Here is a 214,933-nt window from a genome sequence, read left to right as displayed (position 1 = left end):
AGAACCCCCGCCCCTTCGCCTGGACGAAGAGCGCCGACGAGATCCTCGAACGCCTGGCCTCATATCTTGATCGAATTCCCGGCGCAGGACACTAGCCGCCCAGCTCACCGCAGCCGCCCAGCGGAAACCGGAAGAACTACCGCAGTAAATGCCGGATCTACTGCGGCAGACCACCTACCGTGATCTTCACGACCTGCGGCGGACTCTCCGGCCACCGCGGGCGAGGTGTACGCATTTACTGCGACGAGCTGGGAACGGGGCGACATGGTGCCCCGCTCCGCCCCTCCGGCCATGTACACCGCGGCGGTGGAGCGGTACCTCACCGGCGCGGGCATCGCGAAGTCCTCCGCCCGGATCGACCGGATCTCGCTGACGACGTGGGGATGGATGCTCGCCGGCGAACCCGCGCCGACCGGTCCCGCCCGCCGGGGCAAGGCCGCCCGTCTTCCCCGTCACTGCGATCGACGACCCGGCGCTGCCGGAGGCGCTGGCCGAGCTGGCGGCGGCGCGGGCGGACGAGATGGACGCCGACGACGTCAACCGGGAGCTGTCCATCGCGCGCAAGGCGATCGGCTGGTGGCAGCGGCAAGGGTGGATCGACGGTGATCCGACGATCGGCATCGAGCGGCGGCCGGCGCCGCAGGACCGCACCAAGGCACTGGCCGAGAACCAGAACGCCGCCCTGTGGCGCCTCGATGTCGCCCTGCGGGAGAAGACGTTCTGGAAGATGCTCTACGAGTCCGCCGCGCGGGCCGACGAGGTGCCGTGTGTGAACGTGGAAGACCTGTACCCGCAGGACAAGCGCGGCAGGATCACTGCCAAGGGCGGGGCGACCGAGTGGACTCACTGGCAGTCCGGCACCGCCCAGCTTCTGCCCCGGCTCATCGCCCGGCGCACACGCGGCCCGCTGTTCCTCACCGACCGCAAGGCCCCGGCCGGGGCGCCCACGTTGGACGTGTGCCAGGAGACCGGCCGGGCCCGGCTCTCCTACCGCCGGGCCGAAGAGATCTTCGAGGAGAACACCCGGCTTCTGGCCAACCCCCTCGCCTCACCCGACGACATCGAGGACCTGGACGGCTGGACACTCCACCGGCTACGCCACAGCGCCCTCACGCACGACGCCGAGGGCGGGCACCTCCACCCCGATGCTGCTGACCCGCTCCCGCCACGCCTCCGTCCGTTGCCCGGCGCCTGGCCGGGCAGCAGGTAGTGCGTCCCGTCGTCGAGCTGGCGGCGGACGTATCCGGTGCCCGGGTCTTCCGTCTGTTCCTCGATCAGGAGGGCGAGGCGGGGTGGGACGAGCACGGGGTGGCGGCCCAGTGTGAGGAACGCTCCTTCCCGGAGTACGCCGGAACTGGGTGGTCGTGAGCTCCGAGATCCGGCTGAGTGGCAGGGCGTAAAGGAGGACGAGGGTGGTCGTGCTTGAGCGGGGACAGCCGTAGTCCATCTCCGGAACCAGCAGCACGCCGGACATGCTCAGACCGATGCCGCCGGCGAGCACGTCGCCAACAGCTCAGGCAGCCTCCCGCGAACCCGCCTTCTCCACCGCCGGTGACATCGCCGACACCACAGCCCGCACCACCACTCCAGCCACCCGAACCAGCCCCCACGGCATCAACGAGACCCTGCGAGACCTGCGGAGGACCACTACCAGGAGCACCCTGCCGGCAACAACGCCGGACATGTTCACAGCGCTGCCGCCAGAAGGCATACCGGCAACGGAAGGCACAGCTGGCTCCGCCTAGGCTGGCACGGTGACTGATGAGCAGAAGCGGGTGCAGCCGTCGGGAGTGTGGGCCACGGCGGTGGGGGTGGCCAGAGTGCGGGCGCTGGAGACCGAGCGGGAGAACGCGCTGTTCCGCGACCCACTGGCACAGGCCTTCGCCATCGCCGGCGGCCTATGGCCCTCCTCGCCCCCACTGCCCGATGACGAGGCCGCGCGCCGCCGCCGACTGGCTGTGTCGTTCTCCATCGTCATCAGGACGAAGTTCCTCGACGACCTGTTGCAGCAGGCCTCCGCAGCCGGGATCCGGCAGGTCGTGCTGCTCGGCGCCGGCATGGACAGCCGGGCCTTCCGGATCGACTGGCCCGAGGGCACCCGGCTATTCGAGGTCGACACCGCCGCGCCACTGGACTTCAAGGCTTCGGTGCTGCGCCAGGAGCGGGCCGTCGCACGCTGCGAGCGGATCACCGTCGCGGTGGATCTGCGTGAGGACTGGCCAGGCGCGCTGGCCGCCGCAGGGCACGACCCGGCGGTGCCGACCGCGTGGATCGCCGAAGGACTGCTGATCTATCTGCCCGAGGACGCGGTGGAACTGCTGCTGTCCCGGATCAGCGCGCAGTCGGCGGCAGGCAGCCGAATGGGGCTGACGTTGGGCTCGCGCGGCGTAATCGAGCGCTTCGGCGCGGACGCCGTGCCGGGATCGGCGGCGTCCATGTGGGTCTCGGAGATGCCCGACGACCCGGTGGGCTGGCTGGCCAGGCACGGCTGGGAGGCCGACAGCCACACCCTGCGCGAACGCGCTGCCGCCTACGGCCGCCCCATCAGTACCCCGCCGCAGCGCGAGGAGCGGCCCGGCGGACTGATCTCGGCGGTCCGCCGATAGAGCGCCTCCAGGCGGTCAAACTTCAGTGGCAATCGGTCAAGGTTCACTGTCACAGGACAATACGTCTGGCGGCAGCGGCGCCGGGGCGAAGGCCCCGGCGGGCCGGATAGGGGCAGGGTGGACGGAGACGCGCCCGGAGGCCGCGAGCAGCACGGCGAGGAGCAGTGAAGGGGCCGGCGGCACATGGGTGCCACCGTGCCCCAGCTGGGCGCTAAGGGCTGTGACCGGCAAGGTTTGCCGGGTTGCTCGTTGTGCTGGTCGGATGTGACGACTTCGGCAGGCATGGGGGCGGGCATGGCGTTACCGGTCCGGGTTCGCGGGCTGACCGAGCAGGAAGGTCAGAAACTGCAGCAGATCGTTCGGCGGGGCAGTACCAGTTCGGTGCGGTTTAGGCGGGCGATGATGCTGCTGGCGTCCGCCGGCGGCAGCACCGTCGCGGCCATCGCACGGCTGGTCCAGGCGGACGAGGGCACCGTCCGCGACGTGATCCACCGCTTCAACGAGATCGGGCTCGCATGCCTGAACCCTCAGTGGGCGGGAGGCCGTCCCCGCCTTCTTGAGAAAGAGACGTCCGGCGGAGCCCGCAAGGGCGCCTGGCGCACTCCGGTGATCAGCCACCGGGCCGGCAGCGCCGCGTATGGCAATGGAGCGGTCTTCCTGGACTGGCACAAGGACGGCCACGGCTACCAGGCCCACGACTACAAGGGATCTCCCAACGTCTGACCTGCTGGTTTGGATCAGTCGCCGGGGGTGTGCGCCTCGGCCTGGCCGTGGGCGAGGATCGGTGGGAGCGTCTCGGCGGCGTCGCATCCGGTGCGCGCAACGCGCGTCTCCATCAGGTGCATGCCGTCCTGAGGCACCGTCTCCACCCAGTCGGTGCGGATCCGCCCGTTGCTCGTGCTGCTCCCTCTGTCCCGCCGCAAAGGCGAGGCGGCCAGGACAGAACGCTCGTTGAGGTGCTGCCGGCCGGCGGTACCGGAGGGCGGCCCGTTGCCCAGCTCGTCGGCCTACCGCGCATCGGCAGTCCCATGAGCCGGTCCCCGCCCCACCTCCCGGCCCCTTCCGCCGCGTTGGGTACGTCCTGCTTGCTTTGCGGGTCCACCCCGGCCTAATATCGTCATCATGACGATAACCGCTCGGCGATCCCCTCTCCCCACAGGCATCGACTCCACGGGGCGCGAGTCCCTCCACGGATTCAACGCGCACAAGTACGTGGCCGGCAGTCCCGCCCTTCACCTCAGTGCGCCGCCCGCGGGTGTTCCGGGCGGTTGGGTCCACAGCCACGGCGGTATCGACGATGACCTCAGGACGGAGAAGTGAGCATGTTCGAAATGCCGGTGAATCCCTTTGAGCTCTCCGAAGAAACGCTGAGCCGAATATCTGCCGATGACTCATGGGCCCCGATCGCGTCAGAGATCCCAAACGTCGACGCCCGGGTGATTCGCCACTTCCTCACTCCGGCTGAAGTGAAGGTATTCGCGGCCGAACTGGCTGTCCAGCGCTTTGTTCCGGTCGGCCGGGACGGCATTGCCGCCAACTATACAGAGGGGGATCCGGTCGCCCATCTCCGCGCCACGGCCGACTCCGAAGCCTTGGCGGCAGAGTTCTACCGCAGACTGCGGACGTTTCTGTCGTTTGAAGTGGGATCGGACGAACCGACGGATTCAGACGGAAGACCCTGGAAGCCGGCGGCCGTCAATCCGCGCATGCGCTTCATCACGTACGAACACGGAGGACTTCTTGTCCCGCACTACGATTCGCCCTATTTCGCCCCCGATGGAAGGCGAACTCTCCTGACGGTCGTCGTCTACCTGTCGTACGAGGCAGTGGGCGGAGAAACGCGGTTCATCGCCGACAAGCAGAACGATCTTCCCTTTGCGCAACGCGACTTCTCGGACTGGCCCCGGCTCGCAAGGCCTGAGGAGATATTGAGCACCCACCGCCCCGAACCGGGCGATGCGCTCCTCTTCTGGCATCGGACGCTTCACGACTCGGCGCCGATTCTTGAGGGCACGAAAACAATTCTCAGAACCGATGTGCTCTACGAGCCCATAGATGTGCCGTGAGCAACAGCAAGCCAACCGTCGCACAGGAGGGGCCACGTGGTACTCGCTCATCCATGGCCGTGTCGGCGTACGGGGTCAGCGCATGCCGTGATCCCTTGTGAGACCGTGTCCTGTGTGGTGAAGCGGGCGCGTCGTCTGTAGCAGCAGAGGGCTGCGGCGGCGATGCCGAGGAAGGCCGGGTATTTGCGGGGATGGCGCTCGTAGCGGCGTCTGAGCCGGCGGTCCACCACCCGCGCCCCTGCACGCCGAACCGCCCGCCGGGCCGGGGCCACCCTGACCGCCGTCGCCGCAGCCACCGCGGCCCTGCCGACTTCGGCGTCCGGGCCCGCGCCGGACTCGGCGGGGTGCTGTCATCTCATGCCAGGACGCGCTCCCTCGGCCGGGGCCGTGCAGATGGGTCGCAGGTTCCGTGGTGGTTCCGGCGCGTTCCGCGCCGGCGTCCGGGCGGCCTACTCCTCGATCTTGACTGCCTTGTCCAGGCCGGCATGCCGCAGGGTACGCAGCACTGGGCGCCGTCCCCCGCGCACGACGGTCGTCCCGGAGTGCTCCGTGACGGCCCGCAGCAGTGCGTAGGCGCACGCCAGCTCGATCCGGGTCACTCCGCGCAGGTCAAGCACCCAGTGCTCGGCTGTGCGCAGGCGCGGATCAGCAAGCCGCTCCTCCAGATCACGCAGGACGACGGCGCTCACCTCGCCGGTCAGGGTCACTTCAGCGCGCCGGCCGTCCACCGCGGTGATCACCACATCCGGCGGCTGGGACTGAGGTTCAGCTGTCACAGCGGCCTCCCACACGGCTCCGGCGCTCCCCCTCCAGTCTGCACCCGCGCGGGAGCGCACTCGGCCGGCGGTCAACGGCCGAAGTACGCCTTCAGCGCACGGTAAGCCGCGGCAATCCACGGTCGTGTGACGAGAGACAGGGCGATGCCGGGGTTCCGAGGGTGGCTGACCCAGTTCGGGCAAGCCCGCACGCCGCCGGGCGCCCTCGCCCGCCCGGCCGCCGCAGACCCCGCCTGGCCCGACGGGCCCGACCGGATGCCCACCCGTTCCGTCCCGATCACCTGTCCGCTCTTCCTCACGGCCGGGCCTGTCTGCCCGGACTGCCGATGCGGCGGACAGCCGGCCTCCATCCAGGTGAGGCCAGGACCGAGGCCCGCGACGCCTTCGTCATCGCCGACCCGGCCCGCGTCATGCCCCGCGCACTCCGCTCGGTCGACCTCGAAGACGAGACCGTCGCCGAGCGGGAGATGATCGTCGGATTCGACGACGACGTGGCCGACGAGGCAATGAGGATCAGTAGATACGCCATTGACGAAACGGGCGTTCCAGAATTTCCGCAGCGCGCTACCGGCATCCTGAAAATAAATAGTAAAACCGGAGCGAGGATGGGCGGGGTGAGTCATGCGCACTCGGTTGGACGAATCACCGGACCTGTGCCGTCCTCGCGTCCGAGGCCGGCACAAACTGGGTCGCATTCGGCCCGTGCAGGCGAAGGGAAATTTCTACGCGTCCTTGAGATAACCTCCGACAAAACCGCGGTAGTCACCCCAGACGCGCTCGCGCTTGTCCCAGGAGCTGCCCCAGCAAGAGGCGGTCCAGGTGGTCTCGCTCTGGGCGTTGTCGGCCGGCGGCGAGGAGATCCACTCCTTGACCGGGCTGTGGGAGAAGTCGCAGCCCGGCACGTACAGGTAGTGGTAGGCGCTGCCCGGGTAGACCTTCGTGGTGTCCTTGCCCTTGACCTGGAAGTTCGTCCGCACCGAGACGCGCGAGACCTTCACGCCCAGGAACGTGTCGGTGTACGAGTACGAGGCCCACATGTCCCGGTAGCCGGCCGCCGCGAGCGCGGGGGTGCTGTTCGGGGAGGCGGCGTCGTCACCGCCGGCGGACTCGCGCTCCACCACGACGTCGCCGCCGGCCAGGACGGTGCGCGTGATGCCCGCGGCGGCCGGGGACTCCGCGGCCGCGAACATCTGGCTGATCAGGGAGTGGTCCTCGATGAGGTCGAGGAAGCGGGTCTTCTGGGCGTCCGAGAGGGCCGTGAAGCCCTGCGCGGTCTCCTTGGCCTGCGCGTCGCCCGCGGCGGCCTTCATCGCGAGGTAGGCCTGGTACTTGGCGGCCCGCGTGGCCTGCGAGACCACGCCGTCGTCCGCCTGGGCCGTCGCGGGCAGCGCGGCCAGGGCGATTCCCGCCAGAGCGGCAGTTGCGGTAAGGCTCTTTCTGATCGCGGAACGCATACCGGGTTTCTCTCCTCTTGGTCTTGCACTCAGGTAATCCGGGCGGGAAAGGAGAGGCGCACCGTGTCACGCGCGCAAAATCCCCGACCCCCCGTATTGCGCGTCCGCTTTCCGTTTCCCCGCGGTCGCGCCTCCCAAAGAGTGCCCGAGGCCTCCCTCGCAGGTCAATCGATCTTCAAGCATTTGAGGTTCATCTGAGGCAACAAGCCGACCGGGGCGGGCCAACCGTGCGGAATCAAAGAATCCACCAATGTGGAATTTTATATTCCATGGGAATCGGCAATCCAATGCCCCGGAAATATCCGATTTCACCGAAGAGGACCTGCGCGGGCGGATCCGCCGGTTCTGAGCACGACGACCTCCACAGCGACCGGTTCCGGCGGACCGCAGCGCTCTGTACGGACCCGGCCGACGAGCTGAGCGGGTTCTGGCGTCCTCTCCCTGATCCGCGCCCTGAGCTGGTTACTCCCGCATGCCCGCGAGGTCCGCCGGAGGGGTGCGCAGGGTGAGGGCGGCCGACGCGGTGGAGATCGCCACTGCGAGCAGTGCGCAGGCGCCCAGCGCCGCCCCGAGTGCCGCCCAGGGGACGGCGATGGACGAGGGCACCGACATGACGGCCAGGCAGGCCCGCACCCCGGACAGGTAGTCCGCCAGACAGGGGCGGCCCCCGGGTGGCGGCTGGACGGACCAGCGGCGGTCCGGGGGGCGGCTGCCGCCGCGGCGTCGGCGGTTCCCGCCGGATCCACCGCCCCGACGTCAGCGCCCCCTGAGGACCCGGCGAAGGCGCCGGGATGGGCGGTCAAGGCCCACAGCATCGAGCCGGGCGCCGTAACGTGAAGGGCCGCCTCCCCGGCCTCGGGAGGCGGCCCTCAACCGGCGGGGCCTGCGATCCGGCCGCCTGCCGGTTCCGGATGATCCCCGCAGCGTGAGTCACACGCCGCGAGGATCACCCGTCATGGGTCCGAGTTCGGTCAGCCCGGGCACTTCAGGCCGGTCCGGGCGGACTTCACCGCGCTGTCCAGCATCTGGGCCTGCGGCTTCAGCTGGGTGGCGGCCTCGGCGCCGGTGGTGCTGTCCGGCAGGCCGTCCCAGGTCTTCTTCAGCCCGTCCGCCGCGGACTTCACGGCCTCCTTCTGTGACGCACTCCATGTCGCCGTGGACTTCGCGACCGCGTCCCAGTCGTTCTTGACGTCGTCGTACGCGCTCTTGACCTGGCCCTTCGTCGCTGACGCAGGATCCAGTCCGGACAATGCCGTCGCGTCAGAACGGAGCTTGTTCAGGTCGGCGCACAACTGCGCAGCCGCCGCACTGGAATTCGGGCTCGGATCGGCCGCGAAGGCGGCGGAAGCTCCGCCGACGGACAGGACCAGCACTGCGGCCGCGCTCACGGCGGTACTCGGAATGTGCCTCATGGGTTTCCCCTCGTCCGGGATTCCTCGGGTCGTCCCCGCCCCTGACGTCCCCGAGCTTCCGGCTAACCACGCTGACACAGCCCACCGGACCCCGCAATCCGCGGCTGCCACGCCCTGGCAGCGGGCCCCCTTCGGATACGAGCCGCCCCTTTTCGCGCTGGTCCCGCCGCGCCGACGACGTGACAAGGCCGGCTGACCATGCCCGGATCCTGCGGCATACCGTGGTGTGCCCGTGCCGCGGAGGCAGCGCATGGATGATCCACGTGCGTGACCGGCCGCAGCGAGTCCGTGGCGCAGGGGGTGACGAGACGGTCGCATACGACTGCGGGGTGTGTACGTCAAGTGCAAGGACGTGGCTCACCCCGGCGCGGGCCGAGGCGCCCTGTACGCCCGTCTTCGGCAGCACGATTCGGCCGCTCGGCTCCACAGGCCGGTCGGCGCAGGACGGCCGCGTCCGTCGGTCCTGCGGACAGGGGCCGCCGCCGGCCTTGGCAGGCGGTCTCCCCGGCGCACGGCTGCCGCCCCGGCCCTCTTTCGGTGGGAGGACGGCGTGGGGCTGCCGTCGGTGAGGGCTGACACCCGGCAGACTGGACGTCGTCCCCACCGCGGCAGCACAGGAGGCCCCCGGCGTGTGCACCAGCGGATCCGCACCGCATGAGCGGCCGGCCCTCGCAAGCGAGCCGGAGGCGTGGTGAGCCCGACCGCGGACGGGCCCGGCCCCCGCCTGGCCGACGCGGCGCCGGCCGCCCGCGCGGCCGCCGAGGTCGTCATCGTGGGAGGCGGTGCCGCAGGGCTGAGCCTGGCGCACCGGCTGGCGCGGGCGGGCATCACCGACGTGGCCGTGGTGGAGCCGCCCCAGGGGCCGCTGCGGCCCCCTGAGCGGACCTGGTGCCACTGGGCCGAGGGCTCCGGCGAGTACGACGGTGCCATCTCGGCCTCCTGGGAGCGGCTGCGGGTTCGCGGCCCTGACGGCAGCACCGTGGTCAGCGACCCCTCCCCCATGACCTACCGGATGATCCGCTCGGGTGCCCTGGAAGAACTGGTGCACCGCGGGCTGGCAGACCATGCGCAGGCCCGGCTGGTGCGGGGCGCCGTACACGAGATCCGCGACCGCCCGGGGGGTGCCGAGGTGCGGTGCGATCTCGCGGACGGCGGCCGGCTGGAGCTGCGCGGGCGATACGTGTTCGACTCACGGCCGCTGCCCGCCCTTCCGCCCGCCCGGACGGTGCTGCTGCAGCACTTCCGGGGCTGGTTCGTGCGCACCGCTTCGGCGCGCTTCGACCCGCGGGTCGCCGATCTGATGGACTTCCGGGTGCCGCAGCCCCGGCACGGTGTGGCCTTCGGCTACGTCCTGCCCCTCGCCCCCGATCACGCGCTGGTCGAGTACACCGAGTTCTCGCGCGCGCCCCTGACCTCGGCGGGGTACGAGGCCGCCCTGCGCCACTACGCGGGTCGCGTACTGCGGCTGGGCCCCTACGCCGTCCTCTCCGACGAGCAGGGGGTGATCCCCATGACCGACGCGCGTTTCCCGCGGCGTGTGGGGCCGTCCGTGTACCGGATCGGGGCCGCCGGGGGTGCCACCCGCCCCGCCACCGGCTACACCTTCTCCGCCCTGCAGCGGCAGAGCCGGGACATCGCGGCCGCGCTGCGGACGGGACGCCGCGAGATCGTGCCACCACCGCACGGCCGCCGCGCGCTCGCCATGGACGCGGTCCTCCTGCGGGGCATCGACGCCGGCCGTATCGACGGGGCCGCCTTCTTCACCCACCTCTTCCGGACCGTCCCCGGCGAGCGGCTGCTGCGCTTCCTCGACGGGCAGACCACGCCGCGGGAGGAGTTCGGCATCGGGCTGCGCACCCCTGTCGCCCCGATGCTGCGCACCGCCGCCGAACTGCCCTTCCTGCGCCGACGCACCCGCCCCCGGGCCATGGCGGCCCCCCAACCCGAGGAGAACGCGCGGTGACGCTGCTCCGCGACCACGACCTGTCCCAGGCCTTCGACCACGCCTCGCGCTCCTACGACCGGCTCACCGCCCTCAACCCCGGCCACCGTGCCGAGCTGTACCGCTCGGCACGGCGCCTGCAACTGCCCGGCGGCGGTGCGGGCCTGCACGTTCTGGACCTCGGCTGCGGCACCGGGACGTCCACCCGGGCGCTGTTGCGCGCCGCGCCGCTCGCCCGCGTCACCGCCGTCGACGCCTCCGCCGGCATGCTGGCCCGTGCGCGCGCCAAGCCCTGGCCCGGCCGGGTGCGGTTCGTGCAGGGCGCGGCGGAGGACCTGCCGGACGCGGGCGGCGGTCCGTACGACGCGGTGTTCGCCGGCTACCTGTTCCGCAACGTCACCGACCCGGACGCGGTACTGGCCGCGGTGCGCGACGTGCTGCGCCCCGGCGGGCGGCTGGTGGCGCACGAGTACAGCCTCAGCGGGCGGGCCGAGCACCGGGCCGTGTGGCAGGCGGTCAGCCGGTGCGTGATCGTACCGGCGGGCACCATGACAGGGGACCGTGACCTGTACCGGCACCTGTGCGGCAGCGTGTCGGCCTTCGACACCGCGCCCGTCTTCGCGGACCGGCTGCGCCGGGCGGGGTTCACCTCGGTGCGGGCGGCTCCGGTGGCCGGATGGCAGACGGGCATCGTCCACACCTTCACGGCCCGCAACGCCTCCGGCCTGCCGCAGGCCCCACGGTGAGCGCCCTGCTCCAGGGCCTCGGGCGCGCCCCGGGCACGGGGGCCGGGCCGGCGCGGCGCGGCCGTGACCGGCGGGCGGAGGTCGTGCTGCCCGCGCCGGGCCGTGCCCGCTTCGAGCGGCGGGACGCTCCGGGCGTGGCGGTGGTGGGCGGGGGGATCGCGGGACTGGCCGCGGCCACCGCGCTGGCCGAACGCGGCGTACAGGTCACCCTGTATGAGCGGGAGGCCTCGTTGGGCGGCCGGCTCGCCGGGTGGCCCACCCGGCTGGCGGACGGTTCGCAGGTGACGATGAGCCGGGGCTTCCACGCGTTCTTCCGCCAGTACTACAACCTGAGGGGGCTGCTGCGGCGGACGGACCCGGCACTCGCACGCCTCGCACCGCTGCCCGACTATCCGCTGCGTCACAGCGGCGGGGCGACGGACGGCTTCGCTCGGGTGCCGCGCACGCCGCCGTGGAGTGCGCTGGGCTTCGTCGCGCTGAGCCCGACGTTCGGGTGGCGGGACCTGGCGGCGATGGACCCTCGGGCGGCCCTGCCGCTGCTCGACGTGCGGGTCCCCGAGGTGTACGAGCGCTACGACGGCATCGGGGCCGCCGAGTTCCTCGACCGCATCCGCTTTCCCGGCGCCGCACGCCATCTGGCGTTCGAGGTGTTCTCCCGCAGCTTCTTCTCGGATCCGGAGGAACTGTCGGCGGCGGAGTTGCTGTTGATGTTCCACATCTACTTCCTCGGCTCGTCCGAGGGCCTGCTGTTCGACGTGCCCACCGAGCCGTTCCCGCAGGCCCTGTGGGAGCCCCTGGGCGCCTACCTGCAGCGGCTGGGGGCCGACGTACGCACCGGCACCGCCGTGCACGGCCTCCGCCCTTGCCCCGACGGCTCTCTCGAAGTGCGGACCGACGGAGCTGCGGTCCGCCACCGGGCGGCTGTGCTGGCCCTCGACGTGCCGGGCCTGCGGCACACGGTGGCCGCCTCGCCGGGCCTCGGCACGGCCGCCTGGCGCGGGGAGGTCGCGGGCCTGCGGACCGCTCCCGCGTTCCTGGTCTCCCGGCTCTGGCTGGACAGGCCAGTGGACCCGCGGCGTGCGGGTTTCCTCGGGACCGCGGGCTTCGACGGCCTGGACAACATCAGCGTCCTCGACCGGTGGGAGGGCGAAGCCGCCCGCTGGGCGGGGCGCACGGGCGGTTCGGTCGTCGAACTGCACGCCTACGCGGTCGACGGCGCCGCGGGCCGTGAAGAGGTCCAGGAGCGGCTGACGGCGAAGCTGAGGGAGATCTATCCGGAGACCCGCACCGCGCGCATCGTCGACTCCCGCCACGAGTGGCGGTCCGACTGCCCGCTCTTCCCGGTCGGCGGCTATCGGCGCCGCCCGGCGGTACGCACGCCGGATCCCCGGGTGATGCTGGCCGGGGACGCGGTGCGCTGCGGTCTTCCGGTGGCGTTGATGGAGCGGGCGGCCACCACCGGGTTCCTCGCGGCCAATGCGCTGCTCGCCGGCTGGGGCGTGCGGGGACAGGTGCTGTGGACGGTGCCCCGGGCGGGCCGCTCGCGCGCGTTGCGGCTCGTGGCGGGCGTCGCGGCGCGGTCCTGAGCGCTGGGCGGCGGCCGCGCGCGGGCGGGGCCGCCGCCCGTCGTCAGCCGGGGAGGGTGCCGGCGCTGCGCAGCGCCCATCGGCGCTCGGCGTAGGCGAGGTCGTCGCGCCACAGGCGGCCGGCGGCGCGGGCCATCAGCGGACGCAGGGCCGGGGCGAGGGCGCGGGCCAGGCGGAAGCCGGGGCGGTCGGAGACGGCCACCACCGCTTCGACGACGGCGGTTCTGGGCGCGGCCGCGCCGGGCGGGGTCAGGGGCGTGGCGTGGGTCTCGACGATGGAGGTGCGCCCTTCGCCCTCGGTGATCCGCATGAGGACGGTACGCGGCCCGGGGGCGGTGAACTCGGCCCGTACGGGCACCACGAGCCGGCCCGCCACCGTGAAGGAGACGTCCACGACGAAGGGGTCGTCCTGCTCTCCCTGCGGGGCGCTGATCACGCGCAGGTCGGTGAAGGAGTAGGGGTGGAACCACGATCCGTGCCAGGGGTCGAGGCGGTTGGCCACCACGTCCTCGGGTTCGCAGCGCCCGACGACGGTGACCACCGCGTCCACGGCCCGGCCGGGATCGGGCCGCAGGGCCGGCGGGGGCCGGTCGGTCGGTTGCCCGCCGCCGATGTGGTCCAGCCGTACCCACACCAGGACGCCGTCGTCGTGTACGGGGTAGGGCTGCCATCCGGCGAACGGGGTGCCGTCGAGAACCATGCCGTGCCAGTGGCACACCAGCGTGCCGCACACCACGCGGCTGTCGCGCAGGGGCGCCCCCAGGTGGGGGCAGGCGCCCGGGCCCGCACGCAGGTCGCCGGATGCGGTGCGCCACAGGACGATCTCCGTGCCGCCGACCGTCCTTCCGCTGGGGCGGCCGTCGGCGGCGACGCTCCGGGAAGCGCCGACGACGAACCAGTTGCCGCAGGGGCGGGCCTGGGCCCGCTTGAGGGCGGCGGCGATGAGGGCCGGCTGTGCCTGCTGCCAGGTCGGTGTCTGCGCGGCCCAGTCGGGGCCGGTCCGCAGCCGCAGCGGGGTCCGCCGGCGCAGGTGACGCGCGTGGCCGCTCATTCGGGCGTTCCCTGGGCGGAGTTCACCCGGTCCGGGAGCACCGGGGCGGGTCCGCGGCACGCGTGGCGGTGGCGCAGGCGGGCGGCCGCGACCTGGGCGGCGCCGGCGGCGGCCGTGACGGCCCTGCGCCGGCGGGTGACGGCGCTGCGCCTGTGCAGGACGGCGTAGTCGTCGGCCGCGATGGCGTCGAGGATGCTGCGGTAGAGGACGTACGCCGTGCGGATGCAGGGCCGTACGCGGGGATCGAGTATGGCGATGCCCGGCTCGGCCTGCCGGTACACCGTGCGGGTCAGTGCCTCTGCCGCGACGAGCGCGGCGCGGATGCGTGGGTCGCGGCGGCCGGTGCGGCGGCTGTCCTCGAGGAGCGGGCGGTCCACGCCGTGCGCTGCCAGCAGGTCGGCGGGCAGGTAGACGCGGCCCCGGTCGAGGTCCTCCCCGACGTCGCGCAGGAAGTTGGTCAGCTGGAAGGCGATGCCGAGGGCGGCCGCGTGGGGTGCCGCCTCCCGCGGGTCGGTGACGGTGCCGAGGACGGGCAGCATCTGGAGTCCGATGACCGCGGCCGAGCCGTGCATGTAGGCGCGCAGGTCCTGGTAGGTCGGGTAGTCGGTGACGGTGAGGTCGTCGCGCATGGAGGTCATGAAGTCGGTGAAGTGGGTGTGCGGGATGCGGTAGTGGGCGGCGGTGTGGGCGACGGCCTGGACGACGGGTTCCGTGCTGGTCCCCGTGCAGAGCCCGTGGGCGAGGGCCGCCTCCAGGCTGGCGAGCTGCCGGTCGCGTACGGCCGGGGTCTCGCGGCGGTCGAGGTCGTCGACGATGTCGTCGGCCCAGCGGGCGAAGCCGTACAGGGCGTGGACGGCGGGGCGGCGTTCGACGGGCAGGAGGCGGGTGGCGAGGAAGTAGGTGCGCCCGTGGGCGGCGTTGAGGCGGCGGCACAGCGTGTACGCGGCTCTGAGGTGCGGGGCGGTGACGCCCGCGGCGTCCAGTTCACGGCTGCTCATGGGGCGGGGGGCCTTCCTGCGGTAGTCCGGCGGCCGGCGGGTCGGACGCCGGGCGGCGGACCGGCCGCGGGCCGGGCACCGGCGGAACGGACGCCGGGTCGGACGCCGGTGATGCGGGCGGCGGCGAGCTTGCCGCTGATGAGCACGGTGGGGACGCCGACGCCAGGCGTGGTGCCGCAGCCGGCCAGGACCACGTTGTCGAGGTGACGCACCAGGTTGCGGGGCCTGAACGGCCCCGTCTGGGCGAAGGTGTGCGAGACGGAGAAGGGGCTGCCGGCGCCGTGGCCCTGACTGGTCCAGTCCGCCGGGGTGACGAGCATCTCGCGCTCGATGCTGTCGGCGAACCCGTGCAGGCCCCTGCGTTCGAGTTCCGCGGCAAGGCAGTCGCGATAGCGGGGGCCGAGGGCGCGCCAGGCGGCCGCGGAGGGGCCGGAGTCGGTGTTGGGGCAGGGTGCCAGGACGTAGTGGAGGTGCCTGCCGGGCGGCGCCAGTCCGGGGTCGTGGGTGGTGGGGCGTGTGATCAGCAGGGAGGGGTCGCTCATCAGGGTCCCGGTGCGTGTGAGCTCGTCGAACGTACGCTCCCACGCAGCGCCGAAAGAGATCGTGTGGTGGGCCAGGTCCGGCCAGGTGCGGTCCGTGCCCGCGTGCAGGACCACCGCGGACGGCGAGTGGCGCAGGCGTACCGGGCGGCGGGGAGCGCGTCCGAGCAGACGGCGCGCGACGGGCAGGTCCGGTGTGAGGACGACCGCGTCGCACGGGATCCGTACGTCCGGGGCCACGTGTACGGCGCGGACCCGGCCGCCCGCGTGTTCGAGTCGGGTGACTTCGGAGGACCAGTGGAAGTACGCGCCGGCCTGTTCGGCGCAGGCGGCCATGGCGGCGGGCAGGGCGTGCATGCCGCCGCGGGGAAACCACACCCCGGCCACGGTGTCCATGTAGGCGATGACGGCGTAGGCGGCGAGGGCGCGGGCCGGCGGGACGCCTGCGTACAGGGACTGGAACGAGAACACCCGGCGAAGCCGCTCGTCGGCCAGGAAGCTGCCGATCTTGCGGTCGAGGCGTCCGAAGCCGCCCAGTGCCGCGAGCCGTGCCAGGTCCGGGTGCAGGAGCTGGAAGGGCGAGTCGAAGTTGGTGTCGATGAAGCGGCGCATCTGCGCCCGGTACAGCCGCTCCAGCCACGTGCGCAGCCGCCGGTACCCGGCCGCCTCGGCGGCGCCGGCGAAGTCGCGGACCTCCGCCTCCATGGCCTCGCCGTCGGTGTGGACGTCGAGGCGGGAGGAGTCGGCGAACACGGCCCGGTAGGCGGGGTGCAGGGGCAGGAGCTCGACGTGAGCGGCCAGGCTGTCGCCCACGGCGGCGAAGGCCTCGTCGGCCAGGTGCGGCATCGTCAGGACGGTGGGGCCGGTGTCGAGCAGGTATCCGCCCATCTCCGCTCGGCCCGCTCTGCCGCCGGGCCCGCTGCCGCGTTCGACCACGGTGACGCTGCGCCCGGCCCCCAGAAGGTGCAGGGCGCAGGCCAGCCCGGCCAGCCCCGCCCCCACGACGACGACGTGCCCCGTGGGGCCGGGTACGGTCTTCATCGGTCCTCCCGGAACGCGGTGTCCGCCACCCCGCCCGTGGCCCGCCGCACCAGGGCGTCGAACTCCTCGACGATGCGGTCGGGCGCGCCGGTCGCCGCGAAGTGCTCCACGCTCGCCGCGGCGAGTTCGGTGATCTCCGCGCTCACAGCGGCCCGGGCCCCGGTGCGTTCCACGGCGGAGCGCATCTGCGCGATGCCCGTCTCCGAGCGGGGCTCGGCGCCGGGCGCGAGCACGACGCCGGCCTGCACATCGCCCGAGGCCTCGGCGAGGCGGGTCGCGACGGCGAGGAGATAGGTGAGTTTGCGGTCGCGCAGGTCGTCGTCGGCCGGCTTGCCGGTGTCGGCGGGATCGCCGAACGTGCCGAGCAGGTCGTCGCTGAGCTGGAAGGCCAGGCCCGCGCAGCGGCCGGCCGACCGCAGCGCACCGAGCGTGGGCTCGTCCGCGCCGGCGAGGGCGGCGCCGAGACCGAGGGGCCGTACCACGGTGTAGAACGCGCTCTTGAGGGTGGCGACGGTGACCGCCTCGGTGACGTCGGACGATCCGAGAGCCTGGGCGCGGATGTCGCGGTACTGCCCCGCGGCCATCTCGGTGCGCATCGCCTGCCACTCGCGGTGCAGGCATCCGCCGTGCTCGGACCCCAGGGCGGTTTCGGTGAAGAGGTCGTCGGCCCAGGCCAGGGCCAGGTCCCCGGCGAGGATGGCCGCACCGGTCGCGAAGGCCTCCAGGGAGCCGCGCATCCGCCCTTCGCCGTGCATGCGGGCGAAGTCGACGTGCACGGCGGGCGCTCCGCGCCGGACCGGGGAGCCGTCCATGACGTCGTCGTGCACCAGGGCGCAGGCCTGGAGCAGTTCGAGGGCCGCGCCGAGACGCAGGACGTCCTCGGGGTCGCCGTGGCCGCCCGCAGCCTGCCACCCGCACCACACGAACGCGGTGCGCAGCCGTTTGCCTCCCCTGCGTACGAGGTCGGCGACGCGGTCCGCGACCTCGTCGGCGAACACGTCGTCGGTCTGCCGGGCGGCGTGCAGTGCGGTGTCAAGTCGTCGGTGCAGAAATTCCTCGCCGACCTCGATGGCCTTGTCCGTGCTGGTCAGAGCGGGGCCAGCATCGGATGCGGCACGCCCGGGGCCGGCCCGGCCGGCCGGGGTCGTCCACAGATGAGACATGCAAGCCTTCTCCCGCTCAGCTGCTGGAACGCCTGGACCTGATCGCGGCGCTTGTTGTGTACTGATCCCTCCCCCAGAACCACAGGCGTCTGACGCGCTCCCGCTCGGATGGGGGTACGGCTTACGCTTCGCCGGCCGCGCCGGCCGCGCTCGGCGGGCGGGGCAGGCGGGCGGGGGCCGGACGCCGCCCGGCCGGCGGGACGAGCGTGGGGGCCGCGGCTGGGGCCTTGACCGCCGCGCCGACGATGACCGCAGACAGGTCGCCGCCGGTCTGCGCGAGGGAGTCCGGAACACCGTTGCCGGAGCGAGTTCTGGGCTGTCGACCGGCGGCACCGGGGCCTGAACGACGGGCACGCACACCCCGATCCACACGACACGGCGACCCGGCAGGCGCAGCGCACCGTCGTCGTTCAGGCCTTCCTGAGCAGCTGGGTCGCCGCGCGGCCGAACATGAGGCGGGCCGTCCGGTTCAGGACGCTGTCGAAGAGGCGGGGCAGGAAGCGGACGCGCAGTTCCTCCCGCCACACCACCCGGCTGCGGCCCCCCGGCCCTGGCCGGACCTCGATCTCCGCCCAGCCCAGGACGACCCGGCCGCGCTTCTCCAGCCGGCACAGGCCGGGCTCGTCGCCCACCGGCGGGCGCCAGACCTTCACCTCCATGACGTCGTCGAAGCTCATCGGTCCGACGCCCGACCGGGCCACGAAACGCGTGCCCTCGCGGGTCGGCGGCGCGGTGAGCACCTCGATCCTGGTCAGCGGGACCACATCGGCGTGGCGGGGCCATTCCGTCAGCCTGCGCCACGCCTCCGCGGGGGCGAGCGGGGGCGTGCGTTCGAGGGAGAAAGTGGGCACGGCACGATCGTAGGGAAGGGGCCCGTCCGAAGTCCTCGATCGACGCCGAGTCCTCCGAGCCGGAGGCCGGCCGCCCGGCGCCACGTCGTGGACCGGTTCTGGACGTGGTCCGGCGCGGCCCCGAGGACGACGCGGCCGCGGCCACCCGCGTCTCGTGTCCGCTCTCCTACCGCAGCACGGTGGCGGCCACGGACAGGTCGGCCACCAGTCCCGCGAAGGCCGCCTTCCGGTCGCCGGCCCGCAGGACGGCGGAGGGGTGGACCGTGGCCAGCAGCCGGCCGTCGGCGGCTCCGGACCGCTCACCGGAGGGGTCCGGCATCGGCAGCAGGACACCACGCTGCTCGCCCACCCGGAACGACGACCCGAGCAACGCCCTGCCCGCCGTTCCTCCCAGCACCACCAGCAACTCGGGAGTGACCCGTCTCAGTTCCTCCGCCAGCCAGGGCCTGCACGCGGTCATCTCCCGCAGGTTCGGAGACTTGTGGATCCGGCGCTTGCCGCCCGCGGCCGGGGTGAACTTGAAGTGCTTCACCACGTTGGTGAAGTACGCCTTCTCGTCACCCAGGCCGGCCTCGTCGAGCGCCCGGCGCAGGAGTTGCCCCGCCGGGCCGACGAAGGGCTCCCCCTTCACGTCCTCCTGGTCTCCGGGCTGCTCCCCGACCAGCATCAGCCGCGCTCCGGCCGGGCCCTTTCCGAACACCGTCTGCGTGGCATCGAGGAAGAGGGGACATCCGTGGCAGTCGGCCGCCGCCCGTCGCAGGGCCGCCAGCCCGCCGCGCGAGGGCAGGTAGGGCGTGGCGTCGTACCCCTGGCCACGGTCCGCAGCCGAAGCAGCACCCGCCTCCGCGTCCATGACCACTGCACTGCCTCCACGCCGTGGTGTCCCGTCGTACGCCCTGGCCGGCTCCGTGAGCACACGACCTGACGGGAGTACGCTTCTGCCCGAGTGGCCCGGCGGGAAACCACCGGCGGCCCGACCGTCTCGGCGTCAAAGGCGTGTCGGCCGTCCTTGCGCGGCTTGAGCCGGTGAATACCGGGCTTTGCCCGACCCGCCCCGCTGACCTGCCCCGGCCGGCCCCGGCTGCGCCGCGCCTTCGGCGTCCCGGTCTGCGTGTCTGCGTCCACCGGCCAAGGGCGTCGAGGCGGCGGGCGGTTCGTGCGCTGCCCGCCGCGTCGCGCCGCCGGTCAGACGTGGCCGCGCCAGGCGCCCGTTTCCCTGCCCCGGTCCTCGATGAAATGCTTGAACCGCTTGAGGTCGCCCTTGACCTGGCGGTCGACGAATCCGAACTTGTCGCCGATGTTCTCCGCCATCCCCTCGGGATCGAAGTCCATCATCAGCGTGACCTCCGTATGCGCGGGATCGATGGGCCGGAACGTGACCAGCCCGGACTGCTCCGTCTGTCCCCCGACCGTCACCCAGGCGACCTTCATGTCCGGGACCTGTTCGGTGATCTCCGCGTCGAACTCCCGCCGCACACCGCCGACCCTGGTCACCCAGTGCGTGAGCGTGTCCGTGCGCTGCTCGATCCGCTCCACACCATCCATGAACTGCGGGAACGACTCGAACTGCGTCCACTGGTTGTAGGCCGTCGTCACCGGCACGTCCACCTCGATGGACTCCTTGACCTGCGACATGGCAAAGCTCCTTCCGGCTGTGGGTGGCCGCCGACCGGACGGCATGCGGCCAGGACATCCCTGCCCCGCCACCGCCCGTGCCCCGCGGTCCCCGGCCGACACCACCCGCCCGGGGAGCCGTTTGCCGCGCCCTCACCGTCACCGGCACCCCGGACGGAGCCCTCCCACCCGCACCTGGGCGGGCCACCCGTTCATCCGGGTGCGTCGGCTCCGGTCCGCGGTGTGTCCCTCGGCGGCTGGTAGCGTCGCACGTGGCCTTGATCGACATCGACGACGGAGGAAACCAGCCCCATGTCCGAGGACCTGGCCGCCGACACCATCCAGCAACTGTCCGACGTGGTGGCGTCGAACAGGCTGCCGGAGCACATCGTCGAACTGCTCCGCGTCGCCCTCAGCCAGGCCGAGGCGGCGAAGGCAGCGGGTCATGAGGAGGAGGCCCTCACCATCGCCGGCCAGGCCCTGCGGACGGCCGAGACCCCGACCGGCGAGCAGTAGCCCGCACCGGCCCGGGAGCCGGGCGCCCCTGTGCCGGCCGTACAGGTGGTTTCACGGTCCGGGTGGGGCGGCGCTCTGATCGTCGTTCAGGCGGGCTCGCCACTCGCTGACGTAGGTGTCGGGCATGGAGGCCAGGCGGGCGATCTCGGCGTCGCTGCGTCCGTCGGACCAGGCCAGGATCCGCGTCACGGTGCGGTTCCGGCCGGAGCGGAAGTCCTTGAGCATGTTCTCGAGGCGTTCGACTTCCCCGCCCTCGAAGACGAGCTGCTGTTCGACGCCGGCGCGTTCTTCGGCACGCAGGTGGTGGAGGTAGGTGTTGAGTCCGGTCAGGACGAGCCCGTGTTCGCGCGCGGCGTTCTGGAACCTCTCGGCCAGGTCGGTCAGCACGCAGTCGGGGACGTCGGCGAGGGTGGCTCCGGGGGGTTTGGCCGCCTCCCAGGTGCTCTTGCCGGTCTCCGTCGTCTCCAGCCAGGTGCGGGCGTCCGTCGGGGCGCGGTCGCCGCACGCCTGTGCGCGGTAGGCGTACAGGGCGGCGCGGTGGCCGTAGAAGGTGAACCCGTCCTCGATCTGCATTTCGGCGGTGTGGCATGCCCTGCCCGGTACTCCCCCGTAGCCGGTGTCGGGGTGGTAGTCGGCGTAGGCGTCGAGTTCGGCGTCGGCGGCCACGGCCCAGGAGGGTTCGCACAGCTCGGGGTTGGCGGCGAGGAAGGCGCCGACCTCCACGCGCCAGGCGGGGGTCGGTGTCATGCGCAGCCTGGGCCAGTGGGGTGTACCGGAAAGGTCGAGGGTGTGGGTGGTGGTGTGTTCGATGTCGTCCCAGGCGGTGGCGGCCTCGGCCGACCACTCCAGTTCTCCGTCCGGCCCGATGCGGTGGACCGAGTCGACGAGGCGCTGCACGGCGGGCAGGATGCGCAGGGCGAGGGTGTGGAGCTCTTCTGCGGTGAAGAAGCGCCAGGTGCAACCGTGCTCTTGGTCATGGGTGAGGTGGCCGAGGAGTTGCACCATGGTTCCGGGGGCGGGGATGGCCCCGTCGCCGAGTGCCCTGCGGGGGAGTCCGGGGAGCCGGCCGGCGAGGCTCTCCCGCGGAGCCCTCCAGTCGGTGTCGCCGAACCAGACGGCGCCGTCGTTCGCGTCGATCGCCAGCCACTGCTGGTATCCCGTACCTGGTCCGTAGCGCTGGTCCTGCTGCTCGGCGTGCTCGTCGTGCCATATGTACTCGGCTGGTGGCGGGTCCAGCTCCGCGGCCATGAAGCCGTCCTCGGGGCGGTAGCCGGTGAGGACGCGGGCTGTTCTCGGCGCGCTGTCGGCTGCGGTCATGAGGGGTTTCCTCTCGGTGGAACGTCAACCACGGCCAACGTAGTCCGCTCGCCAGATAGTAGTTTAATTTTCAGCCACTGCGTCCGATAGTCGGACACGCTGGGAACGCTGGCTCCGCGGAGGGGTCTACGCGCGTGCACGCGGCGGCAACGTGGCTGTATTTCGTGCGCCCTTCACGGTCCGTTCACCGCCGGCTGCGGGGTCCGTCGCCTGCGGGAAGGGGACGGGGAACAGCGTTGCGATCCCCTTCCCGCAGCCGTCGCGGCCCGGGCCGGCCTGCGGGTGGGCGCGGCGCGTGGTCACGCGGCGGACCGGTCGCATGTGGCCTCCGGTGCCGTGCGCGTCAGGAGAGTGCGGCCCGCGCCTGGGCGGCGAGTATCCGCTCGAGGTCCAGGACGGCGCCCGGGGTGTGCCGGGTGTCGATGCGGACGGCGTAGATGAAGCGCGTCAGCCGGGGTGCGGCCAGGGGGCGGGCGACGATCTCGGGGCTGGCGCGGGGCAGGGCGAGTTGGGGCATGAGGGCCACGCACAGGCCTGCGGCCACGAAGCCGAGCACGGTATTGAAATCGTCTCCCTCGTACTGCAGGCGGGCCTGGAAGCCGGGCGTCTTGGCCATCTGGGAGAGCAGTTCCAGGCGCAGTGCGGCCTCCGGGGCGGCGATCCATGTCTCGGAGGCGAGGCTGGCCAGGTCGATGACCTCCCTGTCGGCCAGGCGGTGGTCGGCCGGGACGACGGCCACCACCGGGTCCCGGGCGATCAGGGTCCGGCGGAGCGTCCGGGGCGGGGGCACGGGGATGAAGTCGTAGTCGTAGCTGAGGGCCAGGTCCATGTCGCCGCGCTTGAGCCGGCTGTAGCCGGCTTCGGGTTCGAGCTGGGAGAGGCTGACCTGGACGTGGGGGTAGGCGGCGTGGAGCCGGGCCAGCGCCTGGGGAACGATGCCGGTGGCGGCGGAGGCGAAGGCGCCGAGGCGGATCCGTCCGGCGGTACCGGCGCGCATGGCGTCGAGTTCGGCCGATGCCGCGGCCAGGGCGCTGCGGACGCCCTGTTCGGCGTCGAGGAGGACCTCGCCGGCCGGTGTGGCGCGCACGGGGCGGCGCTCAAGCACCCGAAGGCCCGCGCGGCGTTCGAGTTCGGCGATCTGCTGGGAGACGGCGGGCGGGCTGTAGCCGAGTTCGCGTGCGGCGGCGCTGAAGGAGCCGTGCCGTACGACGGCTTCGAGGGTGGCGAGCAGGCGGGGGTCGAGTCCGTGCACGGAGTTAAGGCTCACTTATCTGTCGCGAAGATGTGTTTTCTTGTGATTCGAGATGAACGCCAGCAGGATTCTTGCTCGCGGCGAGAAAAACGCAAGCCCGCGTTCCCGGGCCGCGCGAAGGCCTCTCCTCCACCCTCAGGGCGCCCTCCGCCCGTACCGTCCTCGCCCCCGCCGCAGCCTGCCGCGGCCGCGCCGGCCCGTCGGACGGGCGCGGATCCCACCGTCGACGGGCACCCCTCATGCCCCGAAAGGAAGTGGTATGCCCCAGCCTCCGCTCATCGGACTCACCACCTACCTCGCCCACGCGCAGTGGGGCGAGTGGGACCTGCCCGCCGCCGTGCTGCCCGCGGCCTACACGGACTGCGTCCAGGCGGCGGGCGGCCGCACCGTGCTGCTGCCGCCGGACGCGCCCGCGGCCGCGGCCGACGTGGTCGGCCGTCTGGACGCGATCGTCCTGACGGGGGGCGAGGACGTGGATCCCGCACTGTACGGGGCGGCGCCCCACCCGCGTACGGGGCCCCCGGTGCGCGAGCGCGACGAATGGGAACTGGCCGTGCTGGCCGCCGCCCTCGCCCGCGACATACCCGTGCTCGGCGTGTGCCGGGGAATGCAGCTGATGAACGTCCACGCCGGCGGCACCCTCATCCAGCACCTGCCCGACCGGGTGGGCCACCACGGCCACAACCCCTACCGGGGCCACTTCTGCGCCCACGCCGTGAGCACCGTACCGGGGACGCGGATCGGCGCCCTCCTGCCGGGAACCCGCGAGGTCGCCACCCACCATCACCAGGCGGTGGACCGCCCGGGCGCGGGGATGATCGTGGCCGCCCGTGCGGCGGACGGCACCGTCGAGGCGATCGAGAGCACCCGTCACCGCTTCGCCGTGGGCGTCCAGTGGCACCCGGAGATGGGCGTCGACGTGCCGGTCGTGCAGGCCCTGGTCGCTGCCGCGGACTTCGTCGCGGACACCGACGAGGCCGCGGGGGCCGGACGGATGGAGCGCACGGCGCGAAGCTCACCGGGCGGGATTTTCCCGACGCAGGTGTCTTGACACCCTGCGGCGCACCCCGCAGGATCACAGCGTGAACCTGTCAGACAGCCAGACAGGTGGCCCCCTTCCGCGGCGCGTCAGCGCCATGGAAGCGGTCTTCGGCCACCTGCGCAGCGCCATCGAGCGCGGTGAGTACGTCGTAGGCGACAAGCTCCCCTCCGAAGCCGAGTTGTGCCGCACCCTCGAGGTCAGCCGGCCCGTACTGCGGGAGGCCCTGCGGGCCCTGCAGGCCATGGGGCTGACCGTCTCGAAGAGCGGCAAGGGCACCTTCGTCGTGGCCAACACGGTCGAGGACCCCACCTTCGGCGACTACGCCGCCAGCGACCTGCTGGAGGTGCGCCGACACGTCGAGATCCCGGTCGCCGGGTACGCCGCACTGCGCCGTACACCGGAGGACCTGGACCATCTGAGCCATCTGCTGGAGCGGATGGAGCGGGAGACCGACACCACCGCGTGGGTGGCGATGGACACCGTCTTCCACCTGGCGGTGGCCGAGGCCTCCGGCAACCCGGTCTTCCGCCGGGTCATCGAGGAGATCCGTGACGCGCTGGCGCGTCAGTCGACCTTCCTCAACGAACTGGGCGGCCGGCGCGAGCAGTCCAACTGCGAGCACCGGGCGATCCTCGAGGCGCTGGCCGACGGCAGCGAGCACGACGCGGTGGAGGCCATGTCCCACCACCTGCTGCGGGTCGAGACGACCCTCACCGACATCGTGCGCCCCCAGCGCACAACCGCCCCTACGGAAGGCAGACCCGAGGCGTGAGCGAGCAGTTCCTCAAAGACGAGAAGCGCCCCACGACCCGTCACGTCGACGCCGGGGACACCGGCTACAGCAAGTCCTTGAAACCCCGGCACGTCAACATGATCGCCATCGGGGGTGCGATCGGCACCGGGCTCTTCCTCGGCGCGGGCGGACGCCTCGCCGACGCCGGACCCTCCCTGTTCGTCGCCTACGCCGTCTGCGGGATCTTCGCGTTCCTCGTCGTGCGTGCGCTCGGCGAACTCGTCCTGTACCGGCCGTCCTCCGGTGCCTTCGTCTCCTACGCCCGGGAGTTCCTCGGGGAGAAGGGCGCCTACACCGCGGGCTGGATGTACTTCCTGAACTGGGCGACCACCGGCATCGCCGACATCACCGCGGTGGCCACCTACACCCACTACTGGCACCTGTTCTCCGACGTTCCGCAGTGGGTGATCGCGCTCATAGCCCTGGCCGTGGTCCTGACCGTGAACCTGATCTCGGTACGGATCTTCGGCGAACTGGAGTTCTGGTTCGCCATCGTCAAGGTCAGTGCCCTGGTCGTCTTCATGGGGATCGCGATCTTCCTCCTGGCGACCCGGCACCCCGTCGACGGCGCCGTCCCCGGCCCGGCCCTGATCACGGGCAACGGCGGGATCTTCCCCAACGGCCTGCTTCCCATGCTGCTGATCATCCAGGGCGTCGTCTTCGCCTACGCCTCCGTCGAGCTGGTCGGCGTCACGGCCGGGGAGACCGAGAACCCCGAGGAGATCATGCCCAAGGCGATCAACTCGATCATGTGGCGCGTGGGCCTCTTCTACGTCGGCTCGGTCGTCCTGCTGTCGATGCTGATGCCCTGGAACAGCTACAGCGCCGGCCAGAGCCCGTTCGTGACCGTGCTCTCCCACATCGGCGTCCCGGCGGCCGGCGACGTGATGAACCTGGTCGTCCTCACCGCGGCCATGTCCTCGCTCAACTCCGGCCTCTACTCCACCGGCCGCATCCTGCGCTCGATGGCCGTCAACGGCTCCGCCCCGCGCTTCACCGCCCGGCTCAGCCGCACCCAGGTCCCCTACGGCGGCATCCTCCTCACCAGCGGCATGTGCGTCCTGGGCGTCGGGCTCAACTTCGTGGTCCCCGCGGACGCGTTCGAGATCGTCCTCAACCTCGCCGCGATCGGCATCCTCGCCACCTGGGGCATGATCATGCTCTGCCACCTCCTCTTCTGGCGGAAGACCCGCAGCGGCGAGCTGACCCGCCCCTCCTACCGCCTGCCCGGATCCCCGTGGACCGAACTGGTGACCCTCGCCTTCCTCGCCTCCGTCCTGGTCCTCATGTACGCCGACGGAGGAGCGGCGCGCACCACCGTGCTGTGCGTGCCGCTGATCGCCGCGGCGCTGGTCCTCGGCTGGTACGCGGTCCGCGGCCGCGTGGCGCGCGCCGCCGCCCAGAACGACAGCTGAGCCGGGCGGGGGGCCCGCCCCGGTCACCCTCGGGGCGGGCCCCCCCGCCGGCCGGCCCGGTCAGCAGCAACCCACCACCGAACGAGGCAGTGATGCGCAGCCCTCTCCTCGCCGACGCTCCCGCGATCCGCGAGCCCCACCATGCCCCCGTCGCCCACCTCATGCGGGGCGGCGTGATCGAGGGAGTCCACTACGGCTCCGTCGTCGTCCTCGACAGCGGGGGCGGCGTCCGGTCGGGCATCGGCGACATCGAAGCCGCCTGCTACCCGCGCTCGGCCCTCAAGCCGGTCCAGGCCGTCGCCATGGTCCGGGCGGGCCTGCCGCTGGACGGCGTCCTGCTCTCCCTCGCGATGGGCAGCCACTCCGGCGAGCAGCACCACCTCGCGGGCACCCGGCTGATCCTGGAACTGGCCGGGCTCACCGAGGACGACCTGCGCAACGTCCCCGACCTCCCCTACGCCCCGGCCGTCCGGGACGCCTGGGTCCGCGAGGGCCGCGGGCCGTCCCGGCTCGCCCAGAACTGCTCCGGCAAGCACGCGGCGATGCTGTACCTGTGCAAGCTGTCCGGCTGGCCCCTGGAGACCTATCTCGACGCGGACCACCCGCTCCAGAGGATGATCGCCGGGGTCGTCGAGGAACTCACCGGCCAGCACATCGCGAACGTCACCGTCGACGGCTGCGGATCGCCGCTGTTCGCGGTGTCCCTGCACGGTCTGGCCCGCGCCTGCGCCCGCATCGCCACAGCCGCGCCGGGCACCGCCGAGCACCGGGTCGCGAACGCGCTGCGCGTGCACCCGGAGATGGCCTCCGGCACAGGGCGGGACACGGCCGAACTGATGCGCGCGGTGCCCGGGCTGCTGGCCAAGGACGGCTTCGAGGGCGTCCAGGTCGCCGCACTGACCGACGGCCGGGCCATCGCCGTGAAGATCGCCGACGGGGCCGACCGGGCGCGTGTCGCGGTGACAGCGGCCGCCCTCGCCCGTGCGGGAGTCGAGCCCCGGCTGCTCGCCGGGTTCGCGGGCGAGCCGGTGACCGGCGGCGGCCGGACCGTCGGCGGCGTCCGCACGGTGGCGGCCCTGAAGCCGCCCGGCGTCCCCGCCGGCGGCTGACCCCCGTCTTCCCCCCTTTCCGCCCCGATCCGATCCGATCCGCCCACCTCAGGAAGAGGACCCGCACCCCCATGACCGCCGCCAGCCGCACTGAACACGACCTGCTCGGAGACCGCGACGTCCCCGCCGACGCCTACTGGGGCGTCCACACCCTGCGCGCCACCGAGAACTTCCCCATCACCGGCACGCCGATCTCCACCTACCCGCACCTGATCGATGCCCTCGCCGCCGTCAAGGAGGCCGCAGCCCTCGCCAACGGGGAACTCGGCCTGCTGGAGCCCGCGAAGGCGGCCGTGATCGTCGCCGCATGCCAGGAGATACGCGGCGGCGAGCTCCACGACCAGTTCGTCGTCGACGTCATCCAGGGCGGCGCCGGCACCTCGACCAACATGAACGCCAACGAGGTCATCGCCAACCGGGCGCTGGAGCTGCTGGGCCACGCCCGGGGCGACTACCGGCACCTGCACCCCAACGAAGACGTCAACCTCGGCCAGTCCACCAACGACGTCTACCCGACCGCCGTACGGATCGCGACCGTCTTCGCGGTCCGCGGCCTGCTCGACGCCATGGCCGTCCTGCAGAACGCCTTCGCCCGCAAGGCCGCCGAGTTCCACGACGTGCTGAAGATGGGCCGCACCCAGCTCCAGGACGCCGTGCCGATGACGCTGGGACAGGAGTTCTCCGCCTTCGCCGTCATGCTCGACGAGGACCGCAGCCGGCTCGCGGAGGCCGTCGGCCTCATCCACGAGATCAACCTCGGCGCCACCGCCATCGGCACCGGCCTCAACGCCCCGGCCGGATACGCCGAGGCGGCCCGCCGCCACCTCGCCGACATCACCGGCCTGCCCCTGGTCACCGCTCCCGACCTCGTCGAAGCCACCCAGGACTGCGGCGCCTTCGTCCAGATGTCCGGCGTCCTCAAGCGCATCGCCGTCAAGCTGTCCAAGACCTGCAACGACCTGCGCCTGCTGTCCTCCGGTCCGCGCGCCGGGCTCGGCGAGATCAACCTGCCGCCCGTCCAGGCGGGATCGAGCATCATGCCCGGCAAGGTCAACCCCGTGATCCCCGAGGTCGTCAACCAGGTCGCCTTCGAGGTCATCGGCAACGACATCACCATCACCATGGCCGCCGAAGCCGGACAGCTCCAGCTCAACGCCTTCGAGCCGGTCATCCTGCACTCGCTGTCGAAGTCCGTCACCCATCTGCGCGCGGCCTGCCTCACCCTCGCGGAACGATGCGTGAGCGGCATCACCGCCAACACCGAGATGCTGCGCGCCACCGTCGAGAACTCCATCGGGCTGGTGACCGCCCTGAACCCGCACATCGGGTACACCGCCGCCACCGACATCGCCAAGGAGGCCCTCACCACCGGCCGCGGTGTGGCCGAACTCGTCCTGGAACGGGGCCTGCTGCCGGCCGGACAGCTCGCCGCCCTGCTGCGGCCCGAGGTGATCGCGGGCACCGGCCCTGCCCGTACCTGACACCGACCGATCCGGCACACCGGCCCCGCAGGGGTTCCGCACGGACGGGAAGGGGCTCAGCGGTCGTGCGGGGGGTGGGGCGGCGGTGGCGGGAGGGTGGTTGTGGGGGGTGCGCTCTCCGGCCAGACGAGCAGGACCGGGCAGGGGGCGTGGTCGACGACGAAACGGCTCGCGTGCCCGAGGCTGTGGGGACCGAGGCGGGTGCGGTCTCCGTCGCGGGCGAGGATGAGCAGGTCGGCGCCTTCGGCGGCGGCCACGACTTCGCGTTCGACGCGGCCCGCGCGTTCCTGCCGGATGCACGGGCGTCCCAGCCGGGCGGCCGCGTCGGCCAGGAGCTGTTCGCCTGCCGCATGCGCCAGGTGCTCCACCCGCGTACCGGGGTCGCGATCGGGGCGGGCCCGGCCCAGCAGCCCGGCGTACGCGCCGTGCGCCAGGCCGGGTGCCTGCGGAGCGCTGATGTGGAGCAGGACCGGTTCGGTGTCCGCGGGGGTGTGGGTGCGTGCTGCTTCGACGCAGGCGGGCCAGGTGCCTTCGACGATCCAGACGATGACGCTCACCGTGTTCAGCCTCCGATCGCTTGGAGTGAGACCCACAGTGCCGGCACCGACAGCAGCAGTGCGGCCGGCGTGGCGAGCAGGCCGAGCCGGGTGAACTCGCCCAGCTCCACGTCGGTGTCGTGTTCGCGCACGATGCGCCGCCACAGCAGCGTGGCCAGGGAGCCTGCGTAGGTGAGGTTGGGGCCGATGTTCACCCCGAGGAGCACGGCCAGGACGGCGCCCGCGCCGGTGGGCGCGGTCAGCGGGAGCAGCACCAGGACGGCGGGCAGGTTGTTGATCACGTTCGCCAGTACGGCAGCCAGTGCCGCGATGGCCAGCAGGGCCGGCAGGTCGGTCCCGGTCGGAATCACCCGCCCCAGCACGTCGGCGAGTCCGTTGTCGACCACGGCCTGGACGACGATGCCGAGGGCCAGTACGAAGACGCAGAACGGAAGGGCCGCGGCCCGTACGATCGCCGGCACCGTGGTGCGTCGCTGTGCCAGGGCGCGGGCGGCCAGGACGGCAGCGCCCGCGGCCGCCGCCCAGGCCGGGTCGACACCGGCTACCGAGGCCAGCACGAATCCCGCGAGGGTGCCCGCCACCGTGAGCAGGGCGAACAGCGGTAGCTCCGGCGCGTCGGCGGCGGGCGGGGCGTCGGCGCCCGCGTCCAGGTCGGTGGCGAAGAAGCGGCGGATCACCACGTACTCGGCTCCGATGGCCACCAGCCAGGGCAGCGCCATCAGCGCGGCGAACCGGGTGAAGGCCAGGCCGCTGGCGGCGAAGGCCAGCAGGTTGGTCAGGTTGGACACCGGCAGCAGCAGCGAGGCGGTGTTCGACAGGTGCGTGCAGGCATAGACGTGCGGCTTGGCGCGGGCGCCCAGCCGTGCGGCGGTGGCGAAGACCACCGGAGTCAGCAGCACCACGGTGGCGTCGAGGCTGAGGACCGCCGTGATCAGGGAGGCCATCGCGAAGACGAGGACCAGCAGGCGGCGGGGGCGTCCCGCTGCCCGGCGTGCCATCCACGCGCCACAGGCGTGGAACAGGCCCTCGTCGTCGCACAGCTGGGCCAGGACCAGAACAGCCGCGAGGAAACCGATCACCGGCCCCAGCCGGGCGGCCTCGGCCGCCGCGTCGCCGAGGGAGATCGCTCCGGCGGCGACGACCACCCCCGCGGCGGGGACGGCCACGACCGCCTCCGGCCAGCCCCAGGGCCTGATCACCGCACAGCCCAGAACCACGAGGAGCAGAACGAGAGACAGCACTTCAGCGAGCAAGGCGTTCACCAGGAGCGGAGCCTTTCGGGGTGCCTCCTGCAAGACCGCTCTCGATGGGCCCGCCGACATCCCACTGCTGCCTGGTGGCCCGGCTGCTCAGGTCCTGTGCGTGCCGTCGTCCGCTTCGCGTTCGGAGGCCGCGGGGTTCGGGCGGTCGCGGAAAGCGGTCAGGCCGGGTTGATGTTCTCCGCTTGCAGGCCCTTCTGGCCCTGGGTGACGTCGAACGTCACGGCCTGGCCTTCCTGGAGCTCCCGGAAACCCGAGGAGTTGATCGCCGAGTAGTGTGCGAAGACGTCCGGGCCGCCCCCGTCCTGCGCGATGAAGCCGAAGCCCTTCTCCGCGTTGAACCACTTCACGGTTCCCGTAACCATATCCATGCCTTCCAGCCGATGAAATGCCTTCACGCACCGTGCGGAAGGCCGAGGTGATCGCCATGGTTCCTGCGGCACAGCACACCGTCGCCGCCTCGGCGTGGGCGAAGGGAGCGCCCGAACCACGACAGCTGACCCAGACGGTACACGCCCGCACACCCTGTCCCCGGAGAAACAACGGTGGCGCGTCACGCGGGCGGACGCCGGCCGCCGGGCCCTGGCGGGAGCAGACCGCCAGAACCCGGCCGGCGGATTCACTCCTTCGGCCGCGCGGCGGTGGGAGGACAGCGCGGCGAGGCCGGCTCTCGCGCCGCCGACCGCACCGTGGCACCCGGGCCCGCGCCCGGGGACGATGCGCGGCCCCGGGGAGTACCGGCCAAGGCCCAGCGAGGCCCTCCGTCCGTTCGACGGCCAACGCCGGCCACGGGTGTCGAGCGAGGTGCGGCGCGCCGCGGCCCGACAGGGCTTTCGTCCAGGATTCCCCCAAGGTCGGGCCAAGCGGGTTCCGGCGACAGGACCTCGGAGGCTGTTCCGCCTAGCTTGTTGAGGTGTGACCACTGATGTTGAACGCCATGAGGGTGTACGAGCCGTGGGGCGGCGCTGGTTCGTCCGGGCCGTCCTGACGGGAGCGGTGGCCGTGGGCAGCGGGCTGGAACTCGGTTGTTCCGCGGCCTCGCCGCCCACGAGCCCCGGCTTGACGCGCCCCCGGCCGAGCTCGCCGGGGTCCGCACTGCGGGAACTGGCCGGGGGAAACCAGCGGTGGCGGAGCCTTCACGAGCGGCACCCCGATCAGACGCGGACCGTACGGCAGGAGCTGGTGGGCGGGCAGCATCCGTTCGCCATCGTTCTTGGCTGCGTCGATTCCCGCGTCCCTCCGGAGCTGGTTTTCGACCAAGGGCTCGGTGACCTGATGACGGTGCGCTCGGCAGGTGGGGTTCTGGATGCGGCCGTGCTGGCGAGCGTGGAGTACGGGGTGCTCGAGTTGGGCATCCCGCTGGTCGTGGTGCTGGGGCACCAGTCGTGCGGCGCCGTCACGGCAGCGGTGCACGCCGATGAGGGCGGCAGAGAGCTTCCCGGCCCCCTGCGCTACCTCGGCGATCAGATCCGCCCCGCGATCGACCGCCGGCTTCGGGGCGAGGCGCGTGTCGACGCTGCCGTCACGGCGAACGTGCGGCTGGTGCGGTCGCGCCTGTCCAGGGCTCCGGACCTCGCCGAGAGGGTCGCAGCGGGGAAGCTGGCGGTCGTGGGCGCCCGGTATGAACTGACCAGCCAGCGCGTTCACGAGATCCCCTGACCGCAGGCCCGGGCACATCTTTCCCCGCAGGCCGCCGACCCCGCTAGACTTGCAGAGTTATGCAATTTACAAGTTCTGTATGTGGGCGGGTGTTGTGGTGTGGCCGGATTCGCGGAGGCAGCGCTGGAACGAGTGCGCGCGGCGCGGGCTCGCCTGGCGGCTGCGCACCATGCCGGCGACGCCTTCGAGGAGGCGCAGGCCACCGAGGAACTGGAGGATGCGCTGCGCATGGCTTGCGATCACGGCGTGCACACCGGCGTCGAGGCGGAGGGGCAGTGACCCGTATGACGGCCCCCTGTCGGCCGGGGGCCCGGTAGTGGCCCGGCATTCCGGCGACAAGGCGCGGACGCGGTCGGCGGTGCAGGTCCGTCGGCATGCCTGGACGGTGCCCCTTGAGCCCGGTTCGGTGCGGGCCGCACGCGAGCGGGCGGAGCGGTCCCTGGTGCTGTTCGGCCTCGTGGCCGGCTCCTCGCTGTGCGGAGCCGTGCTGCTGGTCGTCAGCGAGCTGGTCGCCAATGCCGTACGCCATGCCCGGCGGTCCCCGGAGGCCGAGGTCACGCTGACGATGACCGATCACCTTCTGGTGGTCGGCGTCGCAGACCTGGACTCCCGCCCGATGGCTCTCCCCTACCGTTCCGCGGGCGAGGGTCTGCGGACGGTGGCCGAGCTCGCGCGGGTCTACGGCGGAGACGTACGGGTCGAGTCCGCTGTCGACGGGCGGGGGAAGACGGTCGTGGTCCGCTTCATCCTGCCGGAGGGCACCCCGTGACCAGCGGCGGCCGGGAAGACGCCTCCGTGTACGAGATCACCTACCTCGATGCGGGCCACGTACCGGTCACGCGCACGGCGGGCGCGAACGAGGTCGGCGAGCTCGTGGCCTGGGCGGGCCGCCACGGAGTGAGGGTCCGCGTCCGCCCGTGTGCCGGCCCGGGCGGAGGGCGCGTGGCCGGTGGTGCCGGGAACGGAGGCGGGCAGCGGTGAGGGCGAGCACGAGAAGTGGCTGGGGATGTTCCCCGCCGCGCCGCGGCCCTTGCACGGATCCGGATCCGGATCCGGATCCGGATCCGGCGGGCTGAAAACGCGCGAGAGCGGCCGCCTCCCGGTGTCAGAAGCGCGAGTGAACCCGCACCGACGGGAGGCGGCCGCCGTTCATGGTCCGAGGGCGGTGTGCCCTCGGAGCGGCCCTACTGCGGGCCGGTGGCGCGCAGGTTGGCCAGGAGTTCGGCCTGGCCTTGCAGGACGCCGGAGAGGATGCTGCGGGCGACGCGGAGCAGCTCGGCGACTTCGGGGCTGGTGAGCCGGTAGTACACGGTGGAGCCCTCGCGGCGGGTGAGGACGAGGTTGGCCTTGCGCAGGACGGCGAGCTGCTGGGAGAGGCTGGCCGCTTCGATGCCGACCTCGGCCAGCATCTCGGCGACCGCGTGCTCGCGCTCGCTCAGCAGTTCCAGGACACGGATGCGGACCGGGTGACCGAGAGTTTTGAAGAACTCCGCCTTGAGCTGGTAGAGCGGCGCCTGCGCATGGCCGGCGTCACCCGTCTTGCCCGTCGCGCGTGTACTGCGCACCTGTTCCACCCAACACTCATCATCACGGGGACGGTCCTTCCGTCCCCACACACCGTATGTGACCTCCAGAATTGCAGATTCCTGCAATGCCCGGACCCGGTAGGTCCGCGTGGGGACGGCCGGGCCCGGGTGTGGGGTACTGCGGTCTTGCCGCTCGGGCCTGGGTCAGGCCTTCTTCAGGAACTCCGTCCTCAGCACGAGGCCCTTGACCTTCTTGGTGTTGCACTCGACCTCGGCAGGCTTGCTGGTGAGGCGGATGTTCTTGACCAGGGTGCCGCGCTTGAGGGTCTCCGAGGTGCCCTTGACCTTCAGGTCCTTGATCAGGGTGACCGAGTCTCCGTCCTGGAGCTGTGTGCCGTTGGAGTCCTTGACGATGATGTCGCTCATGGTTCCGTCTTCCTTGTGTTCGCGCAGTGGCCGGCGGGGCCGGGTCAGGTGAGGGCCGGTGCGGCGGGGGCCGGGGGGTGGGGCCAGTGGTCGGTGTGCCACTCCTTGCCCGCGGCCTCGCTCCGGCTGAGGGGCGTCGATGCCTCGCTGTGGTGGGCGGCGAGGGCGGTGGGCAGGTCGCAGTGGACGGGGATGGCCGGTTCGCGGGCGTCGGGGACGAGGGAGCCGTCCGCGGGGATCGCGGCCAGTTCGAGCGTCCGTCCGGCGGCGGCGAGGCGCCGGGCGGCCTGGGCGACCGCGAGCTGTCCGCCGGCCGACCAGCCCAGCAGCTCGGTCAGGTCCAGGATCACCGGGCCGCCTCCCCGCGCCTCGGCCCAGCCGACGGCGCCGGTGAAGCGCGCGGTCGCGTCCGCGCCGAGGTATCCGGCCAGGGACAGCACGCCCAGGTGGTCATGGGCGGTGTAGCGCCACTCGATCGTCATCGTCGTATTCCTCGGTTTCACAGGGGCAGGGTGATCCAGATGCTCTTGCCGCGTCCGTTCCCGTCTCCGCGCAGCACGATGGTTCCGCCGAGCTCCATGGTCATTTCGGTCACGGTGGCCAGTCCGCTGCCGGGCGCCGTGGCCAGGGATCCGAACAGGGGCGGCTGGTAGGGGTGGCGGTCATGGACGGCGAAAGCGAACACACCGGGTCCGTGTCCGTAGGTGACCGTGATCACCGGGGTCACCGCGGCGGCGTGCCGGACCGCGTTGGTGACGAGCTCGGACAGGATCAGCAGGGCCGGCCCGATGCTCGGGTGGCGCAGGCCGACCCCGCATTCGACCAGCACCAGCTCGGTGGTCTCCCGGGCGATCCGTACGGCCGAGCCCGTCGCCGGCACGGTCAGGACATGCCGGAACGGCAGCGTCTCCAGCTGTGCGGTCGTCATCGGCCCGTCCTGTCGAGGGGGCGGGCGAGGCGGAAACCGGACACCGACTGCGGGTGCAGGCGCAGCAGGGTGTCGTGCGGGCCGTGGCTCCAGCCGGACAGGGTGCGCCGGTAGTGGGCGGCCTCGTCGGGGTCGGTGATGACCTCGGCCGGCCCGTGGGCGCTGATGGTCCAGCCGGTCCCGGCAGGATGGATCTCATCGGCCTGATAGGTCAGCCCTGCCCTGGCCAGAGCCGCGGCGGCCTGGACGGGAGCGCGCACGATGAGGCGGCCGTACTCCATCACGTGCGTGGCGGGGCGTATGACGGCCTGCCCACGCTGGAGGTAGACGAGCCGGCCTCGGGTGGAGCCCTCCAGGAGCCAGAGGGCTTCGGTGCCGGAGACCTCGATCATGCGCAGGCCTGCGGGGGCGGGGGCGGTCATCGCGGTGCCTTCCGGGTGCGGTGCGGGTGGGGGCGGTGCCGGACGGGCAGGATCCCGGCTCGCTCGAGGTGCTTGCGGGCCCCGGCGATCGCTTCGGGGGTGGTGGCGTAGTCGCGGCCCTCGTGCCGGAGCAGTTCGAGGGCGCCGACGGATGCCAGGGCCTGGCGCTGGCCGGGTCGGATCCCGGAGGTCATCACGACGATGCCGCGCCGGTTCAGCTTCTCGACCGCGTCCTTGAGCACGAGGGCGCCGGTGGCATCCATGGTCGTCACCCGCGACATGCGCAGGATGACGACGCGTACGTCGGCCACCTCGGAGAGTTCGAGGAGGAAGCGGTGGGCGCCGGCGAAGAACAGCGGGCCGTCGATCCGGTACGCCACGATGTGCTCGGCCAGCAGCGCGTGTTCCTCGTCGCTGTGCTCACCGGGCAGATCGGGGCGCAGGTCGACCCGGTCCAGGCTGGCCTGGGCCGCCACCGCGCGCAGGGCGAGCGCCCCCGCGACGACGAGCCCGATGATCACCGCGTACACGAGGTCGAGTGCCAAGGTGGCCACGGCGGTGAGCACGAGGACCACGGCGTCGGAGCGGGTCGCCTTCGCCATCGCGCGCAGTGCACCGACCTCGACCATCCGGATGGCGGTCGCCAGCAGCACCCCGGCGAGCGCGGCGAGGGGGATCTTCGAGACCAGGGGGGCCGCGGCGAACACGATCACCGCGAGGACGGCGGCATGGGTGAGCGCCGCGAGGCGGGAGGAGGCCCCGGTACGGACGTTGACAGCGGTACGGGCGATCGCGGCCGTCGCGGGGACCCCGCCGAACAGCGGGGCGGCCAGGTTGGCGATGCCCTGCCCGAACAGCTCCTTGTCCGGGTCGTGCTGCTGCCCCACCGTCATCCCGTCCGCCACCGTCGCCGACAGCAGTGACTCCAGCGCGGCCAGCGCCGCCACCGCGACCGCCGGGGCGATCAGGGAGCCGAGCGCGGTGACGTCGAGGAAGCCCAGGGAGGGGGCCGCAAGTCCGGATGGCAGATCGCCGATAGGGGCCGCCGCGTCCAGGTGGAAGAGCTGCGCGACGACGGTCGCGGCGATGACCGCGACGATCGAGAACGGGATCGTCGGCCGCCACCGGGCACCGGCCAGCATCACCGCTGCCACACCGACGGAGAGACCGACCGCGGTCCAGTTCGGCGCCGCGAAGAACGACTCCACGGCCCGCCATGCCACGAGCAGGACCTTCTCGCCGTCGGGTTTGGCGACGCCGAGGGCGCCGGGTATCTGCTGTAGGCCGATCACGCACGCGATCCCGAGGGTGAAGCCCTCCACCACCGGCGCCGGCACGTACCGCATGTACTGCCCGGCCCGCAGCAGCGCCAGCGCGATCAGCAGCACACCGGCCATCATCCCGACGGTCAGCACACCGCCGGGCCCGTACCGGGCCACGATCGGCACCAGCACCACGGTCATCGCACCCGTGGGCCCCGACACCTGGAGGTTGGACCCTCCGAACACCGCGGCCAACGCGCCCGCGACCACCGCTGTGGCCAGCCCCGCCTCGGCGCCAAGACCCGAGGACACCCCGAATCCCAGCGCGAGGGGGAGGGCCACGATCGCGACGGTCAGCCCGGCGAGCAGGTCCCTGCGCGGGTGTCGGGCCATCATCCGAAAGTCGGCGCGAGCGGGCATCAGGGCACGCAGGCGATCGGCCGCACCGAGCAGAACGGGGTTCACGATGCCTCAGCCTCGCTCTCGCGCAGCTCCTCCAAGAGCGCCCTCTGCCCGCCCAGCACCTCGGCCAGGATCCGCCGGGCCACGAGCATCAACTGCGCCACGTCCCCGCCGGCCAGCTCATAGACCACGGTCGAGCCATCCCGCGTCGAGGTCACGATCCCCGACCGCCGCAGGACCGCCAGCTGCTGCGACAGGGCCGAGGGCTCCACCTCGATCGACGCGAGGAGCTCCCGTACCGGCATGGGCCCGGCGTGCAACAGCTCCAGGACGCGTATGCGCACCGGGTGCCCGAGCATGCGGAAGAACTCGGCCTTCGCCTGATACAGCGGAACCGGCACGGTCTCTCCTTCGCTCGATCACCCAGCCGCGGGGGAAGGGGTGGGGCTGTGCCCGCGGCTACCTACGGGCACAGCCATCTAAGGATGTATTGAATTGCAGACTTTTGCAATTTATGGAGTCTGCGACTCGGAGGCGTGGGCCGACAGGACAGCATGCGGGGGCGGCAGGTCCAAGACCCCGCAGAAGAACGCCAACCGTACTTTTGCAGGTGAAAGTGCCTGGTCCGTACCGGTCCGCCATGATGCGCTGTACCTGTCGCAGGGGCGCTGCCCTGCACTGGCGGACGACCCCACCGCCGTCGCACGGCGCCCCGGCCCGGCCACCTCGGTGGTCCGGGAATGAACAACGTCGGCGGGCCGGCATGCCCGCTGTCAGCACCGCGTCCGTGCCCGAACCGGCCGGTCGCACGAAGGAGAGAGTCATGCTGGTCGGAAAGTTCAAGGCAGCCGTGATCGCGGCCGCCGCGGTCGCGAGCGTCGCGGTGGTGGCCACCCCTGCCGAGGCGAGCGACTGCTCGCGCGGCGGCCGTGCCTACATCTGCGAGTACGGCGTGACCAGCTACAAGCTCCCCAACGGCACGAAGCAGGAGTTCGTCGTCGGCACCGACCGTGCGGTGTGGACCCGTTGGACCGACTCCGACGGGGACTGGTCGGGATGGACGTCCATGGGCGGAAGGGCGTCGAGCACGGCGCGCGCCTACGACTACGAGACCAGCGACCCCTGGACCTTCAGGGTGTTCTACTACGACGAGAGGGGGGAGTACTGGGGCCGCAACCGTGACCACGACGGCAACTGGTCTCCGTGGACCCGCTACGACCTCCCGCTCAACGGCTGATCACCGAGCCCGGCTGCGAGGTCCCCACCGCCCCGGCCGGGACTCCTCCGGCTCATTCGACGGCCCCCGCGAGCAGTGCTCACGGGGGCCGTCGTCGCGCTCCCACCCGAGGCCCCGCCCCTCGTACGTCAGGCGTGCCGGTCCGAGGCCCGCCGGGCAGGCTGGACCGACCAGCTCGGCGGCTCGTCGTTGTCCGCGTCCTCGTCGCGCTCCGCGTCGGCGGATGTCGCTTGGACCTTGCCCGACGCATGGTGAACCGGCGCATACACGGCGTAGAGCTGCAGGGCCTCGTCACCGATGTTGGTGACGTTGTGCCACGTGCCGGCGGGCACGAAGACCGCCCAGCCGTCCCCGACCTCCCGGTCGTAGTCGAGTCGATCCTTCGTGCGGCCCATCTGGACGCGGCCCCGGCCCGCGTCGAGTCGCAGGAATTGGTCCGTCTCGGGGTGGGCCTCCAAGCCGATGTCCTCACCCACCGGGATCGACATGAGGGTCAGCTGGAGGTACTTCCCGGACCAGGCGACCGCGCGGTAGTTCGTGTTCTCGAGCGTCGCCTTCTCGAGGTCGAAGCTTTGAGGTTCCGGCCCGATGTCCTTGACGGTCATGTCTCTCTCCTGGTCAGCGATGGCGGTACGCGTTCACGTTCCTGCGTCAGCCCACGTCAGCGTTCTCAGAGCCCTGGGCTCTTCCGGCCGCGAGCACGTGAGCCGCTACCGCACAGGCGGCCGCGACCCACCCAGCCCTCCGGCACGGCCCGCCGGGCCTCGGTTACCGACAACGGCGGAATCTTCGGACCAGGACGACTCACGCCGGAATAACGCCAAACCTCGGATTCCGGTCACTGGTACGGCCTGGTGAGATTCTGCGGCAGTCGACGCGCTCGGGGCGGGGTGCGCGCCCGCCGACATGGGCCGGGATCAGGGTGGTCAAGCGCCCCGCCCCGCGGCCTCCGCGGCCTCCGCTGGACCTGCGCACCCCCTCGGGCCGCCCGCTGCCGTACTGAGCGGCCGCACTCCGGGACACGAGGGCGACGCGTGCGGCGTACGCGTGAACGTGCGGGGCGCAGTGCCCCGACAGGTCCGGGCCGTGGGCTTGGGCGAGAGCGGAGGCGCGCATTCTCCGTCACCGTGGACCACTCCGCAGGCAGCGAGGCGGAACGCCGCCTCCTCGTCCTGGGCGTCGGCTCGGACGGGCAGGTGCCCGAGCAGGACGTCCAGCTCCAGGCGTTCCTGCGGGCCGAGTGCGGCCCGTTCGGCCTCGGAGCGCGGGGCCGGCTGCGCCGAAGCGGGAGCGGGAGCAGGTCACAGCCGTGCGGCCGTGCGGATCAGACCGGCCAGGGCGAGGGAGCGGCTGTGGGCCGGCCAGGCGATGTGGGTCACGACGGGAGGCGCGTCGTTCAGGGGGACGGCCGTGTGCTCGGCCCACAGCCAGGAGCGGGCGGAGTCGGGGACGACCGCCACGGTGCGTCCGAGGGCGATCAGCTGGGCCAGTTGCGTCTGGTTGTGGATCTCGGGGCCCGGGCCGGGGGCGTAGGTGCCCTGGGTGGGCCAGCGGGCGAGCGGCAGGTCGGGGACGTCCCTGACATCGGCCAGGGACAAGGTCTCGCGGGCGGCGAGGGGGTGCCCGGCAGGCAGGACGGCAACCTGCCCCTCGGACGTCAGCACCTCGCTGTCGAACCCGGCGAGGGAGTTCCATGGCGTGTACAGGAGCGCGACGTCGGCGCGTCCGTCGCGCAGCAGTTGTTCCTGCTCGGAAATGCCGCACGGCACCACCTCGACCTCGGCACTGCCGGGCTCGGCCGCGTAGGCGTCGAGTAGTTTCCGCAGCAGTTCGTGGGACGCGGCGGCCTTCACCGCGAGGACCAGCCGGCCGCGGGAGCCGCCGGGGCTGTCGGCACCGCCGGCGCGCCGGGTGCGGCGAGCGGCGGCAGCGGTCGCGTCGAGGGCCGCCCGGCCCTCGTGCAACAGCACCTCTCCGGCACCGGTCAGGCGGACGCCACGGCGGTTGCGCTCCAGCAGGCACACCCCGAGGCGCCGTTCGAGCTGCTGGATCGCCCGCGACAGCGGCGGCTGGGCCAGGCCGAGGCGCTCGGCGGCGCGCCCGAAGTGCAGTTCCTCGGCGACGGCCACGAAGTACCTCAACTCGCGGGTCTCCAGGCTGTCCACGGCCGCAGCATACGCGGTGATACCCGGCAGGTATGACAGGGCACCGTATCGGTGTTGGCCGCGCCATTCGTCCGCGAGCCAACATCATCGGCATGAGCGAAACGATGATCGCGCTGGTGACCGGCGCGAACAAGGGAATCGGGTACGAGATCGCGGCCGGACTGGGCAGCCTGGGGTACCGCGTGGGCGTGGGAGCGCGCGACGCCGTCCGACGCGAAACCGCCGTCGCGAAGCTGCGCGCCGTCGGCGTGGACGCGTTCGGGGTACCGCTGGACGTGACCGACGACCGGAGCGTCACCGATGCCGCGGGACTGGTCGAGCGGCTGGCCGGGCGCCTGGACGCCCTGGTCAACAATGCCGGCATCTCGGGCGAGATGGGCCCGGGGTGGGTGCAGGACCCGACCGCGCTCGACCTGGAGGTGCTCCGCACGGTCGTGGACACCAACGTCATGGGTGTCGTCCGGGTGACCAACGCGATGCTGCCACTGCTGCGGCGCTCGGCCTCGCCACGCATCGTCAACGTCTCCAGCAGCGTCGGCTCCCTGGCCCGGCAGGCGGACCCGGACATCGAGATCGGCCCGGTCATGGCGGCCTACGCGCCGTCGAAGTCGTTCCTCAACGCCCTCACCGTCCAGTACGCCCGGCAGTTCGCCGGTACGGACATCCTGATCAACGCCGCCTGTCCGGGCCTGGTCGCGACCGACTTCACCGGCTTCCACGGACCCCGGACGCCCGAACAGGGGGCAGCCACCGCGATCCGGCTCGCCACCCTGCCCGACGGCGGCCCGACCGGTTCGTTCTTCGAGGACGACGGCGTCGTCCCCTGGTGATCCCGGACCAGGTCATCGGAGACGGGACACGGGGCACCGTGACCCAGGAACATGGCTGCGATCGTGCCCGGCGCCGACGACCCGGACGTCGCGGCCTCCGCCCCGCGCGCCGGCACCCGTGACCGCGACCGTGACAGCGGCGAATCCTTTCTTCAGAGGGTGGGCGCGAGCAGGGATGGGGCGAGCGTGCGGGGGCGGGGCATGCCTTCGAGTGTTCTGGGCGGCATGTCCCACCACCAGGAGACCGAGGGGATCTCCAGGGCCTCGCGGTTGTCGGTGCTGGGGGTGTCACGGAAGTGGGTGGGGAGGCTGGCGGGGTCCTCGGGGGTGGTGTAGCGGTGCGAGGAGACGCCCCAGTCCTGGGAGCCGCGGATGAAGCTGCCCAGTCCCTGGAGGTACCGGCGCAGCTGGGGGCTCGCCTGGGCCTGGAGGTCCTCGCGCAGGCGCATGAAGAGGTCCATCACGCGGTCGCGCTGGTCGATCGCGGCGTCCAGGGCCTGGGCGGGTGTCAGGGCGCGCTCGTGCTGGAGCACCCGCAGGACGTTGAGGTAGTAGTCGTCGCCCCTGCTCTCCTTGTGGTGGGAGAGGATGTCGTTGTCCCAGGTGATGACGAAGGAGGCCATCTCGCCCGCCGCCCGGACGGACGCCTGGTCCCGCTCGTGCGTCGGCAGTTCGTAGCCGTGGCCCATCTCGATGAGCGGGAAGACCACGGTGGTCGCACCGTCGTAGAGGCGCATGAGGGTGTAGTCGTCCAGGCTGGGGACGGTTTCCTCGCGACGATGGGACGCCTCCCAGACGACGGAGAAGAAGTACTCGCGCAGGGCGTTGCACCAGACGGCGGCCTGACCGTCGGTGCCGTACTGCGAGACGCGGCGCCGGAGGTCGCGCAGTGACTCCGCGAGGGGGTCGTCGCCCAGCATGGGGGTCTCCGGGTTCTGCGCCACGCGCAGCAGGCGGTGGAGTACGGCCGCCAGCTCCCCCGGTCTTCGGCCCAGCGCGCCCTCTTCGCATATCCCGTCGTCCACGGCGAACAGCCACAGGACGAAGTCGGCCACGAGCTCGACCACTTCCTCGCGTCCGTCGGGCAGGATGCGGGCGGCGAAGGTGCCGATGCTGTGGCGCAGGAGCCGTGCGCGCAGTGCGTCGGAGCCCACCTGGAAGGACTCGGCCCACGCTGTGACATGGGCTTCGACCGCCGCGTGGCGCGGGTGGATGGCCGTGGGGATGGGGGTGTAGATGGGGGGCACCACGAGCCCGGGGTCTCGCCTCACTCGCAATCGCCTTTCAGCCGTCGTGCGACGCGCTCGCGGGCCCGCACGACTGCCGTCGGTAAGGCTTGCTCATGCCTGGCGTCATGCACGGGTGATCATGTATTCCGGCGCATGCTATCCAGCGGAACTGCCCCGTCCAATAGGGCATGCGTATGGCAAGCGCCATGCCGGGGTGGGTGAATGACCAGGCATCAGGGGTTCTGCACCACCCTGGCACGCCTCTGCCGGTGCGGCTGGTCCAGCCGCCGCCGGCGGCCCGCCCTGGTGCGGGACGCGGGTACGGGGTGCGATCCGATGCCGGTCGGGTGCGCGCTGACGCCGCCGCGGCAGCGGCTTCCACCAGGGCCGACGGGTGCTCCCGCCGGTCTCCGCCGTCTGCGACCGGTCGTCGCGGGCGCCGGCCGGGGCGGTGGAGCGCGGCAGGGGCCGCGCCGGGCCCGGCGGCTGAAGGACGGCCCTGTGGTGGCGTAGCCGCGGGACCGTCGCCGAGGTGATCGGGACTCAGGGAATTCACAAGACCTCCGCAACCACGACGGCCCGGGGCGGCCGGCGATGTGTCGCCCACCGTCCGGAGCGCGGACCCGGAACGCGGGTGCCCGGACCGCTGTTGACACCCGGCGCTCCGCCTGGGTCTGTTGCGGCCCGGGGACCGGCTGCCCACCGCTCGTGAGGTGGTCCTGGCCCTCGCTGTCAATCCCAACACCGTGCTCAAGGTGTACCGGGAACTCGAACGCGTGGGCCTCGTGGAGGGCCGTCGAGGACTCGGCACCTACGTCCGCCGGACGCTCGGCAGAGGCGGCGCCGCCGACGACGCGTTGCGCACCGAGCTCGCCCAGTGGCTGGCGCAAGCCCGGCACGCGGGGCTGGAGGAGGACGACATCACCGCGCTGTTCACCGCCGTGCTGGCCGGATCCGACGGCGTACCGAACCAGGGGGACGAAACATGACGGTCGGCGCCCCGCAGCGCACCGAACCAGGCCGGGTCGAGCAGGGAGGGTCCGGGCTCCAGGCGTGCCAGGAGCGGGGTGGAGGGTGTCCGACGCGGGGCGTGCCGGCAACCGGAATTTCCGTGGGCCCGGGCCGGGGGCCGCCTTCGTCCTCGTCTTTTCCGCGTTCTCCGTACGGGCGTGCCCGGCCTTCATATGCTCGGGGCATGACACTCTCTCGGTCGCACGGTGAAGGCGAAGCGGGTCAGGCAGCGGCATACCCCCCGGCGCGGGCCACGGCGCTGTACCAGGCGGGGCACTATGCCGAGGCCGAGGCCGAGGCGCGCTCCGTGGCCGCGGCCCGGGCGCCGCTGCACGACGACCCGTTCGGGCCGCTGGCGCTGGGCATCGCCGGACTCGCGGCGATCGCGCAGGGGCACCACGCCGAGGCGCTCGCCACGTTCGAGGCCCTCCTGCCGGATTTCGGGAGGATCTTCGGCGCGGAACACCCGATGACCCTGAAGCTGCGCACCGATCGCGCACAGGCCCTGAACCTGCTCGGCCGGCACGACGCCTGCGAGGCGGAGTGCGTCGACGTCATGCGGACCGCAGCCCTCAACGCGACGCCGGAAACACCGTTCATCGTGATGGCCGCCCTCAACGGGCGGATCGCGGCCCTCAACGCGCTGGGTGACCACCCGGCGGTCGAGGGGCTGGCGCGTGACTTCCTCGCCGCCCCTCGCGAGCCGGACCAGCCCACCCTGATCGTGCTGCTCTCCCTGGCCCTCAGCCTCCATGCCCAGGGCCGCCACGAGGAAGCCCTGGCCGCGGCGGAGCGCGCCGGCGAGGTCTACCGCGGCCTGCCCCCGGAGCAGCGCGGCCCGGAAACCGGGGCCGTGGATCTGGCCGCTGCCTCTGCGCTCCTCGCGCTGGGCCGCCGCTCGGAGGCCCGTTCGCGGGCCGCCGCCGCCCACGACGCCTGCCTGGCCGCCTTCGGGCCGGACAACGTCCGCACCGGCCAGGCCCGGGCGTTGCTCGACCGCATCGGCGGTGCCTGAGCCGGCGCGCGCCGTGTCGGCGGTCGTGCGGAGTCGGCGGCCGATGCCCGATGCGGCGGGTCAGGGGGATGCGACCGTACGCCCGGGGCGCACGCGGCTCACGCGGCGCACGCGCGGGAAGACCTTTCCGGTGTTCCGCTGTTCCGGACGCCTGGGGTCATGGCGCGGCCGCCGGCCGGGTTGCCCGGGGCCCGGGCGGGGCGGGGGTGCGCGGGGCCGTCAGTGCTCCAGGTAGCGCAGTACCGCCAGGACCCGGCGGTTGCGGTCCGTGGTGTGGGGCAGTTCCAACTTGTCGAAGACGGTGTTGAGGTTCTTCTCCACCGCGCTCACCGAGATGTGCAGCTCCTTCGCGATGGCCGTGTTGGTCAGCCCCTGGGCCAGGGCCTCGAGCACCGTGCGCTCGCGCGGGGTGAGCCGGGCCAGGGGATCGCCGTGCGTGCTGCGGACGACCAGCTGCCGCACCACCTCCGGGTCGATCACCGCCCCGCCCGCGTGGATCCGTTCCAGCGCGTCGAGGAACTCCTCGACCTGCGCCACCCGGTCCTTGAGCAGGTATCCCACCCGCTCCGCGTTCGCCGCCAGCAGCCGGGCGGCGTAACTGCGCTCGACGTGCTGCGACAGGACCAGTACCCCCACCTCCGGCAGGCGCTCGCGGATCTCCACCGCGGCGCGCAGGCCCTCGTCGGTGTGGGTCGGGGGCATCCGGATGTCCGCCACGACGATGTCCGGCCGCCGTGCCGCGGTCTCCTCCACCAGCGAGACCGCGTCGGGGAGCGCGGCGAGGACCTCGTGGCCCTCCTCGGCGAGGAGGCGTACGAGACCCTCCCGCAGCAGGGTCGAGTCCTCGGCCAGGATCACGCGCACGGCAGCTCCGCGGTGACGGTGGTGGGTCCCCCTGCGGGGCTTTCGACGTGCAGCAGTCCGTCGAGGGCCGCCACCCGGCTGAGCAGGCCGGACAGGCCGGTGCCCGCCGGGTCCGCGCCGCCCGAGCCGTCGTCCTCGACGCGTACGGTCAGGACCGGTCCGCGCCGGGCCACCCGTACCGAGACGGCGGAGGCACCGGAGTGCTTGGCGGCGTTCGTCACGGCCTCGCAGACCACGAAGTACGCGGCGGTGCGCACCGGTCCCGGCAGCGGCCCGGCCACGTCGAACTCGGTGCGCAGCGGGATCGCGCACCGCTCGGCCACCCCGGCCAGCGCCTCCTCCAGGCCCAGGCTGTCCAGGGCTGACGGGTACACCCGCCAGGCCACCTCGCGCAGTTCGGTCAGGACGTCACGGGACTCCCGGTGCGCCTGGAGCAGCAGGGCGTCCGCCCGCTCCGGGTCCCGCTCGCGGCTGCGGCGGGCCCGGCCCAGCAGCATCGCCAGGGCCACCAGCCGCTGCTGGACCCCGTCGTGCAGGTCCCGTTCGATGCGGCGCCGTTCGGCGTCCACGGCCCGTACCACCGCGGCCCGGCTGTCGGCCAGTTCCTCGATGCGGGCGCGGAGCAGCTCGTGCTCGGAGGGGCCGAAGCACGCGCGGGCGATCCGCGCGTCGAGCACGACCAGGGAGCGCAGGCCCTGGAGGCCGAGGAAGAGCAGCACGCCACCCAGCAGGACCTGCGTCAGCAGCTCGGACCAGCCCAGGCTGCCGCGTACGGCGCCCGAGACGAGCAGCACGGCCAGCGCCGCGCCGAAGCCGAGCAGCCCGAGGACCGTCGCGCACAGCAGGCCGCAGTAGCAGCGGACGGCCAGGAAGCGCAGGATCTTGGGGCCGGAGGCCTTGTAGTGCTCGGGGAAGAGGTCCCCGAAGAAGGCGGAGCGGCGGCCGTGCTCCAGCGCCGCCAGCCGGCGGGCGCCGCCCAGCAGGAGGCCGAGGGCGTCCGGGCGGGTGCGGGGCCACAGGAGGAAGGGCCCGAGGGCCGCGCCCGGGACGAGGAACCAGGCCAGCTCCAGCAGGGCGGTGAGGCAGCCGAGCAGGACCCCGCAGGTGCGCAGCGGCCACGGGCGGAGCCGGGCGGCCTCCTGCCGAACCGTTTCGCTGATCGTCGAGTCCCCCGGCACGGGGTCCGAGCCTAGTCGGGCGGTGTGGTCCGGACAAGATCGTTCACCGCGTCGCGCGGGCGGGGGAAGGGGGTCCGGGCCGGCAGTGCCGGGGTGGGCGGCGGTCACGGGGTGCGGCGGTGCCGGGGCGTCCGGCTGCGGCCGCGCAGCCGGACCGCCAGGTAGGCACCGACCGCCGCCAGGACCGTCACCAGAACGACCTTGGACAGAACGCCCACGTAGGTCTCCACCACGTCCCACCGGTCGCCGAGCCAGTAGCCGGCCAGCACGAGCACGCCGTTCCAGATCAGGCTGCCCAGGGCTGTCAGCATCAGGAACACGGGCATCGGCATGCGCTCCACACCGGCCGGCACCGAGATCAGGCTGCGGAAGATGGGCACCATCCGGCCGAGGAAGACCGCCCTGGTGCCGTGCCGGGCGAACCACTGCTCGGTGCGCTCCAGGTCGGAGGCCTTCACCAGCGGCAGCCTCGCCCAGATCGCGTGCATCCGGTCGCGGCCGAAGAGCATGCCGATCCAGTACAGGGCGAGGGCGCCCGCCACCGAACCGGACGTGGTCCAGAACAGGGCCGATACGAGGCTCAGCACGCCTTGTCCGGCGGCGAAGCCCGTCAGCGGCAGGATGACCTCGCTGGGCAGCGGCGGGAAGAGGTTCTCCAGGGCGATGGCCAGGCCGGCGCCGGGCCCGCCCATGGTGTCGACGAGTCCGGCTGCCCAGCCCGCGAAGCCGTCCGCGGGCTGCCGGGACAGTGCGAGAGTGATGAAGGGATGCATGCTGCGGCCTTCCTGGAAGGTCGGGTTCAGGGTTCAGGCCCTGCGGGGCGGTGTGCCCCGTTGCCCTTCCATGGTGGAAAGCACAGCTCAGCGGCGGTATGCGGGTGCCCGTCCCTCTCACCCTGCGGAAAACCGCAGGGTGAGAGGGACGGGTGCTCGCGGTGCGCGCGGCCCGGTACTGGCCGCGGCCGGGCCGGGCCGGGCGCGGGCGGCCGGTGCGGAGGGGACGACTTCGAGCCCGTCGGGTCCCGTGACCGCCACGGGCGCGTCGTCGAGCAGCGGCCTGCTCTTCCAGAGGCCGAGGCCGGTGACCGTCCGAAGAGCGCGAACGGCCTCAGACATCCGGTCGCCCGCCTGCGTGAGCAGTACGCGAAATCCCGGCTCTTCCATACGCCCTCCCCCGCCGCCGTCGGCCGTCCGTCACGTGAACCCTCACCGTGTCCCGCGGAACGCCGTGAGAGCGCACCGGGTGCGAAAGTACAAGATCGGCAGGGCCTGGCTCTTCCCGCCGGGGGCGGGGTATCCCTGTGGGACGGCCCCGTTCGGGGTCGGCGATCAGGTCCGGGCTGGCGTACTGCGTGACGGTGGGGAACGAGAGGTCGAGGCCGGGCACGGGCGGGGTCCTTCCGGTGGGCGGGCGGCGGGCTGATCGGTGGGGGGCGAGAGAGACGGACGGACCGGGCCGCGCCGCTGCGGGAGTTCACCGCCCCACCCATGACGTCGGATCGGGAACTCCTCGTCAGGGGTGGAGCGCGCGGTCGGCACGGGCAGGACTCTCCCACCCCTCGACGATGCCCGGACGTCGAACAGGTCCCGGTTCCCGACCGGGCCACCCTCGGACAGACCAGGGAGGCGGCTGTGTTGCTGTTGCGGAGCTGGATTCCTCGGATGCCGACCGCGCGGCACGAACGTACTCGACGGCACTGACAGTCAGGTCCCGGCGGTGGGCAGCAGCTGCACCAGGCCCACCGACGCGCGCGTCGGGCCGGGCATGGCCGAGCCCGTACCGTCCATGGGCCGACGGGCAGGGGTACGGACGCCTGCTCGGGAAATCCGCCGTCGGGGCGGGGAACTCGACGCCCAGGCCGGCCCCCGCGGTCGCGGAGTCCATGAGCACCGCCGGGCCGTCCGTCGCCCCGGTTCCGCACGTCTCCCACTGGCTCGCCGGATCCGCGAGAACGGCCTCGGCAGCCGCGAGGTCCGCCTCGGAATCGGCGGCGAGCCAGCGGAGGAAGGCCCGGTGTTCGGGGAGGTAGGAGGCGGAGGCCCCCCGCGCTCCGTCGTTTCCCGGCCGCCGAGTAGCTTCTTGACCCTCACACCGTGTCAGGCGGTCGACTCGGAGACATCATGTTCACCATCGGAGATTTCGCCCGGCACGGCCGCGTCTCGGTCCGGATGCTGCGTCACTACGACGCGACCGGCCTGCTGCGCCCGGCCCATGTCGACCCCCACAACGGCTACCGCCACTACACCGCGGCCCAGCTCGCCCGCCTCAACCGGATCATCGCGCTGAAAGACCTCGGCTTCACCCTCCAACAGGTCCACGACATCGTGGACGAGAAGGTCGGAGCCGAGGAGTTGCGCGGCATGCTGCGGCTGCGGCGGGCCGAGCTGGAGACCGCCGTGGCCGCCGCGGGGGCACGGCTGGTGCAGGTCGAGGCGAGGCTCCGGGCCATCGAGAGCGAGGGGCGCATGCCCGTCAACGACGTCGTCATCAAGAACCTTCCCGCCGTCCGGGTCGCGGAGCTGACCGCGACCGCCGAGAGTTTCGGGCCCGAGGACATCGGACCGGTCATCGGGCCGCTCTACGACGAGCTGTTCCGGCTCCTGGGAGCGGCCGGCATCACCCCCACCGGTCCCGGTGTCGCGTACTACGAGGACGCGCCGGAGGGCGGCGGCAGGATCAGCGTCCACGCGGGCGTCCAGGTCTACGCCCCGCTCCAGGACGGCCCCTTCCGCGTCCTCGACCTGCCGCCCGTCGAGCAGGCGGCGACCGTCGTGCACCGCGGCTCGATGGACACCGTGCTTTCCACCGCCCAGACCCTGGCCCGCTGGATCGACGCGCACGGCTACCGGTCCGCGGGCTACCCCCGCGAGATCAACCTGGAGTGCCCCGAGAACCGCGACGAGTGGGTGACGGAGCTGCAGGCACCGGTCGTCCGGTCCTGAACGGCCCTGCCTGGAGGAATGCCACGGCTCCGTGTCGAGCCCGCCGAGGAGTCTCCCCGAACTCCCGGCGGGCGGCTACGGCTGCGTGGTGACGGCGGCGAGCCAGAGCTGCATCTCCACGTCACCCGTCACCCGTCACCCGTCACCCGTCACCGTCACCGTCACCGTCACCGTCCAGGAAGTCAGGACTGCGGACTGCAGCACGAGGTGCCGTCCCGTGCCGGGTTCGTCGTACGGGTCCGGCTCGGATCCTGGGACCCGTACGGGCGGCGGGCTGCTCGTCGGCGCAGTCGGGGTAGAGGTACGGGTCGATGTCGAGCGAGGCACGGGCCGGGGCCACTGCGAAGTCCGGGCCCCAGCCGCATGCGGAACGCGCTCACGGCCGGTGGAAGGGCCGCCGCCCCCGGATGGGGAGCGGCGACCCGGGTGGACGCCCCCGACCTCGTCCACGTTCAGGGGGAGCCGGGGTCGCCGCCGCTCACCACGGGCTCCCTCGGCCGCGCCGCGCTGTCAGATGATGCCGGCGGTGCGCAGTGCGGAGGTGACCTGGCGGGTCTGGTTGTCGGCGCCGCGCTTGTTGGGGTGGAAGGTGGTCAGCGTCTCGTTCCCGCGGAAGATGCCGTCGCCGTGGGCGAGCATGCCCTGCATCCAGGCGGTCCAGCCGGGGCTGAAGGGCGGCATGTCCTTGCCGGCGGGGAAGCGGGCGGGCTTGTAGCCGTGCAGCTGCTCGTCGAACGCGTAGCGGGCGTAGAGCCCGAACATCCACTTCTCGGTGCCCTCGCGGCAGACGTGGTGGGCACGCGTGGACTCGGCGATGTCGACGTAGGTGTGGCCGTGGTCCCGGGCCGCGTCGCGGATGACGGAGTCGACCAGGTCGAACTGCTGCTGGATGAAGGGCATGTCGCCCTTCTTGATCGTGATGTTCTCGTCCAGCCCGCCGTCGCAGGTGCCCTGCCCTTCCGCGGTCGGGAAGAGGGTGGGGTAGCCGACGAAGAAGAACTTGGCGTGGGGGGCGCGCTCGCGCAGCTCCGGCATCATCTTCGCGAAGCCGTCGCGCAGGTCCTCCTCCTTCCGGGCCAGGTCGTCGCGGCCTTCCTCGGTGTGGCGGTAGTAGTCGGTGCCGGGGCTGCCGATGGCGGACGCGCCCAGGGATGCGCACTTGGCGATGATCTGGCCGAGGTTGTACTGGTTGCCGCCGATGCCGATGGTGACCAGGGTGGTGGCCTTGCTGAGGGCGTCGATCTGCGCGGGGCGCGGGGTGGGGGTGAACTGCGGTACGCCGCTGCCGTCGACGGGGACGTAGGGCGGGCCGCCGAAGACGGTCTGCGGGGTGAGGATGCCGCCGAGGCCGAGGCCCCGGTCGTCGATGGTCGCGCCGCCGCAGGTGACGTCGATGAACTCGTAGGCGGACAGCACGGTGCGGGCCAGCTGCTGCGGGTAACTGTCCTTCGAGCGGCCGCTGTAGTCGCCGTCCGGCCCGCCCAGACCGCCGTCCACCGGCTCGCGGACCAGGTTGGAATCACCGCCGATGAACTGGCCGGCGCTGTAGGAGTCGCCGAGCGCGACGTACTGAGGCAGAGGCTGGATGTGCGGCATGGACGCCCTTCCCGAGAGGTCAACACTGCGCGTGACGCATCGGGTCCATAGATATGCCATCGGAATATGCAGTACGGGAGGGCGACACGGGAACGACGCGATACAGCCGCCGCGACCGCAGCGCGTTCACCCGTATGCCGGAGACCGGCGCCTGCCGCCGGTACGACGGCGCCGGCCCGCAGCGGGCCGGCGCCGTCGTCCGGCCGTCGGTCAGTGCCGGATGGAGGAGGGAGGCCTCGGGCTCCTCCGTGCCCCGCTCACAGCATGAGCAGGGCCCGGCCGGCGCGCCCGGGGTCGGCGAGGGGTCTGAGGGCGAGGCGGACCAGAGCGAGGGGGTTGTCGTCGCCGGCGACGCGGTTGGCGCTGAGCTCGCCGCACGCGACGCACTGGTGGATGATCATCCATTCGCCGTCCGGGCGGACGGACATGCCCAACGCCTCCATCCGGCCCCGGCAGTCGGCGTCGCGGTCGCCGGGGATCTTCCGGTCGACGTGCAGGCTGGCCAGGCAGTTCGGGCAGTGGTTGCGGTGCGCGGTGCCGGGCGCGACCAGGGAGACGTCGAGGCGGCAGGACGTGCACCGGAAGTCGTCGGCCCGGTGGCCGCCCTGGGTGTGCAGGACGTCCTTGTGCCGCTGCGGGCGGCTCCGACGGCGGCTGTTGTTGCGTGACATGGCTGTGTTCCTTCCCCGTCCGGGCGGTCAGAGGGTTCCGAACGCTTCGAGAGGAAAGGGCGGTTGGGCCAGCGGGCGGACCGCCATGCGCATCAGGACGAGCTGGTTGTCGTCCGTGCGGACGGGGTTGGAGGTGAGCTCGTCGCAGCGCACGCAGCGGTGGACCACCATCCAGTCGCCGGTGCGGAGCACGGCGATGGCGATCGGGGACATCCGGCCCTCGCAGTCGCTCGGGCCGCCCTCGACGTGGTCGAGGACGTGCCGGGAGTGCAGGCAGGACGGGCAGTGGTTGCGCGGCGCACCGTCGGCGGCGTGCGCGGACACGGTCAGACCGCACCACGCGCAGGCGAAGGTGTCGAGGCTGAGCGTGTTGTTGTTGCTGGTCCTGGCGTTGGTGGTGTTGCGGTTGGTGTGGCTGGACACCCGGGGTGCTCCTTGCTGGGGGCGGTCATGGCAGCAAGAGCAGGCCGAGCGGCCTCGTCAGAGGGCCCGAAGACGCCGTGGGACGGCGGACGGGCAGGTCAGAGCACCGGAGAACGCGTCCGGCAGCCGCCCGGAGAGGCGGGCGACGGAAAACGGCGGACGGTTACGCGGTACGGCGAGGCGCACTCGGCGCGGGCCGGGTCATCAAACACCCATTTCCAGGGCACACAGGCCCAGATCGAAGCAGAACGACCAGAACGACCCGGTCAGGCTAACAAGGTGACGCCCGGGGGCGTCAACGCATTATTCGGCGGCGGGACGTCAAGGAATTCTTGACACGTCAGCGATGTCAAGGTTTCCTTGACATATGTTGATCTTGAAGGCGGGCTCCCGCCGCCGGGAGCTCTTCCCCGCCACCACGTCCACGGCCGCCGTGCTGCCCCTCGCCATGAGCCTGGCCGCCCTGAGCGTGCTGTTCGGCGACCGGCTCGGCACGCTCGCCACCATCGCCCTGATCGCCGCGGGCCTCGTACTCATCGCCTGCACCGCCGGTCCGGCCGCCCGCTCGGCCCGCTCAGCCCGCGAGTCCGCCGAGCGGGCACGCCGTGACGAGGCCGTCCTCGACGCCCTCGAACCCCTTGCGGGACTGAACCGATGAGCAACGAACCGCTGCTCCACCCCGCGGAGAAGGACCGGATCCGGGAAGGGATCGCCGCGGCCGTCCTCGGCGCCCCCGAGGGGCTGGCCGACTCGCTGGAACACGACGCACACGGGTACCTGCGCCTGGTGGACGCCTCACGCGTCGGCGCCGAGGAGGCGAGCCGGCTCCTGCGCGAGGCCGTCCAGGGCGCCCGGGCCGCCGGCCACAGCTGGGACACGGTGGGCCGCGTCCTGGGGGTCAGCCGCCAGGCCGCCCAGCAGCGCTTCGCCGGCAAGCCCTCCGGGGACCGGTCGGCAGCGGCTGCCGGAGGACCGAACGCCCCCAGGCGCCGCACCCTCAGCGGGCTGTCCGCGTTCAACGAGATGGCCGCCCTGGAAGAGGCCGGCCGCGACGGCTGGCACATGGTCGGCTACGGCCCCTTCTTCCACGAGGTGGAGGCGTCGGGCCACCCGTGGGAGCACTGCCGGATCACGCTCCCCTCCGTCACGCGGCACCGGCGGATGGAAGCGGAAGGCTGGATCCCCGTCGGCGCGGGATGGTTCCCCTGGCGGTACTACAAGCGGCCCCTCGAACGCCCCGTCACAGACGCATGACGACCAGGGCCGTGTCGTCGGTGAGGCCGGCCGGAGGGATCAGGTCGGTCAGGAGGAAGTCGGCGAGGGTGTCGGCGTCGGCGGCGCGGTGGCGGGCCAGCGACTCGGCGAGACGGCGCAGGCCGGTGTCGATGTCCTCCCGGCGGCGTTCGACGAGCCCGTCGGTGTAGAGGACCAGGACGCAGCCCTCGGCGAAGGCGGTGCGGGCCTCGGGCCGGGAGACGTGTTCGGGGCGGGCGCCGAGCGGGGGGTCGGTGGCCTGGTCGAGGAAGGTGACGCTGCCGTCGGGGTGGCACAGGGCGGGCGGGGGGTGCCCGGCGCTGCTGTAGCTCAGGGTCCTGCTGTTCCAGTCGATGAAGACGGAGGCGGCCGTGGTCGATTCGGCGCCGTCGACCGAGCGCGCGTACAGCCCGAGGACCTCCAGGGCCTGCGCGGGGCCGTCGGCGACGCGGCAGACGGCGGACAGCGCGCTGCGGAGCTGGCCCATGACCCCGGCGGCGGCCAGACCGTGGCCGACGACGTCCCCGACGGCGACGGCCGTACGGCCCGCGTCGGGCAGGTCGACGAGGTCGTACCAGTCGCCGCACACGTTCAGGGCGCCCATCGCGGGCTGGTAGCGGACGGCGGCGCGGTGGTGGCCGAGGGCGCGGAGCGCGGGCAGCATCGCCTGCTGGAGGTGGAGGGCGACCTCGCGTTCACGGGCGTGGGCCCGGCGCAGCCGTTCGTTGAGCTCCTGCAGTTCCCGGGCACGGGTGTACAGCTCGGCTTCGAGGACCTGGGTGCGGTCGCTGCCGCTGCGGCTGCCGCGGGCCTTGATGAGCTCGGTGACCTCCTCAACGCGGTGCAGGAGCAGGGCCACGCTCCCGTCGGGGGCCAGCACGGGGACGTTGACCGGGCTCCAGTACCGTTCCTGCCACACCCCGGGACGGTCGGGGTCCTCCACGTCGTAGCGCTGGAGGGCCATGGTGTCGCGCTCGGCGGTGCTCGCGACGCGCAGCAGGGAGGCCTGGAGGTTGCGCATGCCGGTCGCGGAGGGATCGTTTGGATTGTCCGGGAAGACCTCGAAGAGGTAGCGGCCGATGATCTGTTCGCGGGTGCGGCCGGACAGCGCCAGGAAGGCCTCGTTGACGTCCGCGTACACCAGGTCGGGGGTCAGCAGCGAGACCCCGGCGGGGAGCGCCTGGAAGACTGCCTGATAGTCGATGACGGGTCCGCTCACGATTCCACCTGCCGCCTGCCCAGCCCACCGGTCCGGTCCTGTGTGCCTCCACGATGCCAGCCCGGCGCGGATGCGCCCCGCTGCGATGCGCCGGTGTGGACCGTTCGGCCCTCGGGCGGGGGGCGCCCTCGGTCAGCGGTTCCGCGGCTGCAGGGGTACGTCGACGATGCCCACCGTCTCCCCTGCCGCTCGCCCGCCCAGGCGAGCCGGTCCTGGGCGGCGGCCGCCAGGAGGGTCATGAGGCGCAACGTCCAGGTGCGTACACGGGCGTCGCCGAGATCGTTCATGCAGGCGTGACCGCACCGGGCTCCCGCCGAGGCCGGTCCGGGTCGCGCTCGCGGAACGGAAGATCGGGTGCCGGCCGCCCGTTCTGCTCCGGCGCATCTGCACCGAGATCGGTGACGGAGGGTTCGGGCCCGGATGCGGCCTCGCGTCGCTCACGCCGGGCCGCCGCCCGCCGGCCTCCCGGGTACCGGGTGGACCGGCCCTGTGCGCTGACCGTCCGCGACCGGCGCCCCGGTGCGGCGCCGCCGCGGCCGTGAGGACTGACCAGCGCCGTCAGTACGTCACCGTGATCCGCCGCGCCGGGCCGTCGACGGTGACGGAGCCGCCGTAGGGGATCACCAGTTGCGGATCGGTGTGCCCGAAGTCGACGTCGAAGACCGCCATGGTGCGCGGCGCATACGCGGCCAGCGCGCGCAGCACCGCCTCGCGCTGCTCGGCGGCGTAGCGGCGCCTGTCCGCCAGCCCGTTCGGCTGCGCGAAGGACCACGCCTTGGCGCGCCCGGGCCGGGAAGCGGTGCAGCAGGCCCCGTTCCCCCATGTTGCGCAGGATACGGAAGACCTCCTCCGCCCTCGGCAGCTCCTCCGACGTCTCGAGGAACAGCACCCCGCCGTCGTACACGGCCGGGTCGCGGGCGATCTCGCGGTCGGCCATCAGCAGCCACGACAGGATCTCCAGGTTGCCTCCCCAGGCGCGGCCCTCGACTCGGCGGTCCGGCTGGTGCCAGGTCCAGCCCTCGGCGGGCCGGGTGTCCGGTTCCTCGTCGAAGGTGGCCGGGTCGGCCCCGTCGCGGTCGGTGTCGCCGTAGTGCGTGGCGGGGCGGAGTTCATACGGGCCCGGGATGAACAGGGCCGCGCGGACCGAGTCGGCGGTCAGGGGGTGGAGCGCGTACGGGCGGCCGAGCGTCGTCCCCGGTCGGCGGTAGATCATCTTCGTTTGTAGCCGTCGGTCGGGGCCGCGGCTCCGTTCCCGACGGCCGAGCGGCGGAGCCGGACACGGAACAGCCGGTGCGTGAGGGGCTTCCGCGCGTCACAGACTGGTCACAGCCACCGCACAGGCACCGAGACCGGGCGAACATGGCTCGATGCGCAGACGTCACACCATCACCCTGTTCACGGCGGCCACCGCCCTCGCGCTCACCGCCTGCAACCCCCAGGCGAGCGGCAGCAACGGCAAGCCCGCAGCCCCCGACGCTCCGTCCCAGAAGGCCTCCTCGCCCTCGGCCCCCGCAGCCGCCGCGAAGACGGGCACGCTGCCGAACCTCGTCGGCAAGGGTCTCCAGAGCGCACAGGACGAGGCGCAGGCGGCCGGGTTCCACGCCCTCAAGTCCCACGACGCGCTCGGCCGTGACCGGCTTCAGGCCCTCGACCGGAACTGGAAGGTCTGCTCCCAGACCCCTGCCGGCGGCGGCACCGTCGACACCGGCACCACGATCGACCTCGGCGCCGTCAAGCTCGAGGAGACCTGCCCCGCCACGGACGCGCCCGCGCCCAAGCCGGCGGGTGACACCATGCCGGACTTCGTCGGTCAGGGCATGAAGGCGGTCCGCGCCGCGCTCCCCTCGAACGCCTCGATCTCCGTGAAGGACGCCGTGCAGAGCCGGATGGTCCTCCAGGAGTCGAACTGGAAGGTGTGCACGCAGGACCCTGCCGCGGGCGCCGCGCTGAACGGCCGGCCCGTCTCCTTCACCGTCGCCAAGATCGAGGAGGCGTGCCCCTGACCTCCGGCCCTGAAGGCCGATGCCGACACCGTGGAGAAGGACGGCCCCGCCCCGGAGACCTGCTGCGGTGGCGCTCCTAGACTTCCCCCGGACACAGGCAGGCGGGAAGGAGCATCGTGGCGGACGAGCAGGAGGGGCTGGACGAGGCCCAGCGGCGGCACTGGCAGAGCACCTACGCCGCCCACCCGGGGATGTACGGCGAGGAGCCGTCCGCGCCGGCGGTCCACGCCGCCGCCGTGTTCAGGGCGGCGCGGGTCGGGGACGTGCTGGAACTGGGGGCCGGGCACGGCCGGGACGCGCTGTTCTTCGCCGGTGAGGGCTTCACCGTCCACGCGACCGACTTCAGCCCCGTCGGGCTGGAGCAGCTGCGCGACGCCGCCCGCTCCCGAGCGGTCGCGGAGCGCGTGACCACCTCGGTCCACGACGTGCGCGAGCCGCTGCCGCTGCCGGACGCCTCGGTGGACGCGGTCTTCGCGCACATGCTGCTGTGCATGGCCCTGTCGACGGAGGAGCTCCACGCCCTGGTCGCGGAGGTCCGCCGTGTCCTGCGGCCCGGCGGGGTGTTCGTCTACACGGTGCGGCACACCGGCGACGCCCACTACGGCGCCGGTACGGCACACGGCGACGGCATCTTCGAACACGGAGGCTTCGCGGTCCACTTCTTCGACCGCGCACTCGTCGACGCCCTCGCCGACGGCTGGATCCTCGACGAGGTCCACGCCTTCGAGGAGGGCGAACTCCCCCGCCGCCTCTGGCGCGTCACCCAGACCCTGCCCCGGTGACCACGGCGGGCCGTCGCGGGCCCGCGCGGATCCAGGGCGACAGGGCGGCCCTCGTCATGCTTAGGATCGACGGCAGCGACGCAGCGACGGCAGCAATGGCATCGCGGGCATCAAGGGGAGGCGCAGACATGGCGGATGGTGCAGGTCAGGGCCGGTCGGCGGGGGTGCGGCCGGGCCGGGCCCGGTCGGGGCCGGAAGGGCGGGGTCACCGGTGATGGGCCGGCTCCGGGACAAGGTGATGGGGACGCGGTACCCCGCCCCCGGCACCGTGGCCGTACCCGCACAGGAACTGCGGGCCGCACTGCTCGCGCTCGGCGGCTCCGGTGTGCCGTTCAACCTGGCCGAGGCGGGCGACGGACTCGACCTGTGCGCGATGCGGAAGGTCCTGGAACCCGCCACCGGCTCCGGGGCGAGCCGCAGGCAGGTCGAGTGGACCTTCAGGATCTCGATGCGCCTGGTGCCCGGAGAGCGCGAGGTGCGGGCTCTGCACCAGCACTGGGCGGTGACCCGCGCCGGGGACCCGCCGGGCCGTACCGTGGCGCGCGAGCAGGGGTCGGGGCCGTTCTTCCGGAAGCACCGGACGTGGACCGTCGAGCGGGGGCCCGACGGGCGTCGGCACAGGGTCGAGGAGTTCGGCCTGGACTCGCGTGACATGAGGGATCCCCTGCGCGATGCCGTCGTCGGGGCGGGCTGGACCTGGCGCGGTGTCGGCAGGCTCTGACATGCCGGGCGCACGGGTACGGGCTAGGGGTGCGGGTCGGTGGCCGGCGTCGCGTCGTCGGTCCAGGTGATCTCGAAGTACCTGACGCGCTCGTCCTGTCCGGCCGGCCGCATGCCGGCCGCCGTCATGACGTGGTGGGACGCGGTGTTGTCGTGGTCGGCGTCGCCCTTCACGCGGGTGACGCCGTGGGCCCGCGCGAGCAGCAGGAGGGCGCGGAGGGCTTCGGAGGCGTATCCGCTGCCCCGGGCCGCCGGGACGAGGCCGTAGCCGATGGTGACGCTGCCGTTCTCGTCCGCGGGTCCGTGGAAGCCGACGCCGCCGATCGCCCGGCCGTCCTCACGGAGCCGGATCTCGTAGTTGCCGAACGGGTGGGGGTCGCCGGTGTCGGCGCAGGTGCCCAGGAAGCGCCTGGCGGCGAACACGTCGCCCTCGGTGGGGTATCCCGGCGCCCACCGGTCGCCACCGTCCGCCTCGCCCCCCACCAGCCGCTCGGCCTCGCCGATGCTCATCGGGTGGAGCAGGAGCCTTGCCGTCACCACATCGCTCATGGGAGGCAGGAGTATCACGGGGGACCACCGGACCGCACCGGGATTGTCGGGGGGCGGGTGCTGCGACGGGCTCCCGCCACCGGATCCGCACGCGCCGCCGACCCGCTCCGCCCGCCGGGCGGCGTCGAGGACGTCGCCCAGGCGGTCGGCGATCTCGCCGATGCGCCGGGGCACGGGTCCGGGCGAGTCCATACGGGCGGCGACCGTCTCGATGTCGGCCTGGAGCAGGAGGACTTCCTCGATGAACGCCGCGATGTCCTCCGGGGCGACGCGGAGGTCGTCCCCGGCCAGCCGGGGGAAGAACCGTGCACCGAGCGAGCGGACGGTCTCCGACCCGGCCTCGCCACAGACGGTGGTGCGCCAGCTCTCGAAGCCGGCAAGGTCCGACGAACCCGCGGGGAGATCGAGGGAGCGGGTCCCGCCGCTCTCGTCGGTGGTGAACACGTCGACCAGCAAGCTCATGCCCCGCGTGGACCATGCCCGCGCCCCGACGGTCCACGGCTTTCCGTTCGGGGCCGTCACCGGCTGCGCATCGGCGCCCCGGATCTCGGCCTGAAGGACGGCCCAGCCCTCACTATCCGCCTCGAAGTACTGCCACGGATCCTCATCCTCGAAATGGGCACGGAACCAGATCGCCATGGCGCCGTCCTCGCCCCCCTCAACCACCTCGACCCGTCTGAACACCGTTGCGCGGGCACCGCCGTGCTCAGTCGGCCGGCTCGCCGAGGAGAACCGTCCGCTCCTGCCGGAGCCAGGCCCGTTCCTCCGTCATCTCGGCCACGTCGCCGCGGGCCAGGAACGTCGCCCACGGCTCCTCGCCCCGCCCGCCGAGCCGTTCGATGCGCGCCGCCTCGCGAGCCTGTACGGCGTCCAGCGCGTCCAGGACGGCTGCCGGGCGTGCGCCGTAGGCGGTGCAGAGGGCGTCGAGGCGGCCGCGCAGGGCGCCGTCCCCGGTGATCCCGGCTCTGTGCTGCTGCCGGACGGGGCGCAGCGGTACGGCGTACCAGGCGAGCTGTGCGAGGTCGTCGAGGGCGTGGCCGGGCGCTGCGAAGTCCCAGTCGATGAAGCCGGCCAGCCGGTCGCCGTTCCAGATGGAGTTCCACGGGCCGAGGTCGCCGTGCCGGATGATCATTCCGGGCCGCCACTCCTCGTCCTGGGCCCGCCATCGCGCGTCGGCCGGGGGCCTGAAGTCGCGGACCGCTTCGTGGTACTCGCGCAGCCAGGTCCCGAGCTCGCGGATGCCGGCCGTCGACCGCAGGGGCGGCGGCCAGGGGCTGAAGGCCGGTTCGCCGTGCAGGAGCGACACGACTTCGCCGGCGCCGTCGGTGCCGAGGGCGCGCGGTGTCCGGGTGAAGCCCGCCGACTCCAGGTGGTCCAGCAGGGTGTGCACCGCGGGCGTCCACGCGCCGGCCGGCCGGCGGATCGTTTCTCCGACGCGCCGCACGGTCGTCACACTGCCCTGGTCGGTGGCGCCGTCCTCGATCATCGGGCCAGTTTAGGGGTGCCTTCGTCGGGGGCGTCCCACGGGCGGCGGGCCAGCATGTGGGCGTCGAGGAAGCCGCGTTCGGAGGCCGGGTCGTGGAGGAGCCGGGCGAAGGGGGCGAGGCCGGCTGCGGCCAGGAGTTCGGCGATGCGGTCCGACGGCCAGCTGTAGGCGGGCGTCACCTTGTGGTCGAAGCGGACCGGGTCCGGGCCGTCGGTGGCGAAGAACGAGACCAGGAGCAGGCCCCCGGGTGCCAGGACGCGTGCCTGTTCGGCGAGGAGCGCCGGGAGTTCGTCGGGCGGGGTGTGGATCGTCGAGTAGTGGGCCAGTACTCCGCCGAGCGCTCCGTCCGCGACCGGCAGGGCTTCCATCCGGGCTTCGTCGAACCGCAGCGCCGGGTGGGCACGCCGGGCGTGGGCGACCATGCCCGGGGAGAGGTCGAGCCCGAAGGCGTCCACGCCCAGGTCGTGCAGCAGGGCCGTGAGGTGGCCGGGCCCGCACCCGACGTCGGCCGCGCGGGGGTTGCCCGTACCGCGTACCAGCTCGGCGAAGGTGGCGATCATGTTCCGTGTGAAGGGCTGTGCCTCCAGGCGGCGATCGGCGAACAGCGACGCGTAGAGCTCGACGACCCCGTCGTAGGCGGTCCTGGTCTCGTCCTGGTGCTGCGGCATGGGGGAAGAAGCTAGCAGCCCCGGCTCGCACCCGCCCGCCGGCTCCTCGCGACCGCCGTCCCAGACCGGTGGGAGCCGGGGATCCGATGTCCGGTTGCCGACATGGCACGCGTACCACGGCGCGCCGAACCCTGGTTCGGCCGACGGTGGTTCTAGCTTCTGTACATGGCTGACATGTTCGAGCACGCCCCGCAGGTATGGACCGCCGCGCGGCTGCGTGAAGCTCTCGCGGAACTGCCGGACGCGACACCGATCCACATCGGGGTCGCGGACGGGCCGGGTGATTTCGACGGGTACGGCGAGTACGTCCTGGTGGACGCCGAGCCCGTCGAGTTGGAAACCGACGGCGTCGACGGTCCTCCGCACGTCCAGTTCACCCTGTTCGCGGACGCCCGGGCGGGCGCCTACCACCCCGACGTCGACTGACACCGCCCGGGCCGGGGCGGCAGCGCCGACGGCCCGGCCCGGTTCCCCGCGACTGCTTCGCGACGGCAGTCGTGCGTGCACGCCGCCCTCCCCCGGCACGGCCGGAGGAGGGCGGGTCCGTGCCGGGGGCAGGCCTGGGCGGCAAGGAAGAGGCGGACCCGGTGCGTGAGGATCCTGGCTCTGCGCGGCGGGCCCACCGTGCAGGGCCTCTGGTGAGGGACCGTCACGTTCCTGCCACGACTGTGGCAGTTTGGCCGGAGATCCATGGCTTGCCTGCCACCACTGTGGCAGGATCGGCGACGTAGGGGCCGCCGACTGTGGCCCCGTGCTCCCGGTGGCTCCGGGAGGAGTCGTCCTGCGTCGACCTCGGGAGAGCAGCCCGGTGACAGAAGCCCTCTCCGAACCGCCCCTCCCCTCCCCCCAGCTGGCCGCGGCCGTCGAGCGGGTCGCCGGTCTTGGTGCCAAGCTCGGCCGGAGTCGTGACGAGGTGCTCGACCCGGAGACGCTGCACCGGGCCTGCGGGGTTCCCCTCGACGTCATCCGAGCGCTGCTCCAGGGGCGGGCGGCCGGTGAGCCGGACATCCACGCACGGTTCCGCCAGCGTCTGGACCTGCTCCACGAGACGCACCGCAAGGACAACGGCCGGAAGTTCTCGCACGGAGAGATCGCCCGGGAGAGCGGCATCTCCCGGCAGCAGGTACAGGCGCTGCTCGGCGGGGACCGCCGCCCCACGATGGACCACTGCGCACGGCTGGAGAGGTTCTTCGACCGGCCCGCCGGGTTCCTCCAGTCGGAGGACTCCGAGGCGCTGGGCTGCGTCCTGGCCGCCATCGAGAAGACCCTCCTCCAGGAGTGCCAGGAGCACAGCGAGCGCAACGCCCTCGCGGCCGCGGCCCCGGCCCGTGCCGGGCGGGCCGGTCTCTACGAACGGCACGGCGTCGACGGCATCGCACTGCGCGCGGCACTGCTGCCCGACCAGGGGCGCACCAGGTTGCTCGAATGGCTCGACACCTACATGGACGAGCACGCGGCCGAGGAGGATCCCGAACCGCCCGGCGAACGGGCCTGAGGACGTCGGGGACCCTCGCGGTCGTCGCGGCGCGGGGTGCCGGCAAGCGGCCGGCCGCCGTGCGGGGCGGCACGGGCCGGTCGCATGGAATCCGCGGAGGGACGTGTTCCGGCCCTCCGCGGGAGAGGGGCATGGGGAAGTCACGTGTTCAAGCAGCGGGAATCACGGCAGTCCGTGAACGCCATGGTGGGCGGGCTCGGTTGTCTGAAGCCTCCGGTTCCGGCCGAGGTGCTCTGCCGTGCGCTCTGCGACGCCATGGGACGGCGCCGGGGTCGGAAGACCGAGTTCCGCAGCACCTCCCTCCCTCCGGGCACCGTCGGCGGCGAGGGCCCCGTCCTGCTGGAGGAAAACGGGACCGCCGCCCGCAGGCACCGGGCGGAGGAGCGCGCGGCGGAACGCCACGGGCTGGAACTGGCTCATGCCGTACGGCACCTGCCGACGGCCTCCGACGTCCCCGAGCCCGACCGGGCCACCCGCTCAGGCCGCTACGGGACCCTCTGCGCCGCCCTGGCCGTCGTGTTCGCGCAGGCGGAGGCGCCCGTCGAGCAGCTGCCGGGCCCGGGCACCTACTACGCCGACACCCCGTACACGCGCGAGGTGATCGTCCTCCACCTGGTCGGCCACACCGCGGCGTCGGCCGTCATGGCCTCCATGCGCCGGCGCCGGCTGCGCCACGTGCACACCCGGCAGCGGGCCGCCGCCTGCGGGCCGGGCGCCGGAAAGGCCACGCGTTGAGCAGCGTCTACTACTACATCCCCGCGCTTCTCCTGCTCGTCTCCTTCGTCCTGAGGGTGCCCGGGCTCGTGCGGCACTGGCGTGATCCGCTGGTCCGCTCGGTGGCCGTGGTGATCCCCCTGGGCGCCGTGGTCTTCTTCTTCGCCGCGCCGCCGACGGTGTCCGCGGTGAACGCGCTCACCGGTGTCGCCAACTTCTCGGCCCCGCTGGTCTACGCCGTCGTCACCGCCGGGAGCGCCGGCGTCATCAACCTGATGCTGACCTGGCAGGGGGGCCCGGAGGAGCGGCGGCGTGCGGCCACCCTCTGGTGCGCCGGCGTCTACGGGGCGGTGATCGTCACGCTGCTCGCCCTGTTCGCCCTGGGAGACGCACCCGACGAACGGCTCCAGGACTTCGACACGTACTACTCCACCACGCCCTACCTCCGCGAAATGATCGTCCTCTATCTCGTGGCCCACGCGGTGGCGACGGCCGTCCTGTCGGTGCTGTGCTGGCGGTGGGCCCGCGAGGTCACCGGTCTGCTGCGCGCCGGGCTCGTCCTGATCGTGGCCGGAGGGGTCCTGGGGCTCGGATACACGGCGGGCAAGCTCCTCGCCGTCGGCGCACGCTGGACCGGCCACGACTGGGACGGCATCAGCACCACGGTGGCCCCCTCCATGGCAGCCCTCTCCTCACTCCTCCAGTGCATCGGTTTCGCCCTTCCCGCCGTCGGCCACAGCCTGCACAAGCAGTGGCGCCGCCGGTCGAGGTACCACCGGCTGGGTCCGCTGTGGGAGATCATGCGCCTGGTCATCCCGTACGAGCTGGTGCGGATCCCCCCGTGGTCCTCGCTGAGCAGGCGCCACCTGCGGCGTACCTGCGACATCCGGGACGGCCTGCGGCTCCTCGCCCCCTACCTCGAACACCGCGCGGGAACGGACGTGCGCGGGCCCGGGCGCGCGACGGTCCCCGGTGCGCTGAAGCCGGGGGCGGCGGAGCACGCGGCACTGGTCGTCGCCGCGTTCGACTCCCTGCGCACCCGCCCCTGCGACGGCGACGGCGACGGCAGCGTTCAGAGCCTGATCGACAGCGACGACGGACTCGTGCGCCTCTCCGACGCGGTACGGGTCATGGCGGCGCGCGGGGGCTACGCGACCGCCGGGCACGACCGGAACGGGCACGGCCGGACCGGACACGACCCGTCGGCGGCCCCGCGGAAGGCGGTGTCGTGAACGATCCGATGACCGCCCGCGCCCGCACCGGGCTCCACCGGCGTGCCCTGGTCATCGGCGGAGGGCTGGCCGGCATGCTGGCGTCCGCCGCGCTGCGCGGCGCGGTGGACGAGGTCCTCGTCGTCGAGAGCGACGAACTGCCGGACGGGCCGCTCCCCCGCAGGGGGCTTCCCCAGGCGCGCCACGCGCACATGTTCTGGAGCGGTGGCGTCCACGCCGCCGAAGCGGTACTGCCGGGGATCACCGACCGCTGGCTGGCGGCCGGCGCGAACCGCATTCCGATCCCGACCGGCATGGTCGCGCTCAGCTCCCAGGGCTGGTTCAGGCGCTGGGACCGCGAGACCCACTTCGTCCTGGGGTGCAGCCGCGACCTCCTGGACTCGGTGGTACGCGACCACGTCCTGGCCGGGGAGGGGGTCACGGTCCTGCAGCGCACCCGCGTCGAGGGGCTGACCGGCGGCGCGCGCCGCGTGACGGGGGTGCGTGTACGCGGGCTGGACGGCCGCGAGCGGACCCTGGAAGCCGACTTCGTCGTCGACGCGAGCGGACGTGGCTCGCAGGCACCCCGTCACCTGGAGGAGCTGGGGGTGCCCTCCGTGCCCGAGCGTTCCCTGGACCTCGGGCTGGTGTACGCGACCCGGGTCTTCCGCGCCCCGGAAGGGGCCGCGGGCTTCCCCATCGTCAGCGTGCAGTCGGATCCCCGCAGCGGACGGCCCGGCCAGAGCGCCAGCATCCTGCCGGTGGAAGGCGGCCGGTGGATCGTCACGGAGACGGGTACCAGGGCGGGCAAACCGACGGACGACGCGGAGGACTTCGCGGCCTTCCCGCGCGGGCTCCGCCATCCCGTGGTCGGGGAGATCGTCTCGCGCCTGGAGCCCCTCACCGGCGTATCGCTCAGCAGGAGCACGCGCAACACGCGCCGGTACTTCGAACGGGTGCGGGACTGGCCGGAGGGTTTCGTGGTCCTGGGTGACGCCCTCGCGGCGTTCAACCCCCTGTACGGGCACGGCATGTCCGTCGCCGCGCAGACGGCCGCGGTCCTGCGGAGGGAGGCCGGGGCCCGCGGTGTGGACTCCCCCGGCCTCGCACGGCACGTCCAGCGGGCCATGGCGAAGCCGGTCGGCGCGGCGTGGGACCTGGCGACGGGGCAGGACGTGTTCTACCCGGAGGTCCAGGGGGGCGGTCCGAACCTCAGGGACAGGATCCTGGGCCGCTACGTGGACCGCCTGGTGCGGACGAGCTGCGGACGGTTCAGCATGGTGGAGGACCTCTCGGACGTCACCTCGCTCCAGGCCCCGCTGACGAGCCTGGTCAGGCCCCGCGTCCTGCTGGGAGCCGTACGGGGTCCGCAGTACCCGCCGCTGAGCGGGCCGCCCCTGACCTCCCGGGAACTCGCCCTCGTCCAGGGCGGGGCCCGGCGGTGAGGGGACCGCAGCCCGACTGGCGTGCCCACGGGACGGACGACCCCGACGGAGACGGTCGGCCCGGGCCACCCCGACCCCCGGAGCCGTAGGACAGCCAGCTCGGAGGGGCCGGGGCGGGCGGGTTGACCACGAAAGAGTGCACATCGGCGTGCCGACACGCCGACTGCCCCGAACCCCTTCGCCGACGGCACCCGTTGGGAGCAAGATGGGTCCGGGCAGAGACGCACCGCCTGGTGGGGCGTGATCTCAGTGGGGTGAGGAAGATGGTCTGGCGGTACACGGACGCGGAGACGCTCGTACGTCGCGGCGCCGACGGGCAGTTCTACGTGGCCGCCCAGGACGTCACCGCGATGCTCCGCGACCTGGCCCGGGCGTTCGACCAGCACGCGCAGTCGGACGAGACCGTCCGGCCGACGGTGGACCGGACGGCCACGGCCCGTCTGGACGAGGACACGATGCGGACGGTCGCGAGCATCCTGCGTGCGCAGGCCGACGAGATGGACGTCCAGCTGATCGCCATAGTCGGCCGGCACCCGCTGGGCTGACCCGCGCACACGGAGGATCGCCCGCCGGAAGGGACCGGCGGGCCGGGGCCGGGCGTCAGGGGCGGGCCAGGCCCCAGGTCTGGAGGACGTAGGGCCTCCCCTTCTCCTCGCCCGTGATCAGCGGCACGTCGAGCAGCCTGAACCCCGCCTTGCCGGCCACGGCGACGCTGGCGGCGTTCTCGGCCTCCAGCTCCAGGATCACCTGCCCCGCGCCCATCTCCTCGAACGCGTACGCGGCCATCAGCCGTACCGCCCGCACCGCCAGCCCCTTCCCCCGGTGCGCGGGGCCGACCGCGTAACCGATCTCCATGCCCTCGGGGGCGCGCCGCAGCATGATCTCGCCGAGCGGGGCGTCTCCGTCGACGGTGATGGCGAGCAGGATGGTCGTGCCCTCCCTCCGGACCTGGCGGTCCCGGACCAGCCGTGCGCGGGCGGCCGCCTCGTCGAAGGGCGACACGATCGGCGTCCAGTACGCGATGTCGGGGTGGTCGAACAGCTCCGGCATCGCGGCCAGGTCGCTCTCCCTCCAGTCGCGCAGGACGAGCCCCTCCCCCGACAGCTCGATCCGCTCGGGCAAGGACGACGTGGTACTGCTCATGCTGGGGACCTCCCGGACCTCCCTGGCCTGTTCATGACGAGGCAAGATAACCGGGGAGGCCCCGGTCCCACCGGCATTTTCCACGGCCCCGCGCCCTCTGGCCCCCCTGGCCCCCTGGCCCCCGTGGCGTCGCTCTACTCGCCGGTGCCGATCACCGTGGCGCGCTTGTCGTACCAGCGCAGTGAGTCGCGGATGCCGTCCTCGACGGAGTGCTCGGCCTTCCAGCCGAGGAGCTCGCGGGCGAGGTCGACGCGGGCGTAGGCGCCGGCCGAGTCGCCGGGCCTGCGGTCGGTCTCGACGGCGGCCAGCGGGGTTCCGGTGACGGTTTCGAAGGCGGCGAGGAGCTCGCGGACGGTCGTTCCGCGGCCGGTGCCCAGGTTGATGACGCGGTAGGGGGCGGCGGCGGTCACGGCGTCGAACCGTTCGATGGCCCTGACGTGGGCTGCGGCGAGGTCCCAGACGTGGACGTAGTCGCGGATGCCGGTGCCGTCGTGGGTGGGGTAGTCGGTGCCGGTGAGGGAGAACGGCTCCCCCGCGTGGTGCACGTCGATCATCTTGCCCAGGGCGTGCGTGGGCGTGCGGACCTGGAGGCCGGTACGGAGCTGCGGGTCGGCGCCGATCGGGTTGAAGTAGCGCAGCGAGATGACGTTGAGGGTTCCGGCCGCGGCGACATCGCTGAGGATCGTCTCGAACGTCGCCTTGGTGCGGGCGTACGGGCTGAGGGTTTCGAGGGGGGACCGCTCGTCGACGGAGAAGTCCGCCGGGTCGGCACGGTAGATGGAGGCCGAGCTGCTGAAGAGGAGGTTGCGGCAGTCGTTGCGGACGAGGTGCTCCAGGAACTGGATGCCCTTGGAGACGTTCTCGCGGTAGTAGCCGAGCGGGTTGGCGACCGAGTCGGGGACGACGATCAGCGCGGCGCAGTCGACGGCGGTCCGGATGTCGGGGTGCTCGGTGAAGACGCGGTCGAGCAGGGCCCCGTCGCTGATGTCGCCCTCGTAGAAGATACGGCCTTCGGTGAACTCGCGGCGGCCGGTGGCGAGGTTGTCGAGGATGACGGGGGTGATGCCGTGGTCCGTGCAGGCGGAGGCGACGGTGCTGCCGATGAAGCCGGCGCCTCCTGCGATGAGTACCTTCAAGGTCTGCTCCTCGTTCGTCGGTGCGGTCGTACCGCCGGGTCGGGGCGGGCCGGGGCGGAGCGGAGCGGGCGGAGCGAAGCTTCCGGGTCCTGCGCCGCCGGGGTGTTGCGGGCATGGTGCCCCATGCCGGCCTGGGCGCGCGTACGGGTCGTCGTCCTCCCCCGGTGGGTCACCCCGTAGTGATCATCATCGGTGGTGGGGCGTGGCAGGGGCCAGGGGACCGCTGCCCTGGGAGGCCGGGCCGGCTCGACGGGTTCGAGGAGGAGGCCGAGGCGTGGGGCGCGCGGGCCGCCGCGCTCGGGGGGAGCCCGACGGGTCGTCGCAGGAGCCGGAACAGGGGGGTGGGGACGGGGCGTCCGCCGGGATTGGGGTGGTGGGCGCAGCGGAGCTGGTGGGCGCAGCGGAGCTGGTGGGCGCAGCGGAGCTGGTGGGCGCAGCGGAGCTGGTGGGCGCAGCGGAGCTGGTGGGGTTCAGCTGCGCACCGGCCGCCGCCTGGAGGGGTGGACGGCGCCCTGGAGCCCGTCGGGGCGCGGGTGCGCAGCGTCGCCGTACGGGTCGACCGGGCCGACGGCGCCCGAGATCACGCGGGCCCGGCCCGAGGACACCCTGACCCGGGACGCGTACAGCGCCACCGTCGCGTGCGTCCCGGGCGCGCCGGCCGACTGGAGCGCCGAGGCCGACCCCACGGGGGCCAACCCCCGTCCGGGCCGGACACGGGCCCGGCGGGTCCTGCACGGCAGCCACCCGATGACGGCATCCGGCGGACCGGTCGAACCGGTCCGCCGGACACGCACCGAGCCGGCATTCCACCAGGCGGCGGACGTCGGCCAGGACGACCGGCTCGGCGCCCCCGCTCCGGCGGCAGGACCACCCACCACCACGCCCGGCTCGATACGCTGACCGGGGCCCTACCGGGAGGACACCGTGATCACACGAGACAGGCCGCAGATGAGCCGCGAGGCCTTCGAAGCCATCGCTGAAGCGGCCGCGCAGCACGACGTCAGACTCGAATTCGTCAACGGAGAGCTGGGAGTCAAGCCCGTGCCCGACGGCGACCACGGCGAGATCGTCATGTGGCTGCTGGAGCACTGCATGCAGCAGCGCCCCGACCTGCGTCTGTACCCGGAACAGGGCCTCCGCGTCGATGCGTACGGGAACGGCAACGCCCGTCCCGACGGTGTGCTCGCTCCCAAGGGGTACTTCGCGGGCCAGGGGGAATGGGCCGGAACGGAGGGCGTCGTCATGGTCCTCGAGGTGACCTCCTACGACACCAGGACCGACCAGCGGGACCGCCGCGAGAAGCCGCGCGCCTACGCCGAGCAGGAGATCCCGGTCTACCTCCTCATCGACCGCGACAGTGGCTCTCTGGTCCTGCACACCGATCCCGTCAACGGCAGGTACCACACGCAGACGTTCTTCTTCGGGGACCCCGTGAGGATCTCCGACCCGGTGAACATCACCCTGGACGACACCGACATCCTCAAGAACCACGTCCGCTGACCCTGCCGAACCACCCGTTGATGCGGGACGGGGGATCCCTCGCGGCGACGACTGCCCTCACGGCCCGCGCCGGAAACCGGCGGCCGGCACGGGCCGTCCGGCGGTAGCGTGCCAGGATGCCCGAGCACACCTCCCCGCCCGAAGCCCCGGACGGGCCGCGCTGCCTCCTGCTGGTCGGTCTGCCCGGGTCCGGGAAGTCCCGCCTGGCCCGTGCCCTCGAGGCGCAGGGCGTGACCCGCCTCCGCCCCGACGAGGAGATGCACCGGCGGTACGGCGTATACGGCCTCGACCACCCGCGCGGCGCGTTCTCCGCCCACGAGCGGCCGGTCCTGGACGACCTCAAGCTCCGACTGGGCAGGCTCCTCGCGGACGGCCGGCCCGTCGTCCTCGATCACGGGCTGTGGACCCGGGCCGAGCGCGACGACTGGCGGCGGGTCGTCACCGAGGCGGGCGGGGTCCCGGTCCTGGTCCTGCTCGACGCCGAGCACGACACCCTGCGGGAGCGCATCCGGCACCGCAACGCCCACGGGTCCCCGGCCGACCTCCGCTTCGAGGAGCACGACCCGTACCGGTTCCGCGACCGGTACCAGCCGCCCGGTCCCGACGAGAACCCCGTTCGCCACGACGGCGACCCGACGACCGCCCTCCGTCTCCTGACGGCCGGAATCTCCACCCGCTGGGATCCCGCACCCCTGCGCGAGGTGGCCGCCCTGTTCGGCCGGGCCGGTTGCCGGTGGTGGATCGCCGGGGGCCACGCCATCGAGCTCGCAGCCGGCCGCGCGCTCCGCCCCCACGACGACATCGACGTCCTGCTCCTGCGCGACGACCAGCACGCCGTACAGGAGGTCCTCGCCGGATGGGAGTGGTGGGCCGCCGACCCGCCCGCAACCCTGCGTCCCTGGCGGCCCGGGGAGCATCTGCACTCCGGCGTCCACGACATCTGGTGCCGTCCCGCGCCGGGCACGGCCTGGCGGATCCAGGTGATGCTGGACGAGGCGGGGCGCGGCCAGTGGGTGTCCCGGCGCGACGACGGCGTGCGCCGGCCGGTCGCCGGGATCGGCGCGGTCAGCCCGGACGGCATCCCCTACCTGAGGCCTGAGATCCAGCTCTACTACAAGGCGAAGCGCCCCCGCCCGAAGGACAAGCAGGACTTCGACGCCGCCCTCCCCCTCCTCGGCACCGAACGGCGCGCCTGGCTCGCCGACGCCATCACGCACACCTTCGGCTCCCATCCCTGGGCGGTCCGGCTGCGCTGACGGGCACGCAGGACGCCCGGCCCACAAGGGGATGCGTCCTCCCCGACACCGGTCCGACCGGGCGCTGCAAGCCCGTGCCGCCCCACCACCAGCACGGCACCGGCACCGGCACCGGCACCGGCACCGGCACCGGCTCACGTGCCGACGAGTCGACGACGTTCGTCCGGGCATGCTCGCACGCTGGTGCGCCTTCATGTCCCGGGACCCCTGTCGACCGCCGGGGCACGCGGCCACCATCGGCGTTTCGGCCATCGGGCATCCGCGGCTCGGGCCAGAACCGGCGCGGGTCGGTGCACCCGGCACGAACGTGCATTCGCCTGATATCCGGGGTTCCGGCACGTCTCAAAGACGTGTGTTCGACACGCTGACCGCCGTCGTTGAGCCCGTCGACCGAACCCCACCACCCCTTCCCGGAGGCAAGCATGTACTCCCTGCCCCCTCGTCGTTCCGCCCTTCCCCTCGCCCCTCGGACCGCGCCCGTTCGATTCGCGGCCCCTGCTGCGCGGATCCGGCGCGCCTTCGGCGCGGGCCGTGCGTCACGCACGGACACGAGGCGGGACGCATGACCGACCGCGACACCACCCCGTAGGCATGTGGACGGCGCACCGTCTGCGCGCGCCCGCGGGCCGAGCCCGGCGGAGCCCTGGGCGCCGCCGGGTCAAGGACCGAACGCCGGGGCCGCGAAGGATGGGGAGGCCGTACACCCGCTTCAGTCCCTGCCGGTCCTTGCAGGTCAGAGCGCTGACAGGACCCGCTCAGGGACTGAAGGGACCGAATTTTCGAAGTACGTGCACGGTCTCGGCAGGCCGGCCGGCCTGCCGGCCAGGGGCCCGTGTCAGGCGACGGTGCGCGTCGTCGTGCCCGCGGCGCCCCGCTGGGAGCGTTCCGTCTTCATCCCGACGTGCCGCGGCTCCACCGTGCGGGGGTCCACCGCCTCGCCGGGGGCGCCGGCCCGGTAGAGGCCGTCCGGTTCCGCGTCGCGGTCGTGCGGGAGGAGGTAGAAGACGCGGCGCTTCTGGAGGCCGCTGTCGGGGTCGGCCTCCGCGCTGTCGCAGAGTTCGGCGAAGCCGACCATACGGCCGTCCCGGTAGTAGCGGGGCTTGCCGCGCCGGCGCGGGGTCTTGTCGAGGGCCTGGCGTACGTAGTCGAGCTGCGCGGGGTCTTCCAGCCACACCACCTTGTCCTCGTGGGTGAGATCGCTTGCTTGAAGTAGCGAGCTCATGGCCTCGGTCCCCTCTCGGTCTGACGTAGCTGCTGCACGGGCCGGACGGGCCACGCTACCGGGCGCCGGGCATGGGCTATGCCGGTATGCGGGGCGGCGTCCTGTGGGTGGCTCATTCGTTGCGTGTCCATGGTAGGTGTCTGGATGCGGTGGCGGACAGTAGGCCCGGGCGGTTCACCCCGGGGCTGCCCCGTTCGCCGGGCGCCTCGTACGGTCCCGTACGGCCTCATCCGGCCTCTTCGGCGAGCAGGGCGAGGCCGGGGTAGAACTTCTGGCCGTTGGAGCGGAGCATCTCGCCGGGCGAGGAGATGCCGACCTCGGCGCGGATGCGCGTGGCGAAGGCGCGGGTGGTGGCGGGTCGCAGGCCCTCGCCCTCCTGGCACCAGGTGCTGTAGGCGCGGTAAAGGGCCCCCTGCTCGACCTTGAAGTCCCGCGGCTCCTCGGTACCGTCGCCGGTGGTGCAGCATTCGGCGAGGAAGCGGCCGATGTGGTCCTCGGTGGTGGCGTAGGCCTGGGTGGCGGTGCGCACGACGGTGGGCCCGGTGAGGGAGGGCTTGGTCCTCAGGTAGGCCATGGCGCCCTGGATCATCCAGTGGAGGATGCCGGCGCCCTCGTGGTTGACGAGTTCCTCCGCCAGGTTGTCGATCTTGCGGTGGTCGGGGACGACCTTGTCGAACGGGATGAGGCGGATGCGGCGCCAGAAGGCGTGCCCGCCGGTGCCGACCTCGGGGCGGTGGTTGCCGAGCAGCCACAGCTTGTGGGTGGGCTCGAAGCTGAAGTAGTCCTGGCGCATGCGGCGGGCCTTGAGCCGGTCGCCACCGGTGAGGAGCTTGACGCGGGCCTCGTCGAACTTGTCGTGGGGCTTGAGCTCGCTGCACACGAACAGGCGGCGGCCGTGGAGTTCGGTGAGCTCGGTGGAGTGCTCGTTGAACTTGCCGCGCTCCATCAGGAAGCCGGGCGGTGCCACGTCCGCGTAGTCGCCGAGGATCTTGATGACGATGTCCATGAGGGCGGACTTGCCGTTGGCGCCGATGCCGTAGAGGAACGGCAGCACCTGGCCGCCGACGTCCCCGGTGATGGAGTAGCCGAGCAGGAGATGGACGAAGGTGATCATCTCCTTGCCCTTGTCGTCGTCGCCGAAGGTCTCCGTCAGGAAGCGGGCGAAGCGGGGGGTGGGGCGGGCCTCGGGGGCGAGGTAGGTGGCGCGCGAGTGCAGGTCCCGCAGCGGGTCGGGCTTGCGGAGCTCGCCGGTGCGCAGGTCGACGACGCCTGCGGGGGTGCACAGGGCGTACTTGTCGCCGTCGAGGGTGTCGGGGTCGAGGGCGAGCTCCGGGGAGGCCTTGGCCTGGGACAGCATGGCCTTGACGCCGGAGGTCGACATGGCGCGCTTGCGGTGCTGGGCGAGCTCGCGGTCGGTGAAGTGCCCCCGGGGGTCGTGCAGCGGCATCTCCTCGGCCATGTCGCCGGCCGCCCAGATCGCCGCCTTCTCGCCGCCGGTGCGCTTCCAGCGGTACTCGTCCCACACGTACCAGCCGAGGCCCTCGACGTGGCGGAAGCGGTGGTTGTGCAGGTGGGCGAAGAGCTTGGCGTTGCCGCGGTCGGTGAGGTTGACCAGCAGGCCGGCCTGGACGAAGTCACCGGGACGGGAGACCGCCCCGGGCGTGGAGACCTGCTGGGCGGGGAGCTGCGCGGTCGCGGCACCGTCCGTGACCCCGGCTGCCCCGGAGGTACCGGGAACACCGGAGACACCGGGGACACCGGGAGCCGCGGCCGTTCCCGGCGTCCCGGTGGGGCCGGCCGCTCCGATCGTGCGGGCCGCTCCGGTGGCTCCGGCTGTCCCGGCCGCTCCGGCGGTTTCGGCGGCGAAGACCGCGAGCTGCTCCGCGGCGGCGTGCGCGTCGAAGCCGGTGCTTCCTGCGCTGCTCATGAACGTCCCTTGGGGTGGATGGGGCGGTGGCTGCCGGCGCGGAGCGCGGAGTCGATGACGAGTCGGTTGCGGCGCTGCCGGGCCGGGCGGGCCGCGTTCGCCGCGTCGGTGAGGAGGTCGGCGCATTCGGGCAGCGTGATGTGGCCGGCGGCGGCGAGGCCGCCGGCGGTGAAGGCCGCCCGGTTGAGCTTCTCGCCGAACGCGGTGCCCGAGGGTGCCTGGGCGCAGGCCCGGACTTCGGCGAGGAGGGGGGCGAGGATGCGGTGGGCGTCGTCGGCCCCGGCCGTCGGCGTCGGAGGCGTCGGCGCGGTCCGCGTGCTCCGGGGCCCGGGGGCGCGCTCAGGCCCGGGCTGCGGGGCGGGGTGGTGTCCGGTGCGGGCGAGTTCGGCGTTGAGCCACAGCGGCAGGGGTGCGGGCGTACGGGAGCCCGGCAGGGCCTCGTAGGTGCCCGCGGCGGTGCGGGTGCCGGGCGCGACGATGTAGCCGCCGGTGGCCCGTACGTCCACCTGCCAGGCGAGGGCCGTGCGGGTGCTGTTGCCGCTGGAGGAGCGGATGGCCGGGCTTCCCAGCGGGGCGCGGTACCAGATGTGCATGCCTCCGCTGGGGGTGCGTACGCGCAGGGTGCCGCCGTCCTGGGCCGGATCGGGGCGCCGGCGGAGCGCGGCCAGGAGCGCGAGGGTGTCGTAGCCGGAGCCGAGCCCGGTCAGGTCGACCCGTTCGTCGACGTGGATGCCCGGCAGCAGGCGCCCCCGCTCCGGCAGCGGGGCCGGGTGGGTGTCCACGTCGATGACGACCAGGCCGGCCGGGCCGCAGGAGACGCCGACACCGAACTCCGGCTCCTGGCGCCACCAGTCCCTGATGACTCCGGTGTCGGTGGTGGCGGCGTGGAAGCCGTGGCACCAGTGTCCCTCCGCCGTACAGGGGCAGGCCGAGGGGGCGTGGTGCTGCTCCCGGCAGCGGGCGCAGTTGGCGGGGGGCGTCTTGGTCCCTGGGGCGAGGGGGTGGACGGGCATGCCCTGGGAGGCCAGCCAGAGCGCCACGCCAAGGCTGTGCCGGGAGCCGACGGCGGCCGCTGGTGGCGGCGTTGCGCTGTGGGCTGGCACGTGTGTCTTCCTCGGCGGTGCGGTGTGGCTTGGTTGGACCGTGTGGGCTGGTGGGAGGGTCGGCCCCGGTCCCGGCAGGGACTGAAGGGACCAAACTTTCACAATGCCGGAGCCTAGCGCAGCGACACGCCGAAGCAGTGCAAGCTGCTGCGACTGTTTTGATTTTTCAGTCCCTTGAGTCCCTCCGAGCTGTGGCGGCAGTAGTCTGGATCATGAAGATTGCCCTGGATTGCCGGTTTTCGCCCGCGCGGGGTGCCAGGGACTGAGTCCCTCCGGGGTCCTGGGCCCCCCTCCCCCTGATCCCGCTCACCCCCCGAACAGGGTCGTAAAGGCCGTCAGGCACCCTTCGGTCCCTGTCGCTTCAGTCACTGACAAACCTGCTGGTCAGGCGGTTGCTCCCCGATTCGAAGGGACTGAAGGGACTCAGTTTTCTAGTTATGACGTGAATATGGCACCAGTACTGCTTACGCCCGCGCATACACGCACGCACGTAAAGGCTGGAAGAGTGGATTCTGAGTCCCTTCAGTCCCTGCGTTTCTGCCTGAACCTGCTCTGACCTGCGCAAACGTGGAGGGGCTGAGGGACTCAGGGACCGAGGGACCGAACACGGACGGCGCCGAGGGTCCACGGACCGCTGTCGGCGGGCCCCCTCAAGGTGTCGTCGGCTTCAGTCCCTGGCGGTGCGGACCAAGGGACCGGAGTACCGAGGGACCGAAGCACCGAAGGACTGAAGGGACCGAAGGAGCGAAGGACCGAAGCAGTGTCAGGGACGAGGAGCGCTCGCTCCCTCACACTGCTTCGGTGGGCTGCCCGGTTCAGCGCTCCCAACTCAGGGCACGGCGGATATAGTGGCGGCACGAGTTACTCAGGCGCGAGGGGCCCTCCACGATGTGGAGGGCCCCTCGTCTTGTCCTTTTCCCGTTCCTGTTGCCCCGCGGGCTCCGGCTCAGGCCACCTGGAGCTTCGGACGGCCCGTCGTCGGCGTGGGCGGGGCCTGGTGGTACGTGGGCAGCTTCAGGTTGGGCAGGTCGCCGGCCTGGATACGGACCAGGGCCGCACGGAAGGCCGCCTCCATGCTCTCCGGGCTCTCGTACTTCGCCGCGAGCGGGTGGAGCCGGTAGGAGTTGCCGTTGCGCTCCTCGCTGCGCGGGCGGAGCACGATGTTCAGCTCGCACAGTGGGGCCATGAGCCCGCTGACGGCCTGCGGCGTGACCCCGTACTCGGCCGCCATGTCCTTCTGCCGGACGCCCAGCGCTCCCCCGAAGTCGCTCCGGGCGACCAGGTACTGGAGGAACTTGACGGCGGACCCTGACAGCGGCAGGGCCCAGATGCGCTCCGCGACGATCGGAGACATGACGTTAGCCATGGGACGGCCTTCCTCGTGAGCGGTGGCGGTGGTCCGTGATGGAGGACGGGCCTGGCAGCACTATCACCCCGTACGTTTCCTTCCGCGATAGTCGGCCGCCGCCCCGAAATCGAGGTCGAGTTCCTCCTGATGGGCACCTTGCGGGCCCACAGCGTAGGGGAAGGCCGCCACGTCGTGCTCGTGCCGGTCGGCGATCTCGGCGAGTACGTCGTGCTGGGCCGTGCTGTTGCCGTGGAACCACAGGCGCACATTGAGCTGGATCCGGCCCCGGCCGGCCTTCTCCACCCAGTTGTAGCCGCACAGCGCCTGGACGGCGCGGTTGACCGTGGACCGCGTGATCATCTTGCCGCCCTTCTGAGCGGCGATCTTGTTCAGCCCATCGGTGATCTCCTGCTGGGTGTACGGGGTGACGCCGGTTCCCGGTACCTGCCCACCGGCCACGAAGAGGAAGACGCAGAGCTGGGACTTGGTGATGCTGTTCGCCACGGCGAGCTGTGCCAGCAGCTGGGTGAACCAGTTGCTGGCCAGGCTGTACCCGGATCCCCCGGCCATGTCGTGCACGGACTTCGGGTCGGCGGCGTACTCGAAGTGGACTCCCTTGAGCCGACGACGGCCTCCGGGGTCGGTGGCCTCGGCGACCTTCTCGCCGAGTTGCTGGCCGAGGACCGCCAGGATGTCTCCGTACTCGGCTTCGCTGCCCGCGGCGGTGGGGACGGGCACGGCTCGGGGCCCGCGCCGACGACGGGCGGGCGGATCAGATGTCACAGGACCTCCTTGTTACTCAGGCGGTCCGAGGCTATCCAAAAAATCAACTCCTGCTTGTCTTTTGACGCCTCGGCGCGCCGGAGGACGACTCTGCGTCAGGTTCTGTTCGAGCGCCGCACCGAAAGTCCACGGTGGGTGGAGTTTCGGTGCCGTGGAGTCCCCGAAATCCACGCCTGCTTGATTTCGGTTGTCGGAATAGCGACACATAGGTGTAGATGCCATGCGCACCCGCGAGGCGTTCGGCGCCCATGACTCAACCCTCTGACCTGCGGCGCCGCCACGCGGACCGACGCCGGACAGAACTCAACCCCTGCTTGAGTTTTCCGCGCAATGTGCCCGCCAGGTACACATTGGAGGACCCCGAACGTGTCGTGGGCGACACATGACACTCAACAGAACCGCAGGTCAGAGGCTTGAAAACGCGGCGCCCTCTTACTAAAAGAGCAACCCGACGACGCCCCTCGGCCCCTCCCCCGGCCCCTCGAACCTTCCCCCGTCTCGGCACCTGCCCCCCCACGGGCGCCGGTTCCCTCGATCCGGTCCGATGCCTTGGTGCCTTTTTCCTCCCCACGCCCTGATACACCAGCCGACGCACCTTCAGCACGGGCAGGCTCCAGCCGACATACCCACCGTCACTCCCCCACCCCAGGTACGTCCGGCATCAGCCCCGGCTCTGCCCGGCCCTCATGCCCAGTGAGGGCGCCCAGCGCCCGAGGGGTGCACCGGCGACCGTCAGGGAGCCGGGGCAGGGCGTGAGGGGGAGCGGGTCCAGGGCGCCCGAGCGCCTGGCGAGGGGGTCTGGGGGGCGAGCAGCCCCCCATGCCAAGGCCGGTCCAGCGCGGCCAGGCGCTGGCGGGGTCCAGGGGCTGGCCCCTGGGACATCCGGACCGCAGCCGGGGAACCGGCAAGAACCCTGACGTGCGGTCGGTCGGATGCGCCGACGGCGGTGTAGGTTCACCGACCCGGATTGGATTCCGGCATGACGGATTGGTCGCGACTCAGGCACGCAAGCGGCTTCGGGGAAGACGTACCGGCGGTGCTGGAGCAGATCGCATAGGAGGCGAGCCCCGAGCGTTGGAGCGGTCTGTGGTCGGCGCCGTGTCATCAGGGCAGCGTTCACTCGGCCAGCTCCGCGGCCCTGCCATGGCCGGCGAGGTTGCCGGGCGACGACGACCGGGAGCAGGCGGTCAGCGCCCTCAGCCTGGCTGGCGCGATCCTGGCGGTTCCGGGCAGGCGCACGCGGTCGGCGACGTCCGCGCGCTGTACGCGGCGGAGATCGAGATTCTGCTGGCGCTGGTGAACGCACATCTCCGGACGGCTTCCGGTCGCACCGAGTACACCTACCTCCTGGAGTGCGTCCTCGGCTTCGAAGGCGTCATGAGCTGGAGCGAGGAGCTGGAGCAGCGACTACGCGCTGGCGGAGCACGAGGCCGAGACGAGGCCCCTGCATCCCGCCGGTCCCGCGTCTTCGGCGACGCCACGTGCCCGGACTGCGCGACGGGCCTCTGCGTCGCGGACCGAATCACCGGAGATCGATCCGTCACTGGCTGAGCGGAAGTCGAGCGGCCGAACGCGGCCGAGTTTGGGGCGGCTCCCTCGTTTTCCGGCGCAACGGACAAAAATCGACCGACAGAACGGCCCCTCAGACGGCCGATCTCAACTCCCCTGGTGTCCCGCGACCTTCTCGGCGGCTACAGGCCTCCAGTGGGGCGCACAGGGCTTTTGGCGGAGGGTAGGGCCCCCTCAGGGGCGTGGAGCATCGCCCCAACGGAGCAGTGAGGCTTAATCGGGGCCGGTCGTGCCCTCCGAGCCGCCACGTCGGAGGTCGGGCGGTCGGCGTCGTACACCGCGGGGTCCCACGCGGTCCCGTCGAAGACGGCCTGCTCGCCGAACCGCCAGGCCGAGGTCGCTCAGGGGTCGGGGCGGCGGCCGTCCTCGGGTCACCCCACGCCACGCGGGATCCCCTCGCTCCCCCTGACGGGCAGCCAGGCCCAGGCCTCCGGGCCAGGGTAACCGGTGATCTTTTCCCGCCAACCCTCCCCATATCAGGGCAACATATTTCGGTGTGCCTCTTCGCCTTCCCGCCAGAAGGTTAGTAAGGTACCCGCATGACCGCTCCATACGATCCGGAAGTCAGGGAAAAGGTAGTCGCCAAGCTGCCCGCCACCCTGCGGCAGGAACTCAAGGTCCGCGCAGCGCAGTTGGGCGTGGACATCCAGGACGCCGTCACCGAGGGCGTCCACGCCTGGCGTGCCGACGCGTCCGCGGCGACGGCCGTCGACACGTCGGGGGCCTCCTCGTTCTCGACGTACCTCCCCACCGGCCTGTACGGCGACTTCAAGGAGGACTGCCGGGTACGGGAGGTCCCGTACAACCAGGGCCTCGCCCAGTCGATCCGCCTCTGGCTCGACACCCACCCCTCCCCCGCCGGCCGCCGGCGCCCCGCGAACGAGGGCGCGCGCCGGATCGTGGTCTGCAACCAGAAGGGCGGCGTGGGCAAGAGCGCCATCAGCAACGGCCTCTCCCAGGCCCTCGCCGAAACCGGCGCCCGCGTCTGCGTCATCGACTTCGACCCCCAGGGCCACCTCACCCGCCACCTCGGCGCCGAGATGCTCAGCATCAAGGAGCCCAGCCTCGCCAAGTTCATGCTCGGCGAGATCGACGGCCGCCTCCGCGACCTCCTCGTACCCATCGAGCACGGGGTGTTCGCCGGCCGTCTCTTCCTCCTCCCCTCCTGCAAGGACGCGTTCCTCCTCGACGCCCGGCTGGCCACCACCCGCCACGTCCGGACCAAGGAGACCGCGCTGGAGAAGGCGCTCGAAGAGCTGGAGAAGGAGTTCGACTACATCGTCGTCGACTGCCCGCCCAGCCTCGGCTACACCATGGACACCGCCCTCTACTACGCGCGCACCCGCGAGGGCGAGTCCCCCAAGGGCTCGGGCGTGATCATCCCGGTGCAGGCGGAGGACACCTCGGCCGACGCCTACGACATGCTCAGCGAACAGCTCGAGGACCTCATCGACGACCTCGGCATCGAGATCACGCAGCTCGGCTTCGTGGTCAACCTCTACGACAGCCGCAAGGGCTACGTCGTCACCTCCTCCCTCAACAGCTGGAAGGAGTTCGGCGACCCGCCGGTCATCACCGTCATCGCCGACCTCAAGGAGCAGCGCGAGGCCGTACGCGTCAAGCTGCCCCTGCTGCACTACGCACCGGACTGCGAGCAGTCCGAGGCCATGCGTGAGATCGCCCGGAGGATCGCGGCATGAGCAAGAGCGACCTCCTCGGCACCGGCGCGGCCTTCAGCAACGCACGCCGTACCGCCGGCCGCAGCGAGCGCGGCCGGGCCAAGGCCATTGCCCAGGGCGACGTGCCGGCGTACGAACTGATCCGCGTCCCCCTGGACCAGGTCTCCCCCACTCCCCTCAACCCGCGCCGGAACTTCGGTACGGACGAGGAGATGACCCGCTTCGGCGAGGAGCTGCGCCAGGCGCAGCTGTCGGCCTGCATCGCCGTCACCCGTGGCGCGTACCTCTCCCTCTGGCCCGACCACGAGGGCCGGATCGGCACGTCGGCGTACATCCTCATCAACGGTGAGCGCCGTTTCCGCAGTGCCCTGCACGTGGGGCTGGAGTCGCTGGACTTCGTCGTCCGCGACGACCTGGCGGCCTCGCGTGCGGACTTCATCGACCACCTGCTGGCGGAGAACCTCGAACGCGAGGACTTCGACGTGATCGAGCGCGCCCGGGGCGTGCAGCAGCTCGTCGACACCTGCGCGGAGCAGGGCCGGGAGCACGGGGCGAAGTCGCGTGCGGCGGAGCGGCTGGGCAAGTCGCCGTCCTGGGTGACCAACCAGCTGGTGCTGCTGGAACTCCCGGAGGAGATCCAGAGGATGCTGAGCTCCGGTGACATGCCGGAGCGCGACGGACGCCTCCTGGCGAGGGCGGCGAAGGACCGGCCGGGCGCGGACGCGGCTGCGCTGCTGGACCTCCTCCAGGAGAACAAGGCGCAGGAGGCCCAGGCCAAGGCAGCCCAGCGGGAGCTCCTGCGCGAGGCGCGCGAGCCTGCCCCGACCCCGACCCCGACCCCGGCTCCGGCTCCGGTGCCTGCCTCGGTGCCTGCCTCGGTGCCGGCTCCGGAGCCGATGCCGGCCGTGGCCGAGCCGCGCCCCGCCGCTGCGGTCCAGGAGCAGGCATCGGAGCAGGCCGAGCCTCAGCCCCGACTTTTGTCCGCGGACAAAAGTCAGGAGGCGGAAGTACCCTCGGCGGCAACCGCGGCAAGCCTGACTCCGATCGCGGAGCCGGCTGAGAGCAGGCCCCTGGCCCCCCTCCCCCAGGAGGTTCCCGCGTCGGCTCAGCCCGAGCCGACACCCGCACCGGCGCCGCCTTCTGCACCCGAGCCGGCTCCCGCCACCCAGCCGGCTCACGCCTACGAGCCGGAGACGGCCATCCCGGAGCAGGCGTCGACGAGCCCGGAAGCGGGCCCGGTCTCCTGGGCCGACCCCCAGGCGGTCTTCGAGGCGATCCGCCAGAACATGCCGCCGAAGCAGCGCGCGGAGCTGACCATGCTCCTGATCGACAGCAACGGCCGGTCCGCCAACCGCTGACCGACCGCCAGGCTCTGGCGGGAACGGCCCGACTTTTGTCCGCGGACAAAAGTCGGGCCGTTCCCGTATCCGACAGCGCGCATGGTTCCTCGGCCACCTCTGCGTACCCATCTGATCCCCGGCGACCGCTCCGCACCGGTCAGGCCGCTTGAGCCGGAGCGATCCTGGCCGGGCGGGCCCGTCGTACCCGACCGGAGCGGGCACAGGATGTCGGGTGCGGCAGGCTTGGTCCTTCCTAACGTGGTGATCGAAAGGGAAGGAGGCCGGAGTTGCTGGATCGGCTGAACCAGGCCATGGAGCACATCGAGGCGCATCTCGACCAGCGCATCGAGGTGTCGGACCTGGCACGGATCACGGTCACGTCGGAGTACCACTTCCGGCGGCTGTTCTCCTCGCTGGCGGGGATGCCGCTGTCGGAGTACGTCCGACGGCGTCGGCTCACCGTTGCCGCGGCCGCGGTCCTGGCCGGCGAACCGACCTTGCTGGAGATCGCGATCCGCTACGGCTACACCTCGGGCGAGGCCTTCGCCCGGGCGTTCCGCGCCGTGCACGGCATCGGTCCCGGCGAGGCCCGGCGTACCGGCGCGGCTCTGAGCGCGCAGCCCCGGCTTTCCTTCCGCCTCACCGTCGAAGGGAACAGCACCATGCCGTACCGCGTCGTGGAGAAGGAAGCATTTCGGGTCGTGGGCAAGAAGGCCCGCGTACCGCTGATTTATCAGGGGGTCAACCCGCACATAGCCGAACACATCCAGAGCATCCCGGCGGAGACGATGCTGCGGATCGTCGGCCTCTCGGACCAGGACCCGGAGGGGGTGGTGTCGGCGACGGTGCGTCTGTCGGACGGCTTCGAGGAGGGCAGTGCCCTGGACTACTACCACGCGGTGGTCACCACGGCGGGGACCGAGCTTCCCGGGGACCTCGACGTGCTGGAGTGCCCGGCGGGCACCTGGGCCGTCTTCGAGAACACCGGCCCGTTCCCGCAGGCACTGCAGCAGATGTGGGGCGACGTCGCCGCCCAGTGGATCCCCTCCAACCCGTACGAGTACCGCCCGGGCCCGGAGATCCTGCGCACTCGCCCCTCCCAGGACGAGCCGACCCACTCCGACGCCCAGCTGTGGATCCCGGTGACCCGCACCACGGTCTGATCCGGAGGCTGACGCACGCGCGGGGCGGGGCGCCGGGCCTCGCCCCGTCTCCCCCGGCCGAGGGGGGGGGTTTTTTTTTTGTTTTAATATTTTTCCCCGGCGGGGGGGGGGGGGGGTCGGCGCCCCCGGGGGGGGGGGCGGCCCGCCGCCCCCCCCCCCCCGCCCCCCCCCCCCGCCCGCCGGGCCCCCCCCCACCCCCCCCCCCCCCCGCCCGGGGGCACTGGTACTTCGCCTGCGCTGGGACGGGACTGTCCGTCCGGTCAGCGCAGGCGTGAAAGCCGCAGCGCGGCCTCGCTCCGCACCTCGGGCTCCGGGTCCGACGATGCCAGCGTGCGAAGGTCCGCGATCAGCTCGTCGCTGTCCTCTCCGGTCGCCCAGCGCGGGTCGCAGTCGAGTTCCGCCGCGAGCTGATCAGCGGTCCCCTCGTCAGAGGCGACGGCACGGGCCGAGAGCACGGCGCGCAGGCCGGCCAGATCCCTCCGGGCCAGCAGAGCCGCCGCGGTATCCGAGGTCACGCCCGTGTCCTGAGCGTCCAGCAGGAGACGGTGCAGGACACCGGCAACGCTCTCGATCCGAGGCACCGCCGCCAGCCGCCGTCCTGCGGCGGCTCTCACGGACCAGGCCGGAGATTCCGCCGCGGCGATCCAGTCACGAAGCTCTTGGCCCACGGAGTCCTCCACGGTGACTCGTCTCAGTGAGGTTCGACCGGTCTGCGTCCTCGTCGAGGTTCGTAGTTGCCGGGTCTGCGGGTCGAAGCAGTTGAGGCCCAGGGATGCAGCGACTTCCGCCGCGTGGGTAGATGCCTCGTCGGCCATGCTCCGGCGCATGGGGAAGTAGATCAACGGGCCGCGGGCCTCCCCGATCAGTGGGGCGGTGGACCAAGGTGAAGTGTCATCGTCGTCTTCGGCGAGGTCCGGCCACCGCTGCACGAGCGTGGCGACGAAGGCCTCTATGCGCTCAGCCGGAGGAACCGCGGGCTCTTCCGTGTCCATGAAGCGGTCACGGAGATCGTGGAGACATCGGGCCGCAGCAGCGTCATCCGCCGGCCGTTCCCCCTCCCACACAGCAAGGTCATAGCTCATGGGCGCAGCCTCCCATTCCTCACTGACAGCCGGGCCGGCGAACCAGGTCATCCGTGACAGGGCCAGATCGCCTGAGACATGACAGCCATGGCCCTGACTGGCCGAGGGCGAGGCGAGTCATCAGGCGCCCGGACTTTTGTCCGCGGACAAAAGTCGGGCCACCACACAGCCACACCGGGGAGGGGCCACGATGAGAGGCTGGGCGCATGGACGGAACGTCGGACGACAGGGAGTGCCCGAGGTTTCTGGCCGCGATGCAGGTCGGCGACCTGTGCGGCGGGATGGTGGCAGAGGTGTCAGCGCGGGGGGTGTCGGTGACCCTGGATGGATTCCCCACACGCCCTCTGGGGTGTGTGGGGTCATTGGATGTCTCCTGGCGCCAGCCGATGGCCTCGGCTGTGCAGGTGGGCCGGCGGATCACTGCCGAGGTGACTGCCGTCGACCTCCACCAGAGGCACGCCTGGCTGTCGATGGCCGCGACGGAGAATCGCGAGCTGTGGGCGTTCCTGACGTCGCTCCGGGCCGGAGAGGTGCTTTCCGGCAGGGTCGCGCGGATCGAGCCGTTCGGTGTGTTCGTAGTGCTGGACGACGGCCCTCCCCACCCCGTCCACCCCGGCGTCGGGTTCATCACGATCCCCGAGTTGTCCTGGCGACGCTTCGATGCGGCCACCGACGTCGTACAGGTGGGACAGCGCATCTCCTGCACGTTCCTCGCCTTCGACACCACGAACGGAGAAGCGCGGCTGTCGCTGCGGGCCATGGAGCCGGACCCCTTCCAGATATTCGCCGACGCCACCGCCGTGGGAGAGAGGCTCCGAGGACAGGTCACCCAGCTGGTCCCGTTCGGAGCCTTCGTCCGGGTCGCCGACGGCATCGAGGGGCTGGTCCACCTGCGCGACCTCGCACCGACCCCCGTCGAAGCCCCGGAGGAGATCGTTCAGGTCGGCGAGGAGATCACGGTCATCGCGGTGGAAGTGGACCGTTCACGACGCAGACTCTCCCTCTCCCGCCGACATGCCCTGCGGTCCGCGTAGAGCCGTCGACCGGGCCGCGCCTCGTCCCGGGTCGGAGCCGGGCGTGGGGGAGGGGCCGTTGCCGGACCGGCCGATGCCCCTGACTTTTGTCCGCGGACAAAAGTCAGGGGCATGCAGGAAGGCGCGGTGGGACGGGGCGTCCGCAGTTCCACCAGGACGGCCATCAGAGTGTTCTCTCAGCTCCCTGCGCTCGGCCACGAAGAGAAAGTGGAACGCCAGGGCCGCCGCGGGGAGTGGTTCTGCGCGCGGGAGTGGGCGCGGTGGCTCGGAGACAGGGGCGGCAGGAGGAAGCGCTGGACGTCCTCGCCCTGTACGTTGCCACGGGCTGGTGGACGGCCGTCCGCGCCCAAGTGGAGCTGCTGGAGCGCTGGGGGCGGGTGGAGGAGGCGATCGCCCAGGCGCGGCCGTTCGCGCGGAGCGGGGGATTCAAGCTGGAGCTGCTTGCCCACCTGCTCGCCCGGCACGGACACCTCGACGAAGCGGTCGCGCGCCTGATCCCCGGAATCGAGGACCCGAGCCTCGCTTCCACTCTGGTCGAGGTCACGGAGGGGGCGGGGCGGGACGAGGCGATCGCCCTGCTGCACACCCGGCACATCAGTTCCGTCAACGACCGGGACCAGTTGGCGGACCTGCTGGCGAGAGGGGACCGGATCGAGGAGCTGCGTGCCTACGCCGATTCGGAGCCCCATGGCCACGCCGTACGGCGCCTCGCCGAGCTGCTGGAGGAGCGCGTCGACGTGGATGCTGCCATCGCCGTATACGAGCAGCCGGACGATTCAGGGCTGGACCGGGTCCATGCGGCGGTGGCACTGGCCGGTCTCCTGGCCCGCCGACAGCGGGGCGACAAGGCGATCGAGGTGATCCGCACCCTCGCGGATTCCCTCGACGGTGCGGACGACTGGGTCGTCGACACGCTGTGCACCCTGTACGCCGACCACGGCCGCGCCGCCGACGGCCTGGCCTCCCTCGACGCCCTCTCAGCACACCGTGGCGGCCGGGAGGAGTGGGAGTTCTTCAGGCTCCGGCTGCGGCTCATGGCCGCCTGCGGCCGGCTCGACGAGGGAATCCGGCTGGCGCGAGCGCATCCCGAGGGCTGCACCTGGTCTGCGGCCTGGACCCTCTCCGACCTCCTCGCCGAGTCGGGCCGGACCCAGGAGGCCATCGCCGTCCTGGAGCCCCACGGGGCCGCCCACCCCACCCTCCTGGCCGGCCACCTCATCGCGCTCGGCCGGGTCGAGGAAGCCTTTCAGCTCCTCCAGCGATCCGAGCCCAAGCCGTTCGTGCCGCTCTGGGCAGGCACCTTCGCGGCCGAGCCACCGCTCTGACACCGCAGGGCGGCGGGGGGGGGGGGGGTTTGGGGGGGGGGGGGGGGGGCCCCCCCCCCCCCCCCCCAAACCCCCCCCCCCCCCGCCGCCCTCGGTCAGGTCGTCTCAGGGGTGGGGGAGCGGCAGCCCGGTCGTGGCGGTGCCGCCCACGCGGATCCGGGGGCCCGAAGGTCCCGGGTGGGCCGTGGCGGTGATCGTGGTGGGGCGGCCGACCGCGTCGCCCATGCCGACGGCGATCTCCGTGACACCCTGCCCGGCCAGGTGGGCGGCGAGGCAGGCGGTGCTGTTGGCGTTGGCGACGTCCTCCGGGACACCGATCGACGGTGCGAACATCCGGGCCGCCAGCGTGCCGACGGGGGAGGGCGGCGAGTAGACGTACGCGCCGAGCAGGCCCGCACGGTCGCAGGCGTCACGGAGCCGTTCGAGGTCCGGCACCAGATCCGCTAGCGCGGCACGGTCTGTGACGGGCACCAACAGGCGTTCGCGCCCCACCCCCGCCACCCGCACCTCCGGACCGGCCGCATCCGAGGCGATACCCAGCGCGGGAAGGACAGAGGCCCGCTCGGTCGCGGTCGGCCGGCGCAGGCTGACGGGGCCGGGATCGAAGGACGCAGCCACACCCGCCGTGTCGCGCACCGCCCAGCCGTCGAAGACGCGCCCGGCCGTGTGGAACGTGGCCCGGTAGTTCCCCTCGGCCTCGGCCCGGGCCGCGAGGAACGCCAGCGCGGCGACCGTGCCGTGGCCACAGGCGGGCAGCTCGCCCCGGGAGGTGAAGAAGCGCATGCGGACACGGGGGGAGGGCCCGTGCGCCGCTCCGTCCCCGCTGACTCGGAGGAAGACGGCGTGCGAGGTCCCGTGCTCCACCGGTACGCGTCGGCGGTCCTCATCGCTCAGCCCGTCATCGTCCAGCACCACCGAGGTGGGGCTGCCACCGACGCCGCCGCGCAGACACGCACGGACGAGCACAGTGGTCGGATCGGGTCCGGCCATCCTGAAGGCTCCTCTCTGCTCTCCAGCCGGGGGAGGGGCCGGATGAGCTCGGTCAGGTGAGCTTGAAGAAGAGGGTGTCCTGGGTGTACCAGTCGATCTTCTCCGTGGCGAACGCCCATTCACCGTGCTCGAAGTCGAGCTTGTCGATGAGTTCCTGGACGTCGTCACGGAAGTCGGGATTCATCTGGTCGAGGACGGCCCGGTAGGCATCCGCGGCGGGCTTCGCCTTGGCCAGCGGCAGGTGGCCTATCGCGGGATACCCGTCCACGGATCCCGGGACGAAGGGGAACCCGTCGGGCAGCTCGCTGTACAGGTAGCCCTGGGGGAGGAGGTCCGCGGGCACGCCGAGGCGGCGCATCTCGTCGTCGACCAGACCGAAGAACGTGGCAGGCCTGGAGTAGGTGCCCAGATGGGACGGGTCGGAGGCGTTGTGGTCGATGATGTGCTGGAGCGCGGCGTTGTAGGCATTGCCGGCGCACTCCGCGCCCGAGTCGGTGTGTCCGGCCAGGAGGTGCTCCAGGGCCTCGGGAACGGTCAGACCCCAGTCGACGCCCTGCTGGTCCAGATCGTCCTGATGGGCGCGGGCATCCCGGCGCATGCCGTCGAGGCGGCGCGACTGGTCTTCCGTGAGACGGCCGTTGCTTCCGAGGAAGGCCAGGACGTCGGCCTTGTCGGCGGTGGAGTAAGCGATGTTGTGACTCATGATCACCATGATGCCGACCGCCACTGACATCAGCCGGAGCGCGTGGATGTGCCCCTGGAACCCCCGACTTTTGTCCGCGGACAAAAGTCGGGTCCACGGTGCCCGGGTCCTAGCCTGGAGCGGTGATGACGACCTCAGCGATACTCGGCCAGTTCGACCTCTGCGCGGACCGGTCGGCCTTCCCCGACCTGGACAACGGCTACTACTACCCCGTCGACGCACGGATCCACCTGTTCGGTGACGCCACGCGCTGGGCCGTGGTCGCCGAACTGCTGGGCTACAACCCGCGCATGGGCAACCTCGTCGACGTCGTGTACCGCTTCGGGAACTGCCTCACGAGCGGCGAGCCCGGGTACAGCGACTTCCTGGAGCGGGTGGAGAACATGGAGGAGATCGATCCGCTGGGCGTCGAGGAGTACGGGGGAGGGGTCCCGGCGGTCGTCCGCGGCACGGCACTGACGGTCGCCGCCGACGCCGGCACCCCTCTGCAGGACGTGTTCCGACTGCTGGCACCGGCGAACCGGGAACTCCTCCTGGCCGACGGGACGGAGCTGCGGGCGGGCCTTCCCCCCGACCTGGCGGAGCTGCTGCGGCTGGACGAGTGGAACCAGCCGGAGGACTTCTGGGAGACCAGACCCAGCGAACACGAAACCTTCCGGATGCTCGCCGAGGTCCTCGATTCCGGAGACCCGACCCGGTACCGCCCGACGCTCCCGCCCAACACCCACTGGTCCCACTGGCCGGACGCCGGAGCCCTGTGACGTCCCACCGCACCAGGTGCGCCACCTGCACCGTGGCGGGGGTTCCGGAGAGCGAACCGATCCAGGGCCCCGAGTACAGGGCCCCGAGTACAGGGCCTCGAGTACAGGGCCCCGAGTACAGGGGCGCGGAGTGTCGCCGCCCGAGTGACCCGCATCGCCGACGACGACCAGCTCCTCTTCCCGCCACGCACGGGCGAGCCCCCCACGCGGTGTCGAGCTCGACGACAGGATCCGGTCAGGCCGGCTCCGGAGCGGCCTCTTCGTCGCGCCGGATCGGCTCGGGCGATTCCTCCACCGGGAGGTCCTTCGGATGCACCGCCAGTTCGGCGCTGCGACGGCGGGTCCAGCGGGCGGCGGGGGAGTCCGGGCCCTGGGTTTCGGTGAGGGCGGCCAGCAGGGCAGGGGCGGCGTTCTGGGCTTCGAGGGGTGGGAGGGTGCGCCAGAGGCTGTACGTGCGGCGGGCAGCGGATTCGGTGTCGGGGGAGTCGGGGCCATGGAGCCGGGCGCGCAGACGGAGGGTATGGAGGTACCAGTCCAGGGCCTCGGCCGGGCGGCCCGTCAGATCGGTCAGGTATCCCCGGACTTCGCGCACCTGGACCGTGTCGAGGTGGACCTCGCCGTGAAGGGCGGTCGTGGTGGCGTCGAGTTCCTCGGCCAGGGCCAGCGCCTTCTCGTGCAGGCCTGCCGCGGCGGCGTCCTGGATCGCGGCCAGGGGGGAGGGGGCGGGCGACGGCGGTGGCTGATCGGGCTCGGAGCCGGTCCAGAACGCGGGGCTGACGATGCCCTACGGGTGGTAGAGGTCGGGTGAGTCCGTCATCCGCGTGGGTCCTGTGAGTCTCCTTTCTGCTGCAGGGCCCATGCCACGGCGGTGCGGACCTGGGGAGGTGTGTTGGCGGGGAGATCGAAGCCCGGGGGCAGGTTCACCGCGCCGCCGGGTGTCATTTCGGACGGACTTCTCCATGATCGCCTTGACGTAGTCCACCGCCCTCCAGGGCTCCCAACTCGCCCGCCACCGCGCGGCCCACCGCCCCCCGGACTACGGCGGACAGGACCTCTCGGGCAACACTCCTCCACAGCCCGGCCCGCAGGGCTCTTCCCAGCGGAACGACGGCCTGGCTGCTTCGGCCCCGTATGCCACGGCGCAGGATGCCACACAGGCCGGCGAGGACGTCACCCGCTCCTTCCAGAACTGGATCCGGAGCAACATGGGCCGAGAACTGGCGGCTTCGGACCACCCGCGCATCCGCGCCCTGCGCGAAGCCTGGCGGCGACCGCCCCCGCACGACCTTCCCGAGGGCCCGGGCCGTGCGGCGCGCCCGTACGGGGCGGTGGCCGAGCACGCCTGCGACAGTCACGGCCGCTGTCGCGTCGGGCCGCTTCGCCCCCGAGGACGTGGCGGCCTTGAACGCGATGGCCCACGCGGCCCGCACTCACGCGTCCCGCCTGTCGGCAACCCAGCCCAACACCCCACCGTGGCCCCGGGCGGCGGCTCCGGCACCCCGCGTGGCCGCCCCGATGCCCGAGGCGGCCCGCGCGCCTCGGCTGGCGACATAGAGGCCGTACTGGTCCGGTGCCTCCACGACAAGCGGTGCGGTCACGGCAGCCCCACCAGGCCCCAGCCCCGGTGGGCGGCATCCGTGACCACCTCGCCCCGTTCCCGAGCAGAGCGGTGAAGCCGTCGAAGGTGTCCGGACGGACGGCCCGACCAGCCCTCGCACTCGGCGGCGAACGCGTCGCGCATCGGCTCGCTTACGGCTGGGCCGACCAAAGGGCGCATGTCCGCCCATCCGTCGCCCGCATGCGCATGCGGGCGGTAGGAACCGGTGGTGGTGAGCAAGTCGTACGCGGCGCACCACGCGGGCCCCGGACGCGGAGGCCACAGCGTGAGGTCCAATCCCATGGGACGCAGCAGGGGCAGGCACCGTGAAGGCGTGGGGGCGGAGCCATCGGTATCAGGCGTTGTCTCTCCTGCGAGCAGCTGAACAGTGTGGAGGTGTAAGACGGGTGGTGTCGGGTCGGTGCGGTGCCGTTGTCCCGGGTGGCGGGGAGGGTGTCTGGACGGGGCCTTCGGGTTTGCCGGACTGCACGGGGGTACTGCGCGGGTGTGCCGGTGCCAGGCGTCGGGCGTCGGTCGGGTGCAGGTGGGGAGCGGCTTCCCGTTCGATCCTGGCGAGGTGCTCGGGCCACTGCGGGCCCAGGCCGAGGGCGGTCTCCCGCAGGTGCAGCTGGGTGGTGGTGAAGCCGGCGCTCTCGGCCCGCGTCCACGGGCGGGTGCGTTCGTTCCGCAGGGCTCGGCTCAGGGCGGGCGGGTCGGTCCAGGTCCCGGAGGCGTCCGTCGTGTTGGCGTAGCGGGGTTTCGCCTCGCCGTGGCGGTAGACGACGGCCAGGTCCAGGAGGCCGCTGCTGTCGACGCGGTCGGCGAGTTCGAGGATTCCTTCGTAGGCCTCGTCGGCGTTGGCCTGGACGGTGAGCCGTCCCTGCCCGCGGTCGGCGAGTTGCTCGAAGTAGCGGTGCACGATGCCCTGGTTGCTCATCGCCCGGGGCACGCCCATGAACAGGCCCTCGACGCGGGCTCCGGACCGGCGGTAGGCCCGCATCTTCTCCTCGACGGCCTGCGCGTTCTGGGAGGTCTCCTGGACGATGGCGTGGAGACGGTGGGCGCGGACGTATTCCTCGGCCCGGGCCATCCACGCGCGGCCGTCGGCGCGGATGCACGCGGTCATGAGGGTGTCGTCTTGGGCCAGCAGGCCGTCGTAGGCGGGGTGGTAGGGCTTGTAGAGGTCGCTGTCGACGTCGACGAAGCCGCCGTGCCGGTCGAGGAGGCCGGCCACCATCTCCGTGACGCAGCTCTTGCCCGCGCCGGGCTGGCCGATGAGGAACACCACCGTTGGCGTTGCCTGTGGGGCGCGTCCGGCCAGGAGGTCGGGGACGATGTGGTCGTGGAAGATCCGCTGGTTCTCGGCATCCGGTAACCGGTGGCGCTCGGCCTGGGCGGGGTTGATCACGCGATGCCTTCCCGGGTCTCCCGGGCGAGCCGGGCGTAGTGCCGGCGTGCGGCGGTGATCTGCGCGCGGTTGTGCGAGCGCAGCCCTTCGCGCTCGCGGGCGAGCCTGGTCCGGGCGGCCTGCGCCCGCCCGATGACGGCGGGGTCCGGCTCCGGCGCGGCCTCCTCTGCCGCGATCAGCGCGCTGTAGGCGCCGACGGCCCCGTTCACCGCCTCGATCGCCGCCTCGTACGCGGCGGTCTCCTCGTTGGACCACTCGTGCGGCTCCCACGCGTGCGTCACGGAGATTCCATGGGTCGCTGACACGGCGGACTCCCTTCTCGGCGGTACGGGCATGGCGCGCGTTCTTCGCCGTGGCGTCGGCGGGAGGCGCGTGCGGCTGCGGTTCGTTCGGTTCCGCCGGCCGCCTGGCGGGGGTGAGGCGGGGCGCTCGGCCGGGCGGCCGGTTCAGGTGGGGTCGTAGACCGTGACGGCGATGTCCTTCGCGCACAGGGTCTCGGTGATCAGGGTCTCCACGCGGGACCACTTCCCGCCGGCCAGGCCGCAGCCGATGCGGGGCATGTGGACGGAGGCGCCGCGTTCGAGTGCGTGGTCGGCGAGTGCGGTCAGGCAGCGTTCGAGGGCGTCGTAGCGGATGGGCACCCCGGAGCTGCCCGTGCGTATGCCGCGCTGGGCGACCATGTTGGCGACCCAGAGGTCCGGCCGGACCTGGACCAGCCGGACCGCGCCGAGGCCGAAGTCGTTGCCGGAGCGGGCACGGTGCCAGGTGCGGTAGTCCTTCTCGGGCTCCGGCCAGCGCTTGGATATCGCCAGGACGAAGCCCTTGCCCCAGCCGCCGAGGTCGTTGCAGACGTGCGCGATGACCTTGGGGCCTTTGGCCTGGGGGCTCGTGGCGTCACCGGCGATGAACGTGATGGGCTTCATATCACGACTGTACGGACGACCACTGACAGGCGGACGGCGTGGGTTCGGGGTCAGCCGCCGTCGACGTAGGCGCGGGCCGCCACCATCACGTCGCGCATCCGGCCTTCGGCGATGCACTGGGCCGGGGCCTCGTCGTCCAGTTGCGGGTTCATGCCGATCATCCACGCCCGGGCCGTGTAGAGGCTCTCGGCGTCCTGGATCAGCTGGAAGACCTGGAGGGCGGCACGCAGGCGCTGTTCCGATTCGGGGCGGGGGTTGGTGTCCCCCGAGGCCCACTTGCCGACCTGCTTGGGGTCGTTGATGTTGGCGATGCGCGCGGTCAGGCGCTGGCCCAGATTGTCCTGGAGAAAGCGGGCGATCTCGCTGATGTGCATGCGCACGGTGGTGGCGTGGGCCCGCTCGGCGCTGGCGACGCTCTTGGCGACGGCGACGGCGACGGCGACAGTGGTGGGGGGCGTGGTGGCGTCAGAAGGCATGGTCAGGTCTCCCTCGTTGCCCTGACTGTGCGCCCGCGCGGGTGGCGGGTCGCATGCTCAGGCGACGGGTGTCGTGTGTGCCCGCAGGACCTGGCTGTCGTGTGCTGCCGCGGGGGCAGACGGGAGGGACGCTCGGTCTCGGCGAGCTGCGAACGCTTCACGATGTGTTCCTGTTCCCGACCCGCCGGGAAGCGTGACCAGGGCGGGTGGGGTGTGCCGGCCTGCCGATGGCGGGCGGCGGTCGGCGTTCAGCCTCGATGTATTCCGGTCCGCGGGGCGGATCCGGCCCATGGATGGCCGAGGGGGAGGGCTGGGGTGAGCGGGGCGCCCGAAGGGGCTGGTGGTGCCGCGACGCATGGCGCGAGTCCGGCGGCCACTAAGGACGCGACTGCGGCACATCCGATGCTGTTCATGAGATCCCCCACATGCTCCACGTTGGTCGATGTACCGGTTAGGTTACCCATTATCCCCCTCCAACTCCACCTCTTGGGAAGAATCCGTCGAGATGTCGATGGGGCGTCAACTGTCCTGCTCGAAGCTCGGGTTGCAGTCTGACCTGGGGTGATGTCGCCGTGCCGGGGGAGGGGGTTTCGTCCTTTCGGGTGAGGGGAATCGAGTGGTTGGAGGGTTGTTTTCATGGGAGGTAAGGGGGGTTCTGCGGGGGGTTCTGAGGGGGGTTTGGTGGGCTGGGGGCGGGGGCCGCCCCTCCCGTCACAGCATCGTCAGCCCGTACTCGTCCGCCACCCGCCGCAGTGCCTCCGCCTCCGGGAAGATCAGGCTGGACTCCTCCTGCTTCAGCGCCACGTCGTTGAAGACGGCCCAGCACTGGCGCATGCCGAAGCGGGAGCGGTAGGCGATGCCGTGGATCAGGCGCTCCTGCTCCGAGGAGCCGGTGCGCTGGGTGATGGCCCAGGCCGAGATCAGCCGGGTGATCCGGCGGTTGCGGCCCTGGATGTGCTCCGGGGTGAGCCGGTCGACGTCCTGCTCCGCCAGCTGGTCCTTGAGTTCGCGCGAGAGGGTCTCCAGGGTCCGCTCGTCGTCCACGTCGAGGAAGCGGGCGTCCTCGGGGGGCAGCAGGCGGACCAGGGTGTGGCGCGTGGTCCAGTCACGGGGGATCTTGCCGGGGGTCATGTAGTACGGCTCCTGCCAGTCGTCCGCGATGACCTCCCGCATCTCGGGGTGCACGCGGAACGGTGCTAAGGCCTCCGCGAAGCAGCCGTCGTGTTCCGAGGCGCAGTACAGGGTGCCGTAGCTGACCAGGCTCCAGCGGTTGCCGCCCGTCCGGTCGGCGTCCTCCTGGCTGATGACCTCGTACGTGACCGGGTTCTTGGCCTTCCCCAGGCGCCAGATGCCGCGCTCCGGCGCGGGGACGAGGACGACGTCGGGCTGTGCGGTGTCCCGGCTCATACGGCCGCTCTCCTTGCTCCGGCCGCCCCTCGCGGGCGCGTGCCGGTGATGCTCGTGGGCTCCCGCGGCGGGCGGGCGGGTCGGCGGGGCGGCCCCGTCCGCCGGGAGAACCGGTCCCTTGGCGGTGTGGTGTGGTGCCCGCTCGTGAGCGGTGCTCATGAGCGGGGCCGATCGGCTGGCCGACTGGCCGACTGGTCGGCTGGTGCGGGATGGACGGGTGGGCCGGCGGTGCGTGACGGGCCGGGGGCTTCCGCGCGGAGTTCCGGTCCGTGACACATGCCGAACGATCATTTTCATGCGCGGATACGACTGAAGCGACAGGGTTGCGGTGGTCCACGGGGGCGCACGAAGGAGCACGGGGGCGCACGCGGGGGCGGTGGTCAGGCTCCGCCCCTTCCGCACCGGGCGAGGTCGAGCTCCACGGCGGCCGCGCCGGCGTCCCCGGCGAAGGAGAGGACCACGCAACCGTCGGCCGCCGCGGGGTGTGCGGCGAGGCTGCGCACCGGGCTCCCCGTGGCGAGGAACAGGCGGCACCGGCCGGTGGCGGCGTCCCACACGCGGACGGTCCCGTCGGCCGCTCCGGCGGCGACCAGGCTGCCGTGGCCCTCCGTGCTCCACGCGGCCAGGGCCCGTACGGCCGTCGTGTGGCCGGTCAGCGGTGTGCCCAGCGGCCGGTGTTCCAGCAGGTCCCACAGGCGTACGGTGCCCGTGTCGCCGCCGCTGGCCAGGTGCGGCGGGAGGCCGCCGAGCGGCCGGGGGTTGAGGGCGACGGCGTGGAGCAGGCCCTGGGCGCAGCGCAGGGGGGCGCCCCGCTGCCCGTGTTCCGCGTCCCACAGGCGCACGGTGCCGTCGGAGCCGGCGGAGGCGAGCCAGTCCCGGCCCGTTCCGTCCTGGGCGGCCGCGACCGCCCACACCCGCATGCCGTGGCCGCTCCACTTCCGCAGCGGGCCCGGGCGGTCCAGGTCCCACAGCCGCACCGTGTGGTCGTCCCCGCCGCTCAGCAGCAGGTTGCGGCCCTCCGCGGTGGTCCATGCGGCGAGGGAGCGGACGTGGTCGACGTGCCCTTCGAGGGCGTCGGGCAGGACGCGCCGGGTGTCCGCGTCCCACAGCCGGATGGTGTGGTCCGTGCCCGCGGCCGCCGCCAGGACGCGGCCCCGCCCGCGCCGGGCCCAGGCCAGGGCCGTCGCCGGCCGGCCGGTGTCGATCCTGGCGACCGTGTCCCCCGTGTCGATGTCCCGGACGTCGACGTGCGGGACACCGCCGCTCAGCGCGAACCAGGACGGGCCGTGCACGTCCCCGGCGTCCCGCGTCAGCAGCGTTCCGCCGGTCGGAGCGGCCGCTGCCGGTGCGTTCGCGGCGTCCAGTGCGCGGCGCAGGGCCTCCCGGTTCCACAGGCGCAGCGTGCCGTCCGCGGAGGCCGAGGCGAGGACGCCGGTGTCGGGGGAGGAGACGGGGCTGAGCGCGGTCACCGGGGCGGTGTGCCCGCCGAGCAGCCCGGGGGGCTCCTGGACGGCGGTGTCCCACACGGCGATGTCGTTGCCGGTGGCGGCGGCGAGGAGGTGGCGTCCGTCCAGGGTGAGGGCGGCGAGGCCGGTCACCGGCCCGGGGGCGCCGGTGAGGGGGGAGCGCGGCCCGTCGGCGCCCCAGAGGGTGACGCTGCCGTCCGCGTGGCCCGCCGCGACCGTCCCGGTCCGGGTGGTGGCGGCCAGCACCCGTACGGGGGCCGGCAGCTCGAACCGTGCCGCCTCGGCCCGGGAGGCGGTGTCCAGGAACGCCAGCTCCGTCCCGTCGGCGACGGCCAGCAGGGGCGGGCCGGGCGGGTCCTCCACCACCGCCAGGGCGACGGCCCCCGTACGCGGTACGTCCCCCGGCAGGGTCAGCAGTTCCTGCGGCCCCATCCGCTCGTTCCACCAGACCAGCTGACCGTTGCCGTTGACGCTGAGCACGGCGAGCTCGTGCCCGCTGTCGCGGTACGCGCACACGTCGGCGATCCATATCCCGCCGGGCCGGTGCACCTGGTCGACGAGCCGGCCGGACGCGGGGTCCCGCAGGCGCACGGTGCCGTCCGCACTGCCGGACACGAGCAGGGGGGACTGCGCCGGGCGCGGGGCGAGGAGCAGCCGGCGGACGGCCCCGTCGTGGGCGTGGATCCGCTCGCGCAGCGCCGTCCCCTCGACCGCGTCGAGGAGTTCGATGCCGCCGTTCTCGTCGCCCGCCGCGAGGGCCGCGCGTCCGTCGGGCGCCGTCAGTGCCGCGAGGGAACGGACCGTGCCGCCGAGGGTGGCCAGGACGTTGACGGCCGGCGCCCACTGGGACCACAGCACGCTCAGCGGCGCCCCGGAGGGGGAAGGAGGCGCCGCCCCGGTCTCCACCTCGGGCATCGGCGGGCGCGCCAGACCGGGGAAGCGCAGCGCCGCGTACGCCAGGTGCAGGCTGGCCAGGCGCGAGGGGTGGTCGTCGACCCGGTGCAGGTACGGCTCCACCGCGGCCCACGCCTCCAGCCAGAACCGGCCCTCCTGTCCGCGGCCCGGCCCCAGCAGGCCGCGGACGGGGCTCCCGGTCAGCCACGGCAGGACCTCCGGCGGCACGTGCGCGTCGTCCAGGACGCCGCCGAGGCGGGCGTGGTGCGCGAGGTACCGGCGCACGTACGGGTGCGGGGCGCCGTCGGCGGTTCCGGCGGCGTCGGCGGCTCCCGCGGTGCGCGGGGCGGCCAGGTCGGCGAGCGCCCGGGCGATGCGGGCGTGCACGGCGGCGTCGTCCTCGTGCACGTGCGCGTACGGGTCCTGCCGGTGCGCGTACGGGTCTTGGTGCGCGCGGTCCGCTGGGGGACCCGTACGCGCCGCGGCCGTATCGTCGTCGGGCCCGTCCTGGGCACTTGTCATTCCCATCCCCCCGGCAGGTGCGGCGCCGGCGGCGGGCCAGGCGCGCAGGACCGCGGCCAGCCGCTCGTGCGCCGGCCGGTAGACCCGCTGGTCCTCTTCTACGTCATGGGTGAGATACCCCGCCAGACGGCCTCCCAGAAGCACCGGGATCTTGCCGTCGGCGTCCGTGAGGGGCCTGCCGAGGACCGCGGAGGCGACGGCCGGCCACACCTCGCCCCAGGCGACGCCGCGGCCCCGCGCGAACGCCGTCGCCCGCAGCAGGGCCAGCGCCTCGTCCGCCGCCAGGCCGTCCTCGGCCGCCCCCGCCAGGTCGGCCTCCAGCAGCCCGGTCGTGCCCTCGCCCAGTCGCGCCAGCCAGTCCGCGTCGGCCAGCAGCCCCGGCCCCCCGGCGCGCAACTGGCCCGCCGCCACGCGGGCGTCGAGGAAGGACCGTCCCGCCGCGCCGGCCACCGTCCGCCCCACCTCGTCCAGGTCGCGGCCCGCCCAGAGGGTCTCCCCGTTCAGGAGGGCCCGTACGTACCCCTCGACGTCCGTACGCATCTCCGGGCCGTCCGTGCGCAGCACGGCCGCCCCGCCGAACGCCTCCCGCAGCCGGCCCAGCAGGTCCTGTCCGTCGCCGTCCGGCGCCCCGCCGGCCGCATCGCTGCTGCGCACGGCGACGAGCAGCCGCACCCGGCCCCGGCCGGGCCCCGGCCGGGCACCGCCCGGCGACGGGGCGGTGCCGGTGGGTGGGTGGCCGGCGGGCGACGGGCCGGTGCCGGCCGATGGGGGGCCGGCCTGCGACGGCTCGTGGCCGTCCTGCGGATCCCCGGCCGTCGGTCCGTTGCCGTCCGGCGGATCCCCGGCCGTCGGTCCGTTGCCGTCCGGCGCATGCCCGGCCGGCGACGGCTCCCCGCCGCCGTGCGGCCGTTCGGCCTGTGGCGGTACGGTGCCGCCCGGCGCGGGGCCGGCCAAAGGGACCAGGACCTGGTGCAGGACCGCCGCCGGGTCGGTCGCCTCGTCCAGGGAGTCGACCACGATCGTGACGGGGCGGCCGGTCGCTCCCAGGAACCTCCGCAGCCCCAGCTGCCAGCGGCCCAGCTGGTCCCTGCCCGCGGGGTCGGGGGTGGCTCCCAGCTTCTGCGCGATGGCCTTCAGCAGCCCCAGGGCCTCCCGGTTGCGCGCGGTGACGGCGATGTCCACGGCGCCCTCGTCCGGGACGGTCTCCGGCGGGCAGTGGCCGACGGCGGCCTCGAACAGGGCGGACCGCCTGAACCGCGCGTCGCTCAAGGTCACCGCGCGGCCCAGAACGGCCGACTTCCCGCTCGCCGTGATGCCGGTGATGACCAGTACCCCGGCCGGACCCGCCAGGAAGGAGACCACCGAGGCGTTCAGGTCCCTGCGGCCCGAGAAGTACCAGCCGGTGTCCTCGGCGCCGGTGCGGCCGCTGGCCTTCTCCAGCCAGTGCTCCAGGTCCTTCGGGGCCGTCGCCACCTCCTGCCGGCCCTCGTCCACCACGGTCGGTTCCGGCCGGTACCCCGGGTTCGGCAGGGCGGACGTCGGCACGTGCAGGCTGCCGGCCAGCAGCGGGCGGCAGTCGACGGACAGGGGCCGGCCGAGCTCCGCGCCGATCGCCTGCGCCGCCCGGGACAGGGCCCGGCTGAACTCGCCCATCGTCAGGTGCGGGCGGGCGATCCCGCCGGCCGTGGCCAGCCACTCGTGGGCCCTGCGCAGGACGAGTGCGAACTCCCCGCCCAGTACCTGCGTCTTGGGCGCGGCGGTGGTGAGCACGTTCAGGGTGGCGGTCCGGGTGCGCCCGGCGGACAGGTCCCGCGCGAGTTCCAGCAGCTCGCCCCCCAGGTCGGCGGACTCGCACATGTTGACGATCACCAGGACGTCGCGGGCGTACGAGTCGAGCGCGGCGATGACGATCTCCGTCGTCCGCAGGCCGGTCGCCAGCAGCCGGTCGGTCCTGGTCTCCCGCAGGACCGCGAAGTGCTTGGCCGAGGGCGAGGTCAGCCCGTGCCCCGTCACGTACAGCACCACGGGGACGTCCGGTTCCGCCCTCCGGATCCCCGATTCCTCCAGGAAGCGCTCGACGGCGTGCCGGTCGGCCACCGGCCGCGTCGGTGCCACCTTCACGAAACCCGGGCCGTCCGGCGGCGGCCGTTCCCACCACAGGGCCACCGCCTCCAGCTGGGCGCGGAAGGACTCCCGCAGCGCCGTCGTACCGTCCTCCATCGGCAGGACGAACAGCGTGCCCGCCGGTGGCGCGGCCACCGCCGGTGGCGCGGCCGCCTCCACCGCACCGGCCAAGCCGATATCGCCCCGCTGCCCGTCCACGGTCCCTATTGTTCCCTCCCATGAACGAGCAGCAGAACCGGCCCCACGCCGGGGAGTTACCGGAGTACGTGACCCAGGACGCGGTCGTCGTCGTCCCCGGCATCATGGGCAGCACCCTCTACGACACCACCAGCCACCAGGAGGTCTGGGGCATCGGCGGCATCTCCTGGCTGCTGAAGGCCTGGACCACGCCCTCCGGACTGAAGCCCCTGGCCATGACCGAGGACGAACTGGAGGGCAAGACCGGCCGGATCGCGGCGACCGGCCTCCTGAAGCACTCCGCGTGGACCCCGTACCTCGCGGGCAGCGAGCCGTACACCGACCTGGTCGACGCGATCCGCACCAGCGTCGCCGACGACGCCGCGATCCTGGAGTTCGCCTACGACTGGCGCCTGCCCGTGGCCGCGAACGGCCGCCTCCTGGCCGACGCCGCGCGCCGCCACCTCACCGACTGGCGAGCCCACCCCGCGCACACCGAGGCCCGCCGCCACCGCACCGACCAGCGGGAGGGGAGGCTCGTCTTCGTCGCCCACTCCATGGGCGGGCTCGTCACCCGCGCGGCCCTCGACCCCGGCTACGACGGCGACCTCCAGGCCGACACCCGGGGCGTGATCACCCTCGGCACGCCCTTCCAGGGTTCGGTGAAGGCGGCGGTCATCCTCGCCACCGGCCGAGGCGCCCCCGTACGGCTGCCGCACCGCAAACTCCGGGCGATCTGCGCCACCATGCCGGGCCTGCACGACCTGCTGCCGCAGTACCGAGGCCTGCGCGCGGGGGACGACGTACGCCATCTCACGCCGAGCGACGTCGAGTCGATCGGCGGCAGCGCGGAACTGGCCCGCAGCGCGGCCCGTTTCCACTACGGCCAGCAGCACATCGCCCTGCCCGGCCACCGCTCGGTCGTCGGCGTCAACCAGCCCACCTGGCAGAACCTGACCATCACGGCCGGCACGGTGGAGGCGCACCTCGACGGGGCCCGGCAGAACTCCGACGGCACCTTCATCCGCGACCGCCACGACCGCGTCCGCTACTTCCAGGTCCACGGCGACGGCACCGTCTACAAGGAATCGGCGATCCTCACCGACATCGTCACCCACCTCCCCCTCCAGCACGGCGACGTCGCCAGGGCGCGCACGGCACTCGACGCCGTCACGGAGATCCTGCGCGACGACATCAACCCCGGCCCCCCGCAGGGCGAGGCCGGCTGCGGGCTGACGGCGCCCGACCTCGTCGAGGCCGGCCGTCCGTGGAAGCTCCGCCTCACCGGGGTCGACTCCCTCGCGTCCCTGACCTGCCGCCTCACCGACCTCTCCCACCCCGACGACCCCGTGCCGCTCACTCCGGCCTGGGAGGACGGCGTGGCCACCGCCCGGGCGACCGCCCCGGCCCCGGGCCTGTACCGCATCGAGGTCCGCACCCAGGACGGCTTCGACATCACCCAGCTGGTCATGGCCACGGAACCGGGCCAGGAGGTGGCGGAGGCGGACGACTGATCCGCCCGGCGGTGGAGCGGTGGGTGCCCCGGGGCGGCTTCCGCCGGAACACCCACCGGACTGTCGGGGCCCGTCGGCGACCCTTGCGCGGGGGCGACGAGCAGAGTTCGAACGCTAGTACCGGAGCGAAATGTTCCGACCGAAGTGGAGGCGAAGTGGCCGGAACATGGCATCAAAGTGCCCTCCGGCGGGCCCGGGCTGGCTGATACGCGAGAGGGAGACGGGGACGTTTTCGGCCGCCGTGGCGCGGACCACGACGGCAGCCCCGCCGGACCGCACGACGTCATCACGCCGTCGATCCGGCCTGCTGTACCGAGGAGCTCGTGCAAGCGGGGCCCGGTCGTCGACCGGGACGGAGCCGTGCGCGTGCGGCAGCCGGAACGCCTCGTGCGTGCGGCCCTGCCGCTCACGGACGGACGCCGGCCGGTCCGACAGCGAGGTCCGCCAGGGCCTGGGCGCGCACGGCGTTGGTGTGGCCGAGGGTGAGGAGGCGTTCGACCTGGTCGGGCGGGGCGCACTCCTGGTGGGTGCGGGTCCGCCGGTCGAGCAGGGCGGCGTCCATGGGCCGCACCCTGGTGACCTGCCCCTCGACGTGATCACGGGGTGCCAGTGGAGGCCGCGGCGCCTTCCCGGCCGCTCGGCGGGGCCGTCCGGCCCCCAACCGGCCCGGGCAACACCAACAGGTGGTTTGCCGGGTCCGTCGTGGCGGTGTCGGCGCGCCTCCGCAAGGGTGGGGCGTCCGGCGCCCGCAGAATGCCGTCCCGAGGACGAAGGGCGTTGCCGGGCAACGCTTTACCCGCTCTGGATGGCATGTTCCGGTCAATACTGCCAGGCTGCGTAGCGGTGTCCCCCGACCCGGGGGCACAGCACGTCTCACCACAGCGCCCGCGCGAGCGGTGCGCCCCCGCGGCCGTCCGCCGGCGCACCCGGCCGGCGCCGGACGGCCACCGAGCAGGCCGGAATCCCCGGCCGCCGAGAAGGAGTCACGTGTGAGAGGCACCCCCCACAAGGCCGCCGCCGCGTTCCTGAGCACCGTCGCCGCGCTGGCCGCGGCCGCGCTGCTCCCCGCCGCACCGGCCGCCGCCGCGGCACACGCCGCCACCGCCGCCCGCACCACGGCCCCGGCACACCAAGCCGCGGCCTGCACCCCGGCGCAGGTCGTCGCCAACGGCGGTTTCGAGAGCGGTACCACGCCCTGGAGCCAGTCGCAGACCGGCCTGATCACCAACCGCACCGGCCAGAGCGCCCACGCCGGCAGCTACTTCGCCTGGCTGAACGGCGTCGGCACCACGCACACCGACACGCTCTCCCAGAGCGTCACGATCCCCTCCGGATGCAGCACCGCCACCCTCACCTTCTGGCTGCACATCGACACCGCCGAGCGGACCACGTCGGTCAAGTACGACACCCTGACCGCGAAGATCGGCAGCACGACGCTCGCCACCTACTCGAACCTCGACAAGAACACCGGCTACGTCCAGAAGTCGTTCGACGTCTCGGCGTTCGCCGGCCAGACCGTGACGGTCGCCTTCACCGGTTCCGAGGACTCCAGCCTCCAGACCAGCTTCGTCGTCGACGACGTCGCCCTCGACACCTCCGGCGGTACGGTCCCGCCGACGGACTCCACCCGCACCCCGGCCGCGCCCTCGTACACCGTCAACCTCAGCAGCGACGCGAACGGCTTCGTGTGGACCGGCCACGAGACCGCGTCCTTCACCAACGCCTCCGCCACCGCGCTGAGCGAGGTCTACCTGAGGCTCTGGGACAACTACCACGGCAGCTGCTCGGCCATGCCGATCACCGTCACCAACGTCACCGGCGGCGCCGCCGGCGCCCTCTCGGTCGCCTGCACCGCCCTGAAGATCGACCTGCCGGCCCCGCTCGCCCAGGGCCAGAGCGCCACGATCGGCTTCGACCTGTCGATCACCGTACCCAGCGGCGCGGACCGATTCGGCCACGACGGCGCGTTCAGCAACATCGGCAACGCCCTGCCGGTGCTCGCCGTCCGCGACGGCGCGGGCTGGCACCTGGACCCGTACACCAACAACGGCGAGTCCTTCTACTCCCTGGCCGCCGACTTCAACGTGACCCTGGACCACCCCACCGGCCTGCTCGTCCCGGCCACCGGCACCTCGGTGGACACCCCCGGCACCAGCGGCCGCACGGTCACCAAGGCCACCGCCGCCAAGGTGCGCGACTTCGCCTGGGGCGCCGGCCCGTTCACCAGGATCTCGGGAACCTCGGCCGCCGGCACGCCGATCAACATCTACTCCGTGTCCGGCATCAGTTCGAGTGACGCGCAGTCGATGCTGACCACCGCGAAGAACGCGGTCGACGCCCACGCGGCGCGGTTCGGGGCGTACCCGTACGGCGAGCTGGACGCGGTCATCGACAACAACTACTGGTTCGGGGGCATGGAGTACCCCGGCTTCGTCCTCGACCTGGTGAGCACCACGGCCCTGACCCACGAGATCGGCCACCAGTGGTTCTACGGCATCGTCGGCGACGACGAGTACGCGAGCCCCTGGCTGGACGAGGCGTTCACGGACTACGCCACCGACCTGGCCCTGGGCAAGACGGGCACGAACTGCTGGAACAGCGTCTCGTGGGCCTCCTCGGCCGAGAAGATCACCAACTCGATGGCCTACTGGGACGCGAACTCCTCCCGGTACTCGACCGTCGTGTACGGCTACGGCAAGTGCGCCCTGCACGACCTGCGCCGCCAGCTCGGCGACACCGTGATGGCCAAGCTGCTGAAGGACTACGCGGCCGCGCACTGGTACGGCGTCTCGACGACGGCCGAGTTCAAGGCCGCCGCCCAGGCGGTGTCGGCCACCGACCTGACCTCGTTCTGGACCCAGCACCGCATCGAGGGCTGACCCCCACGGCACGGTCCGCCCGGGGGCCGTTCCCCCGGGCGGACCGTCGGCCGGCCCCGGTCAGCCCCGGGGGAGGCGGCCGCGGGCCCGTAGCGCCTCGCGCAGGCGCGCGGCCGTCGCGGCCGACTGGTCCGGTGTGGGCGTCAGGACGCCGTTCTCCGTCATCAGCGCGTGGAACTGCTGCTCCGGGTAGGGAACACCGGGCGGGAGGCCGGCGATGTGCCAGTCGAGGTGCGCGTTGCCCTGCTGGCTGCCGAGCGAGTACAGGTAGGTGCGTTCCGGCCCGCACACCTCCTCCACGGCGAGGGCCACCTCACGGACGCACAGCATCAGCCGGCTGTAGGCCGCCTCGTCCAGGTCGCGCACCACGTGCTCGACGTGCGCCTTCGGCGCGACGAGCACCTTCCCCGGCAGCGTGGGCCACCGGTCGAGGAACGCGATGTGGTCCTCGTCCTCGAAGACCGTCTCGTGCGGGTAATCCGGATCTCCGGAGAGGAACGCGCAGACGAAACAAGGGCCGCTCCGCGCCAGGTTCGTGTACGCCTCGAGATCCATCGGCTGTCGGTCCGTCGTCATACGCGCCCTCCGTCGGGGTGTACGAGTCTGCCGGGGAGCGAACTCCCGAGGGCCCCTCCGCCGAGGGTACGGCGGAGTGGCCGGCGCCGAGTGTCAAGATCGCAAGACCACAAGGACCGTCCGCCAATCTGGGTGACGCACTGTCATGATCCTTCGGCCGTACGGTGGATACGATCCGTGATGACGGACGGACGGACGGACGGACGGGCGGGCGGCCGGAGCAGGCCAGGCCCCGGTGTCGACGGCCCGGTACTGGCCGACCCGGTCACCGCCCCTGAGCAGGCCGTCCGTCGTCATCCTCTACGAGGAGTCCGCCCGCCCGCGCACCACCGCGGGCGGGCGGACTCCTCGCCCGCCTCGCCCCGGACGGAACGGACACCCCGTGAGCCTTCGCCAGATCGAGCCCAAGCAGCGTGGATTCCTCATCGTCAACTCCCACCCCGAAGGCGCCGCCCGGACCGTCCGACGTATGTGGGAGGCGATCCCGGCCCGCACCGACGGCCGCCGCCCGGTCGCACTCGTGCTCGGGCACTCCGCCGGCTACGGGCTCGCCACCCTGCTGGCCGGGCTGCGCCGGCACGGCATCCGCGGTGTGGGCGTCGCCTTCGAGACCCCGGACACCGGCCGCCGTACCGCAGGCGCCGGCTGGTACCGCACGGCGGCCGTCGCCGAACTCGCCGCCGAGCACGGGCACGACATCCGCCTCGTGAACACCGACGCCTTCTCCACCGACGCCAAATCCCAGGTCGCGGACCTGCTGGAGGAGCACTACGGCCCGGTCGACCACGTCGTCTACAGCCTCGCCGCTCCCCGCCGCACCGACCCGGCCACCGGCGAGGTCCACCACTCGGTGATCAAACCCCTCGGCGCCGCCTACGAAGCCCCGGCACTCGACTTCTCCACCGCCGAACCCTCCGTCGCTCACACCCGGATCGAGGCCGGAACCGAGGCGGAGACGCGCGCCACCGTCGCGGTGATGGGCGGCGACGACTGGGCCGCGTGGGTACGCGCCCTGGCCGCCCGGGGGCTCCTGGCCGACGGGTTCACCACCGCGGCCCTGACCTACGTCGGCTCGGAGGTGACCGCACCGGTCTACCGGCAGGGAACCATCGGCGCGGCCAAGGCACACCTGGAGCGGACCGCCCGCGACCTCGACAGCTCACCGCTCTTCAAGGAGAAGAACGGCCGCGCCTTCACGGTAGTGGCCGGCGCGGCCGTCACCCAGGCCTCCACCGCGATCCCCTCCATCGCTCTCTACACCGCCTTCCTCCGCACGGTCCTCGGCGACCGCGGCTTCCGGACGACCGCCGAGCAGGCCGTGGACCTGTGGGACCAGCTCGAAGGCCGCACCCCCCTCGTCCTCGACGACGAAGGACGGATCCGGCTCGACGGCTGGGAACTCGACCCCGGCGTCCAGGACCGGGTCCGGGAACTGTGGGCCGACCCGCAGCGCGGACTGGAGGCCTCCCGCTCCGGCGCCGACTGGTTCATGAGCGAGGTGAGGGCCCTGTACGGCTGGAACGTCGACGCCGTCGACTACGGCCGACCGGTCGAGACCGACGTCCCCTGGCCCACCCTGAGGTGATCCCCGGCCGGCGGCGGCAGTTCGAGGACGAGGAACAGGAAGCAGGGCGTGGTCGACAGGGCCCGGAAGGCGTCGGGGAAAAGCTCCCGGGCGGCCGGATCGGGCTGCGGCTCGCTGATGACGGCGAGCCGGAAGCCTGCCGCGGTGAAGGCCTCGGTCATCGCCTGGACCGACCTGCGCCAGAAGCGCATCGGAACGGTCCGCCCACCGAACGTCCACTCGAAGGCATAGCTGGTGGTCGCGAAGTAGTCGGGTCGCGCCTCGCGGATGGTGTAGGCCGTGATCGGGTGGTCGACCGACACGATCAGCCGTCCGCCGGGCCGCAGCACTCGCCGCAGCTCGGCGGCGACATAGACGACATGTGTGGGGAGCTGTGTGGCGGGGCGGGACCCGCTCGCCCCGCCCGTCTCACAGACCGACGCCTCCGGCGCCGAGCGAGGGGCCCGGACCCGGCGGCTGGGGCGTGGGCGGTGCGGCCACGCCCCGCGGGGGCCGGACCAGGGGGGCCTGGAGGTTCACACCCGGAAGGAACTCGACGCCCCGGCGGACCCGCACCGTGGTGTCGCCCTGCTGGAACGCCTGGCCGGCGGCCGCACCGGCGCCCGCCGGCTGCGGCTCGGTCCGTTCCCCTGCCCGCGGACCGAAATCGCCCCGGTCCGTGGTGATCAGCCCGGTGGCCAGACCCTGCTCCGCGAGCTTCTCCGCGTTCTCCCGGCCGACGGAGTAGCCGCGGCCCGTGCTGCTGTCGGCGTAGAGGCTCCTGATGAACCCCTCCGGCGCCATGCGGCCGCCGTACCAGTCGCGCCCGGCGTCGAACTCGCGGCGGCCGGCCAGCCAGCGGTCGGCGTTCTGCTCCAGGCACTGCTGCTCGGGGACCTCGACCGACAGCAGCACCCGCTTGTCGTAGCCCTCGCGCTGAAGGTCCGCCAGGAGGTTCGAGGTCCACCCCAGGGCCCGGAGGGACTGGTCGTACAAGAGGTTGTAGCCCTCGCTGCGGGCCCACCTCTCGACCACGTCCTGGACGTGGCCCGACTCCCGGTGAACCAGCGAGGCCTTCTCGGACGGGGACAACGGCCGCCCGTCGGAGAGGCGTTCGAGGGCCGCGGGGAGCTCGGGCGCGCCGCCCTGCTCGAAGAGGGCGACCTTGAACTCGTCCGGATCGAGGACGACGTAGTCGTCGAGGTCCACGCCGTGCACGCGGCGCAGCTCGTCACCCAGCGCGGAGTCCTGCGCCTGCCACTGCGGCAGGCTGCGCTGCGCCCTGCCCTTGCCCGAACCGGGCGCGCCGCCCGTGAACAGCACGGCGTGGCCGTCGCGAGGCTTGCCCCGGCACTGGTTCTTGAAGCGCTCGATCACCGCGTCGTGCAGCAGCGCCCGTTCGGGCGTCCACAGTCCCGACGTCTGGTGGCGGTTCTTGGTGTCGAACTCCCCGGCCACCGACAGGTCCCCGCCCGGCCCCATGCGCTGCTGGAGCTCCCGGTAGAGCGGCTCGTACTCACCCGTCACGGGCACGCGTGCTTCCCCCTTGATCGACTTCGGACCGCGGCTCAGAATCCGCGGCGCCGGAGCTGCTCACGGATGACCTCGACGTCCTCGGGCGCGAGTTTCCCGAGCGCCCGGGCCTGCGCCACGACGGCCAGGGTGTTGTCCTGGTGCGTCGGCGCCGTGTGGGCCGGGTCGAACCATTCCTCTTCGAAGTCCCAGGCGGCGATGGCCGCCAGCGCCTCGTCACGGGGGATCTCGCCGGCCGCGTAGCGGTCGATGTAGTCGCGCAGCGATGGCTTGCCGGTCATGACGGCCCCCTCTTCTCTTCGGACGTCACCCTAGATGATCCAGATGATCACACCAAGGCTCCTCCCTGTCCGAAACCGAGCAGGTCCTCGGCAGGTCACCCGGGACGGGCACGACTGGGTGACGGCCTGGACGTCGGACAGGCCGTTCCACATCGCGTGCGGGCCCGGCAACCCGACCGAGGCCCTCACGCCGTTCCGCGCCCGGGCTCCGGCGGGCGCCGCGCAGGTGCGTGGTTCCCGCCCGCAGCGCTACCGGGGGGTGTCGCCGAAGTCGGGGAGGGTGATCGAGCCGTCCTCGTTGAACGGGATCCCGGGGTTGTGCGCGATCTCCCAGGCGTGGCCGTCGGGGTCGACGAAGGCGCCGGAGCGGAACCCGACGGTGTTCACGGCCGCGGGTCTGGTGATCCTCGCGCCGGCCCGTTCCGCCGCCGCGAGCAGGGCGTCGACCTCGGTGTCGGAGCGGACGTTGTGGGATAGGGCGATCCCGCCGAAGCCGGCCGCCCGTCCAGTTGCCGGTCCAGTTCCCGGTCCTCCCGGTCCCGGTCCTCCCGGTCCCGATCCGGGCCCCGGCCCCGGTCCCGGTTCCAGGCCGCATTCCGCCGCCAGTCTGTCGCGGTCCCACAGGACGAGTCCCAGGCCGCCCGCCTGGAAGAAGACGGTCTCCTGGACCTCCTGGCCCCGCCAGCCCAGGGCCCCGTAGAAGGACTTGGCGCGGGCGAGGTCGGAAACCCCCAGCGTGACCAGGGTGATGCGCTGCTCCATGCGGTCACGGTACGCCCGGGAGCGGGCGCGGGGAGGGAGCCGCGGGCCGGCGGCGCAGCCGCGGTGACGGTCGTGCGCAAGGCCGCGCCGCCGGGCACCGCCACGACGCTGGACCCCGAAGGGATCTCCCTGCGCGTGCCCGACGGCAGCTCCTGGATCCCACGCCTGTGCGGGGCCCTGGCCGCCCACGGCATCCCCGTGCACGCCGCCTCCGCGACCCCGCCGACGCTCGACGACGTCTTCTTCCACCACACCGGCCGCAGCATCCAAGGGGCACGCCCCCTCCCGGCGGCCGGCACGGCCGCGACGCACCCCACCACGACGACGAGCGGGGAGGCCCCGTGACCACATCCGCCGTGCGGCCGCCGGACGTTCCGCAGACCCCCTACGCCCCGGGCCCCGACCCCGCGCCGCTCGTCCGCCTGCGCCGCGAACTGCGCGCCGTCCACGCCCTCGTCCACCGCGACCTGCTGCGCCTGGCCTCCCAGCGCCTCCACACCGCGCTGATGCTGACCCAGCCGGTGCTCTACCTCCTGATCCTCGGAGGCGGCCTGGCCGCCCTGATCCCCGACGGGGCCCTGGGCGTCGGCTACCGGACCTACCTGTTCCCCGGCATGCTGATGATGACCGTCCAGACCCCGGCCATCATGGTCGGCATCCGGCTGATCACCGACCGGCAGAGCGGCTACCTGCGCGAACTGCTGATGGCACCCGTACGCCGCTCCACCCTGCTCCTGGGCAGCTGCGCCGGCGGCACCGCGGTCGCCGCGGTCCAGGGCGCCCTGCTGCTCCTCCTCGCCGGGGTGGCGGGCCTGCCCTACGACCCGCTCCTGCTGGCCCTGCTCCTGGCCGGCGTGGTGCTGGTCTCCTTCACCATCACCGCGACGTCCCTGGCCCTCGCCGTGAGCCTGGCCCGCGCCGAGATGTTCCACATGCTGCTCGGCCTGGTGATGACGCCGCTGCTCTTCCTCTCCGGCGGCTTCTTCCCCCTGGCGAACCTGCCGGGCTGGGCCCGCACCCTGGCGGCCTGCAACCCGCTCGCCTACGGCATCGACCTGCTGCGCCGCTCCATCGGGGTCAGGGAACCGGAGCAGGCGGCCGTGGCCGGCATCGAATGGTTCGGCCGCCAGCCCCCGCTGGCCCTCGAAGCGGCGGGCCTCCTGACGATCGGCGTCCTGGCCCTCGTGTGGGCCGCCCACCGCTTCGGCCGCCCCGAGTAGGCGCCCCTTTGCGCGTCCGGACGTCCCCTACGACCCCCCGGGACCCGGGTCGAACGTCACCGGCAGGCTCTCCGGACCGCGCAGCCCGCCGGGCCGCCAGGGGATCTCCTCCGGCCGCACGGCGAGGGCGAGTCCGGGCAGCCGGCGCAGGACGGTCCCGATGGCGATCTCCCCCTCCAGCCGGGCCAGCGGAGCGCCCAGGCAGTAGTGGATCCCGTGCCCGAACGCGAGGTGGGCGTTGTCCTGCCGGGTGAGGTCGAGGCGGTCGGGGTCGGGGAACCGTTCCGGGTCCCGGTCGGCGAGCGCGGAGCCGATCAGCACGGTCGCGCCGCGCGGAACGCGTACGCCCGCGATCTCGACGTCCTCACGGGCGAACCGCGCGATGCCGGGGCTGACCGGGCCGTCGTAGCGCAGGAACTCCTCGATCGCGCCCGGCAGCAGCCCGGGGTCCGAGCGCAGCAGTTCGAGCTGGTCGGGATGGGCGAGCAGGAGGGCGATGCCGCCGCCGATCAGGTTGACCGTGGTGATGTAGCCGGCCACCAGCAGCAGGAACACCATGGCGACCAGTTCGTCCTCCGACAGCCGCTGCTCCTCGTCCCGCGCCGTGATGAGGCCGCTGAGCAGGTCGTCGCCGGGATCCGCCCGCTTGGCGCGGATCAGCCCGGCCACGTACGCGCGCATGTGCTGCCACGCCTCGTCCACCACGGCCGGGTCCAGCGGCTCCGCGCCCCGCCTGACCATGCGGTCGGTCCAGTGCTGGAAGTCGTGCCGGTCGTCCACCGGCACCCCGAGCAGTTCGCTGATCACCGTGACCGGGAGCGGCAGCGCGAAGTCCGCGACGAGGTCGGCGCGCCCGGCGGGGAGGACGGCGTCCAGCAGCCCGTCGGTGAGGGACTGGATCCGCGGCCGCATCCCGGCGACCCGGCGGGCGGTGAACGCCTTGGACACCAGCCGGCGCAGGCGGGTGTGGTCGGGCGGGTCGCTGCGGAGCATGTTGCTCAGCATCGACTCACGCTCCGTCCCGGGCAGCTGCCGCAGCAGGCGGGTGTCCGAGGCGTCCCGTACGTCACTGCTGAGCCGGGAGTCGGACAGCGCCGCGAGCGCGTCGTCGTACCGGGTGACGAGCCAGGCCTCCAGGGCGCCCGCCAATACGACGCGCCGTACGGGCCCCTCCTCGCGCAGCCGCCGGTACAGGGGGAACGGGTCCGCGACGAAGGCGGGGTCGGCATAGGGGAGAGGGACCGGCCGCTCGTTCATGTTGCCTCCCGGGGATGGGGATGTCGTCGGCGCCACGGAGAACGAGCGTGCAACGCCGCCCGGCCGTGACCGGGGCGGCGCGCCTTGTCCGGCGGGGTGAATCCTCCCGCGGCCGGGGGTGGGGTGCCCGCGGTCAGGGTCCCGGTCCCGAACTCCGGACCGGGTTCCGGACCGGGTTCCGTGGGCACTTCGTCGGGGTCAGGGGCAGCCGGGGCCCGTGCCGGGGTTGGTGCAGACGTCGGTGCCGGGGCCGCCGTTGTTGCTGTTGGTGCCAGGGCCGCCGTCGAGGTTGTCGTCGCCGGCGTCGCCGAAGAGGGAGTCGTCGCCGAGCCCGCCGGTCAGGGTGTCGTCGCCGGGGGAGCCGTGGAGGGTGTCGTCGCCGGCGCCGCCCGCGATGCGGTCGTTGCCGGGCCCGCCGGTGATCGAGTCGGCCCCGGGGCCGCCGCACACGAGGTCGTCGCCCGCGCCGGCGTTGATGGTGTCGTTGCCGCCATGGGCGAGGATGACGTCGCGTCCGGGCGTGCCGTTGATCTGGTCGTCGCCGGGGGTGCCGACGATGGTGGGCTGTTCGCCGAAGCAGGTGACCGCGTCGACCGTGGTGGTCTCCGTCGCGGTGTCGTTGCCCGGGGCCGGGTCGGAGACCGCGCCGGCCACGCCCGCCGTGTCGACGGCGGCGTCCTCGGTCGTGGCCGTCGCGGTGATGGTCCGTGCGGCGCTCGCGCCGGCGGCGAGGGTGCCGACGCCGCAGCTGACCACCTCCGGGGAGGTGCCGGCCGCGGTGCACCCGGGGGAGGCGGAGACGAACTGGAACCCGGCGGGGAGGGTGTCCTGGAGGACGACCCCCTCGGCCGTCTGCGGGCCGTTGTTCGTCGCGGTGAGCGTGTACGTCACGTTCTGGCCCTCCACGACGGGGTCGGACCCCGTGTCGGACTTCGCGACGGACAGGTCGGCGCCGGTCAGGTGGAGGTGCCCGATGTAGCCGGCGGTCTCGGCGAACCAGATGTCGCCGTCCGGGCCCTTGGCGATGCCCCAGGGGCCGCGCTCCGAGGAGGGCAGCGGGAACTCGGCGACGACGCCGGACGTGCTGATCCGCCCGACCTTCCCGCTGTTGCGCTCGGTGAACCACAGGCTGTCGTCCGGCCCGGCGGTGATGTCCTGGGGCTGGGGCGCGGAGGCGTCCGAGGGGAGGCCGTACTGGGTGATCGTGCCGGAGGTGCTGATCCGGCCGATCCGGTTGCCGCCGAACACGGTGAACCAGAGGTTCCCGTCGGGCCCTGCGGTGATGTCGGTCGGGCCGCCGCCGCCGGGCACCGGGAACTCGGTGACCGCGCCGGACGGCGTCATGCGGCCGATCACGTTGGCGCCGGTCTCGGTGAACCAGAGGTTCCCGTCCGGCCCGGTGGTGATGTAGGACGGCTGGCCGGAGCCGGCGGGCAGGGGGTGTTCGGTGACGGCGCCGGCGGTGGTGATGCGGGCGATCCGGCCGCCGTTCTGCTCGGTGACCCACAGGGCGCCGTCCGGGCCGGAGGTGATGCCGGTGGGCTCCACGAACTGGTCGGGGAGGTGGTACTCGGTGACCGTGCCGTTCGTGTCGATCTTCCCGACCCGGGAGTCGTAGTGCTGCATGGTGAACCAGACGTTTCCGTCCGGGCCGGTGGTGATGTCGTGCGGGGTGCTGAACTGGCCGGGCAGGGGGTACTCGGCGATGAGGGTGCCCGTCGGGTCCATCCGGCCGATCCTGTTGCCGACCGCCTCGGTGAACCACAGGTTGCCGTCGGGCCCGGTGGTGATGCCGACCGGGGTGCTGGGGTTGGTGACGGGGTACTCGGCGATCCCGACGGCGGCCCGGGCCTGCGGGGCCCCGGCGGTCAGGGGCAGGGCGGCGGCCAGCAGGATGCCGGTGAGCAGGGCCGCCGGTCCGCGGCCCCGGCGGGGCTTCTCCCGCGGGGGTGTCGCCGGCTCTGGAGCGTGGCGGAGGGTGGGAGGCATGGGCGAGCACCTTTCGGTCGCGGGGGAACGCGACCGTGGTACCAAGCCCCGATCGTTTCTTCGCCCGCGGCAGCACCCGCGCCGCCCCCGAACCCCACCGGCATTCCACCCGATCGGAGCCGTACCCTCCGGGCCGGTCCACCTCGTTGCGCCCTCCCGTGCCTGTCCGGACGAACCCGCCGGTGCCTTCGGCCCCGTCGAGGTGCTGCCCTCCGTGGCGTGCGTCGGCGTCTTCCGTTCGGCGGCGCCGGATCCGTCCATGGACGGCTCGGACCTCGTCGGCGCCTGGTTCCAGCCGACACCGGAGGTACCGTCGGGCGAGGACGCCGATCCCGGTCTGCGCGGCAGGACCTTGGCCACCGGGACTGGGCCCGCGATCTCTCGGCCGGTCTACCGTTGGGCCGTGACATGGAGCGAATCGGAGTACGTCGACTGCCTGACGGCCGAGCGGCTTGGCTACGCATGGGTGATGGAGCGCCATGGCGGCTTGCCCACGGAGGAAGCCAGGAAGGCCGCCGTGGAGTGGTATCCGTACGAACCGGCCGGGACGCCGTACCGGGGGCTGGTCTTCCACGACGAGGCGTGGCACTGGGCGATGCTGGCGATCCACGGCGATCAGTACGTCGTGGAGCACCCCGAGCTCGTTCATCCGTCAGCCGACTACGCGGCACCCGTGAACCTGTCGGCGGGCGGCGGTGGGTGGGAGCGTGAGGGCATCCCCCTCCGGCTATCCGGCGCTGCGGGAGCCGGCTTCGAAGGGTACGAGCAGCTTGCGGAGCAGTGAGGCCAGCTGGTGTTGTTCCCGGGGGGTGAGGGCTTCGATGAGTTCGCTCTCGTTGGCCAGGTGGCCTTCGATCAGGTCCTCGGCGATGCGGCGGCCCTCGGCGGTGAGTTCCGTGCGCACCAGGCGCCGGTTGTCCGGGTCGGTCGCGCGGGTGACCAGGCCCTTGGCGACCAGCCGGTCGACGCGGTTGGTGAGGGCGGCCGGGCTGATCATCGCGGCGCCGGCCAGGTCGCTCATGCGGAGGGTGTTGCCGCCGCCCGCGCGCAGGAGCGTGGCGAGGATGTCGTACTCCCACGTCTCCAGGCCGTGTTCGGCGAAGTACCCCTTGATCCCCTGGTCGAGGTGGCGTGAGGCGCGGAAGATCCGCAGGACCACCCCGATCGGCTCGGTGTCCAGCCCGGGGCGAAGGGCGTCCCACTGCTCGATGACCTCGTCCACCGTGTCGCGCATGGCGCCAGGTTAGCAGAACGCTTCGACGCCGAATCGTTTGACTCCGGTGTTGCTGTGGGCTTAGTGTCCTTCAGAAGCTTCGATATCGAAATTTTTGCCATCGGAGTGTTTGACGTCCTGGCTGTGCCCGTCCGGGGTGCGGCGGAGCAACGAGGAGAAGTCCGTGCACTACGTGCTGTTCATCCGTACCGACCCCACGCCCGACACCGCCCTCGGCCACTACCTGGCCCATGTCGGCCCGACGCTCGACGCGTTCGGCGGCCGGCTGCTCGCCTTCGGCGCCCCGACGCGGCTGGAGGGCCCCTCCGCGTACACGAAGACCGCCCTGGTGGGCTTCCCCGCCGAGCAGTCGGCCCGCGACTGGTACGCGTCGCCCGCCTACCAGGAGTTGGCCGCATGGCGCATCGAGACGATGGGTCACGAAGTCGACGTCCAGCTCGTGGCCGGCCTCCCTGGCTGACGGGCACTGCGGCCCCGCCGCGGCGGTTCGCGTCACGGGCTGTGCGCCACCGCCGGCGCGCTTGTCGTGAACCGGCCGCTGATCGTCGGTGTGCGTTGATGCGCGCATGGTCGACCATGACCTATTATCGTCTACGCGACGATAATAGTGACGCGGGCATGCCGAATTTGGGCGCCGCCTCCCGCGCGTCACGCTTCCCGGAGGGTTCAGTTGATCACCCGTCAGCGTCTGAACGAGCAGGCCCGCTCCCTGCCCAACCCGGTGGCGGCGGCCCGTGCGCTCGCCGAACCCGCCCGTCCGGACCGCGTCGAAGACCCGCTCATCGCCTGGATGCAGCGCATCCGCACGGTCCTGGGGCTGGCGGCCGCCACCTGGCTGATCCTGGCCTACCCCTTGCGGGCGGGCCGCCAGGACTTCGTGCTCGGCAAGCTGGAGGAGCTGCTGATCGGCTGCGCCATCGCCGTGGTGACCGGTGTCATCGGCATCACCCTGTGCATCACCCTGGCCCGCGCCCCCCTGGGGCGCCTCTACGTGAGCCGCCTGCTCGGTCCGCTGCTGGCGCTGGGTGCGCCGGTCCTCGGCGTGGGTGTGATCTGGCTGACGGCGGCCGGTCTGAGCGGTGACATCATCACCCCTGGCGACGTGGGCCAACACGACATCACCTTCGGGCTCTTCGGTACCTTCCTCGGCACGATGTTCACCGGTCTCCTGGTCGTGCTGCTGTTCGTCGTGCTCACCCTCGCCTGCGTCGTCGTCCTCCTCGCGGCCGTCCTCTTCACCCTGGTCGCCCTGGTCGTCGGATTGAACAGCTGCTTCCGCACGGCGGACGTGCACGAGCTGTTGCCGGCCCTGCTGTCACCGCTGCTGGTCTGGTCCCTCTTCGGCTTCCAGCTCTTCGACGGCCCGGACGTGGCCGCACCGCCCGAGGTGCTCTACACGTTTATGCTCGGCGGCCCGCTCTCGGTCACCGCGCTCTCCCTGTGGGAGATACGGCGCCTGCGCACCCGGTACGGCATCACCCTGCGGTCGCTCCTCGGCCGCTAGCCGCTGCCCTGCAACGTCACACACGCCGTGGGCGGATCCTCGTCGCCGCACGGTCGGGAAGGACGGGGCGTACGCGGCGTCGCCGACCAGGCCACGCGCCCGCGGACGACGGCGGCATGCGGATCCGGCTGACCAGGTCGAAGAGCAGGTCGTCGGCGGAGCGCGTCGCCGCGATGAGCCGCGGGACCTCCCGGGCCGTTCCCGTGGGCCGGCCGGCGCCGGGCCGGGTGCCGGAGCCGTGCCGGTCAGACCAGGTCCGGCTTCCAGACGACGCGGTGGGGGTAGACGTGCGCGGTGGGAGAGAGTTCGTACGAGCCCGCGTCGGCGTCCTCGGCGAGGACCCAGCCCACGCCCTGGTAGGCGTAGGGGACGTCCTCCCGGGGCGTGGCGCACCGGCCGGGGTCCGTGAGGACGGTCTGCCCTGCGGGGATGCTCAGGATCCGGGTGCCCGAGGTCTCCGGACAAGGGTGGAACCCGCCGGCCCGCGCGTACTCCAGGCGGACCTTGACCCCGGCTGCGGCCTGGCCTCCGTTGATGATCTTCAGGGCGAAGGAGACCCGGTCCGGCTCGACGCGTGCGCACACGCGCCACATGACCGCCCTGGGCCCCTTGAGGAGGGCGCCGCAGCGGCTGTCCTCGCCGAGGGCTCCCTTCTCCACCCCGCCGGGACCCGGGGTCGCACCGGCCGTCGGGAGCCGGCCCGGCCCCGGCGCCGCGGCGGTGGACACGACGGATGCCCCGTCCGGGGTCCGGAAGTGCCGGTACGCCCAGCCCAGTGCGCCGCCCGCGGCGAGGACGAGGACGAGGACGGCCGAGGCGAGCTTCACCGCCGTCGGGATGCGGCTCCGCCCGGGTGCCCGGGCGGGGTCGGTGGCGGGGGCGAGGCCGGGATCGGGGCCGGGTCCGGAGGCAGGGGAGGAGGGACCGTCGACGGGCCGGGCTTCGGCGGGTTCGGGGTCCGGGGTGTCCGGGGTGTCCGGGGTGTCCGGGGTGTTCGGCCCTCGGCCGGTGGCCGGGCGCTGGAGACGGCGTTGGCGCTGGGCTGCCCTTGCCTCGGTCTGCAGCCGGTGCCACAGGGCCAGTTCCCGGTCGTCGGCCCCGAAGATCTCCGCCAGGGCCGTGAGCACCGCCTTGTCCGGCAGTGTGGTGTGCCCGCGGTCCATGTAGCGGGCCACCGACGAGCGGCCCAGCCCCTTGATGTTCCGGCCGTGCAGCCGTTCCTTGAGTTTCGCCTCGAGCCGCTCCAACGGCAGTTTCGACTCCGACCCCTCCCATGCGCCGCGCAGCCTCTCGGCGAGCACCACCCTGGCCGCGTCGGGAGCCCCGTTCGGTTCGGCCCCCGTACCGTCGCGCATGTCCCCGTCTCCCGCCACTGTCCCTCCGTCATCCCGATTTCCAACGTCTCCGCAGGTCGACGCCGTACGACGGGAACGGGACGAGAGCGGGACGGGTACGGGAAGCCGCACCCGCCCACGGCTCTGGCGGTGCTGCCGGGAGCCCCTCGATCCTGGATCTCGCGAAGCCCCGTACGGCTCGCCGGCCTCGCAGACCACCCCTGTGTCCCACCGCATCGGCATCCGTCGACCGTAGCGACACGGATCAGCGCGGGCCGCCCGAACTCACTCAAGGAGTAACGCAGATGAGCATCACGCTGTCGTCCCGCGCGGCCCGTTCCGCCGCGGCCGTCCTGGCAGCCGGATCGATCGTCCTCCTCGCGGGCCCCGCGCCGGGTGCGCGGGCCGAGGAGCCCGCAGCGGCGGTGGCGGGCGGCGCACCTCAGGACGGTGCCGTCCAGCTGAGGTTCGACAAGAACAGGAAGGACCCCTCCGACTCCCGCCTGTACGTCATCAAGGGCGGCAGCACCGTGCTGGCCGAGTTCCGGGCCGGGTCCGGGACCACCACCGACGAGTGCGCGACGGGCCGCGGCTGGCTGCCCGACGGCACGTACACCGTCGGGCAGCACTACGAGAAGTACGACGGCGACCTGATCAAGGGCTACGCCATCCGCCTGTCCGACAAGAAGTGCGCCAACGGCACGGGCCGGGTACGCGACCAGCTGTTCATCCACAGCGAGATGAACAGGGACGGGAGCCAGGGGAGCACCGAGCAGCGGAGGTGGACCGACAGCGGCCCGAACGACTTCCGCTCCAAGGGCTGCATCAAGATGCGGCCCGAGGAGATCAAGAAGATGTTCCGCCTCCTGGAACGCAACGGCTGGCCGAAGACCCTGCGCGTCGTCGGCTGACCCTCCCCGGGGAGGGTGTGGTCCTGGTCGTGTCCCTTCCCCGACCCTCCCCGCGGCGGACGGGGGAGGGGTACGGCCGCCTGCTCCTCCCACCGCCCCATCTCCGGAAGGACTGACCGACCCGTGCCCCGATGCGAGGCCTGCGAAGGAAGCGGCGAGTGTGCCGGATGTGACGGAACCGGGGAGCCGTACAGCTACTTCGCCCGCCCCCGATGCCCGGCCTGCGGCGGTGACGGCGTGTGCCAGGCGTGCACGGGTCACGGCGGAACGACCGGCGCCACCGGGACCACCGGAACCACCGAGACGGCCGGAACCACCGGAGCGACCGGGACTGCCGGAACCACCGAGACCGGCCCTCCACCCCACCCGAAAGGAGACTGACCGATGCCCGTCTGGTTGATCGTCGAAGAGGAGACCCGCATCGCCGGCGAAGGAGCCCCGCGCCGACAGCTCACCGTCCTCGATCGCCTCACCCGCAACAGGACGCGGACCGAGGCGCTCGCCGAACTGGACAAGCGGGCACGGCGGCACCGCCCCGACTCCCTCAAGGGCGTCCCGTACACGGTGGCTCGCGACGCCGACGGCACGTTCTGGTACCTGCCGAAGTCCGGCAAGCCGCACTCGTCGTGCGCCCTCCGTCTGATGGAGGAGATACGCCGCTGAGTCGTCTCCGACGGTCCCGCAGGGCGTGCCGCCTACCTGGTCACCGGCTACGCGGAGGCCCGGGAGGCCCGGGAGGCCCTCGGCGACCCTCGCCTCTCGAAGGACATGGCGCCTTCTTCGCGGGCCGGGAGGCACGGCGCCGCCTGCATCCGGCGGTGTCCCGCACCATGCTGGGCAGCGACCCACCCGGGCACACCCGGCTCCGGAGGCTCGTGACCAAGGCGTTCACCACCGGCGCCGTCAGGGAACTGCGGCCCTTCATCGCCCGGGTCACCGACGAACTGCTGGACCAGTGGCCCGTCGGCGAACCGCTCGACTTCGTGGCCCGCCTGGCGGTGCCGTTGCCGGTCATCGTGATCTGCCGGCTGCTCGGAGTGCCGGAGGCCGACCGGGCCGCGGTCCGGCGCTGGTCGGCAGAGCTGTTCGCGGCGGGAGAGCCCGATGTCATCGACGCGGCCTCGCACGCCCTGGCCGCGTACATGACCGACCTCGTCTCCGCCAGGCGCCGGGGCCCCGGCAGTTCGCTCCCGGACCGGCTCATCTCGGCCCGGGACGGGGAGGACCACCTGGACGAGGAGGAACTGGTCTCCCTGGCCGTGCTGTTGCTCGTCGCCGGCCACGAGACCACCACCAACGCCCTCGGCAACGCCCTCTTGGCGTTGCTCCGGCACCCGCCCGTGCTGGACCGCCTCCGGCAGGATCCGGACGGGATCCCCGCGGCGCTGGACGAACTGCTCCGCTTCGACCCGGCGGTGAGCACGGCCACCTTCCGGTTCACCACGGAGGCCCTCACCCTCGGCGGCACCGCGATCCCGGCCGGCGTCCCGGTCCTGGTCGCGCTGGGAGCGGCCAACCGGGACCCGGCCCGCTTCCCGGCGCCGGACGGCCTCGACCCGGACCCGGGAGGCTGCCGCCCGTCTCGCGTTCGGACACGGAATCCACCGCTGCGTCGGCGCCCCCTTGGCGAGGGCCGAGATGGAGATCGCCCTGCGCGCGGTGCCGACCCGGTTCCCCGGAATCCGCCTCGCCGTACCGCCCGACCGGCTGGAGTGGCGGCGCACCCGCCTCGTCCGCGGGCTGGCCTCGCTCCCCGTCCTGACCCGGTAGCCGCGGCCCGTGGGCGGAGCGGGGTTCGGCCTACCCCCGATGACCCATCGGTCGTCGAACTCCCTCGATCACGGTCGCTTCAGCCGAGGCCCTCGGGTCGGTGGTCATATCGCCATTCCTGGGACTGACGTCGGGTAATGCCCCGAGCCTCGCCCACACCGCAGGCGCGCGCCGACGCCGTACGCCCTCGGCGTGCCTCCAAGGGGCGTCGCGCGCCCTTGCCGGACGTTTCGGGCGCTCACTACGGTCACGCAGCGTACGCATCGTACACAGAACGTCACCGAAAGGGGATCCATGAACAAGGCTGCTAGGCGTTCACTCGCGTTCGCGACCGTGCTGGCCGTCCTTCCGCTCGGAGCGGCGGCGGCCAAGGCGGAGCCGCCCGGGCCCCTGTCCGCCGATGCCGTGGCGGCCATGACCCCGGAGCGGCAGGGTGAGGTGCTCGAACCCCTGCGGGTGGTGGCCGACGCCGCGGCACGGGCCGGACTGGGGCCGCAGTCGGACGTGTACACACAGGTCGAGATGGCCTCCGACTACCGGTCCGTCAACGTCTACCTCACCGATCCGAAGCGGCGCTCGGCCTTCCTGGAGGCCGTGCACAAGGCCAACCCGAAAGCCGACACGAAACTGCTCAACGTACGCAAGAGCGCGAAGACACGGCTGCAGCTCAGGAAGGAGATCACGGCCCTCCGCAGCCGCGAGGACCTCCCCTTCACGATCGAGATGGCGGGCAGCACCGTCGACGGCAGTGCGATCGAGCTCGGGGTGAACGACACCAAGGCCGCACAGCAGTACCTCGCCAGGCCGGCCGTCGCGCAGCAGGCCACGAGCGAGGGGGGCACCCCCGTACGCATCCACCGGCAGGCCCCCTCGGTGCCGCTCAACCGGTGGAACGACTCCGCCCCGTTCTACGCGGGCGCCGCACTCGGCCCCGCGACGGGCTCGTTCGCGCACTGCACCAGCGGAATCCCGGCCATCAGTGCCTCGGACCACCGTCAGTGGCTCGTCACGGCAGGCCACTGCTACGCCCAGGGCGAGATCGTCTACACGGCCGGCGGCAGCCAGATCGGCCGGGTGAACGCCAAGCTGGCCGACCTCGACTCGGCGTTCATCGAGGCGCCGACGAGCCGCCGCACGTGGGACGGCCTTGACGAGAACGGGTACTCCCGCTACCTCAACGGCGTGCGCAACGCGGCGGTGGGCGACTTCACCTGCCAGCTCGGCTACAACTCCAAGGTCGTCTGCAACATCCGCACCACGTACGCCGGCAATGCCACCTGGGTGACCGACGGCGCCTACATCTGGGGGAGCGCCGGCGTCCCGCAGACGTACAGCGTCGTCGCCCGCCCCGGCGACAGCGGCGGCCCGGTGATCACCATCAACGACCAGGAATCCCGGCAGCTCAACGGCATGGTCGTCAACGCCTGGGGCTGTGAGGGCACCGGCAACGACAGGGTCTGCCGCGACCAGGTGGGCTGGATCGAAGTCGGCGACATCTTCTACCGGTTCGGCCTGACGCTCAACCCGGCCTGACACGCCCTACCCACTCCCTGACGAGGCACGCGGCCGGCCCGATGACCGTCGGGTCGGCCGCGTCCTCCCGGGAGCTCTGCGACAGGACGGCAGGCCGGCTCCGCCCACGCGGTCGTCAGGTGGTGCACGGCCTCGCCACCCAGGCCCGGATGAGTTCCGCAGCCAGCCAGTGCTCGCGCTGCTCCGCTTCGTCGGCCGGGAGCACGCCCCCGGTGTTGCTGCGGAGCGGATCCGCCCCGCGGGCCAGCAGATACGCGGTCACGTCGGCGTGGAGGGGCTGACCGCTCTGGTAGTGGCCGTCGATCTCGACGTCGATGGCGTGCCGCAGGAGGGTCCAGCCGTCCCCCTCGTCGTCCTCGACGTCATGGCCGGCGTCGAACAGTTCGCGAAGTCTCGGCAGGTCCTCCGTCTCGACGGCCTCGTGACCGGGCGACCACTGCACAGGAGCACTCCGGGAAGGTGTCGGGGATGGTGGCTGGAGGGTCCGAAGCATCTCATGCCGGCGACGGCACAGAGCGGCCGCCCTCCCCCCCGGGCCTGCGGGCTGCCGTCATCCAGGAGCCGGGCGAACCGGGTCGGTGCTTGGCCTGTTCATGACCACATCCGGCGTGTTCTCATGCACCGACCGTTCACCGTCCGCCCACGAAGGGACTCCGGCCGATGCTTCCCACCCCGCTCCACGTCGTCAACGAAGGCCTGGCCTTCTTCATGGAGTTGGCCGGGCTGGCACTGCTGGCCTGGTGGGGGTGGTCCACCGGCCAGAACACCGCGGTACGCATCCTGCTGGCCGTGGGCGCCCCCGCCCTCGCGGCCACCGCCTGGGGCCTGTTCGCCGCTCCCAGGGCGACCTTCGCCGTCCCGCTCGCGGCCGTCCTCGTGGTCAAGGCCCTGTTCTTCGGCTCCGCCGCGGCCGCCCTCTACTCCCTCGGCCGCACCCGGCCCGCCCTCGTCTTCGCGGCGGTGGCCGTCGTCAACACCACCCTCGGAGAACTGGACCGCCTGCACCGCCGCTGACGCCACCCGCTACTGGGCCAGGTAGCCGCCGTCGACGGGGAGGACGGCACCCGTGATGAACGAGGCGGCGTCGGAGGCGAGGAAGGCGATGGCGCGGGCCACCTCCTCGGGCTCGCCGAGGCGGCCCAGCGGGTGGAGGGCCGTGACGTGGTCGAGGTACTCGGAGCCGCCGGGCTCGTCCGCGAGGCGCCGGACGCGTTCGGTGCGGATGGTGCCGGGGGCCACCGCGTTGACCCTGACGCGGCGCCCCGCCCACTCCACCGCGAGGTGTTTGGTGAGCCCGGAGGCGACGAACTTGGCGGGCCCGTAGGCGGCCTGACGGGCCTGGCCGGCCAGGCCGGAGATCGAGGAGACGCACACGACGGAACCGCCGGTCTCCTGCCGGGCCATCTGCGTGATGGCGTACTTGCAGGAGAGGAACATCCCGCGGCCGTCGACGGCCATCACCCGGTCCCAGTCCTCGGCGCTGGTCTCCAGCAGGTCCGACAGCGGCAGGATCCCGGCGTTGGCGACCAGCACGTCCAGCCCGCCGCCCGCCGCCACGGCGGCGCCGGTCATCCGCTCGGCGTCCTCGGGCCGGGAGACGTCCCCGGTGACCACCGTCACTTCGTGCGGGTCTCCCCGGTCGGCGCAGGCGCGGCGCAGCGCGGTCAGTCCCGCCGTGTTCAGGTCGGCGGCCGTGACCCGGGCTCCGAGCCGGGCGAAGAGAGCCGCGGTGGCCCGTCCGATGCCGCTGGCCGCGCCCGTGACCAGGCACGACCTGCCGGTCAGATCGACCAGTCCGCCAGCGTGCACGGTGCACCGCCTCCGCTTGCCGAGGCCGGGTCCCTCCCGGCCACCGGCCTCCCCAACGAGCACCGGGCGGCCGCGGTCACGCCCGGTCGGCGGCTGCGGCGCCCGGGGCTGCCGACTCCGGTGCGAGGGCCAGGAAGTCGTCGTAGGTGCGGACCCGGACCCCGGGCCGGTCCTCGGCCAGCGCGGCGATCATCGCCGCGGCCAGGCGGCCCGCGGGCACCGGCCGGCAGGGGCGGCCGGGCCCGACCATCAGCGGGGCCAGCACGGTCGCGGCGGAGCTGCCGAGCCCCTCGCCCCTGCGGTGCGAGGGGCGGCGGCCGAGGATGAAGGAGGGCCGGAAGAACTCGGTCTGCCGGTAGCCCAGGGCCGTCACCGTCGCCTCCATGTCCCCCTTGACACGGAGGTAGAAGGCCCGGGAGCCGGATCCGGCACCGACCGAGGAGACCACGGCGATCCGTTCGGCGCCCGCGTCCCGGGCCAGCTCGGCCACCCGTACGGTGTGGTGCTGGTCCACCTCGCGGAAGGCCTCCTGCGAGCCGGCCTGCCGGATGGTGGTGCCCAGTGCGCCGTACACGTCCGACCCGTCCGGTGCGGCCGGCAGGTCGTCGGGCCCGAGCGCGGCGAAGTCCACCACCCGGGCGTCCAGCCGCGGGTGTTCGAGACCGAGCGGACGGCGGGCCAGTACGGTGACGCGGTCGTAGCGCGGGTCGCGCAGCAGCCGCGCCAGCAGTTGTCCACCGACCAGTCCGGTGGCTCCGACCAGGAGCGCGCTGCGGGTCACGGGGATCCTTTCCGCCGCCGGCGGCCGGCCCGCCGGAGTCCCCGCAGGATGTCACATCCGTACGGGTACTCCGGCGAGTCCGGCACGCAAGGGGATGCGAACGCGCCCCGACAGGGTGTTCGACGTTTGTGGTGGTGCGCACGTGCCCCACGCGGCACACAGAACACGGGCACACGGGGGATCGCCACACATGAGCGGCAGCAGCACGATGATCGGCGAGTTCTTCCACTCGGCGATGGGACACGCCGGACCCACCGCGGCCGAACGGCCCGAGGACAGGCTCATCGCCCGGATGCAATTCTGGCGCACCCTACTCGGCATCGTCGCCGCCGTGTGGCTCGTCGTGGCCTACCCGCTCGCTGTGGGCGGGCAGGACTTCTTCGTCGGCAAGCTCGTCGAACTGGGCATCTCCTGCGGCATCCTGGTGGTCGGCAGCATCGTCGGCATCGCCGCCTTCCTCGTCGCCGGCACCCCGGAACGGCGCCGCACCTTCTCCCGGCGCCTGCTGGGGCCGGTCGTGTCGCTGCTCGCGCTGGCCCTGGGCCCCGGCCTGATGTGGCTCTCGTTCGCGACCATCACGGGCGACCTGGCCAGCGAGGGCGACCTCAAGGACTTCTACTCCTCGATCACCGGGCCCGGAATCACCGCGGCGATCCTCGCCTTCTTCACCGCGGTGATCGGGTGGCTGATCGGCCTCGCCGTCCTGATCGCCTCGATCCCTTACACGCTCGTCATCGCCTACACGTGCGTCTTCTCCTGCTTCCGCACCGCGGACGTCCACCAACTGCTCCCGGCACTGCTCTCGCCCCTGCTGGTCTGGTCCCTCTTCACGTTCCAGCTGATCAACGGGCCCGACGTGGCCGCGCCGCCGGAGGTGCTGTACACGTTCATGCTCGGTGGCCCGCTGTCGGTGACCGGCCTCTCGTTCTGGGAGGTCCGCCGCCTGCGCACCCACCACGGCATCACCCTCCGCACAGCCCTTGGCCGCTGACCGCCCCGTGCACGGGGACCGGTCCGGCTCGGACACCGAGCCGGACCCCGGGACACCAACTACCTCCTCCTGTTGGCCGGTTCGACCACCGCTCGAGGGAGCCGGCCCTGCCGTGAGTACCTGCGGCGAAGCGGGACACCGTCGAGCGGGCCGTCGACCGATCGCGGTCATGAACCGACGTGCAGGTCTCGCGTCCATGACAAGACCGGCTCGTTGGCGGGCGGCCGGCGGTGGCCGGCGCGTGCAGCTCGCTCAACGCCGAGTGGTCATCGGCCACCAGTACCTGGGCCGGCCGGGCCGCAGCGGCGACCACGGCGGACCTTGCCATTCGGCGTCGGCGGACGAATGTACCCTGCCCCCGTCCACCCGGCCGTGACGCATCGGGAATTATCCCGCCGGAAAAGCAAGCACCCGGGAACCCGCCCGACGGCGGAGTCCCGGGTGCTTCTGTACGGGAAGGTTTCCCGACCCGTAGCTACATTTCCTCGATCTCCTGCAGCACGTGCCATCCGAAGCGGAGGAAGTAGCGCTTCCCGTCCTGCGGATTCAGTGCGTCATAGGTTTCGTAAGGAAGCCACAGCATGAGTTCCTTGACGTCCTCGTATTGCGCAAGAACCTCATCCTTGAGCCAGATCCACGGCGTCGGCTGACCAGTGGGTGACTCGCTTCCGGGGGCTCGGACGAACCAGAGGCGCATGAAAAAATCCCATGCCGAATGGTATTCGACTTCGAGTTCATATTCCGGCCAGAGAGGGAATTTGTAGCGTTCGACGAGCCCATCCCGCTCCTGATGGGTCCGAACGTCGCTCAGGATGCCCCGTGTCCTACCTGCCGACCCGGACGGCATTAAAATTGTCGATTTGACGCGTTCCGCGTTTTGCTCCATTTCATCTATGGAGAATCCCGCATCCGTCAGGGCCCTTTCGAGGGTCTCCGGCTGCGGGTCCATCGTCTTGAGCAGATAGAGCTGATATTCCGTCGAATTCAAGTCGCTTGGAGTCATTCACTTTCCTTTCGGTGTGGAATATCTCAGTATCAGGGACCATCGGGTCGCAGATCCCACTTCCCATTGATCGGAGGCGTCCATGATCCCCTGCGGGCAAGGACCGCCCAGTCGGGAGTCACTTCGAACCATGCCCTCACAGTCGGAGACGTCGGCAGGACGATCCTCCGACGGATTCCCGTGCCGTGTGCAGCCGCTCCGTGCCGGCGAAGGTGCCGTACCAGGCGCAGCGCAGTCATTCGATGGGCGCCGGGCGCCATGGGTTTCGTGTCGGCCCGCGCGTCGGTTCTGCGCGGGTGGAGGCCTTCGTGAGGGAGTACCGCATCGTGTTGCCGCCCGCCTGCCGGCGGTTCCTCACAGAGGCCGGGGGCAGCGGCGCCGGCCCCTCCGGCGACCGTCGCGACCGCCCTCTCGGGTCCCCGGGCCGCGAACGAAGCGGAGGCCCGGCGGCGCCTGCGGCTTCAGGCCTGCGGCTTCAGCGTCTGAGGTAGGCGAGGACGGCGAGGACGCGCCGGTTGTCCTCGGCCGAGGGGGCTATGCCGAGCTTCGCGAAGATGCTCGCGGTGTGCTTGGCGACGGCGCTCTCGCTGAAGTGGAGGGTCCCCGCGATGGCGGCGTTGGAGCGGCCCTCCGCCATCAGTTCCAGGACGTCGCGTTCGCGCGGGGTCAGGGCGGAGAGGGTGCCGCGGGCCGTGCCGCGCGACAGCAGCCGTCCGATCACCTGCGGGTCCAGGACGGTGCCGCCCGCGGCGACGCGGCGTACGGCGTCGATGAACTGGCCGGTGTCGGTGACCCGGTCCTTGAGCAGGTAGCCGACCGCGCCGTCGTCGCTCGACAGGAGCTCGTTCGCGTAGAGCTGGTCGACGTACTGGGAGAGCACGAGCACCGGCAGACCGCGGTGGCGGCGCCGGGCTTCGAGGGCGGCCTGGAGGCCCTCGTCGGTGTGGGTCGGCGGCAGGCGCACGTCTACGACCGCCACGTCCGGCCGTTCTTCCAGCAGGGCGCGCAGGAGACCGGGGCCGTTGTCCACCGCGGCGACCACGTCGAAGCCGTGCTCGGAGAGCGTGCGGACCAGGCCGTCCCTCAGCAGGAAGAGGTCTTCGGCGAGGACGACGCGCACGGGATCTCCAGGGTTACGGTGGTGGGGCCGCCCTGCGGGCTGTGCAGGACGAGGCTCCCGTCGAAGGTAGCCAATCGCCCCCGGACGCCGAGCAGCCCGGTCCCCCGGGAGGGATCCGCACCGCCGCGGCCGTCGTCGGTGACGGTGACGCGCAGCCGCGGCCCGCCGGCGTCCGCGTTCTCGCCCGCGTCGTCGTGTGCGAGGCGGATGTCCACGCGGCCGGCACCGGAGTGCTTCGCCGCGTTGGCCAGCAGCTCGTTGACGGCGAAGTAGGCGGCCGACTCCACGGCGGCCGGCAGCCGGCCCGTCATCCGGACGTCGACGTCCACGTCGAGGTAGCTGTCGAGGGCCAGGGAGCGTACGGCGTCGCCCAGGCCGCGGTCGATCAGGACCGGCGGCTGGATGCCCCGGACCAGGCCGCGCAGGTCCTCCAGGGCCCGGCCGGACAGTTCGCGCACCTCCAGCAGCGCGGCCCGGGCGGCCGGCGGATCGGTGTCCAGCAGCCGGGTCGCGCTGTCCAGACGCATCCCGAGGGCGACGAGCCGTGCCTGGGCCCCGTCGTGCAGGTCCCGCTCGATGCGCCGCAGTTCGGCCGCCTGCCCGTCCAGTACCTCGGCCCGGCTGTCCGTCAGCTGGCCGACGCGGCGCTGGAGTTCGACGATGCGCGGGGCAGCGAGCAGCCGCCGTCCCCATCGGGCGTGCAGGTGCAGGACGGGCGGTGCGAGGAGCAGCCCCGCCGCGGTGAGGCCGACGCCCAGCAGGACCGCCGCGAGCATCAGGCCGGTGCTGTGCACGGGCACGAAGGCGTACCAGTTGCCGTCGTCCAGGAGCCGCCACACGAACGGCTGCACGAGCACCCCGAACAGCCCGTACACGGCCAGGGACGGCGGTACGGCGACCAGCAGGCCGCCCACCACCGGCTCCAGCCACGCCCAGGACAGGTCCCGCCAGAACCCCGCGTCGGCCAGGACCTCGCGGGCCCCTGCGGTCCGCGGGAGCGGACCGGGGGCGGTGATCCGCACCCCCGACCACTGCTCCGCCCGCCGCCGGGCGCGGTCGCCGCACCGGCGCAGCGCGGCCGCGGCGGGCGGCAGCAGCCGCAGCCCCAGTCCGACGGGGAGCAGCAGCAGGGCTCCGACGACGCCCGCGCCGACGGCCGCCACCCGCAGGCCCAGCAGACCGGCGAGCTGGCACCGGCCGACGGCGGCCAGGCGGCGGGAGAACGCCGTACGCAGCGGGTGGGGTTTCGCACTCATGTCCCGTGCAGGGTAGCGGGCGCCGCCGGTTCCGGTGCCCGCCGGCCGGCGCCCAGCGCGGCCGCCGCCGCGGCCACCACCAGGCAGGACAGCCCGAAGCAGAGCATGGGCGGGACCGCGCCCGACTCCTCGTCCAGGAAGAGCAGCAGCCCGAGGTTGACCAGCGTGTGGAAGCCTCCGGCGAGCAGCAGCCGCCGCCACCCGCCCACGCCGTCGAGCGCGCTGCCCAGGAGCACCGACATCGCCGTGGTGGCCACGAGGAACCCGGCGGCGTAGGCGGGTGCCTGAGCGAACACCGGCACGTGCCAGGCCCCCCAGAGCACACCCACCGTCACCGAGGAGGCGAGCGTGCCCAGGCGGATGCGCAGCAGCGGCTGGAGGAAGCAGCGCCAGCCGACCTCCTCCCCGCACGCCCCCACCAGCTGGGCCACGGCGATCAGGACGAAGGGGTGGTGCAGCGACCCCGGCGGGGTGAAGTGCGCTTCCCCGCCGACCGCGTAGGACCCGAGCACGGAGAGCGCGACGATCAGCCCGGCCGCACCGAGGAGCAGCGCACCGCCGAGGGGCCGCGAGCCCGCTGCCGTCTGCGTGCCACCCCGCAGCAGTTCACGCGTCCGCCGGCGCCGGAACACCGCGACCGCGCCCACCGCGAGGGCCGGCCCGAACTGGGTCAGCTGTACGACCTCTTCCGATATCCCGGTCCCCGGCTGAGCCGCCCCCAACGCCCCGGCCGCCACGAAGGCCACGGCGGTGAACACGCCCCCCACCGCCCATACCCCTCCACGCCCCGCGCGGTCCCCGTCCTTGCGCATCCTGCGCAGCCTGCGCCCCATGGGCCCTCCCCGTCCTTTCATGAACCAGTACGCGGACCACGATGCCGCCCGCCGCCCGGCGGGCCCCTGCACCTGGCAACCGGACCGGGGTGGACCTGGGTACACCCCGCTCCGGCACCGCCCCTGCGACGAGGTGCGCCCGGCCCCGCGGGGAAGGCCGAACCCGTCCGTCCCGCCGGGCGCGTGGCGCCCGGCGCGCCGCCGGTGCGCCAGCCGGACGCCCACCAACGCGAGGGCGCTCGCCGGCCAGGTCGCCACGTTCAGCGGTCCGGCGAGCAGCGGGCGCCGTCGGGCCCGCGGACGGGGCTCGCGACGTCGCAGCGTGCTCGCCGGGGCCGGGGTGGCGGGTCCTGCCGGTCAGTCCCGGGCGGCGACGCCGAGCGCCGCTCCTCCGGCGGCCCTGCGCGAGGCTCCCCGAACGGCCCGGAAGGACGGTACCCGGGCCTGCCGCGTTGCGGCCCCGAGCCGCGGCGGGTGCCCGGCGGCGGACTTCGGCTCGGTCGCGGGCCGCGGCCGCGGTGCCTCGACGGGCTTTTTCTGCGGCGGGGGCGACTTGGGAGGGAAACTCGGGGGGACCTTCGGACCTCTGGCTTCCGCGACCTCGCTCATACCCCGCCACGCTACCCCGGCCGCCCGCGGCGCGCGGGGTCGTGCGGGGAAGGGGACCGTCCGCCGGAATCCCGGCACCGAACTCACTTCCCGTACGCGGCACTTGCAGCTCCCCGTACCTCCCGGCCGTTGTCACCGCCGGATGGCAAGATCACCTCTGTTGTCCGTCATCACCAGGGGGAGACCAGACCATGACCGAACAGCACAAGAAGGCCCGCCGTGCACTGCTCACGGGAGCGGTGGCCGGGCTCACCGGGACCGCGCTGATATCCGGCACCGGTACGGCCGCCGCGGCGGGCACGGCCGCCGGGACGCCGGACTGGTTCGACGTCAAGAACCACGGCGCGGTCGGAGACGGCTCCGCCGACGACACCGCCGCCGTCCAGCGCGCACTCGACGCGGCGGCCGCGGCCGGCGGCGGCACCGTGTACTTCCCCGTCGGCAAGTATCTGGTCAAGCCCGCAGCCGGCGCACCGGCGCTGGCCCTCAAGGCCGACGGCATCCGCCTGGCCGGCGCCGGGGCGAAGGCCTCCATGCTGATCAAGGGCGGCGACGGCATCCTGCTCCGGATGTCCGGCACCGGAGCGGCCTACTCCACCGGCTCCACCCACCGCCGCTACTGCTCCGTCGAGAACCTCGGCTTCAACGGCAACGGCAAGACCGGCCTGCTGCTGGAGCTCTACTACAACAACAACTCCTCCTTCCGCGACGTCTTCATGACCTCGAACAGGGACATGTGCATCGACGCCGTGGAGTTCTGGGACTCCCGCTTCCACAACCTGGTCGTCGAGGACTGCACCGGCACCACCGCCAGCACGACCCAGCCCAACATCTGGCTGCGCAACGCCTCCTCCGCCACCGAGGGCGCCTGGGGCCACAGCAAGGACAACATCAACCAGATCCACTTCATCGGATGCCGCCTGGAGGCCTTCGGCACCGGCGCGCTGTGGATCGGCCAGGGCGCCGTCACCACCAACAACCCCAACGGCGTCTACCTGACCGACTGCAAGTTCGAGACCTCCCGCATGCAGGGCGGCCCCCACCTGAAGACCGACGCGGGCTGCAGGCACATCTACGCCACCAACATCTACTGCTACGCCGGCGACTTCGCGCAGGGCACCCCGGCCACCGCGCGGAACATCATCAGCTGGGCGGCGAGCGCCAGCGCACTGGAGAACGTGGTCATCGCCAACCGGGACAAGGCCACCGTCAACGCGGGCGTCGCGCTCTACTCGGGCCCGGGCTCCACCGCCGTGCTGCGCAACGTCGTCGGGCTCTACACCACCGCACCGACCGGCACCCACATCTACTACGAGCAGACGTCCACCGGCGACTTCCGGGTGGAGAACAGCTACGGCAGCATCGGCGCCCAGGCGACCGGCACGATCCCCGTCAAGAACGCGCCGAACCCGCCCCTGCGGCTGGTACCGGGCCCGGTCACCGACGCCTCCTTCACCCGTCCGCCCCTGGACGGCACCATGGCCGTGGACTCCACGAACAAGCGGCTCTACGTCCGGGTCGGCGGCCAGTGGCTCTGGTCGGCACTCAACGCCTGACGCACGAACCAGTGCGGGTGGTCCCAGTGAGACACGGCGGCTAGCCTGCGGGGATGGACACTCGACCCGGCTCGCCGAAGGACCCGTCGCGACTCCTGGATGCCTTGGAGATCACGGAGCAGGAGTGCCGGCAGTGCGGGACGCTCATCGCCGGGCTGAACGGCCGCTATGCCTGCGCCCTTTGCGGGTGGGTCAACGACCACTCCGAGGGACACAGTCCGTTGCCCCGGGCAGAGGACGACCCGGATGCCGGGCGCGACAGGAGGCCCCGCTCCGCCCGGCGCTGAGCCGGCCGACCGGACCGGACGTGACGCGCGCCGTCCCGGCCGCGCAGGGCCGACCGCCCCGCCGTGCCGTCGGCCGCGCCTGATCTACTGCCTCCCGGCGGACCGGGGCCCCGCCCCCGGTCCGGACGAGGCCCGGGACGAGGACATGCGGCCGGTGGCCGAGGAGATCGTCCTGCTCGCCAGGCGGGCCCGCGCCACCGGCGAACGTCGGTACTGCCGGACGTGCCTGTGAGGCGGCGCCCCCTCGATTTCCGTACTCGAGGGGTTTTCGGCGCCACGCCTCCCGCCCCGGGGCCGACCGGCGGATTCCCACCGGTGAAGCGGCTCGCTCGGAATCAGCGGCAGGTGACCGCGCGCCGTCGCGGCTTGCTCTGAACGGGTATTTGCGGGACAACAACCTCGACTCCGTCGCCGGGGGCCGGGGGCCGGGGGCCGGGGGCGGCGGGTGCTCTGCGCTTCCGCATGCGTGTTCGGTTAGGCTAACCTTGCCTGCATCCGCGGGTGAGCCGGCCCGGTTTCCGGCCCGGAGTTCTGGAGGAGGCTCGTGGACGGCATCGTGCTCACCGCCGGAGCCCTGTACGCCATCGTCCTGCTCCGCGCCGGAGGGACGTTCGCCGTCGGGTGGCTCACCGGTGCGGGTGCCCGGCGCAGCAGGTTCGCCGCGCGGATCTCCTCGGCGAAGTTCCTGCGTGCCGAGCGGGCGATCCAGCGGTGGGGCGCTCCCGTGGTGGCCGTCTCCTTCCTGACCGTGGGCCTCCAGACCGCCGCCAACTTCCTCGCGGGCAGCATGCGCATGCCGCTGCCGCGCTACCTCCCCGCCCTGTTCGTGGGCGGAGCGGCCTGGGCGCTGATCTACGCGACCGCGGGAATCGGCGTTCTCGAAGTGCTGGGGAGGCTCTTCGCCGAACGGACGGCCCTCGGGGTGTCCGCCGTGGCCGTCCTCCTCCTCGCGGTGTGCGCGGTGGTGGTGTACCGCAGGAGGAAGGCGGCCCCGGCCTGCGGTGACACCCCGGCCGAGGGATCCTGAGCGCCTCCGCCTCCACGACGGCCGGACCACCACGATCACGCCGGCCTTCGACTCCGCTCCCGTCAATGTCAGTGGCCCGGCGTACGTTCTGTCGCATGGAAGATCAGAGACCTCCCTTGTCGTCGCTGGACGCATTCGGGACCTGGGAGCCCGTGCTGCGGCTCATGCTGGCCGGCGACACGGAGCGGGGGGCCGCCCGGCCGGCCCGTGTGGCAGGACGGATCAGCCAGTACGGCTGGAGCCTCGCGCATCGCGGCTCCATGTCGTCGGCGGCTCGGCTCGCCGTGGTGGGCATACAGAGGGCGCTGGCGCGCGGCGGCGTCCAGGAGGTCGCCTTCAGGGCGGAGGTCCGGCCCGACGGGAAGACCGTGCTCGGCGTGGTCTGGCCGAGCCCCGCCGTGGAGCCGGCCCTCGGCTACCCGGACCTGGGGGTGCTCGTCCTGGCCGAGGACTCCCTTCCCAGGCCCTGGCTCCGCCGTCCCGATCCGGTGCCCGCCGCGGTGCCGGCACCCTCGGCGGACCCCGAGCTGCTGGAGCGGACGCTCCGCGAGCGCCTGCCCGGCGCGGTCGGTGCCACGGAAGAGGAGATCGCGGCCGCCGAAGCGCGGCTGGGCGTCACGCTGTCCGAAGAGCTGAAGGTCCTGTACCGGGTGGTCCGGGTGGACTGGCGCGAAGACTTCGAGACGGCGAACCGGGCCGGCGACGCGGTGGGCTGCGAGCTCGGCGGTCTGGACGACCTGTACGCCGTCGAGGCCGCACGCCGTCATCTCGGCTGGGACCACGGCGCGACGCGTGCGGCCGTGACCGCACCGGACGCCGCGGTGCAGGGCCTGGCCGGTTCGCCCGGCTGGATCGGCTTCGGCGGCAACGGCGGCGACGAGTTCGCGGTCGACCTGACCCCTGGCCCGGGCGGATACGTCGGGCAGGTCATCCTGGTCGACCACGAACAGACCCTCGGCGCCGAGCTCGTGGCCGATTCCCTCACCGATTTCGTCCTGGGGCGGATGCGGGAAGGAGGCCGCGAACGCCACGGGGACGAGCTTCCGGCCGTGGCCGAAGTGGGCACCGGACACCTGGAGACCGTCCAGGCAGCCGCCCATCCCGCTCTGGAGGTCCTGACCGTCAAAGACCGTCCCGGCACACCCGTCAGCCTCGCGCCCGTCGCCGGACTGCCCCGCCTGCGCTCCCTCGTCGCCTCACCCGGAACACTGGCCGACCCCTTGGAGATCGCCGGGCTCAGCGGACTGGAGTACCTGGAGGCCGGCGCGCCGGAGTGGCGCGTCCTCCTGGACGCAGGAGCCGTCCCGCGCACCCTGAAGGCCGCGGCCGTCATGGTCCGTGACCAGGACCACCTGCCCGTCGTGGCGCTCGCCAACGAGATCCTGGCCCTCTGGGACCGCCCCCCGATCGCACAGACGCTCATCGAAGGAGACCTCGGCCCGGTGGCCTGACCGGCGGGTCCCACCCCCCGTCCCGGGAAGGCCGGAGGCCGTGCCCTGTCACGCTGGTGGCGGTGGCGGTGGCGGTGGCGGTGGCGGTGGCGGTGGCGTTGGCCGGTCGGACGGGGCCGGGTAGCCGTCCAGTCCCTCCGCGGCCGGGAGCCGCTCGGCCCGCCTACGCCGCCTCCGTCCACCGGCGCGCGCGGGCCTGGCGGCGCAGCTCGACGCGGGCGGCCGGGGAGCGGCCCGGGACGGTCCAGTAAGGGTGGGTCGCGATGCGGCACGAGAGGGCGATGAGCCGGCGGCGCAGGGTCGTGGAGCCGGCGTGTGCGGGTCGGCCGGCCAGGGCCGCGTAGGTGGTGAGCCATGCGGCCTGCAGCTCGACCAGGTCGTCGGGGAAGCGGAGGGACGTCACTCATCTATTAGAGCATTTGTTCGAATGTGTGTGCGAGTCGGCAGCCTTTCCTCATGGACGGGAAGGAACGCGGGTAAGGGTCCTTACAGGGGGTGCGGTCCGGCCATCCTGGCTGCGACGGGGCCGTGCCCCCGCTGACCGCCCCGGACCTTCCCGATGGCCGGATGTGACAGATCCTGGTCATTGCGGCCAGGCCGGAGCGGGCGGAATGATCAGTGCATGCCCGCACCGCACCGCATCGTGATCGTCGCCTTCCCGGGAATCGAGCTGCTCGACGCCACCGGCCCGGCCGAGGTGTTCTCCGTCGCCTCCCGGGTCGCGGGAGCCGACCGGCCCGGCTACCGCGTGCTGATCGCCACGCCCGACGGCGCCCCGGTGGCCACCTCCAGCGGTGTGAGGCTGCTGGCCGACCTGGCCTTCGAAGAGGTGGCCGCCCCGATCGACACCCTGGTGGTGGCGGGGGCGATCGAGCTCGTCGAGGGCGGTGTGGAGCCGGTGGTCGACCGGGAGGTCGCCGCGTGGCTGCGCCGTGCGGCACCCGGAGCCGGGCGGATCGGGTCGGTCTGCGCGGGGGCGCACCTGCTGGCCGCGGCGGGGCTGCTGGAGGGCCGGCCCGCCACGACCCACTGGCTCACCGCGGACCGGCTGGCCGCCGATCACCCGGGCGTGCGGGTCGATCCCGACCCGATCTTCATCCGGGACGGGCGGGTGTGGACCTGCGCCGGCGTCACCTCGGGGATGGACATGGCGCTGGCCATGGTCGCCGAGGACCACGGCCAGGACCTCGCGCTCGCCACCGCCCGGACGATGGTGATGTACGTGAAACGCTCCGGCGGACAGAGCCAGTTCAGCGTGCCCCTGTCCGTCCGGAGCTCCTCGGACGACCGGATCGACGGGCTGCGCAGGTGGATCGCCGAACACCTCACCGAGGACCTGTCCCTCGAAGCCCTCGCCGCCCGTACGCACCTGAGCGCCCGCCACTTCAGCCGGCTGTTCCGGCAGCGCACCTCCACCACGCCGGCCGCCTACGTGGAGGCGGCCAGGCTGGAGGCCGCCCGGCGGCTGCTGGAGGACGGCGACCGCAGTCTGCCCGAGGTCGCCGCCGCCAGCGGCCTGGGCTCCGTGGAGACGCTGCACCGCGTGTTCCGGCGGCGGCTGGGGACCACCCCGGCCGAGTACCGCCGCCGCTTCTGACCCACTTCACCGCACTTCACCGCACCTCACCCCACCCCGCCGCACCCACACCGCACCACCGCCGGCCTCCGGGCGCACGCGCGCACCGGACGGGCTTCGCCATGCCCGGACGCGGCGTCGGCCGGCACGTTTCGGAGGAGAGCCATGTCCCGCACGAAGGTCGTCCCGATCCCGGTCCTGGGCCGGCACCACATCAACGCCTACCTGCTCCTCGGCCGCCGGCCGGTCATCGTCGACGCCGGAACGCCCGGCAGCGGCCGCGCGATCCTGGCCCAGGTCACCGGCCACGGCGTCGATCCCGCCGATGTCGCCCTGATCGTCATCACGCACGGCCACATCGACCACTTCGGCTCCGCCGCCGAACTGCACCGGCTCACCGGCGCGCCGCTCGCCGGCCACGTCGCCGACCTCGGCCCGTACCGCTCGGGCCGGGTCCGCGAACCCTACCTGCCCACCGGCCCGATGGGCCGCCTCATGGCCCGCAACGGCAAGCTCCACGCCCAGGCCGAGCCGTTCGAACCCGCGGTACTCATCGACGGCGAGACGAGCCTGGACGACTTCGGCCTCGCGGCGCGGATCATGCCCACCCCCGGCCACACCGCCGGATCGGTCTCCGTCCTCACCGACGACGGCGACCTCGTCGCCGGCGACCTGATCGCGAACTCCTTCATGGGCCTGGTCCCCGGCCGGCCCGCCGATCCGCCCTTCCACGACGACCCCCGGCAGAACCTCGCCAGCCTGCGCGAGATGCTCGCCCTCAACCCCACCCGCCTGCACGTCGGCCACGGCAGCGCGCTGGATCCCGACCGGGTCCGGCGGTGGGCCGAGAAGGAACACGACCGCCTCGCACGGCTCGCCACCGCCGGACGCCTGACCGTCCGCGGCGAGTGACGTCGGGCGGCCGGGGACGCGAAAACACGGGTCACCTAAGCATCGGGACACGAAGGAATCCGGCGAACGGCTGTTACGGAATATTCAGCTCCGCTTGTGTGGTGGGCTCCCCGCACACGCCGGGTGGTGCGCCGGTGCGAGGGGGAAGGGCGGCGGCTCGGCGTGCGGGCCGGGAACATTCCGGCGGTCCGCCTCGTTGAGCCGGGGCCGCTGCTTCGATCACCAAAACGAGGAGTGCCATGCCCGTGCCCGTGCCCGAAACCGTATCCGCCGACACCGTGACCGCGCTTCCGCCGCTCGCCGCCCAGGCCGCACGCCTGATCGCGCTCGGGGTGCCCGAGCTCACCGGCATCTCCGCCGCCCAACTGCGGGACTTCGCCCGGAGCGCCGGGGACGCCGGAGCGGGGGACGGCGGTGCCCTGCTCGCCGTCCACCCGGACCGGGCCCCCGCCTCAGCCCTCGCGCCGCTGCTCCGCCGCGAGGGCAAGCCCGGCTTCGTGGTCGTCGACATGACCGACGTCGACGGCTTCGTGCCCCACCACGCCGAGCTGCCCGACGCACCCCTCTACCTCGTCGACGGCCTCGACCGGGGCGACGACCTGGCCAACCGGAGCCCGGAGGAGGCCCTGCCCGCCCTCGGCGAGAAGGGCCGCACCCCCCTCGTGCTCACCGAGGGCATCCACTGGCTGTTGCAGCGGCCGGAGGTGCTGGAGCGCAACCACTGCTTCATGACCATCGGTTCGCGGCTGCGCAAGCCCAACGGGGCCCTGGACACCCGCACCCCGGCGATCTGGATCAGCAACGGCACCGGCCGGGACGGCCGGGAGCGGCGCGACGCCCCCAAGGTGGGCTGGTGCTGGTGGAACAACCGGCACACCTGGCTGGGCTTCGGCTCGGCCACCGGCCGCCGCGGCTGAGGCCCGAAGGGCCGGTCCACAGGCCGTCGTTCCGTCACCCGGCGGCCACGGCCACCGCCGCCGCCCGGTTGCGGTGCAGGGCGTCGCGCAGCCGGGCCGCCTGGGTGACCAGCCGCGAGCGGCCCGGGCGGCCCGCGGTGGCGTCGAGTCCGGCGGGCGGCTGCGCCACGGCGCGGGACTGCTCGGCGCACTCGGCGGCGGTCTCCAGCAGCCGCGACAGCCGGAGCCGGGCCGACATACCGTCAGACGGCGTGCCGGGGGCCGGCCTTCCGACCCGTCCGGGAGGCGGGGCCGTGCCGGCCGGCGCGAGCCGGTCCCGGGCGCCGGCCGGCCGGCGCCGCTTGCGGCACGGTGCTTCGGCGGCGTTGGTGACGGCCGCCCCGTTCCGCCGGCTGACGGTCCCCGCGCGGGCTCAGCCCGTCGCCTCCTCCAGGCGTCCGAGGAGGACGCGGAGCATGTGGGCACGGTCCGTAGCGGTCTGCGGGAGCCGTGCGAGGCACGAGCGCAGGTGCCTCACCGTGGACAGCCGCACGCTGTCCGGCCCGATGACGTCTATCACCGCACCGACCGCGCGCAGCGCCCAGAACTGGGCGAACGCCAGGGTCTCCTCGGTGGCCGCCTCCACGAGGGCCGGCAGGTGTTCCCCCTCCGGGTAGGCGTACAGGCGGGCGTAGGCGCTCAGCCGGGTACCGCCGTTCGCCGAGACGAGGGCGCCGACGATGTCGAAGTCGGCCAGCTGAGGGGTCAGCCTGGTCAACTCTGCGAAGATCTGCTGCTGGCGGTAGGTCCGCATCGGCCCGGAGGGCAGGCTGCGCCGCAGGTTCGTGAACTCGTCCCGGAGCCGGCCGATCGCCTCGGCCGCCCCTTCGCTCCGACCGCTTCCGTCCCCGGAGGCCACCAGTGCCACCCTCGCCTGGCGGCTCGCGTCGTCCACGGCCAGCCGCACCGACTCGGCCTGCTGCTCGGCGGCCTCCAGGCGCTCCTCCAACCGGCGGTACTGGAACTTGGCACCGCCGGGAAGCTCGATGCTCTCGAACAGAGCACCCAGCCACGGCACGACCGCGATCGCGGCCAGGGCCAGCGTGGCACCGTCGATCTGCACATCCGGTTCGACGACGTGAAGGGCGGCCAGTCCCAACGCCCCGATCGATATCACCGGCGCTGTTAATCGCTTCCGCGTACCCATCGGCATACCCCCCGGGGCTCGAGGGCACCCGACCCGTCCGAGTGCCCGGTTTCCAACGTACCCGCCCCTCAGCCGCGGTAGGCCGCGACGGCGATCCGGGCGAACGCCGTCACCAGCGGGTCCGTATCGCCCTGCCGCCAGGCCACCACCACGGGGTTCGGAGCCATGTCGACGACCGGTACCAGGGCCAGCCCCTCGGGTGGGGTGTGGACGAGGGGGGCGAGTCCGAGGGTCCCGTTCCGGCGTACGGCCTGGAGGCACTCTGCACCGCGCGGACGACGGGGCCCTCGCGGGGTTCCCCGCCCTTCCAGTAGGACTGCCAGAGCGGATCGGTGCCCGGGGGGAACCGGAACCAGCACCGGCCGGCCGAATCGGCCAGCTCCAGGCGGTCCCGGTCCGCCAACGGGCCGTCCGCGCGCAGGGCCGGGCCGACGGGGTCGGCGCGCGGCTCACGCACCGTCAGACCGGCCTGGGTGAAAGGCCCGCGGGTCGAGCTCCTGCGCCCCGCGCGCCCGCATCCCCGGGCCAACGGCCAGACCCTTTTCCTCGACGGCGGCTGCACCCACCCGCTGACCCCGCCCGGCGGTACCTGAGTACGCGCCGTCCGGCGATCTGAGTAGCCGCACGCTGCCGCGGGCCCGGCCGCCCGGGTTGGCTGGGGGCATGAACGCATCCGATTCCCTTTCCCCGGTCCCGGCGGCACCGCCGCGGGACCTCACCCGGATCCGGTCGGTCGTGGCCGCCTTCCTGTTCCTGCCCGCCGCCGCCGTCGCCGGTGTCCTGACGCTGGCGTCGGAGCGGGCTTCGCGGTGCGTGACGTACGGTGAGCAGTGCGCCTCCGGACTGCCGGGGTGGCTGTTCGGATGGGGTGCCGGACTCGGCGTCGTGGCGCTGGTCGTCGCCGTGGCGGCGCCGGCCGTGCGGATCCGGCGGGCGGCGCTCGCCGTGCAGGTCCTCGCCGAGTGCGCCGCGCTGCTGGTGATCGTCAGCCACGCCTGAGGCGTGGCGGGGGTGGTGGGGTGGTGGCGCGTCACCTCTTGCCGGAACAGGGGACGATGGGCATCCGCGAGCGCGAGCGCAAGGTGTACCGGCGGCTGCGGCGGGCCGGCCTCGAGGTGATCCCGGACGGTGAGGCCACCGGCCGCGCGATCCGGAGCGGACCGTATCGTTCTGGCCAGTGATGACTACTGGGAGAGGACCACATGCAACGCAGACCCGGGCGCAGAAGGGGTATCGGGGCGATCGCGTCGCTGGTTCTGGGGGTCCTGCTGATCGCCGCTCCGATCGTGTTCATGCTGAGCCGGTTCACGGCTGCGCACCAGTCCGGCGAGAGCATGCGCCCCACGTACGCCCGCGGCGACCTCGTGGTCCTGCGCAAGGACACCTTCGGGTTCCGGCGCGGAGACGTGGTGCTCTACGACCCGGCGGAGTGGGGCTCGAAGGGTCCGTTCCTGGGACGCGTGGTCGCGGTGGGCGGCGACCGCATCTCCTACGCCCTGGGGGACAAGACCCTGACGCTGAACGGGCGGCCGCTCGACGAGCCCTATGTCAAGGACGCCCCGGGCGACGGCGGGGTGCCCTTCGACGTCGCGGTGCCGCAGGGCCGGTTCTTCGTCCTGGGCGACAACCGCGGCAACGCCGCCGACTCCCGCTTCCACCCCGAGGCCGCCCAGGGCACCCTGACGGTGGCGGCCGTGACCGGGGTCGAGGAGGACCAGGACGGACCGACGGCCGTGGGCCTGGGCCTGGCGATGTCCGCCGGGGTGCTGCTCCTGCCGGTGGGGCTCGGTCTGGGCATCGCCGCCCTCGTGGCGCGGCGGCGCAAGCCGGTACCGGCCGGACCCGACCACGGCGCCTTCGGGGCGGGCCCGCACGCCTGACGACGCGCCAGGACCCGTCGGCGTGACTCCCGGGACCCTTGAGGTGCTTCACCGCGGCGATGCTGGGCAGGCGAGGGTCGGAGCGGAGCAGAACCTGCTTCCGAGACCGTCGAGAGAGGGAGTCGCGCTCGTGAACGACAGCATCTGGGCCTACCACCTGACCGTCGCCCGTTTCGAGGACCGGGACCTCACGGGCTACACGGTGGAGGCGGTGGACGGCAGCATCGGCAAGGTCGACAAGCACTCGTACGAAACCGGGAACTCCTGGATCGTCGTCGACACCGGCCCCTGGATCTTCGGGCGCGAAGTGCTGTTGCCCGCCGGCACGATCACCCGCATCGACACCGCCGAGGAGAAGGTCCACGTCGACCGGACCAGGGAACAGGTCAGGAACGCGCCCGAGTTCACCCGGGGCGAGCACCTGGGCGACGCCGACTACCACCGCGAGATCGGCGGCTACTGGGGCGCACCGCTCTTCTGACGGCGCCGCCCCACGGCGTCCGGGTCGTGGACCCCGATGGGTCCGCAGTCGGTCCGCTTCGGCGGCGGGGCGTCGCCCGGCCGAACTCGCCCGGGCCGAAAGGGAAGGCCGACGTCCCCGGCCCGTCGAGGTCGGGCGTTCCTTCGCGATCTACAAGTACTGCTGTGCCTGGAACCACCGGAGCCGGTCGGTCAAGGCCACCGCCGCCTTCGACGAACGCGCGGCGCGGGCCCGGCTCCGGACCGGTCTGCGCAAGGCCCTCTTCGACGAGGAGGCCGACATCCTCCCCGCGCGCCATCGGCACGGCGCCCACGACGACTTCTGAACCCGAACACGACGAAACCCCCGCTGCCCGGGACCGGTGCCGCAGCGGGGGTTTGGTCATGCCCTCGCGTACTTCGGGGCGGGTGGCCGGCGCCGTTCCGGGAATCCGCGCCGAAATCCCCTTGCTCAATGGTCAAGAAACGTTGACCATTACTCCCATGCCAACCGATGATCTTCCCGAGACGTTCCACGTCACCACGGACGAGCAGCTGCGCGCCGTCTCCAACCTCACGCGCCACCGCATCATGGCCGTGCTCCGCTTCGAGCCCGCGACGATCACCCAGATCGCCGAGCGGGTCGGCCTCGCGAAGGGAAGCTCCAGCTACCACGTGCGACTGCTGGAGCGGGCCGGCCTGGTGAAGGTGGTCCGGACGCGGAAGGTCCGCGGGGTCAACGAGCGGTACTACGCGATGGCCGCGCGGTCGATCGTGCTGCCGGATCCGGGCGAGGGGGGCCCGGACATGCTGATGCGGCACGCGGTGGCGGACCTGGAGGCGGCGCCGGCGGACGGCGAGCGGCACGTGCGGATGGCGCACCTGCGGCTCACCGAGGAGCAGTTCGCGGAGCTGGGGGCGCGGCTGGAGGCGCTGGCGGACGAGTACCGGGCGCTGTCCGATCCGTCGCTGCCGGACGCGTCGCTCGTCTTCGCGCTGTTCCACCCGGCGTCGGGCCGGCAGGCCGGAGGGGAGGCCCAGTGACCTCGGACGTCCGGAAGCTGCCGACCGGGTTCGGACGGCTGTGGACCGCGCAGACGGTGTCCTCGCTCGGTGACGGGGTGACCCATGCGGCGCTGCCCCTGCTCGCGCTCACGCTGACGCGGGATCCCATGGCGCTCGCCGTCGTCACGGCCGCCGGAACGCTGCCGTGGCTGCTCTTCGGGGTGCTCGGCGGCGCGCTGGTGGACCGCTGGGACCGCCGCCGCACGATGTGGGTCACGGACGCGGCGCGTGCGCTGCTGCTCGTGATACCCGCGGCGGCGGCCGTGCTGGACGTGCTGGACATCCCGCTGCTCGCGGCCGTCGCCTTCCTGCTCGGCCTCGGCGGACTCTTCTTCGACACGGCCGCCACGGCCTGTCTGCCCGATCTGCTCGGCCGCGACCCCGCGCTCCTGGAGCGCGCCAACTCCCGCCTGCGCGGCACCCAGACCGCCGCGTCCGGCTTCGCCGGGCCGCCCGCGGGCAGTGCCCTGCTCGCGCTCGGGCGGGCGGTCCCGCTGTTCGCCGACGCGCTCTCGTTCGCGCTCTCCGCACTGCTCGTACGGTCACTGCCCGCCGTACCCCGGCCCGTACCGCACACCCGTGAGTCGCTGCTGCGGCAGGCGCGGGCCGGCGCCTCGTACGTGTTCCGGGACCGGTTGCTGCTGGGGCTCGCGCTGCGTCCGGCGGTCGGAAACGTCGCCTTCGTCGCCGTGGAGACCGTACTCGCCCTCTTCGCGCACGAGCGCCTCGGCATCGGCACCTTCGGCTTCGGCCTGCTCCTCACCGCGGAGGCCACCGGCGGTCTGCTCGGCGCGGCCATCGCCTCCTTCCTCGGCCGGCGACTCGGCACCGGCACCGCGCTGACCTGCACGGCCGCGGTCGAGGGACTTGCCGTCCTGGGACTCGCCGCCGCCCCGAACGCCTACATCGCCGGCCTCGCGCTCGCCGTCTGCGGCGCGGGCATGGGCGCCACGATGGTGCTTGCCCCCTCCCTGCGCCAGACGATCGTCCCCGCCCACCTGATGGGCCGGGTCGCCTCCACCTCCCGCATGCTCGCCATGTGCGCCGCCCCGTTCGGCGCCTTCCTCGGCGGCTGGCTGGCCACCGCCCACGACATCCGCACCCCGCTCTACGCCGCCGCGGGCCTCCTCCTGGCGATGACGGCCGTCACGGCGTCCATGACCACCAACCGCCGCGTCGAAGCGGCACTGCGCGCCGCCGCCCCGGCCGACGCTCCGGACCGGCGGGCGGACAAGGAGCCCGCCCGGGAGGGCGCGCCCGAGCTGATGTGACGCCCCGCGGGAGAGGCGTCACGCGCAGTCCGGGCGCCGGCCCCCGGCCGGGACGGCCGGCGCGCCGGAGCCTCCTACCGCATCAGGGCAGCACCAGTGGGACCGGTACCGGCGGCCCGGTCGCGGCCCAGTGCGCTGGGCCACCAGCTGCGGGGGCCGATGTCGATCACGAGGGCGGGGACCAGGAGGGAGCGTACGACGAGGGTGTCGAGGAGGACGCCGAAGGCGACGATGAAGGCGATCTGGACGAGGAAGGCCAGCGGGATGACCATGAGCGCGGCGAACGTGGCGGCGAGGACGACGCCGGCGGAGGTGATGACGCCGCCGGTGGCCGTGAGCCCCCGGAGGACGCCCTGGCGGACGCCGTGCGCGAGGGTCTCCTCGCGTACCCGGGACATCAGGAAGATGTTGTAGTCCACGCCGAGGGCGACGAGGAAGACGAAGCCGTAGAGCGGGACGGACGCGTCGGTGCCGCTGAAGCCCAGCACGTGCTCGAAGACGAGCGCGCTGACGCCGAGGGTGGCCAGGAAGTTCAGCGCGACGGTGGCGACGAGCAGGAGGGGCAGCAGGACCGCCCGGAGCAGCAGGACGAGGATGAGCAGGATGATGGCGAGGACGACGGGGACGATGACGGTGCGGTCGCGGGCCGCGGTCCGTTCGGTGTCGTAGGCCTGGGCGGTGTAGCCGCCGACGAGGGCGTCGGCCGCGGGAACGGCGTGCAGGCGGTCGCGGAGTTCGGCGACGGTCCGCTTGGCGGCGTCGCTGTCCGCCGCCGCCGTCAGGGTCGCGTCGATCCGGATCCGCCCGTCCACGACCAGGGGCTCGCCCCCGCCGGGCCGCCCGGAGGCGGTGACGGGCGCGGCGGAGGCCACCCCCTGGGTCGCCCGCGCCACCGCCTGCACCTCCGAAGCGGCGGCGGCGTCGGCGATGATCACCGCGGGCTGGCCGGAGCCGCCGGGGAAGTGCCGGCCGAGGGTGTCCTGGGCGGCCACGGAGGGGGCGTCCTTGACGAAGATCTCGTCCAGCGGGACGCCCCGCGCCGACAGGGCCGGTGCGAAGGCCGCCAGAACCAGCAGGAGCAGCGTCGTCGACACCCACACGCGCCGGGGTGCCCGGTCGATGAGGGCGGCGACCCGGCGCCAGAGCCTGCGGCCCTCGCCGGCGGTGTCGGACGCCCGGGGTGTGGCGGGCCAGAAGGCGGTCCGGCCGAGGAGGGCCAGGACGGCCGGGAGGAACGTCAGGGTGGCCAGGACCGAGCAGGCGATGCCGATGGCTCCGACCGGGCCCAAGGCCCTGTTGTTGGTCAGGTCGCTCGCCAGCAGGGCGAGCAGGCCGAGGGCGACCGTGGCGGCGCTGGCGGTGATCGCGCCCGCCGAGCGGCGCACGGCGGCGACGGCGGCGGCCACGCGGTCCTCGCGGGCGGTGAGCTCCTCGCGGAACCGGGAGGAGAGGAGCAGCGCGTAGTCGGTGGCGGCTCCGATGACCAGGATGGACAGGATGCCCTGGACCTGCCCGTCGACGCGTACGGCGCCGCGGTCGGCGAGGGCGTAGACGACCGCGCAGGCCAGGCCGAGGGCGAACACGGCGCTGATGATGATCAGGAAGGGCAGCAGCAGGCTGCGGTAGACCAGCAGCAGGATCAGGAGCACGGCCCCGAGCGCGACGCCCAGCAGCAGGCCGTCGATGCCGGAGAAGGCGTCCGCGAGGTCGGCCTGCGTGGCCGCCGGCCCCGCGATCTGCGCGGTCAGCCCCGGTACGGCCGCCGCAGCGCGCACCTCGTCCAGGACGGAGGCCAGGTCGTCGCCGAGGCCGGGGGACAGGGGGACGACCGCCTGGAGTGCCGCGCCGTCCGCGGAGCGCAGGGCCGGTGACGGCTGTCCTGCGATGCCCTTCCGGCCGGCCAGACCGGCCACCGCCCGTGTCGCGTCCTGCTGCTGCCCGTCGCCGACCCGGCCGCCCCCGGAGGCCTGCCAGACGATGACCGCGGGTACCGAAGCGGAACGCTCGAAGGCCTTGCGGGCCTCGAGGACCCTGGTGGACTCGGCGCTCCGGGGCAGGAACGCGGCCTGGTCGTTGGTGGCGACCTCACCCAGCTTTCCGGCGTAGGGGCCGAGCGTTCCGCCGATGCCCAGCCAGACCAGCAGCAGCACGACGGGTACCAGCCCGCGGGCCCAGCGCGGTGTGCGCGCCATGACGAACCTCCCATTGCTTAATCATCAAGTATCTCAATCATTGAGAGATCATATGCTGGTTCCATGCGCAGCGCTGACAGCTCCCGGCCCGTACTTCCCTCCGACGACCCGATCGGGTTGCAGTCCTTCGCCGTTCTGCTGCGGGCGATGAACGCGGAGTTCAACCGGATCGCCCAGGAATTCGCCCACGCGCAGGGCCTGCACCTGACGGACGTACAGGCGCTCATCGCCGTCCTGGACGCCGAACACGACGAGGACGCCGGCCCGATGACCCCCGGCGGCCTGCGGACGCGCATGAACCTGACCTCGGGCGCCGTCACCGCCTGTCTGGACCGGCTGGAGAAGGCGGGACACATCCGCCGCGTCCGGGCGGCCGACGACCGGCGCGTGGTCCACCTCCACTACGCCGAGGCCGGCCGCGACGCGGCCCGCGCGTACTTCCGCCCCCTGGCCCGGGCCACCGACGCCGCCCGCTCGGGCTTCAGCCCCGACGAACTGCACGTCGTCATCCGCTTCCTGGCCGAGATGAACCGCGAGCTCACCCGGGTGGGGCGCTGAGCTACCCGATGGGGACGACACGCGCCCACGCGGGCGGGGCGTCGGGGGTGTAGTCGTCCTCGTCCTCGTTCACGGCGCGCGGGACACGCGGGAAGAGACCGACGACCGTACGGCAGGGCGGCTGCGCGGAGGGCCACGGCGTCTGCCCGTCCGTCAGGGCGACGATCACGTCCGGGCGGGGCCGCGAGCGCAGCGCCCGCGCGAAGCCGGACCGCAGGTCCGTACCGCCGCCGCCGATCAGTTCGAGGTTCTCGGCCCGGCACAGCGGCACGGCGACGCCCGCCGCCGCGTCACAGGAGATCACCGAGACCAGGTCGCGCCGGCCGCCCACCGCCCGCGAGATCGCCGCCACCTCCAGCAGCGCGCTGCCCAGCTCCGCGTCGCTCACCGACCCCGAGGTGTCGATCACCACGCACACCCGGGGCGGCATCCGGCGCAGGCTCGGCAGCACGACACCGGGGAGACCGGCCGAACGCCGCGACGGGCGCCGGTAACTGTGGTCCTCGCCCGCCCCCGGCGCGCCCGCCGCCGCGCGGACCGCCGCACCGAGCAGCTGCCGCCACGGCTGCGGGGGGTGGAACGCCTCGTCCGCCCACCGCCGCCACCCCTCCGGAGCGTCCCCCGGCCGGCCGGTGATCGCCTCGGACACCCGGAAACGCACCGCGTCCCGCTGCTGCCGGCTCAGCCCGTGCGCCCCCTCGGGCCCCAGCTCCCAGGGCCGCGCCTGCCCGTCCGCCCCACTGCCGCAGTCCAGCCAGGACGTCCCCGCGGTGAGTCCCGCCATCGAGTACGTCCGCAGGTACTCCTCCATCAACAGCCCCTCCGGCAGGCCCAGCAGCGATGCCCGCACCGCCCCCGCCGGCATCGGCAGGCCGTCGCCGTAGATGTCGTCGTTGATCTCGAAGTCCGCCGCGATGTTCTGCCGCAGCCGCTGCCCGGGCCCCTGCTCCCCGTGCTCCCGCGCGTACCGCTCGCCGCGCCCGTGATGGTCCCGGAGCAGGTGGGAGACCTCGTGCACCCACACGCCCGCCAGCTCCTCCAGCGGGGTGCGCGCCACGAACAGCGGGGAGACGTAGCAGCGCCAGCAGGCGTCCACCGCCATCGTCGGCACCGACCGGTCCTCCACCACGTGCAGTGCGAAGAGCGCGCTGGCCAGGTAGGGGCGGACCTCGACCGCGTGCAGCCGGGCGGCCAGCAGCTTCTCCACGTCCAGGGGGACGGCCGGCCCCGGCGGCGGCCCGGGCACGGCCACCCGCACCGGCCGCGGCGGCGGGGGCGGGGCCATCGGCCGGGGCCGCGCAGGCGCGGCCGGGGCCGCCGGGCGCCGCGCCGACCGCTCCACGGCCCCGGTCACGCGCACCCGCCCGCCGCGCTCCGGACGCCGGCGGCCGCGGCGGTCCGGGCCACCGAGCCCTCAGCCCGCCGGGCGAGCCCGACCACCGAGGAGAGGCGTTCCACCGCCTCCGGCACCTCCCAGCCCTCGCGCCGCAACGCGGCCAGCGCCTTCGCCGGACCGACCAGCAGATCCGGTGCGCCGGTCTCCAACGCCCTGACCAGCACCGCCCACGCCGCCTCCCAGCGCTCCCGCTCCGGGCGGGCGCCGACGGCGGCCACCACCGCCTCCAGCGCGGCCTGGCGCAGGTCCCCGCGCCCGGGCAGTTCGGCGGCGCCGGGGTCGGCCAGCAGCACGTCCGGGTCGGGCAGCTCCATCCGGTCGATGTGGGCGAGCAGTTCGAGACCGGGACCGTCCCCGACCGCGCCCCGGACCAGCAGCGCCAGCACATCCCGGGAGACGGAAGCGGCCGTGCCGAAGGCGAGCAGCGTCATCGCGGCCTCCCAGCTGCGGGGCGAGGGCCAGGCACCGCCGCGCCGGGTCTCGGTGGTCGGCAGCCGGTGGATCAGCGTCGGCCGGGTGTTCAGGAAGCCGCACACCGCGCGGCGGGCGAACGCCACCGCGTCCGCCAGCCCCGCCGGGTCCAGCCGGGGTAGCCGCGCGCTCGGCCAGACCCCTCCGAGACCGCGCACCACCACCTCCCGGTCGTGCACCCAGTACAGGTGCACGAACCGGTTCGCCAGCGGCGGGCTCAGCTCCCAGCCGTCCGCGGCCGACGCGCGGGGATTGGCGGCGGCCACGATCCGCACGCCGGGCGGCAGTCGCAGCGCACCCACCCTCCGCTCCAGGACCACGCGCAGCAGCGCGGCCTGGACGGCCGGGGTGGCGGTGGACAGTTCGTCCAGGAAGAGCAGCCCCCGCCCGGCGCGCACCAGCTCCACGGCCCACTGCGGCGGGGCCATGGGCACCCCGTTCACCGCCGGGTCCTCGCCCACGACGGGCAGCCCGGAGAAGTCGGTGGGCTCGTGGACGCTGGCGATCACCGTGGTCAGCGGCAGGTCGAGGGAGGCGGCGAGCTGGGTCAGCGCGGCGGTCTTGCCGATGCCGGGCTCGCCCCAGAGGAGTACGGGCAGGTCCGCCGCGACGGAGAGGGTCAGCGCCTCCAACTGCTCGTCGGGGCGCGGCTCGGTGGTGGTCGTCCGCAGGAGGGCCAGGAGGTCCTCGGCGAGGCCGAGCTGCGGCCGGTCGGCCGTCGGCGGTACGTGCGGGGCGAGGACGGTGCTGGAGGTCATGGGCATCACCTTGAGGGGTTCGTGGACGGGAGACCCGTCGTGGGAGAGCGGCGTACGGTGCTCGGGGCGCGGTACGCACCGGGGGATCCGGGCGGTGCGCCGGGGATCCGGCGCGGAGTCGGTCGAGCCGCCGGGCCCGGGTCCGGGTCCGGTCGGGGCACGGGGCAGTGGGGAGCAGCCGGGCAGCCGGGCGGTCGGGCGGTCGGGCGGTCGGGCGGTCGGGCGTCGGCCTCGGGACCCTCTCGGGTCCCGGTCGCCCCCACCGCGAGGTCGGTCGGGAACGCGGTCGCCGCGTGGTCGGTCGGGAACGTGGTCGGTCGGTAACGCGGTCGGTCGGGAACGCGGTCGCCGCGTGGTCGGTCGGGAACGTGGCCGGTCGGCCCGCGAGCACCCCGGACTGCCGGGCCCCGGGACGACCGGTCCTGTGGAGGGCGGTACCGGTGGGACCTCAGCCGGGCAGGCCGGTCCGCGGCCGGGTACGGCCGGCGCGCTTGCGGCGCATGTCCCGCGGCAGACGACGGTCGGGCCGTGGCCGGTGGCCGTCGTCCCCCGCCCCGTCCGCGGCAGGGTGCACCGGCACCAGGCCCGCGCGGAACAGCCCGTGCTCCAGGCGCCCGGCCAGCGCACCCTGCAGGGCGTCCCGCAGGGGCCCCTCGCGCAGGACCGCGCCGGGGCCCAGCAACCCCTCGACCACGGCCAGCGCCCCGGTCACGTCACCGTGGCCGAGCCGGTCGCGGACCGCGGGCAACGCCTCGGGGCTGCGGTGCACCGCGTCGATCGCCCGCAGGCAGGGCAGCACCGGCCCGCCCAGGGCCCTGAGCAGGTCCTCACGGGCCAGCTGGGCCGGGTCGTGGTCGACCGCCGCCAGCGCCCCGTCCCGCAGCGCGATCCGGTGCACCTCGCCCCGGCACTCGACCCGGTGCGGGTCCGCGGACCCGTGGTCCGGGCCCGTGCCCGTACCGGCTGCCCCGGGCCCGGCGGGCGGCGACGGGTCCGCGGGGCCCGTGAGTCCCGCCGCCGCCAGTGCCGCCGCGACCAGCGGGTGCAGCCGTTCCGCACGGAACAGCCCGGCCCGCAGGAGCTCCAGGTCCGGAAGGGCGCGCACCGCCGCCTCCGGCAGCACCGGGAGCGCCGCGACGCGCTGCGGCGACAGTGCCTCCCGTACCGGCCTGAGCACCGGGGCGTGGCTGTCGTCGGGGGCGACGAGTTCGAGCACGGCGCGGCTGCGCGCACCGAGCCGTACGGTCAGGGCTCCGCGCGGGCGCCCCTCGGCCCGCAGCAACACCTCCGCCTCCGCCGCCCAGTGGTCCGGCGGCCACGCGAGCCCCCGGCCACCGGGCCCGTGGGGTGCGTCCGCGCCGCACCGCCGCGCCAGCTCGGCGCCGCGCGTGCCGTCCCAGAGGTGGCGGTGCAGATCGAGGCGGAAGCGCCGGTCGGGGTGGGGGTGCGGATGGTGTCCGGGCGCGTCCGTCCGGGAGTCCTCCCAGAGCGCCAGGGACATCCGCTGGCCCGCGTCCGCCCAGGCCGGCGGCGTCCGCACGACGAGATGGGCCGCCGCGGTGCCAGGTCCGCCGTAGCGGGCCAACGACAGGGTGAGGCCGGGCCGCAGCCGCCCGTCGGGGGCGATCCGGGGCATGTGCCAGCGCAGCAGGTCCGGCGCCAGCCGGCGCAGGTCCGCCCGCAGGCGGGAGGCGAGGTCGGTGCCGTGGCGGACGCGCACGGCGCGCAGATCGAGATCGACGTCGATCCGGGCGGCGGCGCAGGCGCCGGCCCAGTCACCGGCCGCACGGCGGGCGGTAGCGGTTTCGATCATGGACGGTGGCACGGCGTACTCGCGTACGCGCTGCCACATCAGCAGGCGGGCGGGAACCGGTTCCGCGAAGTGAGCTGCCATCAGCACTCACCTTGCGCGGACGATTCCTCCGTTCCGAGAGAGGGGAAGGTCTTCATCGGCGGCATCATAAGCACCCCCCGGACGATCTGTCAGCCGCGTATTCCAGGGCCCCGCCGGGGCGTGCGGAAATCCGGTGGCCGTCCCGCCCGCCCGTGTGCGAGCCTCCCGGGGAGAGCCCTCTGCCTTCAAGGAGCCGACCGATGCGCCGACCGTTCATGTCCCCCGCGAAAGGAACGCCCATCCACCTGAAGGACATGACGCTCTGTGCCATCCATTCCACGCACGCTGAACCTGGGGATCCTGGCCCACGTCGACGCCGGTAAGACCAGCCTGACCGAGCGGCTGCTGTACGCGGCCGGAGTCATCGGCGAGATCGGCAGTGTCGACGAGGGGAACACCCGGTCCGACAGTCTCGAACTGGAACGCCGCCGCGGTATCACCATCAAGTCGGCGGTGGTCAACTTCCCGCTCGGCAGCGGGGACGCGGCGGTGTCCGTGAACCTGATCGACACCCCCGGCCATCCCGACTTCATCGCCGAGGTGGAACGGGCCCTCGGCGTCCTGGACGGCGCGGTCCTCGTCGTCTCCGCCGTGGAGGGAGTGCAGCCGCAGACCCGCGTCCTGATGCGGACGCTGAAGCGGCTCTCCATCCCGACCCTGCTGTTCCTCAACAAGGCCGACCGCGCCGGCGCCGACGTCGACCGCGTCCTGAGGGAGATCGGGCAACGGCTCGCCGTGCCCGCGATCCCCATGGGGCGGGTCACCGGCGGCCTCGGCACGAGCACGGCCCGGGTCACGGCCCTCACCCCGGACGACACCGCCTTCACCCGGCGTCTCCTGGACGTCCTCACCACCCACGACGACGACCTGCTCGCCGCCTACGTCGCCGACGAGCGGTCCCTCCCGTACGCACGGCTGCGCGCCGCACTGGCGGCGCAGACCCGCAGCGGGCTGGTGCACCCGGTGTACGTCGGCTCGGCGATCACCGGCGCCGGCATCGCGGACCTCGTCGAGGGCATCGGGGAACTGCTGCCCGGCGAGCACGGCGATGACCGGGGGCCGCTGTCGGGACGGGTGTTCAAGGTGGAGCGGAGCGAGGGCGGTGAGCGGATCGCCTACGTCCGGCTCTTCTCCGGCCAGGTCGCGGCCCGCGGGCACGTCCCGGTCGCCGGCACCCGCTGCAAGGTCACGGACCTGGCCGTCTTCGACCGGGGCTCGGCGGTGCGCCGTACCGTCGCCCGGGCGGGGCAGATCGCGACGCTGCGCGGCCTGTCGGCGGTCCGGATCGGGGACGTGGTGGGCCGGGAGCCCGAGGGCCGCCCGTACGGCCGCGCCTTCGCCGCACCCTCCCTGGAGAGTGTCGTGGTGCCGGCCGACCCGGACGGTAGCGGGGCCCTGCACACGGCCCTCGCCCGGCTCGCCGAGCAGGACCCGCTGATCGGCCTGCGCCAGGACCCGGACAGCGGGCAGCTGACGGTGTCCCTCTACGGCGAGGTCCAGAAGGAGGTCCTTGCGGCCACCCTCGCCGAGGAGTACGGAACCGCCGTCTCCTTCCGCGAGACGACACCGATCTGCGTGGAGCGCGTCACCGGGACGGGAGCCGCGTACGAGATCCTCGACCACGACGGGAACCCGTTCCTGGCCACGGTCGGTCTGCGCGTGGAGCCGGCCCCGGTCGGCAGCGGGGTTCTCTTCCGCCGGGACGTCGAACTCGGCTCGCTCCCGCTGGGCTACATGCGCGCCGTCGAGGAGACGGTCCACGCCACCCTGCGGCAGGGGCTGCTCGGCTGGCAGGTGCCCGACTGCCTGGTGACCATGACCCATTCGGGTTTCTGCAGCATCCGCAGCACGGCGGGCGAGTTCAGGGGGCTGACCCCGCTCGTCCTGATGTCGGCGCTGCGGCGGGCCGGGACGGTGGTCCACGAACCGGTCCACCGGTTCCGCCTGGAGTTCCCCCAGGACGCGTACGCACCCGTGTCGCTCGCCCTGGCCCGCCACCGGGCCGTGCCGGGCAACCCGGTGGCCGTCGGGGACGCGTACGTCGTCGAGGGCCACCTGCCCGCGGAGCACGTGCACGGCCTGGAGCGGGAGGTGCCCGGGCTCACCGGCGGGGACGGAGTCCTGGAGACGGAGTTCGCCCACCACCGCCCGGCCCGGACCCCCCGCGTCCGGGAGCGGACCGACCACAATCCGCTGCACCGCGAGGAATACCTCCTCCACGCCCACCGAAGGCTCTGAGCCGCCGCTCCGGCGGCGTGGCCCAGGACGAACCCGCGCACGAGCGCTGTCGCGGCGTGGCGGGCCTCGAAGGTGAGGCCGTCCCGGATGCCCGGCGGGATCTCCGGGCGCGCACCCGGAATCCGGGCCGCGGCGAACTCGGCGACCGCGGCCCGGATGACCGGGTCGTCCGCTGCGGTGACGGCCGCGGGCCGCCACCCCCACGGTCCTGCCCCGGCTGCTGCTCACGTCCGTACCCTCCGCACCTGTGTGACCTGCACCGGAGCGGTGTACTCCGGTGCAGGACACAGGACCGTTCATGTTTCACGGGCGGACGACAGGGGGCCACCAGCTCGTCGCACCGTCCACGTCGCTCGGCACGGCTCCTCCCTCTCAGCGCAGTTCCTCGGCCAGTCCGACGATGACGCCCTCCGGGCCGCGGACGTAGCAGAGCAGGTGGCTGTCCTCGAACCGGGCGATCCCGCCGACGAGTTCGCCGCCGTGGGGGCGCAGGCGGGCAACGGTGTCCTCGATGTCGTCGACGGCGAACATGACGCGGTGCGTGCCCAGGACGTTGTGTGGCCGGTTGCGCGGCCCGGGGTCGGTCACCGCGGGGCTGCGGTACTTCGACAGCTCGATCCGGCCGTGCCCGTCCGGCGTCCGGAGCATCGCGATGTCACAGCGGACGCCGTCGAGTCCGGTGCACCGGTCGGCGAAGGGGCCCTCGACCTCCGCCGTGCCCTCCAGCTCCAGACCGAGTTCCGCGAAGAACGCGATCGCGGCGTCCATGTCCTCGACCACGATGCCGACGTTGTCCATCCTCTGAACCGCCATGCCGGTCTGTCCTTCCTCTTCCCTCAGTTGCTGGTCAGGGTGCGTTCCAGGAGCGGGAGCAGGCGGTCCCAGTGGCGCTCGAGCCCGGAGGCGCTGAACGCGTCGGTGTCGGACATGGTGAAGCCGTGGACGGTGCCGGGGTAGATCTCGGAGGTGTGGCGGACACCTGCGGCGTCCAGGGCCCGGTTGAGCTCCTCGAGGGCCTCGGGCGTCAGGTCGCCTTCGGCGTGGCCGAGGTGGACCTGCGCGGTGATGCCGGAGAAGAGGCCGGGCCCGTCGGCGCCGACGGGAGCGTGGAAGGCGCCGACGGCGGCCACCTCGCCCGGGTGGGCCGCGGCGGTGCGCATCGCCAGGAGGCCCCCGAAGCAGTAGCCGGTCACCCCGACCGGCCCGGAGGCGACCTCGGGCCGGGCGGTGAGGAACCGGAGGTAGGCGTCGGCGTCGCTCAGGGAGCGTTCGGCGGTGTGCGCCTGGATCAGGGGCATCAGCTGGGCCATGACCCGGGGGCGGGCCTCCTCTCCGATGTGCTCGGGCAGTTCGATGACCGGCGTCGGGCCGTGCCGGTAGAAGGGGTTGGGGACGAGCACGTAGTACCCGTGCCCGGCCAGCTCGCGGGCCAGCTCCCGCAGGACCGGCCGGATGCCGAAGCCGTCGGGGTACATCAGCACCCCCGGGTGCCGTTCGCCGTCGTCGGGAAAGGCGGCGAACGCGTCGGACCGACCGTCCGCGGTGGGAATCTGCAGCGGTGTGAGGGGCATGGATCCTCCTGTCGTGGCTGAGGTGTCGAACCTGTGGTCAGCACGACGGAGGCGGATCCCGCGCGGCGGCGCAGGATCCTCGATCGGGCAGCGGGCCCACAACGGCCCGCCGGGTGCTCAGGAGGGCACCGGGTCACCGATCCGTGTGTGGCGCGACGCCGTCCCGGTGGTCATGCCCCCAACGTAGACCACGCAACGAGCCCGACACCAGCACCACCGGACCGCAGCGAGCCTCGGAACACCCGCGCGCCCCAACACGCACCACGGTGGCGGAGGGTGGGGCGGACGTGCCGGCGGCGGCCACCGGCCCGGGCGGCGCGGCCCCCGCCGCCCGGGTCCGGTGGTCGGCGCCCCGCCCGGGTGCCTGCTGCGCGTGGTCAGTCGTTGAGCTTGTACGCGCAGGGTCCGGCCGACTTGCCGCCCTGGTTGTCGGCGACCTGCCTGCCGTCGACCTTGATGGCGCAAGGGGCAGCAGTGAGCATCCCGTCCGGGCCCTTCACCGAGCCCGGCACCACCGACACGGTGACGCCGACCTTGAGCTCGGCGCCCTCCAGCTGCATGGACTCCGTCTTCGTCCAAGGCAGCGTCACCTGCTCGAAGTGGTTGCTGTTGCCGATCCACATGACCTGCGCCGCACCGCTGCCGCCCACCTCGAAGACCACCTGATGCGGAACGCCCTTCTTTCCCGGGGCCGAGCCCTTCGCACCGCCGCTCGGCGAGGCGTTCGGCGAGGCGTTCGGCGAGACGGCCTCCTTGGCCGGGCCGGCGTCCTTCTTCCCGCTGCCACACCCGGTCAGCAGCGCAGCCGCTGCGAGCAGACCGATGGTGAGGGTGGCTGTCCTGCGCATGTGTGTACGTCCCCGTTGCTCAGCTGATCGGCATGTGTGCCGTAGGAGACCGTAGATCACCACGCCGCGCGGAAGAACACCGCCCGACGGACGCCGAGTCCGACGTCCAGGGCGCACAGCCGGCTCCCGCAGGCCGGGCAGAACCCCCGCCGGGAGTCCGGCCAGGTGTGGGGTACCAGGCCGGCTCGCCTCCGGTGCCGGTCCACGTCAGGCCGGCGAGCGGGAAGCCGGCCCAGGACATCATCGGACCCCCGGACAGCCGGAGGCAGCCGGCTTCACCGCTGATCGTGAACTGGACGGCCCGGCAGGCACAGCTGCCGGTACGCGGTGCGGTGGGCGGTGTCGTCATGCGCTGTTCTCCTCGGAGTGAGTGAGTGAACGAGTGGGTCGTGGTACGGGGGTCAGGACCAGCCGAGTTCCGTGTACAGGCGGCCCTGCCGGATGCCGGCGAGGGCGGCCGCCGTGTAGGGGACCAGTGGCTGCGGAGGGTTGTCGGCGGGCGCCCAGATCCAGGACACGCAGCGGTCCGGCTCCCGTACGACGGGCGTGCCCCGCCACTTCCGGGCGCGGAAGTAGAACCCGACCATCGGCCGGGTGCCGGGCGCGTCCACCATGTGCAGGACGTGGACCAGCTCGACGTCCGCGGGGTCGATGACCAGCCCCGCCTCCTCCTGCGCTTCCCGCACCGCGCAGGCGACCGCCGCCTCCTGCTCGCAGTGCCCGGAGAGCAGCTGGAAGGTCGAGGGGGCGAACGCGCAGCCGGGGTGCCGCAGCCCGAACAGGACGGTCCCGTCCTCCCGCTGGAGGAAGAGGTGGACCCCGACCGTGTTCGGGCGGGGCCGGCCGCCCTCGGCGCGCGGGGTGGGGACGGGGGCGCTGCGCTGGTGGAGGGCGATGACCTCGGCGGTCCAGGGGCACATCGTCAGCCACCGGGTCTTCGCCGCGTCGAACCAGCGGAACATGATGCCTTCGGGGCACGGCAGGGCGTCGGCGTCACCGTCCCAGGCGCCCAGGTAGACCTGGATCCGCCCGGCGCCGCCGTCGGGGCCGTGGGCGTCGACGACGGTGAACGGCGCGAGCGGGACGGACAGCCCGGTCTCCTCCAGCAGCTCCCGTTCCACGGCGTCGCGGCAGGACTCCTCCCCCTCGCGGTTGCCGCCCGGGATCGACCAGGTCCCCGGGTCGCAGATCCACGGCTTGTTGGCGTCCCTCAGGTGGAGCAGGTACTGCCCGTCCGAGCTGACGAGTAACGCCGCCGTTCCCTGGGGTTCGGCGGAGACGGTGTCGTGCATTCCGGGCTCCCGGTTCGGTACGGGTGGAGGGGTGTGGTGGTGCGGGGCGCCCGGGGCGGCGGTCACGGGGTTGCCTCCTCGGCTTCGGGGGCGTCCGTCCGGTAGCCGCTGGCCTGCAGGGTGAACATCGCGGCGTAGTCGCCGCCCAGGGACATCAGCTCGGCGTGGGATCCGGACTCCACGATGCGGCCGCCGTCGAAGACGAGGATCCGGTCGCAGGCGACGACACTGGCCAGCCGGTGGGAGACGAGCACCGTGATCTGGTCCGGGCGCAGCCGTCCGCGGAGCACCGCCTCGTACACGGCGTGTTCGGACGGCGGGTCCATGCTGGCGGTCGGCTCGTCCAGGAGGAGGAGCACCGCCTCCTGGTACAGGCCCCGGGCCACGGCGATCTTCGCCCACTGGCCGCCGGACAGCTGCTGTCCGTGCTTGAACCGCTTCGACAGCACCGCGTCCCACTGCCCGGGCAGCGCGGCGATGACCCGGTCCGCTCCGGCCGCGCGGGCCGCGGCCATGGCCCGCTCGGGGGCGACGTCGGTGAGGGTGCCGGCGCCGGCGGTGACGTTCGCCAGCGCGCTGAAGGGGAACCGCACGGGATCCTGCAGCACGCAGGCGACCCGCCGGTGCACGGACTGGGCGTCCATGTCGCGGACGTCGACGCCGTCCCAGCGGACGCTGCCCTGCTGCGCCTCGTACAGGCCCGCCAGGAGCTTGGCGCACGTGGACTTCCCCGACCCGTTCAGTCCGACGAACGCGACCGTCTCGCCGGCCCGGAGGGTGAAGGAGATCCCGTCCAGGGCGGGGGTGTCCTTGCCCGGGTACGTGAAGCGGACGTCCTGGACGACGATCTCCTCGACCCGGCCCGGCGCCCGCACCGCGGACGTCCGGGACAGCAGGCCGCGGCAGCGCTCCTGGACGGCCAGGAGGTCGTCGACCCACAGGGCGTGCTCGTAGACGAGGTGGCCGACTTCGACGAGCCGGGTGAGGGAGGCGCGGCCCGCCTGGATGGCCAGGACGGCGCCGGCTCCGGCTGCCAGGGGGAGCCAGCCGGCGATCAGCATGGCGGCCAGCGCCGCGTACGTGATGCCGGTGCCGATGCCGCCCACCGTCCGGCCCGCGAGGTCGAGCGCGGCGGAGCCGACACCGAGCCGGGTGTCCTCCTCGGCGATCCTGACGGTCAGGCGGTGGTGCTCGTCCAGCAGCGCGTCCTGGACGGCGTCGGAGCGGAGCTCGGCGGCCGCGTCCACGTCGAGCAGCAGCCAGGAGAACACCCGGACACGGCGTTGCAGGGCGTTCCACCGTTTGAAGGACCGGAACCGGGCCCGCGCGTTGCCCACGGCGGCCGCGCCGACCGGCAGGACGGACAGCAGGAGGAGGGGCAGGAGGGCGGGGTGCAGGACGCTGACGACCCCGGCGCTGCCGATGAGGCCGAGGACGGCGGAGAGGAGGGAGACGACCTGCCCGACGATCATCCGGGCGTAGAAGAGCCCGCGGTCGTTCGCGCGGTACACCTCGTCGTGCCAGTCGGGGTCCTCGACGGCTTCGAGACGCACGTGGGCGGTGAGGCGCAGGAACTCGCATTCCAGCGCGGTGCGGATCCTGGGCGTGACGCGTGCCTGGGCCACGGCGACGGCCGCTTCGAGCAGGGCCCGGGCGGAGAGGAATGCCGCCACGAGCAGGATCTGGGGGAGGGCCGCGCGCACGCGGTCGGGGGTGGGGCCGGCGGCGAACAGGTGCTGGAGGACGTGTACCGAGGCGATCAGGCCGAAGGCGGCCATGGCCGCCGAGCCCAGCTGGCAGACGACGGCCGCGAGGGTGGAGCGGCGGTCCGCCTTCCAGGCGAGCCGCCCGATCAGCAGGGCGATCCGGGGAAGGCGGGCCAGGACCTGCGGCACGGTGGCGCTCGCGGCGGCGCCGTCGTGCACCGACCAGTACGCCTCTTCGAGTCCCTCGGTCACGTCCGCGTCCCGGGGCGCGCCGGGCACCGCGGCCGGAGGCAGGGGCAGCGGCTGGGGCGCGGACCGCTGTCCGGGTACGGCGGCGGACACCGTGCGGGGCGACTCGCTCATGCCGTCCACCTCGTATCCGCTCGCGCCGGACGGCGTGCGCCCGCGGCGGACGGCCGCCGTCGTTCGATTTCTGGGACGGCGTGGGCGGGAGCAGGTCCGGAAGTCATCGTGTCCTCCATGGGGGCCGTCGGTTGGCACAGATGCTCTAAGAACGTCCCGGATCCGGAGCCGTAACGGCCCCGAACGGGCGAATCCGTCGAACACGACTGCGAAACCGGGGCGCGGGGCAACTGCTGCCTGACCGGTGCCGTTTGAACTCCTTCGTTCGAGTGGTTGCCGCCGCGTTCCTACCCGATCAGGGACTTGCGCGGGCCTCCCCCGCCCTTGCGCCCGCCGGCGCTCGGGCACCGGCGGGCGAGCACTGCTACCTCGGGCTGATCGTGACCCTGTACGTGGTTCCGGCGCGTCCGCGCGTGGTCACGCCGACGGTCTGGCCGTGCCCGTCCCACCTCGCGCTGCCGCCCTGGACCGCGACGCGGTAGCCGTCGGGGTAGGCGTCCCGGGGCACGGTGATCTGCGTGGGTCCCTCGGCGTCGTCGCGGGTGCGGAAGGTGAGGGTGTAGGTGCGGGTGGCGGGGTCGTACGCGAAGGCGAGCGGGTCACCCGCGACGGCCCGCGCGTAGGGCTGGGCGAGGAGGCGGGCGTTGGGCTTCGCCGCGCCCGTCTGGTCGAGGAAGCAGTAGCCGCCGCCCCGGCACCACTGCCACCAGGTCCAGCCGCTGGAGAAGCGGTCCAGGGAGGCCGTCATGTCGGTGACGAACCGGCTCGCGTGCGGAACGTACGGGTTGCCGCCCCACTCGCCGACGATCACCGGCATGCGGTTGCGGGCCGGGTAGTCGCTGATCGCGGCCTCGTAGGCGGGGATGAAGGTGCCGTCGGGGTCGTAGTCGCCGCCGGTCTCCATCGCGGTCTCGTAGAAGTGCGGCGCGTACCCGGCGTGCGGGTCGTCGATGTGCCCCAGCCGTGTGGGGACGCCGAGGCCGACGATGACGGTGGGCTCGACGAACACCCACGACTTCCGGTCGACCAGCCGGATCGCCCGGGCGAGGCGGTTCCACATCTCGGTGAGCTCGCCGGCCTCGAAGCGGGCCGCGGCGGCGGGGAGGTCCTCGCCTTCGAGGAACTTCGCGAACGGTTCGTTCATCAGGTCGTAGCCGAGCAGCGCCGGGTGGCTTCCCAGGGCGGAGGCGACCGTCACCCACATGCGGGCGTGCGCGGCGCGGAGGTCGGCGTCCTTGTACAGGTGGTCGAAGGCGGTCTGCACGGACGGCTCGAAGTACTCGGAGAACCAGTCCTCGGGTATCGGCGTGAACGGCAGCCCCTCGTCACGGGTGGCCCAGGCGGGAACGCCGCGGGAGCCGAAGTGCGGTCCGTACACGTCCTGGTGGGCGTCGAGGACGACCTTGACGTGGTAGCGGTCGGCCCAGTCGAGGATGCGGCGCATCTTGGCGAGGTATCCGCGGTCGTAGTGCCCGGGGGCGGGTTCGAGGTCGTCCCAGAAGAACGCCAGGCGCGCGAGGTTGAACCCCCGGGCGGCCATGTCCCTGAGGTCGCTCTCGTGGATGTCGGCGAACGCGTCGGCGCCCCGGCTGCTCTTGTCGGCGAGGTTGAAGCCGCGCCACTGCAGCGCGCGGCCCTGGCCGTCGGCGATGAAGGTGCGGTCACCGACCGTGACCCGGTCGGGGGAGCGGCCGGGGCGGGCCTGGGCCTGCGCGGGGAGGGCGCCGAGCAGGAGTGCTGCCACGGCGAGGCCGACGGGGGCGAAGCGGGAGGTCCGGCGCATGCAGGAGGGCCTTTCGAGGGGGGCTTCTCGGACGGCGTGCTACTGGCCGGTCGGATGTTACTGATGAGTGACTCAAGTTCCCATCCTTTCGCAGGAGTTGGCGGGACTACCTTCCTCACGGGCTCCCCGTGGCCGGTTCCCTCGGATTCCGTCGACCGGCCGTCCCGCCTTGCGGACAGGGTGCCCTGGACGGGGCGCTTCCGTGCGCGGGGACGGTGGCCGCGGGGCCGATCACCCGGGGGAGGGGGACGGCCCTGGTGGCCGCCGCGGTGGTGCCGTCCGATGCGGCGGCGGCCGGGCCGACGGCTCCGGCCGCCGGGACGCGTGCGAGCGAGGTGAGAGCGCTGCCGCTGGTGGGTCTGCCCCGAGGCGCGTGGTGACGTTCTGTAGTCGCCCACGTGCGGCGGTCACCGGCCGCCGTGCGGAGCCGGTCACCGGGCGGTACGGTCACAAGGACCCCTGCGCGGGATCCGCCCGATCGAGGAGCGCGCACACGGTGCTGCGCTCCGCCGTCCGGAGAGGACAGACCGATGAAGGGACGACTCGCCTTCGCCGCTCTCGCCGCGGCGGCCGTCGCCGTACTTCCCGCCACCGCGTCGGCGCGGACCGTCCCGGTCCAGCCCAGTGGGGACTGCGCGGCGCTCATCAGCCTGATCGCCGACCAGGGCGTCTCCGTCCAGGAGAAGAAGCAGGCGGCCCGGGATTTCGTGAACACCCACACCAGGGATGAGATCGACGACTGCCGCCGCAGCTACCAGGGCGGCATCCCGCAGTAGCGCGCGACCGTACGAGGCGCCCGCTGCCGGGCCGGGTCTTCCCGCATCCCGCCCCGGCTTCCGCCCCGGCGCCCATGATGCGGCGGCGGCCCCGGCGGCTGACGCGGGCCGGCACAGGGGCTGGTTCCGCGAGGGAGCCCGGGCGGGAGCGTGCGGCGGCGGGGTCCGGCGCGAGACGTCGACGCCGAGGGCGCACTGCGCGGGGTGGAGGCGGCTCCGGGCAGGCTCACGGCGACGGCCTGCCCGTCCTGTGCCCGGCGGTCGGCGCCCATGACGCCGCTGTCGCGCGATCGCCGGTCCGGGCGGGCGCGGCCCCGGACCCCGGGCAGCCGGACGGACGCCCCCGTGTGCGTGCTGTCGACGGCGGCTCGCCGGCCGGGGTCCTCGCGGGCCGTGTCACATCCGACGGGGCTGTGCTGTCCCCCTGACGGAAGCGGGAGAAAGGACCGTGAGGATGAAGACCGTCATCGTGTGCGCCTCCGTGTCGCACGGCAACACGCGTCGCGTCGCCGACAGCATGGCCCGGGTACTCGGCGCGAAGGTCGTCTCCCCCGAGCAGGCCGACCCGGCGGAGCTGGCCGGCGCCGACCTCGTGGGATTCGGCTCGGGCGTCTTCTACGGCAGGCTCCACCCCCGCCTGACCGACTTCGTCAAGGCACTTCCCCCCGGGCGGGGGCGCGCGTTCGTGTTCGCCACCAGCGGGCTCCCCGAAACACCTCTGGCACCCTTCACCCGCCCCGTGGTCCGGCTCCTCGAAGGCAAGGGCTTCGAGGTGGAAGGGAGTTTCTCGTGCCGGGGGTTCGACACCTGGACGCCCTTCAAGCTCATCGGCGGAATCAACAAGGCGCGGCCCAACGCCGGGGACCTGGCCGCCGCGCGGGCGTTCGCCGGACGGCTGCGGCAGGACGGGCGAGGGCCGGCCTCCTGACGTACGCCCAAGCGCGGCAAGTGCCACCTCGACTGACAGCGGAGGCCGGACCGGCAGCGGCCGGGGCGAGGCAGCCGACAAGCACAGCCCGGCCGGCGCTGACAGCGGCGCTGCCCGCAGTGCTGCCGTCAGGGGCGTCACGGACGGTGGGGGCGCTCTTTCGGCGCAGTTCGACGAGGTGCGGCCCGTTCCTGCGGCATAGGCTGCCCTCGCGACTGTAATCCGTTCATCACGCCTGGTGACGGTCTTGCGGCTTCCTCTGTGAGCGGTGAGCCCGCAGACCGCTTCTGAGTCGGCGCCCTGCCGCTCGGAGACTTCGGAATCCCCTTCCGGCCGCCGTGTGCCCGGGCTGTACCGCCCGAGAAGGACGCCTGCGCCGGAGAGTTGGAGGAGAAAGTGAAGGTAGGCATACGTCGCATGCGCCTGGTCGGGGCGCTGGCGTCCCTCGCTGTGGTCGCCGGCGGTTGCGGCCGGGCAACGGTCAACGAGAGCCATGAGCCCCTCCGGGGTGGTCCGCCGGACCCGTCGGCCGCCGCAGCGGCCGCCGACGAGGCCCGAAGCCGGTCCACGTGGGATCTGCCCGTCGGGGAGGCGGCCATCGCCGCGCAGGAAGCCGTCTGCGCCGCCACCCAGCCCAACAGCCCCTGGTACCGGACGCTCGTGCCGTTCGAGCACTACGGCTCCGGACGCACCAGCCTGCATCCGTGCGCGCAGTTCCCGGGGTCGATGACCGGGCCGAACGTGGTCGATGCCCGCCCCACGACGACCAACGTCTACTACTCGCAGTTCGACATCGCCACGCGCGGCCTGAAGGACATGTACGTCTACTACGGCGGCAACGGCGACCTGAACCCGCCCGCACTGCAGACCTTCATCTCCAAGGTCGAGCCCGGCACGATGAAGCAGATCTGGCGCACCCCGCTGTCGGACGCCCGGAAGAACAACGAACTGCACGTCTCCGGCGCGGTCGACGTCATGGCCGACGGCAACATCGTCGCCATCTCCGACCACACCCTCTACAAGCTCGACGGCACCACGGGCAAGATCCTCCTCAAGCAGGACATGCCCACCGGCAGCAGTCCGACCAACGACAGCGCCTTCAACGGCATCGACGCCTTCTCCGACGGCACGATCGTCGTCAGGTCGATGAACCGCCCCGCCGGCTGCACGCTCAACGGCTACAGTGCCGCCGCGTACAAGTGCCCCGGCGCTCCCAGCTCGGCCAAACCGTCGATCATCGGCACGGTCGACCCGAAGACCTTCAAGGTCCTCAGCTGGGTGGAGCTGAAGGGCAATGTCCTGGGCCGGGTGACCACCAGCCATTACCAGGGACACGACTACGCCTACGTCACCACCCCGACCCAGATCTACCGCTACGTCTGGGACGGGCACACCGTCAAGCAGGACCCCACGTGGGGACCGGTCACCTATGTCAAACCGGGTCAGGCCGCGGCCGGCGCCCCCGTCATCATGGGTGACTGGGTGGTCTTCTCCAACAACGGCACGCCCTCCAAGGTGCCCATGAGCGTGTACGCCATCCACCAGGGCGACTCCAAGCGCATGACACACCTGGACCCCACTCCGACGCTGAAGCCGGGCCAGGTCAGCTACTACTACGCCAAGGTCTCCGCGGACGAGGCGAACAACCGCATCTACGTCATGGACTTCGGTCTCGGCACCGCCTCGGCCATCGACTTCCGTGACGGCCGGATGTCACTGGCGTGGAAGGTCAACCAGCGCAGCAACAGCTACATCACGCTGATCGGCCCGGCCGGCAAGCGGGTGTTCGTCAACGCCAACGCCCGCTCCAAGGAGACCGACCCCACCAAGTTCAACCCCGGCCCCGTCGGCGCCAACTACCAGGACCAGATCCAGTGGCGCGACGCCCGCACAGGAAAGCTCCTGGCCGCCTCCGACTTCTACGGACCCTCCAACCCGGCCGGCACCGTACCCCCCGGCTACGGAGGACTGATCTACGACATCCTCGGCGACGGGCACGCCGTCGCCCTGGCCGTCCGCCCCGCGAACAAGCCCGAGAAATCCCCTCGCCGATAGGCTGGTCCAGGCGAAGGGGCGCGTTCCCGCCGGGGCCGTGGCGTACGGACGGCTCCCGGCGGGCAGAGCGTGATCATGACAGAGATCGCGACGCACACCCCCGCCCCGCCGCGCCACCCGTTACGCCAGCTGCTGGCCGCCTCGGTCGGCAACGCCGTGGAGTGGTACGACTGGTACGCCTACACCTTCCTCGCCACCCACATCGCACGGCAGGTCTTCCCCTCCGGTGCGGACGACTCCCTCGTTCCGTTGCTCTCCACCTTCGCCGTCTTCGCCGTCGGCTTCTTCATGCGCCCGGTCGGCGGGCTCCTGATGGGCGCGATCGCCGACCGGCGGGGCCGGCGCACCGCGCTGACCGTGACCATCCTGCTCATGGGAGGCAGCAGCCTGCTGGTCGCCCTCACCCCGGCGTACACGGCCGTCGGCGTGCTCTCCCCGGTCGTCCTCGTCGCCGCGCGGCTGCTCCAGGGCCTCTCCGTCGGCGGGGAGTTCGCCGCGTCGACCACCTTCCTCGTGGAGTCCGCCGGGCCCGGCCGCAGGGGACTCTTCTCGTCGTTCCAGTACGTCTCCACCACCCTCGGCCAGCTGGCCGCCTCCGGCCTGGCCGCGCTGCTCGTCGCCACACTCGCCGAGGACGCCATGAACGGCTGGGGCTGGCGCGTGCCCTTCCTGCTCGGCGCCGTCCTCAGCCTCGCGGGATTCTGGATCCGGCGCGGCGCCGAGGAGACCCTCGCCGCCCGGCCCGCCGCGGCGCCCCGCCCCGGACTCCTCGACGCGCTCCGGCACCACCCCGGGGCCTCGCTGCTGATCGCCGGCATCACGGCCGGCGGCACCCTGGCCTACTACACGTGGACCTCCTACCTGCCCACCTACGCCGAGCTGGAGACCGGCATCGCCAAGCGCGACGCGCTCCTCGCCGGGACGCTGTCCCTGGCGTTCTTCGCCCTGCTCCAGCCGATCGGCGGCCTGCTGTCCGACCGGTTCGGACGCAAGCCGCCGCTGCTGTTCTTCGGCCTCGGCTTCGCCCTGCTCGTCGTACCGCTGCTGCGCGCCCTGGACGGCTCGTTCGCTTCCCTGCTGCTCGTCCAGTGCGCGGGCATGGTGCTGCTCACCGGCTTCACCTCCGTCTCGGCGGCCGTCAACGCCGAGGTCTTCCCGGCCCGGGTCCGGGCGGCGGGCATCGGATTCCCGTACTCGCTGACGGTCGCGCTCTTCGGCGGCACGGCCCCGTACATCGGCACGCTGCTCCAGGACGTGGGCAGGCCGGGCCTGTTCCCCTGGTACGTGGCCGTGCTGTGCCTGTGCTCCTCGGTGGTGTACCTGCGGCTGCCGGAGAGCGCCCACCGGACCCTCGACCGCTGACGCCGCATCGCCCCCGGGAGTCCCGCCACCGCCCGTCCTGCGGCCCCGGCCGTCGGACCGGGACCGCAGGACGGACGGGACGGCGGCCGAGGCCGCGGCCTAGCGGCGCGCGTCCACCACCGCGAGGAGCTTGCCGCTGGTCGGGCTGCGGTCCAGCGACGCGCCGTCCACCGCCTCGACCACCAGGTCCAGCAGCCGCTCCGCCACCGCCGAGCGGAGCTCCGGGTAACCCGACAGGAAGACCTCCCGCAGCCGCCCCGGATCCGTCGCCGGCGCCCGCTCCACCCGTACGGTCAGCCGCTCGCGCGCCTGCGTACCGTCGAGCCTGATCTGCAGCTCGCCGCGGTGGCCGCCCTCCTCCTCGGCCAGGGACAGGAAGCGGCGGTGGTTGAGGAAGTACGTGGCCACCCGCATCACGTCACCGGTGCGCCCCATCAGCTCGAAGCGGGGCGCGTGCCGGCCGCAGGGGCAGCGGCCCGGGACCTCACGGCCGAGGTCGCCGATCAGGTACCGGCCCAGCTGCTGGCCGCGCCGGGCGTGCGTGGTGAACACCAGCCGGCCCGTCTCGCCCGGGGCCACCGGACGGTCCTCGGCCAGGTCCACGATCTCCATGGTGTGGAGGTCGGCGTGCAGGTGGTGGACACCGCCGGAGCTGTCCGCGCACTGGTAGCCCAGCGGGCCGAGGTCGGTGCTGCCGTAGGTGATCGAGCGGACGGCCTCGATGCCGAACCGGGTCTTCAGCGTGCGCTGCTGCTCCTGCGTGAAGTGCTCGCCGCCGTAGAAGACCTTCCGCAGGCCCCCGTACGCGCGCAGCGCGTCCTCCTCCGCGTGCAGCAGCTGCCACAGGTAGGAGGGCATGCCGAAGAGGGTGTCGGCGCGGTGTTCGACGATGGCCCGGGCCGTGGCCCTGTGGTCCGCTCCCGCGGACAGGGGCAGCTGCACCCCGCCGAGCCGTTCGAGTACGGAGAAGAAGCTGATGAAGCTGCCGTACATGCCGCCGCAGTAGAAGAGGTTGGCGGTGCGGTCCCCGACCGGGTCGTAGCCGGCGGCGAGCAGGCCGCGGGCGGCGGCGTGCATCTGGGTGTCGTAGTCGTCGTAGCTGAAGACCGACAGGGCGGGAGCGCCCGTGCTGCCGCCGCTGCGGAAGTAGAGCTCGGCATCGGCCCGGGACAGCTCCCGGGACGGTTCCTGCACGTCCTCCTTGCCCCGCAGGGGGCCCGTCGGCAGCGGCAGGACGACGGGCCGGGCCAGGTCGTCGAGGCAGGCGGTGGTGGCGAACCGGACCGGGTCGGCCTGGACCGCGACGCGGCGGCTGTAGCGCTGGAGGGCGTAGACCCCGTCGTGCGGCTCGCCGGCGTAGCTCGCCTGCATGGCGCCGACCGGCGTGACGCGGGTGACGCCCGCGGCCAGTGCGGTGCGGGAGAGCTCGGCGACGTCGGACCGGCTGCCCGCGAGGCCCGCCGTCTGCAGGTAGCGGCGCATCGGGCGCAGGGTGGCGATCAGCCGCTCGCGGGGCAGCGGCTTGACCCACACGCTGCGGTGCAGCGGCGAGGCCGTGAGCGGCGACCGGGTGTCGGCCATGACCCGCCACGAGCCGTCAGGCGCCGCGAACACGCGGGTCAGGCCCAGGTGTTCCTCCAGCCGGGCCACCAGCTCGGTGGTGGTCAGCTCGGCCGCCTCGGCCGGGTCCGGCTCGCCCGCCGCAGCGGCGCCCGCGGCAGGCGGACGGGCCGCGAGGACCGCGGCGAACCGCTCGGCGAAGGCGAACACCTCCGCCTCGTCCTCGGTGTCGAGGTAGACGACCTGGGGGCTGGAACAGGCCTGCTGCTCGTACAGGCACACGTCGTCCGCGAGGGCGTCGAGCGTGCGGGCGTCCGACCAGGCGTCGGCCGTCAGGTACGCGAAGGAGATCCGGTGCCCCCACTCCACCAGCCGGCACCCGGCCGGCACATGGGCCGCCACCCCTTCGACGGCGCCTTCCCCGCCCCAGACGGCGACTGCGTCCGCGGGCGCGCACATCAGGCGCAGCCACTCCTGCCGGGACGACGGGAAGCGCAGGACGATCACCCGTGCGGCGAGCGCGCCGCCGGGGTCGAGGGCCGCGAGCTCGGCCATCAGGTGCTGGGTCAGGAGGGTGTCGGCGCTGCTGGTCTTGAGGATGTTGACGTTCCCGGCGAGCAGCCCCTCGACGATGCTCAGCGGTGCGACCGTCGCGGCGTTGCCGGGGGCGATGTGGGCGACCAGGCCGACGGGCGCCCACGCCTCGTAGACCGTCTCGCGGGGATCGGCCCGGTTCAGCCGGCCGGGGGTCGCGCTGCCGAGTTCGCGGCGCAGCTTGCGGGTCAGCTCCCGCCGGCTCAGCAGGGCGCCGAGCTCGGCCAGGACGGCCGGGTCCTCTCCGGCGGGCAGGTGCGCGGCGAGCCGGGCGCGCACCGGGTGGGCCGGGTCGCACAGGGCGGTGGCGAGGGCGTCGCAGGCGGCCAGCACGGTCTCGGTCTCCAGCACCGTGGCCAGCGCGGCCTCGACGGTGGCCTGCAGGCCGGCGAGGCGGCGCCCGGCCTCCTCGTCGCCGATGAGGGCACCCTGCCAGTAGTGGTGCGCGGCGCCGCCATGGCCGTGCTGTTCGCACGAGGCCGCGGACATGCTCTCCGCCTCCGTCTGCGTCCCCGTCCCCGTCTGCGTCTGCGTCTGCGTCTGCGTCATGGTCTCCGTCACGGTCACGCCATGCCCTTCATCAGTTCCGCTGCGGCCACCGCGCAGCTGCGGTTGCGGCTCACCCCGGCCCTGCCGTGGACGGTGAACCAGGGGGTTTCCAGCTCGCACCCGCAGGCGTCGCCCGGCTGGAGGGAGGCGAGGTCGCCCATGACCACGCTCTGCGCCGGTACCGAGGTGATGTACGGCGAGACGAGGTGCAGGTAGCCCCGTTCCCCGTACGGCAGGGGTTCGAGGGTGCGCGTGGAGCGGATCGTGACCCGGGACCACACGGGGGCGTGCAGCCGGTGCTGGTCGCACTCGATGTACGGGATGCAGTGCTCCACCGACCCGAAGGTGTCCCGGATCCGCTCACCCGGGATGCCGAGCTGCTCGGTGACGCGGCCGTACAGCTCCTCCTTCCCGATGCGCCGGTCGGAGTGCCCCTTCCAGCCGCCGCCGAGGATGACCAGGGAGCCCTCGGGCAGGCGCAGCGGGGGCAGCCCCATGGCCCGCATCCGCTCCAGGGTGAAGAAGAGGAAGGCCGGGAAGCCGAGGATGCGGACCGGGGTGTCCTCCCGCTCGAAGCGGCGCAGCGCGGCGACGCAGCCGAAGGGGTCGAACTCGTGGTCGCCGCCGGTGTTGCGCAGGGCGTACGCGACGCTGCGCGCCGGGGCGAAATCGCACAGGTAGTTGTCGGTGAAGGCGGTCCCGAGGTTGAGGGAAGGGGCCGGTTCGTAGCTGTACAGGAGGTAGTTGACCTCCTGGTCGGGGGTGATCCAGCCGTGGCGCTCGAAGATCCGGGCGACCATCCGCTGGGCGGAGCGGATGGTCCAGTGGTCGAAGAACATCTGCGACTTCTGGCCGGTGGTGCCGGAGGAGGTCAGGTGCAGCTCGACGTCCTCGCGCGGGATGGAGAGGACCTCGTGCCGCTTGAAGAAGTTCGCGTGGACGAGCGGCGTCCGGTACGGCCGCGCCGGGGGAGTGGCCTCGTACAGGGAGCGGAAGAAGGGGGACCGGTCGACGTGCCAGGCGTTGGTCTCCGCCATGGCGGCGGCGAACAGCTCGTCCTCCGCGGGCCCGCAGGCGTACGGGTCGGTCAGGTCGCACAGCTGCTGTACGTGCGGCAGGAGGGCCGGGTCGGGTACGGCGACCGGCGCGAGATGGGGGTTCATGGGGCAACCTCGGATGATGTGGGCAGGTGTGCCGACGCCCAGGCCGACACGTAGCAGTCCAGATAGGGCTGGAGGGGCGGTTCGACGGCGACGCCGCGGAAGTCGATGCGTTCGCCGGAGCGGGACAGGACGGCGTAGTCGTGGAAGCCGTCGCCGTCCGCGCGCATCGCCGGGTAGACGGCGCCGGCGACGAACCCCTCGGCCAGGAAGGCCGAGAGGACCTCCTGGTGCGCGAGCGGCACCAGGGCCTCGACGTAGCCCGCGCCCGCGCGGGCCAGGGCCCGGGTGACGGGTTCGAGGCACGCGGCCGCGGCGGCCGGGTCGGGGTGGGCGGTGAGCAGGGAGCAGTACCCTCCGGCGCGGTTGAGGTAGGCGTAGACCTCGAACCGGCCGTCCTCGGGGGTGAGCAGCACGTTGGGGGTGTGCAGCGGGTAGAACCAGCCCTCGGCGCTCGGGAACCGCTCGCGGAAGCGGCGGCGTACGAAGGCCGGCGCCTCGATCATCTCCAGCCGGTCGCCGGTGCCCGGCGGTGCGGGCGGCGCCGGGCGCGGGGCGGTGGCGGCCCGCACCCCGGGGTATCCGATGCCCAGTGCGGCCCCGGCGGTGCGCAGCAACGGCAGGAGCGCGGCGGGCACTTCGGTGACGGGGATGCGGCGGTCCAGCACCCCGGCGGAGTGACGCGCGTAGAGTGCGAGGCTTTCGCGGCTGCTGAGATCCACCGCGTTGGGCAGGATGCCCAGCGGGCGGAAGCCGTTGCGTGCGACGACGCGCTGCGGGCCGGCGCTGACGGTGCGCACGGTCGCGTACACCGAGTCCAGCCGGCCCGTGTCCAGCATGCCCGCGCACAGGGCTTCGGTCAGGGTGGCGGCCAGACCCGCCGAACGGTGCTCGGGGTGTACGGCGATGCCCTCCAGACGGCCGATGCGGCTGCCCGCCTCGCCGTGGATGGCGGCGGACGCGGTCAGGGCCCCGGTGCCGGCACAGCGGCCGACGAGCCACAGGGAGTACGGGTCCTCGATGAGCCGGGCCATCTCGGCCGGGTCGGTGCCGAGGGCGACGGGGTAGTGGGGTCCGTAGACGGCGTAGTAGAGCTGGCGCAGTTCGGCGATGTCCGAGCGTGCGGCGGGGGTGATGAGGGGGGTGGCGGCGGGGCTCACCGCTCACCTCCGGCGGGTTCCGGCGGGGCCGGCGCGGCCGAGGGGGACTTCAGCAGGGCCAGGGCGCAGGCCGCGGGGACCAGGCCGGCGCCCTGTACCAGGCACAGCGTCCGCGGGGAGAGGAAGTCGCCGGCGAAGCCGAACGCCAGGGACGCCACCGGCAGGGAGGCGCCCAGCACGGCCTGCATCACGGCGAAGAAGCCGGGCTTGTCGGCCGTCGGCACCAGCCGCTGGAACAGGGCCACGAAGCGCACGCTGACGGCCCCGGCGCACCAGCCGGCCACGGCCAGGCAGCCCGCGACGACCGGGCGGTGCGCGATCAGCCCCGGCAGCGCGAGGGCGAGGGCCATCAGGCCCAGGCAGCAGGCGCCGGCGGTCGTGGGGCGTCCCGGCACGCGGGCGCCGGTGAAGGCGCCGACGAGCGCGCCGGTACCCAGGGAGGCCTCCAGCAGGGCCACGGTGCCGCCGCCGCCCGCGAGGACCGAACGGGTGTAGAGGGGGATGACGACGAACACGGCGGTGGTGAAGAGGTTCGCCGCGGTGAAGCAGACCAGGATCCGCCGCACGTAGGGGAGTTCCCCGAGGATGCGGCGCAGCGGGCGCGGCTCGGCCGGGGCGGCCGGGGCGTCCGGCGCGTCGGCTCCGACGCCCGGGGCGGCGGTCACGACGGTGCGGAAGCGGGCGCCCGCGACGAGGAGGGCGGCGCCGAGGTAGGCGGCCGCGCAGCCCGCGGCCAGCCCGGCCACGCCGGTCCGGTCTACGGTCAGGGCGCCGAGCAGCGCACCGGCGAGACCGGCCAGCGACTGCGTGGACAGCTCGAAACCGGTGGCGGTCTCGATGTCGGCGTCGTCGACGAGTTCGGGCACCGAGGTGGTCAGGCAGGGGTCGAAGAACGCCTGGCAGGTCGCCAGGGCGAGACCGGCGGCGTACACGGTGGCGAGCGGCGGGCCGCCGTCGTATGCCCACAGCGCGAGGGCGCCCGACGCGCCCCCGGCCAGGGCGGCGGCGGTCCGCAGCACGGAACGGTGCGGGAACCGGGTGACCGCCGCGGCCACCACGGGCGCCAGCGCCACGGCGGGCAGGGTGCAGGCCGCCATGAACAGCCCGGAGGCGAGCCCGCGCACGTCGTCCACGGCGTAGGCGACGATCCACCAGGCCACGCCGACCTGGAACATCCGTACGGCGGCCTGGGTGAGGATCTGGCCGAGCCACACGGCGCCGAAGGCGCGGTTGCGCAGGACCAGCGGAGCGCGCCGCCGGCCGCCCGCGGTCTCCGCCTCGGTCTCCGGCCTGGTCTCCGGCCTGGTCTCCGCCGCGCTCTCCGGACCGGTCTCCGGCCCGGTCTTCGTCACGGTTGAGGCGGTGCTCATGCGGTCGGCCTCTCGTCGAGGACCCGGACGAGCTTGCCCGAGCGCGGGTTGACGGCGAGGTCGCGGTGGCGCACCCACTCCACGGACAGCGGGTGCACGAACCCGGTGCGCACGCTGTCCGGATACAGCGGCCGCACCTTCTCCAGCCGCGCGACGACGGCCCCGGCCAGTTCCTCGCGGCCGTCGTGTCCTCCGCCGGGGGCCGTGGCCAGCCGCAGGACGAGCCCGTCGCGGCCGTCCCAGCGGCGGACGACGAGCTGCATGCCGACCACGTCTCCTGCGGTGTCCGCCGCGGCCACGGCGTCCTGGGCGTCCTGGGTGTACAGGGAGACGGGGCCCACGCGGACGCCCTCCTCGGCGCGGCCGAGGATCCGGAAGTGCCCGGGTCCGCCGCCGGTCCACTCGGCCCGGTCGCCCGCGGGGTAGCGGATGACCGGCATGAGGCGGCGGAAGAGGCTGGTGACCACGACCCGGCCGGGCCGGCCCGGTTCGGTGATGGGCTCGTCGGTGGAGTCGTCGAGGATCTCGACGACCGAGTACGGCGTGAAGGCCCGGTGCACCCGGGCGTCGGGCCCGGGTACGGGGCGGCCGAGCAGGCCCGCGTCCACGCTGGCGTACCCGACGGAACGGGCCTCGGCCCGGGGGAACGCGGTGGCCAGCAGGCGCCGCTGGTCGTCGAAGAGGGCCTCGCCGCCGAAGAGGAGCAACTCCACCGCGTCGAGGCGGACACCGGACGCCACGACCTGCTCGGCGAGCCGGCACAGCGTGGTCGGGGTTCCGGCCAGCACCTGGGCGGCGAGATCGCGCAGCGTGGGGATCGTCGACTCCGGCGGCGCGGCGCCGCCGACGGGCAGGCGGACGTTGTCCACGGGCGCGTGGGCGAGGGAGTCGAGGACGAAGAGGAAGCTCGCGTACAGCTCCCCGGCGTAGAAGAGGTCGGCGACCCGGTGCCCCGGGCGTAGCCCCGTGTCCACGAGCCCCTGGCCGAAGGCGGTGACGAAGGTGCGCCACTCGTCACGGGTGTAGACGGAGAACTTGGGGGACCCGGTGGTGCCGCCGGTCTTGTAGACCGTGGCCTCGCTCAGCGGGCCGGTCAGCACCCGGCTGTCGTGAAGGGTGTTGGCCGCCCAGAACGCTTGCTGGTCGACCACCGGCAGGTCGGTGAGGCGGTCGGCGTGCGGCGGCAGGGACGCGTAGAGGTCCCGGTAGAAGGGCGAGTTGTGACGGACGAAACGTATGAGGTCCGAGAGCTGCTGGGCGGACATGGGCCTTTGCCTGGGTGACGGAACGGGACGGAGCCGCGGCGCGCGACGTGGCGCGGCGGGAAAGCGCGGACGCTCCGGCCGGACCGGCCGGTGTGAACGGGGGACCCCCCGGTGCCCCTCGCCCGCGCTCACTGTGCGTCAAAACTTGACGCACAGTCACGATGATGAAACATCAATGCGCCTGTCACAAAATCGAGCAAGGATTTCCGGCCAGTTCGGCTGTATCCATAAGGATTTCCCGTGTCTCCCGTGCCTCCCGTATCTCTGGGGAGGGGTCTACGGGAGGGTGAAGCTCCAGTCGTTGCTGGCGTGGTACTCGCCCGGGGGGTACTCGTGCACCGTTTCGGCGACGAGGGTGAAGCCCACCGCGCGGCAGACCGCGTTCGAGGCCGCGTTCGCCACCCGGGGAAAGGCGTGAGCCGCCGGCCTGCGGTGCGCCGGCGGGAGGGCGGCCAGATGGTCGAGGAGGGCCCGGACCGAGGTCGTCGCCCACCCCTGGCGCTGGTGCTCGGGAGAACGCCCCAGCCCACTTCGAAGATCGGCCCGCCCCCGTGCTCCTTCGGCGCGAAGGAGACCGTGCCGACGGTGTCCCCCGCCGGGGATTCCACGCGGAACACCCGGCCCTCGTGCGGGGCGTTCGCGCTCATGGCCGTCCAGCGGCGATGGCGGGCGAGGAGCGCGCCGTCGGGTTCGGGGCCGCCGAGGTGAGCCGTCATGTCCGGGGTGTTGCGCCGCCGGAGCAGCCAGAGGTCGTCGTCCGCCCACGGGCGGAGACGCACGTGTCTCGTCGTGTTCATGTGGCGAGGGAACAGCCCGGGGCCCGCGGACGCACCCGGTTTTGCGGAATCGGGCGGTAGCGGCCCGGCCGCACGGACCGGCCGGAAATCACCTCCATCGTGCGTCGAGGGCGCCGTGTGATGATGTGCGTCCACTCCGGGAGGCGATGGTGCTGAGCAGGGGCGCGCGGTGGGCCGCGGGCGCGATGACGGCGGTCTGCATGCTGCTGCTCCTGGGCTCCGGCGCACCGGGCGGCGGTGCCCCCCTCCCCCGGCGCCTGCCGTTCGACGTGCCCGCGGAGGCCGTGGCGGACCGGGTCGCCACGTGGAACCTCTGCAACCCGTGCGGCGGGATCGGGCACGACTTCGGCCGGGCGACCGACATCGCCAGGTCCGCGCCGCAGGTCATCGGCCTCCAGGAGGCGTGCGTACGGGACGTCGAGGAGATCCGCACCTACCTGGAGGAGGTCTACGGGCTGGTCTACCGGGTCGCGTACGGGTCGGTCCTGCGGAACTGGAACCGTTGCGGGGGACTGCCGTGGCGGCCCGGAGGCTTCGGCCAGGCCATCCTCTCGGCGGCGCCGATGACGGACCGGGTGAACGTCGAATACCCCGACGGCGGCTCCGAGGACCGCGGCTACCTGGCCGTCACCACACTGGTGGGCGGCCGGCCCGTCCGCGTCTTCAACACCCACCTCGCCGAGCGCCGGCAGCCGCAGGCGCGGGCGGGCCAGGTGCGGGTGCTCGCCGCGGAAGTCGCCCGCCACGACCGTGCGATCGTCCTCGGCGACTTCAACGCCGTGCCTGACGCACCCGAACTCGCCCCGATGTGGCCCCTGGCCCCGGACACGGACCCCGGCTGCCGCCCCTCGACCACCGGCGCCGGCGCCGGCGCCGGTGCCTGCCCGGCGACCACTGACTGGAACCTCACGTTCGACTACGTCTTCCTGCGCGGCATCACCCCGCGCACCCACCACGTCCGCCCCAGCGGGTACTCGGACCACCACCTGCTGTCCACCGACCTGAACCGGGGTTAGCTCTCCGGGCTCTGCCGGTCGACTGCGGGCCAGGAAGGGTGCCGACATGCTCGGAGCGCGCAATCCGCCGGCCTGTGCCCTGGGGGCGCTGCTGATCGTCCTGCTGCCGGGGCCGAGTTCTCCGTTGACGCTGCCGACCGCCGCGCGGCGCCCGACCGGCCGTTCCGTTCCGCTCCGCGGCGCGGGCGCGTGCGGGAGGCCGGACTCACGCCGTCGCCCGGGCCGTGGCCGCTCAGCTCCTGCGGGCCAGCGGCCGGCCGGCGAAGCTCACCCCTGCCAGGCCGTGGGCCATCAGGTTGCGGATGTTGCCGTGATCGGTGCCGTCCGGCGTCGCCAGCACGCCGCGGTAGTACTCACCGAAGGCCAGCAGGGCCTCCTGGTCGCTCAGCCCTTCGAGCAGCGCCAGTCCCAGCGTCTTGCAGGAGCCCTCGTTCTCGCCCGCGGCGTTCTCCAGAGCGCCGTTGCGGAACGCCTGCGGCTGGTACTCGTAGTGCGCGGCGACGAAGGCCAAGGTGTCGGCGAACTCGTGCTCACCCGACGCAAGGCTTGCCCGCAGCGAGTTCAGATCGGACATGTCGGCCCCCCTGGGTTGGACGGACGGCCCGTTGCCGTCCGCGACCGGACGACCATAACCTCCGTGGGGCCGGCCGGTAATGGTCGGCATCTCCGCAGGTCACGCACCGCGATGGTGCGATCCCCCGAGGGCCCGGCCCCGTCCGGGCGGTCGATCCGCGAGGACGGTGCCGGTCAGCGGGGCACCGCCGCTCCCGCCCGCTGGCGCGGGGCGGGCCGGCCGTGTGCCGCGGCGGCGAGGGGTGGGAAGGCGGCGTCAATGTCAGTGCCGGGCAGCATGATGATCCGCATGACCGAAAACAGTGCCCTGCTCTCTCCCGCCGCCTACCTGGAGGCCGTGACCACCGCCGTCGCGGCGTCAGCCGCTTACTACGGCGACGGGACCACCCCGCTCGGTGACGACGAGTACGACGGGCTGCTGCGCGCCATCGCGGCCTATGAGGAAGCCCACCCCGACGAGGTGCTCGCCGAGTCGCCGACCGGGAAGGTGGCCGGCGGGGCCGTCCAGGGCGACGTGCCGCACTCGGTGCCGATGCTCTCCCTCGACAACGTCTTCGACGCCGACGAGCTCGCCGAGTGGGCCGCAGGGCTGGAACGGCGCCTCGGGCACCCCGTGGCCGGCTGGTGCGTGGAGCCGAAGCTCGACGGCCTCGCGGTGGCCGCCCGCTACCGGGGCGGCCTGCTCGTCCAGGTCCTCACCCGCGGCGACGGCCTGGCCGGCGAGGACATCACCCATGCCGCCGACGCCGTCCTCGGTCTGCCACCGGTACTCACCGAACCGATCGACGTCGAGCTGCGCGGCGAGGTGCTGCTGACGACCGCGCAGTTCGAGGAGGCCAACCGGATCCGGCTCGCCCACGAGGCCACGCCCTTCGCGCACCCGCGCAGCGGGGCGGCCGGCACCCTGCGGGCCAAGGACCGCCCCTACCGCGTCGAGCTGACCTTCTTCGCCTACGGCGCGATCGGCCTGGAGGACCTCGGCCACACCGCCCTGCTGGAGAACCTGGCCGCGCTCGGCGCGAACACGGCCGCCGGAACGGCCGCCGCCCCCCTGCGCTGCGAGACCCTGGAGCAGGTGCAGGAACGGATCGACGTGATCGTCGGCCTGCGCGGAGACCTGCCGTTCGGGATCGACGGTGTCGTCGTCAAGGCCGACACGGCCGAGGACCAGCGGCAGGCCGGCAACGGCTCGCGCGCCCCGAGGTGGGCGGTGGCCCGGAAGCTCTCGGCGGAACACAAGGTGACGCGTCTGCTGGCGGTGGAGTGGAACGTCGGCCGGACCGGGATCATCGCCCCGCGCGCCGTCCTGGAGCCCGTGGTGATCGACGGTGTGACCGTCACCTACGCCACGCTGCACAATCCGTCCGACATCACCCGCCGCGGGCTCATGATCGGGGACCAGGTGTTCGTGTACCGGGCCGGCGACGTGATCCCCCGGGTCGAGGCGCCACTGGCCGACCAGCGCACCGGCGCCGAGACCCCGATCGTCTTCCCCGAGGCGTGCCCCCGCTGCGGCGACGCGATCGACACCGCCGAGCAGCGGTGGCGGTGCGTGCGCGGCCGGAGCTGTCAGGCCGTGGCCTCGGTGATCTACGCGGCCGGCCGGGACCAGCTCGACATCGAGGGCCTCGGCGGCACCCGCGCGGTCCAGCTGGTGGAGGCCGGCCTGGTCAAGGACGTCGCCGACCTGTTCACGCTGACCCGCGAGGAGCTCCTCGGGCTCGAGCGGATGGGCGAGACCAGCGCCACCAACCTCCTGGCCGCGATCGAGACCGCCCGCGGGGCCGCGTTGAGCCGCGTGTTCTGCGCGCTCGGCGTCCGCGGCACCGGCCGTACGATGTCGCGCCGTATCGCCGCGCACTTCGGCTCGATGGCGGCGATCAGAGCCGCCGACGCGGACACGCTGGCCGCGGTCGACGGCATCGGCACCGAGAAGGCCCGCGTCATCGCGGCCGAACTCGTCGAACTCGCCCCGCTCCTCGACAAGCTCCAGGCGCAGCGGGTCGGCACGCAGGTCACCGAGCCGCAGAAGCCCGCGACCGGGGCGACGAGCGACGCCGAGACCCCGGCGGGCGGCCCGCTGGCCGGACAGGCCGTCGTGGTCACCGGCTCCATGACCGGCCCCCTCGCGGAGCTGTCCCGCAACGAGATGAACGAACTGATCGAGCGGGCCGGCGGCAAGGCGTCGTCGTCGGTGTCCAAGCGCACCACCCTCCTGGTGGCGGGCGAGAAGGCGGGCTCCAAGCGCACCAAGGCCGAAGAACTGGGCATCCGCATCCTCGGCCCGGAGGAATTCGCCGTCCTCGTCGCCGATTTCCTCCCCACCCCCTGACGGTGCGCGGTGCCCCGCACGCACGCACGCACGCACGCAGGCGACGCGGAGCGGGAGGTGTGGCGCGGCCTCCGGGAGGAGGAACCCTCGCGGCCGGCTCACAGCGCCCTGCCCGGCGGCGGTGCCCACATCGTGTGCACGCGGGGGCGGCGTCCGACCGACGGGCCCCTCGACGGCGCCGGCAAGGCGAGGTGGCGCCCTCCTCCGCCCGGCCGGCGGAACGGAGCGGCGGACGGCAGGGGCAGCCCCAGGGCGTAAGCCTGCGGGCCGATGCCGCGCGGGAGGGTCCCGTGACAGGGTTCCCCAGTGCCGCACGGAACCGCCGTCGCGGCCGACTGACGATCCGTCACCAGGGGAGGGCACTTGACCACCACGCCGTTCACCAGCCGGAAGGGCATGACGCGCCGCCGCATGGTGGGAGCCGCGCTGGCGGCCGGGGCCGCCGTACCGCTCGCCGCCGCGGCCGGCCCCGCCTGGGCCGCCCCGGCCGCGGCCACCCCCGACCCGGCGCGGTTCGTACTGCCCGAGCCGACCGGGCCGTATCCGGTGGGCACGGTCCAGCTGCACCTCGTCGACCGGTCGCGCCCGGACGACATCGCGGGCCCGGGGCACTTCCGTGAGCTGATGGCCACCGTCTGGTACCCCGCCCGCGACGTCGAGCGGTATCCGGTGGCGCCCTGGATGCCGGCGGGCGCATTCCAGGCGTTCCTCACCGACGTCGGGCTCGCCGGTCTGGCCTCCCTGGGGCCGCTCACCGCCGGCCACGTGGGTGCTCCGGTGCGGCGGACGGGCCGGCCGCTGCCCGTCGTCGTGTTCTCCCACGGCGCGCACAGCCACCAGGGCGATCACACCGTCATGGTCCAGGAGCTCGCCAGCCACGGATACGCGGTCGTGACGACAGCTCACCAGTACGACACGTACACCGAGTTCCCCGACGGCCGGATCGGCGTCCCGCTGCGCGACCGGCAGGCGCCGACGCTGCCCGGAGACTTCGCGGCCGACCTGCGCTTCGTCCTCGACTGCGTCGAGCGGCTCGCCGCCGGGCGCAACCCCGACGTCGACCGCAGGGAGCTGCCGGCCGGGCTGCTCGGCTCCCTCGACCCGCGGTGCATGGGCGCGTTCGGCTGGTCGAAGGGCGGGACGGCCACCGCCTGCGCCGCGCTCGCGGACGAGCGCATCCGGGCCGGGCTCAGCCTCGACGGCCCGATGCAGATGAACCCGCCGCTGGCCGGCGACCTGGACCGGCCCTTCATGATGATGTCCGCCGTGTTCACCCGGGCCGCGGACCCCGAGGCCGCCGCGTTCTGGTCGCACCTGCGAGGCTGGCGGCTGAACCTCCGGGCCCAGGGCGCCGCCCACGTCTCGTACGGCGACAACGAGGCGCTTTTCCCGCAGGTGGCGAAGCTGCTCGGATGGAGCGGACAGCAGCTCCAGGAGGTGATCGGCACCCTCGACCCCGACCAGGCGGTGAAGATCCAGCAGGCGTACCCGCTCGCGTTCTTCGACGAGCATCTGCGCCACCGTCGGGGCCGCCTCCTCGACGGACCGTCACCGGCCTTCCCGGCGGTGACGTTCGTCGCCGACCGGTGAATCCGGGCGTCTCCACCCCACCGGGCCGGCCCCCAACACCCCGCCGACAGCGGCGAGAACCGAGCCCTCCGTAACAGCCTTCAGCCCGTGAGTGAGCGTGGTGCGCTCCCCGGAATAAATTCTTCCGGAAGGGTTGACGCAGGCCTCCGGTCGGACGGATCGTGATCGCCTCGGCTACGCGAGCGCTGGAGGTTCCGTGAGCAAGATCCGCACGAGAGCGATGACCCTGCCGAACGGCACCGCCGTCCGCACGACGTCGACGCGAGCCGAGGTGGAGCTGACCGACGAGGAGCTCTTCGAGCGGTACCCCGCCGTTGCCGAGATCATGGTCCGCTGGAGCCTCGAACGGATGGGCGACGTCGAGATCTGAGCGGGCGGCCCCCCAGTCCTCATGGCCCCTGGCCCGATGCGCTGCGTGTTATCGGGCCAGGGGCTGTTTTGCGCCGTAGCGAGGCATTTTCGTCGGTTTGAAGTGGGGGAGAAGAAGACGGTGAGGGACTGAAGTGCCGTTTCGCCGCTGAAGGTGTTCGACCAGACGGGTGAGCGCGTCGTTTCTTCACTGTCGGCTCCGGACGTGGCCCGACTACAACTTCGATCCATGATCAAGCACTTCGTGCGGCGCGGTCTTCCCGTGCTGACTCTCGCCCTCCTGCCCGTACTCGCCTCCGTCCCGGCTGCCGACGCCTCGTCCGCGCCCGCCGCGTCCGCCGCGTCCGCCGCGCGCAGCGACGCCCACTTCTCCGGTGGCTCCACCCTCCACAAGAACCAGGCGTGGACCTCCGGCAACGGCCGGACCGTCCTGCGTGTCCAGAGCGACGGCAACTTCGTCCTCTACAAGGACGGCCGTGCGGCCTGGCAGGCGCCGGGCGTCTGGCCCAAGGCCAACAGCGCGGTCTTCCAGTCGGACGGCAACTTCGTCGTCTACGACAGCAGCGGCAACCCCGTCTGGGCCGCCGGCACCTGGCACAAGGGCCAGTACCTGTCCGTCCAGGACGACGGCAACGTCGTCGTCTACAACAGCAGCAACCAGCCCGTCTGGGCCACCAACACCGGCGACTGACCGCTCCGCCGCAGGCATGACGAAGGGCCCCGCCGGACCTCGTACGGTCCGGCGGGCCCCTTCCCGGGGACTTCCGGCGGCGGGGCCGCCATCCGCACCGGCGGCGGGCCGTGTCAGCCGGCGGGCAGGGTGAGCGAGACCTTGCCCGTGGTGCGGCCGTCGAGGAGGTGGCGGACGGCCGTGGCGGTCTCGGCGAGCGGGTAGACGCGGTCGACGACCGGCTTGAGGGTGCCCGCTTCGATGTGAGCGGTGAGGTCGCGCATCCCGTCGGCGTGCTCGGAGGCGATGAAGGTGCCGAGGTGCCGGCCGGTGAAGGGGGACAGCGCCAGGGCGCGGAGCTGCCGGTCGGTGCCGCCGAGCCAGAGGCCGTCGGTCTCACCGCCGGTGATGACCAGCCTGCCGCGCGGGTGAGGGCGCCCCGGAGGCTCCGCAGGCCGGAGTCGCGCGCGATGTCGGTGATCGCGTCGTAGCGTCCGGGGTCGGCGAGGAAGTCGGGCTCCGAGTAGGAACGGACCAGGAACCGGTGTTGCTGTCGGAAGTTTTGACAGGCCGTGATCCGGGCCGTCAGGGGCGACGTGCGGACCGCCCCCGGCGCCGGATCAGCTACACAGCGCCGTCGATCTCGGCCCGCAGCTGGGCGGCGAGGGCGCAGTGCCACCGGCTGTGCCGCCCAGCAGAGGGCCGAGGACTTGTCCGGCCGATCATGTAAATGTCTCGTGCCCGGCTCGTTTTCCTGGGCTCAGACTCCCCAGGCAGCTCGTGCCGGAGCCGCGCCAGATGTCCGGTCAGCCTCACATCCCCATGTGATCACACGCTTGACCTCAATCACGCTTGAGGTGTGACGATGATCCGCATGACCACGAAATCCACATCCCACGCGGCAGACATCGAAGCGATCGACCAGCTCGTCGCGACCGTCGAGCACTCCCAGCAGAACAAGGACCCCGAAGAGTTCCTCAGCCTCTTCCACCCGGACGCGATCTGGACGACGGCCCACGGCAAGGTACTCATCGGCCTCGACGCGATCTCGGAGTTCACCCGCAAGGTCCTCCCCGCGGCAAGCTGGGATGGCAAGGTCACCTACGAGGTGGTCCACGTGCTCTTCATCCGCCCCGACGTCGCGGCAGTCAAGGTCCGTCAGCGTTACCTGGCCCCGGGCGAGGAGAGCGAGGGCGCCCCGCTGTACGTGATCTCGAAGCAAGCAGACGGTCGCTGGCTGCTGTCCGCTTGCCAGAACACGGGGGTCGTCGCCGACTAGGCCGTGTATCGAAAGTGGATCTTGGGTTGTGAATGATCACGGTTCATGGGTCGGGGAGATCTCACGGACGAGCGGTGGGCGGTGCTGGAGCCGTTGTTACCGAAGGGCGCCAGGGCGGGGCGGCCGCCCGTTTGGCCTCGGCGGCAGCTGATCGACGGCATTGGGTTCCGGGTCCGGACGGTGTCCCGTGGCGGGACGTCCCCGCCGAGTACGGACCGTGGGGTCGGGTCTACGACCTGTTCCGCCGGTGGCAGCGCAACGGCACCTGCCAACGGATCCTCACCCGGCTCCAGACCCTGGCCGATGCGAAGAATGCGATCACATGGGACCTGAGCGTCGACTCCACGGTCTGCCGCGCCCATCAGCATGCGGCCGGGGCCCGCAAGCAGGGCGACCTGCAGAAAGAGCCGCCGGGGGGCCTGTTCGCCGAGCCTGGTGATCACGGGCTGGGAAGGTCGCGCGGCGGGTTCACCACCAAGCTGCACCTGGCCGTCGAGCAGGGCCAGAAGCCCATGTCGATCGTGGTGACCGCTGGGCAGCGCGGGGACTCGCCGCAGTTCGAGCCGGTGCTGGAGAAGGTCCGGGTGCCCCGCATCGGTCCGGGCCGGCCACGCGTCCGCCCCGACCGGGTGCGGGCCGACAGGGCGTACGCCTCCCGCAAGAACCGTGCCTACCTGCGCCGCCGCGGGGGATCCGCTGCACCATCCCGGACAAGGCCGACCAGGCCCGCAACCGCCGGAAGCCTGGCTCCCGCGGCGGCCGGCCGCCGCGCTTCGACCCGGTCGACTACCGCCAGCGCCATGCGGTCGAGTGCGGGATCAACCGCCTCAAGAGGCACCGGGCAGTGGCTACGAGATATGACAAGCTCGCCGTCCGCTACGAAGCGACGGTACTGGTGGCAGCGATCAACGAGTGGCTGTAGTCAGCACATCTACGACTCACGCAAGTGTGGCGAGTCGGCCAGAGACTTGAACAGGTGCACGTCTGCGTGCCCGCCAGGGACACCCGGTGTCCGACCGGTCTCGACGAAGCCATGGCGCTGATAGAAGCCGGGAGCTTGGAAGGTGAAGGTGGAGGTGGAGAGGCAGTCACAACCCCGCCGCCGTGCCTCAGCCTCGGCTGCCTGCAAGATCCTGCTACCCCAACCATCCCTGCGGCTGTCCTCGCGCACCCACAGCAGCTCGATGCCGCAAAGGCCACCCCAAGTTCGCGCGGTCAACCCGCCAACCAGTTCACCTGCTTCATCGGTGACCTTGATCGAGAACGTGCCGCGGTCAGGAGCGCCTGTGGCGGCACTGTTGAAGGCGATCAACGCTTCGGTCAATCGGTCGTTGAGCTCAGAGTCATGCTCGCTGATAGCCAGGGCCGGGCCGGAACTGTGGTCAGTCATCACGGCACGGAGTATGTCAGTTGACCTGGCGCCGAAGCATGCGATTACTCACGTCTTTGATCGACTTCCGATACACACCCGCTAGAGGCGTCAGCCGCATCCCGCCGCACGGGCCAGAGTCGGTCTCGGACCGCCCCGTCGCCGGGCGATGGCCGCCAAGGGCGCGCGGAACCGGATCGGCTGGGCGGTCCAGCTCGGGACCGTCCGGTACCCGGGGACGGTCCCGAGTACGGACTGGACCTGATCCTCGACGGCCTCCGGCAGGCCGGAGGCCGCTGAGCGGGCGGCGCCCGGGGGGGCAGAGGCGCCGCCGTCCGGGCGCGCGCGACGTACGCGCCATTCGGACGGCGACCTGCGCCGAGGGCGACATCGTGCGGAATCGGAGACGGGGCCCGGGGCGGGGCGGTTCTCAGCGGGCGTTGAGTCCTCTCTCCACGCCCCGCATCTCCACATGGACATGCCCACCAGATGGGCCGTACTGCGATCAGTACCACGAGCGAGCGATCACTAACCGAGGAAGATCGGAACTTGACGCCCACTCAGAGGCGCTGCCAGAGTGCCGGGACGTTCGGCGGTTCCCAGCCGGTGACCGCGGTGTGCGCGTGCAGGCAGCGGTACGAGAGTCCCGCGTACGTGGCCCCGTCGCCGGCCCGGTACGCCCGGCCCGGTGTCCAGGTGCCCGTGGGCGGAGTCGTCGGTGGGGGAGTGGTCGGCGGGGTGGTCGGGTCCTGGGACACGTCCAGGACGAAGTCGAAGGTGCCCTCCTGGCCGGGTCCGGCCTTGCGCAGGTTCATCAGCATGCGGCTGTATCGGTGAGCTCGAAGCCGGCGGTGGCACCGGCACCGGGGACGCCCTGCCGGAACGCTCACTCCGACGCGCGACCCCGCCCCTCGCGTCGAGGTGCTGTGCCGCCACCCGCTCGTGGCGGGCGGGAGCCCGCCGTCCGCTGCCGTGTGCCGTGTGCCGTGTGCCGTCAGGTGGGCAGCCAGGTCTGCCAGGTGGTGCGGTTCTCCTTCACCCAGCGGGCCGCCGCCTCCTGTGGGGTCAGCTTCTCCTCCGCGATCATCAGCGCGACGTCGTTCTGCATCTCCGTCGTCCAGCGGAACTTCTTCAGGAAGGCGGCCGCGTCACCGCCGTCCTTGGCGAACCGGGCGTTGAGGAACTTCTGCAGCGGCGTGTGCGGGTACGCGCACGCCACCTTCTCCGGGTCGGCGTCGCAGCCCTTCTCGTACCCGGGCAGCTTCACCTCCGTCATGGGCACCTTCCGGAACAGCCACTGCGGCTCGTACCAGTAGGTCAGGAAGGGCTTCTTCTCCTTGGCGAACTGCCTGATCTGCGTGATCTGGGCCGCCTCGGAGCCCGCGAAGACCACCTGGAAGTCCAGGCCCAGGTTCTTCACCAGCGCCTTGTCGTTGGTGACGTACGACGGGGAGCCGTCCAGCAGCTGCCCCTTGCCGCCGCTCTCCGCCGTGCGGAACTGATCGGCGTACCTGTCGAGGTTTCTCCAGTCGGTGACGTCCGGGTGCTGCTCGGCGAAGTACGTCGGCACGAACCAGCCGATGTGCCCGGTGACCCCCAGGTCGCCGCCGCGGGCGATGGTGCCCTTCCCGTCGATGTACCGCTCCTCCTGCTCCGGGTGCCCCCAGTCCTCCAGGATGGCGTCCACCCGGCCCTGGCTGAGCGCGTCCCAGGCCGGCACCTCGTCGATCTGCACGGTGTCCACGTGGTAACCGAGCTCGTGTTCCAGCAGGTACTGGGCGACGGCCACGTTGGCCTGCGCGCCCACCCAGGACTGCACGGACAGCGTCAGCGTCCGGGACCCCCCGGTGTCCGCGAACGGGGAGGACTGGCGGGTCATGTCGGCGGCGCCGCAGCCGGTGAGGCCGGCCCCGACGGTCAGGGCCGCGGCGGCGGCCAGCGCGGCGATACGGGTACGAGCCATCTCAGGCCCCCTTTCCGGTGCGGGTGCGGCGTTCCGTCGGCTGGGTGACCCGGTCGAGTACCAGGCCCAGGCAGACCATCGCGGCACCGGCGACGAGACCGGTCGCCAGGTCGCCCCGGGCGAGTCCGAACACGGCGTCGTAGCCGAGCGCCCCGCCGCCCACCAGGCCGCCGATGACGACCACGGCCAGGACCAGGACCACGCCCTGGTTGACGGCCAGCAGCAGCGCCGGCCGGGCCAGCGGCAGCTGGACCTGGAGCAGCTGCTGGCGCGCGGTCGCCCCGAGGGACCGCGCGGACTCCACCGCGCCCGGGTCGACCGCCCGCAGGCCCTGCGCGGTGATCCGCACCACCGCGGGCAGCGCGTACACCACGGCCGCCGCGACGGCCGGGGCACGGCCCACGCCGAACAGCGCGACCACCGGGATGAGATAGACGAACTGGGGCATCGTCTGGAAGACGTCGAGGACGGGCCGCAGCAGACGGTCCAGGTGGGCGCTGCGCGCGGCGGCCGCGCCGAGGGCGAAGCCCAGCGGCAGGGTCACGGCGACCGCGGCCAGCACCTGGGAGAGGGTGTCGAGGGCGGGCCCCCACACGCCGAGGGCACCGATCGCGGCCATGGCCAGGACGGCGGTGGCGGCGGTCCGCCAGGTGCCGATCAGCAGGGCGAGGGCGCCGACGGCCAGCAGGACCGACCACCAGGGCAGCCACTGGAGGCCGGAGCGCAGCGGGTTGAGGACCCCGGTGGTGAAGTGGGAGGCCCAGTCGGCGGTGCCGCCGACGACGGGCACTCCGGAGTACAGGTGCGCGGTCATCCAGTCCACGGCCCGGTTGACGGGTCCGGCGGTGTCCACGGTCCACGCCCGCGGCCAGTCGAGCCGGCCGGTGAGGTGACCCGCCACGGCGATCGCGGCGACCAGGGCGGCCGACGCCGGGGCGACCGCGCGGCCGGGTCCGGCCGGACGGGCCGGAGGGGACCCGATCCGGGCCCCCGCGGCGGCCGTGACACGGTCCAGGACCGCGGCGAGCAGCACGATCGGCACGCCCGCGGCGAGCGCCGCACCGACGTCCACGGAGGCCAGCGCCTGGTAGACCCGGTCACCGAGACCGCCCGCGCCGATCACGGAGGCGATCACGGCCATGCCGAGCGCCATCATGATCGACTGGTTCACGCCGAGCAGCAGCTCCTTCCGGGCCAGCGGCAGCCGGGCCGTCAGCAGCCGCTGCCGGCCGGTCGCGCCGAGGGAGGCGGCGGCCTCCATCACCCCGGCGTCCGCGCCGCGCAGTCCGAGGGCGGTGAGGCGGGCCATCGGCGGGGCGGCGTACACCACGGTCGCCAGGACCGCGGCCGGCACGCCGATGCCGAAGACCAGCACCACCGGCAGCAGGTAGGCGAAGGCGGGGAGCACCTGCATGGTGTCGAGCACCGGACGCAGCACACGGTCCATCCGCTCGGACAGGCCGGCGGCCAGCCCGAGGAGCGCGCCGAGCAGCACCGACGCGAGCACCGCCACCACCATCAGGGCGAGGGTCTGCCGGGTGGGGACCCACATGCCCAGCAGTCCGCACGCGGCGCACGCGGCGACGGAGACCAGGGCGAGGCGCACCCCCGCGAGCCGCCAGGCAGCCAGCCCGGCCGCGGCCGTCACCCCGGTCCAGCCGAGGGCTGACAACAGCAGGTACACGGCTCGCACGGAGACGACCACGGCGTTGCTGAGGTGCCCGAGGAAGTAGAGGAAGAGCGGATGGCCGTCGCGGTTGTCGATGATCCAGTCGCCGGCGCGCTCCAGCGGCCCCGACACGTCCACGGTGAGGGCGCCGGGCCAGCTGCCGCCGCCGAGCAGGACGGCGCCCAGGACGAGCAGGAGCGCCGTGCCCGCACCGATCAGCCGGCCGCGGCGGCGCCGCAGCAGGGCCCGCGTTCCGCCGGAACCGGCGTCCGCGCCGGAGCCCGCCTTCGGGGTGCCGCCGCCGGAGCCGGGCTGTGCGGCCGTGCCGGCCGTGCCGGCCGTGCCGGCGCCGGGCGGCGCCGTACGGTCGGCGGGAGGGGAGGCTGCGGTGGCGCTCATCGGCCCCACCGCCCCGGGCCGGGGACCCGTGTGGCGCCGCACGGCGGCGGCCAGGTGGTGTGGGGGTACATCAGGCCACCGCCTTCCCGGACGCGGCGGGGACCCCGGCGACCACGCCCAGCAGCGCCGACTGGTCGACCACCCCCAGGCAGCGCCCGTTCTCGACGACCCGCGCGTTCTCCCCGGTCCGGGCGACCGCCTCGATGGCCTCGTGGACGGTCGCGGTCGGTGCCAGCGCCGGCCCGGCCCCGGTCTCCTCGGCCCGCGCCGGGCGCATCGCCGAGCGGACCGTCAGCACCTGCTCGCGCGGCACGTCCCGGACGAAATCGCGGACGTAGTCGTCGGCGGGGGAGCCGACGATCTCCTCGGGCGTTCCCAGCTGCACGATCCGGCCGTCCCGCATCAGCGCGATCCGGTCGCCGAGCCGCAGCGCCTCGCCGAGATCGTGGGTGATGAAGACCATGGTGCGGCCCTCCTCACGGTGCAGGCGGACGACCTCCTCCTGCATGTCCCGCCGGATCAGCGGGTCGAGTGCGCTGAACGGCTCGTCGAAGAGCAGTACTTCGGGGTCCACCGCGAGCGCGCGGGCCAGTCCCACCCGCTGCTGCTGGCCGCCGGACAGCTGCCCGGGCCGACGCCGCTCCATGCCCTCCAGTCCGACCTTCGCCACGAACTCCGCCGCGCGCTCGCGGCGTTCGCCGCGGCCCACTCCCTGGATCTCCAGGCCGTAGGCGACGTTGTCGAGGACGGTGCGGTGCGGCAGCAGCCCGAAGTGCTGGAAGACCATCGCGGCCCGGTGGCGGCGCAGTTCGCGCAGCCGGGCCGGGTCCATGCCGAGGACGTCCTCGCCGTCGATGGAGAGGCTGCCCGAAGTGGGCTCGATGAGCCGGGTCAGGCAGCGGACCAGCGTCGACTTGCCGGAACCCGACAGGCCCATCACCACGAACACCTCGCCCTTGCGCACGTCGAAGGAGACGTCGCGGACGGCGGCCGTGCAGCCGGTCCGCTCGCGCAGCGAGGCGGCGTCCAGCGACGCCAGTTCCGGATCGGCGGGAACCCGTCCGGCCTTCGGCCCGAAGACCTTCCACAGGTTCCGCACGGCGAAGACGGACGCGGACGCGGACGCGGACGCGGACTCGGACGCGGAGCCGGGCCCGGAGGCGGGCACGGAGCCGATCTCCGGCCCGTCCTTCGCCGGTACGGTGGCCGGCCCCTCGGACCGGGTCCCCGAATGTCTCGTGCTCCGGCTCATCGGCGGGCACCTCCCAGCAGTTCGGCGCACTTCTCCCCGACCATCAGCACCCCGATCATCGGGTTCACGGCGGGCATGGTCGGAAAGACGGACGCGTCGGCGATCCGGACGCCGGACAGGCCCCGGATCCTCAGATCGGGTGTGACGACGGCGAGCGCGTCGTCCTCGGCGCCCATCCGGCAGGTGCCGGCCGGGTGGTACACGGTGTGTGCGACGTGCCGGGCGTACGCGCCGAGCTCCTCGTCGGAGGTGACCTCCGGGCCCGGGCAGACCTCGCGCCGCAGCCAGCCGGCCAGCGGCTCTGCCGCCGCGATCCGCCGGGCGATCCTGATGCCGTCGACCAGGGTCCGGCCGTCGTAGTCGTCCTCGTCGGTGAAGTACCGGAAATCCAGCGCCGGCTTGACCTCGGGGTCGGCGCTCGTCAGGTAGAGCCGGCCGCGGCTGCGCGGCTTGGGGATGTTCGGGGTCATCGACACGCCGTGGGCGGGGCGCTCGTAGCCCAGCCGCTCCGGGTTGTCGGTGAACGGCACCTGGTAGAAGTGGAACATCAGGTCCGGCCCCTGCGCCGCCGGATCCCGGCGGACGAACAGCCCGGCGTCCGAGTCCATCGCGGAGTTCTCCGGTATCGGACCGTTCGTCTCCCACACGATGACCGACTCCGGGTGGTCGAGGAGGTTCTCACCGACCCCCGGCAGGTCGTGCACGACCGGGATGCCCAGCTCCTCCAGGTCGGCCCGGGGTCCGATGCCCGAGTGCAGCAGCAGCCGCGGCGAGTCCACGGCGCCCGCGCACACCAGGACCTCGCGGCGGGCCCGTACCACGCGCTCCCGGCCGTCCGCGGTGCGCACGTGCACCCCGGTGGCCCGGGTTCCCTCCAGCTCCAGCCGGAACGCCCACGTCTCCAGGGCGATGTGCAGGTTCGGCCGGTCCAGGAAGGGGTGCAGGTAGGCGACCGAGGCCGAGGACCGCTTGTTGTCCTCCGGGTGGTACGCCAGGTCGAAGAAGCCGACCCCCTCGTGGAAGGGCTCCTTGTTGAACCCCTCGACCCGGGGGACGCCGAGGGCGCCCTGCGCCGCCTCCACGAAGTCCCGGGCGATGGCGTTCCGGTCGTCCTCGTGGACCGGGACGATGTTGTTGCGGAGCCGGTCGAAGTACGGGTCCATGGAGGCGGCGTCCCAGCCCTCGGCCCCGGCCTCGGCCCACTCGTCCCAGTCGGAGGGGAGCGGCTTGAACGAGATGAGCGTGTTGTGCGAGGAACAGCCGCCCAGCACCCGGGCCCGGCTGTGCCGGATGTGGGAGTTGCCTCGGGGCTGCTCGGTGATGGGGTAGTCGTAGTCCAGTTCGCCGCCGAGCAGCCCCATCCACCGGCGCAGGGTGAGGACGTCCTCGCGGCCGACGTCGCTGGGTCCGCCCTCGATGACGGCCACACTGACCGAGGGGTCCTCGGTCAGCCGGGAGGCGATCACGGAACCGGCGGTTCCGCCGCCGACGACGACGTAGTCGTACACCTGCCCGTCGTGCGGGGCGTCCGGCTCGCGGCGGGCGTCCGGCTCGTGCCGCTCGTGCTGGTCGTGCCGGGCGTCCCGCTCGTGCCGGGCGTTCTGGTCGTGCGTGTCGGACTGGTGGTTCATGCCTGGTGGTCCTTCTGCTGCTCGTTCCGTGCACCGTCGTCCTGTTGTCCGCCGGCGAACCACCGGACGGGACGGGGGGAGAGGTTCCGGTAGACGTGCTTGGCCTCGCGGTACTCGGCGAGGCCGGCGGGGCCCAGTTCGCGGCCGATGCCGGACTTGCCGAAGCCGCCCCATTCGGCCTGCGGCAGGTACGGGTGGAAGTCGTTGATCCAGACGGTGCCGTGGCGCAGCAGCCCGGCCACCCGCCCGGCCCGCTCCTCGTCGGAGGTCCACACCGCGCCGGCCAGGCCGTACTCGGTGTCGTTGCCGAGGGCGACGGCCTCCTCCTCGGTGCGGAAGGTCTCCACGGTGAGGACCGGGCCGAAGACCTCCTCGCGCACCACGCGCATGCCGCGGTGGCAGCGGTCGAGGACCGTGGGCCGGTAGAAGAAGCCCGGGCCCTGCGGCCGGACCCCGCCGGCGCGGAGCACCGCGCCCTCGGTGAGGGCGGAGGCCACGTACTCCTCGGTCCGCTCCCGCTGGGCTGCGGAGACCAGCGGCCCGCACTCGACACCGGGGTCGGTGCCGCGGCCCAGCCGGATCAGCCCGGCCCGGCGGGACAGTTCGGCGACGAAGCGGTCCCGCAGCGGCTCCTCGACGATGAGGCGGGAGCCGGCCGAGCAGACCTGGCCGCTGTGGATGAACGCGGCGTTGAGGGCCTGGTCCACGGCGGTGTCGAAGCCCTCGGGGGTGGCGCAGGCGTCCGCGAAGACGATGTTGGGGTTCTTGCCGCCCAGTTCGAGCGCGACCTTCTTGACGCTGTCGGCCGCCGCCCGCGCGACCTTCGTGCCGCTGACGAGCCCGCCGGTGAACGAGACCAGGTCGACGTCGGGGTGCTCGGCGAGCCGCGCGCCCACGGTGTGCCCGGGACCGGTGACGATGTTGGCGGCGCCGAGCGGGAGCCCGGCCTCCAGCAGCAGCTCCACCAGGGCGACCGTGCTCAGCGGGGTGATCTCGCTGGGCTTGATGACGAAGGTGTTGCCGGCGGCGAGGGCCGGCGCGATCTTCCAGCTGGCCTGGAGGAGCGGGTAGTTCCACGGGGTGATCAGCGCGCAGACGCCCACCGGCTCGTGGACGACCACGCTGCGGACGTCCGGCGACCCGGCGTCGACGACGCGTTCCGTGCTCTCCTCCTCCACCAGGTCGGCGAAGTAGCGGAAGGCGTCGCGCACACAGTCGACGTCGGTGCGGCCCTCCTCCAGCGTCTTGCCCGCGTCCTGGCTCTCCAGGGCGCCGATCCGCTCCCGATCGCGTTCCAGCCGGTCGGCGACCCGGCGCAGCAGGGCGGCGCGCTCGGCGACCGGTGTACGGGGCCAGGCGCCCGCGTCGAAGGCGGCGCGGGCGGCGGCCACCGCGTCGTCGGTGTCCCGGACCCCGCCCTCCGCGACGACCGCGAAGGCGGTGGCGTCGGCGGGGTCGATGATCCGGCGGGTGTCACCGGAGAGCGCGGCTCGCCACTCGCCGCCCACGTGGATGGTCTGTTGTGCTGCGGTCACGTCGGGTATTGCCTTTCGTTCCTTCGGATCCCCCGCCGGTAGCCCGGAGAACCAGAGCGCCCTGCCGGCCGCCCGGAAGCCCGGGTGCCCCCGCCTCCCGGAAGCATGTGGAAGACGGCGCAGAGAGTGATCCACTTCACTGGTCGTATCGGCACGAAAGTGAAAATTCAGGACGAAAGGTGGCCCGGTGCCGCCACGGAATGCAGTGCTCCACACCCGGGTCCGAAGCACCGGCAGGCCGTGGCGGCTTCCGGAGGGCGGTCCGGGACGGCGCCGGCGCCGCCTACTCGGCCGGTGAGGTCGCGTGGGACAGCGCCACGCCGCCGATGATCAGGGCGAGGGCGAGGAAGCGGCCCAGGGTCACCGGTTCCTTGTGGACCGCGACGCCGAGAGTGATGGCTCCGGCCGCGCCGATCCCGGTGAAGACGGCATAGGCCGTGCCGACCGGCAGGCCCTTCATCGCCAGGGACAGCAGGTAGACGGCGACCGCGGCGAGCGCGAAGCAGAGAAGCGTGGGCAGCGGCCGGGTGAACCCGGCCGTGGGTCTGATGCTCTGCGACCAGGCGACCTCCACCAGGCCGGCGGCGACGAGAAGGAGCCAGTTCACAGGGCCCCTCCCGTCGTGCGGGCAGCCTCCAGCGCGGCCGCGCGGGACGCGTCGTGCGCCCCGCGCCGGCCGGCGAGGGCCGGATCGGTGAGGGAGTTGACCAGTTCGGTGCCGAGGAAGGTCATGTCCTCCTCCGGCACGGCGAAGTGCCCGGCGAAGAAGTCGCGCAGGTAGCGCTCCTGGTGGTCGTACGGGTGGCGCGGGGTGCCCGGGCCGTACGCCCCGCCGCGGGCGTACGCCACGACGAACCGCCGTCCGGCGAGGGACATGCGCGGGAAGGTGACCTGGTCGATCCAGGCCTTCAGGGACGCCGGGACCGAGTAGTTGTACATCGGCGTGGCGATCAGCACGACGTCGGCGGCGACGAGTTCGGACAGCAGCGGCTCGACGACGGCCCAGGCCGCCTCCTGCGCGGGAGTGCGCACGGCTTCCCTGTAGCGGGCGGGGTCCGTGATCCCGTGCTCCAGGACGTGGTCGCACAGCTCGGTCCACGCCTCGCCGATCTGCGGGACGGGAGTCCTGGCCAGATCGCGGCGGATGTGGACGCCGTCCGGGTGGGACGCGCGCCAGGCGGCGGCGACGGCGTCACCGGCCTCCCGGCTGAAGGACCGGCGGCGGGCACTGGCGTCGAGATGCAGCAGCGTGGTCATGACGGAGACCCCTTGGTATGGGCGGGACGGTAACCGGACACGGCGTCCAGTTATACCGGACGAGAGGCTCAACCGGACAGGTCGTCCGGTTATTCCTGTAGGCTGGGGTGTCATGGGGACGAGGGAACGCGCGGATGCCGCCCGCAACCGGGCCAAGGTGCTCTCCGCCGCCGCAGAGCTGTTCGCCGCCGGTGATCCCCGGTCGGTCACGATGGAGGACATCGCCCGGGCGGCCGGCATCGGCCGCGGCACGCTCTACCGCCGCTATCCGGACGTCACGTCCATCGCGGCGGCCCTCCTCGACGAGCACGAACGCCGCCTGCAGGAAGAGCTGTTGCGCGGGACCCCTCCACTGGGCCCCGGCGCGCCGCCGGCCGAGCGGCTCGCCGCCTTCTACGCCGCCATGGTCGACCTGCTGGACACCCACGGCCACCTCGTGCTCGGTGCCGAGACCGGCGAGAAGCGCTTCACCGTCGGGGCGTACGGCTTCTGGCGCGTCCACGTCCTCGTCCTGCTGCGCGAGTCCGGTGCACCGGACCCGGAGGCCCTGGTCGACGGCCTGCTCGCGCCGCTGGCACCGGAGGTCTTCCTCCAGCAGCGCGCGCAGGGAGTGACGCCGGACCGGATCAAAGCGGCGCTGGGGCGACTGGCGGGCGTGCTGTCCGCCGGCTGAACGGGCCCTCGGACCTACCGGACGCTTGCCGGTGGGCGTTCCGCTGCTGCCGGTGAGGGCCCGCCGCCGTGTTCAACGTGACGGCGTGCGGCCTGCTGTGGGCCTGGTTCGGTCCGGCCGGCTGGCGCACACTGGTGGCGGAGACCGGCTGGAGCTGGGACCGGGCTGAGGCCTTCCTCCTCCGCACCGCCGTCGCCACGCTCCGCACCCCGCTCGACGACCAGGAAGAAGCGTGAGGCCCCGATGACGACGAAGTCCCCTGACCCGATGCTGGAGCTGCTGTCGGCGGACGGTCCGGATCCGGACCACGCGGAGGCGCTGATGCTCTACGGCCGGCTGGTCGGAACGTGGAACATCAGCAACCGGTACCGGTTCGGTGAGGGCCAGTGGCGAACCGCGGCGGGTGAGTGGCGCTTCGGCTGGGCCCTCGGCGGGCGGGTGGTGCAGGACGTGCTCTTCTGCCCGGACTTCCACGACCGCTTCCCCGGCACCACCGTCCGCATGTACGACGTCACGACCGGGCTCTGGCAGATCACGTGGATCTCGCCGAAGCTCCCCTCCTACTTCGCCCAGGTCGGCCGGCCCGACGGCGCCGGCGGGATGATCCAGGAGGGAACCGATGCCGAGGGCAGGCGCTCACGGTGGACCTTCACGGACGTCACGCCGACCTCCTTCCGCTGGCAGGGGTTCGACGCCACCCCGGACGGCGAGTTCGAGCTGTTCCAGGAGATGCACGCGACACGCCGGTAGGCCGGCCTGGTCCGCGAAAGCCGGGTATCCCGGCAGCGGAGGCACCTCCCAGCCCCCGGCCACCTCGCGCAACAGCGACCGCATCGTCTCCGCCAGCGCCGGGAACTCCTCCAGCCCGCTCGCGGCCTCCCAGCGGTGCCTCAGCACCTGGCGCCTCGTCGGGGCCGGACGCCGGGTCCGGTGGAGCGGACCGTCCTCCGCGATGCGAGGCAGCAGGCGCACTGTCGCGTCCACCGTCCAGACCGCTGTGGCCTGCCGCATGCCGGCCTGCCACACCTCGTCCTCGGCCAGCGCCGGGTACGCGCCGACGACCTCCGCGCGAAACGCCCGCTCGATCTCCGCGGCCGGCCCGGCCGGCAGGGTGAAGACGCACCAGCAGCTGGAGAACGGCATCCGGCAGTACGCGGCCGTCAGGAACACCGACTGGTAGCAGGCCGCCTCGAAGTCGATCAGCCGCAGCCCGTCCGGTGTGAGCAGGTTGTTGTCAGGACAGGTGTCTCCCGGGGTGAAGGCCGGATACTCCTCCCCGGACGCCGTGCCGATCCGGGCCAACTCCTCCTCCAGGCCCGCAGGAGGCGGGATTCCGGCGCCGTCGAGCAGCGCGGGCAGAGCGGCGGCGTTCTGCGCGATCCACGGCTCCTCCTCCCAGGACGGCATGCCCTTGTGGTACCGGGACCACAGCCGTTCGAGATCGGCACGCCGGCCCACCGATGCGGCGGCCAGCGCCCCGAGCCCACGGGCCCAGGCCAGCAACCCGTCCTCGGCGGCGGCCGGATCGTCCCCGAGGAGAACGTCCGCCAGGGTGGGCGCGTTCCCGAGGTCCGCCATCACCAGCAGCGGAACCTCGGGGTCCACACCCAGGACCTCGGGGCCGGCGATCCCGAGGGACAGCCCGGCGGCCTCGGCCGTGAAGCAGCGCAGGGACTCCGGCTCGTTGCCGAACGCCTTGACGATCACACTGCCGCCGTCGGCCGTCGTACAGCGCAACACGGTGCTGCGCGAGCTGCCGCCCAGGTCGACCGGGCCGGACAGCTCGGAATCCAGCAGTTCACCGGCGGCTCGCAAGATCGACTCCATCGCGGCATTCTGCCACCGGCGCCCCGGACACCGCAGGCCGGTTTCCGAGCGTCGACGCCCTGCACGGGAGGCCGGAAGCCACTCGGGGGGCGGCGACCTACGCGCCGGCTGCTTCATCCCGGACCGCGCAACCCCCGCGGCCGGCGGACCGCCCTCGCCACCGCCGCCGCCACGGCGACCACCGGCACCGCAGGTCCCAGCACCAGCACCCCCGGCCCGGCCCCCAGGGCGGCCGCCCCCACCAGCAGCGCCACCCCGGCGGCGAGCGCCAGGCCCAGCCCGGCCGCCACCCGGCCCGGCGAACCGGCCCGGTCCCCGCCGTCACCGGGAAGCAGGTCCGGCAGCCGCAGCGCCGCCCAGTCGGCCGCCGCCTCTCGCTCCTCGCGGCGGCGCAGCGCCACCGCGAGGAGCCGCAGCACCACGGTGGCCGCCGCGCCCGTCACCGCCGCCCCGAGCAACGCCCACCCGGGCGCCGGCAGCAGCGGGACCAGGAGGGCGACCGTGGACCAGCCGACGAGGCAGCCCGCGGCGGCGACCCGGCGCGAGGCGGGCCGGTCGGCGCCCGCCCGCAGATCCGCCAGCGAGGGTACGTACCAGACGCACCCCGCGGCCGTCACCGCGGCGAGACCCAGCACGGGCACCACCGCAGAGCCGGTCATTCCCCCTCCCGCGTGACGGCACCGGCGGCGGCCACCGGGACGGGCGTTTCGGCGGCGGCAGCGGCGGCGGCGATCTGCGGGTGGTGCAGGTCGAAGGCGGGCGACTCCGAGCGAATGCGCGGCAGCACCAGGAAGTTGTGGCGGGGAGGCGGGCAGGAGGTCGCCCATTCGAGGGAGCGGCCGTACCCCCAGGGGTCGTCCACCTCGACCTTCTTCCCGCACTTGGCGGTCTTCCAGACGTTGTAGAAGAACGGCAGGAAGGACAGGCCGAGCAGGAACGAGCCGATACTGGAAAGGGTGTTGAGCGTGGTGAAGCCGTCGGCGGCCAGGTAGTCCGCGTACCGCCGGGGCATACCCGCGGCGCCCAGCCAGTGCTGTACCAGGAAGGTCAGGTGGAAGCCCACGGTGAGCGTCCAGAAGGTGATCCTGCCGAGTCGCTCGTCCAGCATTCTGCCCGTGAACTTCGGCCACCAGAAGTGGAAGCCGGCGAACATCGCATACACCACGGTGCCGAAGAGCGTGTAGTGGAAGTGCGCGACGACGAAGTACGAGTCGGAGACGTGGAAGTCCATCGGCGGCGAGGCCAGGATGACACCGGTCAGACCACCGAAGACGAACGTCACCAGGAAGCCGGTGGTCCAGAGCATCGGCGTCTCGAACGACAGCGAGCCCTTCCACATGGTGCCGATCCAGTTGAAGAACTTCACACCGGTCGGGACCGCGATCAGGAAGGTCATGAAGGAGAAGAACGGCAGCAGCACACCGCCGGTGACGTACATGTGGTGCGCCCACACGGTCACCGAGAGGCCGGCGATCGCGATCGTCGCGGCGACCAGACCGATGTAGCCGAACATCGGCTTGCGGGAGAAGACCGGGATCACCTCGGAGACGATGCCGAAGAACGGCAGCGCCAGGATGTACACCTCGGGATGGCCGAAGAACCAGAACAGGTGCTGCCACAGCAGCGCGCCGCCGTTGGCCGGGTCGTAGACGTGTGAGCCGAACTTGCGGTCCGCTTCCAGGGCGAAGAGCGCCGCCGCGAGCACCGGGAAGACCAGCAGCACCAGCAGCGCGGTGAGCAGCACGTTCCAGGTGAAGATCGGCATGCGGAACATCGTCATGCCGGGGGCGCGCATGCAGATGATCGTGGTGATGAAGTTGACCGCGCCGGCGATGCTGCCGAAGCCGGAGAGCGCCACGCCCATGATCCACATGTCGGCGCCGAGACCGGGGGAGTGGGTGGCGTCCGAGAGCGGCACGTAGAGGAACCAGCCGAAGTCCGGGGCGCCCTGCGGGGTGAGGAAGCTGCCCGCCGCGATCAGCGAGCCGAACAGGAAGAGCCAGAAGGCCAGCATGTTCAGCCGGGGGAAGGCCACGTCCGGCGCGCCGATCTGCAGTGGCATGATCCAGTTGGCGAAGCCGGTGAACAGCGGCATGGCGAAGAGCAGCAGCATGATCGAGCCGTGCATCGTGAACGCCTGGTTGAACTGCTCGTTCGACATGATCTGCGTGCCCGGCCGGGCCAGTTCGGCGCGCATGGCCAGGGCCATGACGCCGCCGACGATGAAGAAGAAGAAGGCCGAGACCAGGTACATCGTGCCTATCTTCTTGTGGTCGGTGGTCGTCAGCCACTCCACCCACGTCGGGCGATCCGCCCGCGCCGGCGCCCCGCCGGCTGCGGGGGGCCGCCCCGCGGTCGCCAACTCGTCACCACTCACCGTGTCCACCGGACAGGGCCTCCCCATCTGCATCCGCTCCGCTGCGCACGGGAGTCCGTCCCGGGCGACGGCAGGCCGACTGCCGCCGGATCATGATCAGACGGGTGTGTTCGCCGTCGACAGGGACGAATGGTCCCGACCGGGCTTCGAACGCAGGGCCGAACGGCCCTCTCGGGCCCGGTCCGCCGCCCGGACCCCGGGCCCGACGCCGGCCCCGCCTATGCCTCCGGCTCCTCCTCCAGCAGGCCCGGTACGGGACGCGGCCGGCCCTCCGCGTCGACGGCGACGAAGGTCAGGCGGGCCGTGGCCACGTCGGTGGCGGGGGTGGTGGTGGCGTTCCGGCGCTCGGCGGTGACGCGTACGGCCACCGTCATCGAGGTCCGGCCGGTGCGTTCGAGGAGGGCGTGGACGGTGAGGAGGTCCCCGGCGCGGGCGGGTCGGGTCTCCGTGCACGCTCGTCGCGCACGGGCGGTGGCAGGTTTTCGGACGCACGGGCACGCCTGCCGGCTCTCCTGCTCTGCCGGCGGACACCTACTGGCCGTCGCTTCCCGCCGGGGCGGCGGCTGCTCGGGCCACCCGGCCATAGATGAACACGATTGTCGTCGGCTAGTGTGTGCCCGCTCGCGCCGGGCCACCCGGGCGGGCCGGGCACGTTCCGCCGCTCCGCGGTGGAGGAAGAGCAAGGGGTACAGCGTGGTCGAGGGCTCGGCGAGCACGGCGACGGAACCACCGCCACCCCGTCCTGCCGGCCCGCGTGGCGGTGGGGCAGACCCGGAGCGGCGGCACCGGTCGAGGGCCGGCACGGCCGGATCGGCCCTGGTCGGGGCCGCCGTGGTCGCGGTGCTCGCCGGACCGTGGCTGGAGCGGCACTTCGGCCTGCCGGCGTTCGGGGCCTGGCGCACGCTGCTGGTGGCCATCGTCATGCAGGGCGTGCCGTTCCTCGTCCTCGGCACGATCGTCTCGGCGGCCATCGGCGCGTTCGTCCCCGACCGGGTCTTCTCCAGGATCCTGCCCCGCAACCCCGTCCTCGCCGTTCCGGTGGCCGGTGCCGCCGGAGTGGTGCTGCCGGGCTGCGAGTGCGCCTCGGTGCCGGTCGCCGGCAGCCTGATGCGCCGGGGCGTGGCCCCCGCGGCGGCCCTGACGTTCCTGCTCGCCGCGCCCGCCGTCAACCCGGTGGTGCTCGTCGCGACCGCGATCGCGTTCCCCGGCAAGCCGGAGATGGTGGCCGCGCGGTTCGGCGCCTCGCTCGTCACCTCGGTCGTCATGGGCTGGCTGTGGATCAGGTGGGGGCGCGAGGAATGGCTGCGGCTGCCGACGGGGCCGGGGCACGTGCGGCACGCACTCGGCGTGGGCCGGACGGAGGCCTTCCGCCGCGGGCTTCAGCACGACTTCCTACAGGCGGGCGGCTTCCTGGTGGTCGGCGCCATGGCCGCCGCCACCTTCAACGTCCTCGTATCGCCGTCCGTCCTGGAGGCCTTCTCCGGCTCTCCATGGCTGGGCGTCCTCGTGGCGGCGGCGCTCGCGGTGCTCCTGTCGGTCTGCTCGGAGGCGGACGCGTTCGTCGCGTCCTCGTTCACCGGCTTCTCGCCCACCGCCCGCCTCGCCTTCATGGTGGTGGGGCCCATGGTCGACATGAAGCTGATCGCCCTGCAGTCGGGGGCCTTCGGGAGGGCGTTCGCCGTGCGGTTCTGCGCCGGCACGTTCGTCGTGGCCGTCCTGTGCTCCGTACTCGTCGGAAGCGTGCTCCTGTGACCGGACGACCCCACGCCTCCATGGCGGACGCGCCCCTGCTGAGCGGACTCGGCCGGCCGCTCCTGCTGGTGCTGACCGGCACGGGCCTGCTTCACACCACCGTGCGCAGCGACGTGTACCTCCGGTACGTGAGGGAGGGACTGCGGCCGTACCTCGTCGCCTCCGGCCTCCTGCTGGTCGCCCTGGGCCTCGCGGGCCTCGGCGTCGAACTGGTGCGTCGCCTGCGGCAGCCGCCGGGCGGCGACCCGGAAGGGAACGACGACACCACGGCAGGGAACGACGACCACGACCACGGGCACGGCCCCCACCACGGCCACGGCCACGGCCACGGGCACGGGCACGATCACGCCCACGCTTACGGGCACGGCGCCGGCGGGCACGTCGCCTGGCTCCTCGCCGCGCCCGCCCTCACCCTGATGTTCCTCGCCCCGCCGGCGCTCGGCTCGTACACGGCCTCGCGGGACGGGGCGGCGTCCGGCGCCGAGCAGAACACCTACGAGGAACTCGCGGACGCGCCCACCACCCCCTTGGCCCTCGAGGAGTTCATCGGACGCTCCGTTCACGCGCCCAAGACCCTGCGCGGCCGCCAGATCCGGCTCCTCGGGTTCGTCTCCGCCGGCAAGAGCCCGGACGCCTGGTACCTCAACCGGCTGAAGCTCAGTTGCTGCGCGGCCGACGCACGGACCCTGCACGTGGAGATGCACGGCGGGAAGGCACCCGGCAACGACACCTGGGTCGAGGTCACAGGCGTCCTGCAACCCGGCGACGTCACTGCCGAGAACCCCGTCCCGACCATGGACGTCGAGGTCCTGAAGCCCGTCGCCCCACCGCGCAACCCCTACCTCGACGCGCCGCCCACCGACGGCTGAGCCCCCGCCTCCCCCGTGGGAAGGGAGCGGGGCCGATCCGGTGCCGGACCAGGAGGCTCGCCGGGCCGTCGGGCACGGAGGTGGGGCTTCTCCCACGCGTGGGGCTCGGCGGGCCTGGACGGCGGCCGAGGCCGCGGGCACGGCGCGAGAATCCGCACGACGACCCGACCCGTTGGACGCACTCCGCCGGGCCCTCGATGCGGACAGGCCGCGTCGCAGCTGAGCCGGAACTCCGCGGTGGGGCTCCGGGCGGCTGTTCTCGCTCCGTACGGTTCAGTCGGACCAGGGCGACCCGGTGACAGCCGGGTACCCCCGGACGGCTACGGGCCTGCGGCGGTAGCCGCCCCGGAGCAGCTCCGCCGGCAGCGGCCCCTCGGGCCCGAGCTGGGCCGAGTGGATCTGCCAGGTCACCAGGAAGTGACCGCCGAGCAGGTTTGTCAGCCCGAGCGCCACCCGCAACCTGCCCGCCTGGCCGAGCCCTTTGCCGGTGAAAGCCACCGAACCGAGCCCGTTGCACAGGTTCAGGGCTGCGAAGGGTGGCAGGTGTGTCGCCGGAGGATGCGGTGGGCGGTCCGCTGCGGCGATGCCGCAGCGGACCTGTCCGGAGCTCACGTCGCAGCGGCAGGGACGACACCGAGCCGGGCGGCCCTCACCCGTTCAGGGACCCGGCAGGCGTGCCACCGACGTCCCGGCACGACACACCTGAGCCGCAGGGACCGGTCAGACCTTGTTGTAGGTCCCGGTGTGCCAGAGGGCGCCGCCCTTGCCCGGGCCGCCGTCCTTCTTGTAGACGACGAAGTTGCCGTCGTCCTGGAGCAGGGCGTAGGCGCCGGTGTTGTTCGCCGTGCCCGCCCGCCAGCGGACCGTGGTGCGGCCTTCCTCGACGAGGGTCAGGTCCCCGCGGTCCTTGGGCGCCATCTGCAGCGTCACCCGGCGGCTGCCCCCGTACGTGCCGCTGCTCCAGATGGCCTTGCCGTCCCGCTTGCGGTACATGACGAGGTTGTTGTCCTGCTGGAGGACCAGCCACACGGTCGCGGACTGGGCCCAGTTGCCCGTCCACCAGCCTTCGGCGGCCGTCGCGGCGTCCGAGCACAACCAGGCCTGCCGCTCCGAGCTACGGGTGGACCACCGGGTGGCGCTGCGGCCCTCGACGAGGAACTCGCCGCCGAGCAGGGACGCCTTGACGCTCCCCGTGCCGCCGTTGCCGTACGTCCCGGTGTGCCAGAGGGCGCCGCCCAGGCCGTTGCCGCCGCCCTTCTTGTAGACGACGAAGTTACCGTCGGCCTGCATGGTGGCGTAGGCGCCGGGGTTGCCGTGCGTGCCACTGGCCCACAGGGGGAGCTTGTAGCCGCCCGGGGTGCCGAGTGCGTACAGCACCAGGTTGCCGTCGGGCTGCATGACCAGTTCGGTGGTGCTCACCCTGTCCACGAGGCGGGCCCCCGCCTCCAGGCGCTGGCCGGGGTAGAGCGTCGCGAGGACGCCGCTCTGCGGTCCGCGGCACTGCGCCGGGGCGGCCGCGGCCGGGGCGGCCGCGGCGGGGACCAGCGTCGCCGACGCGGACACGATGAGCAGGGACACGAAGGTTCTTCGGAGCGCATGGGTGCGCATGATGGGTTCCCCCCAGGGAAAAGTGACTCCGACCAGGCGGTTGTCGCCGGTCGTTCGAGATCCCTTTCTACACGGCCCGTCAAATCCGTTTCTCCGGCCGCTGCCGTCAGCCCGTTCGAAGGCAGTGCCGTCGGGGCCGGCCGAGGCGGTCCCGGCCCGTCCGCTGATCCGGACCGTTCTGCCTGGGGGAGGGGCGACCCGTCCCCACACGCTGGACAAGAGCGCGACGAGTCGCCATGGTCTTCACCGTGGCCTCCACCAGCGGCGTCGTGCTGCGCCCCTACACCTCCGCCGACGTCCGGCAGGTCCTGGCACTGGTCGATGCCGACCGCCTGCCCGGTCAGCCGGTCACCACTCCCGCGATGCTCGCAGAGGCGCTCGCGGGCCGGGCGGCTGTCAGGGGGCGGTGATGTGGGCCAGGGCGGTGTGGAGTCGGCGGATGGCGTCCTCGGCCTCGGTGTACTGCTCGGGGGTGGGCCGGAGGGCGCCGAAGGTGAAGCCGTCCTCGGCGGGCAGGGCGCGCCAGTGCAGGACGGGCGTCAGGACGGTGGAGGCCGCGCCGAGGAACCAGGCGAGGCGTCCGTGGACGCTGGCGACGGCGGTGGCCAGGACGGCGAGCGCTTCCCGCAGGCATTCCAGGCGGTCGATCGCGGAGAGGGCTTCCTGGGTGTGCGGGGAGCCGATGGCGGCATGGAGGTCGGCGGCGGCCTTCGCGGCGACGGTGCGGTCGGTGGGGGCCGGCTCCCAGGTGTGGTCGCGGACCTGCTGCTCGGCTTCCTCGGCCAGGCCCTCGATGCTCGTCCGCATGTCCATGCGATCACCCTAAGACCCGTGGCCGATCGCGGGAGGGTGCCGCGACGGAGGGCGAGGAACGTCGTGGCGCCGAGTCGCTGCCCGGCGGGGGGCGGGCGGAACCGGGTGACGGTCGGCGGCCCCGCGTCCCGTGTGCGCACGAGTGAAGTACCGTCGGCGGGAATAGACCGCGGTGCAGCGGTCCAGGATGTTCCCATGCACGAGGATCCTGTTCAACTTGTCGAGGCCATCGCCGTCGCCGTGCGCGAGGGAGACGACCGCCGCATCGGTCTCCTGCTGGGCCGGCTCAAGTACGTGGCGGACCTCTCCCACCTGATACAGCTTCGTCGGACGTTGTACTCCTACGAGGCGTAGAGGCGTAGGGAACTCCGGCCGCCGGGCGGCCGCACGCGGGGGAGGGTGGCGCCTCGGCACCCGCGGCCGCCGGCGGGCACGGCGCCGGGGCAGCGCTGGGACGGACCGTTGCGGCGACGTCGCGGCCGACGGCGACGGGCAGCAGGGCCTGGCCGGTGGCCGAGCACCTGACGGAAGCTGACGTAAGCCGCCCTTGCGCACGCGGGCGAGTTGAGTCGGCTTCCTCAGCGTTTTCTGGTCAGGCGGGCCAGGAAGGCCTGGCCGCGGGCGGTCTGCCAGCGTGACCGTGTCTGGCGCAGGAGGGTGTCCCATTGGAGGCGGACCTCGTGGTCGGGCGGCCGTTCGCCGCGGCCGATCCTGACGAGTTCGTCCTGCACCTCGCGCCCGAGCGCTGCCGAGCAGACGGTTGCCAGCATGGCTCCGAAGAGGCCGGAGAGCATGGCGAAGACCGCGCCGACGGCGCCGTAACGGTTCGTGTAGGAGTTGAACAGGCGGGGGAGATAGGCGGTCATGGCCATCGAGTAGCCGGTGAGGAGGACCGCTCCGATGCAGCCGAAGGGCGTGAGGCCGCGCTTGGTGATCCGGCCGGCGGACAGGATCCGTCCGCCCCAGATGAGGAAGGCCGCCGTCAGCGGTGCCATGACGGCGGACGCTCCCACGGCCAGGGGTCTGCGGCCGAGCGCTGCGTGGATCCAGCAGCCCAGTGCGGCGTACACGGCCAGCAGCATGATCCACTTCACGTCGTTGACCGTGTTGCGAACACTCAGTGGCCGCAGCTCCCAGCCCTGCTCGAAGAGCCGTTGGGCCGCTCGCGCGAAACTCAGCACGGAGATCAGGAGGAAGACGGCTCCGAAGACTCCCAGCGAGGTCGAGTCGCCGGACACGGACAGGACGTGGCGTACGGCTTCGGCGCCGTCCCCCGTCAGCCCGTAGCGGTTGATGACGCCTTCGGCGATGTCCTTGCCGACCACGCGCGTCGTGAGGAGGCCGCAGAGGATGGCCAGGGGTACCAGGGCCGTCAGAGCGGCGGACGCCAGGGCCATCGACCGGTCGAAGCCGACGAGCCGCTGGAACCTGCCGGCCACGCGCAGCGCAAACGCGGGGCGGAGCCAGAAGGTCACGGCCCTCAGAACGGTCTCGCGGTTGACAGGTGCCGTTTTGGGCCTCCGAGCCGTGTGGGGTGACGCTGTCATCGAAGGACCCGGCCTGGTTCGGCGGGTGCCCTGACCAGGGCTTTCTGTCAGTGCGGTGGATCGACGCCGCCGCGCCCCGGGCGCGGCGGATCCGGACCGGTCCCGGCGACCGCCCGGGTGAGGACCTCCACCTGCCCGCGGAGGGCGGCGATCTCGGCGCGCAGGGCCTCCAGGGGCTCCAAGGCCTCCAGGGGCTCGTGGGCCGCCGGGGCGGGCTGCGCGCCGGTCTCCTGCGCCGGCCCGCCGGGGTCCGTGAGCGGTTCCTCACCGCCCTCACCGCCCTCGCCGCCGAAGAAGCTGGCCAGAGAACCGGCCAGGAGGCCCAGAACGGCGAGCCCGGTGATCATGATGGTGAAGCCCGCCCAGCGTCCGGCAGGCGTCTGCGGGGCGATGTCGCCGTAGCCGACCGTGGTGAGTGTCACCACGCCCCACCACAGAGCGTCACCGAACGAGGCGAACTCCGGATTGACGGGCCGCTCGGCGCGGTAGGCGACCATGACCGCGACGAGCACCACGCAGGTGGCGACCACGGCCAGGCGTTCCAGGCGTGCCAAGAGCCGCCGCGCCCCTCTGGCCGCCAGCAGCAGGCGTGCCAGCCTCGCCAGGCGCAGGACGATGACGAACCGTCCCGCCTCGGCGGCGGGCAGCAGGAACCACGGGGCCGTGGCGATCACGACGAACAGGTCGAAGCGGCCGAGTGCCGAGCTCGCGTACTTCTCCAGGTGGCGTACCCGCACCACGTAGTCCGCCAGGAAGACCAGCCAGGCCGCGACGTTGACGGTGGCACTGAGCCACTCGCCGGGCTCGGGGACGACGATGAGCGGCAGGACCGCCGACGCGACCATCGGCAGCCGCATCCGCGCGTCGAACCGCTTGAGCCGGTCGCTGTCACCATCTGCCGCCGGCCCGCTGAACTCGTTCCGTCCCTCAGGAGCGATGCCCATGGTCAGATCCTGGGCCCCCGCGCGGTGTCCGGTCGGGCGACACGCACGACCTCGGCTCAGGTGAGTGAACGTCCGGCGGATCCGCCGCGGCGCTCCGCAGGTGGCGGCCGATCCTCCGGGCGGCCCGGCCCGACGGGCGCGGACCTCGGGTCAGGCCCTGCATTCCCCTGCCGCCGCCCTGCCCGTCGGGCCCTCGCCCACGGCCACGGCCACGGCTGCCGTGTCCGTCGTGCGGGCCGTCGAGGTGTCGGGGTGCCCGTAAGAACCGTGTCACCAGCCGCAAACGGCGGTGATCTTGCGAGGACGTCACCCGCGTGGGTGAGTCCTGGGCCGTACGGCTGCGGTGAGTGAAGCCCCGCGAGGACGATCGACGATCGTGGCCCGTACCTCGTTGGACCTGGATGAACTGGTCGCGCACTGGACGCTGCTGAGGGACGAGCAGGGGCTCGTGTCTGGCAAGCGCGGTGCGACGCGACTGGGCTTCGCCGTGTTGCTGAAGTTCTATACGCAGCACGGCCGGTTTCCCCGGGGTCGGTTCGAGTGGCCGGGCGAGGCGGTGGAGTTCGTCGCCCGGCAAGTACAGGTACCCGCCTCTGAGCTGGAGACGTACGAGTGGACCGGCCGGACGGTCGAGTACCACCGCGCGCAGATCCGCAGTCACCTAGGCTTCCGCGAGTGCAGCGTCGCGGACGCGGACAAGCCGATGGCCTGGCTCGCCGAGCACGTCGCGTGCAAGGAGCGCCGGCCGGAGCAAGTGCGTGTGGAGCTGCTGGCCCGCTGCCGTACGGACAGCATCGAGCCGCCCACTCTCGGGCGGTGCGACCGGATCGTGGCGGCGGCGCTGCGGGCCGCAGCGGAGATGCTGACGGCGAGGATCTCGGCACGGCTCACGGTGGAGAGCACGAAGCGGCTCGTCGCCCTGGTCGCTGGCGCCGACCAGGAGGACGACGCCGTAGCCGGTGACGAGACCGTCGGTGAGGGCGAGGGCGGCCCGCCGGTCCTGGGAAAGATCAAGAGGCTCCGGGCATGTGAGTTTGGAGACGATGCTCACCGAGATCGACAAGCTCCTCGCGGTCCGCGCGATCGGCCTGCCCGCTGATCTATTCGCCGACGTCGCGCCGAAGGTGGTGGCCGGCTGGCGGGCACGGGCCGCGGTGGAATCCCCCTCCCATCTGCGCACGCACCCGCTGCGGATGACGCTGCTGGCCGCGCTGCTGCACGAGCGGGAGCGGGAGCGGGAGATCACCGACACGTTGGTGGAACTGCTGATCTCCACGGTGCACCGGATCGGCGCGCGGGCGGCATGGCCCGCTCGCCTCCACCTCACTTGGGCCAGAATGCCCGGACCGCGCACCGAAGCCGAAACCAACCAGAGCACTACGGCACGGGGTCACGCCGACGCGTGACCAGGTAACCGTGCGTCACTCATCTGCACTGCCCGGCATGACAACAGGGCGACCGGCCGCCCAGACTGAACACCGTCCGATACCGAACAAACCTGCTTTGTTAGGGATCGTTCGACCTCAGCAGGAGCTACCGACGACCCGGCAGGCAGCAAAGCGTGATCACAATCCGTAATCGTAGGCCGATCGCGCCCGGCGGGTCCTCGGCCCCCCGGCCCGCCGACTCGGCACCCGTCACACAGCGGCCATCGGCACCGTGGGGCTCACGACGGTCTTCGAGGTTGTGCCGTGTCAGGTCGGTTCTCCGACAGGCGAGGTCGACCCCGAAATGCTGCGCCGAGGTTCCTCGGGGCGAAGCCGCAGTGGTCCGGGCATGTCTGGGCAGCCTCATGCGCCCGTCGACGGAACGAGCGGCCGACTTCGAGGAGCGTTTCGCAGAACGTCTCATCCGCTCCTACGAGCCTGCCGTCCGCCGGACACGCAGAGCCCCAACCACCATCGGAGTACTGTCCCTGCCTGCCGGCGTGGCGGTCAGCCCGGACGGCACCCGCGCCTACGTGGTCAACTTCGGTGCCGACTCCCTCAGCGTGATCGACACCGGCAGCAACACACCCATCACCTCCCTGGCGGTCGGGCACCACCCCTCGCGGGTCGCGCTCACCCCCGACGGCAACTTCGCCTACGTCACCAACAACAACGACGGCAACCCTCCCGGTACCGTCAGCGTCCTTCAGATCCGCCCGATCGTCACCTCGATCAGCCCGTCGTCCGGTTCCACCCTCGGCGGCGATTCGATCACCATCATCGGCAGTGGCTTCACCAGCGCCACCGCGGTGACCTTGAACTCCACCCCGGTGGTCGGGTTCACGGTCGTGGACGACAACCACATCACCGGCGTCACGCCCCCGCACGCCGCAGGAACCGTGGCGGCGACCGTGACCACCCCGCTGGGCAGCGGGACCGGCGGCAGCTTCACCTACGTCGTCCCCCCGCCGACGATCAGCAGCATCGTCCCGGTCTCGGGTACCACCTCCGGCGGCACCCTGGTCACCATCACCGGCACCAACTTCACGGGCGCCACCGCGGTCAGCATCGCGGGAACCCCGGTGACCAGCTTCCAGGTCGTCGACGACAGCCACATCTCGGCCATCACCGCACCGCGGGGGCCCGGCACCGGCCCGGTCTCCGTCACCACCTCCGGCGGCACCGCCACAGGGCCTGCGACCTACACCTACCTCACCCCGGTCCCGACCATCACCAACTTCACCCCGACCTCCGGCAGCACGGTGGGCGGCACCCAGGTCACTATCACCGGCACCGGCTTCACCGGCGCCATCGCGGTCAGCATCGCCGGAGTCCCCGCCACGACCTTCCAGGTGCTCAACGACACCACGATCGTGGCCACCACCGCCCCAAGCGCCCCGTCCAGCGGCCCGGTCTCGGTCACCACGCCGGGCGGCACCGCCACCAGCGCCGGCAACTACACCTACGTCACCCCGGCCCCGACCGTCACCGGCATCTTCCCTACCAGCGGCCCGTCCGGAAAGAGCACGCAGGTCGCCATCAGCGGCACCGCCCTGACCGGAGCGACCAGCGTCACCGTCAACGGCAACCCCGTGCCGTTCACGGTGGTCTCCGACAACGAGATCATCGCAACCCTGCCGCCGCACGCGGCCGGAACCGTCACGGTCACCGTCACCACCCCCGGCGGCAGCGCCAGCATCCCGTTCATCTACACCCGTGACCGCGCCCAGCTGACCGCAAGCCCCGCGCTCGCCCAGCTCTTCCCGCCCCACCCCTACGCGGGGATCCTGACCGCGACGCTGACCGACCTCGACACCGGCCAGCCCATCCCCGGTCAGCCCATCACCTTCACCACCGGCAGCACGCTGCTGTGCACCTCCACCACCGACGCAAGCGGCGTGGCGACGTGCAGCGCCCTCATCGCACTGCCGCTGATCATCCTCAACGGCGGCTACACCGCCACCTACCCCGGAAGCCCCACCGTCCAGTCCGCCACCGCCCACGGTGCACTGATCACCCCCTGAGCCCACAGGACAGCCCTCGCCCGGACCTTCCGCCTCGTAGGTCCGGGCAAGGGCCCTTCTCATGGCTCCTGCCACTGACATTGATGCTGATACTCAGGTTCCGGTGGTCGTGGCCCAGCCACTGACTGACACCCTGCTGGGCTGTCTTCCCGCTGTTCTGTCCGGCTGCCGGAACCTGTTCTCACGGCTCCGGCCGGGCGGAACATGACCTGATAGGAGCTTGGTCCAGAAGCCCCCTGGCAAAACGTTCCTACCTCTACTCCGCCGACTCGATGCCGAACGAGGCGGAGATCCCCCAGCGGATCCGGTGCATATCCGAGCACAACTGGGACATCCCGCTCGCGCGCAAGCTCATGGCCGGGCGCGGGACGACGGTCGTCCCGTCCATGATCTGGAACCCTCCGATCGGCATCGCCGCAGACTACGCCGGCGGAGCGGCCCTGCTCCGCGACCTCCTGAGCGCGGTCGGCAAGGGCCTGCAGGACGATGCGGAGTTCGCCGCATGCGTGGCCAGGACCACGGCCCACCTGGAGAAGCAGCAGGCGAGGTACTTCGTCCTCGAGACCGGGGGGATCGTCTCGATGTCGACCGACGATCCGGCGGCGAGCGTAAGGCACCTGGCGTCCGACGACATCCCCGACGCCGTAGCCCAGGCCGAGGCGGCGATCGCCGGTGACAACGACGACTGGCTGGCTGCGGTCCGGGCCGACTGGCAGACGCACTTCGCCTCCTTCTACGCCGACGCGCTCTACTTCTCTTTCCCCGGCTGACGATCGACGTCGGTCGAACCCACCGCACGCCACCGGATCCACCGGCCGGCGCGACCGCCCTCCCGATGTCGTTCAGGCCCCGCCCGCCGTGTCAGCGGGGTGCGGGAGGCCCCGCGCGTGGTCAAGGACCGACGAAGAGCTTCTGGCCGGGCTGGATGACATCGACTGGGCCGGCCTGAAGTCTTCCCTCAGGGCACCCGCTACAGCGCTTCCCCCTACGCCGTGCCCTTCCTCGCACGCATCGCCGTGGGCGGGCCGCAGCCGGCGCGCCCCACGGCGCTGCTCCTGCTGACGCGACCCGCGGTCGACCGACACGACGAGTACGACCTCCCCGGCGGTCTCGACACCGTCGCCTGGCGCGCGGTGGCGGCGGAGTTCGAGCCCGGGAAGATGGTGGCCTGGTACGACGAGGAACTGGCCACAAGGCAGCGCAGGCGCAGCTGGCGGACTTCGGCCAAGCCGGCGGGTGATTTTCAGGAGCTCGTGGGGCGATGGGGCGCGGCAGACCGGAAGGGGAAACACGGACCGGCGGCTGACGAACACCGGATCGCCGAAGTCCAGTTCCAGGCAGTGGCGGTATGCCAGGCCGTGACGGAACTCGGCGGACGGATGAGCCGGAATCCCGTTCAGCCTCCGAGGCGGTGTGTGAGATCGAGCAGATCTGGCAGGCGCAGGACCCTTCCCCCGAATCCCGGGAGGGGGACGTGGAGGGGCTGGGTCCAGCGGGCGGGGATCGCGTCGAGTCCGTAGTACGCCCCCGCGAGGCCTCCGGTCACCGCGGCTACGGTGTCCGTGTCGCCGCCGAGGTCGATCGCCGCGCGGAGGGCGTCTTCGAAGCCGTCCGTGGTGCGCAGGGCCCAGACGGCGGAGCCCAGGCAGGGCCAGACGGCGCCGTTGAACTCGGTTGCCTGATCGGGGTGCCAGTTGGGCGAGAGGACTGTGGCGTAGCGGTCGCGGTGGTCCGGATGGACAAGATCCAGGATGTCCCGGAGGGTCGTGAGGGGGTCGGTGTCCTCGAGGGCGACGCGGACGAGTTCGTGGAAGATCGCGGTCCCTTCCCAGGCCGCACGGTCGCCGTGGGTGAGAGCGGCGATGCGGCGGGCCGCTTCCATGGTGGCTTCCGGGCCGGCGGGTGCGAAGTGGACCGCGGCGGTCGATGCCCGCATCAGGGAACCGTTTCCCGCTGCCCGCTGGTTGACCTGGAAATGGATCGCGGCGGCGCTGTCCCAGGGCATGCCGTTGGTCAGGACGTCCTCGGTCTGCAGGCCGATGTCCTTGGGTTCTGATGCCGCCCACCGCTGGAAGCGGGCGAAGACGTCCGGCAGATCCAGTGCGCCCTGCTGCACCAGGGACTCCGCGACCAGGACGGCCATCTGCGTGTCGTCGGTGGCCTCGCCGGGGTCCCAGCCACCGCCTCCGCACATCTCGCCACCGGCACCGGGTGCGGGAAACCGCGCGGAGAACGCGCCCTGAGGACCGAACTCGAAGGGGGCACCCAGGGCGTCGCCCACCGCTGAGCCCACGACCGCGCCGGCAGCGCGTTGCATCCGTTCCATCCGCGCAGGCTATCCGTGCCCAGTCAGTGGCCGCGCGGACCGGTGGCCCGGCCCTCCGGGGTGGTGGAGGGCCGGGGCGGGGGCCGGTTCTCCCTGCCGAAGCAGCGGATGAGGTAGTCGGTGATTTCCGCGGCGTGCGGGAGGAGTTCGGGCAGTTGGGTGGCGAGGGCCTCCCAGGTGGCCATGGACAGGGCGACGCTGCCGGACAGCCAGGTCGGGTGGTGCTGTTCTCGGCAGCGGGATGTCCGGGTCGGGCAGCATCCGGTAGGCGATCAGGGCGCCGGTGTGCGCCGGCCGCAGCGCGACGACGTCGGCGGTGGGGTCGGTGGGCGGCGACGGGGCGTCCTCCGCGGGCATCCACTCGTCGCCCCGGGTGGGTGTGGGCGTCCTTGCCGTCCCGGGCCGGCCCCAGGTTCAGGCGTACGTCCTCAAGGCTGCCGAAGCGCTGAAGGGGGGAGCTGCTCGCGCACCCATGCGGGATCGGGGTTGGTGTGTGGCCAGCCTGCCACGAAGACGGTCGGGACGGTTTCGTTCCCGTCGTTGGCCGCCCTCACCGCTGCCGCTCCAGCCGGGTCGCGCCAGATGTTGACCCAGTGCACCCGGCGGGCGCTGCGGCCCAGCCGGACGCGCAGCCGTATGCAGTACTTGCAGCCCGGTCGCCAGAAGACGACCGGCCTGCCGTCGACCGAGCTGCGTCCTTGTGCCTCCTCCGCCCGGATCGACCTCGGGAAGATCAGGGGCGAGTTGACACCGGCGAGCGCCAAGAACCCCGCCAAGAGGACGGCGGCTGCGCCGGGGCTTCCCGTGGAGAACTGCCCAGCGGCGACGAGTGAGCCGCAGAGCACGAACAACATCGGCAGGATCCAGGCGCGCATCATGGTGGTACAGGCTATAGGCGAGCCGAAAACCACCGCATGCCTGAGGCGACCGGACCGCCCGAGCCCGCCGCGAAGCCCAGTACGGGCCACCGCACCCCCACATCATCGACACCCTCCCGGCACGAGCCCGGCTGACCCTGGCCCCTCGCACCCGGGCACGCATCCGATGGCGGCACCCGTCGCGCCGGACCGGCTTCGTCACGAACCTGGGTGTGTCCGCTCCACGGAGCCGGGCCAGGAGCGTTCCGTGCAGGCGAGGCCGGACACCGGATTCGGTCCGGCAGGACGAACCCCCGCTCCACCCTCGGCAGGAGCGGCTCGATCACCGCCCACGACTGGGTTGTGAGACCTGGCTAAGCTCTCGATCATGTGGAGACAAGTGGTCCAGCAGGTCTTTCCTGAGGCCGGCTTCCGGGAGCCGGCTCAGCTGTCCGAGATCGTCGACGCCGAGAAGCGGCTGGGGCGAACGCTGCCTGCGGAGCTCAGGCAGTTGCTTCTCGAAAGCGACGGGGTGATCGGTCGTAGCCATGTGGAGACCGTCTGGACCGTCGACCAGATCGTCCAGCAGAACCTTCTCTTCTGGTCCGACGAGTCCTTCGCCCAGCTGTACATGTCCTTCGACGCCCTCCTGTTCTTCGGGGACAACGGAGGCGGTGATCAGTTCGCCTTCGTGCAGAAGCCCGAGCGTCCGGACGTATTCGTCTGGGAACACGAGAGCGACAGCCGCCGATGGGTGGCCAACAACCTGCGGGACTACCTCGGCCGTTCGCTTCGTACCGGCGGAGACGACTGGTACCGGCTGTAAGCCGCCATCAGCGACCCGATGCCGAGGCCGAGACGTCACTGGTCGGTCGGCTCCAGCACTCGGGGAGCCGGAGGTGGATGTGCCGTACCCCGACGTCACGTCCACGTCCGTGGAATGCCCGGGCCATCGGCATCGCTGATGGCCGGCAGCTGCTCCACACCACGCCCACCCGGCCATCCACCCCACCCCGCCCCTGCGCCGGCCCGAGCCGAGCGCGGCCCCGCCGCGGGTGGGGCCGCGACAAGACCATCGACCAACCGGGTGAATACACTCGTGCCGATCTCCGCGCATTGATCCGCTGACCCAACTCCCGGGTGCGACAGAGGTGGTGGCCTTCGCCAGTCGGTGACCGCCGCCAGTTCCGGGCGTCCCCCTCGCGGTCTTCTCTCTGCCGGACATCGTGCAGGGCCGTTGATGTCAGTGCTGCCTGCTATCTCCGTGCCTGTCGGATGTGGCCGCCGTAGGTACCGGATCACACAGGAGATGCGATTTTCATGCCGTTCACCGCGCTTCACCCCGAGCTGGGCCGCATCGACTCCACCCAGCCCGACCTGGGAGCCGGCCTGGCGTGGTCCCAGGTCCACAAGGTCTCTCCCCGTGTTGCCCTCACGTGCCCCGAATGCGCCTGGGGCGTGCACGCCAAGCACTCACCGAACCGCGTGCGGTTCTTCTGCCATGACGCGGGCCGGCCGCCGGAATGCTCGCTGGCGAACGAGTCATGGGAGCACCACATGCTCAAACTGGAGATGGCGGGTGCCGTCCGCGCGGCCGGATGGTTCGCCGAACTCGAGGTCGCGGCCGCCGACGGCTCCTGGCGGGCCGACGTGATGGCGACCTCACCCGACGGAACCCGGCGCATCGCCTGGGAGGCACAGCTCTCCCCGATCACGGTGGAGGACATCCAGGCCCGCACCGACCGGTACGCGGCCGAAGACGTCGCCGTGTGCTGGGTCTCCCCCCACAAGCGGCCGCCGGTATGGCTCGGAGCCGTTCCCTCCATCCGTGTCCGAGTACCCGAACAGGCCCAAGCCCCTTGGGTCGTGGATGACGGCCTCGGTGGCTTCTCCTCCGGCACGTGGTCCTTCCAGGAAGCGGAGCTCTGCCAGTTCGTGCGGTGGGTTCTGCACGGCCTGCTGAGCCCCTGCCAGAGCCGGTCGGCGCGACGCGAGGTCATGCGGATCGTCGACGGGGAACACCACTGGTTCCGGCGCAGCCTGTGGTGGACCTCCCGCCAATCCGCCGAGGCACAGGACGCCCACGAGCAGGAGCGGCTCCGTCGTGAGGAAGCCGCGCGTCAACGCGCCGAGGCGGCTCGGGGGCGCGAAGCCCAGCGGAAGAAGCGGGAAGCCGAGGCCCGGGCGCGTCGCGAGCAGTGGCTGGCGACACCGGAGGGCCGCAAGGCCCGACAGAGGCAGCTGGAGCTCCGGAGACTGAAGGACGCCCAGGTGGTCGAGCAAAGGGCCGCCGCGCGCCGGCTCCAGGCCCGGGAGGCGGACGAGCGGGCTCGGCGCCGGGCGGAAGCCCAGGAGCGTCGAGCCCGGAAGCTCGCGGCGGAGCAGGAACGTGAGGTCCGGCAGCAGCTGTTCCGAAGGGAGTTGGATCGGCGGGCCCCTGCCATGGGCGAGGCCTGGTGGGCTCTGCTGTCCCGCGAAGAGGCGAAGGAAGTGTTCAGGACCGTCTTCGACGC

The 214,933-nt window shown here is 72.7% G+C and carries 200 protein-coding genes and 12 pseudogenes (1 of these 212 cut by a window edge); 95 read left to right on the top strand and 117 right to left on the bottom strand.

Translation table 11 applies throughout. The annotated features are described in order from the left end of the window. Positions 1-520: 520 nt before the first annotated feature. The 4 genes and pseudogenes from ACFY15_RS17545 to ACFY15_RS17530 all read left to right on the top strand — a co-directional run bounded on the left by ACFY15_RS17545 (position 521) and on the right by ACFY15_RS17530 (position 4,672). On the top strand, positions 521-1,210 hold the full coding sequence (locus ACFY15_RS17545; RefSeq protein WP_390825734.1) for a hypothetical protein: 690 nt from the start codon (positions 521-523) through the stop codon (positions 1,208-1,210). Positions 1,211-1,790: 580 nt separating this feature from the next. Next, positions 1,791-2,606 carry a class I SAM-dependent methyltransferase gene (locus ACFY15_RS17540; RefSeq protein ID WP_390690565.1) on the top strand — a complete coding sequence of 272 codons (816 nt, stop codon included), beginning with the start codon at positions 1,791-1,793 and terminating at the stop codon, positions 2,604-2,606. Between the two features lie 294 nt (positions 2,607-2,900). Then, a pseudogene (locus ACFY15_RS17535) lies at positions 2,901-3,173 on the top strand (transposase); the annotation flags it as partial. Positions 3,174-3,928: 755 nt separating this feature from the next. Beyond that, positions 3,929-4,672 (top strand): 2OG-Fe(II) oxygenase, encoded by a 744-nt coding sequence (locus ACFY15_RS17530; RefSeq protein ID WP_390825743.1) that lies wholly within the window; start codon positions 3,929-3,931, stop codon positions 4,670-4,672. 113 nt (positions 4,673-4,785) lie between these two features. Here ACFY15_RS17530 and ACFY15_RS17525 read toward each other — a convergent pair. Beyond that, positions 4,786-4,893 (bottom strand): annotated as a pseudogene (locus ACFY15_RS17525) (IS5/IS1182 family transposase); the annotation flags it as partial. 228 nt (positions 4,894-5,121) lie between these two features. Continuing rightward, positions 5,122-5,448 carry an STAS domain-containing protein gene (locus tag ACFY15_RS17520; protein ID WP_390690495.1) on the bottom strand — a complete coding sequence of 109 codons (327 nt, stop codon included), beginning with the start codon at positions 5,446-5,448 and terminating at the stop codon, positions 5,122-5,124. A 305-nt stretch (positions 5,449-5,753) separates the two neighbouring features. On the opposite strand from ACFY15_RS17520, the pseudogene ACFY15_RS17515 reads away from it, so the two are divergent. Next, positions 5,754-5,966, top strand: a pseudogene (locus ACFY15_RS17515) (transposase); the annotation flags it as partial. Positions 5,967-6,170: 204 nt separating this feature from the next. Here the strand turns inward: ACFY15_RS17515 and ACFY15_RS17510 are convergent. The 3 genes from ACFY15_RS17510 to ACFY15_RS17500 form a co-directional block, all read right to left on the bottom strand. Beyond that, on the bottom strand, positions 6,171-6,902 hold the full coding sequence (locus ACFY15_RS17510) for a hypothetical protein (protein ID WP_390690496.1): 732 nt from the start codon (positions 6,900-6,902) through the stop codon (positions 6,171-6,173). A gap of 462 nt (positions 6,903-7,364) precedes the next feature. Next, positions 7,365-7,514, bottom strand: coding sequence for a hypothetical protein (locus ACFY15_RS17505; protein ID WP_390690497.1), 150 nt, complete (start codon positions 7,512-7,514; stop codon positions 7,365-7,367). Between the two features lie 359 nt (positions 7,515-7,873). After that, on the bottom strand, positions 7,874-8,314 hold the full coding sequence (locus ACFY15_RS17500; RefSeq protein WP_390690498.1) for a hypothetical protein: 441 nt from the start codon (positions 8,312-8,314) through the stop codon (positions 7,874-7,876). A gap of 724 nt (positions 8,315-9,038) precedes the next feature. On the opposite strand from ACFY15_RS17500, the gene ACFY15_RS17495 reads away from it, so the two are divergent. Genes ACFY15_RS17495 through ACFY15_RS17485 form a run of 3 tightly spaced genes read left to right on the top strand, consistent with a single transcriptional unit; the run spans position 9,039 to position 12,588 of the window. Then, a complete protein-coding gene (locus tag ACFY15_RS17495; protein WP_390690567.1) occupies positions 9,039-10,277 on the top strand; it encodes a lycopene cyclase family protein in 1,239 nt (412 codons plus the stop codon). Beyond that, the gene (locus ACFY15_RS17490) at positions 10,274-11,002 is read left to right on the top strand and encodes a class I SAM-dependent methyltransferase (RefSeq protein WP_390690499.1); all 729 of its coding nucleotides are present in this window, start codon (positions 10,274-10,276) and stop codon (positions 11,000-11,002) included. Before ACFY15_RS17495 ends, ACFY15_RS17490 begins: the two co-directional genes overlap by 4 nt. Beyond that, positions 10,933-12,588, top strand: a complete 1,656-nt coding sequence (locus ACFY15_RS17485) for an FAD-dependent oxidoreductase (RefSeq protein WP_390690500.1) — start codon at positions 10,933-10,935, stop codon at positions 12,586-12,588. The genes ACFY15_RS17490 and ACFY15_RS17485 overlap by 70 nt, the downstream gene beginning before the upstream one ends. A gap of 43 nt (positions 12,589-12,631) precedes the next feature. Here the strand turns inward: ACFY15_RS17485 and ACFY15_RS17480 are convergent, their stop codons facing one another. The 7 genes from ACFY15_RS17480 to ACFY15_RS17450 all read right to left on the bottom strand — a co-directional run bounded on the left by ACFY15_RS17480 (position 12,632) and on the right by ACFY15_RS17450 (position 19,866). Further along, complete coding sequence (locus tag ACFY15_RS17480) at positions 12,632-13,639, bottom strand: DUF5914 domain-containing protein (protein ID WP_390690501.1); 1,008 nt, start codon at positions 13,637-13,639, stop codon at positions 12,632-12,634. Next, complete coding sequence (locus ACFY15_RS17475) at positions 13,636-14,637, bottom strand: phytoene/squalene synthase family protein (protein ID WP_390690502.1); 1,002 nt, start codon at positions 14,635-14,637, stop codon at positions 13,636-13,638. The genes ACFY15_RS17480 and ACFY15_RS17475 overlap by 4 nt, the downstream gene beginning before the upstream one ends. Next, positions 14,634-16,217, bottom strand: a complete 1,584-nt coding sequence (locus ACFY15_RS17470; protein ID WP_390690503.1) for a phytoene desaturase — start codon at positions 16,215-16,217, stop codon at positions 14,634-14,636. Before ACFY15_RS17470 ends, ACFY15_RS17475 begins: the two co-directional genes overlap by 4 nt. After that, a complete protein-coding gene (locus tag ACFY15_RS17465) occupies positions 16,214-17,380 on the bottom strand; it encodes a polyprenyl synthetase family protein (RefSeq protein ID WP_390690504.1) in 1,167 nt (388 codons plus the stop codon). The genes ACFY15_RS17470 and ACFY15_RS17465 overlap by 4 nt, the downstream gene beginning before the upstream one ends. Positions 17,381-17,790: 410 nt before the next feature. Next, positions 17,791-18,231, bottom strand: a complete 441-nt coding sequence (locus ACFY15_RS17460) for an SRPBCC family protein (RefSeq protein WP_390690505.1) — start codon at positions 18,229-18,231, stop codon at positions 17,791-17,793. A gap of 166 nt (positions 18,232-18,397) precedes the next feature. Continuing rightward, positions 18,398-19,084, bottom strand: a complete 687-nt coding sequence (locus ACFY15_RS17455) for a UdgX family uracil-DNA binding protein (protein WP_390690568.1) — start codon at positions 19,082-19,084, stop codon at positions 18,398-18,400. Positions 19,085-19,416: 332 nt separating this feature from the next. Then, positions 19,417-19,866: an SRPBCC family protein gene (locus ACFY15_RS17450; protein WP_390690506.1), complete on the bottom strand. Its 450-nt coding sequence runs from the start codon at positions 19,864-19,866 to the stop codon at positions 19,417-19,419. Positions 19,867-20,157: 291 nt separating this feature from the next. Here ACFY15_RS17450 and ACFY15_RS17445 point away from each other — a divergent pair, with 291 nt between their 5' ends. After that, positions 20,158-20,361 carry a hypothetical protein gene (locus tag ACFY15_RS17445; protein ID WP_390690507.1) on the top strand — a complete coding sequence of 68 codons (204 nt, stop codon included), beginning with the start codon at positions 20,158-20,160 and terminating at the stop codon, positions 20,359-20,361. 51 nt (positions 20,362-20,412) lie between these two features. Here ACFY15_RS17445 and ACFY15_RS17440 read toward each other — a convergent pair whose 3' ends face one another. After that, complete coding sequence (locus ACFY15_RS17440; protein ID WP_390690508.1) at positions 20,413-21,678, bottom strand: hypothetical protein; 1,266 nt, start codon at positions 21,676-21,678, stop codon at positions 20,413-20,415. Between the two features lie 343 nt (positions 21,679-22,021). Continuing rightward, positions 22,022-22,930 carry a LysR family transcriptional regulator gene (locus ACFY15_RS17435; protein WP_390690509.1) on the bottom strand — a complete coding sequence of 303 codons (909 nt, stop codon included), beginning with the start codon at positions 22,928-22,930 and terminating at the stop codon, positions 22,022-22,024. 259 nt (positions 22,931-23,189) lie between these two features. Between ACFY15_RS17435 and ACFY15_RS17430 the strand changes: the two genes are divergently transcribed. The 5 genes from ACFY15_RS17430 to aspA all read left to right on the top strand — a co-directional run bounded on the left by ACFY15_RS17430 (position 23,190) and on the right by aspA (position 28,770). Next, positions 23,190-23,981, top strand: a complete 792-nt coding sequence (locus tag ACFY15_RS17430) for a gamma-glutamyl-gamma-aminobutyrate hydrolase family protein (RefSeq protein ID WP_390690510.1) — start codon at positions 23,190-23,192, stop codon at positions 23,979-23,981. Between the two features lie 85 nt (positions 23,982-24,066). Then, complete coding sequence (locus ACFY15_RS17425) at positions 24,067-24,744, top strand: FadR/GntR family transcriptional regulator (RefSeq protein WP_390690569.1); 678 nt, start codon at positions 24,067-24,069, stop codon at positions 24,742-24,744. Next, positions 24,741-26,180, top strand: coding sequence for an amino acid permease (locus tag ACFY15_RS17420; RefSeq protein ID WP_390690511.1), 1,440 nt, complete (start codon positions 24,741-24,743; stop codon positions 26,178-26,180). Before ACFY15_RS17425 ends, ACFY15_RS17420 begins: the two co-directional genes overlap by 4 nt. A 92-nt stretch (positions 26,181-26,272) precedes the next feature. Then, positions 26,273-27,289 carry an asparaginase gene (locus ACFY15_RS17415; protein ID WP_390825733.1) on the top strand — a complete coding sequence of 339 codons (1,017 nt, stop codon included), beginning with the start codon at positions 26,273-26,275 and terminating at the stop codon, positions 27,287-27,289. Positions 27,290-27,360: 71 nt separating this feature from the next. Next, a complete protein-coding gene (gene aspA / locus ACFY15_RS17410) occupies positions 27,361-28,770 on the top strand; it encodes an aspartate ammonia-lyase (protein WP_390825732.1) in 1,410 nt (469 codons plus the stop codon). A gap of 56 nt (positions 28,771-28,826) precedes the next feature. On the opposite strand, the gene ACFY15_RS17405 is transcribed toward aspA, so the two are convergent. From ACFY15_RS17405 to ACFY15_RS17395, 3 genes are all read right to left on the bottom strand, one after another. Further along, positions 28,827-29,327 (bottom strand): universal stress protein, encoded by a 501-nt coding sequence (locus tag ACFY15_RS17405; protein ID WP_390690514.1) that lies wholly within the window; start codon positions 29,325-29,327, stop codon positions 28,827-28,829. Positions 29,328-29,332: 5 nt separating this feature from the next. Then, on the bottom strand, positions 29,333-30,589 hold the full coding sequence (locus ACFY15_RS17400; protein ID WP_390825731.1) for an SLC13 family permease: 1,257 nt from the start codon (positions 30,587-30,589) through the stop codon (positions 29,333-29,335). 158 nt (positions 30,590-30,747) lie between these two features. After that, entirely contained in the window at positions 30,748-30,951 is a 204-nt protein-coding gene (locus ACFY15_RS17395; RefSeq protein WP_390690516.1) for a cold-shock protein, read from the bottom strand. Between the two features lie 550 nt (positions 30,952-31,501). Here ACFY15_RS17395 and ACFY15_RS17390 point away from each other — a divergent pair. From ACFY15_RS17390 to ACFY15_RS17380, 3 genes are all read left to right on the top strand, one after another. Next, positions 31,502-32,245: a carbonic anhydrase gene (locus ACFY15_RS17390; RefSeq protein ID WP_390825730.1), complete on the top strand. Its 744-nt coding sequence runs from the start codon at positions 31,502-31,504 to the stop codon at positions 32,243-32,245. Between the two features lie 99 nt (positions 32,246-32,344). Next, the gene (locus ACFY15_RS17385; protein ID WP_390690518.1) at positions 32,345-32,524 is read left to right on the top strand and encodes a hypothetical protein; all 180 of its coding nucleotides are present in this window, start codon (positions 32,345-32,347) and stop codon (positions 32,522-32,524) included. Positions 32,525-32,630: 106 nt separating this feature from the next. Then, positions 32,631-33,014 (top strand): ATP-binding protein, encoded by a 384-nt coding sequence (locus tag ACFY15_RS17380; protein WP_390690519.1) that lies wholly within the window; start codon positions 32,631-32,633, stop codon positions 33,012-33,014. Between the two features lie 415 nt (positions 33,015-33,429). Here the strand turns inward: ACFY15_RS17380 and ACFY15_RS17375 are convergent, their stop codons facing one another. From ACFY15_RS17375 to ACFY15_RS17345, 7 genes are all read right to left on the bottom strand, one after another. Then, positions 33,430-33,810 carry an ArsR/SmtB family transcription factor gene (locus tag ACFY15_RS17375; protein WP_390690520.1) on the bottom strand — a complete coding sequence of 127 codons (381 nt, stop codon included), beginning with the start codon at positions 33,808-33,810 and terminating at the stop codon, positions 33,430-33,432. Between the two features lie 165 nt (positions 33,811-33,975). Further along, the gene (locus ACFY15_RS17370; RefSeq protein WP_390690521.1) at positions 33,976-34,197 is read right to left on the bottom strand and encodes an alkylphosphonate utilization protein; all 222 of its coding nucleotides are present in this window, start codon (positions 34,195-34,197) and stop codon (positions 33,976-33,978) included. Between the two features lie 44 nt (positions 34,198-34,241). After that, positions 34,242-34,679, bottom strand: a complete 438-nt coding sequence (locus tag ACFY15_RS17365) for an anti-sigma factor antagonist (RefSeq protein WP_390690522.1) — start codon at positions 34,677-34,679, stop codon at positions 34,242-34,244. Between the two features lie 17 nt (positions 34,680-34,696). Beyond that, on the bottom strand, positions 34,697-35,125 hold the full coding sequence (locus ACFY15_RS17360; protein WP_390690523.1) for an ATP-binding protein: 429 nt from the start codon (positions 35,123-35,125) through the stop codon (positions 34,697-34,699). Continuing rightward, on the bottom strand, positions 35,122-35,547 hold the full coding sequence (locus ACFY15_RS17355; RefSeq protein WP_390690524.1) for a pyridoxamine 5'-phosphate oxidase family protein: 426 nt from the start codon (positions 35,545-35,547) through the stop codon (positions 35,122-35,124). Before ACFY15_RS17355 ends, ACFY15_RS17360 begins: the two co-directional genes overlap by 4 nt. Further along, positions 35,544-37,229 (bottom strand): SulP family inorganic anion transporter, encoded by a 1,686-nt coding sequence (locus tag ACFY15_RS17350; protein ID WP_390690570.1) that lies wholly within the window; start codon positions 37,227-37,229, stop codon positions 35,544-35,546. The genes ACFY15_RS17355 and ACFY15_RS17350 overlap by 4 nt, the downstream gene beginning before the upstream one ends. A gap of 41 nt (positions 37,230-37,270) precedes the next feature. Then, positions 37,271-37,612 (bottom strand): ArsR/SmtB family transcription factor, encoded by a 342-nt coding sequence (locus tag ACFY15_RS17345; RefSeq protein WP_390690525.1) that lies wholly within the window; start codon positions 37,610-37,612, stop codon positions 37,271-37,273. A gap of 422 nt (positions 37,613-38,034) precedes the next feature. On the opposite strand from ACFY15_RS17345, the gene ACFY15_RS17340 reads away from it, so the two are divergent. Beyond that, the gene (locus tag ACFY15_RS17340) at positions 38,035-38,448 is read left to right on the top strand and encodes a hypothetical protein (protein WP_390690526.1); all 414 of its coding nucleotides are present in this window, start codon (positions 38,035-38,037) and stop codon (positions 38,446-38,448) included. A 128-nt stretch (positions 38,449-38,576) separates the two neighbouring features. Here ACFY15_RS17340 and ACFY15_RS17335 read toward each other — a convergent pair whose 3' ends face one another. Next, positions 38,577-39,053 (bottom strand): cupin domain-containing protein, encoded by a 477-nt coding sequence (locus ACFY15_RS17335; RefSeq protein WP_390690527.1) that lies wholly within the window; start codon positions 39,051-39,053, stop codon positions 38,577-38,579. A gap of 696 nt (positions 39,054-39,749) precedes the next feature. Then, positions 39,750-40,613 carry a LysR family transcriptional regulator gene (locus tag ACFY15_RS17330; protein WP_390690528.1) on the bottom strand — a complete coding sequence of 288 codons (864 nt, stop codon included), beginning with the start codon at positions 40,611-40,613 and terminating at the stop codon, positions 39,750-39,752. Between the two features lie 92 nt (positions 40,614-40,705). On the opposite strand from ACFY15_RS17330, the gene ACFY15_RS17325 reads away from it, so the two are divergent. Continuing rightward, on the top strand, positions 40,706-41,443 hold the full coding sequence (locus tag ACFY15_RS17325) for an SDR family oxidoreductase (RefSeq protein ID WP_390690529.1): 738 nt from the start codon (positions 40,706-40,708) through the stop codon (positions 41,441-41,443). A gap of 152 nt (positions 41,444-41,595) precedes the next feature. Here the strand turns inward: ACFY15_RS17325 and ACFY15_RS17320 are convergent, their stop codons facing one another. Further along, positions 41,596-42,714, bottom strand: coding sequence for a selina-4(15),7(11)-diene synthase (locus tag ACFY15_RS17320; RefSeq protein WP_390690530.1), 1,119 nt, complete (start codon positions 42,712-42,714; stop codon positions 41,596-41,598). 617 nt (positions 42,715-43,331) lie between these two features. On the opposite strand from ACFY15_RS17320, the pseudogene ACFY15_RS17315 reads away from it, so the two are divergent. Both ACFY15_RS17315 and ACFY15_RS17310 read left to right on the top strand, forming a co-directional pair. Beyond that, positions 43,332-43,661 (top strand): annotated as a pseudogene (locus ACFY15_RS17315) (GntR family transcriptional regulator); the annotation flags it as partial. Positions 43,662-43,867: 206 nt separating this feature from the next. Continuing rightward, a complete protein-coding gene (locus ACFY15_RS17310; protein ID WP_390690531.1) occupies positions 43,868-44,698 on the top strand; it encodes a tetratricopeptide repeat protein in 831 nt (276 codons plus the stop codon). Positions 44,699-44,917: 219 nt separating this feature from the next. On the opposite strand, the gene ACFY15_RS17305 is transcribed toward ACFY15_RS17310, so the two are convergent. The 4 genes from ACFY15_RS17305 to ACFY15_RS17290 form a co-directional block, all read right to left on the bottom strand. Then, entirely contained in the window at positions 44,918-45,562 is a 645-nt protein-coding gene (locus ACFY15_RS17305) for a response regulator (protein WP_390690532.1), read from the bottom strand. Next, entirely contained in the window at positions 45,553-46,722 is a 1,170-nt protein-coding gene (locus ACFY15_RS17300) for a sensor histidine kinase (protein WP_390690571.1), read from the bottom strand. Before ACFY15_RS17300 ends, ACFY15_RS17305 begins: the two co-directional genes overlap by 10 nt. 122 nt (positions 46,723-46,844) lie before the next feature. After that, positions 46,845-47,513: a DedA family protein gene (locus ACFY15_RS17295; protein WP_390690533.1), complete on the bottom strand. Its 669-nt coding sequence runs from the start codon at positions 47,511-47,513 to the stop codon at positions 46,845-46,847. A 739-nt stretch (positions 47,514-48,252) separates the two neighbouring features. After that, the gene (locus tag ACFY15_RS17290; RefSeq protein ID WP_390690572.1) at positions 48,253-48,840 is read right to left on the bottom strand and encodes an Imm21 family immunity protein; all 588 of its coding nucleotides are present in this window, start codon (positions 48,838-48,840) and stop codon (positions 48,253-48,255) included. A 20-nt stretch (positions 48,841-48,860) separates the two neighbouring features. On the opposite strand from ACFY15_RS17290, the gene ACFY15_RS17285 reads away from it, so the two are divergent. Further along, the gene (locus ACFY15_RS17285) at positions 48,861-49,682 is read left to right on the top strand and encodes a MerR family transcriptional regulator (RefSeq protein ID WP_390690534.1); all 822 of its coding nucleotides are present in this window, start codon (positions 48,861-48,863) and stop codon (positions 49,680-49,682) included. A gap of 510 nt (positions 49,683-50,192) precedes the next feature. Here ACFY15_RS17285 and ACFY15_RS17280 read toward each other — a convergent pair. The 3 genes from ACFY15_RS17280 to ACFY15_RS17270 all read right to left on the bottom strand — a co-directional run bounded on the left by ACFY15_RS17280 (position 50,193) and on the right by ACFY15_RS17270 (position 52,372). Then, entirely contained in the window at positions 50,193-51,278 is a 1,086-nt protein-coding gene (locus tag ACFY15_RS17280; RefSeq protein WP_390690535.1) for an SGNH/GDSL hydrolase family protein, read from the bottom strand. 257 nt (positions 51,279-51,535) lie between these two features. Beyond that, entirely contained in the window at positions 51,536-51,949 is a 414-nt protein-coding gene (locus ACFY15_RS17275) for an RNHCP domain-containing protein (protein ID WP_390690536.1), read from the bottom strand. Between the two features lie 27 nt (positions 51,950-51,976). After that, on the bottom strand, positions 51,977-52,372 hold the full coding sequence (locus ACFY15_RS17270; protein ID WP_390825729.1) for an RNHCP domain-containing protein: 396 nt from the start codon (positions 52,370-52,372) through the stop codon (positions 51,977-51,979). 367 nt (positions 52,373-52,739) lie between these two features. On the opposite strand from ACFY15_RS17270, the gene ACFY15_RS17265 reads away from it, so the two are divergent. Both ACFY15_RS17265 and ACFY15_RS17260 read left to right on the top strand, forming a co-directional pair. Then, positions 52,740-53,030, top strand: coding sequence for a hypothetical protein (locus ACFY15_RS17265; RefSeq protein ID WP_390690538.1), 291 nt, complete (start codon positions 52,740-52,742; stop codon positions 53,028-53,030). Next, positions 53,027-53,626, top strand: coding sequence for a hypothetical protein (locus ACFY15_RS17260; RefSeq protein WP_390690539.1), 600 nt, complete (start codon positions 53,027-53,029; stop codon positions 53,624-53,626). Before ACFY15_RS17265 ends, ACFY15_RS17260 begins: the two co-directional genes overlap by 4 nt. Here ACFY15_RS17260 and ACFY15_RS17255 read toward each other — a convergent pair. Both ACFY15_RS17255 and ACFY15_RS17250 read right to left on the bottom strand, forming a co-directional pair. Then, positions 53,613-54,845, bottom strand: a complete 1,233-nt coding sequence (locus ACFY15_RS17255) for a PP2C family protein-serine/threonine phosphatase (protein ID WP_390825727.1) — start codon at positions 54,843-54,845, stop codon at positions 53,613-53,615. The genes ACFY15_RS17260 and ACFY15_RS17255 overlap by 14 nt on opposite strands. A 558-nt stretch (positions 54,846-55,403) precedes the next feature. Beyond that, positions 55,404-56,031, bottom strand: a pseudogene (locus ACFY15_RS17250) (LD-carboxypeptidase); the annotation flags it as partial. 181 nt (positions 56,032-56,212) lie between these two features. Here ACFY15_RS17250 and ACFY15_RS17245 point away from each other — a divergent pair. The 3 genes from ACFY15_RS17245 to ACFY15_RS17235 all read left to right on the top strand — a co-directional run bounded on the left by ACFY15_RS17245 (position 56,213) and on the right by ACFY15_RS17235 (position 58,351). Beyond that, a complete protein-coding gene (locus ACFY15_RS17245; RefSeq protein ID WP_390825726.1) occupies positions 56,213-56,848 on the top strand; it encodes a PASTA domain-containing protein in 636 nt (211 codons plus the stop codon). Between the two features lie 116 nt (positions 56,849-56,964). Further along, positions 56,965-57,630 carry a class I SAM-dependent methyltransferase gene (locus tag ACFY15_RS17240; protein WP_390825725.1) on the top strand — a complete coding sequence of 222 codons (666 nt, stop codon included), beginning with the start codon at positions 56,965-56,967 and terminating at the stop codon, positions 57,628-57,630. A gap of 238 nt (positions 57,631-57,868) precedes the next feature. Next, positions 57,869-58,351, top strand: a complete 483-nt coding sequence (locus ACFY15_RS17235) for a hypothetical protein (protein ID WP_390825723.1) — start codon at positions 57,869-57,871, stop codon at positions 58,349-58,351. A 23-nt stretch (positions 58,352-58,374) separates the two neighbouring features. Here the strand turns inward: ACFY15_RS17235 and ACFY15_RS17230 are convergent, their stop codons facing one another. The 3 genes from ACFY15_RS17230 to ACFY15_RS17220 form a co-directional block, all read right to left on the bottom strand. Next, positions 58,375-58,899, bottom strand: a complete 525-nt coding sequence (locus tag ACFY15_RS17230) for a GNAT family N-acetyltransferase (protein ID WP_390690544.1) — start codon at positions 58,897-58,899, stop codon at positions 58,375-58,377. Positions 58,900-59,605: 706 nt separating this feature from the next. Continuing rightward, positions 59,606-60,385 carry a phosphotransferase gene (locus ACFY15_RS17225; protein ID WP_390825722.1) on the bottom strand — a complete coding sequence of 260 codons (780 nt, stop codon included), beginning with the start codon at positions 60,383-60,385 and terminating at the stop codon, positions 59,606-59,608. Further along, the gene (locus ACFY15_RS17220; protein WP_390825721.1) at positions 60,382-61,053 is read right to left on the bottom strand and encodes a class I SAM-dependent methyltransferase; all 672 of its coding nucleotides are present in this window, start codon (positions 61,051-61,053) and stop codon (positions 60,382-60,384) included. The genes ACFY15_RS17225 and ACFY15_RS17220 overlap by 4 nt, the downstream gene beginning before the upstream one ends. 165 nt (positions 61,054-61,218) lie before the next feature. Here ACFY15_RS17220 and ACFY15_RS17215 point away from each other — a divergent pair, with 165 nt between their 5' ends. The 6 genes from ACFY15_RS17215 (at position 61,219) to ACFY15_RS17190 (ending at position 66,463) form a co-directional block, all read left to right on the top strand. Continuing rightward, the gene (locus tag ACFY15_RS17215) at positions 61,219-61,479 is read left to right on the top strand and encodes a DUF6225 family protein (protein WP_390690547.1); all 261 of its coding nucleotides are present in this window, start codon (positions 61,219-61,221) and stop codon (positions 61,477-61,479) included. Positions 61,480-61,861: 382 nt separating this feature from the next. Further along, complete coding sequence (locus ACFY15_RS17210) at positions 61,862-62,548, top strand: helix-turn-helix domain-containing protein (protein WP_390825720.1); 687 nt, start codon at positions 61,862-61,864, stop codon at positions 62,546-62,548. A gap of 144 nt (positions 62,549-62,692) precedes the next feature. Next, positions 62,693-63,283 (top strand): hypothetical protein, encoded by a 591-nt coding sequence (locus ACFY15_RS17205; protein WP_390825719.1) that lies wholly within the window; start codon positions 62,693-62,695, stop codon positions 63,281-63,283. Then, positions 63,280-64,494 (top strand): MAB_1171c family putative transporter, encoded by a 1,215-nt coding sequence (locus ACFY15_RS17200; RefSeq protein WP_390825718.1) that lies wholly within the window; start codon positions 63,280-63,282, stop codon positions 64,492-64,494. Before ACFY15_RS17205 ends, ACFY15_RS17200 begins: the two co-directional genes overlap by 4 nt. Positions 64,495-64,502: 8 nt before the next feature. Further along, entirely contained in the window at positions 64,503-65,918 is a 1,416-nt protein-coding gene (locus tag ACFY15_RS17195; protein WP_390825742.1) for an FAD-dependent oxidoreductase, read from the top strand. Between the two features lie 263 nt (positions 65,919-66,181). Then, on the top strand, positions 66,182-66,463 hold the full coding sequence (locus tag ACFY15_RS17190) for a hypothetical protein (protein WP_390825717.1): 282 nt from the start codon (positions 66,182-66,184) through the stop codon (positions 66,461-66,463). A 55-nt stretch (positions 66,464-66,518) separates the two neighbouring features. On the opposite strand, the gene ACFY15_RS17185 is transcribed toward ACFY15_RS17190, so the two are convergent. From ACFY15_RS17185 to ACFY15_RS17175, 3 genes are all read right to left on the bottom strand, one after another. Next, positions 66,519-67,061 carry a GNAT family N-acetyltransferase gene (locus ACFY15_RS17185; RefSeq protein ID WP_390825716.1) on the bottom strand — a complete coding sequence of 181 codons (543 nt, stop codon included), beginning with the start codon at positions 67,059-67,061 and terminating at the stop codon, positions 66,519-66,521. A gap of 134 nt (positions 67,062-67,195) precedes the next feature. Further along, a complete protein-coding gene (gene galE / locus ACFY15_RS17180) occupies positions 67,196-68,197 on the bottom strand; it encodes a UDP-glucose 4-epimerase GalE (RefSeq protein WP_390825715.1) in 1,002 nt (333 codons plus the stop codon). A gap of 470 nt (positions 68,198-68,667) precedes the next feature. Beyond that, positions 68,668-68,883 carry a hypothetical protein gene (locus tag ACFY15_RS17175; RefSeq protein WP_390690554.1) on the bottom strand — a complete coding sequence of 72 codons (216 nt, stop codon included), beginning with the start codon at positions 68,881-68,883 and terminating at the stop codon, positions 68,668-68,670. Positions 68,884-69,121: 238 nt separating this feature from the next. Between ACFY15_RS17175 and ACFY15_RS17170 the strand changes: the two genes are divergently transcribed. From ACFY15_RS17170 to ACFY15_RS17160, 3 genes and pseudogenes are all read left to right on the top strand, one after another. After that, on the top strand, positions 69,122-69,697 hold the full coding sequence (locus tag ACFY15_RS17170) for a Uma2 family endonuclease (protein ID WP_390825714.1): 576 nt from the start codon (positions 69,122-69,124) through the stop codon (positions 69,695-69,697). 116 nt (positions 69,698-69,813) lie between these two features. Next, a pseudogene (locus ACFY15_RS17165) lies at positions 69,814-70,278 on the top strand (AAA family ATPase); the annotation flags it as partial. A gap of 72 nt (positions 70,279-70,350) precedes the next feature. Continuing rightward, positions 70,351-70,953: a nucleotidyltransferase domain-containing protein gene (locus ACFY15_RS17160; protein WP_390825741.1), complete on the top strand. Its 603-nt coding sequence runs from the start codon at positions 70,351-70,353 to the stop codon at positions 70,951-70,953. A gap of 835 nt (positions 70,954-71,788) precedes the next feature. Here the strand turns inward: ACFY15_RS17160 and ACFY15_RS17155 are convergent. From ACFY15_RS17155 to ACFY15_RS17135, 5 genes are all read right to left on the bottom strand, one after another. Beyond that, positions 71,789-72,175, bottom strand: coding sequence for a DUF6009 family protein (locus tag ACFY15_RS17155; RefSeq protein WP_042812893.1), 387 nt, complete (start codon positions 72,173-72,175; stop codon positions 71,789-71,791). 226 nt (positions 72,176-72,401) lie between these two features. Beyond that, positions 72,402-74,102, bottom strand: a complete 1,701-nt coding sequence (locus ACFY15_RS17150) for a phage/plasmid primase, P4 family (RefSeq protein WP_390825713.1) — start codon at positions 74,100-74,102, stop codon at positions 72,402-72,404. Continuing rightward, complete coding sequence (locus tag ACFY15_RS17145) at positions 74,099-75,142, bottom strand: bifunctional DNA primase/polymerase (protein ID WP_390825740.1); 1,044 nt, start codon at positions 75,140-75,142, stop codon at positions 74,099-74,101. The genes ACFY15_RS17150 and ACFY15_RS17145 overlap by 4 nt, the downstream gene beginning before the upstream one ends. Before the next feature lie 1,009 nt (positions 75,143-76,151). Beyond that, the gene (locus ACFY15_RS17140; RefSeq protein WP_042815027.1) at positions 76,152-76,571 is read right to left on the bottom strand and encodes a hypothetical protein; all 420 of its coding nucleotides are present in this window, start codon (positions 76,569-76,571) and stop codon (positions 76,152-76,154) included. Positions 76,572-76,634: 63 nt separating this feature from the next. Beyond that, positions 76,635-77,336 (bottom strand): hypothetical protein, encoded by a 702-nt coding sequence (locus tag ACFY15_RS17135; protein ID WP_390690557.1) that lies wholly within the window; start codon positions 77,334-77,336, stop codon positions 76,635-76,637. Between the two features lie 2,108 nt (positions 77,337-79,444). Between ACFY15_RS17135 and ACFY15_RS17130 the strand changes: the two genes are divergently transcribed. From ACFY15_RS17130 to ACFY15_RS17120, 3 genes are all read left to right on the top strand, one after another. Beyond that, positions 79,445-80,605, top strand: coding sequence for a ParA family protein (locus tag ACFY15_RS17130; RefSeq protein WP_390690559.1), 1,161 nt, complete (start codon positions 79,445-79,447; stop codon positions 80,603-80,605). After that, positions 80,602-81,942, top strand: a complete 1,341-nt coding sequence (locus tag ACFY15_RS17125) for a ParB/RepB/Spo0J family partition protein (RefSeq protein WP_390690560.1) — start codon at positions 80,602-80,604, stop codon at positions 81,940-81,942. Before ACFY15_RS17130 ends, ACFY15_RS17125 begins: the two co-directional genes overlap by 4 nt. Before the next feature lie 269 nt (positions 81,943-82,211). Then, the gene (locus ACFY15_RS17120) at positions 82,212-83,087 is read left to right on the top strand and encodes a GyrI-like domain-containing protein (RefSeq protein ID WP_390690561.1); all 876 of its coding nucleotides are present in this window, start codon (positions 82,212-82,214) and stop codon (positions 83,085-83,087) included. 260 nt (positions 83,088-83,347) lie between these two features. On the opposite strand, the gene ACFY15_RS17115 is transcribed toward ACFY15_RS17120, so the two are convergent. After that, positions 83,348-84,169 carry a hypothetical protein gene (locus ACFY15_RS17115; RefSeq protein WP_390690562.1) on the bottom strand — a complete coding sequence of 274 codons (822 nt, stop codon included), beginning with the start codon at positions 84,167-84,169 and terminating at the stop codon, positions 83,348-83,350. A 428-nt stretch (positions 84,170-84,597) separates the two neighbouring features. On the opposite strand from ACFY15_RS17115, the gene ACFY15_RS17110 reads away from it, so the two are divergent. Both ACFY15_RS17110 and ACFY15_RS17105 read left to right on the top strand, forming a co-directional pair. Then, the gene (locus ACFY15_RS17110) at positions 84,598-85,203 is read left to right on the top strand and encodes a S1 RNA-binding domain-containing protein (protein WP_390690563.1); all 606 of its coding nucleotides are present in this window, start codon (positions 84,598-84,600) and stop codon (positions 85,201-85,203) included. A gap of 260 nt (positions 85,204-85,463) precedes the next feature. Then, entirely contained in the window at positions 85,464-86,528 is a 1,065-nt protein-coding gene (locus ACFY15_RS17105; RefSeq protein WP_390690564.1) for a tetratricopeptide repeat protein, read from the top strand. 105 nt (positions 86,529-86,633) lie between these two features. On the opposite strand, the gene ACFY15_RS17100 is transcribed toward ACFY15_RS17105, so the two are convergent. Continuing rightward, the gene (locus ACFY15_RS17100; RefSeq protein ID WP_390689601.1) at positions 86,634-87,518 is read right to left on the bottom strand and encodes a PhzF family phenazine biosynthesis protein; all 885 of its coding nucleotides are present in this window, start codon (positions 87,516-87,518) and stop codon (positions 86,634-86,636) included. Positions 87,519-87,570: 52 nt separating this feature from the next. Beyond that, entirely contained in the window at positions 87,571-88,221 is a 651-nt protein-coding gene (locus ACFY15_RS17095) for a hypothetical protein (RefSeq protein ID WP_390689600.1), read from the bottom strand. A 125-nt stretch (positions 88,222-88,346) separates the two neighbouring features. Here ACFY15_RS17095 and ACFY15_RS17090 point away from each other — a divergent pair, with 125 nt between their 5' ends. Continuing rightward, complete coding sequence (locus ACFY15_RS17090) at positions 88,347-88,982, top strand: DUF7003 family protein (RefSeq protein WP_390689599.1); 636 nt, start codon at positions 88,347-88,349, stop codon at positions 88,980-88,982. A gap of 235 nt (positions 88,983-89,217) precedes the next feature. Here ACFY15_RS17090 and ACFY15_RS17085 read toward each other — a convergent pair whose 3' ends face one another. The 7 genes from ACFY15_RS17085 to ACFY15_RS17055 all read right to left on the bottom strand — a co-directional run bounded on the left by ACFY15_RS17085 (position 89,218) and on the right by ACFY15_RS17055 (position 99,997). Then, positions 89,218-89,574 (bottom strand): tetratricopeptide repeat protein, encoded by a 357-nt coding sequence (locus ACFY15_RS17085; RefSeq protein WP_390689598.1) that lies wholly within the window; start codon positions 89,572-89,574, stop codon positions 89,218-89,220. A gap of 1,360 nt (positions 89,575-90,934) precedes the next feature. Beyond that, positions 90,935-91,987, bottom strand: coding sequence for a zeta toxin family protein (locus ACFY15_RS17080; RefSeq protein WP_390689597.1), 1,053 nt, complete (start codon positions 91,985-91,987; stop codon positions 90,935-90,937). Continuing rightward, positions 91,984-92,268 carry a hypothetical protein gene (locus tag ACFY15_RS17075; protein WP_390825712.1) on the bottom strand — a complete coding sequence of 95 codons (285 nt, stop codon included), beginning with the start codon at positions 92,266-92,268 and terminating at the stop codon, positions 91,984-91,986. The genes ACFY15_RS17080 and ACFY15_RS17075 overlap by 4 nt, the downstream gene beginning before the upstream one ends. A 165-nt stretch (positions 92,269-92,433) precedes the next feature. After that, positions 92,434-92,910 (bottom strand): macro domain-containing protein, encoded by a 477-nt coding sequence (locus tag ACFY15_RS17070; protein WP_390689595.1) that lies wholly within the window; start codon positions 92,908-92,910, stop codon positions 92,434-92,436. Positions 92,911-92,960: 50 nt separating this feature from the next. Further along, positions 92,961-93,386 (bottom strand): XRE family transcriptional regulator, encoded by a 426-nt coding sequence (locus tag ACFY15_RS17065; protein WP_390825711.1) that lies wholly within the window; start codon positions 93,384-93,386, stop codon positions 92,961-92,963. A 711-nt stretch (positions 93,387-94,097) separates the two neighbouring features. Further along, on the bottom strand, positions 94,098-94,793 hold the full coding sequence (locus ACFY15_RS17060) for an RES domain-containing protein (protein ID WP_390689593.1): 696 nt from the start codon (positions 94,791-94,793) through the stop codon (positions 94,098-94,100). 380 nt (positions 94,794-95,173) lie between these two features. Next, positions 95,174-99,997 carry a hypothetical protein gene (locus ACFY15_RS17055; protein ID WP_390825710.1) on the bottom strand — a complete coding sequence of 1,608 codons (4,824 nt, stop codon included), beginning with the start codon at positions 99,995-99,997 and terminating at the stop codon, positions 95,174-95,176. A gap of 20 nt (positions 99,998-100,017) precedes the next feature. On the opposite strand from ACFY15_RS17055, the gene ACFY15_RS17050 reads away from it, so the two are divergent. Continuing rightward, on the top strand, positions 100,018-101,490 hold the full coding sequence (locus tag ACFY15_RS17050) for an esterase/lipase family protein (RefSeq protein WP_390689590.1): 1,473 nt from the start codon (positions 100,018-100,020) through the stop codon (positions 101,488-101,490). A gap of 406 nt (positions 101,491-101,896) precedes the next feature. On the opposite strand, the gene ACFY15_RS17045 is transcribed toward ACFY15_RS17050, so the two are convergent. Then, the gene (locus ACFY15_RS17045; protein WP_390689589.1) at positions 101,897-102,052 is read right to left on the bottom strand and encodes a hypothetical protein; all 156 of its coding nucleotides are present in this window, start codon (positions 102,050-102,052) and stop codon (positions 101,897-101,899) included. Between the two features lie 427 nt (positions 102,053-102,479). On the opposite strand from ACFY15_RS17045, the gene ACFY15_RS17040 reads away from it, so the two are divergent. Then, a complete protein-coding gene (locus tag ACFY15_RS17040) occupies positions 102,480-104,369 on the top strand; it encodes a M1 family aminopeptidase (protein ID WP_390689588.1) in 1,890 nt (629 codons plus the stop codon). 60 nt (positions 104,370-104,429) lie between these two features. On the opposite strand, the gene ACFY15_RS17035 is transcribed toward ACFY15_RS17040, so the two are convergent. Beyond that, the gene (locus ACFY15_RS17035; protein ID WP_390689587.1) at positions 104,430-104,945 is read right to left on the bottom strand and encodes an HIT family protein; all 516 of its coding nucleotides are present in this window, start codon (positions 104,943-104,945) and stop codon (positions 104,430-104,432) included. A 382-nt stretch (positions 104,946-105,327) separates the two neighbouring features. On the opposite strand from ACFY15_RS17035, the gene ACFY15_RS17030 reads away from it, so the two are divergent. Continuing rightward, positions 105,328-106,530 (top strand): enoyl-[acyl-carrier-protein] reductase FabV, encoded by a 1,203-nt coding sequence (locus tag ACFY15_RS17030; RefSeq protein ID WP_390689586.1) that lies wholly within the window; start codon positions 105,328-105,330, stop codon positions 106,528-106,530. On the opposite strand, the pseudogene ACFY15_RS17025 reads toward ACFY15_RS17030, so the two are convergent. The 4 genes and pseudogenes from ACFY15_RS17025 to ACFY15_RS17010 form a co-directional block, all read right to left on the bottom strand. Beyond that, positions 106,482-106,874: pseudogene (locus ACFY15_RS17025) on the bottom strand (SAM-dependent methyltransferase); the annotation flags it as partial. The gene ACFY15_RS17030 and the pseudogene ACFY15_RS17025 overlap by 49 nt on opposite strands. Before the next feature lie 64 nt (positions 106,875-106,938). Beyond that, positions 106,939-108,042, bottom strand: a complete 1,104-nt coding sequence (locus ACFY15_RS17020; protein WP_390689585.1) for a zeta toxin family protein — start codon at positions 108,040-108,042, stop codon at positions 106,939-106,941. A gap of 35 nt (positions 108,043-108,077) precedes the next feature. Continuing rightward, positions 108,078-108,323, bottom strand: coding sequence for a hypothetical protein (locus ACFY15_RS17015; protein WP_390689584.1), 246 nt, complete (start codon positions 108,321-108,323; stop codon positions 108,078-108,080). Between the two features lie 249 nt (positions 108,324-108,572). Then, on the bottom strand, positions 108,573-109,085 hold the full coding sequence (locus ACFY15_RS17010; RefSeq protein ID WP_390689583.1) for a VOC family protein: 513 nt from the start codon (positions 109,083-109,085) through the stop codon (positions 108,573-108,575). 72 nt (positions 109,086-109,157) lie between these two features. Here ACFY15_RS17010 and ACFY15_RS17005 point away from each other — a divergent pair, with 72 nt between their 5' ends. Both ACFY15_RS17005 and ACFY15_RS17000 read left to right on the top strand, forming a co-directional pair. Next, entirely contained in the window at positions 109,158-109,430 is a 273-nt protein-coding gene (locus ACFY15_RS17005) for a hypothetical protein (protein WP_390689582.1), read from the top strand. 77 nt (positions 109,431-109,507) lie between these two features. Next, the gene (locus ACFY15_RS17000; RefSeq protein WP_390825739.1) at positions 109,508-110,305 is read left to right on the top strand and encodes an ABC transporter permease; all 798 of its coding nucleotides are present in this window, start codon (positions 109,508-109,510) and stop codon (positions 110,303-110,305) included. Positions 110,306-110,332: 27 nt separating this feature from the next. On the opposite strand, the gene ACFY15_RS16995 is transcribed toward ACFY15_RS17000, so the two are convergent. After that, positions 110,333-111,562: a cytochrome P450 gene (locus tag ACFY15_RS16995; protein ID WP_390689581.1), complete on the bottom strand. Its 1,230-nt coding sequence runs from the start codon at positions 111,560-111,562 to the stop codon at positions 110,333-110,335. 198 nt (positions 111,563-111,760) lie between these two features. Then, entirely contained in the window at positions 111,761-113,551 is a 1,791-nt protein-coding gene (locus ACFY15_RS16990; RefSeq protein WP_390689580.1) for a hypothetical protein, read from the bottom strand. A 118-nt stretch (positions 113,552-113,669) separates the two neighbouring features. Here ACFY15_RS16990 and ACFY15_RS16985 point away from each other — a divergent pair. Further along, positions 113,670-113,897: pseudogene (locus ACFY15_RS16985) on the top strand (hypothetical protein); the annotation flags it as partial. Positions 113,898-114,278: 381 nt separating this feature from the next. Here ACFY15_RS16985 and ACFY15_RS16980 read toward each other — a convergent pair. Next, positions 114,279-114,785: a MarR family winged helix-turn-helix transcriptional regulator gene (locus tag ACFY15_RS16980; protein ID WP_390689579.1), complete on the bottom strand. Its 507-nt coding sequence runs from the start codon at positions 114,783-114,785 to the stop codon at positions 114,279-114,281. 109 nt (positions 114,786-114,894) lie between these two features. On the opposite strand from ACFY15_RS16980, the gene ACFY15_RS16975 reads away from it, so the two are divergent. Then, positions 114,895-115,245, top strand: a complete 351-nt coding sequence (locus tag ACFY15_RS16975; protein ID WP_390825709.1) for a DUF1330 domain-containing protein — start codon at positions 114,895-114,897, stop codon at positions 115,243-115,245. A gap of 210 nt (positions 115,246-115,455) precedes the next feature. Beyond that, positions 115,456-116,289 (top strand): hypothetical protein, encoded by an 834-nt coding sequence (locus tag ACFY15_RS16970; protein ID WP_390825708.1) that lies wholly within the window; start codon positions 115,456-115,458, stop codon positions 116,287-116,289. 245 nt (positions 116,290-116,534) lie between these two features. Here ACFY15_RS16970 and ACFY15_RS16965 read toward each other — a convergent pair whose 3' ends face one another. Beyond that, positions 116,535-117,644 (bottom strand): hypothetical protein, encoded by a 1,110-nt coding sequence (locus ACFY15_RS16965; protein WP_390825707.1) that lies wholly within the window; start codon positions 117,642-117,644, stop codon positions 116,535-116,537. 284 nt (positions 117,645-117,928) lie between these two features. On the opposite strand from ACFY15_RS16965, the gene ACFY15_RS16960 reads away from it, so the two are divergent. The 4 genes and pseudogenes from ACFY15_RS16960 (at position 117,929) to ACFY15_RS16945 (ending at position 121,837) form a co-directional block, all read left to right on the top strand. Beyond that, complete coding sequence (locus tag ACFY15_RS16960) at positions 117,929-118,534, top strand: L,D-transpeptidase (protein ID WP_390689575.1); 606 nt, start codon at positions 117,929-117,931, stop codon at positions 118,532-118,534. A 384-nt stretch (positions 118,535-118,918) separates the two neighbouring features. Further along, the gene (locus ACFY15_RS16955; RefSeq protein ID WP_390825706.1) at positions 118,919-119,197 is read left to right on the top strand and encodes a hypothetical protein; all 279 of its coding nucleotides are present in this window, start codon (positions 118,919-118,921) and stop codon (positions 119,195-119,197) included. Between the two features lie 36 nt (positions 119,198-119,233). Next, positions 119,234-120,304 (top strand): annotated as a pseudogene (locus ACFY15_RS16950) (cytochrome P450). A gap of 294 nt (positions 120,305-120,598) precedes the next feature. Continuing rightward, entirely contained in the window at positions 120,599-121,837 is a 1,239-nt protein-coding gene (locus tag ACFY15_RS16945; RefSeq protein ID WP_390825705.1) for a hypothetical protein, read from the top strand. Between the two features lie 115 nt (positions 121,838-121,952). Here ACFY15_RS16945 and ACFY15_RS16940 read toward each other — a convergent pair whose 3' ends face one another. After that, positions 121,953-122,279: an ankyrin repeat domain-containing protein gene (locus ACFY15_RS16940; protein ID WP_390825704.1), complete on the bottom strand. Its 327-nt coding sequence runs from the start codon at positions 122,277-122,279 to the stop codon at positions 121,953-121,955. Positions 122,280-122,497: 218 nt separating this feature from the next. Here ACFY15_RS16940 and ACFY15_RS16935 point away from each other — a divergent pair, with 218 nt between their 5' ends. Further along, the gene (locus tag ACFY15_RS16935) at positions 122,498-122,851 is read left to right on the top strand and encodes a YrdB family protein (RefSeq protein WP_390689571.1); all 354 of its coding nucleotides are present in this window, start codon (positions 122,498-122,500) and stop codon (positions 122,849-122,851) included. 9 nt (positions 122,852-122,860) lie between these two features. Here ACFY15_RS16935 and ACFY15_RS16930 read toward each other — a convergent pair whose 3' ends face one another. Both ACFY15_RS16930 and ACFY15_RS16925 read right to left on the bottom strand, forming a co-directional pair. Further along, positions 122,861-123,646 (bottom strand): SDR family NAD(P)-dependent oxidoreductase, encoded by a 786-nt coding sequence (locus ACFY15_RS16930; protein ID WP_390689570.1) that lies wholly within the window; start codon positions 123,644-123,646, stop codon positions 122,861-122,863. A 76-nt stretch (positions 123,647-123,722) separates the two neighbouring features. Beyond that, complete coding sequence (locus ACFY15_RS16925) at positions 123,723-124,427, bottom strand: NAD(P)H-binding protein (RefSeq protein WP_390825703.1); 705 nt, start codon at positions 124,425-124,427, stop codon at positions 123,723-123,725. Between the two features lie 190 nt (positions 124,428-124,617). Between ACFY15_RS16925 and ACFY15_RS16920 the strand changes: the two genes are divergently transcribed. Beyond that, positions 124,618-125,418 carry a hypothetical protein gene (locus ACFY15_RS16920; RefSeq protein WP_390825702.1) on the top strand — a complete coding sequence of 267 codons (801 nt, stop codon included), beginning with the start codon at positions 124,618-124,620 and terminating at the stop codon, positions 125,416-125,418. A 475-nt stretch (positions 125,419-125,893) separates the two neighbouring features. Here ACFY15_RS16920 and ACFY15_RS16915 read toward each other — a convergent pair whose 3' ends face one another. The 4 genes from ACFY15_RS16915 to ACFY15_RS16900 form a co-directional block, all read right to left on the bottom strand. Next, on the bottom strand, positions 125,894-126,421 hold the full coding sequence (locus ACFY15_RS16915; RefSeq protein WP_390825701.1) for a hypothetical protein: 528 nt from the start codon (positions 126,419-126,421) through the stop codon (positions 125,894-125,896). Positions 126,422-126,896: 475 nt separating this feature from the next. Further along, a complete protein-coding gene (locus tag ACFY15_RS16910; protein ID WP_390689566.1) occupies positions 126,897-127,541 on the bottom strand; it encodes a response regulator in 645 nt (214 codons plus the stop codon). Continuing rightward, complete coding sequence (locus tag ACFY15_RS16905) at positions 127,505-128,797, bottom strand: histidine kinase (protein WP_390825700.1); 1,293 nt, start codon at positions 128,795-128,797, stop codon at positions 127,505-127,507. The genes ACFY15_RS16910 and ACFY15_RS16905 overlap by 37 nt, the downstream gene beginning before the upstream one ends. Next, positions 128,794-129,630 carry a CPBP family intramembrane glutamic endopeptidase gene (locus ACFY15_RS16900; RefSeq protein WP_390825699.1) on the bottom strand — a complete coding sequence of 279 codons (837 nt, stop codon included), beginning with the start codon at positions 129,628-129,630 and terminating at the stop codon, positions 128,794-128,796. The genes ACFY15_RS16905 and ACFY15_RS16900 overlap by 4 nt, the downstream gene beginning before the upstream one ends. 800 nt (positions 129,631-130,430) lie before the next feature. Here ACFY15_RS16900 and ACFY15_RS16895 point away from each other — a divergent pair. From ACFY15_RS16895 to ACFY15_RS16885, 3 genes are all read left to right on the top strand, one after another. After that, positions 130,431-131,795 (top strand): glycosyl hydrolase family 28-related protein, encoded by a 1,365-nt coding sequence (locus ACFY15_RS16895; protein WP_390825698.1) that lies wholly within the window; start codon positions 130,431-130,433, stop codon positions 131,793-131,795. An 831-nt stretch (positions 131,796-132,626) separates the two neighbouring features. Further along, positions 132,627-133,109 (top strand): DedA family protein, encoded by a 483-nt coding sequence (locus ACFY15_RS16890; RefSeq protein ID WP_390689562.1) that lies wholly within the window; start codon positions 132,627-132,629, stop codon positions 133,107-133,109. A 95-nt stretch (positions 133,110-133,204) separates the two neighbouring features. Beyond that, positions 133,205-134,560, top strand: a complete 1,356-nt coding sequence (locus tag ACFY15_RS16885) for an SMI1/KNR4 family protein (protein WP_390825697.1) — start codon at positions 133,205-133,207, stop codon at positions 134,558-134,560. Between the two features lie 163 nt (positions 134,561-134,723). On the opposite strand, the gene ACFY15_RS16880 is transcribed toward ACFY15_RS16885, so the two are convergent. Then, positions 134,724-134,963 (bottom strand): hypothetical protein, encoded by a 240-nt coding sequence (locus ACFY15_RS16880; RefSeq protein ID WP_390689560.1) that lies wholly within the window; start codon positions 134,961-134,963, stop codon positions 134,724-134,726. Positions 134,964-135,182: 219 nt separating this feature from the next. Here ACFY15_RS16880 and ACFY15_RS16875 point away from each other — a divergent pair, with 219 nt between their 5' ends. The 3 genes from ACFY15_RS16875 (at position 135,183) to ACFY15_RS16865 (ending at position 137,965) form a co-directional block, all read left to right on the top strand. Further along, positions 135,183-136,157 (top strand): GlxA family transcriptional regulator, encoded by a 975-nt coding sequence (locus ACFY15_RS16875; protein ID WP_390825696.1) that lies wholly within the window; start codon positions 135,183-135,185, stop codon positions 136,155-136,157. 144 nt (positions 136,158-136,301) lie between these two features. Further along, on the top strand, positions 136,302-137,048 hold the full coding sequence (locus tag ACFY15_RS16870; protein WP_390689558.1) for an MBL fold metallo-hydrolase: 747 nt from the start codon (positions 136,302-136,304) through the stop codon (positions 137,046-137,048). Positions 137,049-137,299: 251 nt separating this feature from the next. Then, positions 137,300-137,965, top strand: a complete 666-nt coding sequence (locus ACFY15_RS16865) for a DUF5701 family protein (RefSeq protein ID WP_390825695.1) — start codon at positions 137,300-137,302, stop codon at positions 137,963-137,965. A gap of 34 nt (positions 137,966-137,999) precedes the next feature. On the opposite strand, the gene ACFY15_RS16860 is transcribed toward ACFY15_RS16865, so the two are convergent. The 3 genes and pseudogenes from ACFY15_RS16860 to ACFY15_RS16850 all read right to left on the bottom strand — a co-directional run. Next, complete coding sequence (locus ACFY15_RS16860; protein WP_390825694.1) at positions 138,000-138,203, bottom strand: hypothetical protein; 204 nt, start codon at positions 138,201-138,203, stop codon at positions 138,000-138,002. Between the two features lie 174 nt (positions 138,204-138,377). Beyond that, positions 138,378-139,121, bottom strand: coding sequence for a hypothetical protein (locus tag ACFY15_RS16855; protein ID WP_390825693.1), 744 nt, complete (start codon positions 139,119-139,121; stop codon positions 138,378-138,380). A 98-nt stretch (positions 139,122-139,219) separates the two neighbouring features. Next, a pseudogene (locus tag ACFY15_RS16850) lies at positions 139,220-139,641 on the bottom strand (LysR substrate-binding domain-containing protein); the annotation flags it as partial. 173 nt (positions 139,642-139,814) lie between these two features. Between ACFY15_RS16850 and ACFY15_RS16845 the strand changes: the two are divergent. The 6 genes from ACFY15_RS16845 to ACFY15_RS16820 all read left to right on the top strand — a co-directional run bounded on the left by ACFY15_RS16845 (position 139,815) and on the right by ACFY15_RS16820 (position 143,826). After that, a complete protein-coding gene (locus ACFY15_RS16845; RefSeq protein ID WP_390825692.1) occupies positions 139,815-140,150 on the top strand; it encodes a hypothetical protein in 336 nt (111 codons plus the stop codon). Positions 140,151-140,206: 56 nt separating this feature from the next. Then, positions 140,207-140,332 carry a hypothetical protein gene (locus tag ACFY15_RS16840; protein WP_390825691.1) on the top strand — a complete coding sequence of 42 codons (126 nt, stop codon included), beginning with the start codon at positions 140,207-140,209 and terminating at the stop codon, positions 140,330-140,332. Positions 140,333-140,353: 21 nt separating this feature from the next. Then, entirely contained in the window at positions 140,354-141,031 is a 678-nt protein-coding gene (gene lepB, locus ACFY15_RS16835; RefSeq protein ID WP_390689553.1) for a signal peptidase I, read from the top strand. Between the two features lie 130 nt (positions 141,032-141,161). Further along, on the top strand, positions 141,162-141,512 hold the full coding sequence (locus ACFY15_RS16830; RefSeq protein ID WP_390689552.1) for a PRC-barrel domain-containing protein: 351 nt from the start codon (positions 141,162-141,164) through the stop codon (positions 141,510-141,512). A 482-nt stretch (positions 141,513-141,994) separates the two neighbouring features. Further along, positions 141,995-142,534: an ArsR/SmtB family transcription factor gene (locus ACFY15_RS16825; protein ID WP_390689551.1), complete on the top strand. Its 540-nt coding sequence runs from the start codon at positions 141,995-141,997 to the stop codon at positions 142,532-142,534. Continuing rightward, positions 142,531-143,826, top strand: coding sequence for an MFS transporter (locus ACFY15_RS16820; RefSeq protein ID WP_390689550.1), 1,296 nt, complete (start codon positions 142,531-142,533; stop codon positions 143,824-143,826). Before ACFY15_RS16825 ends, ACFY15_RS16820 begins: the two co-directional genes overlap by 4 nt. Before the next feature lie 74 nt (positions 143,827-143,900). Here ACFY15_RS16820 and ACFY15_RS16815 read toward each other — a convergent pair whose 3' ends face one another. Continuing rightward, a complete protein-coding gene (locus tag ACFY15_RS16815; RefSeq protein WP_390689549.1) occupies positions 143,901-146,018 on the bottom strand; it encodes an MMPL family transporter in 2,118 nt (705 codons plus the stop codon). Positions 146,019-146,081: 63 nt separating this feature from the next. Here ACFY15_RS16815 and ACFY15_RS16810 point away from each other — a divergent pair, with 63 nt between their 5' ends. After that, entirely contained in the window at positions 146,082-146,576 is a 495-nt protein-coding gene (locus tag ACFY15_RS16810; RefSeq protein WP_390689548.1) for a MarR family winged helix-turn-helix transcriptional regulator, read from the top strand. A gap of 1 nt (position 146,577) precedes the next feature. On the opposite strand, the gene ACFY15_RS16805 is transcribed toward ACFY15_RS16810, so the two are convergent. The 3 genes from ACFY15_RS16805 to ACFY15_RS16795 form a co-directional block, all read right to left on the bottom strand. Continuing rightward, positions 146,578-147,783, bottom strand: a complete 1,206-nt coding sequence (locus tag ACFY15_RS16805; protein WP_390689608.1) for a VWA-like domain-containing protein — start codon at positions 147,781-147,783, stop codon at positions 146,578-146,580. A gap of 143 nt (positions 147,784-147,926) precedes the next feature. Continuing rightward, positions 147,927-149,201, bottom strand: a complete 1,275-nt coding sequence (locus ACFY15_RS16800; RefSeq protein ID WP_390689547.1) for an AAA family ATPase — start codon at positions 149,199-149,201, stop codon at positions 147,927-147,929. Between the two features lie 448 nt (positions 149,202-149,649). Beyond that, complete coding sequence (locus tag ACFY15_RS16795) at positions 149,650-151,095, bottom strand: hypothetical protein (RefSeq protein WP_390689546.1); 1,446 nt, start codon at positions 151,093-151,095, stop codon at positions 149,650-149,652. Between the two features lie 264 nt (positions 151,096-151,359). Here ACFY15_RS16795 and ACFY15_RS16790 point away from each other — a divergent pair, with 264 nt between their 5' ends. Further along, positions 151,360-153,333: a GTP-binding protein gene (locus ACFY15_RS16790; protein ID WP_390689545.1), complete on the top strand. Its 1,974-nt coding sequence runs from the start codon at positions 151,360-151,362 to the stop codon at positions 153,331-153,333. A 372-nt stretch (positions 153,334-153,705) separates the two neighbouring features. On the opposite strand, the gene ACFY15_RS16785 is transcribed toward ACFY15_RS16790, so the two are convergent. The 6 genes from ACFY15_RS16785 to ACFY15_RS16760 form a co-directional block, all read right to left on the bottom strand. Beyond that, positions 153,706-154,146 carry a VOC family protein gene (locus tag ACFY15_RS16785; protein WP_390689544.1) on the bottom strand — a complete coding sequence of 147 codons (441 nt, stop codon included), beginning with the start codon at positions 154,144-154,146 and terminating at the stop codon, positions 153,706-153,708. 23 nt (positions 154,147-154,169) lie between these two features. After that, on the bottom strand, positions 154,170-154,904 hold the full coding sequence (locus ACFY15_RS16780; protein ID WP_390689543.1) for a dienelactone hydrolase family protein: 735 nt from the start codon (positions 154,902-154,904) through the stop codon (positions 154,170-154,172). A 377-nt stretch (positions 154,905-155,281) separates the two neighbouring features. Continuing rightward, positions 155,282-155,752, bottom strand: coding sequence for a hypothetical protein (locus ACFY15_RS16775; RefSeq protein ID WP_390689542.1), 471 nt, complete (start codon positions 155,750-155,752; stop codon positions 155,282-155,284). Between the two features lie 401 nt (positions 155,753-156,153). After that, on the bottom strand, positions 156,154-157,110 hold the full coding sequence (locus ACFY15_RS16770; RefSeq protein WP_390689541.1) for an NUDIX domain-containing protein: 957 nt from the start codon (positions 157,108-157,110) through the stop codon (positions 156,154-156,156). Then, positions 157,107-159,113 carry an ATP-binding cassette domain-containing protein gene (locus ACFY15_RS16765; RefSeq protein WP_390689540.1) on the bottom strand — a complete coding sequence of 669 codons (2,007 nt, stop codon included), beginning with the start codon at positions 159,111-159,113 and terminating at the stop codon, positions 157,107-157,109. The genes ACFY15_RS16770 and ACFY15_RS16765 overlap by 4 nt, the downstream gene beginning before the upstream one ends. A 364-nt stretch (positions 159,114-159,477) precedes the next feature. Then, the gene (locus ACFY15_RS16760) at positions 159,478-160,896 is read right to left on the bottom strand and encodes a cellulase family glycosylhydrolase (protein WP_390689539.1); all 1,419 of its coding nucleotides are present in this window, start codon (positions 160,894-160,896) and stop codon (positions 159,478-159,480) included. A gap of 530 nt (positions 160,897-161,426) precedes the next feature. Between ACFY15_RS16760 and ACFY15_RS16755 the strand changes: the two genes are divergently transcribed. From ACFY15_RS16755 to ACFY15_RS16740, 4 genes are all read left to right on the top strand, one after another. Next, a complete protein-coding gene (locus ACFY15_RS16755) occupies positions 161,427-161,672 on the top strand; it encodes a hypothetical protein (RefSeq protein ID WP_390689538.1) in 246 nt (81 codons plus the stop codon). Positions 161,673-162,126: 454 nt separating this feature from the next. After that, positions 162,127-162,600 carry a flavodoxin family protein gene (locus ACFY15_RS16750; RefSeq protein ID WP_390689537.1) on the top strand — a complete coding sequence of 158 codons (474 nt, stop codon included), beginning with the start codon at positions 162,127-162,129 and terminating at the stop codon, positions 162,598-162,600. Between the two features lie 396 nt (positions 162,601-162,996). Beyond that, positions 162,997-164,655 carry a hypothetical protein gene (locus ACFY15_RS16745; RefSeq protein ID WP_390689536.1) on the top strand — a complete coding sequence of 553 codons (1,659 nt, stop codon included), beginning with the start codon at positions 162,997-162,999 and terminating at the stop codon, positions 164,653-164,655. Positions 164,656-164,730: 75 nt separating this feature from the next. Continuing rightward, positions 164,731-166,017 carry an MFS transporter gene (locus ACFY15_RS16740; protein ID WP_390689535.1) on the top strand — a complete coding sequence of 429 codons (1,287 nt, stop codon included), beginning with the start codon at positions 164,731-164,733 and terminating at the stop codon, positions 166,015-166,017. Positions 166,018-166,116: 99 nt separating this feature from the next. Here the strand turns inward: ACFY15_RS16740 and ACFY15_RS16735 are convergent, their stop codons facing one another. From ACFY15_RS16735 to ACFY15_RS16710, 6 genes are all read right to left on the bottom strand, one after another. Next, positions 166,117-168,720, bottom strand: coding sequence for an acyl-CoA reductase (locus tag ACFY15_RS16735; RefSeq protein WP_390689534.1), 2,604 nt, complete (start codon positions 168,718-168,720; stop codon positions 166,117-166,119). A gap of 14 nt (positions 168,721-168,734) precedes the next feature. Further along, the gene (locus ACFY15_RS16730; RefSeq protein ID WP_390689533.1) at positions 168,735-169,883 is read right to left on the bottom strand and encodes an acyl-protein synthase; all 1,149 of its coding nucleotides are present in this window, start codon (positions 169,881-169,883) and stop codon (positions 168,735-168,737) included. Next, the gene (locus ACFY15_RS16725; RefSeq protein WP_390689532.1) at positions 169,880-171,040 is read right to left on the bottom strand and encodes a GNAT family N-acetyltransferase; all 1,161 of its coding nucleotides are present in this window, start codon (positions 171,038-171,040) and stop codon (positions 169,880-169,882) included. The genes ACFY15_RS16730 and ACFY15_RS16725 overlap by 4 nt, the downstream gene beginning before the upstream one ends. Beyond that, positions 171,037-172,410 (bottom strand): MFS transporter, encoded by a 1,374-nt coding sequence (locus ACFY15_RS16720; protein ID WP_390825690.1) that lies wholly within the window; start codon positions 172,408-172,410, stop codon positions 171,037-171,039. The genes ACFY15_RS16725 and ACFY15_RS16720 overlap by 4 nt, the downstream gene beginning before the upstream one ends. Beyond that, positions 172,407-173,675 (bottom strand): phenylacetate--CoA ligase family protein, encoded by a 1,269-nt coding sequence (locus tag ACFY15_RS16715; RefSeq protein WP_390689530.1) that lies wholly within the window; start codon positions 173,673-173,675, stop codon positions 172,407-172,409. Before ACFY15_RS16715 ends, ACFY15_RS16720 begins: the two co-directional genes overlap by 4 nt. Before the next feature lie 276 nt (positions 173,676-173,951). Beyond that, positions 173,952-174,077, bottom strand: coding sequence for a hypothetical protein (locus tag ACFY15_RS16710; RefSeq protein WP_390689529.1), 126 nt, complete (start codon positions 174,075-174,077; stop codon positions 173,952-173,954). Positions 174,078-174,618: 541 nt separating this feature from the next. Between ACFY15_RS16710 and ACFY15_RS16705 the strand changes: the two genes are divergently transcribed. Beyond that, positions 174,619-175,488 (top strand): endonuclease/exonuclease/phosphatase family protein, encoded by an 870-nt coding sequence (locus ACFY15_RS16705; RefSeq protein WP_390689528.1) that lies wholly within the window; start codon positions 174,619-174,621, stop codon positions 175,486-175,488. Positions 175,489-175,720: 232 nt separating this feature from the next. Here ACFY15_RS16705 and ACFY15_RS16700 read toward each other — a convergent pair whose 3' ends face one another. Beyond that, positions 175,721-176,062, bottom strand: a complete 342-nt coding sequence (locus ACFY15_RS16700) for a HopJ type III effector protein (protein ID WP_390689527.1) — start codon at positions 176,060-176,062, stop codon at positions 175,721-175,723. Between the two features lie 288 nt (positions 176,063-176,350). Here ACFY15_RS16700 and ligA point away from each other — a divergent pair, with 288 nt between their 5' ends. From ligA to ACFY15_RS16680, 4 genes are all read left to right on the top strand, one after another. Then, complete coding sequence (gene ligA / locus ACFY15_RS16695; RefSeq protein WP_390825689.1) at positions 176,351-178,393, top strand: NAD-dependent DNA ligase LigA; 2,043 nt, start codon at positions 176,351-176,353, stop codon at positions 178,391-178,393. Positions 178,394-178,756: 363 nt separating this feature from the next. Further along, positions 178,757-179,983, top strand: a complete 1,227-nt coding sequence (locus ACFY15_RS16690; protein ID WP_390689525.1) for an alpha/beta hydrolase family protein — start codon at positions 178,757-178,759, stop codon at positions 179,981-179,983. A 196-nt stretch (positions 179,984-180,179) separates the two neighbouring features. Beyond that, positions 180,180-180,353, top strand: coding sequence for a hypothetical protein (locus tag ACFY15_RS16685; protein ID WP_390689524.1), 174 nt, complete (start codon positions 180,180-180,182; stop codon positions 180,351-180,353). 228 nt (positions 180,354-180,581) lie between these two features. Further along, positions 180,582-181,043, top strand: a complete 462-nt coding sequence (locus ACFY15_RS16680) for a hypothetical protein (RefSeq protein WP_390689523.1) — start codon at positions 180,582-180,584, stop codon at positions 181,041-181,043. A 113-nt stretch (positions 181,044-181,156) separates the two neighbouring features. Here the strand turns inward: ACFY15_RS16680 and ACFY15_RS16675 are convergent, their stop codons facing one another. Further along, positions 181,157-181,432: a zinc-binding dehydrogenase gene (locus ACFY15_RS16675; protein WP_390689607.1), complete on the bottom strand. Its 276-nt coding sequence runs from the start codon at positions 181,430-181,432 to the stop codon at positions 181,157-181,159. A gap of 455 nt (positions 181,433-181,887) precedes the next feature. On the opposite strand from ACFY15_RS16675, the gene ACFY15_RS16670 reads away from it, so the two are divergent. Beyond that, a complete protein-coding gene (locus tag ACFY15_RS16670; RefSeq protein ID WP_390689606.1) occupies positions 181,888-182,301 on the top strand; it encodes an SgcJ/EcaC family oxidoreductase in 414 nt (137 codons plus the stop codon). Positions 182,302-182,346: 45 nt separating this feature from the next. Next, positions 182,347-183,223, top strand: a pseudogene (locus ACFY15_RS16665) (IS5 family transposase). A gap of 9 nt (positions 183,224-183,232) precedes the next feature. Here ACFY15_RS16665 and ACFY15_RS16660 read toward each other — a convergent pair. Next, the gene (locus ACFY15_RS16660; protein WP_390689605.1) at positions 183,233-183,691 is read right to left on the bottom strand and encodes a GNAT family N-acetyltransferase; all 459 of its coding nucleotides are present in this window, start codon (positions 183,689-183,691) and stop codon (positions 183,233-183,235) included. Positions 183,692-183,839: 148 nt separating this feature from the next. Between ACFY15_RS16660 and ACFY15_RS16655 the strand changes: the two genes are divergently transcribed. Beyond that, positions 183,840-183,935, top strand: coding sequence for a DUF4158 domain-containing protein (locus ACFY15_RS16655; RefSeq protein WP_390689522.1), 96 nt, complete (start codon positions 183,840-183,842; stop codon positions 183,933-183,935). Positions 183,936-184,230: 295 nt separating this feature from the next. On the opposite strand, the pseudogene ACFY15_RS16650 reads toward ACFY15_RS16655, so the two are convergent. From ACFY15_RS16650 to ACFY15_RS16615, 8 genes and pseudogenes are all read right to left on the bottom strand, one after another. Next, positions 184,231-184,491: pseudogene (locus ACFY15_RS16650) on the bottom strand (carbohydrate-binding protein); the annotation flags it as partial. A gap of 173 nt (positions 184,492-184,664) precedes the next feature. Beyond that, complete coding sequence (locus ACFY15_RS16645; protein WP_390689521.1) at positions 184,665-185,633, bottom strand: ABC transporter substrate-binding protein; 969 nt, start codon at positions 185,631-185,633, stop codon at positions 184,665-184,667. A 1-nt stretch (position 185,634) separates the two neighbouring features. Further along, entirely contained in the window at positions 185,635-187,701 is a 2,067-nt protein-coding gene (locus ACFY15_RS16640; protein ID WP_390689520.1) for an ABC transporter permease subunit, read from the bottom strand. A 70-nt stretch (positions 187,702-187,771) separates the two neighbouring features. Then, a complete protein-coding gene (locus ACFY15_RS16635) occupies positions 187,772-188,953 on the bottom strand; it encodes a glycine betaine/L-proline ABC transporter ATP-binding protein (RefSeq protein WP_390689519.1) in 1,182 nt (393 codons plus the stop codon). After that, positions 188,950-190,584 (bottom strand): GMC family oxidoreductase, encoded by a 1,635-nt coding sequence (locus ACFY15_RS16630; RefSeq protein WP_390689518.1) that lies wholly within the window; start codon positions 190,582-190,584, stop codon positions 188,950-188,952. The genes ACFY15_RS16635 and ACFY15_RS16630 overlap by 4 nt, the downstream gene beginning before the upstream one ends. After that, positions 190,581-192,119 (bottom strand): aldehyde dehydrogenase family protein, encoded by a 1,539-nt coding sequence (locus tag ACFY15_RS16625; RefSeq protein ID WP_390689517.1) that lies wholly within the window; start codon positions 192,117-192,119, stop codon positions 190,581-190,583. The genes ACFY15_RS16630 and ACFY15_RS16625 overlap by 4 nt, the downstream gene beginning before the upstream one ends. Before the next feature lie 283 nt (positions 192,120-192,402). Continuing rightward, positions 192,403-192,726, bottom strand: a complete 324-nt coding sequence (locus tag ACFY15_RS16620; RefSeq protein ID WP_390689516.1) for a DMT family transporter — start codon at positions 192,724-192,726, stop codon at positions 192,403-192,405. Continuing rightward, the gene (locus ACFY15_RS16615) at positions 192,723-193,376 is read right to left on the bottom strand and encodes an FMN-dependent NADH-azoreductase (RefSeq protein WP_390825688.1); all 654 of its coding nucleotides are present in this window, start codon (positions 193,374-193,376) and stop codon (positions 192,723-192,725) included. Before ACFY15_RS16615 ends, ACFY15_RS16620 begins: the two co-directional genes overlap by 4 nt. Positions 193,377-193,488: 112 nt before the next feature. On the opposite strand from ACFY15_RS16615, the gene ACFY15_RS16610 reads away from it, so the two are divergent. The 3 genes from ACFY15_RS16610 to ACFY15_RS16600 all read left to right on the top strand — a co-directional run bounded on the left by ACFY15_RS16610 (position 193,489) and on the right by ACFY15_RS16600 (position 194,799). Then, entirely contained in the window at positions 193,489-194,049 is a 561-nt protein-coding gene (locus ACFY15_RS16610) for a TetR/AcrR family transcriptional regulator (RefSeq protein WP_390689514.1), read from the top strand. A gap of 68 nt (positions 194,050-194,117) precedes the next feature. Next, positions 194,118-194,285: a hypothetical protein gene (locus ACFY15_RS16605; protein WP_390689513.1), complete on the top strand. Its 168-nt coding sequence runs from the start codon at positions 194,118-194,120 to the stop codon at positions 194,283-194,285. A gap of 7 nt (positions 194,286-194,292) precedes the next feature. Continuing rightward, positions 194,293-194,799 carry a hypothetical protein gene (locus ACFY15_RS16600; RefSeq protein WP_390825686.1) on the top strand — a complete coding sequence of 169 codons (507 nt, stop codon included), beginning with the start codon at positions 194,293-194,295 and terminating at the stop codon, positions 194,797-194,799. Here the strand turns inward: ACFY15_RS16600 and ACFY15_RS16595 are convergent. The 4 genes from ACFY15_RS16595 to ACFY15_RS16580 form a co-directional block, all read right to left on the bottom strand. Continuing rightward, a complete protein-coding gene (locus ACFY15_RS16595; protein WP_390825685.1) occupies positions 194,686-195,876 on the bottom strand; it encodes a hypothetical protein in 1,191 nt (396 codons plus the stop codon). The two genes, ACFY15_RS16600 and ACFY15_RS16595, sit on opposite strands and share 114 nt — an antisense overlap. Positions 195,877-195,989: 113 nt before the next feature. Next, positions 195,990-196,535, bottom strand: a complete 546-nt coding sequence (locus ACFY15_RS16590) for a hypothetical protein (protein ID WP_390825684.1) — start codon at positions 196,533-196,535, stop codon at positions 195,990-195,992. After that, positions 196,532-198,286 (bottom strand): cytochrome c oxidase subunit I, encoded by a 1,755-nt coding sequence (gene ctaD, locus ACFY15_RS16585; RefSeq protein WP_390689509.1) that lies wholly within the window; start codon positions 198,284-198,286, stop codon positions 196,532-196,534. The genes ACFY15_RS16590 and ctaD overlap by 4 nt, the downstream gene beginning before the upstream one ends. Positions 198,287-198,471: 185 nt before the next feature. Further along, positions 198,472-198,837, bottom strand: a complete 366-nt coding sequence (locus ACFY15_RS16580; RefSeq protein ID WP_390825683.1) for an acyl-CoA thioesterase — start codon at positions 198,835-198,837, stop codon at positions 198,472-198,474. A 109-nt stretch (positions 198,838-198,946) separates the two neighbouring features. On the opposite strand from ACFY15_RS16580, the gene ACFY15_RS16575 reads away from it, so the two are divergent. Both ACFY15_RS16575 and ACFY15_RS16570 read left to right on the top strand, forming a co-directional pair. Then, positions 198,947-200,005 carry a permease gene (locus tag ACFY15_RS16575; protein WP_390825682.1) on the top strand — a complete coding sequence of 353 codons (1,059 nt, stop codon included), beginning with the start codon at positions 198,947-198,949 and terminating at the stop codon, positions 200,003-200,005. Further along, positions 200,002-200,874, top strand: a complete 873-nt coding sequence (locus ACFY15_RS16570) for a TIGR03943 family putative permease subunit (RefSeq protein ID WP_390825681.1) — start codon at positions 200,002-200,004, stop codon at positions 200,872-200,874. Before ACFY15_RS16575 ends, ACFY15_RS16570 begins: the two co-directional genes overlap by 4 nt. A gap of 273 nt (positions 200,875-201,147) precedes the next feature. On the opposite strand, the gene ACFY15_RS16565 is transcribed toward ACFY15_RS16570, so the two are convergent. Both ACFY15_RS16565 and ACFY15_RS16560 read right to left on the bottom strand, forming a co-directional pair. Continuing rightward, positions 201,148-201,372, bottom strand: a complete 225-nt coding sequence (locus tag ACFY15_RS16565) for a hypothetical protein (RefSeq protein ID WP_390825680.1) — start codon at positions 201,370-201,372, stop codon at positions 201,148-201,150. Positions 201,373-201,594: 222 nt separating this feature from the next. Continuing rightward, positions 201,595-202,482: a hypothetical protein gene (locus tag ACFY15_RS16560; protein ID WP_390825679.1), complete on the bottom strand. Its 888-nt coding sequence runs from the start codon at positions 202,480-202,482 to the stop codon at positions 201,595-201,597. A 236-nt stretch (positions 202,483-202,718) separates the two neighbouring features. Between ACFY15_RS16560 and ACFY15_RS16555 the strand changes: the two genes are divergently transcribed. Continuing rightward, positions 202,719-202,892 (top strand): hypothetical protein, encoded by a 174-nt coding sequence (locus ACFY15_RS16555; RefSeq protein ID WP_390825678.1) that lies wholly within the window; start codon positions 202,719-202,721, stop codon positions 202,890-202,892. Here the strand turns inward: ACFY15_RS16555 and ACFY15_RS16550 are convergent. After that, a complete protein-coding gene (locus ACFY15_RS16550; RefSeq protein WP_390825677.1) occupies positions 202,879-203,295 on the bottom strand; it encodes a hypothetical protein in 417 nt (138 codons plus the stop codon). The genes ACFY15_RS16555 and ACFY15_RS16550 overlap by 14 nt on opposite strands. A gap of 195 nt (positions 203,296-203,490) precedes the next feature. Between ACFY15_RS16550 and ACFY15_RS16545 the strand changes: the two genes are divergently transcribed. Further along, complete coding sequence (locus tag ACFY15_RS16545; RefSeq protein WP_390689492.1) at positions 203,491-203,649, top strand: hypothetical protein; 159 nt, start codon at positions 203,491-203,493, stop codon at positions 203,647-203,649. A 224-nt stretch (positions 203,650-203,873) separates the two neighbouring features. Here the strand turns inward: ACFY15_RS16545 and ACFY15_RS16540 are convergent, their stop codons facing one another. Beyond that, complete coding sequence (locus ACFY15_RS16540; protein WP_390689491.1) at positions 203,874-204,770, bottom strand: hypothetical protein; 897 nt, start codon at positions 204,768-204,770, stop codon at positions 203,874-203,876. A 119-nt stretch (positions 204,771-204,889) separates the two neighbouring features. Next, positions 204,890-205,786: a potassium channel family protein gene (locus ACFY15_RS16535; protein ID WP_390689490.1), complete on the bottom strand. Its 897-nt coding sequence runs from the start codon at positions 205,784-205,786 to the stop codon at positions 204,890-204,892. 376 nt (positions 205,787-206,162) lie between these two features. Here ACFY15_RS16535 and ACFY15_RS16530 point away from each other — a divergent pair, with 376 nt between their 5' ends. The 4 genes from ACFY15_RS16530 (at position 206,163) to ACFY15_RS16515 (ending at position 210,007) form a co-directional block, all read left to right on the top strand. Further along, a complete protein-coding gene (locus tag ACFY15_RS16530) occupies positions 206,163-206,885 on the top strand; it encodes a DUF4158 domain-containing protein (protein ID WP_390689489.1) in 723 nt (240 codons plus the stop codon). After that, positions 206,830-207,192 carry a hypothetical protein gene (locus ACFY15_RS16525; RefSeq protein ID WP_390825676.1) on the top strand — a complete coding sequence of 121 codons (363 nt, stop codon included), beginning with the start codon at positions 206,830-206,832 and terminating at the stop codon, positions 207,190-207,192. Before ACFY15_RS16530 ends, ACFY15_RS16525 begins: the two co-directional genes overlap by 56 nt. A 521-nt stretch (positions 207,193-207,713) precedes the next feature. Then, on the top strand, positions 207,714-209,237 hold the full coding sequence (locus tag ACFY15_RS16520; protein ID WP_390825675.1) for an IPT/TIG domain-containing protein: 1,524 nt from the start codon (positions 207,714-207,716) through the stop codon (positions 209,235-209,237). 272 nt (positions 209,238-209,509) lie between these two features. Further along, positions 209,510-210,007, top strand: coding sequence for a hypothetical protein (locus ACFY15_RS16515; protein WP_390689486.1), 498 nt, complete (start codon positions 209,510-209,512; stop codon positions 210,005-210,007). Between the two features lie 626 nt (positions 210,008-210,633). Here ACFY15_RS16515 and ACFY15_RS16510 read toward each other — a convergent pair. The 3 genes from ACFY15_RS16510 to ACFY15_RS16500 all read right to left on the bottom strand — a co-directional run bounded on the left by ACFY15_RS16510 (position 210,634) and on the right by ACFY15_RS16500 (position 212,441). Further along, positions 210,634-211,563, bottom strand: coding sequence for an ADP-ribosylglycohydrolase family protein (locus ACFY15_RS16510; RefSeq protein ID WP_390689485.1), 930 nt, complete (start codon positions 211,561-211,563; stop codon positions 210,634-210,636). A gap of 23 nt (positions 211,564-211,586) precedes the next feature. Beyond that, entirely contained in the window at positions 211,587-211,748 is a 162-nt protein-coding gene (locus tag ACFY15_RS16505) for a hypothetical protein (RefSeq protein WP_390689484.1), read from the bottom strand. 243 nt (positions 211,749-211,991) lie between these two features. After that, the gene (locus tag ACFY15_RS16500) at positions 211,992-212,441 is read right to left on the bottom strand and encodes a glutaredoxin domain-containing protein (protein ID WP_390689483.1); all 450 of its coding nucleotides are present in this window, start codon (positions 212,439-212,441) and stop codon (positions 211,992-211,994) included. A gap of 367 nt (positions 212,442-212,808) precedes the next feature. Here ACFY15_RS16500 and ACFY15_RS16495 point away from each other — a divergent pair, with 367 nt between their 5' ends. Together ACFY15_RS16495 and ACFY15_RS16490 are read left to right on the top strand one after the other, a co-directional pair. After that, complete coding sequence (locus ACFY15_RS16495; protein ID WP_390689482.1) at positions 212,809-213,246, top strand: SMI1/KNR4 family protein; 438 nt, start codon at positions 212,809-212,811, stop codon at positions 213,244-213,246. A gap of 494 nt (positions 213,247-213,740) precedes the next feature. Continuing rightward, positions 213,741-214,933: the 5' portion of a competence protein CoiA family protein gene (locus ACFY15_RS16490; protein WP_390825674.1), read on the top strand. The gene runs 256 nt beyond the window's last position; only the first 1,193 of its 1,449 coding nucleotides appear in the window; it begins with the start codon at positions 213,741-213,743; its stop codon lies beyond the right edge, outside the window.

Origin of the sequence: Streptomyces sp. NPDC001373 (genome assembly GCF_042895815.1) — a bacterium.
Taxonomy (GTDB): domain Bacteria; phylum Actinomycetota; class Actinomycetes; order Streptomycetales; family Streptomycetaceae; genus Streptomyces.
Note: the sequence above shows the minus strand (reverse complement) of the source record. Positions and strands in the feature narration are given on the sequence as shown.

Excerpts from the sequence above, each read along its gene's own strand:
- ACFY15_RS16510 (WP_390689485.1), bottom strand. The coding sequence starts at position 211,563 with ATGGAACGGATGCAACGCGCTGCCGGCGCGGTCGTGGGCTCAGCGGTG.
- ACFY15_RS16555 (WP_390825678.1), top strand. The coding sequence starts at position 202,719 with ATGGTCTTCACCGTGGCCTCCACCAGCGGCGTCGTGCTGCGCCCCTAC.
- ACFY15_RS17360 (WP_390690523.1), bottom strand. The coding sequence starts at position 35,125 with ATGACGACCGCACAGCTGGAGACGCTGCCGTTCCGGCATGTCCTGACC.
- ACFY15_RS17350 (WP_390690570.1), bottom strand. The coding sequence starts at position 37,229 with ATGCCCGCTCGCGCCGACTTTCGGATGATGGCCCGACACCCGCGCAGG.
- lepB (WP_390689553.1), top strand. The coding sequence starts at position 140,354 with ATGCAACGCAGACCCGGGCGCAGAAGGGGTATCGGGGCGATCGCGTCG.
- ACFY15_RS16615 (WP_390825688.1), bottom strand. The coding sequence starts at position 193,376 with ATGACCACGCTGCTGCATCTCGACGCCAGTGCCCGCCGCCGGTCCTTC.
- ACFY15_RS16660 (WP_390689605.1), bottom strand. The coding sequence starts at position 183,691 with ATGACTGACCACAGTTCCGGCCCGGCCCTGGCTATCAGCGAGCATGAC.
- ACFY15_RS16700 (WP_390689527.1), bottom strand. The coding sequence starts at position 176,062 with ATGTCCGATCTGAACTCGCTGCGGGCAAGCCTTGCGTCGGGTGAGCAC.
- ACFY15_RS16755 (WP_390689538.1), top strand. The coding sequence starts at position 161,427 with ATGAAGGGACGACTCGCCTTCGCCGCTCTCGCCGCGGCGGCCGTCGCC.
- ACFY15_RS17060 (WP_390689593.1), bottom strand. The coding sequence starts at position 94,793 with ATGAGCCGGGACACCGCACAGCCCGACGTCGTCCTCGTCCCCGCGCCG.
- ACFY15_RS17415 (WP_390825733.1), top strand. The coding sequence starts at position 26,273 with ATGCGCAGCCCTCTCCTCGCCGACGCTCCCGCGATCCGCGAGCCCCAC.
- ACFY15_RS17285 (WP_390690534.1), top strand. The coding sequence starts at position 48,861 with ATGTTCACCATCGGAGATTTCGCCCGGCACGGCCGCGTCTCGGTCCGG.
- ACFY15_RS16785 (WP_390689544.1), bottom strand. The coding sequence starts at position 154,146 with ATGGCGGTTCAGAGGATGGACAACGTCGGCATCGTGGTCGAGGACATG.
- ACFY15_RS16845 (WP_390825692.1), top strand. The coding sequence starts at position 139,815 with ATGAACGCATCCGATTCCCTTTCCCCGGTCCCGGCGGCACCGCCGCGG.
- ACFY15_RS17220 (WP_390825721.1), bottom strand. The coding sequence starts at position 61,053 with ATGCCGCAGCACCAGGACGAGACCAGGACCGCCTACGACGGGGTCGTC.
- ACFY15_RS17260 (WP_390690539.1), top strand. The coding sequence starts at position 53,027 with ATGAGCAACGAACCGCTGCTCCACCCCGCGGAGAAGGACCGGATCCGG.
- ACFY15_RS16885 (WP_390825697.1), top strand. The coding sequence starts at position 133,205 with ATGGAAGATCAGAGACCTCCCTTGTCGTCGCTGGACGCATTCGGGACC.
- ACFY15_RS17195 (WP_390825742.1), top strand. The coding sequence starts at position 64,503 with ATGACCGCCCGCGCCCGCACCGGGCTCCACCGGCGTGCCCTGGTCATC.
- ACFY15_RS17445 (WP_390690507.1), top strand. The coding sequence starts at position 20,158 with ATGTCCGAGGACCTGGCCGCCGACACCATCCAGCAACTGTCCGACGTG.
- ACFY15_RS17140 (WP_042815027.1), bottom strand. The coding sequence starts at position 76,571 with ATGGCTAACGTCATGTCTCCGATCGTCGCGGAGCGCATCTGGGCCCTG.
- ACFY15_RS17045 (WP_390689589.1), bottom strand. The coding sequence starts at position 102,052 with ATGGACGCCGCCCTGCTCGACCGGCGGACCCGCACCCACCAGGAGTGC.
- ACFY15_RS16980 (WP_390689579.1), bottom strand. The coding sequence starts at position 114,785 with ATGCGCGACACGGTGGACGAGGTCATCGAGCAGTGGGACGCCCTTCGC.
- ACFY15_RS17280 (WP_390690535.1), bottom strand. The coding sequence starts at position 51,278 with ATGCCGCACATCCAGCCTCTGCCTCAGTACGTCGCGCTCGGCGACTCC.
- ACFY15_RS16750 (WP_390689537.1), top strand. The coding sequence starts at position 162,127 with ATGAAGACCGTCATCGTGTGCGCCTCCGTGTCGCACGGCAACACGCGT.
- ACFY15_RS16810 (WP_390689548.1), top strand. The coding sequence starts at position 146,082 with ATGCGCAGCGCTGACAGCTCCCGGCCCGTACTTCCCTCCGACGACCCG.
- ACFY15_RS16630 (WP_390689518.1), bottom strand. The coding sequence starts at position 190,584 with ATGAACCACCAGTCCGACACGCACGACCAGAACGCCCGGCACGAGCGG.
- ACFY15_RS17090 (WP_390689599.1), top strand. The coding sequence starts at position 88,347 with ATGACGACCTCAGCGATACTCGGCCAGTTCGACCTCTGCGCGGACCGG.
- ACFY15_RS16815 (WP_390689549.1), bottom strand. The coding sequence starts at position 146,018 with ATGGCGCGCACACCGCGCTGGGCCCGCGGGCTGGTACCCGTCGTGCTG.
- ACFY15_RS17545 (WP_390825734.1), top strand. The coding sequence starts at position 521 with ATGGACGCCGACGACGTCAACCGGGAGCTGTCCATCGCGCGCAAGGCG.
- ligA (WP_390825689.1), top strand. The coding sequence starts at position 176,351 with ATGACCGAAAACAGTGCCCTGCTCTCTCCCGCCGCCTACCTGGAGGCC.
- ACFY15_RS17480 (WP_390690501.1), bottom strand. The coding sequence starts at position 13,639 with ATGAGCGGCCACGCGCGTCACCTGCGCCGGCGGACCCCGCTGCGGCTG.
- ACFY15_RS16990 (WP_390689580.1), bottom strand. The coding sequence starts at position 113,551 with ATGCCTCCCACCCTCCGCCACGCTCCAGAGCCGGCGACACCCCCGCGG.
- ACFY15_RS17065 (WP_390825711.1), bottom strand. The coding sequence starts at position 93,386 with ATGCCTTCTGACGCCACCACGCCCCCCACCACTGTCGCCGTCGCCGTC.
- ACFY15_RS16995 (WP_390689581.1), bottom strand. The coding sequence starts at position 111,562 with ATGAACGAGCGGCCGGTCCCTCTCCCCTATGCCGACCCCGCCTTCGTC.
- ACFY15_RS17125 (WP_390690560.1), top strand. The coding sequence starts at position 80,602 with ATGAGCAAGAGCGACCTCCTCGGCACCGGCGCGGCCTTCAGCAACGCA.
- ACFY15_RS17530 (WP_390825743.1), top strand. The coding sequence starts at position 3,929 with ATGTTCGAAATGCCGGTGAATCCCTTTGAGCTCTCCGAAGAAACGCTG.
- ACFY15_RS17070 (WP_390689595.1), bottom strand. The coding sequence starts at position 92,910 with ATGAAGCCCATCACGTTCATCGCCGGTGACGCCACGAGCCCCCAGGCC.
- ACFY15_RS17440 (WP_390690508.1), bottom strand. The coding sequence starts at position 21,678 with ATGACCGCAGCCGACAGCGCGCCGAGAACAGCCCGCGTCCTCACCGGC.
- ACFY15_RS16840 (WP_390825691.1), top strand. The coding sequence starts at position 140,207 with ATGGGCATCCGCGAGCGCGAGCGCAAGGTGTACCGGCGGCTGCGGCGG.
- ACFY15_RS16560 (WP_390825679.1), bottom strand. The coding sequence starts at position 202,482 with ATGCGCACCCATGCGCTCCGAAGAACCTTCGTGTCCCTGCTCATCGTG.
- ACFY15_RS16635 (WP_390689519.1), bottom strand. The coding sequence starts at position 188,953 with ATGAGCCGGAGCACGAGACATTCGGGGACCCGGTCCGAGGGGCCGGCC.
- ACFY15_RS17355 (WP_390690524.1), bottom strand. The coding sequence starts at position 35,547 with ATGACCGCCCCCGCCCCCGCAGGCCTGCGCATGATCGAGGTCTCCGGC.
- ACFY15_RS16905 (WP_390825700.1), bottom strand. The coding sequence starts at position 128,797 with ATGAGTGCGAAACCCCACCCGCTGCGTACGGCGTTCTCCCGCCGCCTG.
- ACFY15_RS16720 (WP_390825690.1), bottom strand. The coding sequence starts at position 172,410 with ATGAGCACCGCCTCAACCGTGACGAAGACCGGGCCGGAGACCGGTCCG.
- ACFY15_RS16955 (WP_390825706.1), top strand. The coding sequence starts at position 118,919 with ATGCCCGTCTGGTTGATCGTCGAAGAGGAGACCCGCATCGCCGGCGAA.
- ACFY15_RS17130 (WP_390690559.1), top strand. The coding sequence starts at position 79,445 with ATGACCGCTCCATACGATCCGGAAGTCAGGGAAAAGGTAGTCGCCAAG.
- ACFY15_RS17505 (WP_390690497.1), bottom strand. The coding sequence starts at position 7,514 with ATGTCGGTGCCCTCGTCCATCGCCGTCCCCTGGGCGGCACTCGGGGCG.
- ACFY15_RS16895 (WP_390825698.1), top strand. The coding sequence starts at position 130,431 with ATGACCGAACAGCACAAGAAGGCCCGCCGTGCACTGCTCACGGGAGCG.
- ACFY15_RS17050 (WP_390689590.1), top strand. The coding sequence starts at position 100,018 with ATGAACGAGCAGCAGAACCGGCCCCACGCCGGGGAGTTACCGGAGTAC.
- ACFY15_RS17155 (WP_042812893.1), bottom strand. The coding sequence starts at position 72,175 with ATGAGCTCGCTACTTCAAGCAAGCGATCTCACCCACGAGGACAAGGTG.
- ACFY15_RS16960 (WP_390689575.1), top strand. The coding sequence starts at position 117,929 with ATGAGCATCACGCTGTCGTCCCGCGCGGCCCGTTCCGCCGCGGCCGTC.
- ACFY15_RS17370 (WP_390690521.1), bottom strand. The coding sequence starts at position 34,197 with ATGAGCGACATCATCGTCAAGGACTCCAACGGCACACAGCTCCAGGAC.
- ACFY15_RS17230 (WP_390690544.1), bottom strand. The coding sequence starts at position 58,899 with ATGAGCGATGTGGTGACGGCAAGGCTCCTGCTCCACCCGATGAGCATC.
- ACFY15_RS16505 (WP_390689484.1), bottom strand. The coding sequence starts at position 211,748 with ATGGCCACCTGGGAGGCCCTCGCCACCCAACTGCCCGAACTCCTCCCG.
- ACFY15_RS16760 (WP_390689539.1), bottom strand. The coding sequence starts at position 160,896 with ATGCGCCGGACCTCCCGCTTCGCCCCCGTCGGCCTCGCCGTGGCAGCA.
- ACFY15_RS16945 (WP_390825705.1), top strand. The coding sequence starts at position 120,599 with ATGAACAAGGCTGCTAGGCGTTCACTCGCGTTCGCGACCGTGCTGGCC.
- ACFY15_RS16645 (WP_390689521.1), bottom strand. The coding sequence starts at position 185,633 with ATGGCTCGTACCCGTATCGCCGCGCTGGCCGCCGCCGCGGCCCTGACC.
- ACFY15_RS16680 (WP_390689523.1), top strand. The coding sequence starts at position 180,582 with ATGATCAAGCACTTCGTGCGGCGCGGTCTTCCCGTGCTGACTCTCGCC.
- ACFY15_RS16535 (WP_390689490.1), bottom strand. The coding sequence starts at position 205,786 with ATGGGCATCGCTCCTGAGGGACGGAACGAGTTCAGCGGGCCGGCGGCA.
- ACFY15_RS16920 (WP_390825702.1), top strand. The coding sequence starts at position 124,618 with ATGAGCGGCAGCAGCACGATGATCGGCGAGTTCTTCCACTCGGCGATG.
- ACFY15_RS16545 (WP_390689492.1), top strand. The coding sequence starts at position 203,491 with ATGCACGAGGATCCTGTTCAACTTGTCGAGGCCATCGCCGTCGCCGTG.
- ACFY15_RS17395 (WP_390690516.1), bottom strand. The coding sequence starts at position 30,951 with ATGGTTACGGGAACCGTGAAGTGGTTCAACGCGGAGAAGGGCTTCGGC.
- ACFY15_RS16610 (WP_390689514.1), top strand. The coding sequence starts at position 193,489 with ATGGGGACGAGGGAACGCGCGGATGCCGCCCGCAACCGGGCCAAGGTG.
- ACFY15_RS17225 (WP_390825722.1), bottom strand. The coding sequence starts at position 60,385 with ATGATCGAGGACGGCGCCACCGACCAGGGCAGTGTGACGACCGTGCGG.
- ACFY15_RS16965 (WP_390825707.1), bottom strand. The coding sequence starts at position 117,644 with ATGCGCGACGGTACGGGGGCCGAACCGAACGGGGCTCCCGACGCGGCC.
- ACFY15_RS17150 (WP_390825713.1), bottom strand. The coding sequence starts at position 74,102 with ATGAGCAGCGCAGGAAGCACCGGCTTCGACGCGCACGCCGCCGCGGAG.
- ACFY15_RS16765 (WP_390689540.1), bottom strand. The coding sequence starts at position 159,113 with ATGAGCGAGTCGCCCCGCACGGTGTCCGCCGCCGTACCCGGACAGCGG.
- ACFY15_RS16500 (WP_390689483.1), bottom strand. The coding sequence starts at position 212,441 with ATGATGCGCGCCTGGATCCTGCCGATGTTGTTCGTGCTCTGCGGCTCA.
- ACFY15_RS17035 (WP_390689587.1), bottom strand. The coding sequence starts at position 104,945 with ATGACGACGGACCGACAGCCGATGGATCTCGAGGCGTACACGAACCTG.
- ACFY15_RS16795 (WP_390689546.1), bottom strand. The coding sequence starts at position 151,095 with ATGGCAGCTCACTTCGCGGAACCGGTTCCCGCCCGCCTGCTGATGTGG.
- ACFY15_RS17510 (WP_390690496.1), bottom strand. The coding sequence starts at position 6,902 with ATGCGTTCCGCGATCAGAAAGAGCCTTACCGCAACTGCCGCTCTGGCG.
- ACFY15_RS16655 (WP_390689522.1), top strand. The coding sequence starts at position 183,840 with ATGGCCGCCAAGGGCGCGCGGAACCGGATCGGCTGGGCGGTCCAGCTC.
- ACFY15_RS17365 (WP_390690522.1), bottom strand. The coding sequence starts at position 34,679 with ATGACGATCGAGTGGCGCTACACCGCCCATGACCACCTGGGCGTGCTG.
- ACFY15_RS16900 (WP_390825699.1), bottom strand. The coding sequence starts at position 129,630 with ATGGGGCGCAGGCTGCGCAGGATGCGCAAGGACGGGGACCGCGCGGGG.
- ACFY15_RS17475 (WP_390690502.1), bottom strand. The coding sequence starts at position 14,637 with ATGAGCAGCCGTGAACTGGACGCCGCGGGCGTCACCGCCCCGCACCTC.
- ACFY15_RS16800 (WP_390689547.1), bottom strand. The coding sequence starts at position 149,201 with ATGACCTCCAGCACCGTCCTCGCCCCGCACGTACCGCCGACGGCCGAC.
- ACFY15_RS16735 (WP_390689534.1), bottom strand. The coding sequence starts at position 168,720 with ATGACGCAGACGCAGACGCAGACGCAGACGGGGACGGGGACGCAGACG.
- ACFY15_RS17235 (WP_390825723.1), top strand. The coding sequence starts at position 57,869 with ATGGGGACGCGGTACCCCGCCCCCGGCACCGTGGCCGTACCCGCACAG.
- ACFY15_RS17310 (WP_390690531.1), top strand. The coding sequence starts at position 43,868 with ATGACACTCTCTCGGTCGCACGGTGAAGGCGAAGCGGGTCAGGCAGCG.
- ACFY15_RS17425 (WP_390690569.1), top strand. The coding sequence starts at position 24,067 with ATGGAAGCGGTCTTCGGCCACCTGCGCAGCGCCATCGAGCGCGGTGAG.
- ACFY15_RS17340 (WP_390690526.1), top strand. The coding sequence starts at position 38,035 with ATGCTGGTCGGAAAGTTCAAGGCAGCCGTGATCGCGGCCGCCGCGGTC.
- ACFY15_RS16715 (WP_390689530.1), bottom strand. The coding sequence starts at position 173,675 with ATGTCCGCCCAGCAGCTCTCGGACCTCATACGTTTCGTCCGTCACAAC.
- ACFY15_RS17465 (WP_390690504.1), bottom strand. The coding sequence starts at position 17,380 with ATGTCTCATCTGTGGACGACCCCGGCCGGCCGGGCCGGCCCCGGGCGT.
- ACFY15_RS17245 (WP_390825726.1), top strand. The coding sequence starts at position 56,213 with ATGCGCAGACGTCACACCATCACCCTGTTCACGGCGGCCACCGCCCTC.
- ACFY15_RS16705 (WP_390689528.1), top strand. The coding sequence starts at position 174,619 with ATGGTGCTGAGCAGGGGCGCGCGGTGGGCCGCGGGCGCGATGACGGCG.
- ACFY15_RS17295 (WP_390690533.1), bottom strand. The coding sequence starts at position 47,513 with ATGCATCCCTTCATCACTCTCGCACTGTCCCGGCAGCCCGCGGACGGC.
- ACFY15_RS16515 (WP_390689486.1), top strand. The coding sequence starts at position 209,510 with ATGCCGAACGAGGCGGAGATCCCCCAGCGGATCCGGTGCATATCCGAG.
- ACFY15_RS16860 (WP_390825694.1), bottom strand. The coding sequence starts at position 138,203 with ATGTCGGCCCGGCTCCGGCTGTCGCGGCTGCTGGAGACCGCCGCCGAG.
- ACFY15_RS16600 (WP_390825686.1), top strand. The coding sequence starts at position 194,293 with ATGACGACGAAGTCCCCTGACCCGATGCTGGAGCTGCTGTCGGCGGAC.
- ACFY15_RS16670 (WP_390689606.1), top strand. The coding sequence starts at position 181,888 with ATGATCCGCATGACCACGAAATCCACATCCCACGCGGCAGACATCGAA.
- ACFY15_RS17455 (WP_390690568.1), bottom strand. The coding sequence starts at position 19,084 with ATGGACGCGGAGGCGGGTGCTGCTTCGGCTGCGGACCGTGGCCAGGGG.
- ACFY15_RS17325 (WP_390690529.1), top strand. The coding sequence starts at position 40,706 with ATGAGCGAAACGATGATCGCGCTGGTGACCGGCGCGAACAAGGGAATC.
- ACFY15_RS16740 (WP_390689535.1), top strand. The coding sequence starts at position 164,731 with ATGACAGAGATCGCGACGCACACCCCCGCCCCGCCGCGCCACCCGTTA.
- aspA (WP_390825732.1), top strand. The coding sequence starts at position 27,361 with ATGACCGCCGCCAGCCGCACTGAACACGACCTGCTCGGAGACCGCGAC.
- ACFY15_RS17095 (WP_390689600.1), bottom strand. The coding sequence starts at position 88,221 with ATGAGTCACAACATCGCTTACTCCACCGCCGACAAGGCCGACGTCCTG.
- ACFY15_RS16730 (WP_390689533.1), bottom strand. The coding sequence starts at position 169,883 with ATGAACCCCCATCTCGCGCCGGTCGCCGTACCCGACCCGGCCCTCCTG.
- ACFY15_RS16550 (WP_390825677.1), bottom strand. The coding sequence starts at position 203,295 with ATGGACATGCGGACGAGCATCGAGGGCCTGGCCGAGGAAGCCGAGCAG.
- ACFY15_RS17185 (WP_390825716.1), bottom strand. The coding sequence starts at position 67,061 with ATGAGCAGTACCACGTCGTCCTTGCCCGAGCGGATCGAGCTGTCGGGG.
- ACFY15_RS16495 (WP_390689482.1), top strand. The coding sequence starts at position 212,809 with ATGTGGAGACAAGTGGTCCAGCAGGTCTTTCCTGAGGCCGGCTTCCGG.
- ACFY15_RS16640 (WP_390689520.1), bottom strand. The coding sequence starts at position 187,701 with ATGAGCGCCACCGCAGCCTCCCCTCCCGCCGACCGTACGGCGCCGCCC.
- ACFY15_RS17115 (WP_390690562.1), bottom strand. The coding sequence starts at position 84,169 with ATGAGCTATGACCTTGCTGTGTGGGAGGGGGAACGGCCGGCGGATGAC.
- ACFY15_RS16775 (WP_390689542.1), bottom strand. The coding sequence starts at position 155,752 with ATGCGCAGGACAGCCACCCTCACCATCGGTCTGCTCGCAGCGGCTGCG.
- ctaD (WP_390689509.1), bottom strand. The coding sequence starts at position 198,286 with ATGCAGATGGGGAGGCCCTGTCCGGTGGACACGGTGAGTGGTGACGAG.
- ACFY15_RS17275 (WP_390690536.1), bottom strand. The coding sequence starts at position 51,949 with ATGTCACGCAACAACAGCCGCCGTCGGAGCCGCCCGCAGCGGCACAAG.
- ACFY15_RS16780 (WP_390689543.1), bottom strand. The coding sequence starts at position 154,904 with ATGCCCCTCACACCGCTGCAGATTCCCACCGCGGACGGTCGGTCCGAC.
- ACFY15_RS17215 (WP_390690547.1), top strand. The coding sequence starts at position 61,219 with ATGGCTGACATGTTCGAGCACGCCCCGCAGGTATGGACCGCCGCGCGG.
- ACFY15_RS17450 (WP_390690506.1), bottom strand. The coding sequence starts at position 19,866 with ATGTCGCAGGTCAAGGAGTCCATCGAGGTGGACGTGCCGGTGACGACG.
- ACFY15_RS16935 (WP_390689571.1), top strand. The coding sequence starts at position 122,498 with ATGCTTCCCACCCCGCTCCACGTCGTCAACGAAGGCCTGGCCTTCTTC.
- ACFY15_RS16825 (WP_390689551.1), top strand. The coding sequence starts at position 141,995 with ATGCCAACCGATGATCTTCCCGAGACGTTCCACGTCACCACGGACGAG.
- ACFY15_RS16525 (WP_390825676.1), top strand. The coding sequence starts at position 206,830 with ATGCTCACCGAGATCGACAAGCTCCTCGCGGTCCGCGCGATCGGCCTG.
- ACFY15_RS16875 (WP_390825696.1), top strand. The coding sequence starts at position 135,183 with ATGCCCGCACCGCACCGCATCGTGATCGTCGCCTTCCCGGGAATCGAG.
- ACFY15_RS17265 (WP_390690538.1), top strand. The coding sequence starts at position 52,740 with ATGTTGATCTTGAAGGCGGGCTCCCGCCGCCGGGAGCTCTTCCCCGCC.
- ACFY15_RS16580 (WP_390825683.1), bottom strand. The coding sequence starts at position 198,837 with ATGGCCGGGTGGCCCGAGCAGCCGCCGCCCCGGCGGGAAGCGACGGCC.
- ACFY15_RS17430 (WP_390690510.1), top strand. The coding sequence starts at position 23,190 with ATGCCCCAGCCTCCGCTCATCGGACTCACCACCTACCTCGCCCACGCG.
- ACFY15_RS16915 (WP_390825701.1), bottom strand. The coding sequence starts at position 126,421 with ATGACTCCAAGCGACTTGAATTCGACGGAATATCAGCTCTATCTGCTC.
- ACFY15_RS17500 (WP_390690498.1), bottom strand. The coding sequence starts at position 8,314 with ATGAGGCACATTCCGAGTACCGCCGTGAGCGCGGCCGCAGTGCTGGTC.
- ACFY15_RS17100 (WP_390689601.1), bottom strand. The coding sequence starts at position 87,518 with ATGGCCGGACCCGATCCGACCACTGTGCTCGTCCGTGCGTGTCTGCGC.
- ACFY15_RS16590 (WP_390825684.1), bottom strand. The coding sequence starts at position 196,535 with ATGACCGGCTCTGCGGTGGTGCCCGTGCTGGGTCTCGCCGCGGTGACG.
- ACFY15_RS17190 (WP_390825717.1), top strand. The coding sequence starts at position 66,182 with ATGGTCTGGCGGTACACGGACGCGGAGACGCTCGTACGTCGCGGCGCC.
- ACFY15_RS16870 (WP_390689558.1), top strand. The coding sequence starts at position 136,302 with ATGTCCCGCACGAAGGTCGTCCCGATCCCGGTCCTGGGCCGGCACCAC.
- ACFY15_RS16595 (WP_390825685.1), bottom strand. The coding sequence starts at position 195,876 with ATGGAGTCGATCTTGCGAGCCGCCGGTGAACTGCTGGATTCCGAGCTG.
- ACFY15_RS17015 (WP_390689584.1), bottom strand. The coding sequence starts at position 108,323 with ATGACCGGCAAGCCATCGCTGCGCGACTACATCGACCGCTACGCGGCC.
- ACFY15_RS17485 (WP_390690500.1), top strand. The coding sequence starts at position 10,933 with ATGGCAGACGGGCATCGTCCACACCTTCACGGCCCGCAACGCCTCCGG.
- ACFY15_RS17010 (WP_390689583.1), bottom strand. The coding sequence starts at position 109,085 with ATGGAGCAGCGCATCACCCTGGTCACGCTGGGGGTTTCCGACCTCGCC.
- ACFY15_RS17470 (WP_390690503.1), bottom strand. The coding sequence starts at position 16,217 with ATGAAGACCGTACCCGGCCCCACGGGGCACGTCGTCGTCGTGGGGGCG.
- ACFY15_RS17335 (WP_390690527.1), bottom strand. The coding sequence starts at position 39,053 with ATGACCGTCAAGGACATCGGGCCGGAACCTCAAAGCTTCGACCTCGAG.